The following is a 225,069-nucleotide window of genomic DNA, read 5'->3' as shown; positions in this document are numbered from 1 at the left end:
TCGCCGCGGAAGGCGACCATCGCCGCGTAGCCGGTCCACCCGGCATCGGCCAGCAGGAACACCTGCGGCTTCACCCCCGCCTTGGCCGCCGTGAGCGGCTCGGAGGAGAGATACCCCTCTTGCGCCGCTCGGCTGTTCCGCAGCCAGGGGAGCAGCGAATAGGCGTACTTCCGCATCTGCGCGTCGGTGAAGCCGAACTTGCGCTTCAGCCACGGCCAGTAGGAGCCGAGCGCCGCATCGGCCACATAGATCGGCCGCCCCTTGAGATCGGCGAGGCTCTTCACCCCCGTGCCCGGATGCACCATCAGCACCTGCGGGTCCTTCTGGAACGGGGCCATCACCACCTTCACGTTCGCGCCCTTGGCCGCCAGGTTCAGCGCCTGGAAGCTGTTGGAGAGCATGCCGGTCTCGATTGCGCCCGCTGCCAGCAGCCGGGTGTTGTCCGACTGCGGGCCACCGGCCCGAATCGTGACCTTCAGCCCGTGCTTCTCATAAAGCCCCAGCGCCACCGCCTGGTAGAAGCCGCCGTGTTCGGCCTGCGCCTTCCAGTCGGTGTAAAAGGTGATGGCCCGCAGCTTCTTGGGCTGGGCCTTGTGCGGCTCGGCCGCCTGCGCGGTAAAGGCAAGGGCGGCGAAAAGGAACGACAAGAACAGCTGTTTCATGACGCGCCATCAAACCAGAACCGCCCGGCTGCGCCAAGCCCTTCGATGTACATGGAAGCCCGTATTGCCGGCCGCGCGCCCTTCTTCGCCTGCGCGGTTGTCGGCCGGCTTTACGGATAATCGGCTCTGAATCGATCAGGTCAAACCGCGGCCGTTCTCTTCCAATGGCTTCCTCCGCTGGCACGGCTCTTGCTGTACCGCCGGAACCGGCAGGCGTGCACGCCGTGCAAACAGGAGGACCCTCTGCATGACATGTCCGAGCATCAAGTCTGTGGCATTTGCGTTGCTGCTGGGTATGGCCACCGCGGCTCCGGCTTCCGCGGCCTATATCGTCGACACCGGGACCCCGGACGCAATTGCGGTCCTGACCTTCGATGCAAGCCAGTATTTCGCAGGTGAGTTTTCCGTCGGCACCAACACCACCATCACCGGGGCCGAGGGCCTGTTCTGGTTCGACAGCGAAGCCCAGGGCAGCCTCACGGTGAGCCTGCACGCGGACAATGGCCACCTGCCCGGCGCGGTTCTCTCTTCCGCCAGTTTCGATATCGTGCCCAATGATTACGACTGGTACGGCTTCACCTCCGGCCTTGAATGGAATGTGTCCGCCGGAACCTACTGGATCTCGTTCATCCCCGGTGACGGCCTGGCAGGCGACATGATCGGCCTGGCGCCCAATCCCCTGTCCGAATATGCCTTTGGCGGGGACGGCGAATGGCTGGATCTGGGCCCGGACGCATTTGACGACATCGCCCTTGCCGTGCGCGTCAGCGGGCACGCAACCGCACCGGACGTGCCAGAGCCTGCCGCCATCGGCCTCATCGGCCTTGGGGTTCTTGGCGTAAGTGCTATCCGCCGCCGCAGGCTTTCCTGATCGGCATTTGATTCGGAACCTTCAGGACATGGGGGAGGGCGGTCCGCGAGGCCGCCCTTTTTCGTGCGCGGCTCCCCTGACTGCGAATCAAGGCGCCAGTGTGTGCGCCTGCCGGTTCATGGGCAGAGGCGGTTCGTCCGTGAGGATTTGGCGGGGGAAGGAAAACTGGTCGGAGCGGCGGGATTCGAACCCACGACCCCCACACCCCCAGTGTGATGCGCTACCAGGCTGCGCTACGCTCCGACCGTGGAGAGCCTTGTAAGGATGGAGGGGGGCCTTCGCAAGCCCCCCTCATCACTGATTTTTCATATTTTCCGTCACGCCGCGCTTGGAAAGCGGGCCATGCCGCCTCAGCGCCCTGCCGTCTTGATCTGGTTGAGGGCCTGCTGGGCCTGCGCCAGACTGTCGAACGACTTGTGTTTGCTGAGGATATTCTCCAGCTCCCGCTGCGCTTCGGCCCGCTTGCCGTTGGCTTTCAGGGCCACGGCGAGGTGATAGCGCATATCCGGGTTGTCCGGGCGCGCCTTGACCGCCTGCTGAAGAAGCGAGAGCCCGCGCTTCATGTCGACTCGCTGCTGCACCAGCAGGAAGCCGAGCGTGTCGGCGACTTCCGGCGACTTGGGCGACAGCTTGTAGGCCTGTTCCGCCGTCGCAATGGCCCGCTTGTCCTTCAGCTCGCCGTAAATCCAGGCCATGTTGTTGAGCACGGCCGGGCTCGCCCGCGTCTGCTCATCCAGCGCCTGATACTGGGCCAGCGCCTGCGGGTAGCGCTTGGCGCGCATGTGAACGTCCGCCAGGGCGATGCGGGCGGCCACGTCCTTCGGGTCCTTCTTCAGCATCTCCTGCAGCACGCTGACGGCCTGCGGCTGCTTGCCCGCGTTCAGGTAGGCCTGGGCCAGGCTGATACCGAGCGCCCGGTCCATGCCCTGCTTGCGAACGGCCTCATAGGAGGCGATCGCCTTGTCCCACTGCCGATTGCCCAGATAAAGGTCGCCAAGCGCCCGGTCCGCCACGGTGGACTTGGGATACTTGGCCTTCAATGCGTTGGCGTGGGCGATGGCCTGCTTGAGGTTGCCCTGCCGCGCCTCCAGCCCCATCAGGTCCAGATAGACCTGGGTTAGGTTCTGGTTCTTGAGGTTGAGCGCCATGGTGTAGGCGCGCCGGGCCGCATCGATCCGCTTGTTCTGCGCCAGCGAGCGCGCGTAGAGGAGGCGCGCGCCCACATCATTGGGCGCCGCCTTGGTCAGCTTCTCGAAGGTGGCTGTCGCTGCCGTCAGGTCGCCGGTGGCCAGCTGGGTGCGGCCGATGGCCTCCAGCGCCGCCGGATTGTCCGGGAAGTCCCGGTTGAGAGCGTTGGCCTCGCTCAGCGCATCCTGGTTCTTCTTGGCATCGAGGTAGGCCTGGATCAGCCGAAGCCGGGGGGCCATCTCCGTCCGGTTGGTGGCCACCGCCTTCTTCAGCCAGTCGATCCGCTCCTGCGGCTTCTTCTCCAGCCGCGCCAGTTCCGAGAGCGCCATCAGCGTCTTGGCGTTCTGGCCGTCGGCCTCCAGTGCGCGCATTAACTCACGCCGCGCCTCCACGTACTTTTTGTCAGCCACCAGAATCTGGGCGAGGTTCCGCCGCGCTTCGTGATAGTTCGGCTTCTTCGCGATGGCGGCGCGGAAGTTGGTCTCCGCCTCCTTGATCTTGTTGAGACCCAGGTAGGCCGCGCCGCGCATGTTGTAGCCGATGCCAAGGTCCGGGTAGGCCTTCACCAGCCGGTCGGCGGCCGTCAGCGCCTCCTTGAAGTTGCCCCCGCGCATCTTCACCAGCGCGGACATCATCAGCGCCTGCATCGACTTGGGGTCGTCCTGCAGCACGGCGTCGAGATCACGCAGCGCCTCGGTGTTCTCGCCCTGGGCGACGCGGGTCATGGCCAGCTGCGTCTTCAGCGCAGACTGGTCCGGATCGACGGCCACGGCCTTTTGCAGGTAGGTCTCCGCCTCGTCGAACTCGCCCTTGCGGGCATAGGCCGAGGCCACCAGCGCCAGCAGGCGGCCGTCCTGCGTGTTCTTCTCAAGCAGCGGCTTGGCCGCCTGGATCGCGCCGTCCGGATCACCCGTCCGCAGCAGGGTCGCCGCATAGAGGCGACGGGCCAGGCTGTGGTTCGGGGCCACTCGCAGCAGGTCCTGCAGGTAGGTCTGGGCCTGCTGGAAGTTGTTCCGCTCATAGGCGATCACGCCCTGCAGCAGCAGCGCGGGCGGGAAGTTGCCGAGCGCGCCCTTGGTGCGCGTCATCAGCCCTTCGGCCTCGTCGAACTTGCGCTCCCGCACCTTCATCACCGCCTGCAGGTAGAGCGACAGCGGATGATCCGGCACCGCCTTGTCGATGCGTTGCAGGTCCGCCAGCGCCTCCTTGTTGCGCTTCAGGTCGGTCAGCGTCGCGGCGCGCTCCAGCCGCGCCTCGAGGTTCTGCGGGTCGATGGCCAGCGCCTGGTTGAACAGCGGCAGCGCCTTCTCCAGTCCTTGGCTGGCGCGCACGATATCACCCTTCATCACCAGCGCCCGCACGCTGCGCGGATTGAGGGAGAGCGCCTTGTCCACCGCTGCCTCGGCGCTGGCACGGTCGCGCGCGGCGACGTAGTAGCGGGCCAGGTCCAGCTGCACCTGCTCGTTCTTCGGCGCCAGCTTCTCCGCCTCCAGCAACTCGGCCTTGGCCTCGTCCATCTTTCGCAGGCCCATCTGGGCCAGGCCGCGCACGCGGGCGGCCTCGGCAGCGTAGGCCGCGGGCACCAGATCGGCCTTGGCCTCTTCCAGCGCATCCGCATAGCGGCGCTGCAGCACCATGGCCTCGGCCATCAGGGCGCGGGTCGCTTCCTTCTTGGCGCCGGCGCGTCGCGCCGCCTCGATTTCGGTCTGCGCCGGCAGGCCCTGCTGCATCCGCAGGTACACCCGCGCCTGCAACAGGCGGGCGGGCACGCTGTTGGGGTTGGCCCGCAGCGCGTTACGCAACTCAATGGTGGCGGCGCGATAATCGCCCCGGTTGAAGTGTCCCTGGGCCCGGGTAAGCGGGCTGGAGGACGTGGCAGGCTTGTCCGCCCAGGCGCTCTGGGGCGCGAAGGCGACTGTACCGAGCGCCGCAGTTGCGGCGACCAACGCTGCACCACTGATGGTTCTTATCCGCCTGGTCATTTCATGTCTCCCTCGGGAAGCGGAACACAGCGCTTTGTGCATGGGGTTTGTGTTTATGGACTAAGCCTTGATTCCATACTGACGCAGCAAATCGTAAAACGTCGGACGGCTGATCCCCAAAAGCTTGGCCGCATTGGTGATATTGCCGTCGGAGCGGGCCAGCGCCTGGCGGATGGCCCGCCGGTCGGCCTCTTCCCGCACCTGCTTGAGGTTCAGGATTTCCGGCTCCATCGCCTTGCCGTCCAGGTCGAGGTCGGCCGCGGTGATGCGGTTGTCCTCAGCCATGATGACGGCGCGCTTCAGCCGGTTCTCCAGCTCGCGCACGTTGCCCGGCCAGTGCCAGCTGTTCAGTGCCTGCAGGGCATCGGGCGTGAAGCCCTTGTGGTTGCGGCCCATCTGCCGGTTGAACCGTTGCAGGAAGGCATGGGCAAGCAGGGTCGCATCCCCATGGCGCTCGGCCAGCGAGGGGATGTTCACCACGATCTCGGCGAGGCGGTAGTAGAGGTCCTCGCGGAACCGCTCCTCGGCGATCATCTGCTCGAGGTTCCGGTGGGTGGCGCAGACGATCCGCACATCCACCTCGATGGGCTTGCGCCCGCCGATGCGCTCGATCACCCGCTCTTGCAGGAAGCGCAGCAGCTTCACCTGAAGGGGAAGCGGAATATCGCCCACTTCATCGAGGAACAGCGTGCCCTTCTGGGCCAGCTCGATCTTGCCCTCGGTGGTCTTGACCGCGCCGGTGAACGCGCCCTTCTCGTAGCCGAACAGTTCGGCTTCCAGCAGGTTCTCGGGGATGGCCGCGCAGTTGATGGCGATGAACGGCCCCTTGGCCCGGCGGCTGGACTGATGCAGCCCGCGCGCCAGCACCTCCTTGCCCGTGCCCGAGGCGCCCAGCAGCATCACCGACACGTCGGTCGAGGCCACCCGCTCCACCATCTGGCAGACCTTGATCATGTTGGGCGCGGCCGTGATGATGCCGCCCAGCACGCTGGTCTGGGCGCTTTCCTGCAGCTTGCGGTTCTCTTCCTCCAGCTGGCGCACATGGAAGGCACGGCGGACGATCAGCCCTAGTTCATCAATGTCGACCGGCTTCTGGTAGAAGTCATAGGCCCCCATGCCGATGGCGCGCAGCGCGCTTTCGCGCGCGCCGTGGCCGGAGGCGACGATGACCTTGGTGCTCGGCGACAGGCGCAGGATATCCTCGAGCGTGGCGAAGCCTTCCGTGGTGCCGTCTGGATCGGGTGGCAGGCCCAGGTCGAGCGTCACGACCTTCGGCTCTTCCGCGCGCAGCAGGTCGATGGCCGTCGATCGGTCGCCGGCCGTCAGCACTTCATACCCTTCGTAAGACCACTTCAACTGCCGTTGCAGTCCGGGATCGTCCTCGACGACCAGCAGTTTCGGCTTTTCCTCGCCCATGAGCGCGCCTGTGTCCTTCCTTAAGCCAGCGGCAGGCTGACGGTAAATACAGTCCCCTCGCCGACACGGCTGCTTACATCCAGCCGCCCGTTACAACTCCTGACAATTTCACGGGCCTCGTAAGCCCCGATGCCGAACCCGCCCATCTTGGTCGAGCGGAAGGGCTTGAACAGATCATGCCGGATGAACTCCTCCGACATGCCGCAGCCATTGTCTGCCACTTGCACGCGCACATGGCCATCCCGGCAGTCCGCCTCGACGAGGATGGGACTGCCCGTTCCCGAGGCATCGATGGCATTCTGGATCAGGTGGGTGAACACCTGCTCCAGCCGTCCCGCATCTCCCCGTACAATCATTCCATCCCGGGCGCAATTCAGTCTAATCCCGTCGTGCAGCTTTGCCTTCTGCCGCACCACGTCGGCCAGCAGCGGCGCAACATCCACCGCCCCGGCCTCCAGCCGCGCCGTGTTGTGCTGTCCCAGCCGGGCGAGCAGATCGTTCATCTTGCCAACCGAGTCCTTGATGGTCAGCACCATGTCCTTCTGGAACTCGGGATTGCCGGCGAACCGCTCCGCATTGCGGGCAACGAGCGAGAGCTGACTGACCAGATTCTTGATGTCGTGCATGATAAAGGCAAAGCGGCGATTAAACTCCTCGAACTGCTGCGCTTCGATGAGCGCGGCCTGGCTGGTCTGTTCAGCGATATAGCTCGCCGTCTGCCGTCCGACAGTGCGGAGGAGGTCAAAATCCTCCCAGTTGAGCGACCGGGGGGAGCGGGAGCGCTCGATGACCAGGAAGCCGGTCAGCCGGTCGAGGTGCAACAGCGGCACGCCGAGCCAGGCGCGGTCGTCCTCCGCCGCCCAGCCCGGCAGCGTCAAATCGTCATAGTCGCCAATGCCCTCGCGCAGCTCATCGAAATCGATGATGCGCTGGCGCGTTGCGAGGAACCGGACCAGCGGCCCGTCCGGCGCTTCCGCGCCATGCCCGGCGGTGCGGAAATTCCAGCGGGTGGCGAGCTGGAACACCCCGCCCTCGCCCGGCAGCCACAGCGCGCCGCCCGGCGAGTCGACGATATCGCACACCGCCTGGATGGCGCGCGCCTCCAGCGGCCCGCTGCCCGCCCCCGCGCCGGAGAGCGTGGCGATGAAGCGCAGCCATTCCTGCCGGTAGTCGTATTTGTAGGCGAAGAAGTGCTTGTTGATCTTCACCCGCGCCCAGGCGCGGAAGCGCCCTGAGAACAGCACCACCGCCGCCAGCACCAGCGCGCCGAACAGGAAGCTGACCTGCAGCAGGCTGCCCCAGCTGCCGCCCACCAGCTTGAGGCCGTAGGCGGCGATGGACATGGCGATGAGGTAGCACCCCACCGCCACCAGCGAGAGGGAGTGGAACACCACCTCCCGGGAAATCTGCACTTCCAGCTTCCACAGGCGGTTGCGGCGGATCGAGAGCGCGATCAGCGGCACCACCAGCGCATCCACCAGCCCGCGGGCGTTGTAGAGGTCCCAGCTCACCCCGCCGGAGAGCGCCGCCAGCGTGTAGAGATGGATGTCGTAGATGAAGAAGCCGCCAAGGCCGATACAAACGAACCGCACGCCCCAGCGCTGCTCGGGCGCGGCGTTGCTGTAGACGTTGTGCACCAGCACCAGCGCGCCGATGGAGCAGATAAGGCGGATGACCACGAACAGGTAGGCCACCCGCGCATTGGCCAGCGGCGTCGTGCCCGTGAGGCCGAACCAGCTGTTTGCGTCCATGAGCAGCTGGACGGCGAACAGGAAGCCGAGGCCAACCGCCAGCACGAACGACAGGTTGATCCGGTCCGACAGCCGCCAGGAGCGCATCAGCAGCGACACGAGGAAGGCGATCCACGCCGCCGTCCGCAGCGTCTCCATCGGCGAGACCATCTCGATGTAATGGCCGCCGAAGCGCACGGCAAAGACGAACGTCCCCGCCCAGACGGCGGTCGTCAGGGCAGCCGTCGCCAGCCAGACGCTGGAGACTGTCTGCTCTTTCTGGAGCACCAGTGCTCCGGCCAGCACGAGAAAAGCCAGGCAGGCCAGGCCGTGAGCGACCAGGCCAACCTCGGAAATCAGTGGCGTCATGCCCCCGTCATGCTCCCCTGGACCCCAGGCCGGCCAAACACCTCCGCCCCAGGTTCCAGCTTGTTGTACCGCTGCGGCACATCCTTCTCGGGCCGGAAACCCCAGCCCTCAAACCTTGGCAACGCGAACAGGCTCTTGCGCGCTCAGCGCACGCCATCCTGCCACAGAACCACCCGAACCGTCTGGATCAGAATGAGCAGGTCTAGGAAAATAGTATAGTTCTTGATGTAGTAGAGGTCGAACTCCAGCTTGTGGCGGGCGTCCTCCTCCGAAGCGCCGTAAGGGTAGTTCAGCTGGGCCCAGCCGGTGATGCCCGGCTTCACGATGTGGCGCTCGTTATAAAAGGGAATCTTCTTTGCCAGCTCATCGACGAAGAAGGGCCGCTCCGGGCGCGGGCCGACGAAGCTCATGTCGCCCCGCAGCACGTTGAAGATTTGCGGAATTTCATCGATGCGCGACGAGCGGATGATCTTCCCGATCGTGGTCACGCGCGGATCGCCCTTCTGCGCCCACTGGGGCCGGCCATCCTTCTCCGCGTCCACCCGCATGGAGCGGAACTTCAGCACCTCGAACGGCTCGCCGAACTGGCCCACCCGCACCTGCCGGTAAAAAATCGGCCCTGGGCTGGTGAGACGAATGGCGACGGCCGTGATGAGCAGAATCGGCGCGGTCAGCAACAGCAGGAGGGAGCTGGCCAGAATATCGAACAGGCGCTTGGCGACGAGCGCCGTGCGCCGGCTGCTGCGGAACCCGTCGGAGAAGATCAGCCAGCTGGGATTGAGCGAGTCGAGATCCACCCGGCCCGTCTGCTGCTCGATGAAGGCGGAGAGGTCATAAACGCCAAAGCCGCTCATGCGAACGTGCAGAAGGTCCGAGACCGGCAGCGAGCCGCGCCGCTCTTGCAGGGCCACCACCACATCCTCGACGTTGTGCATCTCCATGTAGGAGGAGAGCGAGCCGATGCTCTCGCGCGGCACCGCGCCTTCGATGTCATCCTCACTCGGGGCCATCTGCACGTAGCGAAACACCTCGAAGCCCGCGCCCGGAGCTCCGGCCATCGTCTGCAGGCGGCGCGCCCGCTGCCCCGCGCCCAGCACCAGCACCCGGCGGCGGAACCGGTGCCAGCCGACCAGGCGACTAAAGATCCAGCGCAGCGTCAGGATGGAGAAGTAGGTGAGCAGCGCCGCGACCACGAACACCGAGCGCCAGGTGGTGATGCCCGGAAAGGTGAAGAAAATCACTGACAGGGCAACGAAATCGATGGCCAGCGCCACCGCCAGCCGCAGCGCCGTGATCCGCACCGAGCGGTAGCACTGGCTCTGGTAGAGCCCCACCGCCAGCATCACCACGTAGGTGACGATGGCATAGGTGAGCACTTCGGGCAGGAAGGAAAAGGCAGTCTCGATCGGCAGCCCGGCCTGCCACAGCCGGCCATACCAGGCCAACACCGCGGCGAGAATCAACGCCGCGAATTCGATGATCCCCAACACGAGGAGGGGCAAGGGTACATAATGCCGAAAGACGCGAATCATGCGGTGGTGGGTCCCCTGTTTTAATCCCGCCCCGTGAAAACCATTTCAGATGTCTAGTGAGAAATAGTTCAGAGTCCAACCTGAGGCTGAATTTTTAAATTTTCGAGTACCTTGCGGATCGAACGCGGCGCATCGGCCTTGGCTTTCGAGACGCCCAGGCGCGCCTGAAACACCACGTCGAGCGGGTCGATTCCCGTTACTCTCATATAATCCTGCGCGACGGTTGCGGCAGCGTGCCGCAGCGGGGGCTCCACCCCCTTCTCCGGGTTTTCCTCCCGGCTCTGCGAGGAGCAGAACACCGCCGCCAGCGACGGCTGGAAGGACAGGCCCCGGCGATTGGCCTCGATCCAGAAGCGCATCAGCCGCTCGCCAATCGCCAGCCGCTCCTCCGGCGTGACGGCGTGCCCCGGCACTCCCGCCCGGCGGATCACGGCGAAGGCGCCGCTGTTGATCGAGGGAATGACATCCATCTCGATGCCCGCATAAAGGCCCGCCCCCAGCCACTCCGCCGCCGCGCGCATGCGCTGCCAGTCCGCCAGCACGAATTTCATGACGCGCTGGCCGAGCGGGTCCATGCCCAGCGCCCCGGCAGGCATGCCCGTGCGGCTGAACCGGTTTTCCCAGTCGATTACTTCCTGGTGCACCCGGTGGCACCGCTTGGAGCGCAGGCGAATGCCCGTCGCCTTGGCATTGACCCACGACAGCCGCCAGCGTTCGCCCAGCGATTCGATCCAGTGAACGGTAAGCCCCGGACCGAGCGCCGCTTCCAGCGCCTCCTTGTCCGCCATGGTCAGCGGCTGGCGGCGGTAGGAGCCGCGATCGACCGTCCGGGCCTTGAGATAATAGGCGAGCGGGTCAACCGGCACGCCCGCCTGCGGATCGAACTTCACCTCCAGCACCGGGTGCTCGGGCGTGCCCGCCAGCCGCCAGTCCATGCCCCAGCCGTAGAGGGTGCCCGCCAGCCGCAGGGCCTGCATGAGCATCCCGTGGGACAGCCACAGCGGCTCGGAATTGCGGTAGGAGTATGGGTTGTCCCGCTCCAGGTCGATGTGCACCCGAACCGCCGTCTCGCCCACCTCCTCGAACCGCCACGGCTGGCTGTTGTCGGGGCTTGGCGCCCAACGGGCCACCTCCAGAATGCGGGTGAGAATGGGCGTATCCGGCTCCAGCTCCATCTCGCGTGGGCGCGCGCCCTTGGAGAAGGACCCGGCGATCCAGGCGACGAACGCCGTCTTCAGCTTCTGGATCGGGCCGTTGTTGCCCCAGCGCAGCTTGCGGATGAGGAACCGTCCCAGATAGGGGTCGAAATGGTGATAGTAGGGGGCGGCCTTCACCGGCCCGCGCCCGATCATCAGCTTCACCGCCTCGCAGGCGGCAACGCCCGCGCAGATCATGCAGGCGATGGCGGTGGACGGCCCCTTCTTGTTGGGCATATCCACCCGCGAGCCGTCCTTCAGGTAGCGCAGGTGGAGGAGCGACGGCGTCAGCCCCATCAGGAAGTTGATGTATTGCTGCTGTTGCGTCTTGCCCTCGAAGCGGAAATATTCCTCGACGCTCATGCCGTCCGGCGTGAAGACGATATAACCGGAGCCAAAGCCCAGCGGCCCGGCGGTGATGCAGGGAATGCCCTTCTTCCGGGCGAGGGTGAACAGCTTGCGGCGGATGTCGAGCACGAAGAAGTCGAGGCCATCGATGTAGACATCCACGCCCTCGAGGAATTCCTCCAGGTTGGCCTCGTTGACCCCCTGGCCGAAGATCTTCACATCCAGTTCCGGGTTGATCTCCTTCGCCATGGCCACGACCGAGTCCACCTTGGGCTGGCCGAGGGTGCGCTTGAAGGCCGCGATCTGCCGATTGAAGTTGCCCAGTTCGAACCGGTCCATGTCGGAGACGTGGAACTTGCCGATGCCAAGGCGGGCAAGCGTGAGCATGTGCACGCCGCCAACGCCGCCCATACCCGCAATCGCCACGCGCTTCTCGCGCAGGCGCTGCTGCTCCAGTTCGGAAAGCCAACCGATATTGCGGGAGAAGGCCAGGTCGTAATCAAACCAATGAGGCGGCAGGTCGGGCGTACCCGCTCCTGCCGTCCCTGTGCCCCCCTCCATGCCCCCCTCAGGCTGCGGCATGGCGTCCGTCGACTTGCAAGCGCCCGCCGGCCGTGATGACGGCGTGCACCTCGGGGAAGTCGTGTTCCACGCCATCCACCAGCTGCCTGACGGAAGCAAACACCGGCTGGCGCGGCCCGTGGAATTCCACCAGCGGCCCCACGGCCTCGAAATGCAGGCCCAGCATCCGCAGCATCCGCAGCAAGGCCGGATCGATGATGGCGCACAGGTGGGTGAGGTTGGCCTCCAGCGAGATCTCGAGAATCGAGGTCATCAGCCCCAGCGTCATATGCGGCAGGATGCGGCGCGGATCGCCGCCGCCCTTCCGGGGATCATGAATCGTGGCGTAGAGGCCATCGTTCTGGCGCTTGCGGAAGCCGCCATGAATGGAGAAGCGGGAAATCTCGCCCGTGCTGGCCTTGGGAAGAATCTTCTCCGGCAGGTGGTCCAGCGCCGGGGCGGCGATCCGGGCCGGCAGGCCGCAGCCCTCGGCATCCGGAATGGGACGCACCACGCGCACCGTGCCCGCCGGCAGGTCGAGCGGCCGATAGAACAGCACGCTCTGCACCGAGTGGGCATCGAACTCATCCCGCTCCAGCCCATCGGGGAAATCCTCCTTGGGCAAGAAGCCGGTTTCCTCGCAATAGACTTCATAGCGCAGCCGGTGGGCCGCCGCGATATCATCGGGTGTTCGAGCGATCCGATAATAGAAGAAACGGTTGTAGGTATCGGCCAGGCCGGATGCCTGCATCACCCGGTCGGGGCTTTTTTGCGCTGGCTGGCTTTCTAGGCCAGGGTTGGGGGCAGAATACTGTGCCATTTACTCACGGATCCCTCATATCACGGTGCGCCAATGGTTCCCTATGACCAGCCGCAACTTTACAGCAGGCTTCATGGCGAAGCTCGGCAGCTTGCACAGGCTACATGAACGCACGATTACGGGGCCATTGCTCCAGCGAAACCTTGCCAAGAGGCACGTCCTACCCTAATAAACTAGAAGATGTTCATTAACAAACCACTTCCAGCGTTCTTAGGAACTTGGTTTTGTTTGTGAGGAGAGGCCGTTAGGCGTTGCCGTCCTCCTTACCCGGCCTCGCCCGCATCGCTCAGCAATCCTTCCATCTGGGCTTCCGTTGCGCCGCCTGTGTGAATGTCGCATGCTGTCCGGATAATCTGAGCAGCCAACAAAGCAGCCAGACCATCCCCTTTTTCAATCCCCAGATCGAGCAAAGGTTCCGCTCCAAGCGCCTCGATCAGGCGGTCATGGGCAGCCGAACCATCGCGCGCTGCCACGAGACAGTGGTCAGCCAGGCCCGGTTGGGCTTGCGCCAGAACGGCGGCGGCCACTGCTGCCTCGTATCCATCTAGGATAACGACTACGCGCTGCGTTCGTGCCGCAAGAATTGCGCCGGCAAGCGCCGCCAGTTCCCGGTTGCCCACCTGATGCAGGATCCGCAAAGGGTCATCCGTCGTCCAGGCCGGCCCTTCGCGCACTGCCTCCACCTGGCGCAGCGCCAGCGCATAAGGGGCGGACAACGCTGCCGTCTGCCCCGCCAGCCAGTCCGAAGGCGCGCCGCCGAAAAGGGCCAGGGCGACGCTGGCCGCCGCCTCGCGCGTGCCAATGCCAAATGCGCCCAGGCACAGAATATCCGCCTGGCTCACCACCGCCTCCATGCCGAAGGCCATGGCCGCCACGCACTCGCGGTCGCTCATGGCCGGGCCTTCCGCCGGATTGGGCGCGGGGCGCTCGACCGCCAGATCGAACACCTTCAGCCCAGCCCCCAGGCTGGCCGCCAGCGGGTTGGACGTTGCCCCGCCCGCCGAGAGCAGCAGGATGCGCTTGCGAACCTCGTCCTCCGCGCGCTCGGCCTGCTCCTGCCCCAGCCAGCGCTGGGCGCCCGCGAACAGGCACAGCTCCACCCGCGCGGCGGCAGGCACGCGCCCCTGCCAGCCCGCCAGCCAAACCGGCAGCGATGCCAGCTTCCCGCGCTCGGCCGGCGCGAAATAGAGTGCCCGTTGGTGCGCTTCGGCCGCGCGCGCCGCGTCATCATCCCGACCCGGGGCATTGGCGGCAATGGCGCGGATGTCGTCCAGCGGCAGGCCGCTCAGTTCAGGCACAAGGGGAGGATTCATGGCGCTCTACCTTCTTGGTTTTATTGACGGCGTGGCCGTGGGCAACCAATTAAACTGGGTACCCCAGTTAACGGGAGACCGGCTGGCCGCAAGTCAGGGTCAGGGACCGTACTATATTGGCCCATGGCCGCTTCATTGAGGATTGCGTGCAACTGTGCAAGACCCCTGTCGCCCTTCCCAGCCGCAAACGGCCCAGCCTCAAAAGGCATCGTCTCCGGTTTCAAGCTCCCAGGAGGGCGAGACCGTGCCCTCGCCGTGCGTTCAGGTGTGCCGGCTGGACGTCGAGCGCCGCCATTGCCTCGGCTGTGGCCGCACGATAGAGGAGATCAGCCGCTGGTCCACCATGACCGCGCCAGAGCGCAGGGCCGTTCTGGCCAGACTGGCGGCGCGGCAGAGCGTAGGCGTACCTGTAGTAGCCGACACGGAAGGGAAGCCGCTATGACCACCGCGAAGACGATCTGGCCTGTCATTCTCTCCGGCGGTTCGGGAACGCGGCTGTGGCCCATGTCCCGCTCGCTCTACCCGAAGCAACTGCTGCCGCTGGTCGACTCCCACTCCATGCTCCAGACCGCCGTCCGCCGGGTGATGAACGGCGGACGCTACGGCGCGCCCGTGCTGGTGGCCAACGAGGAGCATCGCTTCATCATCGCCGAGCAGCTGCGCCAGACCGATTGTCAGCCTGCGGCCATTATCCTGGAGCCGGAGGGGCGCAACACCGCCCCCGCGATCGCGCTGGCCGCCCGCTTCGTGATGGAGCGCGACCCGGAGGCATTGATCCTTGTCATGCCGTCCGACCACCTGATCCGCGACGAGGCTGCGTTCAGAACGGCGGTGGAGGCTGCGGTCGCGGCAGCAGAGGAGCATCGGGCGCTGCTCACCTTCGGCATCCGGCCCGACCGGCCCGAGACCGGTTACGGTTACATCTGCTGCGGCGCGCCGCTTGATGGCCACAACGACGTGCACTCGGTGGACCGGTTCGTCGAGAAGCCGAACCTGAAAACCGCGGAAGACTATCTGGCCAGCGGCAACTATGTGTGGAACAGTGGCATCTTCCTGTTCCGCGCCGCTGATTTTCTGGAGGAGCTGGCCGAGTTCGAGCCGGAAATGGCCGAGGCCGCCGGCGAGGCGATGGACAAGGGTCGGTGGGACAGCCTGTTCTTCCGCCCCGACAGGGACGCCTTCCGCCGCTGCCCCTCCAATTCCATCGACTACGCCGTGATGGAGCGCACCCGCCGCGCCGCCGTGGTGCCGGTGGACATGGGCTGGTCGGACGTGGGCTCGTGGGCGGCTCTGTGGGAAGTCAGTCCCAAGGATGCGACGGGCAACGTCCTGCATGGGGACGTGCTCGTGGAAGGCGTGAGCAACTGCTACGCCCGCACCGACGGGCCGGTGGTGGCGCTGACCGGTGTCGAGGATCTGATCGTCGTCGCCACGGCCGATGCGGTGCTCGTCACCTGCCGGGAGCGGTCGCAGGACGTGAAGATGATCGTCGATCAGCTCAAGGCCAAGGACCGCGACGAGCACATGATCCACACCGTGGTGCACCGCCCGTGGGGCACCTACCAGACCACCGACCAGGGCGATCGCTTCCAGACCAAGCGCATCGTGGTCAAGCCGGGCGAGAAGCTGTCGCTCCAGAAGCACCACCACCGCGCCGAGCACTGGATCGTGGTTCAGGGCACCGCCCGCGTCACCTGCGGCGAGAAGGTGTTCGACCTGCACGAGAACGAATCGACCTTTATCCCCGTCGGCATGACCCACCGGCTGGAGAGATCCGGGCAAGATCCCGCTGCACCTCATCGAGGTGCAGTCAGGCTCCTACCTTGGCGAGGATGATATCGTCCGCTTCGAGGATAGCTACGGGCGCGGTTGACCCCGGCCACGCCTGCGGGCGGCCAGCCCATGGTCATCCGGCAGCCGCCCGTTTCATATTCGACTACGCCATCGTTCCCAAACCGGCCGGGCCGCCTATAGTGCATCCGGCGGCTTGTATTGTTGCGCGTGCGGCACGTCACCCGAGCACGAACCACTGCAACAATAATCGTGGGGGCCTTCCCGATGGACCGCGCAATGCCGGAACGCGCAATGCCGCCTCGCCTGTGCATGATTGCCGGAACCCGGCCGGAATTCATAAAGCTGGCTCCGGTTCTCCTCGCCCTGAAACAGCGGCCCGAGACGCGAAGCTGGCCCATCCGGCTCATCGATACCGGCCAACACCCGGATCTCGCCAGCCAGACCTGCCAGGAGCTGGGGCTCCAGCCGGATGAAACCCTGTCCCTGCCCGCCAACGACGCCGGGCTGACCGCGCGCCTGGGCGTGCTCCTGTGCGCGCTTGAGCCCAAGGTGGAAGACAACGCCGATATCGTTCTGGTGCAGGGGGACACCCTCTCGGCGCTGGCGGGCGCCATGGCCGGCAGCTATGCCCAGCGCCCGGTCATGCATATCGAGGCGGGGCTTCGCACCGGCCTCAGCCATGCGCCCTTCCCCGAGGAGCTGAACCGCTGCCAGATCGCCCGCCACACCACCCTGCATTTCGCGCCCACCCCGACGGCGGTCCGCAATCTTCTCACCGAGTCCGTCGATCCGGCATCCGTTCTCTGCGTCGGCAACACGGTGATCGATGCCCTCGGCCACTATCACCGCACCGAAGCAAAGCCGGTCTGGTCCCGCCCCTACATGCTGGCCACCTGCCATCGGCGAGAAAACTGGGAAGGCGGCCTTGCGGCCCTGTGCACCGCGCTGGCGGCCTATGCCAAGCTGTCCACCCAGCATGACATTCTCTTCCTCGCCCACCCCAACCCGGCCCTGCAGGAGGCGGTTCGCGCCCGCCTGGGCGCGGAGCCGCGCATTTTCCTTCTGCCGCCCCAGCCCTATCGCTGCCTCCTCTCCCTGCTGGAGGGCGCCGCTGCGGTCATTACGGACTCGGGCGGTCTGCAGGAGGAGGCTTCCATGCTGGGGGTGCCCGTTGTCCTGTGTCGGGAGGCGACCGAGCGGCCTGAAATTCTCTCGCACGGCGGCTGGCTGGTCGGCTGCGATCCCTCGGCCATCTTGCGGGCAATCCGCCAGGCGCTGGGCGGTCCTCGCCCGCTGGCCGGGCGCTCGCCTTTTGGCGACGGCCGGGCGGCTGACCGCATCGTCACGGCTCTGGCGCGTTACTGGGCAGGCCAGCAACCTTATCTCCGGCCAGATGAATTATTTGATCCTAATCGGCCTTCCTATGCAGAAGTGCCGTTGAACAACCGAAAAGCCTTCGCTATAGGGGCTGGCACAAGGTGACGTGGCCGAGCGGCTGAAGGCGGCGGTTTGCTAAACCGTTATACGGGGATAACCCGTATCGAGGGTTCGAATCCCTCCGTCACCGCCATTTCCTCTACAGTTTTATTTCCCTTTCATTCGCAGCCGTTCCGGTTTGGTCAAGCGCACCTTGGCGCCTCCAGAATGCTTGCCTGGCCTGGACCCGCCCTTCGGGAAAACCGTTCCGACTCACGGCGCAAGGGCTGGCCGGGCGCATGCCTGCGCCCGAATCGGGGGGATTTGCGGTGCGCCGTTGCGTCCCCCTGATGGCCTGCGTCCGCTCATGTTGGGCTTATCGTATACATTTTCCCGACCGAAATGACCTGTTTTCATCATTTCGACCTTCCATCCGCGGAGCATGATGACTAAAGCGATGTCACAAATGGGCAGTCTGATTGGGCGATAAAAACATGGCAAACCGCGCACGGCCGCTATCACCGCACCTGCAAGTCTATCGCTGGCGGGCCAACATGCTGGTCTCGATTCTGCATCGCGCCACCGGCATCGGCCTTTCCATCGCCGGGGTTGGCATCCTTCTCTGGTGGCTTCTTGCCGCTGCAACCGGGGAAGAGGCTTACGGCACTTTTCTTGAAGCAGCGCGCCATCCGCTCGGCCTTCTCGTGCTGATCGGCCTGACCGCCGTTTTCTGGCAGCATTTCTTCTCCGGCCTGCGTCACCTCTATATGGACACCGGCGCCGGCTTCGAGCCGGAGCGCAGCCGCCGCCTGGCCGCCCTCACTCTCGTCGGCACCGCCGTGGCGACCATCGCCACCTGGGCCATCATCTTTTTCGCGTAAGGAGACGGACATGCGTACGGAACTCGGCAAGGTCCGCGGCCTTGGCGCCGCCAAGTCCGGCACCGCCCGCTGGTGGATGGAACGCGTCACGTCGATTGCGCTGATCCCGCTGACGGTCTGGCTTCTCGCCTCTCTCGTCTCGGGCGTGGCCTCGTCTCATACCATCCTGACGGACTGGATCGCCAACCCGCTGGTGGCTGTCCTCCTCATCCTGTTCATCGCCGTCACCTTCTACCATGCGGCCATGGGCCTGAAGGTCGTGGTGGAGGATTATGTCCACGAGCACGGCGGCAAGATCACCTGGCTGCTGCTCATCGACTTCCTCGCCATCGCCGGCAGCCTCGCCGGCATCGTCGCAGTACTCAAGATCGCGTTCGGAGCCTGAACATGCCTGAGGCATACAAGATTATCGACCATGTCTATGACGCCGTCGTCGTGGGCGCTGGCGGCTCGGGCCTGCGCGCGACCATGGGTCTGGCCGAAGCGGGCCTGAAGACGGCCTGCATCACCAAGGTGTTCCCCACCCGCAGCCACACCGTGGCGGCGCAGGGCGGCATCGCCGCCTCGCTGGGCAACATGGGTCCGGACCACTGGACCTGGCACATGTACGACACCGTGAAGGGGTCGGACTGGCTGGGCGACCAGGACGCCATCGAATACCTCTGCCGCGAGGCTCCCAATGCGGTTTACGAGCTGGAGCACTACGGTGTTCCGTTCAGCCGCACCGAAGAGGGCAAGATCTATCAGCGCGCCTTCGGCGGCATGACCCAGAACATGGGCCAGGGCCCGGCGGCGCAGCGCACCTGCGCGGCGGCGGACCGTACCGGCCACGCCATGCTGCATGCCCTCTATCAGCAGAGCCTGAAGCACGACGCCGACTTCTACATCGAGTACTTCGCCCTCGACCTCATCATGGTGAACGGCGAGTGCCGTGGCATCATCGCCATGTGCATGGAAGACGGCACCATCCACCGCTTCCGCAGCCACGCCGTAGTGCTGGCCACCGGCGGCTACGGCCGCTGCTACTTCTCGGCGACGTCCGCCCACACCTGCACCGGCGACGGCGGCGGCATGGTGGTGCGTGCGGGCCTGCCGCTGCAGGACCTGGAGTTCGTGCAGTTCCACCCGACCGGCATCTACGGCGCGGGCGTGCTCATCACCGAGGGCGCGCGCGGCGAAGGCGGCTACCTCACCAACGCCAAGGGCGAGCGCTTCATGGAGCGCTACGCGCCGTCGGCGAAGGATCTGGCGAGCCGCGACGTGGTCTCCCGCTCCATGGCCATGGAAATCCGCGAGGGGCGCGGCGTCGGCAAGGAAGGCGACCACATCCACCTGCACCTCGACCACATCGACCCGGCCATTCTGCATGAGCGCCTGCCGGGCATCACCGAGACGGCCAAGATTTTCGCGGGCGTTGATCTGCGGAAGGAGCCGATCCCGGTGGTTCCGACCGTTCACTACAACATGGGCGGCATCCCGACCAACTACCATGGCGAAGTCGTCACCCTGAAGGACGGCAACCCGGATACCGTGGTGCCGGGCCTATTCGCGGTGGGCGAGGCGGCCTGCGTGTCGGTGCACGGCGCCAACCGCCTCGGCTCCAACTCGCTGATCGACCTAGTGGTGTTCGGCCGCGCCGCGGGCAAGCGCGTGGCGGAAATCGTGAAGCCGGGCACGGCGCACGCGCCGCTGCCGTCCGACTCGGCGGACATGGCGCTCGGCCGCCTCGACAAGTTCCGCAACGCCTCGGGCGGCACGCCGACCGCCAAGCTGCGCCTTGCCATGCAGAAGACGATGCAGGCCAACTGCGCCGTGTTCCGCACCGACGAGATCCTGCAGGAAGGCATCCAGAAGATCGACGAGGTGCAGCGCGGCATGGCCGACGTCGGCGTGTCCGACCGCTCACTGATCTGGAACACCGATCTGATCGAGACCCTCGAGCTCGACAACATGATGCCTCAGGCGGTCATCACCATGCACGCGGCGGCCAACCGCAAGGAAAGCCGCGGCGCGCACATGCATGAGGATTACCCGACGCGCGACGACGAGAACTGGATGAAGCACACCCTCGCCTGGTTCGACAACGGCAAGGTCAACATCGATTACCGGCCGGTGCACACCTACACCCTCACCGAAGAGGTGGAGTACATCAAGCCGAAGGCCCGCGTTTACTAAACGCCGCCACAGGCTGGAAACGCGAACGGGCGCTGGATCACTCCAGCGCCCGTTTTGCTTTGGGATTGGCCCCTGCCCGCCGCCAGTCTCACACCATGGGCGGGTTGAGCTGCCGGAAGCCGTCCCGCAGGTGGTAGGGGTAGTAGGGATAGGGCGGCACCACTGCGCTGGCGGCGTCCAGCCGGGCGATCTGCTCCGGCGTGAGCTGCCAGCCGACCGCCCCCAGATTGTCCCGCAGCTGCGCTTCCGTGCGCGCCCCGATGATGACGGAGGAGACGGTGGGCCGCGCCAGCAGCCAGTTGATGGCGACCTGCGGGATCGTTCGGCCGGTCTCAAGGGCGATCTCGTCCAGCGCGTCGACCACCCGGTACAGCCGCTCATCCTCCACCGGCGGGCCGAACTGCGCCGTCTCGTGCAGGCGGCTGTTCTCCGGCAGCGGCTGGCCGCGCCGGATCTTGCCGGTGAGACGGCCCCACCCCAGCGGGCTCCACACCAGCGCGCCAACGCCCTGGTCCTGCCCCAGCGGCATCAGCTCCCACTCGTAATCCCGACCCACCAGCGAATAGTAGATCTGGTGCGCCACATGGCGGGACCAGCCGTGACGGTCCGCCACCGCCAGAGACTTCATCAGCTGCCAGCCGGAGAAGTTGGACGCGCCCACATACCGCACCTTGCCGGAGCGCACGAGCGTGTCGAGCGTCGCCACCACCTCCTCCACCGGCGTGTGGGCGTCGAAGGCGTGAAGCTGGAGAAGGTCGATATAGTCCGTCCCCAGCCGCCGCAACGAGTCCTCGACGGCGCGGATGAGCCGGAAGCGGGACGAGCCCGCGTCGTTCGGCCCGTCGCCCATGGGCAGGCTGGTCTTGGTGGAAATCAGCACCGAGTCCCGCCGTCCTGCAATCGCCTGCCCCAGAATCTCCTCCGACGCGCCATCGGAGTAGACGTCCGCCGTATCGAACAGGGTGATGCCCGCCTCCAGGCAGAGATCCACCATCCGCCGGGCTTCCTCCACATCCGTGCGGCCCCAGGCAGAGAACATCGGCCCCTTGCCCCCGAACGTGCCCGTGCCGAAGCTGAGCGCGGAGACCTTGAGGCCCGAAACGCCAAGATTGCGATAGTCCATGACGATCTTCCCTTCCTTGCGATCGATCAGAGAACGGTGGCCGGAACGGTGGCCCGGCCGAGACGCACGCTCCACACTGCCAGAGCCAGCCCCAGAATCGAGAGACCCGCGGCCACCCACGGCACGGCGGCAAGGCCGGGGCCGTGGTCGATGGTGGCCGCCCCGGCCCATGCGCCGAGCGCATTGCCCAGGTTGAAGGCGGCGATGTTGAGGCTGGAGGCGAGGTTGCGCCCGGCGCTGCCTGCCTTCTCCAGCACCCACAGTTGCAGCGGCGCGACCGTGGCGAAGGCCGCCGCGCCCAGGAGGCCCACCATCAGCACCGCCATCGGCTTCACCGGGGCGGCCGGGGCCATCAGCACCAGAGCCGCGACCAGCAGCGCCAGCGTGCCGATGAGCGCCTGCGGCAGGCGGCGGTCCGCCCACTTGCCGCCCGCCACGTTGCCGATGGCCAGGCCGACGCCGAACACCAGCAGGATCGGCGATACCGCCGCCTCGGAAAAGCCGGTGATGCGGGTGAGAATCGGCTGGATGTAGGTAAAGACTGCAAACACCCCGGCATAGCCCAGCACGGTCATGGCGAAGCCCAGCAGTACCTGTGGGCGGGCCATCACGGCCAGTTCCTCGCGCAGGTTGACGGGCTCGTCCTCGCCGCCCGCCGCCTTCGGCACGAACGCCGCCAGCACGACAAACGCCACGAGGCCGATGACGGCCACCGCCCAGAACGCCGCGCGCCAGCCGAGCTGTAGGCCGAGCCAGGAGCCGAACGGCACGCCGAGCAGCGTGGCGACGGTAAGCCCGGTGAACATGGTGGCGATGGCGGAGGCACGCTTGTTCGGTTCAACGAGTCCCGTGGCAACGACCGAGCCCACGCCAAAGAAGGTGCCGTGGGCCAGTGCGGTCAGCACCCGGGCGGCCATGAGCAGTTCATAGTTCGGGGCGATGGCGCAGGCGATGTTGCCCACGGTGAAGATGGCCATGAGCGCCAAGAGCACCGCCTTGCGCGGCATGTGGCGGGTGGCGATGGTGAGGATGGGCGCGCCCGCGAACACGCCGAGCGCGTAACCCGAGATGAGCAGGCCCGCCGTGGCGACGCTGACATGCATGTCCGCCGCCACCTGCAACAGCAGCCCCATGATGATGAATTCCGTCGTGCCGATGCCGAAGGCACCGGCCGTCAGGGCGAGAACGGCAACTGGCATGATTCGAATGATCCCTTCCACAACTTCACCAGTACGGCGACGCTCCAGATGGCAGGCCGGAGCCAAATGAACTAGAAGATGGATTGGAACATCATCTGTGAATTGAGATCACAAAATGCCGCGTCCCGAGATCAACCGCATCGCGGAGATGGAAGTGTTCGCCAAGGCGGTGGAGCTGGGTGGGTTCAGCGCCGCCGCCCGCCGCTTCGGCATGACGCCGTCGGCCGTCAGCAAGCTGGTGGCCCGGCTGGAGGCGCGGCTGGGCGCACGGCTGCTCCTCCGTTCCACCCGGCGGCTACAACCGACGCCCGAGGGGCAGGAGTTCTATGATCGCGCCGTGCGAATCCTCGCTGATCTGGAAGATGCGGAGCGGCAGGCCTCCGTTGGCGCGTGCCCGCGCGGACATCTGCGGGTAAACAGCAACCTGGTGTTCGGCCGCCGCTATATCCTGCCGCTGGTGCCCCGCTTCCTCGCGCTCTACCCGGAAGTGACGCTTGATCTCGTGCTCTCCGACACCGCGGTCGATCTGATGGAGGAGCGGGCGGACATCGCCATCCGCGTCGGCCCGCTGCAGAACCCGAGCCTCATCGCCCGCAAGCTGGGCTCCAGCCGCAGCATCGTGGTGGCGGCGCCAGCGTACCTTGCCAAGCGCGGCACGCCCGCCACCCCGGCGGAGCTGGAGCGCCACAATCGCATCGGCTGGACCTTCAGCCGCAGCGTGCGCGGCTGGCCCTTCCGGGTAGAGGACCAGACTGTCCTCATCCCGCCCACCGGCAACGTGCGCGTGAGCGACGGCGACACGGCGCGCCAGCTGGCGCTGGATGGCGTCGGCATCGTACGGTTGGCCCAGTTTCACATCGGCCCGGACATCGCGGCGGGCCGTCTCATTCCCCTGCTGGAGGACTTCAACCCCGGCGACGGAGAGGACATCCACGCCGTCTACCTCGGCCGCAGCGACCTGCTGCCCGCGCGCGCCCGCGCCTTCATCGATTTTCTGGTCGAATCGGCACGGGAATGGATTGGCGTCAATTCTGCAGGCTCATAAGCCGGAAAAGGCGAGCCCCGGCTCAACTTGACGGAATATTTTACGCTATTTTGACTATGCAACAAAGATGATGGCGCCAAGCCCCTGAAAAGCCACGGGAGGCTGGATTGGCCCGCTCCTTGCGTAGGTTTATGCGAGGCCGGGCGCTGTCAGGCCAGCCGTTTGGCGGCGTTCGGCTTCTCTCCCCATCATCGTGTGTAGACTTGCGTTTGCGGGCGGGCGACGGTGCCGGAATCCTCGGGTTCCGGCGCCGCTTCGCATGGAAAGCCTGGCAAGGCGATGCGCCGCCCCTTTCAGCGAACGCTCGTACGGCTTATGAAAGATCCAAGGTCACCGCGACACACAGATGGGAGAAGCGTCGCCATGCAGCACTCCACCCAGTTCTACATCAACGGCGCGTGGGTCGAGCCTGAGGGCTCCGGGCGCCTCGACGTCATCAACCCGGCCACCGAACAGCCCATCGGCCAGATCGCGCTTGGCACCGGGGCGGACGTGAACAAGGCCGTAGCCGCCGCCCATGCCGCCTTCCCGGCGTGGGAAGCGACCAGCCGGGAGGAGCGGCTCGCCCTTCTCGACCGCATTATCGAAGTCTACAAGACCCGCCTGCCTGATATCGCCGAGATCATCTGCGATGAGATGGGCGCCCCCCTGTCGCTGGCCCAGAAGGCGCAGGCCGCCATGGGCCTCGTTCACCTCGCCACCACGCGCCAGACGCTGGCGAACCTCTCCTTCGAGGAGCAGGTGGGCACCACCCACATCTTCCGCGAGCCCATCGGCGTCGTTGCCATGATCACGCCGTGGAACTGGCCGATCAACCAGATCGCCGCCAAGGTGGCCCCGGCGTTGGCCGCAGGCTGCACCATGGTGCTGAAACCCTCCGAGATCGCCCCGCTCAACGCCATCCTCTTCGCCGAGGTACTGCATGAGGCGGGCGTGCCCGCGGGCGTGTTCAATCTGGTGAACGGCGACGGGCCGACGGTAGGCACGGCGCTCTCCCAGCACCCGGACGTATCGATGGTCTCCTTCACCGGCTCCACCCGCGCCGGCATCCTCGTTGCCAAGAACGCGGCGGACACCGTGAAGCGCGTGGCGCAGGAACTGGGCGGCAAGTCCCCCAACATCATCCTTGACGACGCGGATTTCGAGAAGGCGGTCACCGCGGGCTTCCGCAGCGTGTGCGTCAATGCCGGCCAGTCCTGCAACGCTCCCACCCGCATGTTGCTGCCCCACGCCCGCTACGAGGAAGCGATCGCCATCGCCAAGGCCGCCGCCGAAAAGGTCGTCGTCGGCAATCCGCGCCAGCAAGGCGTCACCTACGGGCCGGTCGCCAGCGAGGCCCAGTGGAACAAGATTCAGGGGCTCATCGAGACCGCCATCAAGGAAGGCGCGCGCCTTATCACCGGCGGCCCCGGCAAGCCGGAGGGGCTGAACGTGGGCTACTACGTGCGCCCCACCCTCTTCGCCGACGTGACCAACGACATGACCATCGCCCGCGAGGAGGTGTTCGGCCCGGTGCTCGTGCTCATTCCCTACGAGACGGAGGAAGAGGCCATCCGCATCGCCAACGACACGCCCTACGGCCTTTCCGCCTACGTCACCTCCGGCAATCTCGACCGCGCTCGCCGCATCGCCGCCCGCCTGCGCGCGGGCAACGTGCACATCAACGGCGCGAGCCTCGACCCCCGCGCCCCGTTCGGCGGCTACAAACAGTCCGGCAACGGGCGGGAGTTCGGCATTCACGGCATCCTGGAGTTCATGGAAACCAAGGCCGTGCTCGGCTACGCCGCCGCCTGAGGGCGAGCGTTCTCCATTCTTCGCCAAGGGGGTCTTAACCCCCTTGGCAATCCCCCATTCGCTAGTTAACGCGGCCCAAAAACAAACGGGGTGCAGGGGTCCGAGACCCCTGCAAGAAACAAAACCCAAACAGCACAAACGCCAAAAGGCCGCCGGAAAGGGCGGCCCTGGCTGTACTGACGTGCTCCGCCCGCCGGTCTCCTCGGCGGGCGATGCTGTTCCGGCTTAGAAGTCGCCGAGAACCGAGACCAGCTTCTGCTTCAGCGTCTGGGCGTTGAAGGGCTTCACGATGTAATTGTTCACACCGGCCTTCTTCGCCGCGATGACGTTGTCGGTCTTCGATTCGGCGGTCACCATGATGAAGGGCGTCGCCTTCAGTTCGGCGTCCGCGCGCACTTCCTTGAGGAGCTCGTAGCCGGTCATCGGCTCCATGTTCCAATCGGAGATGACGAGGCCATACTTCTTGCGGCGCATCTTGGAGAGCGCCATCGAGCCGTCCGTTGCTTCGTCGATGTTCTCAAAACCGATCTGTTTCAACAGGTTATGCACGATGCGAAGCATCGTTTTGTAGTCATCCACAATCAGGATCGGCATGGAGAGGTCGACAGCCATGTTGTTACCCGCAGCTAAATTTTTACCACAACCGGAGGGCGGTTTCCGGCCCTCCGTTTGGCGGCAAGTTACGGTGGTGTCCTAAATTTTCGGTTAAGCAGATCGTTTATCCATGCCGTTTCCAGCGTACCGTTCTGGACAGTAAGGGCTTGGCTCCACCGTCCTGTGGTCCTATAGACGCGGCAAAATGGAAGCCGTCGCATGGAACTGATTACTGGGCAGCAGCCATTGCCGGACCACCTGGCGGGCGGCGTTGCGGCCCTTGGCAACTTTGATGGATTTCACCCCGGCCATCAGGCCGTGGTGCGGCAAGCCGGCCTGCTCGCCAATGATTGCGGCGGGCCGCTTCTGGTCATCACCTTCGATCCGCACCCGGCCCGCTTCTTCAAGCCGGACCAGCCGCCGTTCCAGCTCACCTCCATTTCAGAGCGCGCGCGCCTCATGGAAGCCTTCGGCGTGGACGCTCTGGTGGTTCTGCCGTTCGATGCCCAGCTTGCCCGCCTGTCGCCGGAGGACTTCTTCCAGCAGGTACTGGTGGAGCGGCTGCATTTGCGCGGCGTGGTCTCCGGCTACGACTTCACCTTCGGCAAGGGCCGCAGCGGCACGACCGAGACCCTGCGCCAGCTGGCCGACCAGCAGGGCATGGCATCAGCCATCGTCCCGCCCGTCAGCGTGGAGGGGGATGAGGCCGTCTCCTCCACCCTCGTCCGCCGCAAGCTGGCGGACGGGGACGTGGCCCTTGCTGCCCGGCTGCTCGGCCGTTGGTGGGGCATTGAAGGCATGGTGGAAGGTGGCGACCAGCGCGGCCGCACCATCGGCTTCCCCACCGCGAACGTGAGCCTTGGCGACTATGCCCGCCCGCGCTACGGCGTCTATGCGGTGCGGGTCTTCCTGCCGGACGGGCAGATGGTGGAGGGCGTTGCCAACATCGGCATCCGGCCCACCTTCTCGCCGCCGCGCGAGTTGCTGGAAGTGCACCTGTTCGACTTCTCAGGGGATCTTTACGGCGCCCGCGTCCGGGTGGAGTTGATCGAGTTCATCCGCCCCGAGATGCGCTTCGATGGGCTGGACGCCCTCAAGATGCAGATTGGCAGCGACTGCGCCACGGCGCTCAAGATCCTGCGCCAGCCCGCCTATGCGCCGTCGCGCTTCAAGCCGCCCCGGTCCTTGGCCCGAACCCCGGACTGAACTGACCGACCCCAGCGCGGCAACACGTCCGTGGCATGTGCGGGAGGAGGGTGCTATGCGCGCCGGGACTCTCGGCCTCATAAAACGATTCTAGGAAGTAAAATGGACTGGCGGACCGGCAGGCGTTGGGCGGAGCGGGTACGCACAAGCGAAGGCTGGCTCATCGGCTTGGCTGCTGCCATCGGCGCGGGCGCAGGGCTTCTGGCGGTCTTCCAGGGCCTGGTGGCGCACCTGCTGCAAAACACCCTTTATGACCTGCCCATTTCCGGGCGACTCAGCATGGTCTCCGCCCTTCGCCCTGCCCAGCTGCTGATTCTCCCGCTCGGCGGCCTCACGCTCGGCCTCGTCACGCTCCTCATTCGCCGTTTCTGGCCCAAGCCGCCCATCGACGTGGTTGAGGCCAACGCCCTTTATGGCGGCCGCCTTTCGGTGCGGGATGCCGCCAACATTTCCACCCAAACCATTCTCTCCAACGGGGTTGGCGCGTCGGTCGGGCTGGAAGCGGCCTATGCCCAGATGGGTGGAACCCTTGGCTCCCTCGCCGGCCAGCGCGCCAATCTCCGCCGGGGCGATATCCGCATTCTCGTCGGCGCGGGAGCAGGCGCTGCCATCGGCGCGGCCTTCGGCGCGCCGCTGACCGGCTCCTTCTACGCCTTCGAGGTGGTGCTGGGCGCCTACACGCCGTCGGCCATCGCCCCGGTTGCCGCCGCCTGCCTCGCCGCCGCGCTGGTGGGCCGCACCCTCGGGGCCGAGCCCTACCTGATCGCGGGCAATCTTAACCAGGTGATCCTGACGCCTGACTATCTGCTCTATGCCGTTCTCGGGGCCCTATGCGCCTTGTTTGGCATCGGCCTCATGCGGCTCGTCAGCCTGGTGGAAATCAGCACCCGCCGCCTTGCCGTGCCGGACTGGCTCCGCCCTGCCCTCGGCGGCCTGCTGCTCATTCCCATCGTCTGGGCCTCGCCCCAGGCCCTCTCGGCGGGCCACGGCGCACTCAGGCTGGACCTGATCGGCTCGGCCGGCATCGGCGTCCTCCTGCTACTCCTGTTCGTCAAAACCTGCGCCTCCACCATCTCACTCGGTTTCAACTTCCGGGGCGGGCTGTTCTTCGCCTCCCTATTCATGGGATCGCTGTTGGGACAGATCTACGTGCTGGTGCTGGCCGCGCTCGGCATCGATCTGCCCCGGCTGGATGGCGCCCTCGTCGGCATGGCGGCGCTGGGCGTTGCCGTCGTCGGCGGACCCATGACCATGTCCTTCCTCATTCTGGAAGCGACGCACGACTTTGCCCTCACCTCCGCCGTCATCGCAGCAACGCTGATCTCCTCCGCCGTGGTGCGGGAGCGCTTCGGCTACTCCTTCTCCACCTGGCGGATGCACCTGCGCGGCGAGACCATCCGCAGCGCCCGCGATGTGGGCTGGGTGCGAACCCTGACCGCCAGCAGCCTGATGCGCGACGTGCCCCGGACCCCGGCCGACGCCTCGGTCGCTGAGTTCAAGGAACGCTTCCCCCTCGGCTCCACCCAGCGGGTGGCGGTGGTGGACGCAGCTGGGCATTACTGCGGCATCATCACGCCCTCCACCGTCTATGCCGCCAACCTGGCCGCAGATGCCTCCGTCGCCAGCCTCGCCATTCAGGAGCAGCAGATGCTGCCGCCCGAGGCGGATATCGCCCAGGTGATGCGCCGGTTCGACGAGACTCAGGCCGACGAACTGGCCGTTGTCGGGCCGGATCGCCAGCTTCTCGGCATCGTGTCGGAGAAGTTCGTTCGCAAGCGCTATGCGGAGGAGCTGGACAAGATGCAGCGGGCCCTTTTCGGCGAACAGGGACAGGCCTGACCGCAGGCTTGCCCCTTCCCTTTCTTCATTGCAGCGTTGACCGCGCCCCGGCGGGCTATTACCGCTTCGCCCACTTCATTCTGAATAAGGCCCCCATCCTGAACAAGGACCGCCCCATGACCAACGCCGCCATTCGCAACGACTGGACCCGCGAGGAAATCCACGCCCTGTTCGACCGGCCGTTCCTCGACCTCGTGTTCGAGGCCCAGACGATTCACCGCCAGTTTCATGCGGCCAACACCGTTCAGCTCTCCCAGCTGCTGTCCATCAAGACCGGCGGCTGCGCGGAGGACTGCGCCTACTGCCCCCAGTCGGCCAAGTTCGCCAAGGAAACCGGCCTGAAGGCCGACAAGCTGATGGACGTGGAGAAGGTGCTGGAACAGGCCCGCGCCGCCAAGGAAGCGGGCGCTTCCCGCTTCTGCATGGGCGCCGCCTGGACCCGCCCGAAGGACAAGGACATCGAGAGCATCTCCGCCATGATCGAGGGCGTGAAGGAGCTGGGCCTGGAAGCCTGCGTCACGCTCGGCATGCTGGAGGCCCATCAGGCCCAGAAGCTGAAGGATGCCGGGCTCGACTACTACAACCACAACATCGACACCTCGCCCGAGCACTACAAGGAGATCATCACCACCCGCACGTTCGATGAGCGGCTGGAGACCCTCTCCCATGTGCGCGAGGCGGGCATCAACGTGTGCTCGGGCGGCATCGTTGGCATGGGCGAGACCCGCGAGGATCGCGTCGGCATGCTCCACGCGCTCGCCACCCTGCCGGAGCACCCGCAGTCCGTTCCCATCAACCGGCTGGTGCAGGTGAAGGGCACGCCGCTTTACGGGCAGGACGAGCTGGAAGGCCTCGAGTTCGTCCGCACCATCGCGGTTGCGCGCATCGTGATGCCGAAGTCGGTCGTGCGCCTGTCGGCAGGCCGCGAGACCATGTCGGACGAGTTGCAGGCCCTCTGCTTCATGGCCGGGGCCAGCTCCATCTTCTACGGCGAGAAGCTGCTGACCACCCCCAACCCGGCGGAGAACCGCGACGCCGCCCTGCTCAAGCGCCTCGGCATGACCGCCGCCGCCTGAGCGCTCGCCAGCGCTGAAACGGACGAAGGGAGGCTGCCCACGGCAGCCTCCCTTTTCGTTTATCGGTGCGGCATGGTTTGCGAGTTCCAAGAAGCTGCTCGCTTCTTCGTGCGATCCATGTCATCGAGGCGCGGATCGCCTGTAAGCTGTGGCCAGTGGAGTTTGTTACATGAAAATGCGTGTGTTGCTCGATACCGCCCCGCTGCCGGACGGCGGCGAACTCCAGCTCTACAAGCGCGACACCGAGTTCTCCATCACCCTCGGCAACATCGAGCTGATGAGCAGCCGCCTCAGCAAGTCCGAAGAGGCGCTGGCGACGCTGGCGTGCGAGAAGCTGGCGGCGCACCCGGCCCCGCGCATCCTCATCGGCGGGCTCGGCATGGGCTTCACCCTGCGCGCGGCGCTTCGCACCCTCGGCCCCAAGGCCCGCATCGATGTGGCCGAGCTGGTGCCGGAAGTCGTCACCTGGGCGCGTGGCCCCATGGCCGAAATCTTCGGCGACAGCCTCGATGATCCGCGCGTTTCGCTGGCCGTGGCCGATGTCGCCCAGTTCATCCTGCCCGGCTCAGAGTATGACGCCATCCTCCTCGACGTGGACAACGGCCCCGAAGGGCTGGTGCAGGACGCCAACGACGCCCTCTACAAGCGCCGCGGCCTGCTCGACGCCCGCGACGCGCTGAAACCCGGCGGGATTCTGGCCGTCTGGTCCATCACACCCAACGGCCCCTTCACCAACCGCCTGAAACGCGCCGGGTTCGAAGTGGAAGAACAGGTCATCCGCGCCCACGGCACCCGCCACGTGGTGTGGCTGGCCACCAAGGCGCGTGGGTAATTGAATTCTCTTTGCAGGAGGGGCTTACCCCTCTTGGCAACCTCCCGTTTATTTCATCGGGACGCGCCCTTCATAAGCCGCTGCGATTTTTGGAATTTAGCGCGCCGGGCACAGAAAAGGGCCGCACCCGTCATCACGGACACGGCCCTTTAAAACGAATAGGGGATCGCCAAGGGGGTCCGCGACCCCCTTGGCTTAAGCCGCAGCCAATTCGCCACGGGCGGTGCGGATCACCTGAAACGAGGTTTGCAGGAACAGGCAGGACATGAGCGCCGCGACGGCGAGGTCGGCCCATTTGGTGCCGGTGACGGCGACCACCCCGGCGGCGAACAGCACGGCGAGGTTGCCGATGGCGTCGTTGCGGGAGCACAGCCACACCGAGCGCACGTTGGCGTCGCCCTCGCGCCACTTCCACAAGAGGGCGACGGAGCCGAGGTTCACCGCCAGCGCGGCGATGCCGATGACGCCCATGGTTAGCGGTTCGGGCACGCCGACAACGAAGGTGCGGTAAAGCGCCGAGCCGAGGATGTAGGCAGCGATCAGCCCGAGGCTCAGCCCCTTGAGCAGCGCGGCCTTCGCCCGCACGGCGGCGGCCATGCCGATGACGGCGAGCGACAGGCCGTAGGTCATGGCATCGCCCGCGAAATCGAGGCTGTCCGCCTGAAGCGCGAGCGAGCCGGAGGCAAGGCCCCCGCCCATCTCCACGAAGAACATGGCGGCGTTGAGCACGATGATGACCCATAGCACCTGCCGGTAGCGCCGGTCCGTGCCGTCGAACGTCACCGTGCCGCTGGAACAGCCGCAGCAGCCCGTAGAGGCCTGAGTTTTCTGGGTTCCGCAACTGGTTGCCATCGTTCTGCTCCTTGGAATTGCCGATGCGCGACTCTTCCCGCCGCCGCCATGGCTTCCTATTTAGGATCTCTAGTCACTAGAGGAGCAAGAGGCTTTTTCCATGGACCTCACCATCGGCGCTCTTTCCCGCGAGACGGGCGTGAAGATTCCGACCATCCGCTACTATGAGTCCATCAGCCTCATGCCCCAGCCGCCGCGCACGGCGGGCAACCGGCGGCTTTATGGCCGCGCGCATCTGGAGCGGCTGAACTTCATCCGGCAGGCGCGGGACCTGGGCTTCTCCATCGAGGCGATCACCACGCTCATTCAACTCGCCGGGCATCCGGACCAGCCGTGCGCGGACGTGGACCGGCTGGCGCGGGAGCACCGGGGCGAAATCCGCCGCAAGATCCGCCAGCTGGAGGCGCTGGAGGCGGAACTCTCCCAGCTCATCGGCCATTGCGCCCACGGCACGGTGTCCGAATGCGGAATCCTCACCGCTCTCAGTCAGCCAGCCCCAAGCCATTCTACAGCCGGCGATCTACGGGAATCTTCCTTGGCGGATTGAGGCTTAGCAGTTTCGGTCCCTCACGGGCGCAAGTCATCGCGCGCCGTACCCGGCCTGTCTACCGCACTGCGGCATCATTCAGTTACGGTTCAGACACGGAGGGTTATGCAGACCTGACGACATTGAACTGTGGTCCGTCGATCGGGCAGGCAGGACATGCGCCTCTCCCGACTCCCAGACGGCACGTCCGTCAGCGCGTGTCCTGCCCCCGTACCTCTTATCTTCGGTGTAACCGTCTGTCGTAAGTATGAGTGCCTGTTCTGAATTTGCTTAAGATTGCTTTCGATTTCCTCCTCCCCTGAACCCTGGCGCCGGTGATCTTCACCGGCGTCTTTTTTGTGCGGATGGCGAAGTCTCCCCTCCCCTCACGGGCGGGGCTGCGCCGTCCCCCCTGCCCACCCATGGCCCTCGACACCCTTGCGCTTCCCCGCTAGAACCGGGCCATGCTTGGGTCCTGGTTCCAGACGCGAATTATTGGCCCGGCCTCGTGAGTTGCTGCGGGGCCGGGGTCGTTTTGCTTTTACCCAGAGAACCTGACGCCAATTGCAAATTGCCGAGTGCCGCATGACCGCTGACAACAGCCAAGAGACCAAGACCGACTATCGCGCCACCGTCTTCCTGCCCAAGACCGGCTTTCCCATGAAGGCGGGCCTTGCCGCGCAGGAACCCCAGTGGCTGGAGCGCTGGGAGAAGCTGGGCCTCTACCAGCGCCTGCGCGAAGCCGCCGCGGGCCGCCCGAAGTTCATCCTGCACGACGGCCCCCCGTATGCGAACGGCGACATTCACATCGGCCATGCGCTCAACAAGATTTTGAAGGACGTCATCACCCGCGCCCAGCAGATGCAGGGCAAGGATGCGCCCTATGTGCCCGGCTGGGACTGCCACGGCCTGCCCATCGAGTGGAAGATCGAGGAGCAGTACCGCAAGAAGGGCAAGAACAAGGACGAGGTGGACCCGGTCGAGTTCCGCAAGGAATGCCGGGCCTTTGCCGCCCACTGGCTGGGCGTGCAGCGCGAGCAGTTCAAGCGGCTCGGCATCACGGGCGATTGGGAGAACCCCTACACCACCATGGCCTTCGAAGCCGAGGCCACCATTGTGGGCGAACTGCTGAAGTTCTCCATGAACGGCAGCCTTTATCGCGGCTCCAAGCCGGTGATGTGGTCGCCGGTCGAGAAAACCGCGCTGGCCGAGGCGGAGGTGGAATACCACGACCACACCTCGACCATGATCGACGTGGCCTTCCCCGTGGTCTCCAGCCCGCGCGCCGTGCTGCTGAAGGCCCGCCCCGTGATCTGGACCACGACCCCGTGGACCATCCCGGCCAACCGCGCCATCGCCTACGGGCCGGAGCTTGAGTATCTCGTCATCGACGTGAGCGAAGTGAGCGAGGACGCGCGCGCCAAGGTGGGCGACCGCTTCCTCGTGGCCGAAGCGCTGGTGGCGGAATTCGCCAAGCGCGCCGGCATCCTCGCCTGGAACGCCACCGAAGCTCTGACCGGCGCGCAGCTGGAAGGCACCATCTGCGCCCACCCGTGGCGCGGCCACCCGGATGCCAATGGCCACTACGACTTCGACGTGCCCCTGCTGCCGGGCGATCATGTGACGACCGATACCGGCACCGGCCTCGTCCACACCGCGCCGAGCCACGGCGAGGAGGACTTCGCCGTCGGCCAGAAGTTCGGCATCGAGGCTCCCTTCACCGTCGCCGAGGACGGCCGCTACTACGATACCGTGGCCCTCGTGGCGGGCGAGCATGTCTACAAGGTCGCGCCAAGGATCTGCGAGCTGCTGGAAGGCGCGGGCGCGCTGCTGTCGCAGGGCGATCTCGTCCACAGCTATCCGCACAGCTGGCGCTCTAAGGCCCCGCTCATCTACCGCAACACGCCGCAGTGGTTCGTGTCGCTCGACAAGACCGGCCTGCGGGCTACGGCACTCAAGGCCATTGACGATACCCGCTGGGTGCCGGCGCAGGGCAAGAACCGCATCCGCTCGATGGTCGAGAGCCGGCCGGATTGGGTGCTCTCCCGCCAGCGCGCGTGGGGCGTGCCCATCACCGTGTTCGTGAACAAGAAGACCGGCGAGATCCTGCAGGACGAAGAGGTCAACGCCCGCATCGTCGAGGCGGTGCGCGAGGGCGGCGCGGACGCCTGGTACGTCACCCCGGCGCAGCAGTTCCTGGGCGACAAGTACGACGCTGCCGACTTCGAGCAGGCCAAGGACATCCTCGACGTGTGGTTCGACTCTGGTTCGACCCACAGCTTCGTGCTGGAAAGCGGCACCTGGCCCGCCCTCCAGTGGCCGGCGGACCTGTACCTCGAAGGCTCGGACCAGCATCGCGGTTGGTTCCAGTCCTCGCTGCTGGAGAGCTGCGGCACCCGGGGCCGCGCGCCCTACAACGCGGTGATGACCCACGGCTTCACGCTCGATTCCAAGGGCGAGAAGATGTCCAAGTCCAAGGGCAACGTCATCGACCCGCTGACGATCATCAAGGAAAACGGCGCGGACATCCTGCGTCTGTGGGTGGTCTCGACCGACTATTTCAGCGACGTCCGCATCGGCAAGGAGATCCTGGCCGGGCAGGTGGACGCCTACCGCAAGCTGCGGAACACGCTGCGCTACCTCTTGGGCGCGCTCGACGGCTTCTCGGAAGAGGAAAAACTGCCGTTCGACCAGATGCCGGAGCTGGAGCGCTGGGTGATGCACCGTCTCGTCGAGATGGATGCTTACTTGCGCGAGCATGCCAACGGGTTCGATTTCAACCCGTACTACACGGCGCTGCATAGCTTCTGCATCAACGACCTGTCGTCGTTCTACTTCGATATCCGCAAGGACAGCCTCTACTGCGACGCCAAGGACAGCGTGCGCCGCCGCGCCTGCCGCACGGTGATGGACCTGCTGTTCCACTGCCTCACCAAGTGGCTGGCCCCCATCCTCGTCTTCACCGCCGAGGAAGCGTGGCAGGCCCGCTTCCCGTCGGAAGACGGCAGCGTGCACCTGGAGCTGTGGCCCGAAATCCCGGCCGGGTGGCGCGACGATGCGCTGGCGTCCAAGTGGAAGCGCATCCGCGAGGTGCGCTCGGTCGTCACCGGCGCGCTGGAGATCGACCGGCGCGAGAAGCGCATCGGCGCGAGCCTCGAGTCCTCGCCGGTGCTGTATGTGACCGAATCGGCCGACTCCCACCTGCTTTCCACGGTGGACATGGCGGAAATCTGCATTACCTCGGACCTGACCGTGTCGCTCGACCAGCCGCCGCTTGAAGCCTTCGCGCTGGATGAGGTGGGCGGCGTTGCCGTCGTCACCCGGAAGGCCGAGGGACACAAGTGCAACCGCTGCTGGCGGGTTCTGCCAGAAGTAGGCCGCAATCCAGCTCAGCCGGACCTGTGCCTGCGCTGCGAAGAGGTGGTGAATGCGGCCTGACCCGGCCTTTCCCGGTTGGCCACGCTCCTCGGGAGAGGACGTGCCGCCGCGCGCGACGCATCGCCTTCTCGGCTATGCGTTCGCCGCCGTCGTGCTGGTGGCGGATCAGGTCTCCAAGTGGTGGATTCTGGAGGTCTTTCGCCTGCCGGAGAAGATCTCCGTGCCGATCGTCAACGGCTTCCTGCACCTGACCATGGTGTGGAACCGGGGCGTCTCCACCGGCCTGCTCACGGCAAAGTCCGACATGGGCCGCTGGCTGCTGATTGCGCTGACCGCCGCCATTTCCATCTTCGTGGCCGTCTGGCTGTGGCGGGAGCGCAGTCGCTGGCAGGCCGTGGCGCTGGGCGGCATCCTCGGCGGGGCCATCGGCAACATCATCGACCGCACCCGCTTCGGGGCCGTGGCAGACTTCATCGACGTGAAGGGCATCCCCTACTGGAGCTACGTTTTCAATGTGGCGGACGCGGCCATCACCATTGGCGTTGCGATCATCCTGCTTCTCAGCCTAAGAAAGCAGGAACAGAATAACAGAGTGGAGTCGGCTGAATGATCAGCACCCGCACCCTTATCGGGCTTAGCGCCGTGGCCCTTCTGGCCCTCTCCGGCTGCGCCAGCCGGTCCAAGTCGTTCAGCGCCGGCGCAGGCCCGGACGAGCTGGCGGTCGCCCGCCAGGCGCCGCTGGTTGTGCCGCCCGATTTCAACCTGCGCCCGCCGCGGCCGGGTGAACCCCGCCCGCACGAGGTGGACGCCCAGAGCCAGGCTGTCGAGGCCCTGTTCGGCGAAGGCGCGAGCGTTCCGCCCAAGTCGCCGGGCGAGCAGGCCCTGCTCGATGCCGCCAAGGCGAGCCATGCCGAACCGGACATCCGCTCCGCCCTGCGCGACGACGGAACCACCGTCGCCGACACCGGCGCATTCCTGAAAGACCTGCTGGACGCCCAGCCGGGCGATCGCCAGCCGGAGACGGCCACCATCGCCAAGGCGGGCTGAGCCTCTTTCGGCACCGGATTACAAAAAAAGCGGCGCAACAGCGCCGCTTTTTTCTTTGCAGGGGGCTCGCCCCCTGGCCCCCGTTATCTGGAGAGGAACTGGGCGACGGCCAGGCCGGCGAGGCGGGCGGTGGCCAGGAGCTGCTCCTGACTGTGTCCATTCCGCGCCTTGGCGGAGAGCCCGGACATGGTGGTGCTGATGAAGTCCGTCAGGGACTCGGCCTGTTCCGGGTGGCGCGCCGCGATGTAGCGGCGGATCAAATCCTCAGCCGCGAGATTGAGGGAGCGGGCGGCATCGCGCGCGGCAGGATCGTTGCAACGCGTGCCCTCCAGCACAAGGCACCCTCCTGCGTCCGGGTCGGCGGCATAGCGGCGGGCGGCCTCCTCCAGCACGGCCGTCAGCGCTTCGGCAACCGGGCGGTCCGGGGCCAGGATCTGCGTGAGCGGAATGCCGCCGGTGCGGGAATAGCGATCAAGAACACGCGCATAGAGCTCGGCTTTGTTTCCGAAGGCGGCGTAGAAGCTGGGCGGATTGATGCCGAGCGCATCGGTGACGTCGGCAACGCTGACGGCGTCGTATCCGCGTGCATGAAACAGACGCTGCGCCGTCGCCACGCCTTCGTCGGGATCGAAGCGGCGGGGACGGCCACGCTGGCGAACATTTTTTGTAGTAGTCACTATAAAATCCTTGACCCGATCCGGCTGGGTGTTATGTAGCGAGTCCTACATTAAATGCAAGGAGGGCCCGATGGCCAGGTTTGAAGGAAAGTCCGTTCTCGTTCTGGGTGGCAGCCGCGGCATCGGTGCCGCCATCGTCCGGCGCTTTGCAGCGGACGGTGCCCATGTGACGTTCACCTATGCCGGTTCGCGTGAGGCGGCGGAGCAACTGGCAGCCGAGACAGGCAGCACGGCGGTCCTGACCGACAGCGCCGACCGGGACGCCGTAATCGCGCGCGTGCGCGAAAGCGGGCCTCTGGACGTGCTGGTGGTCAACTCCGGCATCGCCATTTTCGGCGATGCGCTCGAACAGGACCCGGACGAGATCGATCGCCTTTTCCGGATCAACGTCCATGCTCCTTACCACGCGTCAGTCGAGGCTGCCCGGCAGATGCCGGAAGGGGGGCGGATCATCGTGATCGGCTCCGTGAACGGTGACCGGATGCCTGTTCCGGGCATGGCATCCTATGCCCTCAGCAAGTCCGCTTTGCAGGGAATGGCGCGCGGCCTGGCGCGGGATTTTGGCCCACGCGGCATCACCATCAACGTCGTGCAGCCGGGGCCGATCGATACCGATGCCAACCCGGCGGACGGGCCAATGAAGGATCTAATGCACAGTTTCATGGCCATCAAGCGCCATGGGCATCCCGATGAGGTTGCCGGGATGGTATCCTGGCTCGCGGGTCCGGAGGCAAGCTTCGTAACCGGCGCGATGCACACGATCGACGGCGCGTTCGGCGCCTGATCGTACAGGCGCACTCCAGACAGGAAGGCGCTCCCTCCCTGAAGGACGCGGCCCGATAGAAAGAACGGGAGGTTGCCAAGAGGAGAGCCTGTTGTTTGTGCGCCTCCGCGCACAGGGCTCCTCCTGCAAAAAACAAACTACCCTTCCCCAACCACCGCAGCGCACGAGGGCCACGCCACCCGCATGGCGGGGATTTTCCCGCCATAGGGCGCGTCGTCGAGGAACGCCTCCACTTCCCTGCCCTGCCAGCGGGCGTAGGTGGCCCGTGCAGCGCCGTTGTCGGCGTAGACGAGGAGATGGAGCCCTGCCTCGCCGCCGCGCTCTAAGGCCCATTCAGCGCCCGCGCGGAACAGGGCGCGGCCCACGCCCAGCCCGCGCGCCTCGGCGCTGACGTGGAGGTTATCGATGTAGTGGCCCCAACGGGGGTCGGCGTTCGCGACCAGCCGGATGAAGCCGAGGAGCTGGCCTCCCCGCTCCGCGACGAGCACGGTGGAGGTCGCAACATCCGCCATGTGCCGGAACTTCTGCGCCCATGCGTCCTGCATCTCGGCCGCCAATGCGCCGTCCAGATAGGCGTCCGGCATCAGGCCCCGATAGGCGTCCTGCCAGTTGGCCGTATGCAGCGCCGCCACCGCCTGTCGGTCCGCGGTTGTTGCCGGGCGAATGGTAATGTCAGCCTGCATCTTGCTTCTCCCTTAAAAGCAAATCCCCCGCCCAAGGCGAACCTCGGACGGGGGAGAGGAATAGCAGGCTTGCAAGCCGGCGTGGCTTACTTCTTGCCGTCGGCGGGAGCCTTGCCCTTATCCTTGCCGTTCTCCTTGTCCTTCACCTCCATCATGCGGATGCCGAGGTGAATGACATCTTCGCCGCGCTGCACCAGCAGCACCACCGCATCGCGACCGGCCTTGCGGGCCGCATCCACCAGCGCGGCGGCCTCATTCGGCGAGCTGACGCGCTTCTGGTTGATGGCGAGCAGCACATCGCCCGGCTGCAGCCCCTTGGCGGCGGCATCGCTGGCCGGGTTGACGCTGGAAATAACGACGCCGGAGACATCCGAGTCGAGGCCGAGGCGCTGGCGCACCTCCTGCGTCAGCGGCTGCAGGCCCAGCCCGAGGTGCTGGTCGGTTCTCTCGCCTTCCACCTGTTCCTGCTTCGGCTGCTCCGGCTCAGGGCCGGCCAGGCCATCACCCAGCGGCCGCTCAGCCACGGTCACCCGCAGCGTCATCGGCTTGCCCTCGCGCAGGACTTCCATGTTGACGGTGGAACCAATCTTGGTCTCCGACACGATGGACTGCAGCGAGTGGTGGCGGTCCACCTCCTTGCCGTCGAACTTCAGGATCACATCGCCCTGTTTCACGCCTGCCTGGGCCGCCGGGGTGTTCTCCTCCACGTTGGCGACGATCGCGCCCTTGGGCTCCTTGAAACCAAGGCCCTCGGCGATGTCCTCGCTCACCACCTGGATGCGAACGCCCAGCCAGCCGCGGCGCACCTTGCCGAGCGTCCGCAGCTGGTCGATGACCGGCTTGGCCTGTTCGGCCGGGATGGCGAAGCCGATGCCGATGTTGCCGCCGGTGGGCGACAGGATGGCGGTGGCGATGCCGATGACGCGGCCGTTGGCATCGAACATCGGGCCGCCCGAGTTGCCCCGGTTGATGGAGGCGTCGGTCTGGATCAGCCGGTCATACTGGCCAACGCCGATCTCACGGTGCAGCGCCGAGACGATGCCCGCCGTCACCGTGACGCCGAGGCCGAACGGGTTGCCAATGGCGATCACCCAATCGCCCACGCGGGCGGATTCGCTGTCGCCCCACTGCACGTAGGGCAGGTTGGTCGCGTCGATCTTCAACAGCGCCAGGTCGGTCGCCGGGTCGCGGCCCACCACGCGCGCCTCGTAGCGCTGGTCGTTGTTGAGAATGACCGTAATCTTGTCCACCACCGTCTGGCCGTCGCGGCCGGTGATGACGTGGTTGTTGGTGACGATGTAGCCGCTCGGGTCGATGATGAAACCCGAACCCAGCGAGCGGGCCTCGCGGGTGATGGGCTCACCCTGCTCCTCGCCGTTCGAGCCGCGCTCCTCCATGAAGCGGCGGAAGAACTCTTCCCAGGGCGAGCCGGGCGGCAGCGCGGGCATGCCGGGGATCTGGCGGCCCACCTCCACCTGCTGGGTCGTCGAGATGTTGACGACGGCCGGTTGCAGCGTTGCCGCAAGGTCGGCAAAGCTTTCCGGTGCCGGACGCGCCAGGGCCGGAGCTTGCATACTTCCGATGGCGGCGCTGGCCGCCACGGCAGCAAGCATTGCCGAACGAAGAACGGAAAAACGGCTACGCACGGATCGGTTCTCCTGAGCAGTTTTGTTGTTATAAGCTCGTTATGGTCGCAAGGGCCCGGCCCGATCAAGTCGCGCCACGCGCAAGCCACACAAGAATAAGACCAAAGAGCGCCGCCGCAAGACCAGCCGCGCGCACCAGCTGGTTCGGCGTTGCCAGCACCTGGGCGATCATCCGGCGCATCGCATCGGGAAAGAGCGCATAGGCCACCCCCTCCAAAATCAGCGCAACGCCCAATGCGGCAAGAAAGTCTACCATGAACGGGTTTCGCGCCCCCTGTTCCGGATATTCCGAGGGCAGGCCCGCGCGCCCAAGGCGCGGGCCTGCCCGCCGGAAGGCGTGTTACCGGCCCTCAAGTTCCTTCAGGAACTCGCTGTCGGGCGAGAGGATGATCGAGGTGTTCTCCCGGTTGGAGAGCGACTGGCGATAGGCCTGCATCGACCGGTAGAAGGCGAAGAACTCCGGATCCTGGCCGAAGCTGTCGGCGTAGATCTTCGCGGCTTCCGCGTCCGCCTCGGCGCGGATGATCTCGGCCTGCTTGGCGCCCTGCGCGCGGATGGCGCGGGCTTCCTGCTGGCGGGCCGTCCGCATCCGCTCGAAGGCGGAATTGAGCGGGTCGCCCGTCGGCAGGTCGGCGCGCTTGATCCGCACGTCGACGATCTCGGCCCCGAAGCGCTTGGCCTCGCGGTTCACCGAGGACTGCACCACCTCCATCACCTGGCCGCGCTCGGGCGAGAGCAGGGCGGTGAACGGCTGGCGGCCCAGCTCGTCGCGCAGGCGCGAGGCGAGAATGCCGGAGAGACGGCGCTTGGCCCCCTCTTCCGAGCCGACCGAGCGGTAGGTGGTCAGGGGATCAACGATGCGGAAGCGGGCGAAGGCGTCCACCACCAGGCGCAACTGGTCGGTGGAGAGCACTTCCTGCTGCGGCATGTCGAGGTCGAGAATGCGGTTCTCGAGCAGGATGACGTTCTCGATGAGCGGCACCTTGAACGCGATACCCGGCTCGCGGACGATGCGCTGCGGCTTGCCCAGCCGCAGGACGATCGCCTGCTTGGTCTCGCTCACCGTGAAGATGGAGTTGGTCAGGACGATCAAACCGAGGACCGCCAGCACGACAATGCTGATAAGGGAACGGGGCATGGCTGTTCGCTCTCCGGTTACTCGGTTGCCGTCGTGGCGGCGGGCGCCGGCTCACGCCGCTTCCGCAGCTGATCGAGCGGCAGATAGGGCACCACGTTGCTGTTCTTGGAATCGAGGATGACCTTGTCCACGTCCGAGAGCACGTCCTCCATGGTCTCCAGATAGATGCGCTTGCGCGTCACCGCCGGGGCCAGCCGGTACTGGGTATAGACCGCGTTGAAGCGCGCCGCCTCGCCCTGCGCCTTGGCCACCAGCTGCTGGCGGTAGGCATTGGCCTGGTTGATGAAGCTCTGCGCGTCCTGCTGCGCGGCGGAGACGTCCTTGAACGCCTGCTCGGCCGCCGCCGGCGGGTCCACCTGGCGGAAGAAGATGCCGGTGATCTCGATGCCGGCGTTGTAGCTGTCGAGCACTTCCTGCACGCGGGTCTGCACCCGCTGGGCCACCTGGCCGCGCTGCTCGCCGATGGCGGCATCGAGCGGCGTGTTGGAAATGGCCTCGCGCATGGCCGATTCCGCCACCTCGCGAATGGTCAGCTCCGGATTGGCCAGATGAAACAGGTAGTTCGGCGCGTCCTTGATCTTCCAGCGCACCGTGTAGGAGATGTCGACAATGTTCTGGTCGGAGGTCAGCACCAGGGTTTCCGTCGCCCGGTCGGCGCTGCCGATCTCGATGGTGTTCTCCTGCGTCACCTTGGGCTTGGTGACGGTCTCGATGGGCGCGGGCAGCTTGAAGTGCAGGCCCGGATAGCTCTGGCGCACATATGCGCCAAAGCGCTGAACCACACCCACCTCATCGGCGTTGACCCGATAGACAGAAGAGGTGGCAAGCCATAGAACCACCAGGGCGCCAACGGCCAAGCCCAGGATGCTGCCGCCGCCGGCTCCACCGGGAAGCGATGCGCGCAGCTTTTCCTGCCCGCGCCGGATCAGGTCATCCAGGTTGGGGGGCTGCTGCCCTCCGCCACCGCCGCCGGAGCCGCCACCCCAGGGATTGCGCGGCCCGCCGCCGGAACCGCCTCCAGACCCCCACGGGCCGCCGCTACCGCCATTGTTTTGCCAGGGCATTCTATTCCTGCTGCTTTCCTCGTCCTTGAGCGCCTATATAAGCGCCAAAATCCACAAATGCGAGCCTTGCACCATGACTATATCCCGCGAAGCCGTCCTGGACACCCTCCGTTCGGTCATCGACCCGGCGACAGGGCGCGACATTGTTTCGTCCGGCCTGGTCACGGGGCTGACCGTCCGGGGCGAGCAGGTCGGCTTCATTCTGGAGGTGGAGCCCGCCGCCGCGCGCACCAAGGAACCGCTGCGGGAAGCCGCGGAAAACGCCGTGCGCGCCATGCCCGGCGTCAAGGCCGTCACCGTGGTACTGACAGCCGAGCGCCCGCCCGAGGAGGCCCGCGCCGCAGCCCATGGCCATGCCGCTCCAGCCCAGCATGGTTCGGCGGGGCGCGGCGCTCCGTCGCAGCAGCCCGCCCAACATGGATCAGCCCGGCCAGCCGGCATCGCGCAGGTGGAGCGCATCATCGCGGTTGCCTCGGGCAAGGGCGGCGTCGGCAAGTCGACGGTTGCCGCCAACGTGGCGCTGAGCCTGGCGCATCTGGGGCTGAACGTCGGCCTTCTGGACGCGGACATCTACGGCCCGTCGGTGCCCAAGCTGCTCGGCATCAACCAGAAGCCGGAGACCGACGGCAAGATGCTCCAGCCGCTGGAAGCCTTCGGCATCAAGGCCATGTCCATCGGCATGCTGGTCGACACGGATACGGCGATGATCTGGCGCGGCCCCATGGCCACCTCCGCCCTGATGCAGATGATGGCCGACGTGGCCTGGGGCCCGCTCGACGTGCTGGTGCTCGACATGCCGCCGGGCACGGGCGACATCCAGCTGACGCTGGCCCAGCGCACGCCGCTGTCGGGCGCGCTCATCGTCTCGACGCCGCAGGATCTGGCGCTCATCGATGCGCGCAAGGCGGTCACCATGTTCCGGCAGGTCAAGGTGCCGGTGCTGGGCATCGTGGAGAACATGAGCACCTTCGTCTGCCCCCACTGCGGCACGTCCAGCCACATCTTCGGCCACGGCGGCGCATGGGAGACGGCGGCCCAGATCGGCGTTCCCTTCCTCGGCGAGGTACCGCTGACCATGCAGGTGCGCGAGTGCTCCGACAAGGGCCATCCGGTGGTGGTGTGCGACCCCGCGAGCACGGCGGGCGGAGCCTTCCTCGCCATCGCCGACCAGGTGCTCGCCAGCTTCGATACGGTCAATCAGAAGTCCCTGCCCATCATCCGCCTGATGGATTGAGCCCGTGGCCGGAAGTGCCTCGGGGGACGCGCCCTTGCCATTTGCAACATCGTCGCCATCTCCATCCTTAAACCCCAGTCGTTTTGAAGGTCGCGCGATGTTGCAGACGGACAAGGAAATCGCCGCGCTCCTGCAGGAGACCCGCACCATTGCCGTGATCGGCGCCTCCCCCAAGGACACCCGCCCCAGCCACCAGGTGATGGAGTTTCTCCTCGCCCAGGGCTACGAGGTCTTCCCCATCAACCCCGGCCACGCAGGCGAGCAGATTCTCGGCCAGACCGTCTACGCCAGCCTCGAAGACCTGCCCAACGCCCCGGACATGGTGGACATCTTCCGCCGCTCCGAGGAAGTCGGCCCCGTGGTGGACGCCGCCATCGCCAAGGGCGCGAAGTCCGTCTGGATGCAGATTGGCGTTATCAACGAGGAAGCCGCAGGCCGCGCCGAAGCCGCAGGCCTCAAGGTGGTGATGGACCGCTGCCCCAAGATTGAGGTCGCCCGGCTGCGTCTGCCGCCGATCGGCTGAGGGGCTTTCGTTTTCTGATATTTTTATTTTTGCAGGAGGGATTCATCCCTCCTGCACCTCCCATTTCTTTTATCGGGTCGTGCGCGTGATGAAGAGCGCGGCCCGACAAAACGAATTGGGGGATTGCAAGGGGGACAAGTCCCCCTTGCGTTACAAGTCCGAAAGACAAAAAGCGCGCCGCCCTTATGAACGCCGTTCCAGCGTGACGAAGCTGTAGGCGGGGAAGTCGTCTTCCTCGGGGAAGGTTTCGCGGGCGGTCTCCGCCCATTCGTGCGGGTCGGGCATGGGGAAGGAGGTGTCTCCCACCGGCTCCACGTGCACTTCGGTCAGGTAGATGCGGTGGGCAAACGGCATGGCCTGCGCGTAGATTTCCGCCCCGCCGATCACCATGATTTCGTCCGCGCGCGTCTTGGGGTCGAGCCCGGAGGCGGCGATGGCTTCCGCGAGGTTGGGGGCAACCGTCACGCCCTCGGCGGTCCACTCCGGGTTGCGGGTGACGACGATGTTGTGCCGCGCCGGCAAGGGTTTGCCGATGGACTCGAACGTCTTGCGCCCCATGATGACCGGCTTGCCGACAGTGAGGCGCTTGAAGTGCTTGAGGTCAGCGGGCAAGCGCCACGGCAGGCTGTTGTCGCGGCCGATGATGCCGTTGTCCGCCCGCGCCACCACCAGCGAAACGCAGGGGGTCTTTCTCGTCGCCTCGGCCATCGCCGCCTCCCTTTTGAGTTCGAGACACAGCGTAAAAACGAATGAGGCCGGTAAGGGCAAGAGATAAGTGATTTTTTGCGGGCGCCTCGCGCCCCCTGCCAGAAACCCCCTCCCCGCCTGCGGCTCTTGCGCCCGAGGCGCCGCCATGCAAGGGCTTGCTCCTTTAGGGGCAGGAATGGACAGGGCGATGGCTTATCCGTTCAAATCCATCTGGATCGTGGGGGCGTCCACCGGCATCGGGCGGGAGACGGCGCTGGAGTTCGCGCGCAGGGGCGTCACCGTGTTCGCCTCCGCCCGCCGCGCGGCGCTGCTGGAGGAACTGGCGCGGGAAGCGCCGGAAGGCCGCATCATTCCCATGCCGGTCGATGCCGTGGACCGGGAGGCGATGCTGGCGGCCTATGCCCATATCGAGCAGGGCCATGGCGTACCCGATGCCCTGCTGTTCGCCGCCGCCACCCACGCGCCTGAGCGCAGCTGCCAGGCCGTCGCCCCGGTTTGCGGCCCTGTGTTCGAGGTGAACGTTTCGGGTTGCCTGCATATGCTGGAGGCGGCCCTGCCCGCCTTGCGCGCCCGCCGCTCCGGCCGGGTCGCCATCATTTCCTCGGTTGCGGGGTTTCGCGGCCTGCCGCGGGCGCTGGCCTACGGCGCATCCAAGGCGGCGCTCACCCACATCGCCGAGGCGCTGTGGTTCGAGTGCCGGCGCGACGGCGTTGCGGTGCAGGTGGTCCACCCCGGCTTCGTGAAAACGCCGCTCACCGCCAACCGCGACTTTACCATGCCCTTCCTGATGAGCGCGGACGAAGCCGCCCGGCGCATCGTCGATGGCATGACCAAGGGCGGGTTCGAGATGACCTTCCCCCGCCGCTTCACCTACTTCCTCAAATTCCTGCGGGTGCTGCCCTATGGGATTTACCTGCGGCTGGTGGCGCACGCGACGCGCGGGCTGGTGCGATAAAATTTTGCGGGAGGGGCTCATCCCTCCCGCGCCTCCCATTTGTTTGATCGGGCCGCGCCCTTCACGGGCCGTTCAGTCCGCTGAACCTCCAAGGCTCGCAGGTCAGCTTTGACCGGGTGCGTCCCGAAAAATGAAAGGGAAATCTTAAGGGGGATTTGTCCCCTTTAATCGAACCATTCCCAGGCAACGGCAGGTCAGCGCGCTTTCCTGTCGCCGCCTTTCTCGTTCTGGCCCTTCTCATTCCGGCAGCGATCCTTCGCCTTCTGGATCTGCTTGATCGTCTCGCCGGGGATGTGCAGCCGGGTCGCCCGCAGCCCTTCGGCGAAAATCTGCCGGTCTTCCGGGCTCAAACGGCCCGCGGCCTTCAGCAGCGCCTCATGACGGCCAGCCTGCAGCTTCAGGGACAGCTTGCGCTCGCGCACGAACGCTCCCTCCAGCGCCTCGGTATCAAGGTTGGGCGCAGCGATCAGCCTCAGGATTTCCTCGCGCGTCTCCTTCAGCGCTTCCCAGTTCCGCTTCTCGGGCGCGCCCTTCCGCACGGCCTCGGCCATGATTTCCCGTCCCTCGGGGGACATGCGCGCGATCACCTCATGGAAGCGCGGCGGCCGGGGGCCTCCGGCCCAGGTCCCTTGCCTGGAGGTGGCGGAGGCGGCGGCGATGCATGCGCGTGCGCCAGGCTTGCCGCGCCCGAAAGAGCCAGGCCGACAACGGCGGCCAGATGCCAGGTCTTCAGGCGCCATGTCTTCATACGCATCACAGCCAACCTTCCGATTGATCCGCCGAGAAGGCGAGGGAAATCATCGACGTATCCGTCACCTCCACCTGGGTTTTCCGCGTCGGCTCACCCGCCAGGATGAGCAGGGCGACGATGCTGGCCGCCAGCCCCAGCGCCCCGCCGCTGGAGAGCCACCGCTCCCGCCGCCGCATCGGCCGCGTCCAGCTGGGCGAGCCCGCCAGGGTCTGCGCCGGAATCTGCACCGTCACGCGGCTGGCCGCGAACAAGGCGTCCATCGCCGTCGGGCGGGGGCCGGCATCTCCCAATCGCTCAGCCAGCCGTCGAGCAGCCGCTCCCGCGCCGCCACTGCCTGCAGGCCGGGGTCCGCCGCCAGCGCCGCTTCGGCGGCTGCCCGCTCCCCCTCCGGCCAGCGGGCCGGATTGGCGCCATAGGTTTCCAGAATTTCGGCGAGACGGCTTCTCTCGATCATTCCGCAGCCTCCCGGACAAGAGCGTCGAGGGCCCCGCGCAGCCCTGCCCGGCCGCGCGAGAGAAGCGACTCCACCGCCTTGATGTTGACGTCCATCATCTCGGCCACCTCGAACATACTCATACCTTCACCATAGAACAGGGCAAGAGCGGCCCGTTGCCGGGGCGGCAGCGTCTCCATCGCCGCCATCAGACGCGCCCTGCGATCCGAATGCTGCGCGGCTTCCTCGGGCGTGGGCCCTTCATCGGCTGTTTCCGCCAGCACTTCGATCGAATCGACCGGACGCAACATCCTGCGCCGATCGAGACACAGGTTCACAATCACTCGCGCCAGCCATGATTTGAAAGCGCCGCGTTCGGGGGCATACCGATCCGGCATCCGCCAGACCTTGAGGAAGGCCTCCTGCACTGCGTCTTCCGCCTCGTCCTGAACAGTCAGGACCCGGCCGGCAATTCGCAGAGCCATGGGGTAATGACGGCGGACCAGACATTGAAAGGCTGCGTTGTCGCCACCCTGGATGCGCTCCATGAGGAGCCTGTCATCCAGTGCGTCGTCAGCCAGCCCGTTCTCGTCCGTCTCAGCCATGGGCTCTATCTGGCAGTACGCGGCGAGGCGGCGCAATCCTTCGCCGCCGCGCCCGGCTTTTCCGCGCGACCAGCAGAGCGATATCAGCGATGAACGCCAGATGAACGGCAACGGGCCGCAAACAAACGGTGCATTGCTCTCTAAGGCCCGCCACCAAAAGGTAAAATCGCGGCTTACCGTAAAGCCGCCCACGCCTCGGCGGCGATGGCGATGGTCGTGGCATGCCGCCGGGCGATCACCCCCACATCCGCCCCGTAGCCGCCGCCCATCACCGTGACGAACGGGAGGCCCGCCCCCATGCACGTCTCGGCGACATAGCGGTCGCGGGCCGCCAGCCCCGCGTCGCTCAGCGCCAGGCGGCCCAGCCGGTCGTCCGCGTGCGGGTCGACCCCGGCATTGTAGAACACGATGTCCGGCCGGTGCGCCGCCAGCAGGCGCGGCAGATGCGCCGTCAGGTGCGCCATGTATTCGTCGTCCCCCGCGCCCACGGGCAGGCCGATGTCGAGGTCGCTGCGCTCCTTCCGAACGGGAAAGTTCGCCTCGCAGTGCATGGAGAAGGTGAAGACGCGCGGCTCGTTCTCGAACATCGCCGCCGTGCCGTCGCCCTGATGCACGTCGAGATCAACCACCAGAACCCGCTCCACCGCGCCTTCGGCGAGCAGCTGGCGCGCGGCGACGCCTACGTCGTTCAGCACGCAATAGCCCGAACCGAAGCCGGGGTGGGCATGGTGGCTGCCGCCCGCCGTGTTGGACGCCGCGCCCACAGCCAAGGCCATGCGCGCCGCCCCCAGCGTGCCGCCGGAGGAATGGCGGGAGCGCCGCACCACCTGCTCCGTCACCGGAAAACCGATGCGCCGCTCGATCGCCGGGTCCACGCTCAGCGTCAGCAGCTGATCGACATAGGCCGCATCATGCGCCGCCGCCATCACCTCCCGCGAGACCGGCCCGGCGTTGTGAAACGCGGCAAAGGCATCGCTGCCGAGCGCCTTCAGCGCCGTTACCACCGCCTCATACTTGGACATGGGAAACCGGTGCCCCACCGGCAGCGGGGCGACGTAATCAGGATGATGGAAAATGGGATAACGCATGATCTGCCGCCAATATCGGCACGGCGGCAGGCGGCGTCCAGTCCCTTGTGCCCCTGGGGCTTTCAAGTTTTTGAAGGGGAGCCTATCCCCCTTCACCCCCATTCGTATGAGCGGGCCGTGCGCGGGCAAAGCCGTCACACCTGCTGGATTTTCCTGCTCCGCCCGAATGGGCGAGGCGCGGCCCGGTAAAAGGAGTTGGGCGCAGGGGTTAAGACCCCTGCAAAATTCCGTAAAACCGGCTAACAGGGCGCACCATGAGTTCACAGTCCTCCGCCCCGGCCTCCACTCCGCAGGCGCCCCGCCGCGCCATCCTCGCCATTGCCCTGCCCGCCATGGCAACCAATGCGGCGACCGGGCTGATCGGCCTGGTGGACACGTGGGTGATCGGGCAGGCGGCCAGCGCCACGCTGCTGGCGGCGACCGGCATGGGCTCCTCCGCCTTCACGACGCTGCTCACCCTGTTCAACGTGCTGCGGATGGGCACGACGGGCCTTGCCGCCCGCGCCCACGGGGCAAACGACGCCACGGAGCGCAGCACCATCCTCGCCCGTGGCCTTGCCGTCGCGGGCGCGCTGGGGCTCGCGCTGCTGCTGGCCATGCCGCTGGTGCTGGGGCCCGTGCTCAGCAGCTTCGGGGCGGATGCGGCCGTGCGGGACGGCGCGCACGAGTATCTTGCCATCCGCTGGTGGGCCGCGCCCGCCGTGCTTCTCAACATGGCGCTGACCGGCTGGCTCCTCGGCCTCCAGCGCCCCCGCACCGTGCTCGCCATCGAGGTGGGCTATAACCTGCTCAATGCCGCGCTTTCTGCCTGGCTCACCCTCGGCCTCGGCTGGGGCATAAAGGGCGTGGCGACGGCCAGCCTCATTGCGGAGATCGCCAAGCTCCTCGCCGCCCTCGCCTGCGTGCACCCTCTGGCCGGGATCGGCCGCCTGGCCCGCATCGCCCGCCGGCGCGACACCTGGCGCGGCCCGGCGGTGGCGGCGCTGTTCGCCGTCAACCGCGACCTTCTCATTCGCACCGCGCTGCTGATGGGCTGCATTTACATGCTCACCCGCACGGGCGCGCGGCTGGGCGAGGTGCCGCTGGCGGCGAACACGGTCATCCTCCAGTTTTTCCTGCTTGCCGCGCTGGTGCTGGACGGCTTCGAGGCCGCCGCTCAAACGCTGGGCGGCGCGGCCGTCGGCGGGCGCGATGCGCGCCGCTTCTCCGCCCTCGTCAGGGGCTGCTTCCAGGGCGCGGCCATCGCTAGCCTCGGCATCGCGGCCGCTTATACCTTCGGCGGCCCGGCCATCATCCGCGCCTTCGCCAAGGATGCGGCAACCGCCGCCTACGCCAACAAGCACCTGGCATGGGGCGTGGCGGCGCAACTGTGCGGCTTCGCCAGCTTCGTGTTCGACGGGCTCTACATCGGCGCGGGCTGGACGCGGGCCATGCTGCTCACCATGGCCGGGGGTGCGCTCGTCTACTTCGCCGCCATGGCCGTTCTCGTGCCCTTGCTCGGCAACAACGGCCTGTGGCTTGCCTTCTGCCTGCTCATGGTTGCCCGCTGGATGGGCCAGTGGGCGTTCTATCCACGACTCTACCGTCGCACCTTCCAGATCGATGACGGAGTTCGCCCATGAGGATGCTCGAAGACACCAAGGCGCTGCTCGCCCGCGTGCTGGTTCCCAACGCGCCGAAGATCTGCAGCCTGCCGCTCGACCAGGCCCGGCGCATGATGCAGGGCTCGATCGAACTGCTGGAGCGCCCTGCCCCGCGGCTCGCCCGGATCAACACCTTCACCATTCCCGGCCCGGATGGCGACCTGCCTGTGCGCCTCTATGATCCCCTGGAGACGGGCGCGGCGTCGCCGGTGGTCCTGTTCTTCCATGGCGGCGGCTGGGTGTTCTGCAATCTTTCCACCCATCATAGCCTGTGCGCTGAAATCGCCCAGCAGCTCGGCTTGCGCGTGCTGTCGGTCGACTATCGCCTCGCGCCCGAATACCCCTTCCCCGCCGCACTGGAGGACAGCCTTGCCGCCACCCGGTGGGTGGCCGGCAACCCAAGGGAACTTCTCGGCAATGTCACCGGCCTCGTGCTGGCGGGAGACAGCGCGGGCGGCAACCTCGCCACCGTTGCCTGCCAACAGCTTGCCGGCACGCTTGCGGTGCCACTGCTGGCCCAGTGCCTCTTCTATCCGGCAACGGACCTCGCCAACCGCTACGCCTCGGCCGAAAGCTTCGCGCAGGGCTACATGCTGGACACGGAAGACCTGCAGTTCTTCACCAGGTCCTACCTGCCCCGGCGCGCCCTGCGGGCGGACCCGCGCGTCTCCCCACTCCTCGCGGACAACCTTGAGAACCAGCCGCCCGCCCTCATCTTCACCTGCGGGCTCGACCCCTTGCGCGATCAAGGGCGCGCCTATGCCGCCAAGCTCATCCAGTCGGGCGTCAAGGTGCACTACGAGGAAGCGGCGGGGCAGATTCACGGCTGCCTCAACATGCGCAAGGCCCTGCCCTCCGCGCAGGACCAGCTCACCCGTTGTCTCGCCATTCTCAAGCAGATGATCGACTAATCTTCCCACTTCTGCTTTTTTGTCCGGCGGCCATGGACTGCCCGCACGCGTTCGCGCGTTTCATGGCCACGCCGTTTCGTCCTTCAGCCAAGGGTATTTATGACCACCAACGCCTCCGAGCTTCCCTACCGTCCCTGTGTCGGCATCGTCCTGTTCAACCGGGCGGGGCTGGTGTTTGTTGCCCGCCGCATCGACACCAAGGAGGAAGCCTGGCAGATGCCCCAGGGCGGCATCGACGAGGGCGAGACCCCCATCACCGCCGCCGCCCGCGAGCTGGAAGAAGAGATCGGCACCAACAAGGCCGAGATCATCGCGGAATCGCAAGGCTGGCTGCAATACGACCTGCCGCCCGAGCTGGTGGGCAAGGTGTGGAAGGGCCGCTACCGGGGCCAGACCCAGAAATGGTACGCCATGCGCTTCCTGGGCGAGGACAGCGACATCAACCTCGACACCGCGCACCCGGAATTCTGCGCCTGGCGCTGGGAGTATCTGGAGCGGCTGCCTTCCCTCATCGTGCCCTTCAAGCGCAAGCTCTATCAGGACATCGTGCACGAGTTCGCCCACCTCGCCGCACCGGTGCCGGAGGCTTGATCCCGGCCAAACTGCAAAATGGGGTGAGACCCCACCCCCACATGCCCCGTAAAGGCGCGTAGAGGCCCCTTACAGCGTCAAAACGAACCCGCCCGCTACCACCCTAGCTGAAATAGGCAAAATCCTCTCAGCGAGCGTTTAAACCCGTCTAGCGGCGATTTCTGGTTTTGGTTGTGTTTTGCGACGTGGACACAAGGATAAGGGAAGTGCTTTGCAGAGGATCCCCGTGCGGGGAGGCGCACAATCGATAAGCCCCCCCTCTGCACTCCCATTCTTTTCAGCCCTGCGCGTGATGAAGGGCGCGGCCGTACAAATTCCGGCCGCATCTCCAGAGATTGCAGGAAACACGGCCCTGAAAACGAATGGGGGCGTGGGGGTCCGAGACCCCCATGTGAAAAAACCGTCAGGCAGCCCGCGCCATGCTGGCCGACTTGGCGGAGATAACGCGCCACAGAACGCGCGAGGCCAGCTTGTAGAGCCAGCCGTTGGATTTGAGGTCAGCGGCGCGCAGCACCATGCGGACGGCGTTGTCGATGTGCGGGCGGCGGTAGAGCTGGAGGGCCCGGCGCTGGTATTCACGGCCGTAGTTCACGGCCTTGAAATCGGCGGCGCGGTCGCGTTGCAGCACGTTGGCGGCGAAGAAGGCGTAGCCCAGCTCCTCGTCTTCCGCTTCCTGCATGCGCCCGAAGGCGATTTTCAGGCGCGCCCAGGTGGAGAGGCGGGTTTTCGCCTGATAGCGGCGGAAGTGCTCGGCAAACAGGCGGTAGTGGAAGAACTCGTCAGACGCGATGCGGCCAGCCACGGCCTTCAGCACCGGCTCGTCCGTCGCGTCGCGAATGGCGGAGTAGAAGGAGGAGGTGCCGGTTTCCACCACCTGCCGGGCGATCAACTCGCCCGCGCGGGAGCCGCGAATGGAGGTGGTGGTCTCCAGATCCAGCGAATAGCCCGCGCGGAAGTCGGCGAGCGCCTTTTCGAAGGAAAAGCCGGGATCGGCCAGCTCGGCCCAGCGGCCAAGGGCTGCGCCGTGCTGCTCCTCCTCGACGCCCCAGGTCTCGGCGGCGGCCACGAAGTCCGCATCCTCGCGGAACACGTTCCGCAGGTAGACCACGTAGTCGGCGGCGTTGGCCTCCACCAGAGCCGCCGTCTTGATGACGGCCAGGAGATCGGGCTCAACCTTCGAAGGGTCGAACCGGTCCCACGGAATGTCGTTGAGTGTCCAGCGTGCCATGGGCGCATCTTTAGGGAAGATTACGGAAGTTTGACAAGAGCAACAGCTGTGCATCGGGCGCACCCGTTGCCTGCTGTCGCCGCGCCACCACAAAAAAACGGGGCACGGTTTGGGTAAACCGCACCCCGTTTAAACCTGTTCGCCGCTGCTTAGTGGCGAACGGCGGCCAGCTGGGCCTCCAGAATGACGAGCTGGCGCTGCGCGTGCAGGCGCTCGGCATCGGTCTTGGCCAGGTTCACGTCCTCGCGGGCGTCGGCGACCTGCTGGGCCAGCGCTTCCGGGTTCAGGTCAGCGACCGGGATCGCCTGCTGCGCCAGGATGGTGAGGCCCTTCTCGTTCACCTCGGCGAAGCCGCCGTCGATGAACACGCGCTCCGGAGCGCCGCCGTTGCCGGCGTGGATTTCGATGACACCCGGCCGGATCGTGGACATCAGCGGCGCGTGACCGGCCAGAACGCCGAAGTCGCCGCCCTCGCCCGGCACGACCACCATCTCGACCTCAGCCGAGTTCAGAAGCCGCTCGGGGCTCACCAGTTCAAAGTGCAGTTTGTCAGCCATGGGTCTCACCTAAATGGAAGCCCGGCCTGCAAAAGCCGAGCTTCGTCATGCAAGAGGGGCGGTGCGCCGGACAGGCCCGGCGCACCGCCGCATCCTTGTTTAGGCCGCTTCGGCCGCCATCTTCTCGGCCTTGGCGACGGCTTCTTCGATCGAGCCGACCATGTAGAAGGCCGCTTCCGGCAGGTGGTCGTATTCGCCGGCCACGATCGCCTTGAACGAGCGGATGGTGTCTTCCAGCTGGACGAACTTGCCCGGGATGTTGGTGAACACCTCGGCCACGTGGAACGGCTGGGAGAGGAAGCGCTGGATCTTACGGGCGCGGGCGACCGTCAGCTTGTCCTCTTCCGAGAGCTCGTCCATGCCGAGAATGGCGATGATGTCCTGCAGCGACTTGTACTTCTGCAGCACCGCCTGCACCGAGCGGGCCACCTGGTAGTGCTCCTCGCCGACGACGCGCGGGTCGAGCACGCGCGAGGTGGAGTCGAGCGGATCGACGGCCGGGAAGATGCCCAGCTCGGCGATCTGACGCGACAGCACGGTGGTGGCGTCCAGGTGGGCGAACGAGGTCGCCGGGGCCGGGTCGGTCAAGTCGTCGGCCGGCACGTAAATGGCCTGCACCGAGGTGATCGAACCCTTGTTGGTGGAGGTGATGCGCTCCTGCAGCTGGCCCATTTCGGTCGACAGGGTCGGCTGGTAGCCCACCGCCGACGGAATACGGCCCAAGAGTGCCGACACTTCCGAACCCGCCTGGGTGAAGCGGAAGATGTTGTCGATGAAGAACAGCACGTCCTGGCCTTCCTGGTCGCGGAAGTATTCCGCAACGGTGAGGCCGGTCAGGGCGACGCGGGCGCGGGCTCCCGGCGGCTCGTTCATCTGGCCGTAGACCAGCGCCACCTTGGAGTTGTCGCCTTCCAGGTCGATAACCTTGGACTCGATCATTTCGTGGTAGAGGTCATTGCCCTCACGGGTGCGCTCGCCAACGCCCGCGAACACGGAGTAACCGCCGTGGCCCTTCGCGATGTTGTTGATGAGCTCCATGATGGTCACGGTCTTGCCGACGCCCGCGCCGCCGAACAGGCCGATCTTGCCGCCCTTGGCGTACGGAGCCAGCAGGTCGATGACCTTGATGCCCGTGACGAGGATCTGGGCTTCGGTCGACTGGTCGACGTAGTCCGGAGCCTCGGCGTGAATCGGGGCCTTCTTGTCGGTCTTGACCGGGCCGCGCTCGTCGATCGGCTCGCCGATCACGTTCATGATGCGGCCGAGCGTGCCGGGGCCCACCGGCACCGAGATCTGCGCGCCGGTGTCCACCACTTCCTGACCGCGGACGCAGCCGTCGGTCGAGTCCATGGCGATGGTGCGAACGGTGTTCTCGCCCAGGTGCTGGGCGACTTCGAGCACCAGGCGGCGGCCATCGACCGTCGTCTCCAGCGCGTTGAGAATGGCGGGCAGGTGGTCGTTGAACTGAACGTCCACGACCGCGCCGATCACCTGCGTGATGCGTCCAATATTCTGGGTCGCCATGGTCGGTCCTTCCTCGTGCAACCGTTTTACAGGGCCTCGGCCCCGGAGATGATTTCAGTGAGTTCCGTGGTGATCGCGGCCTGACGGCTCCGGTTGTACTGGAGGGTCAGACGATTGATCATGTCGCCGGCGTTGCGGGTGGCGTTGTCCATCGCCGTCATGCGCGAGCCCTGTTCGGACGCGGCATTTTCCAAGAGCGCCCGGAAGATCTGCACCGCGATGTTGCGCGGCAGCAGGGTCTCGAGGATCTGCTCCTCGCTCGGTTCGTACTCGACAACGCTTTCAGCCGCCGCGGCTTCGCCCGCTTCCGGCAGACGCGCCGGAATGAGCTGCTGCTCGGTGACGAACTGCACCAGGGCCGACTTGAACTTGGCGTAGAACAGCCAGGCCACGTCGAACTCACCGGCGTTGAACATGTCGATCACGCGCTCGGCGATCGGCTGGGCATCAGCGAAGCCCAGGCGGCGCACATGGCTCATGTCGATGGTGTCGATGATCATGTCGCCGTAGAAGCGGCGCAGCGCAGCGCGGCCCTTCTTGCCGACGCACAGGATCTTCACCTGCTTGCCCGCGCGCAGCAGCGCGTCGATCTTCAGGCGCGCGCCACGGACGATGTTGGTGTTGAACGCGCCGCACAGGCCGCGTTCGGACGTGGCGACGACGACGAGATGAACGTCGTCGCGGCCCGTGCCCACCAGCAGCTTGGAAGCGGATTCACCGCGATCGGCCTTGGTCGCGAGCGACGCCAGCACCGCCTCCATGCGCTCGGCATAGGGGCGTGCGGCCTCCGCCGCCTCCTGCGCGCGGCGCAGCTTGGCGGCGGCCACCATCTTCATCGCCTTGGTGATCTTCTGCGTGGATTTCACGCTGGCGATGCGATTCTTGAGGCTTTTGAGGCTCGGCATCCCGGCTACTCCAGTCCGCGTTACGCGAAGGTCTTAACGAACGCGTCCAGGATCTCCTTGAGCTTGGCGCGCGTTGCGTCGGACAGGTCCTTCTCGGTGCGGATGGTGGCCAGCACGTCGGCGTGCTTGGACTTCATCTCGGTGAGGAACTGGCGCTCGAAGCGGACCACGTCCCGAACCGCGATGGTGTCCAGATAGCCATTCACACCGGCGAAGATGGAAACCACCTGCTCCTCGAAGCCCATCGGCTGATACTGAGCCTGCTTCAGCAGCTCGGTCAGACGGGCGCCGCGGTTCAGCAGCTTCTGGGTGGCGGCGTCGAGGTCGGAGCCGAACTGGGCGAAGGCCGCCATTTCGCGGTACTGCGCCAGTTCGAGCTTGATCGAGCCCGCAACCTTCTTCATCGCCTTGGTCTGGGCGGCCGAACCCACGCGGCTGACCGACAGACCAACGTTAATGGCCGGACGGATGCCCTGGTAGAACAGTTCCGTCTCCAGGAAGATCTGACCGTCGGTGATCGAGATCACGTTGGTCGGAATGTAGGCCGACACGTCGCCCGCCTGGGTTTCGATGACCGGCAGCGCGGTCAGCGAACCGGCGCCGTTGGCGTCGTTCAGCTTCGCGGCGCGCTCCAGCAGGCGGGAGTGCAGGTAGAACACGTCGCCCGGATAAGCCTCGCGGCCCGGCGGACGGCGCAGCAGCAGCGACATCTGACGGTAGGCGACGGCCTGCTTGGAGAGGTCGTCGTACACGATCACGGCGTGCATGCCGTTGTCGCGGAAGAACTCGCCCATGGCGCAGCCGGTGTAGGGCGCCAGGAACTGCAGCGGAGCCGGCTCGGACGCGGTCGCAGCGACCACGATCGAGTATTCCATCGCACCGTTCTCTTCCAGCGTGCGGACGATCTGGGCGACCGTCGAGCGCTTCTGACCCACGGCGACGTAGATGCAGAACAGCTTCTGGTTGTCCGGCAGAGTCTTGTTGGACTCACGCTGGTTGATGAAGGTGTCGATGGCAACGGCGGTCTTGCCGGTCTGGCGGTCGCCGATGATCAGCTCGCGCTGGCCACGGCCCACCGGCACCAGGGCGTCGAGCGCCTTCAGGCCGGTCTGCATCGGCTCGTGCACCGACTTGCGCGGGATGATGCCCGGCGCCTTCACCTCGACGCGGCGGCGCTCGACGTTCTCGATCGGGCCCTTGCCGTCGATCGGGTTGCCGAGTGCGTCGACGACGCGGCCCAGGAGGCCACGGCCGACGGGCACGTCCACGATGGTGCCGGTGCGGCGCACGGTGTCGCCTTCACGGATCGACTTGTCTTCGCCGAAGATCACGACGCCGACGTTGTCGGTCTCGAGGTTGAGCGCCATGCCCTTGATGCCGCCCGGGAACTCGACCATCTCGCCCGCCTGGACGTTGTCGAGACCGTAGACGCGGGCGATACCGTCACCGACCGAGAGAACCTGGCCGACTTCCGATACCTGGGCTTCAGCGCCGAAGTTGGCGATTTGGTCCTTGATGACCTTTGAGATTTCCGCTGCACGGATCTCCATGACTTACCCTTTCATGGCGAGGGAGAGAGTGTCGAGTTTCGTCTTGAGCGAGCTGTCGATCATCTTCGAGCCCACTTGGACGATGAGGCCGCCGAGAATCGACGGATCAATACGCAGGTCCACGGCCACGTCCTGGCCGAGCCCGGTCTTGAGCTTTTGGCGAAGCTGGCCGACCTGATCGTCGGTCAGCGGGTGCGCCGCGGTGACGCGGGCCGAAACCTCGCCCCGGTGCGCCGACAGAAGCACGCCGAAATCCCGCACCACGTCACGCAGCACGGCAAGGCGGCGGTTCTGCGCCAGAACGCCGAGGAAGTTGGTGGTGAGCGCATCAAGGCCGAGGGCCTTGGCGACGGCAGTCACCGCCTTTGCGCCGGCTTCCCGCCCAACCAGCGGATTCTTGATCAAGGCCGCGAAGTCGCCGCCCTCGTCGAGCGCCGCCGCCACCGTTTTCAGGCTCGCCGCGACCGTATCAATAGCGTTCGACTCACGGGCAAGCTCAAAAAGGGCGGTGGCGTAGCGACCGGCAAGTCCCGAAACGTTCATTTGAGCGTCGGCCACGTGGTGCCCCTTGCGTTTGTAAAACCATAGACAGCGCGCCGAAAGCACTCCTCCGGCGCGAGCGCGAGCCAGCTAGCACGCAAGGCCATCTGTTGCAAGGCAACAAAGGACCCGTGTCAATTATGCGACGATCCGCGCAGGCCATACCCCCCGCCGGGCGTGACTGCCGGGCCTTGCGGGCCCGTTTGATCCGTCCCACGGCGCGAACAGCGCCAGCCCGATCTGCCAATTACAGGAAACCGCCTACAGGAAGCTTTGGGGGTCGATGTCCGGCGTTACGCGAACGGAACACGGCCAGCGCACACGGCCGAGCCACTCGTTCAGGATGGTCTGCAGCGGCATGCCCTTGCGCGCCTTGATGAGGAAGCGCATCCGATGCCGCCCGCGTAGCATGGCAAGCGGCGCGGGCGCGGGGCCCAACACTTCCAGCCCCGTCACCCTTGGCGCGGCACGGGCAAGGCTTTGCGCCGTATCGTTGACCGCGCTCAGATCAGGCCCTGACAATATAAGTGCCGCCAGCCGCCCGAACGGGGGCATGCCATGGCGCTCCCTGGCTGCCGCCTCCGCCCGGTAGAAGCCTTCGATATCCCCTGCGACCAGCGCCTTCAGCACCGGGGCCTCCGGCTGATAGGTTTGCAGCACCACCTTGCCGGGCTTGGAGCCGCGCCCGGCCCGGCCCGCGACCTGGGTGATCTGCTGGAAGGTGCGCTCCGCCGCGCGCAGGTCGCCGCCCGCGAGCCCGAGGTCCGCGTCCACCACGCCGACCAGCGTCAGGTTGGGGAAGTGGTAGCCTTTTGCCAGAATCTGCGTACCCACCAGCACGTTGACCGCGCCGGTCTCGACGCTCTCAACGAACGCCGCCGCCTTGGCGGGGGAATAGACGGTATCGGACGTGACGACCGCCACCTTCGCCTCGGGCAGGACGCGCTCCACTTCTTCTGCCACCCGCTCGACGCCCGGCCCGCAGGCCACCAGCGAATCAGCCGCGCCGCAGGAAGGGCAGTTGGCGGGAATGGGCGTGGCGAAGCCGCAATGGTGGCAATGCAGGCGGCCGGTCAGCTTGTGCTCCACCAGCCAGGCCGAGCACATGGGGCAGGTGATGCGCTCGCCGCAGGTGCGGCAGAGGGTCAAGGGCGCATAGCCGCGCCGGTTGAGGAAGAGGAGCACCTGCTCACCGCGTTCGAGCGTCTCCACCACCTGTTTGTGCAAGGGCTCGCACAGCCAGCGCCCCCGCTCCGGCGGGGTGCGGCGCAGATCAAGGCTCGCGATGGCGGGCATGGAGGCGCCGCCGAAGCGGTCCGGCAGGCGGATGTGGGCGTATTTGCCGCTCTCGGCATTGAGCCGGGTTTCCAGCGCGGGTGTCGCCGAGGCGAGGATGACCGGGCAACCTTCGAGGCTGCCCCGCATCACGGCCACGTCCCGGGCCTGATAGAGCACGCCTTCTTCCTGCTTGAAGGTGGTCTCGTGCTCCTCGTCAACGACGATCAGCTTGAGATCCGGGTACGGCAGGAACAGCGCCGAGCGCGCGCCCACCACCACCTTGGCCTCGCCGCTGGCCGCCGCGCGCCATGCCCGGCGGCGCTCTTTCTGGCTGAGGTCGGAGTGCCACGCCGTCGGCAGGCAGCCGAAGCGGGCCTTGAAGCGGTTGAGCCACGGCTCGGTGAGCGCGATTTCCGGCAGCAGCACCAGCACCTGCCCGCCTTTTCGCAGGGCTTCGGCCACGGCCTCGAAATAGACTTCCGTCTTGCCCGAGCCGGTGACCCCTTCCAGCAGCAGAGGCGCGAATCGCCCCTCCTCGACCGGGCGGCGGAGTTCATCGGCAGCGGCCGCCTGCTCGGCGCTCAGCACGGGCTGGGCGAAGTCGGGCTCCGGCTGGGGAACGGGGGCATCTGCCGCGACGGGCACGGGGCGCAAGCAACCCGCCGAGACGAGCGTGCGGATCATGGATTCGGTGACGCCGGTTTTGCTGAGGTCCCGCACCGTGCCCTGCTTGCCCGAGAGCAGCTCCAGCGCTTCCAGCCGTTTGCGGGTGAGCGGCACATCGGGCAGCGGGTCCGCCACCCGGTACTCAAGGATGGTTTTGGCCTCTTCCAGCGCATCCGATACGCTGAGGACCATCCGCAGCACCGCGCCCGCAGGGGCCATATAATAACGCGAAGTCCAGGCGACCAGCTTGCGCGTCGCCTCGGGCAGCGGCGGCACCGGCAGGCGCGCGGCCACGGGGCGCAGGCGGTTTTCCGCCACTTCCTGCACCGCGAAGGCGTCCGCATCCCACACCACACCGGGGACCTGGCGGGGCCCAAGCGGCACGCGCACCACATCCCCCGGTTGGAGGGCCTCGCCTTCCGGCATCTTGTAATCGAACACCGACAAGCCATGCTGGCAAAGCAGGACACGGACACGGTTGCCCGCTATTCTGCCAGCCTGTGGCGTGCCATCGCTTGAAGTGGACATTGGAGCAGGGTTAAGAACGCCGCAAACCCAAGTCAATGGAGCCTGCGGGCTTAGGAGCGTTTCATGAAATTCTTTGTCGACACGGCCGATGTGGGCCAGATTCGCGAACTGGCCGAAACCGGTCTGCTGGACGGCGTGACCACCAACCCGTCACTGATTGCCAAGTCGGGCCGCAATTTCCTCGAAGTCATCGCCGAGATCGCCTCGATCGTCGACGGCCCGGTGTCAGCCGAAGTGGTCGCCATGGACCACGAGACCCAGATGAAGGAAGCCGAGAAGCTCATCCCGCTGGCTTCCAACATCTGCATCAAGCTGCCGCTGACCCTCGATGGCCTCAAGACCTGCAAGAAGCTGACCGACCGCGGCGTGCAGACCAACGTCACCCTCTGCTTTACCGCCAACCAGGCGCTGCTGGCCGCCAAGGCGGGCGCGACCTTCATCTCGCCGTTCGTCGGCCGTCATGATGACGTGTCGTGGAACGGCATGGATCTGATCTCCGACATCCGGGTCATCTACGACAACTACGGCTTCGACACTGAAATCCTGGTCGCCTCGGTGCGCCATCCGATTCACGTGCTGGAAGCCGCCAAGATCGGCGCGGACGTCTGCACCCTGCCGCCCGACGTGCTGAAGAAGCTGGCCAACCACCCGCTGACCGACAACGGCCTCAAGGCCTTCCTGGCGGACTGGGAAAAGACCGGCCAGTCGATTCTCTAAACACCGTGACGCATGGCTGATTCGCCCAAGATCATCGACTTCCAGACCGAAGCTGTGGGACGGCTGCGGCGGCAGGTCGATGCGCTGGGCGAGGCCAATGCCGCGCTGCTCAACCGTGCGCGCAGCCACGGCGACGCCCAGTCCCGCATCCATGCCGCAACGCTTGCGGCGCTGGATGCGGGGAGCCTCGAACACCTGATCCATGTGATGACGCAGGACTGGGTGGACATGCTCGGGGTGGATGCCGTGGCCGTGGCGCTGGAAACCAGCCCGGAGGCGGTGCGGCTCGCCCCACCCGGCCTCCAGTTCATCGGCCCCGGCCTGCTCGGCACCTGGCTGGACACGGGCGCGAGCGTCGACGTGCGCGCAAGCGAGGCCGCCGGCCTGCCGCTGTTCGGCCCCGCCGCCAGCCTCATCCAATCGCAAGCGCTCATCCGCCTGAGCCTGCCGCCGCAATGGCCGCGCGGCGTGCTGGCGCTGGGCTCGCGCGCGCCTCGCGCCTTCGACGGGCCGGGCAACGCGGAACTGTTCGCCTTTTTGGGGGCCATCTGCACCCGCTGCCTCAACCATTGGCTGAGCATCAGGGCGTGAGCGTAGACGCCGAAACGCTGGCCCAGCGCTGGCTGGCCGCCCTCGCCCACGAGCGCCGCGCCTCCCCCCACACGCTGACCGCCTACGGCCGCGTCGCCCGCCAGTTCGTTTTCTTTCTGGGCCAACACACCGGTGAGCAGGTCACCGCCGAGACGCTGGCGCAGGCTGACCTCACTGACTTTCGCGCCTTCCTCGCCCGGCGTCGAACCGAAGGCGCTGGCCCCTCGACGGTCGCCCACGCCGCCTCTAGCCTTAAGGCGTGGTATCGCTGGCTCGCCCGCGCGGAGGGGCTGAAGAACCCGGCGATCGTCGCTCTGCAAAGCCCCAAAGCCAACAAGCCCCTGCCCCGGCCGCTCGCGCCCGTGGATGCCGCCGGCATCGCCGAAGCCGCCGAGCGGCCCGATGCCGAGCCGTGGATCGCGGCCCGCGACACCGCCGTGCTGCTGCTCCTCTACGGCTGCGGCCTTCGCATCAGCGAGGCGCTGGGCCTGAAGCGCTCATCCGCCCCGATGCAGGAAGCCATTACGGTTCTCGGCAAGCGCAACAAGGAGCGGCGCGTGCCGATCCTCCCCATTGTTGCCGAGGCTGTGGAAGACTACCTCGCTGTCTGTCCCTATCCCCTGCCCCTTGAGGGCCCGCTGTTTATCGGCGCACGCGGCGGCCCGCTAAACCCACGCATCGTGCAGCTCGCCATGCAGCGCGCCCGTGTCTCGTTGGGGCTGCCCGATTCCGCCACGCCCCATGCCCTGCGCCACAGCTTTGCCACCCACCTGCTGGCCCGCGGCGCGGACCTGCGCGCCATTCAGGAACTGCTCGGCCACGCCAGCCTCTCCTCCACGCAGGTCTATACGGAAGTGGACGCCGCCCGGATTCTGGACATCTACCGCCACGCCCACCCAAGGGCGTGACGTTAACTTTTGCTAACCGGGCTTTTGCGGGAGGACCGCTCAGCCAGTGGCTTCGCCCCTTCCTGCACCTCCCTTTTGTTGATCGGGCTGTGGTTCCGGCGCACATAGGTGTCAGTTAAATCGTTGTAATTATTATATTTTTCTAGGAGATGCCGCCTAGGCGGTTTGCTACAAATCCTCTGACGGTCAGCACCGCCGCAATACCGCTGCGATGCAATCCGACCGTCGGAGGAGGTGGTTCATATAAAGTTTGAAGCGATAGTCACACTGATCATCGGCGTACCAACGCTAATGATTGCCTTCGCGATGCTTGTTCTCAAGATCGTGGAGGTTTCTCGCTCTAAATAAGGTGCGAGAAGGATCGGGGCTGGCACCCCCGATCCATAACGAAAAAAAGCCCGGACTCTGGCACCGTCCGGGCTTTTCGTGGTGGTTCATATCGAAACAATAGCCACGGAACTGTGAATACCATAGCCGCCGATTGGGCGCAAATCCCTCCATGGTCGAATGACGCGCTCCCTCCAGCAGGCTCCTGAAACACGGCCGCTTGAAACGAATGGGCGCGCGGAGGTTATAGAGCCCCGCAAAAAACGAACCCTCACCCCACCTTGGCTTCGATGGCATCCCAGATCATGCCCGCCGTGTTGGTGCCGTTGAACGTGTCGATGGCGACGATGCCGGTGGGCGAGGTGACATTAATTTCAGTAAGGTAGCCCCCGATAACGTCGATGCCGACGAAGAGGAGGCCGCGGGCCGCCAGTTCGGGGCCGATGCGGGCACAGATTTCTTCCTCGCGCGCCGTGAGCTGGCAGGCTTCGGCCTTGCCGCCAGCGGCGAGGTTGGAGCGGATTTCGCCGCTCTTGGGCAGGCGGTTGATAGCCCCGGCGGGCTTGCCGTCAACGAGGACGATGCGTTTGTCGCCCTGGGAGACTTCCGGCATGAAGCGCTGCACCATGAAGGGCTCGCGGCCCATGGCGCTGAACACCTCGACCAGCGCCGAGAGGTTGGGGTCCTTCAGCCCCACATGGAAAACGGCGGTGCCCGCATTGCCGTAGAGCGGCTTGATGACGATTTCGCCGTATTCGCGGCGGAAGGCCTCCACGTCCGCGAGGCTGCGGGTGATGAGGGTTTCCGGCATCAGGTCGTGGAAGCGGGTGACGAACAGCTTTTCGGGCGCGTTGCGAACCTCGGCCGGGTTGTTCACCACCAACGTCTTGGGGTGCACCATCTCAAGAAGGTGCGTTGCCGTGATGTAGGCGAGGTCGAACGGCGGATCCTGCCGCATCAGCACGCATGCCACGTCCGACGAGAGGTCGAGTACCGCTTCCTCGCCCAGCGCATAGTGGTTGCCCGCAACGCGCTGCACCTGCTCCACCCGGCGGGCGCGGGCGGTAACGCGGCCGTCGCGGTAGCTCAACTGGTCCGGCAGGTAGTGCCACATCCGGTGGCCGCGGCCTTGCGCCTCCAGCATGAGGGCAAAGGTGGAATCGCCGTTGATGTTGATGCCTTCGAGCGGGTCCATCTGGACCGCGACCTGCAACGCCATGTGAGGTTCCTACATCTGGTCAGGGGAAAATCCGTAACGGTTAGTTAATGGAGCGCGCGAGCCTTTCAAGCGCCTCACGGATACGGCGGGACACCGTCACATCCCGCGTCGTCTCCAGCATCGCCGAGAGGGACGCCCGCGCCGCCGAAATGCGGCCCAGTTCCTGCTCCAGCCGCGCCCGCTCCCACCACAGGTCGCTGAAGGTGGGGGCGATGGCGGTCATGCGCTCGTGAATGGCAAGGGCCCGCTGGCTGTCGCCGCCTTCCTCCGCCCGGAAGGCGATGTTGTTAAGGAGACGCACCAGGATCGCCCGGTTGGAGAGCGGCTCCATATGACGGGGGTCGAGAGAAACGCCGGGTCCGGCCACGGTGTTCAGCAGCACGGCCACGTCTTCATCCGTCAGCACCGCCCCGCCCGAGAACGGGTCTTGAATAACCGCGTGCGAGCCGTTGCCGATGCGGATGAGGAAGTGGGACGGCGTGTTGATGCCATAGGCATGCCAGCCGACCGACCGAGCCGCGCTGATATAGAGGATGGACAGTGCCACCGGCAGGCCGCGACGGCGATCAATGACGTCGATGAGGTTGGCGTTGGCCGGGTCGTCATAGGACTCCCGGTCGCCGGCGAAGCCGAACGCCCCAGCGATGACCGATTGCAGAACCGCCGCCTGCTCGTCCGGCACGTCCGCGTGAAGGCCCAGTTCGAAAACCTCGCCCGCCACCTCGTCGAGAAAGGCGCGGTATTGCGAGACATGCGCGCGTGGATGGTCAAGGCCGGCGAGCAGCAGCGCCGCTTCCGCCAGATCGATCTCGGGGTCGTCGAGCGCCCCAAACCGGATGAGTTCACTCAGGCTCATAGCCCATCCTCGCCTGCGACCGCACAAAGGTGCCTCGGCAATTGCCACGGCGCAACCAGAACCGCATCGATACGCACTGTTTCCCAATCGTGTCCGTAGCGGGCCGCCAGCAAGGATGCGCTGCGCCGCACCCGCGCCATCTGCCCCTGTGCCGCGGCCTCGGCCGCCTCCGCGAGGGTGGCGCGGTACTTCACCTCGACAAAGACGAGGCAACGCCCCCGCCGTGCCACCAGATCCACCTCTCCGACCCTGGTGCGAACCCGTCGCTCCAGAATCCGGTAGCCCTTGAGGCGCAGCCACCAGGCGGCCACGCTTTCAGCGAAACGCCCACGGGCCTCGCTGCGCCGCCGCTGCCCCTGCCCGCGCGCCGTGCGCGCCATGGCGGCTTCAGGCCCGCCCGGTCAGGCTGAGCGCCAGCCTGTACAGCTCCTGCCGGTTGCCGCCGGTCTCCGCCGCCACCAGCTTCGCCGCTTCCTTGACCGTCATGGTCTCAAGCGCCGCCTTCAGCCGGTCCTCAATGGCCTCGGGCGAAAAGGTTTCCTCCACTGGCGGGCCCACCACCAGCACGATCTCGCCCTTGGGCGGGGTCGAATCCGCCAGCGCTTCGGCCAGGTCAGCCGCCGGTCCGCGCCGCACTTCCTCGTGCAGCTTGGTCAACTCGCGGGCGATGGCGACTTCCCGGTTGCCGAGAACGGCATGTATGTCCGCAAGGCAATCGGCCAGGCGCGGCCCCGTTTCATAGAAAATCAAAGTCGCCCGAATGGACTTCAGTTCCTCCAGAACCCTGGTTCGTCCGGCAGTTTTTGGCGGCAGGAACCCGGCGAACAGGAACCGGTCCGTCGGCAGGCCGGCGACGGTCATGGCGGCCACCGCCGCGCACGGCCCCGGCAGGGTGGTCACGCGCATCCCCGCCTCGTGCGCTGCACGCACCAGCTTGTAGCCGGGGTCGGAGATGAGAGGCGTGCCAGCGTCCGTCACCAGCGCCACGGGCATCCGCCCCGCCTTCTCCAGTAGGTCCGGGCGAACCCGGTCGGCGTTATGGTCGTGATAGCTCATCATCGGCACCCGGATACCCAGGTGCTGGAGAAGCTTTGCGGTTACGCGTGTGTCTTCAGCGGCGACAAGTTCCGCATTCCGCAAGACTTCGGCGGCGCGGATGGTAATGTCCCCAAGGTTGCCGATTGGGGTCGCAACGATATATAGGCCGGGCGGCAGGGAGTCGTTCATAGCGGGCGATGGTGCCCCGTCCGGCCGGTCAGGGGCAATCGAAAACCGCAGCAGCTGGCATGTTGCGGTTGGTTTAGGAGAGCATTGTGATGGCTTTAGGTCTGCGGAAGGGATCAATTGTCGCGGCGCTTGGCCTGTTCGCCATGGCCGGCTGCGCGTCGCAGAGCAACACCGCCGTCCGCGCTCCGACCGCGCCTGCGCCCGCAGCGCCTGCTGCACCCGAGAAAACGGCCCCGCCGCCGCCGGAGGCGCTGAAACCCTCGCCCCGGCAGCACCATGTGGCCCTCTTGGTGCCGATGAGCGGCCCCAATGCGCCCATCGGTCAGTCCATCGCCAATGCGGCCAGCATGGCGCTGCTGGACATCAACAACCCCCAGATCAGCCTCAAGGTCTACAACACCGCGCAAGGGGCGGACACCGTGGCCGCCCAGGCGCTGGCGGAAGGCGCCAGCATCATCCTCGGCCCGCTGCTGGCCGAGAATGTGAAGGCGGCGCAACCGGTGGCGCAGGGCAAGAAGGTGCCGGTCATCACCTTTTCCAACGATGCGACGCTCGCCGGCAACGGCACCTATGTGATGGGCTACCAGCCTGACCAGGAAGTGGAACGGGTGGTCGCCCACGCCCGCCAGCAAGGCATCAAGCGGTTCGCCGCCCTCATTCCCAGCGGCAGCTACGGCAAGCGGGTGAGCGAGGCGTTCGTTGAGGCCGTGCGCGATGCGGGCGGCAGCATCGTCGCTATCGAAACCTACCCGCGCGACCGCGCCCGACTGCTGACGGCCGCTCGCCGCGTCGCCAATTATGACGCGCGCCTCGCCCAGGCCCGCGCCCAGGCGGCCAAGACCACGGGCGTTGTCGGCGCGGCCGGCGCGCAACTGCCGCCGCCCAGCTTCGAGGCGCTGCTGATCGCCGACGTGGCCGATTATGCCCGCGCCTTCGTGCCTGCCCTCAAGCAATATGGGGTCGACACCACCAAGGTTCGCATCATCGGCCCCGGCCTGTGGAACACGGAGACCAACATTGCCCGCGGCGACGCTCTGACCGGGGCGTGGTTCGCCTCGGTGCCGGATTACACCTTCGATTCCCTGGCCCAGCGCTACGTAAGCCGCTTCGGCAGCCGCCCGTCGCGCTTCGCCAGCATGGGCTATGACGGCATCCTGCTGGTTCACGCCGCCACCGCCTCCGGTTGGAAGCTGGGCGCGCCCTTCCCGCGCGCCATTCTTACCGCCACCGGCGGCTATACCGGCATCGACGGCCTGTTCCGCTTCAACGCCGAGGGCATCGCCGAGCGTGGCCTGCAGGTGAACGAGGTGACCACCGACGGCAAGCGCATCGCCGCGCCCGCGCCGACCGCCTTCCCGACCGAGCTGACGCACTGATCCTGACGGGTGCGCTGGCTCGCCGGAACAGCGGGCCAGAAATGATACGCTTCGGACATTAAAAGACCCCGCGAGATAGGAGCCCGCGGGGTCTTGAAGGGCAGGCATTGCTGCACGCGCTCGACAAGACGGAGCATAGCCTAAGCCCGCCTGGAAGCAATACCCTCATGGTCGAATATCCAGGCAAATCTGAAATAATATTGTTTTATTACAACAACATACGACCATAGCACTGTTGCAGAGCTTCGCTTCGCCTGCTTCCATCGTCTCGCCCGACTGGCTGATTGATAGGAACGGCAGCGCGTCTGCCGTCAATCGCCAGTATCCGTGGCGCCAAGATCCGTGGCCTGCCACGGAAATCGGCGGGCTAGAAGGGAGGGCATTGTCATGCACGCAGTTGACGTGCTGGCGGTGATGATCTCACTGCTGGCGTTGTTGATAGCGGCGGTCCGGTTAGGGCTGTCGCTTGAGAGACGCCGCAGGGATTAGTCTGCCGGCGAGGGGTGCCGGGCGGTGTTTCAGACGCGCTGGGGGTCGCCCGGCGTCCTTGATGACCCGCCCTTTACACGCGTGCCAGCTCGCCGAGCAGGCTGTTGAGAACCATGAGCCCTTGGTGGGTGGCGCGCAGGCGCTCGGGCGTGATCTCGATGAAGCCGAGCGCGGCCAGCTTGTGCGCCGCTTCAAGATCAATGGCCTCATCAAGCGCCACGCCGGTGCGGGCCTGAAACCGCCTGCGATCGATGCCCTCGGCCAGCCGCAGGCCCATGACGAGGGCTTCGTCCGCCCGCATCTCGGGCGGCAGGGGAACCTCCTCCTCCAGGCCGTGGCCAGTGTCTTCCACCGCTTCCAGCCAGGCCTCCGGCTTACGGCGGCGCTGGGTGGCGATGGCATTGCGGCGGCCGTGCGCGCCGGGGCCAATGCCGACATAATCGCCGTAGCGCCAGTAGACGAGGTTGTGGCGGCTCTCGCTCCCCAAACGGGCGTGGTTGGAGATTTCGTAAAGCGGTAGCCCTGCGCTTACGGTCATCTCCTGCGTCAGCTGGTAGAGGTCCGCCCCGGTGTCCTCATCCGGCAGCACCAGATCGCCGCGCCGGTAAAGCTCGGCGAAGCGGGTCTGTGGCTCGATGGTCAGCTGGTAAAGCGACAGGTGATCGGTGCCGAAGGCAAGCGCCCGGCCAAGTTCCGCCTGCCAGCTTTCAACCGTGTGGCCGGGCCGGGCGTAGATGAGATCGAAGCTGACGCGGGCGAAGGTGCTCACCGCAATGTCCAGCGCCGCCAGCGCCTCGGACAGGTTGTGACGGCGGCCGAGCAGCCGGAGCGCCGCATCGTCCAGCGCCTGCACGCCGAGCGAGACGCGGTTGACGCCCGCCTGCGCGAAGCCCTTGAACTTGGCGGCCTCAACGCTGCCAGGGTTGGCCTCCAGCGTGATCTCAACGCCTTCCGTCATCGGCCAGAGACGGGCAACCTCGTCAATGATGGCCGCAACCGTTTGCGGCTCCATCAGCGAGGGGGTGCCGCCACCGAAGAAGATGCTGACGACCGGCCTGCCCGGCGTCAGCGCCGCCTCATAGGCCAGCTCGCGGAGCAACGCCGCCCGCCAGCGGGCGTGATCCACGCTCTCACGCACATGGCTGTTGAAGTCGCAATACGGGCACTTGGACTCGCAGAACGGCCAGTGCACGTAGATTGCAAGGCCGTCATGGGAAGAGGCCGCAAGGGCTGGATTATTTGTCAATGACTGCCGCTACCAGTTGCTCGAAGGCCCGTGCGCGGTGCGACATGGCGTGCTTGGCGGCGGGCTCCATCTCGCCAAAGGTGATGTCGAAGCCTTCAGGTTTAAAGATGGGGTCGTAGCCGAAGCCGTGCTCGCCCCGCATCGGCCACACCAGCGTGCCGGAAACCCGGCCTTCGAAAGATTCCGTATGGCCATCCGGCCAGGCGAGGCACAGGGCACAGACGAAGTGCGCCGTGCGGTCTTCAGGAGCCACGCCCTTTTCATCCAGCAACTGCGTCACCTTCTCCATGGCAACGGCGAAGTCCTTGGAAGGGCCAGCCCAGCGGGCAGAGTAGATGCCGGGGTCGCCGCCCAGCGCATCGACGCAGAGGCCACTGTCGTCCGCCAGCGCCGGAAGGCCAGCCCCTTGCGCCGAGGCCAGCGCCTTGATCTCGGCGTTGGCGATGAAGGTGGTGCCGGTTTCTTCCGGCTCCGGCAGGTTCAGCTCGCCCGCCGAGATCGGCTCGATGCCGAAGGGGGCGAGCAGCGCGCGGATTTCCCGCACCTTACCCGCATTGTGGCTGGCGATGACCAGCTTTCCCGGCGTCAGCTTGCGGCTCATGTCAGATCCCCAGAACGCGGCGTTGCAGGGCGAAGATCTCCTGCGTGCCGATGCGCGCCAGGCGCAGCATTCGCAGCAGGGTTTCTTCCGTGAACGGCGCACCCTCGGCCGTGCCCTGCACCTCGACGATGCCGCCGTTGTCCGTGAGCACGAAGTTGGCATCCGTGTGGGCGGTGGAATCCTCGGCGTAATCCAGGTCCAGCACCGGTACGCCCTGATAGACGCCGCAGGAGACGGCCGCCACCTGACCGGCAAGCGGCCATTCAACAAGAAGCCCCGCGTTCTTCACCTTGGTGAGCGCCTGATGGAGCGCCACCCACGCGCCTGAAATAGCTGCCGTGCGGGTGCCGCCATCGGCCTGGATCACGTCGCAGTCCACAACGATCTGGCGCTCGCCCAGCTTGCCGAGGTCAACCACGGCCCGCAAGCTACGGCCGATAAGGCGCTGGATTTCCTGCGTGCGGCCGGTCTGCTTGCCCTTTGCCGCCTCGCGCGGGGTGCGGCTGTGGGTGGCGCGGGGCAGCATGCCGTATTCCGCCGTCACCCAGCCCTGCCCCTTGCCGCGCAGCCAGCCCGGCACGCTGGTCTCGACCGAAGCCGTGCACAGCACGTGGGTATCGCCGAACTTCACGAGGCACGACCCATCGGCGTGCTTGGCGAACCCCACCGTCATTTCGAGGGAACGCATCTGATCGGGGGCACGGCCGGATGGGCGCATGACAATTTCCTTGTATTGATTGGTCGCGAACCGAACTATCTGTCCACGGCGCACGAGGCACCGCAAGGCCCCGTGCTTCTACCGACCCTACCGCCTGCCATCAAGCCGCAGCGGTTGAACAGCACAGGCGACACGCTTACATTCAGCGCCAAGGCCATGAGGACACTGTCGATTACCGATATCAACGAGCGGGCGCGCGATATCTTCCGCCAGATCGTGGAAGCCTATCTGGCGACCGGCGAGCCCGTGGGCTCGCGCACCTTGTCGCGCCTGCCGGGGATCAACCTGTCTCCCGCCTCCATCCGCAACGTCATGCAGGACCTTGAGGAAATCGGCCTGCTTTCCGCCCCGCACACCTCCGCGGGCCGCATGCCGACGGAACTGGGGCTGCGCCTGTTCGTCGATGGCATGATGCAGGTTGGCGAGATCACCTCCGAGGAGCGGGCGCAGATCGAGACGCAGGTGAAAGCCGATGGCGGCAGCCTTGAAGATGCGCTGGGCCGGGCCACAGCCGCGCTGTCGGGCCTGTCTTCCTGCGCCGGGCTGGTGCTGGTGCCCAAGGCGGACATTCCCATCCGGCAGGTGGATCTCATTCCGCTGTCCACCCACCGGGCGCTGGCCATTCTGGTGGGCGAGGACGGATCGGTGGAGAACCGCACCTTCGATCTGCCGCCGGGGATGCCTTCCGCCGCGCTCATCCAGGCGGCCAACTACATCAACGCCCGCCTCGTGGGTCGCACGCTCGACCAGGCCCGTGGGCTCATCGAGCAGGAGCTGTCCAAGAACAAGGCGGAGCTGGACACGCTGGCCGCGCAGGTGGTGGAGAAGGGCCTCGCCGTTTGGTCGGCCGACGACGACGAGCGCGACGTGCTCATCGTGCGCGGCCAGTCCAAGCTGATCGAGGATGCCGCCGCCAGGGGCGATCTGGAGCGGGTTCGCCAGCTGCTGGAGGACATCGAGAGCAAGCGGGAACTCGCCCGTCTTTTGGAACTGGCTGTCAACGCCAGCGCCATGAAGATCTTCATTGGCTCGGAGAACAGACTCTTTTCACTCTCCGGCTCATCGGTTATCGCAGCCCCCTACCGCAGCGCCGATGAACGGATTGTTGGTGTCATCGGGGTCATTGGCCCCACACGGCTCAACTACGCGCGGGTCATTCCCATGGTGGATTACACGGCCCGCGTCCTGACCAGACTGGTATCGCAAACATGACCGAGGAAACTGTGCAGACCGAAACGCAGGACGAAAACGCCGCCGCGGCTGAGGCTGCTGCCCCCCGGCCCAGGACGAGGCGCTGGCGAGCGCCCAGGCGGAAGCCGCATCGCTGAAGGATCAGTTGCTGCGGCAGATGGCCGAAACGGAGAATGTCCGCCGCCGCCTTGAGCGGGAGAAGCAGGAGGCCGGCGCCTACGCCGTCACCAGCTTCGCGCGGGACATTCTCGCCGTTGCCGACAACCTGCGCCGCGCGCTCGACGCCGTGCCGGAGGCCGCCCGCGCCGACCAGGCCGTGGCCAACGTCATCACCGGCATCGAGATGACCGAGCGCGAGGTGTTCAACGTCTTCAACAAATACGGCATCGCCCAGGTGGAAGCGCTCGGCCAGAAACTGGACCCGAACAAGCACCAGGCCATGCTGGAAATCCCCACCAACGACGCCGAGCCCGGCACGGTGGTGCAGGTGCTGCAAACCGGCTTCGTCATCAAGGACCGGCTGCTGCGCCCGGCGCTCGTCGCCGTCGCCAAGCCGACAGAGGGCGGGTCCGCAGCCCCCGGCGCGCAGGTGGACACCAACGCGTAAAGCGGGCTTTTTGCTGAGTTCAAAAACGGCGGCGGGTGCAAACCTGCCGCCGTTGTTGTTTTTCTCGCCCTATCGATTGAAGAAAAATTCAGTATTACTATTATTACGTGTGACAAACAAAATCACCGGCGCTGTGAGTATCCACATATGGAAAGCCGCCTTACCCCGCATCGCCGAATTATGCGCGAGGTCGAGCACTATCTCGCCACCGATTTCGGCCGAAATTTTTTTGGAGACCCACAAACCATTGAAGGGTTAATTTCGGAGCAAAAGAGACTCGACAGGAAAACGCTAATATCAATGATCGCTGCATTTACTGGCGCTCTTTTAGCGATGATTCCGAGCGCAGGCACACAGGTTCAATTAACTTTTGGGTTTATCTCCGCCCCAATATCGATAATACCACAGCAGATATTTTCATTTACAACATGCTTAATATACGCACAATTTTTAAACAACTTTAAATCAATCGTTATGTTAGTTGGCATAATTAGAAGAACATATGCAAATTATGGCATAAAAAACTGCCATATCTTTATCGCAAGATATGATGCCAGCTCCCTCTGGATCTCAGCACTTACCCCCGATCTACACAAACCTCGATACGCGATATTTGAGTTATTTTTCTCAATTGTACACCTAATAATCCTGGTAAGCCCTGCCGTTGCAACCACCATCAGCACAATATACGCGTGCTATCTTACAACCCAAATCATCTCCACAGGAGGGGGAGTCCTCTATATTATTGTCAGCTACACACCCCTCGCCATCAGCATCTGTGCATTGCTTTTGTTTATATATCATTTTCTCATTCCGACACCCAGCTCAACGCAAAGTTAGCTATACGCTCGGGCGAGAAGGCAGCCCTTCTTTGAGGGGCCCGAAGCGGATGAGCGCGCGGTACACCGCCAGCGGCGGTGCGCCGTCCACCGTGCCGCCGCGGGAGAGGACGAAGCCGTGGCGCACGATCTCGGCCTGCTGTTCGATGCCGTATTTCGCAAAGGGCTTGCCGGGGGTCAGCGGCAGGTAGCGGTAGCGGGCGAAGGGGCCGCGCGAGAGGATGAGGTTGCGGCCCGACTGGTACTGCCACACGTGGGTGAGTTCGTGGATGAACAGGGCCTGCAGGCTGAGCGGGGCGATGCCGAAGTCGTGCCGGTAGAAGGGGCAGCGGGGGTGGAAGTAGATGTGGCCGTTGGGGGCCATGACGGTGCGGCGCGGCTGGAAGAGCCACCATTTGCGCCCGCGCACGGTGACGCGCCGCGTATCCAGCGCCTGGCCGAAGACGGCAGCCGCCAGCGCCTTCTCCCCAAGCGTTAGCTGTCGTTCGCGGGGCGGCCTTGGCAGCGGCGGCTCAACGCGCCCACGCCTCAGAAGGGTGGCGAAGGCCTGCCCTATCCTCTGCATTGCCGCCGGAAGTCTCTGATGATGCATCAGTTGTCACCTCGTCCGCCCGCTTCAGGGCCAGCCTGGGCGAGAATGCTCCATCCACGCCGGGGGCCACTTCTGCATCCGAGCTGCCCGACGTCATCCCGCCGAGGATCGCCACGACGAGGAAAACCGCAGCAAGCAGGATCGCGCCAAGGCCCAGGGTGCGAACGGACATGATGTGTTCCCTCCGAAGAGGCCGGTCCCGACGGGAGAGCCGGCCACCCCTTGCAGTTTAGGTTGGAACAATGCGCCAGCAATGCCCGCGCCGGCGCCAGATGGTCACTTGCGGCAGTCTGCCCCACCGGCCAACCCCCTGTTCGGGCAGGGGACGGGAAACGCCGCACCGTCCGTCCCTAATCCGGCTTCACCCCCGCATTCACGCACGGGACGGGTTGTAGCCGCTAAGCTGCCTCCCTATATCGCGATGCAAAGCGATGGATCGTGGTTCGGGAGTGGGCCCGTTCCAAAGGCAACAGAACATTAACCGTCGGCGTCGATCGTGCTTCCCGGAGGCGAGCGACGCGGCAGAGAGAGGTAGGAACATGGGTAAGGTCATTGGCATCGACCTCGGCACGACCAACTCCTGCGTGGCCATTATGGACGGCACGCAGCCGAAGGTTATCGAGAACAATGAAGGCGCGCGTACCACGCCGTCGATGGTTGCGTTCACGGCGGACGGCGAGCGTCTTGTCGGCCAGCCGGCCAAGCGCCAGGCGGTGACGAACCCGGAAGCCACGCTATTCGCCATCAAGCGCCTGATCGGCCGCACCTTTAACGACCCGATGACCCAGAAGGACATCGGCCTCGTGCCCTATCACATCGTCAAGGCCGACAACGGCGACGCCTGGGTGGAAGCGCGAAACGAGAAGTACAGCCCATCGCAGGTTTCCGCCTTCATTCTGCAGAAGATGAAGGAAACCGCCGAGCAGTATCTGGGCGAGACCGTGACCCAGGCGGTGATTACCGTTCCGGCCTACTTCAACGACGCCCAGCGCCAGGCGACCAAGGACGCCGGCCGCATCGCGGGCCTTGAAGTGCTGCGGATCATCAACGAGCCGACCGCGGCTGCGCTGGCCTACGGCCTCGACAAGCAGGACGGCAAGACCATCGCCGTCTACGACCTTGGCGGCGGCACCTTCGATATCTCGATCCTCGAGATCGGCGACGGCGTGTTCGAGGTGAAGTCCACCAACGGCGACACCTTCCTCGGCGGCGAGGACTTCGACAAGCGCATCATCGACTGGCTGGCCGACGAGTTCAAGAAGGAGCAGGGCATCGACCTGCGGAACGACAAGCTGGCCCTGCAGCGCCTGAAGGAAGCTGCGGAAAAGGCCAAGATCGAGCTGTCGTCCGCGCAGAGCACCGAAATCAACCTGCCGTTCATCACCGCCGACCAGTCGGGCCCGAAGCACCTGGTGAAGCAGCTCTCCCGCGCCAAGCTGGAAACGCTGGTCGCTGACCTGATCGAGCGCACGCTGGAGCCCTGCCGCAAGGCGCTGAAGGACGCCGGTATCTCCGCCTCCCAGGTGGATGAAGTGGTGCTGGTGGGCGGCATGACCCGCATGCCCAAGGTGATCGAGACGGTGAAGAGCTTCTTCGGCCGCGATCCGCACAAGGGCGTGAACCCGGACGAAGTGGTGGCGCTGGGCGCGGCCGTGCAGGCCGGCGTGCTCCAGGGCGACGTGAAGAACGTGCTGCTGCTCGACGTGACCCCGCTGTCGCTGGGCATCGAGACGCTGGGCGGCGTGTTCACCCGCCTCATCGAGCGCAACACCACCATCCCGACCAAGAAGTCCCAGGTGTTCTCCACCGCCGAGGACAACCAGACGGCCGTGACCATTCGCGTCTTCCAGGGTGAGCGCGAGATGGCGGCGGACAACAAGCTGCTCGGCCAGTTCGACCTCGTCGGCATTCCGCCCGCGCCGCGCGGCGTGCCGCAGGTGGAAGTGACGTTCGACATCGATGCCAATGGCATCGTCAGCGTCTCTGCCAAGGACAAGGGCACCGGCAAGGAGCAGCAGATCCGCATCCAGGCCTCCGGCGGCCTGTCGGACGACGATATCCAGCGGATGGTGAAGGAAGCCGAGCAGTTCGCCGCGGACGACAAGAAGCGCCGCGAATTGGCCGAGGCGAAGAACCAGGCCGAAAGCCTCATTCACACCACCGAGCGCTCGGTTGCGGACGCCGGCGACAAGGTGCCGGGCGATCTCAAGAGCGGCATTGAGGCGGCCATCAGCGACCTGCGCGGCGCGCTGGGCGGCGAGGATGTCTCCGACATCCAGGCCAAGACCCAGGCGCTCGGCCAGCTGTCGATGAAGCTGGGCGAGGCCATCTACAAGCAGGAGCCGGGCGCAGGCGCGGCCGGTGGCGCTGCCGAAGGCGAGGCCGGCGCTGCGGGCTCGCAGGACGAAGGCGTGGTCGACGCCGAGTTCTCGGAAGTGGACGACAAGAAGTAAGGCCGCATGGGCGGCCCAAAAGAAAATGGCCATAAGGCAGGACAGGCTTCGGGCGCGGGCAGGATTGCACCCCGCCCGGAGCCTGTCTGCCGAACGGACGGCCTAGGCAAGCGGACAGGAGCACATGGCTGACACTGACTATTATGAGGTGCTTGGCGTCGATCGACAGGCAGACGACAAGGCGCTCAAGTCCGCTTATCGCAAGTTGGCCATGCAGTTTCACCCGGACCGCAATCCGGGCGACAAGACCGCCGAGGCCAAGTTCAAGGAAATCAACGAAGCCTACGATGTCCTGAAGGACCCGCAGAAGCGGGCCGCCTACGACCGCTACGGCAAGGCCGCCTTCAACGGCCACGGCGGCGGCTATGGCGGCGGCGCTCACGACTTCGGCGGCGGCAGCTTCGCTGATATCTTCGAGAACATCTTTGATGAGTTCATGGGCGGCGGACGGCGCGGGCAAGGCCGCTCCAGCGCCGTGCGCGGCTCTGACCTGCGCTACAACCTGGAAATCACGCTGGAAGACGCCTATCGCGGCCGGACGGAGAACATCACGGTTCCGACCACGGTCACCTGCGAGGTGTGCAGCGGCTCGGGCGCCGAACCGGGCACCGAGCCGGAGGTGTGCCCCACCTGCCAGGGCATGGGCAAGGTGCGGGCAACGCAGGGCTTCTTCATGGTGGAGCGCACCTGCCCCACCTGCCGGGGCACCGGGCGCATCATCGCGAGGCCCTGCCGGGCATGCAGCGGCCTTGGCCGGGTGGAGAAGGAAAAGAGCCTTCAGGTCAAGATTCCGGCGGGCGTCGATGAAGGCACCCGCATCCGTCTTGCGGGCGAAGGCGAGGCCGGCCTGCGCGGCGGCCCGCCGGGCGATCTCTACATCTTCGTGAGCCTGAAGCCCCACCGCATCTTCGAGCGCGACGGCACCACGCTGTTCTGCGACGTGCCGGTCAGCATCACCACGGTGGCGCTGGGCGGCGAGATCGAGGTGCCGACGCTGGACGGCAGCCGCGCCAAGGTGAAGATTCCCGCCGGCACCCAGACCGGCAAGCAGTTCCGCCTGCGCGGCAAGGGCATGCCTTCGCTGAACGGCACGGGGCTGGGCGATCTGGTGCTGCAGGTGACGGTGGAAACTCCCGTCAACCTCACCAAGCGCCAGCGCGAACTGCTGGAGGAGTTCTGCACCATCGAGACCGGGGAACAGTGCCCGCAATCAACCGGCTTCTTCTCCCGTCTCAAGGAACTGTGGGACGACCTGACGGACTAGGGCTGATTGCCGCAACCGCATTTGAGAGCGCCGGTCTGCCAGCAGGTGGGCCGGCGCTCTTTTCTTGCCGTCAGGTTCCATTCCTTAGATTTTTTGCAGAAGGCCCGCCCCCCTGCACCCCGTTTGCTTTCTCGGGCCGCGCCTGTGGGATGCCGCTGCGCCTGAATTGCACAGGCGCGCATGGATAACGCGGCTGTTTTTACCATCTACCGCCGCTTGCGCCCGCCCCTCGGTTCGGTGCGCTTGTGAAAATCGGGCGGCTTGTCGGCCACCCAGACGAGGAACTTGGCGATGGCGGGATGCCGGCGCACTTCTTCCATGGTGGGGTAAAGTCGCTCCAGCTCCACCTCGGAGAGCGTCGCATGGATGGCGCGGTGGCAAATAGGGTGAACCGGCACCACGTCGCGCCCGCCCCGGCTCTTGGGGATGACATGGTGCCATTCCACCTTATGCCCCAGCGGCCGCCCGCACAGGGCGCAAAGCTGCGCCTGCCCTGCCTCCTGCGTCTCCTGCGCCTGCCCGCTTTCCCGGAACCGCCTGCGCGCTGCCATTCCTGATACTCACGCCTTTCGCGCAGCTTGTATCACATGGAGAGATGCACCCGGCCTAGCGGGCGCGCAACCTCGGCAGGCGTACTGGCCGATAAGGGACACGGCCCGATCTTCCCGGAAAAACCAAATGGGACGCGCCCTTATCCAGGAGTTGCGTCCCACAAACGAACGGGAGGCGCAGGAGAGGCTGATGGTAGTTTGTGCGCCTACGCGCACGGGCCTCTCCTGCAACGTCCCGGATGCTTACTTGTCGCCCGCCAGAATGCCCGTGAACGGCTCCTCGCCTTCTTTCAGCGAGCCGCGGAACATGCCCGGCGTGTTCATCACCAGCGCGATGTTGCCGTGCGCGTCGACGGCGATCACGCCGCCCTCGCCGCCCATCTTCACCAGCTTGTCCTTCACGACGAACTCGGCGGCCTCCTGCAGCGGCATGCCCTTGAATTCCACCAGCGCGCAGATGGTGCGAGCGACGGTCGCGCGGATGAAATACTCGCCGTGGCCGGTGGCGGAGACGGCGCAGGAGTTGTTGTCCGCATAGGTGCCCGCACCGATGATCGGCGAGTCGCCCACGCGGCCCCACTGCTTGTTGGTAAGCCCGCCCGTGGACGTGCCAGCGGCCAGATTGCCGTAGCGGTCCAGCACCACGACGCCGATGGTGCCGAACTTGGAGAGGTTGACCTTCTCCTTGGAGGCCTGGGCGTTCTCCAGCTGCTTCTTGCGCTCGGGCGTGATGAAGTAGCTGTTGGGCACTTGCTCCAGCCCCTGGGCCTTGGCGAAGGCATCGGCCCCCGCGCCCTGGAGCATGACATGCTCGGACTTCTCCATCACCGTGCGCGCGGCCGTGATCGGGCTCTTGGTGGTCTTGAGGCCAGCGACGGCCCCCGCCGCCAGCGTCTTGCCGTCCATGATGGACGAGTCCAGCTCCACCTCGCCTGCCGAGTTCAGCACCGCGCCCTTGCCGGCGTTGAACAGCGGGTTGTTCTCCAGCTTGATCGCGGCGGCCTGCACCGCGTCGACAGCCGTGCCGTTGGCTTCCAGCACCTGCTTGGCAGTCAGCAGCGCCTCGCGCAGACCGGCGTGGTAAGCCGCCTTCTGCTCGTCGGTGAACTGGTTGTAGTCATACCGGCCCGCACCGCCATGAACGGCGATGGCGTAGCGCCCCTGAGGCGCGGCGTTGGCAATATTCGCAGTCATGAACGCTCCGATAAACAGAAAAAGAAGACGACGCATGGGCTTGCCCCCCCTTGTGGTCAGATCCTCTCGGCCACCCGGATCGCAATGCGGCAGCCGGTCTTGATGGCGGCGGACAGCAGCGAGTAGCCGGGCGTATTCTCTGCCCCATGCGCGATGGCGGAGTCGTGATGCTCGATCTCCTCATCGCGGAACTGCTTTACCACCGCCGACAGTTCGGGGTCCTTGTCGCCCAGCTCCTCAAGCTGCTGGGCATAGTGCTTCTCGATCACGTCCTCGATGGCGGCGGTGCAGGCCATGGCGGCGCGCGGCCCCATGAGCGCAGTCGCCGCCCCAAGCGCAAAACCCGCCACGTTCCATAGTGGTTGCAAGGCGGTGGGGCGCACGCGGCGTTCCACCATCATCTGGTTGAAACGGTCGAGGTGGTGCTGCTCCTGGTCCGCCATACGGCGGATCTCGCCTGAATAGGCATGGCGGCTGCCCATGACGGCAAGCTGGCCGGCATAGATGCGCGCCGCGCCGTATTCCCCGGCCTGGTCGACCCGCACCATCGCCGCGGCCCGCTCTTTGAGCGAAGGCGCGCCGGGGTGATAGCGGCCGGGCTCGGGGGTGGCGGTTACTTTTTCCGCGTCGTGCTCAGCCATAGCACAAGCCCTCCCATGAGGAATGAGATGATGGCGTTATAGCCCGCCATGGAGATGCCGGCCAGAGACCAGGCAGTCTCATCGCACCGGATCACCGGCGCGGCCATCACCGTGGCGAAGATGTCCTCGACCGAGCCGCCGCCACCAATCACCGAACAGGCGGTGGGGCCTTCCCACCAGTCCTGCTCCACGCCCACATGGAACAGGCCAATGGCCGCAGTCACCAGCAGCGCGAGGCCTGCCAGCACGGCCGCAACGCGCGCCACGCCCGGCTTTTCCTGCGCCAGCGCCAGCCCGCCGCCTGCGGCGAACACCAGCGCGGCGATGTGCGGCCAGCGCTGCCAGTGGCACATCTCGCACGGGTGAAGCCCGCCGATGTATTGAAACGCCAGCGCGCCGCCCAGCAGCGCCGCAGAGGTGACGGCCGCCGCCGCCAGAGCCAGCTTGAGTTTGGTCATACGTATTTCAGCACCATGAAGCCACCCACCACCATGGCAACGAAGAGGGTCGTCACCAGGGTCAGCCGCCGCTCGATAAAGGCGCGAATGGGCTCGCCATAGGCGCGCAGCAGCGCCGCGATGAGGAAGAAACGCGCGCCCCGCGTGATGATCGAGGCGATGATGAACGGCGCTAGCGCATACTGGGCCGCGCCCGAGACGATGGTCACCAGCTTGTAGGGAATGGGCGTCAGCCCCTTGATGAGAATGACCCAGAGGCCCCACTCGGCATAGTTGGCGTGGAACTCGGCGGCCTTGTCCTGCATGCCATAAAGCTCGATCAGCCAGTGGCCGATCGATTCCATGGCGAAGTAGCCGATGGCGTAACCCACGAGACCGCCCAGCACCGAGGCAACCGTGCAGATGGTGGCAATCAGCCAGGCCTGCTTGGGCCGGGCGAGCACCATCGGCACCACCACAACGTCTGGCGGAATGGGAAAGAACGAGCTCTCGGCAAAGGAAATCGCGCCCAGGCTCCACAGTGCCCTCGGCCCCTCGGCCAGCCGCATCGTCCAATCATAAAGCCTGCGGATCATCGCCCCACCAGCCGTTGTTCATGCACCGCTTCGCCTTTAGCAGATTACGCCGCCGGAGACAGCCGCTTTCGGCCAGCCGGGGCTGCGCGGCCTCCGGGCGCGGTGATCGGGGTTTTCTCTGCAGGGGACCGCGTCCCCGGCAAAAAAGAAGAACAGGATTCAGCCCCGCGTCGCCTTTTCGGCATCGAGCAGAGCGCGGGGCGGCACGAGGGAGATGTTGCGGGCGGCAAGGCCGGGGGCCCATTGGCCGAGGCGTTCCAGCACGAGAGACGACGGCTCTATAACGCCGACGGCAAGGCCGCGCGCCTTGGCCAGCCGCTCCAGCGTCGCCAGCTGCGCGTCGATGGCCTGAGGGCTGGACGGGCTGCCGACAAAGCTATCGTTGACCAGCAGCGGCAGGCCGACCTTGCCGGCGATCCGGCGGCTCTGGGTGCGCCCGGTCGCGCGGCTGTCGAGGAAGGGCAGACCCCGCTCGGCGATGGCGGCCAGCACGGGGGAAAGCGCCGCCTCCTGCGTGGTGAAGGCTGAGCCCATGATGGAGTAGAGGCCAACTTCCCCTTCCACCCGCCGCAACGCCCAATCCAGCCGCCGGATGTTCTGCGTCGGGCTGGAGGCCAGCAGCAAGGCCTGCGGACCGGGATCCACCTGGGGATAGCGCAGCGGCTCCATGGGGATGCCGAGCCACACCTCGTGGCCACGGACGCGGGCGGCCTGCACGAGGGCAGGCAGATCATCAGGATAGGGGTTGAAGCCGATAGCGACCTCACGCGGCAGCTGCTCGATGGCGCGCCGGGTGAGCGCGGAGTTTGCCCCGGCATCGGCCAGCAGCAGCACGATGCGAGGCCCCTGCGGCAGCGACGCGGGGATGGGCGCGGAGACAGGAACGGGCGCAGCGGTTTCGGGCGCCGCGGGCGCGGCCCCTGCGTCCATCCGCGCCTGGGAGGCTGCCGCTACGGTGGCGGGCAAACGATCGGTCGCGGAGGCCTCCGCCCCGGCTGCGCCATCTTGCGCGCCACCGCCCGCGTTCGGCAGGTCAAGGAGCACGGCCGAGGCCGGCTCATGGCTCACGTTGCGCTCAAGCAGACTGGCAAAGCCCGCCACCAGCCCCACGAACAGGGCAGCAGCGGCAATGCCGCCCGCAAGCCACTGCCACAGCGGGCGGCGGCCGGTCTCCTCAAGGAAGTCATCGTCCAGGTCGACGGAAGCCAGGTCGGGGGAATTTGGCCCGGCATTCATGCCGGAGTCCGCCTCGTCGTCCTGCCGATCTTCCATGCCTGGTCAGCCCTCCGCTGCGCTTCCTGCCGTAAACGCGTTACTTGGCGGCGAGACGGGAGATTGTGCCGTTGATCCGGCGCAGCAGCTTCAGCGCGTAGTCGAGCTGATAGTCGGTGATGCCCTGCTTCTTCAGGCTCTCGGCGGTGACGTTCTGGAAGCGGGGATCGGGCTTGTCGTCCTTCTCCTCCAGCCGTTCACCGGCCTTGTTGCCATTCAGCAGGTGGTTCCGCAGATCCGCCTCGCGCAGGGTCATCCGGTCTTCCAGATCCGGGTCGGACAGCTGGGGCACCTCGATATCCGGCTCGATGCCCAGCTCCTGCACCGACCGGCCGGCCGGGGTGTAGTAGCGAGCCGTGGTGAGCCGCAGCGCCGTATCGGGCGAGAGCGGGATGAGCGTCTGCACCGAGCCCTTGCCGAAGGTGCGTTGGCCAACAACGATGGCACGGCGCTGGTCCTGCAGCGCGCCGGCGACGATTTCCGATGCCGAGGCGCTGGCTTCGTCCACCAGCACGACGACAGGCTTGCCGCCGGTCAGGTCGCCCGAGCGGGCATAGTAGCGCTGGATGTCCTGCTTGCGCCGGCCGCGCTGGGAGACGATCTCGCCCCGCTCCAGAAACACGTCGGACACCTCGATGGCCTGGTCGAGCAGGCCGCCGGGGTTGCGCCGCAGATCGAGCACGTAGCCGGTCACGCGGTCCGCGCCGATCTGCTGCTGCAGCTCGCTGATGGCCTTCCGCAGGCCCGGCCCGGTGGGCTTGCTGAACTGGGCGATGCGAATATAGCCGACGTTGCCCTTCACCTCGTAGCGCACCGGGCGCAGCGTAATGATCTCGCGGGTCAGCGTCACGTCGAACGGCTTGTTGGCCCCTTCCCGCACGATCGTCAGCGTGATCGTGCTCTTCGGCGGGCCCTTCATCTTGCTCACCGCCTCGTTGAGAGTGGTGCCGAAGATCGGTTCCTTGTTGATGTGGGTGATGTAGTCACCCGCCTTGATGTTGGCGCGCGAGGCCGGCGTGTCATCGATGGGGGAGACGACCTTCACCGCGCCGTCCTCCATCGTCACCTCGATGCCGAGGCCGCCGTATTCGCCCTCGGTCTGGGTCCGCATCAGTTCGAAATCGCGGGCGTCGAGGAAGCTGGAATGCGGATCGAGCGACGCCAGCATGCCCTGGATGGCACCTTCCAGCAGCTTCTTGTCGTCCACCTTCTCCACATATTCGGCGCGCACCCGCTCGAACACGTCCATCAGCTGGTCGAGCTGGCGGTAGGTTTCCAGATCCGGGGCGGCGAATGCGGGAGGAGCGGCGAAGCACCACGCGACAGTGGCTGCGAGGAAAAGACGACGCCGGGAAGTGATTGCCATGAACAGCCTGACCTTATCCTGCGGTATGCCCGCTCTTGCCGCTTAGCCAAGGCAGGGGATCGACGGGAGTCCCACGTTGGCGAAGCTCAAGATATAACTCGGGATTACCCTGTTCCGTTGCACCCATGACGCCGACCGGCGAGCCAGCCTGGACGGTAGCGCCGACCTTCTCGTCGATCCGGGCCATCCCTGCAAGCAAGGAATGATATCCGTCGCCGTGTGCAATGATCAAGAGCTGGCCATATCCGCGAAATGGACCAGCGAAAACCACGCGACCTGCATACGGCGCAATTACCTGCGCCTCGCGCCGGGTTTTGATCAAGATCCCTTTCGATGATCCGCCCCCATGCGTCGCCGCGCCGAACCGTTGCGTGACGCGTCCTTCCACGGGCATCCGGAAGCCCGCGCGCGGGGTCACGGGCGGGCTCAGCGCCACCGTGGGCGAGGATGAGCGGCGGCCCGTCTCGGGGGCTTCCCGTTGGGGCGAGGCGCGGGCGGCGCGCACCCGCTCGGCCAGCCCCGGCGGGCGCAGCCGGGGCGCAGGCAAGCTGGCGAAGCGCTCTCGCAGGCGGGCCTCAGCCTCCAGCCGGGCCAGCAGATCCTGGATGTCCTTGGCTTCCGCGGCCATCTTCTGGAGGCGGGCGCTCTGCCCTTCAGCCTCCGCCAGCACGCCGGCACGCTGCTTTTCCCGCTCCGACCGCAAGGCGGCCAGCTTCTCGCGGTCCTTCCGCAGGGCCGCCAGTTCACCCTTGCGCTTCTCTTCCTCGCTCGAAAGCGCTGCCTGAGTCTCGCCCAGGTCCGTCACCTGCTGGCGCAGCGCCGCCGTCTGATCCTGAAGCGCGGGCAGCACCGCCATCATGACATTGGCCGAGCGCACCGTCTCCGCCGCAGAGGCGGGCCGCAGGAACATCAGCGCCTGCGGACGGCGCGACATGGTTTGCAGCGCGGCCAGCAGCTGGGCGGTATCCTTCTGCCCCTTGCCGAGCGCCTTCACCTGGGCGTCACGCTCGGCAGTCAGCGTCTTCAACCGCCGCTCGATGTCCGACAGGGTGCGCTCGCGGATCTGGATGGTCTTGGCGAGCTTCACCATCTCCCGTTCGGTCGCATTGATTTCGGAGGCCAGCTTTTCTGCTTGGCTTTGCAATTCGGCCTGGCGCTTCTTCGCCTCGGCCATGTTGGCCTCAACCTGCTTGAGGCGGGTGCGGGCGGTATCTTCGCTGCCGGTTTGCGCGCCCGCGCGCGCGGGCGTTGCCGTCAGGGCAAGCGCCGTCATCGCGACCCTAAGGCCGGTCGTTGTCAGCCTCGTCATGCCGGAAGCCTAGTTACCGCGATGGTAGGGGTGGTTCGCAAGGATGCTCATGGCCCTGTAAAGTTGTTCGGCCAACATAGACCGAACCAGCATGTGCGGCCAAGTCATCGGGCTGAAGGAGAGCAACAGGTCAGCGTTCCGGCGCACCTCTTCGGCATGGCCGTCCGCCCCGCCGATGAGAAAACGCACCTCACGCACCCCTTCGTCGCGCCAGCCGCCCAGCTTCTGCGCGAAAGCTTCGGAGGAAAGCAGCTTGCCGCGCTCGTCAAGCGCGACGGTTCGCACGCCCCCCTCTGCCGGAGGGAGGCGCTGCGCCTTCTGTTCGGTAAGCTCGGTGATCTTGAGCGTGGGGCCCAGCCGCGCCGCATAGCGGGCAACAAGCTCCGCCTCCGGCGAACGGCCGATGCGCCCCACCGCAATGATGTGCAGCAGCATCAGGCTGCGGCTGGTCCGCCGGGGATCTCCACCGACCACATCTTCTCGAGGTTGTAGAAACTACGAACCTCCGGCCGGAACAGATGGACAACCACGTCACCTGCGTCGATGAGCACCCAGTCCGCCTGGGGCAGACCCTCGGCCCGCGCCACGATGCCGAACTCGGCCTTGACGCGCTCCATGAGGTGGTCCGCCATCGCCGCCACCTGGCGGGACGAGCGGCCGCTGGCAATCACCATCACATCGGCGATCGAGCTTTTACCCATCAGTGGAATGGAAATGACATCGACGGCTTTGTCATCGTCGAGCGATCTGAGAACCAGATCATGCAGACCAGCATCTTGCGAGGTCTGACTCTGAACGCCACCTTCAGCGGCGACAATCGAAGGCAATCCTTTCTCCCTACTTCGTGGTGTGACCATATGCATCTGCCCAGTCCGGCCGGCGCTGTCGCTGCGCCGTTGATGATTCGTCAACACCAGGCTGCTCAAGGCATACAATCGCAGGCAAGGCCCACTCTGTCCACCTTGGTGCCGTGCGGTCCGGCTTCAGGGCGCTTCTCAGCGGTCCCAGAACCCGCGCCGACCGGCGCGCATCAGAATAGCTCGGGCGAAGCAGAACAGCAATCGGTACAACCCGAACAATCTGACGCCACTGGTGCCAGCGATGAAAGCCTTGCAGGTTGTCCCCGCCCATCAGCCAGATGAAGCGAGTATTGGGGTGCAGGGCCACCAACGCCTTGAGAGTATCAACGGTGTATTGGGTGCCGAGTTGCATCTCCACATCCGTCGGCACGATGCGCGGGTCGCGGGCAAGGGCGCGGGCCGAGGCGAGACGGGCAGCCAGCGGAGCCATGTGCCTGGCGGATTTCAGCGGATTTTGCGGGCTGACCAGCCACCACACCGCGTCCAGCCGCAGGCGTTTCAGCGCCTCCAGGCTGATGTGCAGATGCCCCCGGTGCGCCGGGTTGAACGAGCCGCCGAGCAACCCCACGCGCTTGCCGCGCCAGCGCGCAGCATTTCGCAGCGCCACCGAGCCGGAGACGGGATCAACGCTCAAGCGACTGTGTTTCGGCGCGCTCACGCGGGACGCGTCTGGCCTTCGCCGCGCACCACGTATTTGTAGGTGGTTAGCTGCTCGACGCCCACCGGGCCGCGGGCATGGATGCGGCCCGTCGAGATGCCGATTTCCGCGCCGAAGCCGAACTCGCCGCCATCGGCGAACTGGGTGGAGGCGTTGTGGACGACGATGGCCGAATCCACCTCTCGCAGGAACTTCGCAGCGGCGTCCGCATCGCCCGTGATGATGCTGTCCGTATGGTGCGAGCCATAGCGGTTGACGTGCGCGATCGCGCCCTCGACCCCATCCACCAGCTTCACCGACAGAATGGCGTCCAGATACTCGGTCACCCAGTCCTCTTCTGAAGCGGGCTTGATGCGGGCATCGAGGCCTCGCAGTTCGGCTTCCGCCCGAATCTCACAGCCGGCAGCCAACAGCGCCTCGATCACCGGCTTCACCAGTCGGTCGGCGCCTGCGCGGTCGATGAGCAGGGTCTCGGTCGCACCACAAATGCCGGTGCGGCGCAGCTTGGCGTTGAGCACGATTTCGCGGGCCATGTTGAGATCGGCCGCCTTGTCGAGGTAGGTGTGGCAGATACCCTCGAGGTGCGCGAACACGGGCACCCGGGCCTCTTCCTGCACCCGCGCTACCAGCGACTTGCCACCGCGCGGCACGATGATGTCGATGAGGTTCACCGCCGTCAGCATGGCCCCGACGGCGGCCCGGTCCGTGGTCGGCACCAGCTGGATCGCGGCTTCAGGCAGGCCCGCCGCGCGCAGGCCCTCGACGAGGCAGGCGTGAATGGCCTTGGACGAATGGATGGATTCGGAGCCGCCGCGCAGGATGACCGCGTTGCCCGCCTTCAGGGTCAGCGCACCTGCATCCGCCGTCACGTTGGGGCGGCTCTCATAGATGACACCGATGACACCCAGCGGCACGGAAACCCGCTCGATGACGAGGCCGTTGGGGCGCGTCCAGCTGGACTGCACCCGGCCAATAGGATCGGCCAAGTCAGCGACCGCCTCCAGCCCCTTGGCGATGCCCTCGATGCGGGCGGGCGTGAGCGCCAACCGGTCGAGCATGGCATTGGTCAACCCCTTGGCCCGACCTGCCTCCATATCCTTGGCATTGGCGGCGAGAATCTCCGCCTCGCCCGCGCGCAAGCGCGCGGCGGCGGCACGGATGGCGGCGTTCTTGATCTCGGCAGAGGCAAGGCCCAGTGCCTGCACCGCATTGCGGGCGGCCAGCGCCATGTCCCGCACGAGCCGGACGGGATCGGAGGACTGGCCAGTGTCGGAAACGGCGGTCATCTGGTTCATAGGATCACCATGTCATCGCGGTGCACGAGGGCGGCCCGGGGAGCATAGCCCAGAATAGCCTCGATCTCATGGCTTTTGCGCCCGCACAGGCGCGCAGCCTCCCCGGCATGGTAGCTGGAGAGCCCCCGCGCCACCACCCGGCCGTTGAGGGCAGTGATGTCCACCACGTCGCCGCGCTCGAACGGCCCCTCGACCGCGCGCACGCCCGCGGGCAGCAGGCTGCGGCCGTGCAGCAGGGCCTCGACCGCGCCGTCGTCGATGACAAGCCGTCCCGCCACCTTCAGCCGCCCGGCGAGCCAGCGCTTGCGCGCGGCCGGAGCGGATTCGGGGGCCGGGAACACCGTGCCGATGCCCTCCACCTCGAAGCGGGTGAGCGGCTGGTCCACCTTGCCGGAGATGATGGCCATATGGCAGCCGCCGCTTGATGCAATGCGCGCCGCCTGAAGCTTGGAGACCATGCCGCCTGAGCCCATGCCGGACGCGCCGACGCCCCCCGCCATCACCTCGATCTCGGGGGTCAGCTGGGGCACCACCGGGATCAGTCGGGCAGTGGGGTCCCGCTTGGGATCGCCGGTGAACAGGCCATCGATGTCCGACAGCAGGATGACGCCGCCCGCCTCCACCGCCTGTCCCACGCGGGCAGCGAGCCGGTCGTTGTCGCCGAAGCGGATCTCGGCAGTCGTTACAGTGTCGTTCTCATTGATGATGGGGATGGCCCCGGCTTCCACAAGCCGTCCGGCGGTGGCGCGCACATTGAGGTAGCGGCGGCGGTCCTCCAGATCCTGCAACGTCAGCAGCAGCTGGGCCGCCTGGATGCCGTGGGCGGCGAACAGCTCGGCATAGACCTGCGCCAGCTCGATCTGCCCGACGGCGGCGCTGGCCTGCGCGTCCTCAAGGCTGGCCCGGCCGCCCTTGGGCATGTGCAGGCGGCGGGCCCCCAGCGCGATTGCGCCGGAGGAGACCACCAAAATCTGCTGCCCCGCGCTGCGGCGGGCCGCCAGTTCGGCCACCAGCCCTTCGAGCCATTGGCGGCGAACCTGCCCTTCCGGCGTCACCAGCAGCGAGGAGCCGATCTTGACGACGAGGCGCGGGCAGCGCTGCGGGGCGAACAGATCTACAGGGGCGACCATGCGGTTTCCGTTTCCTCAGGCACGGCACGGCCCACCGTTTCGATCAGCATATCGAGCACCGGCTCCAGCCCCTCGCCGGTGGCGGCGGAGAGCAGATAGACCGGCTTGCCGATGGCCTTGGACAGCGCCTGCTGGCGGCGCTTGCGCGCGGCCTCGTCCAGCGTATCCACCTTGCTGAGCGCGACGATCTCGGGCTTGTCCTCAAGCCCCGCGCCGTACATTTCCAGCTCGCGCCGCACGGTGCGGTAGGCCTTGGTGGGGCTCTCCGCCGCGCCGTCGACCAGATGCAGGAGCACCCGGCAGCGCTCGATGTGTCCGAGGAAACGATCGCCGATGCCAACGCCTTCCGCCGCGCCCTTGATGAGGCCGGGGATGTCCGCCAGCACGAACTCGCGCGCCTTGTGGCGCACGACGCCCAGCTGCGGCTTCAGCGTGGTGAAGGGGTAATCCCCCACCTTGGCCTTGGCGTTGGAAACCGCGTTGATGAAAGTACTCTTGCCCGCGTTGGGCAGGCCGAGGAGCCCCGCGTCCGCGATCAGCTTCAGGCGCAGCCACACCCACATCTCCTCGCCCGGAAAGCCGGGGATGAACTTGCGCGGCGCACGGTTGGTGGCGCTCTTGAAGTGGGTGTTGCCCTTGCCGCCGTCGCCGCCGCGCAGCAGCACGATGCGCTGGCCGGGCTCGGTAAGGTCAGCCAGAACGTGTTCCCGGTCGTCCGAGAGCACCTGGGTGCCCGCTGGAACCTTCAGCACCAGATCCTGCCCGCCCGCGCCGGTGCGGTTGCGGCCCATGCCGTGGTGCCCGCGCTCGGCCCGGAAGTGCTGGGTATAGCGGTAGTCGATCAGCGTATTGAGGCCGTCGACGCACTCGATGATGACGTCGCCGCCCTTGCCGCCGTCACCGCCGTCCGGCCCGCCGAACTCGATGAACTTCTCGCGCCGGAACGACACGCAGCCATCGCCGCCATCGCCGGACTTGAGGTAAATCTTGCACTGATCGAGAAATTTCATGCCGCGTGCATCTCCACTTGCCCAGCTCTATGGGCGAGCCAGGCCTCCCGCGTCAACGCCACGTTTCGGCAGTCGACATCGCAATTGCGCGCCAGGCAATGGCGCTTGGATATCCCCGTCTCCGTGAAGCCCAGCTTCTCCAGCACACGCCCGGACGCGGGATTGTCGATGAAATGGCCAGCAACGACGCGCGGCAGCCTCAGCCCCAGGAATGCCAGCTCCAGCACCGCCTTGGCGGCCTCGGTGGCATAGCCCCGGCCCCACCAGTCCTTGCCGATCCAGTAGCCCAGTTCCCATGCGCCGGCCTCTGCCCCCGCCTCTGGGCTGCGGAACAGGCCGATACACCCCGCCAGCGGCGCGTCATCGCCCTCGCGGCCGAGAATCACGAAGGTCGGCTGCGGCTCCGCCGCTTCGCACCGGTCGATGAACGCCTTCGCATCCTCAAGGCCGTAAGGGTGCGGAACCTGCGCTGTATTGCGCGCCACGACGCCATCCGCCAGGCACGCCGTGATGGCGGCCGCGTCTTCAGGCCATGGGGGTCTGAGCAGCAACCGATACGTACGAATGAACATGGATCTCTCCCGCCGTTACACGTGGGGAGAGGGAGGCAAAATGCAAAGAGGGAGATGGTGACCCATCTCCCTCTCCGGAAAATCTCGTCTGGGTCACCATCTTTCGGCGACCCGGACGTTCATGCAGGCCGCGCTTTACTCGGCTGCAATCGGCATCGGGTCGACGCTGACGTATTGGCGACCAAGCTTGCCTTCATGGAACGACACGGTGCCCTCGATGAGCGAGAAGATCGTGTGATCCTTGCCGAGGCCGACATTGCGGCCCGGGTGGAACTTGGTGCCGCGCTGGCGCACGATGATGTTGCCGCCAATAACGCGCTCACCGCCGAACTTCTTCACGCCAAGACGACGGCCAGCGGAATCGCGACCGTTACGCGAGGAGCCGCCTGCTTTTTTATGTGCCATGACTCAGTCTCCTCTGACTTAGCCGATTGCAGTGATCTTGAGGACCGTCAGCTGCTGACGGTGACCCTGCTTGCGCCGATAGTTGTGCCGACGACGCTTCTTGAAAACGATGACCTTGTCGCCCTTCGTCTGATCGACGATCTCGGCGGTGACAGTAACGCCGGAACCCGGCTTCACGTCGGCGCCTTCGCCAACCATCAGGACATCGGACAGGGTAACGGTCGCACCAGCCTCGCCGGCCAGCTTCTCGACCGTGATCTGGTCGTTGGCGGCGACCCGGTATTGCTTACCACCCGTGCGCACCACAGCGTACATGGCTCAAACCTTCTCATTCGTTGGGCGGCACAGCAGGACGCACTCGGGTCCCGGCGGCCGATCCTTGGAAGCGCGGACTTATACTGAGCGTTGACAATGAGTCAACCGCTTGTTGACGCAATCACAATAAGGGAGGCAATCGCGCCCCGTGAATTGCGATTTTGTCACCAAGCCTTGCCGCCTCTGTAATCGAAGAAGTCCCGATCCTTCAACGAAAAGCGCCCTTGCAGGGCAAAAACTGCTCCGCAAGGGCGCCTCTCAGGCGGCGGGGCCGCCAAATTCCATCAGCATGCCATCAGTTCGCCCGTTCGGGCCGCAACTGATACTGGCCATCGTGGAAACCTGAGAACACCTGGGGGATCGCCGGATGAGCCACCGGCTCGCGCGAATCGTCTTCCACCAGGTTCTGCTGGCTCACATAGGCGATGTAGCTGGACTGATCGCTTTCCTCGGCTTCGGCCAGCAGGTGATAAAAGGGCTGGTCCTTGTCCGGGCGCAGGTCTTCCGGAATGGCGAGCCACCACTCCTCGGGGTTGCTGAATTCCGGGTCCACGTCGAAGATGACGCCCCGGAATGGGTAAAAGCGGTGGCGCACCACCTGTCCAATGCGAAACGCCGCCGTCTTGAGTTCCGTATTTCCCAGTTGTGTCTTTTCCATATGCCGATCCTTTCGAACCGACGGGTTTGACCCAAGTTGAGACCTCAAGACCGATATAGGAGCGAGACAGGGCCGTTTTAACCCCCGGCCCGCCCCTTGCGGCCTGGAGACCCGGGACGCGGCCCGGATAAGGCATATACGCCCGCAAACCGGCAAAGACCCTTTCAATGCGGGCTTTTCCTACCCTGGGCAGAGAATTGCAGCCCAGGGCTCAAACTGGGGCTTCACAAGGGCCCTGCCTTGGCTTATGTACGCGGCTCGCTCAACCGGGCGCCCCTCTGCGGCACCCAGGTAAACCACGGAGAGGTGGCTGAGTGGTTGAAAGCACCGCACTCGAAATGCGGCATACGGGCAACCGTATCGGGGGTTCGAATCCCCCCCTCTCCGCCATGATCCTGCAGTGAGCCGGGCTTTTTCACCCCTGCCGATCCCCGACACGACCCGAAGCCGCTGATGCACCAGGCCTCTGTGCCGACGCTGAAGACCGGGGCATGATGCGCGCATGCAGGACCTTCCGGGCAGCATCCTCATCCTGACCGGCCCGCCGGGCGCGCTTGAACACCATATGATCGAAACCGGCGCATGCGGCCCGGAGGAGACGCTGGCTCTTGTGGCCCGGGCGCTCGCGGACGGGCGCATTTCGCCTGCGCTCGTAAGGACAGCCACAGCGGCGAGAGCCTCACACCAGCGGCGTCGGCAGCGGCTGGCCTGCGAAGTGAGCCTCCAGATTGGTAAGCACCAGTTCGGCCATGGCCGCCCGCGCCTGCACGGTCGCGCTGCCCTGATGGGGCGCGAGCACAACCTGCTCCATCGCCCGCAGCGCCTCGGGCACGTCGGGCTCATGCGCGAACACGTCCAGCCCCGCGCCCGCGATGCGCCCTTCTTGCAGCGCCGCGATCAGGGCGGCTTCATCGACGATCGAGCCGCGGGCGATGTTGATAAGGACACCGGCAGGGCCGAGCAGGTCGAGCACGCGGGCATTGACCGCCCGCTCCGTGCCCGCGCCGCCGGCCGCGGCGATGATGAGCACGTCGCTTTCCCGCGCCAGCGCCTCGATGTCGTCCACGAACCGCCACGGCAGGTCCGGCTTGGCCGTGCGGGCGGTGTAGAGCACTTCGGCGGCGAAGGGCTCCGCCCGGCGCGCGATCGCCTGCCCGATGGCCCCCATGCCGAAAATGCCGATGCAACGGCCGCTCACCCGCTGGCCGAGCGGCACCCGCCACACGCCGGAGCGCACCAATCGGTCGTTGATCACCACCCGCCGCTGCGCCGCCAGCAGCAGCGCCATGGCAAGGTCCGCCACGTCGTCGGTGAGCACATCGGCGGTGATGGTCACACGGATGCCGCGCGCCCGCGCCGCCTCCAGATCAATGCCGTCATGCCCCACGCCGTGGATGGCAATAATCTCCAGCTTCGGCAGGCGTGCGATCATTTCCGCGTCGATACGGCTCATGCCACTGCCGACGACCGCCCGCGCCTCCGGGCACGCGGCCGGATCGCGATGAACGGTAAAGCGGCGGGACAGCGCCTCCTGAAGCGCGGGCGGAACATCGGCAATCAGCAACAGATCCGGACCGGTAGCCATATCAGCAATACCCCTGACCAATGAGCCCGCCTGAACGAGCCTTCCATACACAATTTTTCGGATCGACACAGGCTTAACGCCTGGCCGGACCCGACGGAAAAGCCGCATTTCCGCCGAAAAATAGGTAGACCGGCAAGTAATTATAACCGCAATACATTATATCATTACAAGAACTCGTTAATATTTCATTTGAAACCAACATTGCCTCTTAACTCAATCCTCCGAATTTCCTTGATTTTTTAACCAAATTTTCGGCCCGGCGGCGAAGATAATTTTTTTAAGTTCAGTAAAAGCGAAGCACATTCGGCATTCTGAGTGATACCGTCGAATAATTCAGGAAAATTACAAAAAATCCTGAAGGGGAGTGGATTTGGGAGAGGAACAGGGGCAAATCCATGGTACATAGTCGAGCAAGTTTTCCTGTAAAATCGTTGCTTATGTATACCGGCAAGGCTGTTTTTCTGGCCGGCGTCGCAACCGCGACTATGCTTCATCCCGCAGCGGCCCAACAGGGTACCGGTGCCGGAAATGAAGGCGAAATCGTCGTTACCGCGCTAAAGCGCGATACGCGCCTTCAAGACACGCCGCTGGCTATTTCGGCCGTCACCGGCGACAACCTCCAGCGGGCCGGCAACACCAACATCACCGACCTGACCCGCAACACGCCAAGCCTGCGTATCGTTGACAGCGGCCCAGGCAACCGGCGCGTCATCCTGCGCGGCGTGACGGCGGCGGGCGAACCGACCGTCGGCGTTTACTTCGATGAATCGCCGGTTTCCGGATCGGTGGGCACCACCAGCGACGCGGCCGGCTCCACGCCAGACCTACGCATGTTCGATGTGGAACGGGCGGAGATTCTGCGCGGACCGCAAGGCACGCTCTATGGCTCGGGCTCCATGGGCGGCACGGTGCGCGTCATCTACAACAAGCCCAATGCGGAAAACTGGGAGGCTGCCTTCGCCAGCACCCTCTCGTCCGTGAAAAGCGGCGACCTGGGCGCCTCGGTCGACGCCATGGTCAATGCGCCCATCGTCACCGACAAGCTGGCCGTGCGTATCGTCGGCAACTACAACCGGTTCGCCGGGTATGTGGACAACATCTACTACGGCGACGAGGACATCAACGACGGCAAGAGCTACGGCGGCCGTGCGCTGGTGCGCTTCACGCCAACCGAGGCGCTGACCATCGATCTCGCCGCCTACTACGAGAAGGTGGCGACCGACAGCCAGCGCTGGATCGCCGAGACCGGCCAGCGCTACGTCACCGACGGCCGCTCGGAATCGGGCAACTACGACGAGAACCGCATCTACAGCGCGACGCTAAATTACGACTTCGGTCCGGTCGCCCTGACGGCGGTCTCCACCTACTTCGACCGCGACCGTATCGTGGTGGGCGACGTGAGCGACACCTTCAACGGCCGCGATACGGCCGCCGGGTGCGCCCGCTATCGCCTGCGCGACGTGACGGCCGTGTGCTCGGACGATGTGCTGGCCGATTATCTCGCCGACACCCGTCGTATCCTGTTCTCCAGCCTTTACCAGCCGCAATCGGTGAAGAGCTGGACCAACGAGCTGCGCCTCAGCTCCACCGGCAACGGGCCGTTCAACTGGACGGTGGGCGCATTCGTGCAGGACCGCGAGACGGTGGTGCGCTCCACCCTGCTGACGGCCGATCCCAACACCGGCCGGCTGCAGGACTTCGTGGACGAGAACATCTTCTACGATCGCACCATCTTCGATGACCTGAACCAGAAGGCCGCCTTCGCCGAGGCGTCGTACAAGTTCTTCGATCAGCTCACCCTGACGCTCGGCACCCGTTACTACGAGTACAAGAAGAAGGTGGGCGGCCAGGTGGACAAGGGGCAGGAGCACTACGTCTCCCGCATCACGCCCTATCAGGAGTCGCGCTCGAAGGAGGACGGCTTCGTACACAAGGTCAACGTCTCCTATGAGTTCAGCCCGAACTTCATGATCTACGCCCAGGCCGCCGAAGGCTTCCGCCCGGGCGGCGTCAACCAGGTGATCGGCCTGCCGGCGGCGCTGGCCGCCTACTCGTCCGACAGCCTGTGGAACTACGAGCTGGGCATGAAGAGCCGGGTGATGCCGGGCGTCTACTTCAACCTCACCGGCTACCGCATCGATTGGGATAATCTGCAGGTCTCGGCCCGCACCTCCGGCACCGGCTCGGTGTTCGGTCTCATCGCCAATGCCGGCGCGGCCCGCATCGAAGGCATCGAGGCGGAGCTGTCCGCGACGCCGCTGCCCGGCCTCTCGCTCAGCAGCAACCTAGGCTACACCGATGCCCGCCTGTCGGAAGACCAGGTGAGCGAGGTGGTGGTGGCCAACGGCCGCAAGGGTGACCGGCTCGCCTACGTGCCCAAGTGGAGCCTCAGCGGCACGGCGGAGTACACCTGGCCGGTGAACGACGCCATCGACGGCCTGGTGCGAATGGATGCGGCCCACACCAGCTCGTCATACAGCACGCTGAGCCCGCTCGATACCTACCGCCGCAAGGTAGACGCCTACGAACTGGTGAACGCCCGCTTCGGCATCCAGTCGCCGGACGGGGACTGGAGCGCCTACCTGTTCGTCAACAACATCTTCAACGCTGCGGCCGTCAACAGCCGGGGCTCCAGCTCGAACACCGGCGGCAAGACCACCGTGTTCAGCGCCGCGCCGCGCACGTTCGGCATCAGCCTGATGAAGAAGTTCAACTGAGCAGGAGCGGGACGCTCCCATTCGGGGGCGCCCCGCTCTTACGGGCTTTGATTTGGAAACATCAAACGGGGGTAAGATGAAAAAGACCTATGCAACACTCCGCCGCGCCGTATTGGCCGGCACGGCCGTGTGCGCGACACTCGCCGCCGCAAGCACGGCCATGGGCCAGTTCGCCGACCTCACCAAGGTGCCGGCGCCTGCCAAGATCGAGGGCCGTGCGGGCACCACGCCCGCGCCGGCCCGCAAGGCCGGCGAAGGCGTCGGCCCGTTCAAGAAAATGGTGATCCGGGGCGTCACCCTCATCGACGGCAGCGGCGCGCCGCCGCGCGGCCCGGTGGATATCATCATCGAGAACAACGTCATCACCGATATCCGCGTCGCCGGAACGCCCGGCCTGCCGCTGAAGGACAGCCGCGAGCCGCGCGACTTCGATTACGAGCTGGACGCCACCGGCATGTACGTGCTGCCGGGCTTCATCGATCTGCACGTGCACGGCTCGACCAACGACAAGGCGCCGGACCTCAGCTACTCCTACAAGCTGTGGCTGGCCCATGGCGTCACCACCGTGCGCGGCGTCGAGCTGGCGGACATGGAAACGTCGCTCAGCGAACGCGCCCGCTCGGCCCGCAACGAGATCGTCGCGCCGCGCATCTTCGTCTACCAGCGGCCCGGCAATGGCAAGGGCTGGACCGGCGGCCTTACCAACACGCCGGAGAAGGCGCGCGAATGGGTGCGCTGGGCGGCCAAGCAGGGCATTGACGGCATCAAGCTCGCCGCCGATCCCAACCAGCCGCCGGAGGTTCTTGAAGCCATCTTCGACGAGGCCAAGAAGCAGGGCCTCGGCACCACCGCCCACCTGTCGCAGATCGGCGTCGGCCGCATGAGCGCGCTGCAAGCAGGCCGGGCGGGCTTGGGGACCGTCACCCACTTCTACGGCCACTTCGAATCCCTGCTGAAGAACGGCCCCATTCAGGACTGGCCGGTCGATTACAATTACCAGGACGAGCAGGATCGCTTCGGCAATGTGGCCAACCTGGCGAAGGAGAGCTTCGCTCCCGGCAGCAAGCAGTGGTGGGCCTACCTCGAGGAGCAGAAGAAGAACGGCGTCACGTTCGACCCGACCATGACGATCTACGCGGCCTCGCGGGACCTGATGCACGCCCGCAACGCGGACTGGCACGAAATCTATACCATGCCGCAGCTGTGGTACTTCTACCAGTCGTCCCGCGAAAACCACGGCTCCTATTTCTTCGACTGGACCACGGCCCGGGAAGTCAAGTGGAAGAACTTCTACCACAAGTACATGCGCCTTCTGAACGACTACAAGAACATCGGCGGGCGCGTGACCACTGGCTCGGACTCCGGCTTCATCTTCAAGACCTACGGCTTCGGCTACATCGAGGAGCTGGAGCTGCTGCAGGAAGCCGGGTTCAACCCGTCGCAGGTGGTGACGGCGGCCACGCTCAACGGCGCCCTCACCCTCTATGAGCCCAAGGGCAAGCCCGTGCCGCCGATCGGCACCGTGCGCGTCGGCAAGCTGGCGGACCTCGTCATCGTGAAGGAGAACCCGCTCCAGAACTTCAAGACGCTCTACGGCACGGGCCATCTGCGCCTGAACGAGAAGACCCAGAAGCTCGAGCGGGTGGGCGGCGTCAGCTACACGGTGAAGGATGGCATCGTTTACGACGCCAAGAAGCTGCTGGCCGACGTGGCCGAGATGGTCCGGGCGGAAAAGGCCAAGCTGGGCTGGCCGGAACAGGGTCTGCCTCGGCCGTAAGAGCCGTCGGCGTGGGGGAAACGAGGGGTGGGCCTTCCGCACCCCAAGGCCCCGCAACAGGCGCTCTGCCAAGGTTCGACCACTCCCCGGCAGAGCGCCCATCCCACGCCGGAGAAAGCAGACCTGGTGCCCCGGCCTCACGGCCGGGGCTTTTTTTCGGGCGGCGGATAACCGCAGGGGCCACGCCCCCGGTCGCCATTCGTCCCTGAAATAAAATTTCTCGACCGGCCATTCGGGCCGCTATACTCCCTTTCCATGAGCAACAGTGCCTCCGCCGCCCCAAGGGCCGGACGGCGCCTCGCAAATCCTCAACCAAATCGGGGGAACTGAATGACCTTCCTGACCCGCCGCAAGGCGATCGATATGGTGGACGCACCCGGGCACGGGCAGCGCCTGCGCCGCTCGCTGAGCTGGCCGCACCTTGTCGGCCTCGGCGTCGGCGCGATCGTCGGCACCGGCATCTACACCCTAATCGGCGTCGGCGCGGACCGCGCCGGGCCCGCCGTCATCCTGGCCTTTTTCATCGCCGGCCTCGTGTGCGTGTGCGTCGCCCTCGCCTATGCCGAGCTGGCGACCATGATCCCGGCCTCCGGCAGTGCCTACACCTACAGCTACTCCGTGCTCGGCGAAGGGCTGGCCTGGCTGATCGGCTGGAGCCTCATCCTCGAATATTCCGTCGTCTGCTCGGCGGTGGCCGTCGGCTGGTCCGGCTATGCGGTGGGCTTTCTCCAGTCGGCGGGCATCCACCTGCCCATTGAGATCATCGCCGGGCCGCACGCCGGGGGCATCCTCAACCTGCCCGCCATCTTCATCATCGCCGCCGTGGCGGGCCTGCTCTTGATCGGCACGCGGGAGAGTGCCTCGGTCAATGCCGTTCTGGTGGTGTTCAAGATCCTGGCGCTGGTCATCTTCATCGCGCTGACGATCCCCGCCTTCCAGGCCGGGCATTTCGAGCCGTTCATGCCCTACGGCTTCGCCTCCTCCGAGGAGACCGGCACGGCCAAGGGCGTGATGGCGGCGGCCGCCATCATCTTCTTCGCCTTCTACGGCTTTGATGCGGTCTCCACCGCCGCCGAGGAGGCCAAGAACCCAGGGCGTGACCTGACCATCGGCATCATCGGCTCCATGGTCGTCTGCACGCTCCTCTACATGGGCGTGGCGGCCGTTGCCATCGGCGCCATGCCTTACACCGAATTCGCGGCCTCGGGCGAGCCGTTGGCCCATGTGTTGCGAACCCTCGGCCACCCGCAGATGGCCACGCTTATCGGCGCGGTGGCGGTCATCGCCCTGCCCACGGTGATCCTCGCCTTCATGTTCGGCCAGAGCCGCATCTTCTTCGTGATGGCGCGCGACGGGCTGCTGCCGCCGCGCCTCGGTTCGGTCAACGCGCGCGGCGTGCCGGTGGCAGTGACGGTGGGCACGGCCATCGTGGTGGCGGCCATCGCCGGCATCTTCCCGCTGGCGGAAATCGCCGAACTGGCCAACGCCGGCACGCTGGCGGCGTTCACGGCGGTGGGGGCGTGCCTCATCCTCTTGCGCCTGCGCGAGCCGGAGCGCCCCCGCGTGTTCCGCGCGCCACTGTTCTGGCTGGTGGGCGGCCTCGCCATCGTGGGGTGCGTCTACCTCTTCATCAGCCTGCCCAGCATCACGCAGGAGCGTTTCCTCATCTGGAACGCCATCGGCGTTGCGGTTTATCTCGCCTACGGCGCGCGCAAGAGCCGGCTGGCCAATCCTGAGTCGCATCAGCCGGCGCTGAACAAGGCGTTGGATTAATTCATATACATCAAGGCCCCCACCCAAGCGGGGGACCCTTCCTTCCCGACGCCGGGTGGGCGGAGATGACCTCCGCCCCCGGCGTTTTTCCTGCGCGCGGCCGCTTTGCCGCCAGGCTCCGCTTGCCTTGCTTCGCTCCGGACAATTCCGCCGCACCGGCACGCCTTATCTTTTTTATGCAAAGCCTTGCCTTCCTCGATTTGTTGGGCGTTAGTTCCAGCGGGACAGACAAAAAAATACGGGGACCTACGGTGCAAATGCTCGGAAAAATCGGCTGGGCGCTCCTTGCGCTGATCGCCGCGGCGGCACTGGCCGTCATCGCCACCCATCGTGGCGAGCCTGTCAACGCCCTCTGGATCGTCGTTGCGGCAGTTTCGCTGTACCTCGTTGGCTATCGCTACTACGCCCTTTACATCGCCCGCCATGTCATGCGGCTGGATCCCAACCGCGCGACGCCCGCCGTGCGCCACACGGACGGCCTGGATTACGTGCCCACCAACCGCTACGTGCTGTTTGGCCACCACTTCGCGGCCATCGCCGGGGCGGGCCCGCTGGTGGGTCCGGTGCTGGCGGCGCAGATGGGCTACCTGCCCGGCACGCTGTGGATTCTCTTCGGCGTGGTCCTGGCCGGTGCGGTGCAGGACTTCATGGTGCTGTTCATCTCCATGCGCCGCGACGGCAAGTCGCTCGGCGAACTGGTCCGCATGGAGATGGGTGCCGTGGCCGGCACCATCGCCCTGTTCGGCGCCTTCATGATTATGGTCATCATCCTCGCCGTGCTCGCGCTGGTCGTCGTCCGGGCGCTGGCGGACAGCCCATGGGGCACCTTCACCGTAGGCGCGACCATTCCCATCGCCATCTTCATGGGGCTTTACCTGCGCTTCATTCGCCCCGGCAAGGTGGCCGAAATTTCCATCATCGGCTTCATCCTCCTGATGCTCGCCATCGTCTATGGGCGCAACGTGGCGGAATCGGCGGTGCTGGGCCCCATGTTTACCTTCACGCCGGTCGAGCTGTGCTGGATGCTGATTGCCTACGGCGGCATCGCCGCCATCCTGCCGGTGTGGCTGCTGCTCGCCCCGCGCGACTACCTCTCCACCTTCCTCAAGATCGGCGCCATCGTCGCGCTCGCCATCGGCATCGTCATCATGGCTCCGCCGCTCCAGATGCACCCGCTCACCAAGTTCGCAGGCGGAGGCGGCCCGGTGTGGTCGGGCAACCTGTTCCCATTCCTGTTCATCACCATCGCCTGCGGCGCGGTCTCGGGCTTTCACGCGCTCATCTCCAGCGGCACCACGCCCAAGCTCATCGCCACCGAAAGCGATGTCCCCTTCATCGGCTATGGCGGCATGCTGATGGAAAGCTTCGTCGCCATCATGGCGCTGGTGGGGGCGAGCATTCTCGAGCCCGGCCTCTACTTCGCCATGAACAGCCCCTCGGCCCTCATCGGCACCACGCCGGAGAGCGCGGCGGCGGCCGTAACCGCCATGGGCTTCCCGGTTTCGCCCGAGCTGCTGACCGAAACCGCGCGGGAGGTGGGCGAGTCTTCCATCATCTCCCGTACCGGCGGCGCGCCGACGCTCGCCGTCGCCATGGCCGAGATCTTCAGCCACGTGGTCGGCGGCGATGCGATGAAGGCCTTCTGGTATCACTTCGCCATTCTGTTCGAGGCGCTGTTCATCCTGACCGCCGTTGACGCCGGCACCCGCGCCGGACGCTTCATGCTGCAGGACCTCATCGGCCTCGTCGCGCCCAGATTCCGGCAAACCTCCTCATTCATCCCCGGCCTTGTCGCCACGGCGCTGTGCGTCGGCGCGTGGGGCTATTTCCTCTACCAGGGCGTCACCGACCCGCTGGGCGGCGTCAACACCTTGTGGCCGCTGTTCGGCATCTCCAACCAGATGCTGGCCGCCGTGGCGCTGGTGCTGGCAACGGTGGTGCTGTTCCGCATGAAGCAGCAGCGCTTCGCCTGGGTGACCATTTTGCCCGCCGCCTGGCTGGTGGTGTGCACCGTCACCGCAGGCCTGCAGAAGGTGATCTCCTCCGACCCCTCGGTCAGCTTTGTCGCCCACGCCCGGAAGTTCTCCGACGCCCTGGCGCGCGGCGAGGTGCTGGCTCCGGCCAAGTCGCTGGCGGAGATGCAGCGGGTCATCACCAACGACTGGATCGATGCGGGGCTCTGCATCCTGTTCCTGTTCGTGGTGATCTCGATCGTGCTCTTCGGCATCCGCACGGCCATCAGCGCTTATCGGATCGACCGGCCGACAACGACCGAAATTACCGGCGTTCCAGCGGAGTAAGGCTCGATGAAACAGGCCGCCTCTCCTCAGTTCCCGGCCGGGGCCCAGCCCCCGGCCGGACCGAAGTACGCCCTGCGTCGCTTCTTCACCGGCGTGCGGGATACCGCCAACCTGATGATCGGCATTCCCTCCTACGAGGCCTATTGCCAGCACATGGCCCAGCGCCACCCGGACCTGCCGGTGATGAGCGAGGCGGAGTTCTTCCGCAACCGCCAGGAAGCGCGCTACTGCGGGCGCAACGGCGGGCGCTGCTGCTAGGGATTTGCTTCAGGGAATGGTCTGGCAGGGGGTCTTAACCCCCTGCCCCCTTCGCGCATAGGGCCGCCCCAGCATGACGGATGCGGCCCTACGAAAGCAGAAAATTGAACCGGGCCTTACCGTTGGCGCGCCCCTAAAAAACGGATGGGGTGCAGGGGACAGAGTCCCCTGCAGAAACAAGCTTCTTTTTCAGAACCCTACTGTACATTCGCCGGGCTGGCGCCGGATTGGGCTGCGCCGACCCGGCCGCCAGGCGCGTTCTCGTGGCGGCCTTCGCTGAACTCCTCCACCATGGCGGCACAGAAGTCGGAGAGGTCGCCCGGCCTGCGGGAGGTAACGAGCCCCCTATCCACCACCACGGCCTGATCCACCCAGTCGGCACCGGCGTTCCGCAGGTCCACCTCCAGCGACGGCCACGAGGTCATGCGCCGCCCGCTCACGCCCCCGGCGTTAATGAGCGTCCACGGGCCGTGGCAAATGGCGGCGATGGGCTTGCGGGCCTCCACGAAGTGGCGGATGAAGTCGATCGCCTGTTGCTCCAGCCGCAGCGCGTCCGGGTTGATGACGCCGCCCGGCAGCATCAGCGCCTCGTAGTTCTCCGGCCGCGCCTCTTCCAGCGGGCGATCAACGGGGATGGTGTCGCCCTTGTCGTGGTGGTTATAGCCCTGAATGGACCCGGACTTGGGCGCGATCACCTCCACCCGTGCGCCGGCTTCCCGCAGGGCGCGCATGGGCTCGGTCAGTTCCACCTGCTCGAAGCCATCCGTTGCCAAAATGGCGACGCGCTTGCCTTCCAGAACATTCTCCATGTCTCATTCTCCCGATTGCTGTGGGTTGACCCTTCAGCCATCGGGAACGGGAGAGTGGTGGGGCCAGTTCCCCCTTACCAAGTTCGCTACAGCGCCTGCCCAGCCACCCAGCCGCTGGCCCACGCCCACTGGAAATTGTAGCCGCCGAGCCAGCCGGTCACGTCCACTGCCTCGCCGATGGCATAGAGGCCCGGCACCGCCTTGGCCTCCATGGTCTTGGATGACAGGCCGCCTGTGTCGATGCCGCCCAGCGTCACCTCCGCCTTGGCGTAGCCTTCGCTGCCTGAGGGGCGGATCTCCCATCCCCTCAGCTGTGCCGCAAGCTTGGCGAGCACCTTGTCCGGCAGATTGGCCATGGGGCCGTGGGGCAGCTGCTGTTCCGCCAGCGCCGTCGCCAACCGGGCGGGCAGAATTTCGCCGAGCACGGTTTTCGGCTCCGCCTTCGGGCGTTCGCGCTTGCGGGCCTTGAGGAATTCCAGTGCGTCCAGGCCCGGCGTAAGATCAAGCGTGATCGCCTGCCCCTCCCGCCAGTAGGACGAGATTTGCAGGATCGCCGGGCCGGAGAGACCCCGGTGGGTGAAGAGGATGTTCTCGCGGAAGGATTGCCGCCCGCAACTGGCGATGGCATCCACCGCCACGCCCGCCAGCTGCTGGCAGAAGGCCAGCAGGTCGGCCTCCACCTTCAGGGGCACCAGCGCGGGCCGCGTCTCCGTCACCTTGAGGCCGAAGCGCTTCGCCACCTGATAGGCAAAACCGGTTGCGCCCATTTTCGGGATCGACGGCCCACCGGTCGCCAGCACGAGGCTGGGGGCATGGAAAGCGCCCCGGTCGGTCTCGATGCGAAATCCCTCGCCGCCCGAAATATCCGTAATCCGGTGGCGCACCCGCACGTCGACGTTACCGGCCGCGCACTCCTCCATCAGCATGGCGACGATTTCCCGCGCCGAGCCGTCGCAGAACAGCTGGCCGAGGGTCTTTTCGTGATAGGCGATGCGGTACTTCTCGACGAGCGCGATGAAATCGCGCGCCGCGTACCGGCTGAGCGCCGACTTGGCGAAATGCGGGTTCTGCGACAGGTAGCGGTCGGCGCCCGCATCGATGTTGGTGAAGTTGCACCGCCCGCCGCCGGAGATGAGGATTTTCGAGCCCACCTTGTCGGCATGGTCCAACAGCAGCACCCGCCGCCCGCGCTGGCCGGCGGTCGCCGCGCACATCAGGCCCGCCGCGCCCGCGCCTAGAATGATAACATCAAACGCTTCCATCGGGCTCCTCTAGCGCATCCGGCCCAAAGAGGCACCGCCAGAATTCCACGGTATCTAGCACCCTCATCATAGGAACTTTGGATGGATCGCCGGGTTTACCCGCCAGCCCGCCCGGCCAAAACCGGGCGGCGCGTCGGTTGCACGCCTTTGCCGCGGCTTTTCGTTGCGAACCGGTTTCCCGTTTTGGCCCCATGGATAAGGGCCCAGCGCCCGCGCCGGGGCCAGGCCGGAGCCAAGGTTGCGTGATGTCGGCGTTGAGGCCTGACACTCCAATTTTTGGCACAACATGGGAGATGCCACATGCTGGCGCAATCAATGCTCGTGCGTCCACGCCACTGGCTTGGGCGCAGTCTCACCGCGTTTCTCCTCGGCGCAGCCGGTCTGACGATCCCGTCCGCCGGAGCCGCGCCACTCTACCAAGTGGAAAGCCTGGTGACTGACGACCAGGACGCGCTCGCGGCGGAAGGCTTCGGCCCCGCCAATACTGTCGACCCCAATCTGGTAAACCCCTGGGGCGTTTCGTTTAACCCTGCGGGCGGGCCCTTCTGGGTCTCGAACCAGGGCACGGGCACCTCGACCCTCTATGACGGCGAGGGCACGCCCTTTCCAACCGGCAGCCCGCTGGTGGTCAACATTCCGCAAAGCGCCATGCAGCCCACCGGCCCCACCGGGCAGGTGTTCAACGGGACCGGCGACTTCGTTCTCAACTCCGGCGGCAAGACCGGTCCGGCCGCCTTCATCTTCGCCAATCTGGACGGCTCCATTTCCGCCTGGAACGGCACGGGCGACCCCACGCAGGCGGTGACGGTGGTGCCAAGCGGCACGACCGGCCCGGCCGCCTATACCGGCCTTGCCACCGGCAGCACCGGCGGGGCCAACTACCTCTATGCCGCCAATGGCGCGACCGGCCAGATCGATGTATTTGACGCCGACTTCAACCCCGTCGCCCTGACGGGCGACTTCGTGGACCCCACCGTTCCGGCCGGGCTCCAGCCGTTCAACATCCAGAACATCGGCGGGCTGCTCTACGTCACCTACGCCATACCGGGGCAGGAGGCGCTGAACGCCGATCTCGGCCTCGGGGCGGTGAGCGTGTTCGCGCCCGACGGCACGTTCATCGAGCAGATCGCCAGCGGCGGGCTGCTCACCTCGCCGTGGGGCATCACCGTCGCGCCCGATGACTTCGGCGAATTTTCCAACGCGCTCTTGGTCGGCAACTTCAACAACGAATACGGCTACATCCTCGCCTACGATTTTGACACCGGCGATCCGCTCGGGGCCATACGGAACCCTGACGGCAGCCTGCTGACCATCCCGGCCCTCTGGGCGCTGATCTTCGGCAACGGCGGCATAGGGGGGCGACCCGGACGACCTCTACTTCGCTGCCGGCCTCACCGACGAACTGCACGGCCTGTTCGGGGAAATCTCGCCGTTCGAGGTGCCCGAACCCGGCGCGGCAGGTCTTCTCCTTGCGGGCCTCGTGCCGCTGGGCCTCTCGCTCCGGCGGCGGCGCACCCGCGCACAGTAAGGCAGCAGGAAAGCGCCGGGCCTGCCGGCGCTTCCGCCTTGCTTGCCGGCCTTTTCATCCGAAGTGCTTCACAAAAAACATAAAAATTCTCGGAGACAATTATGCAGCCACATTCCTTGAGCGCCCGCCTTCGCGCATGGCCCCGGCGCGCCTTCGTCTCGCTCGCCCTCTGCGGGGCGAGCCTTGCTGCGCCAGCAACCATCGCCGCGCCGGTTTATAACCAGATCAACCTTGTCACCGACGACCAGGAGGCTCTTGCCGCCGAAGGCCACGCACCGGCCCGCCATGTGGACCCCAACCTGATCAACCCATGGGGCGTTGCCTACAGCCCCACGGGGCCGTTCTGGGTCGCCAACGCCGGCACCGGCACGTCCACCCTCTACACCGGCAGCGGTGAGCCCTTCCCGGTCGGCAACCCGCTGGTGGTCAACATTCCGCAAAACCCGACGCCCCCGCACGGTCCCACCGGCATCGTGTTCAATGACACGGCCGGCTTCCAGATTCCAAACAACGGCAGCGCCGGCCCGGCCACCTTCATCTTTTCCAATCTCGACGGGTCGCTGTCCGCCTGGAATGGTTCGGGCGATCCCACCCAGGCGGTGCAGGTGGTGCCGCCCGGCGATGCGGGTCGCCCGGCGATCTATCCGGCGCTTGCCATCGGCAGCACGGGCGGGGCCAATTACCTCTATGCGCCCAACAACATCACCGGGCAGATCGATGTGTTCGACGCCAACTTCAACCCCGCCACCCTGCCGGGGAATTTTGTCGACCCCAACGTGCCCGCCGGGCTGGTGCCATTCAACGTGCAGAACATCGACGGGCTGCTTTACGTCACCTACGCCATACCGGGACCGCAGGCGATCAATGCGGATATGGGCATGGGCGCGGTCAGCGTCTTCGCGCCCGACGGCACGTATCTCCAGACCATCAGCACGGGCGGCGGGCTGCTCACCTCGCCGTGGGGCGTGGCCATCGCGCCGGAGGACTTCGGGGAATTCTCCAATGCCCTCCTCGTTGCGAACTTCCACAATGAATACGGCTACATCCTCGCCTACGATCTTGAGACCGGCGAGGAGCTAGGCGCAATGCAGCACGCGGATGGCAGCCTCATCAACATTGCCGGGCTTTGGGCAATTCTGTTCGGCAACGGCGGGCTGGGGGGAGATCCCAACTCTCTCTATTTCGCGGCGGGCCTTCGGGATGAACTGCATGGCCTGTTCGGCGAGATCACGCCCTTCCAGGTGCCCGAGCCCGGCGCGGCGTTTCTGTTGCTGACCGGCCTTGTCCCGCTCGGGGCTTTCCTGCGACGGCGGCGCCAGAGCCTGTAACGTTTTTCAGAGAGAACAAAGGGCAGGAGCGCCGGGCCGGCGGCGCTCCTTCCGGTGCCCGATCAAGCGCTGTTCCGCACGGTGCGGCGCACGCGGCGCATGCCCAGAAGCCCCGCCAGCCCCAGAATGCCAACCCAGCCGTACTCGAAATCCTGATCCGCCGGCAGATCGGTGGGCTCGGCGTTTTCAACATTGCGCGGCACCACGGCCTCATCGATACCGGCAGCGCTCGGCCCTGACAGGATTGCGACCAGCGCCACCGCCCCTGCCAGCGTTGCCCCCGTGTGTCTTAAACGCATGTCACGCTCCCTTCCTCGCCATGGATGCGTCTCGCGCGCCGCGCCAGACCGTACCGGTAACGCATCCAGCCGCGCGCCGGATCCACCCAGGCGGGGCGCTCGTTTCCGGTTCGCTATCGCTTCAGCACGTATCCTCTTCTTTCTGCGCGGGTCTTTGGTACAAACGAGTGTCACGCAACCTCACGAAGGACCCTTCTGGTCATGGAACACCTCGCCGCGATTGCTTCCGATCCCGCAGCCTGGGCAGCGCTCGCGACCCTGATTGCCATGGAGGTCGTGCTCGGCATCGACAACCTGATCTTCATTTCCATCCTGTCCAACAAGCTGCCGGAGCAAAGCCGGGAGAAGGCGCGGCGCATTGGCATCAGCCTGGCGCTGGTCATGCGTCTGGCCCTCCTCAGCACGGTGGCCTTCATCGTGCAGCTCACCCGGCCCATCTTCACGCTGTTCGACCACGGCTTTTCCTGGCGCGACCTCATCCTCATCGCCGGCGGCCTGTTCCTGGTGTGGAAGGCCACCAAGGAAATCCACCATAACGTGGATCCCACGCCCAACGAGGACGTGTTCGATACCAGCAAGGCAAGCATGGGGTTCGCCGCCGCCATCGGGCAGATCCTGATGCTCGACCTGGTGTTCTCCATCGACAGCATCATCACCGCCGTCGGCATGACCGACAACCTGGCCATCATGTTCATCGCCGTCATCGTGGCCGTGGCGGTCATGCTGGTGGCAGCAACGCCGCTGGCCAACTTCATCGCCGCCAACCCCACGGTCGTCATGCTGGCGCTGGGCTTCCTGCTGCTCATCGGCACCACGCTGATCGCCGAAGGCTTCGGCGCGCACGTGCCCAAGGGCTACGTCTATGCCGCCATGGCCTTCTCGGCAGCGGTTGAATCCCTCAATATTCTGGCGCGCCGGGCCAAGCGCCGCCGGGCCAAGGCCAACGAGGATACGGCCTCGGATGCGTAAAGGGATGCAAGGGGGGCAGGGACTACGGGTCCGAGCCACCCCCTTGCCAAGACAAAACGGGCGGCCCTTCGGGGCCGCCCGTTTGGTTTGATGCGCCTTGCGGCACGCGCCTCAGGTGCGCGCCTGCATTCCCGTCTCTGCGGTGGCAGTGCGGCGACGCCCACGGCCGGTGCCGCCCTGCTTCATCAGCTGCTCCCAACGGGCGGATAGGTCCTCGCCGAGGGCTGAGAGGTCGAGATCGGTTTTCTTCACCAGCGGGAAGAGTTCGCGCTCCTCCTCCTTCACATGGTGCTTCACATATTCCTTCAGCACCGTGATCTTGGCCTTGTAGAGGTGCTCGGAAGGGCGCATCCCCTCGATCTCGGCGATCAGCCGCTTGACGGAATCGTGCTCCACCTGGGCCTCGTTCAGAAGGTCGTGGTCGCCCATCTCCGCGCGGGCCGCCGGGTAGAACAGTTCTTCCTCGATCTGGGTGTGTACTGTCAGCGCCTGGGCGATCCGGCGCATGATGCTCGCGCGGGTGCGGCCGTCCTTGGCCTCCTCAAACTGCGAGAACAGCTCATCGACCCGGCGGTGGTCCTGCTTCAGAAACTGCACGGCATCCTGCTGCCCGGCCCGGCCCGACGACCGGCCTGCGGACTTAGCGGCAGCGGCGCCGGACGCTGACGCTCCCCGCCCCCGCGTGGTCGCAGTCGTCTTTGGGGCCGTTTTCGAGGCGGATCTGGAAACAGACCCTGCGCGGGATTCGGCGCGGGATTGGCCGGATCGAGACTGGGATCGCGATTGGCCACGGCGGCTGGAACTGGTGTCGGAGGGCGCCATCTCCGCTTGCTCCATCTGCGGCTGCCCACCCGTCCTTTGCGCGGACGTCTCCTTCCGGCTCCGCGATGTCCGAGCACGAGACTTTCCGCCAGCCTTTCTGGCTCCTGTTGCTGCCATCGTCCACTCCTTGACGTTTCGGCACTGCGCCGTTGTTTCACCAACGGTTTTGGCACAGCGCGGTTCCGCGCGGGGCGGGCCGCAACCCGGCTCGGATTCTGGAACTGTGCACCCCATGCGGCGTTCCCGGTGAACACGTGGAGGTGCCTATGAAGACGCTGAACCTCATCACGCTGATCCTCACGATCATCGGCGGCATCAACTGGGGCCTCATCGCCCTGGCGGATTTCAACCTGGTCTCCGCCCTGTTCGGAACTGACACGACATTGACGAACATCGTCTATGCGCTGGTGGGGCTGTCGGCCCTCTATCAGCTCATTCCGTTCGTGCGGGCCTGGCAGCTTGGAGAAGTACGGGCCGAGAGCGCTCACTGATGAACGGCAACCCCATAACCCTCATGGCGGCCGCGGTTCTGCCGTAACGCCATGAGCAAGAAAACAGGGCGCGACCGGAAAGGCCGCGCCCTGTTGCGTTTGGCGGAAAATGTCCTGGCGCGCTCAGGCGGCCTGCAATGCCTCGTAGCGGCGCAGATGATGGTCCGCCGTGCCGAACAATCCCTCGATCATGGTCGCCCGCTTGAAATAATGGCCGATGGCCAGCTCGTCGGTCATGCCCATGCCGCCGTGAATCTGGATGGCGCTCTGCCCAACGAATTTTGCCGAGCGGCTGATGAACGCCTTGGCGGCGGAGACCGCCCTTGCGCGCTCCGTGGCGGGCGCGCCCAGCATCATAGTCGCCATGTAGCTCATGGAAACCGACTGCTCGAGCGCGATGAACATATCGACCATACGGTGCTGAAGCGCCTGGAACTTGCCGATGGGCGTGCCGAACTGGCGGCGCTCGCGGGCATAGTCCAGCGTGCCTTCGTGCAGCTTCTGCATGCAGCCCACCGCCTCGGCGCACGCCGCGGCGGTCGCCTCGTCGATCACCTGCTCGATGAGCGGCAGCGCCCTGCCCTCCTCGCCCAGCAAACAACCGGTCGGCACCTCGACCGCATCAAAGCGAATTTCCGAAGCGCGCAGGCCATCGACGGTCGGGTAGTCGGTAGTCGTGATGCCTGGTGCATTTTTCTCCACCAGGAAGACGGAAAGCCCCTCCGCCTCCCCCGGCGCGCTAGCAGTGCGGGCAGTGACGATCAGATGCGTCGCCCAGGGCGCGCCGATCACCACCGCCTTGTGGCCGTCCAGCACGTAAGTCTCGCCGCGCCGGCGGGCAGTGGTTGCGACAAAACGGGTGTCGAAGCAGCCCTGCGGCTCGGCATGGGCAAAGGCGATCCGCGCCTCGCCGCTGATGATTTTCGCAACCAAGTCTTTTGCCTGCGGCCAGCCGGAATGTTTCAGGAAGCCGCCGCCGATGACCACCGTGCCGAGGTATGGCTCCACCACCAGCGCCTTGCCGAACTCCTCCATGACGATCATGGTCTCGACCGGCCCGCCGCCGTAGCCGCCAAGGCTCTCGGGAAAGGCTGCGCCCAAGAGCCCCAGTTCCCCGGCGAAGGCCTGCCAGATGTCCGGCCGCCAGCCCTCCGGCGAGGCCACCGCCCGGCGGCGCTGCTCGAAATCATACCTGTCCGCAAGGAAGCGGGAGATTTGCTCCCGCAGCATCGCCTGTTCCTCGGTGAAATTGAAATCCATGCCCTCACTCCCCAGCCTTGCTTCTGACCCCGGCGCTCACAGCCCCAGCACCATCTTGGCGATGATGTTGCGCTGAATTTCATTGGAGCCGCCGTAGATGGAGGTTTTCCGCATGTTGAAATAGGTGGGCGCGGCGCGGTGGGCGTAGTCCGGCCCGATGGGCTGGTTGTCGCCCGCCTCGGGGAAGCCCCGAAAATAGGGCGCGCCGTAGTGGCCCACCGCTTCCAGTGCCAGTTCGGTCAGCCGCTGCTGAATTTCCGTGCCCTTGATCTTGAGGAGGGAGGACTCCGGCCCCGGCCCCTTCCCTGCGCTCTCGGAGGCGAGCACGCGCAGCTCGGTATATTCCAGCGCCATCAGGTCCACCTCCAGCTCGGTGATCTTGCGGGCGAAGAACGGGTCCTCCACCAGCGGCCGCCCGCCGGAGAGTTCCTTGCGGGCAATCGCCTTCAGCTTCTCGATACCCCGCTTGGAGACGGCGACCCCGGCGATATTGGTGCGCTCGTGCGCCAGCAGGAATTTGGCGCAGGTCCAGCCCTTGTTCTCCTCGTAAACGCGGTTCTCGACCGGTACCCGCACGTTCTCGAGGAACACCTCGTTCACCTCGTGCTCGCCGCCGAGCGTGATGATGGGCCGCACGGTAACGCCCGGCGACTTCATGTCGATGAGGAGGAAGCTGATCCCCTCCTGCGGCTTGGCGGCGGGGTCGGTGCGGACGAGGAAGAAGCCCCAGTCCGCGTGCTGGGCAAGCGTGGTCCAGGTCTTCTGGCCGTTGACGATGTAATGGTCGCCCTCCCGCCTTGCCTGGGTACGCAGCGAGGCGAGGTCGGACCCCGCGCCCGGCTCCGAATAGCCCTGGCACCACCAGATATCGCCCGAGAGGGTGGGCGGCAGGAAGCGCTGCTTCTGCTCAGGCGTGCCGAAGGTGTAGATGACCGGCCCCACCATGTTGATGCCGAAGGGAAGGACGCGGATGGTATCGGCCTTCGCGCACTCCTCCGCCCAGATGTAACGCTGCACCGGCGTCCAGCCCGTGCCGCCGTATTCCTTAGGCCAGTTGGGCGCAATCCAGCCCTTCTTCGCCAGCACCCGGTGCCAGGAGAGCACCTCTTCCTTGCTCAGCTCCTCGGTGCTTTCCGCGCCGCGCAGAACCTCCGGGTAGTTCTCCGCAATGAAGGCCCGCACCTCCTGCCGGAAGGCTTCGTCCTCCGGCGAGAATTTCAGATTCATCGATTCGTCCTCCCCATCCGGCCAGTGGGCGCCGGCAGCTGTTCGTTGGGGCCATGTTATCGTTTTTTGAAGAATCGGATAGCGAATCTTTTGGGGGTATCCGGTCGTTTTCCTGTTGTCGGTATGCAACACCGGCCCAGGAACCGACAAAGCGAACAAGCGCCCACCATGCGTCCACGCGCGCCCCTCGCCGCCATCTGAAAGTGTGGAAATCCGCGGCTTTGAAGTCGGTGGGAAGGCACGGGCAGGGCCCGCTTCGGCAGGAGCAGGCGCCGCCAGCTTTCAATTCCGGCTCTTGAGTCTTTTCCTGTCCGTGAACACCATGAAATCAGAACAGGACGGCAAAAGCCGCATCCTGCCACCCGGCCCAGCCGGGCAAGCGCAGGCAAGAACAAGAGCAAACACCAAAGCCATGGGGAGAAACCGCAATGCAGTGTTTGTGGGCTTATGGCGTCTAAGTCGTCGCTCAGCCTGAACCGCTCGCCCGCTCTTGCCGGCGAGTCCGGACTCGCGGGTCTGGCGCCCTTCCTGGCGCCGGGCCTTATCACCAAGCTATCGCCGCGTCTCGTGACGGCAACGGTCAGGCTCGTACCGGAGGCGCCACCGCCCCCGGCGCACGACCTGACGCCGCGCGAACTGGATGTGCTGCGCGGCGTGGCCGGGGGCCATTCCAACAAGGTCATCGCGCGTCAGCTCCTCCTGACGCCCGAAACCGTGAAGTGGCACCTGAAAAACATCATGCGGAAACTGAAGGTGAACAGCCGGCACGCTGCTGTTGCCTGCGCTCGCCAGCACGGCTTTCTGCCGGACTGACGAGCACCGGAACGCGCGCCCACTGGCTCAGGCCGGGGGCCGCGCAAAGGCAAAGCAGCCGGGAGGAGATACGGTGCCGCTGACGAACAGCGCGCCCGCGCGGTAGAGCTGCCAGCCTCCGCGCGCGCCCTCCGGCAAGGCGAACACGGCAACGCCGCCTTGCGCGTCGAGCCAGACCAGGCGGCCATCGGCCTCGGCAATCGCCCGCAGCGCCGCGTCTGAGGCGCCTGCGGGAAACACCGCCGTCACCAGCCCGTCCGGGTTCGGGCGCAGCGCCCACGCGCCCGCCAGCACCACCGCCAAGCCCAGCATGAAGGCTGTGCGCCCGGAAGACTTGCCTTTGGTCGAGACGCCCGGCCCGCTGCCGCCCGCACGGCCCGTCCGCCAGATCGCCGTTCCAGCGGCCAATACGACGAGCCCCAGCAGGAAGAAGGCCATGTCCCAGAACAGAACGGACTCGGCATTCATGCGGATATGGTGCAGGCCCAGCAGCCAGTGGTTGATGACGGCATCCACCACGTGCCACAGGCCAAAGCCGATCAGGAACGCGCCGCCGAACCGTTTGCCGCCGCTCTCCGGCGCGGCGCGACGGCTGCGCCACAGCAGCCACAGGCCAACGAGCGCAATCCCGTACATCACGGCATGGAACAGGCCATCGGCCAGCACCTGCACGCGCAGGCTGCGCCACATGGGCCCGCCGAGACCACTCAGCACGTGATGCCACTGGAGGATCTGGTGGAGCAGGATACCGTCGAAGAACCCGCCCAGCGCGAAGCCAAGCGTGCCTCCAGCCCAGTCCAGCTGACGGGCCGCATCGCTGGCGGGCCCGCCGCCGCCTCCCCACCGGTCCTCCCGCGCCATGGGCGGTTCGCCTCCCCTAGATATTGCTGCCTGAATCGAGCTGGCCCTGGTTCCGCTGCACCGTCATTTGCTGCATCAGCTCCGACCGGCGCGTCGCCAGTTCGCCACCCAGCGCGAACAGGTCAATGTCGGTGTTGCGCGCCTTGGGGAACATCTCCCCCTCTTCTTCCTTGACGTGATGCATCACGCACTGCTGCATCTCCCGAAGCTGCTCGGTACAATCCTGACCCTGAGCCTGGCGCTGCTCGACCTCAGCGATCAGGCGCTTGACCTCGGCGTGCTCGTCGATCGCCTCCTGCACCAATCCCTGCTCGTCCGTCTCGGCGCGGAAGCGGGGGTAGAAAATCTCTTCCTCGATCTGGGTATGAACCTTCAGGGCCATGCAGATCTTCTGGATCAGCTCGGCCTTCTGCTGCTGGTCGCTCAGGGATTCGCAGGCGTGGAACCAACTCTCGACCTGCCGGTGATCCCGCTGCAACAGGTCGGTGGCGTCCGCCACCTTGTCGCCCGTCGCCGCAGCCGTGGTCCGTGTCATGTCTGGCGAGCCGCCAGTTATATGTGTCGGCATGTCTGCCTCCTTTACTTCTTTTCCGCAAAAAGGCGGGACGCCGCCGGCCACCGGCATGCCCGGATTGCCTGCGCTGAAAAGCGGGGAAAGCAGTCGCTACGCACCGTGACCGACATGCGCCACCTGCCTTTTGGGAGCAACCGTCGGCCATGGGCGAAGTTCCAGCATTTCCGCGCCTTCGCGGGCTTGATCCGCAAGCGGAAACAGGCCAGAAAGTTCGCCAAATGTTCTAATTCAGACGGAGAATCCCATGGCATCCGCGCAGCCGGCCGAAATCACGGTTCTTTTGAATGCCGAGGCTATGGCCAACGCGGGCCTCGCCAGCATCACCGCGCTCACCGAAGCCGCCACCAACGCCACCTTCTACCGCGATGACCTGACCCCGGAAGAGATCGCCGCCAACCGGCGCGTCGTTTCCATTTGCGCTCCCACCTGCGAGGCCGCCGCGCAAAACCCGCACCAGCACCTTGCGATCGCCTTCATCGACGGGCAGCCCGGCGGCTACGTCATCGCCACCCGCCACGGCGAGAACGACCTGGAGCTGGACTGGCTGATGGTCCACCCCCGCCACCACGGCAGCGGCCTGTCCGCCCTGCTCATGCGCCTCGGCATCGAATGGCTCGGCCCGGAAAATCCGATGTGGCTCAACGTCCTGCGCCACAACGAACGCGCCATCCATTTTTACCGGAAATTCGGCTTCGAGATCGACCCCACCGTCACCACCCACCACGTGATACCGCACTGGGTGATGCGCCGCCCGGCCGGCCTGCCGCTGGGGTGAGGTTTTTGATTTTTTGAGGGTTGCGGGGGACTTGGTCCCCCGCGCCCCCATTCGTTTATCGGGACGCGCCTGCCATCCGCCGCGCGTCTTCTGGAATTTGAAAAGACTGGGCCGTGCAAGGCACGATCCAATTCTAGAAATCCAGCGGGCACGACGGAAAACCCATGCCCGGCCGGAAAAATGAAAGGGAGGCGCAGGAGGGCCCAAAACCCTCCTGCAAAAATCCAAGCCTTCAGCAAAAAGCGCGTCTCAGCCCTGCGCCGCTTTTGAATCGTTGGAAAAGGCGTTCATGGTGAGAAGGTCGTAGTTGGCGACCGTCTCGCCCAGCTGGTTGGTGATTTGTACATCCCAGCGCACCTCGCCGTACTCCTTGCGCGCGCGCTTGGATTTGACAGTGAGGCGCACCTTGATGGCATCGCCCGGCACCACCGGCTTGAGGAAGCGAAGGTTATCGAGGCCGTAGTTGGCGAGCACTGGCCCCGGCGCGGGCTCGACGAACAGGCCCGCGGCAAAACTGAGCAGCAGGTAGCCATGCGCCACCCGGCCGGGGAAGAACGGGTTGGCGCTCGCGGCTTCCTCGTCCATGTGGGCATAGAAGGTGTCGCCGGTGAACTCGGCGAAGTGCTCGATGTCTTCCATCGTGATGGTGCGGGGGCGTGTGTGCAGGGTTTCGCCCAGTTGCAGCACATCGAACGGGCGGCGGAACGGGTGTTCGCCTGCATTGATTTCCACGCCGCCTCTGATCCACGAGCGGCCCAGCTGGCCAAGGCGCGTGGGCGAGCCCTGGAGCGCGGTGCGCTGCATGTAATGCTTCACGCCGCGCAGGCCACCCATTTCCTCGCTGCCGCCAGCGCGCCCCGGTCCGCCGTGGATCATGTGCGGCAGGGGCGAGCCGTGGCCGGTTGATTCCTTGGCGCAGTCCCGGTCGATGAACACGAGGCGACCGTGGAAGGAGGCGGTGCCGAACAGCAGCTCGTCCGCCACGGCGGGATCGTAGGTGAAGACGGAGGCCACGAGGCTGCCCTCGCCCCGGTTGGCGAGGCGCACGGCGTCCTCCAGCGTGTCGTAGGGCACGATGGTGGCGACGGGCCCGAACGGCTCCACGTCGTGCACGTAGCGCGCCTTCCACGGGTCATCGCAGCGCAGCAGCACTGGCGGCAGAAATGCGCCCGCCTCCTTGTCTGCGCCCACCACCTCGAACGTCTCGGGGTCGCCGAATACCACTTGCGCTTCGGAGCGCAGCAGCTGGATCTTGGTGCGAACATCATCGCGCTGGGCGTGGCTCGCCAGCGCGCCCATGGTGACGCCTTCCGCCTGCGGGTTGCCGACGACGACCTTGGCGAGCCGCGCCCGCAGCGCCTCGGCCACCGCGTCCGCGTGCTGCCTCGGCACGATGGCGCGGCGGATAGCGGTGCACTTCTGGCCCGCCTTGGTGGTCATCTCACGCTGCACTTCCTTGACATAGAGGTCGAACTCCGGCGTGCCCGGCCCAGCGTCCGGCCCCAAGATGGAGGCATTGAGCGAATCCCGCTCCGCGATGAACCGCACCGCGTTCCTGAGGATGTTGGGGTGGGCCTGCAATTTCACCGAGGTCTCCAGCGAGCCGGTGAAGGAGACCACGTCCTGCATGGTCAGGTGGTCGAGCAGGTCGCCGGTCGAGCCGACGATGATCTGCAGCGATCCTTCCGGCAGCAGCCCGGAGCCGATCATCAGCCGCACCAGCTTTTCGGCAAGGTATGCCGTTGCGGTTGCGGGCTTGGTGATAACCGGCACGCCCGCGAGGAACGTGGGCGCGAATTTTTCAAGCAGGCCCCAGCAGGGGAAGTTGAAGGCGTTGATGTGCACAGCCACGCCTTTCAGCGGCGTCAACACGTGCAGGCCTACAAAACTGCCGCCCTTGGAGAGCTGTTCCACGTCACCGTCGATCAGGTGCTTTTCGTTCGGCAGTTCGCGTTGGCCTCGCGAGGCGTAGGCGAACAGGGTGCCAATGCCACCTTCAATGTCGATCCAACCGTCGGTCTTGGTCGCGCCGGTCTTGTACGAGAGGTCGTAAAGCTCGTCCTTGCGTTCCATCAGGTAGGCCGCCAGCCGCTTGAGGATGGCGGCGCGCTCGGTGAACGTCAGCTTCCGCAAGTTGGAGCCGCCCACCGCGCGGGCGTAGCGGGCCATGCCGCCGAAGTTCAGCCCCTCGCTGGAGCACAGGCCCACGGGCGCGCCGTCAACGGCGCTCACCACTTCCGTCAGGCGGCCTTGCGGCTCAACCCAGCGCCCTTCGGCAAAGCTCATCAGCTTCATTGGATAATTCTCCTTCTCTCCCGTTTTTTTCGGGATGATTCGCTTCACGCCCCCGTGAAATTCGGCGCGCGCTTTTCGAGAAAAGCCACCACGCCCTCGCGGTAATCGGCGGAGCGTCCGGCCGCGCGCTGGATGTCGCGCTCAAGGTCCAGCTGCTGGTCGAGCGTGTTGGTGGCCGAGGCGCGGATCGCCTGCTTGATGGCGGCCAGGCCTTGTGTCGGCTGGGTGGCGAAGTGGCGGGCCATCGCCTCCACTTCCGGCACCAAAGCCTCCGGCTCCACCGCCTTCCAGATGAGGCCCCAGCGCTCCGCCGTTTCCGCATCGAGCGGCGTGCCGAGCAGCGACAGGCCCAGCGCCCGCGCCGTGCCGACAAGGCGCGGCAGGATCCACGTGCCGCCCGAGTCCGGCACCAGCCCCAGCTTGCAGAAGGCCTGCACGAACTTGGCCGTTTTGGAGGCAATGACGATATCGCAGGCGAGCGCGATGTTGGCCCCCGCCCCCGCCGCCACGCCGTTGACGGCGCAGAGGACCGGCATCTTCAACCCCGTAATGCGGCGGATGAGCGGGTTGTAATAGTCCTCGAGGCTCGCGCCCAGATCCACCCCCGCGCCGTCCGGCTTCACCGCCCGGTCGTCCAGGTCCTGCCCGGCGCAGAAGGCCCGCCCCGCCCCAGTGAGCACCAGCACCCGCGCGCCGTCCGCCTCCACCCGGTTCAGCGCGTCCTGCACCTCGCCGTGCATGACGACGTTGAAGCTGTTCAGCTTCTCGGGCCGGTTCAGCGTCAGCCGGGCGATGTCGTCCATGCAGTCGTACGAGATGGTGGAATAGGTCGTCACAATTGCCCTCCCCGGTTTGTTGGCCCGGCTTGCGTCTTTGCCTCTGGACAGAGGCTCGTCCTCGATTAATAGTATGGCCGTTCGGATTATTAACGGCAAGGGGCTTTGCGCGGTGAAAATGCCAGAGCCAGCCGGGGAGTTGCAGAGTGCCCGAAACCGAAGCGGACCGGCTGGCGCAGCGCGTCGCGGCAAGAATGTTCAGCGAGGACAAGGCATCGAGAGGCCTGGGCATGACCATCGACGCGGCGGGCGACGGCTGGGCGCGGGTGAGCATGACCGTGCGGGAAGACATGCTGAATGGCCACGGCACCTGCCATGGGGGGTTCATGTTCGTGCTGGCGGATTCGGCCTTCGCCTTCGCCTGCAATTCGGGCAACCAGCGCACCGTGGCGCAGCATTGCAGCATCGCGTTCCTGAAGCCGGTCTCGGCCGGAGACCGGCTCACCGCCGAAGCGCGGCGGCAGGCCGCCAGCGGCCGCTCGGGGGTTTATGATGCCATCCTCACCGATCAGGACGGTGCGGTGGTGGCCACGTTCCGCGGCCTGTCGCGCCGCATCAATGGTGAAATCATCGAGGACGCGTCCGAACCCGCGCCCTCAAGAGGAGCTCTGGTTGAATGACTGACGCCTTCATCTGCGACGGCATCCGCACGCCCATCGGCCGCTTCGGCGGCGCGCTGTCCGCCGTCCGCGCCGACGATCTGGCCGCCATTCCCTTGAAGGCGCTGATGGAGCGCAACTTGGGCGTGGACTGGGCCGCCATTGACGACGTGGTGCTCGGCAGCGCCAATCAGGCGGGGGAGGACAACCGGAACGTCGCGCGCATGGCAACGCTGCTCGCCGGCCTGCCGACAGAAGTGCCCGGCACCACCCTCAACCGCCTGTGCGGCTCCGGCATGGACGCGGCGCTCTATGCCGCGCGCATGGTCCGCTGCGGCGAGGGGCAGATCGCCATCGCGGGCGGCGTCGAGAGCATGAGCCGCGCGCCCTTCGTCATGCCGAAGGCCGATTCGCCCTTCTCCCGCAAGGCGGAGATCTACGACACCACCATCGGCTGGCGCTTCGTCAACCCGCTGATCGAGAAGCAGTACGGCATCGATTCCATGCCTGAGACCGCCGAGAACGTGGCGGAGCAGTTCGGCATCAGCCGCGAGGATCAGGACCGCTTCGCCGTCCGCTCGCAGGAAAAGGCGGTGGCGGCGCAAGGCAACGGCCGCTTGGCTGCCGAGATCGTGCCCGTCACCATTCCCGGCCGCAAGGGCGCGGTGACGGTGGTGGAGCAGGACGAGCACCCCCGCGCGGGCACCACGCTGGAGGCGCTGGCCAAACTCGGCACCCCCTTCCGCAAGGAGGGCGGCACGGTGACGGCGGGCAACGCCTCCGGCGTCAACGACGGCGCGGCGGCCATGCTCATCGCCAGCGAAGAGGCCGCCCGCCTTCACGGCCTGACGCCCCGCGCCCGCATCGTGGCCGGGGCGGTGGCGGGCGTCGAACCGCGCATCATGGGGATGGGCCCCGCGCCTGCCACCCGCAAGGTGCTGGCGCTTGCCGGACTGACGCTCGACCAGATCGACGTGATCGAACTGAACGAGGCCTTCGCCGCGCAGGGGCTCGCCGTGCTGCGCGACCTTGGGCTGGCGGACGACGACCCGCGCGTCAATCCCAACGGCGGGGCCATCGCGCTCGGCCATCCGCTCGGCATGTCGGGCGCGCGCCTGCTCATCACCGCTGCCGAGGAGTTGCAGCGCACGAAGGGGCGCTATGCGCTCTGCACCATGTGCATCGGCGTCGGGCAGGGCATCGCCACCATCATCGAGAGGGTGTGAGGAAATAACCGGGGGCAAAACGGTCGGGGGGCCAAGGGCAACACGTTCATAGGGGTAAGAGGACCATGGCTGACCGCAAAACCGCTGCAGGACTGGACGCCATCGAAACCGCCAGCCAGGACGAACTCTCGGCCCTCCAGCTGGAGCGGTTGAAGTGGACCGTGCGCCATGCCTACCAGAACGTGCCGTTCTACCGGCGGAAGCTGGAGGAAAAGGGCGTCCACCCGGACGACATCAAATCGCTGGAGGACATCCGCCTCCTGCCCTTCACCACCAAGGCGGACCTGCGGGCCAACTATCCCTTCGGCCTGTTTGCCGTGCCGAAAGAAAGGCTCGCCCGCCTTCATGCCTCCAGCGGCACCACCGGCAAGCCGACCGTCGTCGGCTACACGAAGAACGACATCGACACCTGGGCGGGCCTCATCGCCCGCTCCCTCCATGCGGCGGGGGCGCGGCCGGGTGATACGGTGCATGTGGCCTACGGCTATGGCCTGTTCACCGGCGGGCTCGGCGCGCATTACGGCGCGGAAAAGCTCGGCTGCTGCGTCGTCCCCATGTCGGGCGGCGCGACCGAACGCCAAGTGCAGCTGATCCAGGACTTCCAGCCCCGCGTCATCATGGTGACGCCCTCCTACATGCTGGCGATCGCGGACGAATTCCGCCGTCAGGGGCTGGACCCGCGCCAGTCTTCGCTGAAGATCGGCGTGCACGGGGCTGAGCCGTGGACCGAGGCCATGCGCCGCGAGATCGAGGAGACCTTCGGCATCGATGCGGTCGATATCTACGGCCTCTCCGAGGTGATGGGCCCCGGCGTCGCCATGGAATGCGCCGACGCCAAGGACGGCCCGACCATCTGGGAAGACCACTTCTACCCCGAGATCGTCGATCCCGAAACCGGCGAGGTGCTGCCGGAGGGGAGCCTCGGCGAGCTGGTGTTCACCACGCTCACCAAGGAGGCCCTGCCGGTGCTGCGCTACCGCACGCGCGACCTCACCCGCCTGCTGCCGGGCACCTCCCGCACCATGCGCCGGTTCGAGCGCATTTCGGGCCGCTCGGACGACATGATGATCATCCGCGGCGTCAACGTCTTTCCCTCGCAGATCGAGGAGCTGCTGCTCAAGGAGGCGGCGCTTGCGCCCCACTACCGGCTGGAAATCCGCCGCGAGGGGCGGCTCGATTCGCTCACCGTGGTGGTGGAAGCCAAGCCGGGGGTGGAACCTTCCGCCGCCGAGCCCTGCTGCCGCAGCCTTTCGGCGCACATCAAGAAGGTGATCGGCATTTCCTGCGCCGTGCAGGCGCTGCCGTGCGGGGCCATCGAGCGCAGCCAGGGCAAGGCCCGCCGCGTGTTCGATTACCGCAGCCTGTCCGCCGCCAGCTGACGGCGCAGTTTTTCGAGTAGAATGCGAGGGACTCGGTCCCTCGCGCTCCCATTCGCTTTATAGGGCCGCGCCCTTCATCACACGCACGCCCCGATCGAAAAAATGGGAGGTGCAGGAGGGACAAGTCCCTCCTGCTTCTTGCCCTGTTTGCCTCCGCAAAGCGTCTTGCCGGACGCGGTGCGCTTAATTAATTGACCGACCGTTCGGCTTTTTATATTCTGACAGGGAACTGGAAGATCAGGAGACCGGCCCCGTGTACACGACCGAACTCGACAAGAGCGCTAAACCGGCGCAAACCACCGCCCGCCCGGAGGATATGGAGCGTCTGGCCGCGTTCGAGGCGCGGGTGGCGGCCGATGAGTTCATCGAGCCGAAGGACTGGATGCCGGAAGGCTACCGCAAGACGCTGATCCGCCAGATGTCCCAGCACGCCCACTCGGAGATCGTCGGCATGCTGCCGGAGGGCAACTGGATCACCCGCGCGCCAAGCTTGCGCCGCAAGCTGATCCTGCTCGCCAAGGTGCAGGACGAGGCGGGCCACGGCCTTTACCTCTACAGCGCCACGGAAACGCTCGGCGTCTCCCGCAACGAACTGGTGGAAGCCCTGCTCTCGGGCAAGGCGAAATATTCCACCATCTTCAACTACCCGACGCTGACGTGGGCCGACATCGGCGCGATCGGCTGGCTGGTGGACGGCGCGGCGATTATGAACCAGATCCCGCTCCAGCGCTGCTCCTACGGCCCCTATGCCCGCGCCATGGTCCGCATCTGCAAGGAAGAAAGCTTCCACCAGCGTCAGGGCTACGAGATCATGTGCGCGCTGATGAAGGGCACCGAGGCGCAGAAGCGCATGGCGCAGGATGCCCTCAATCGCTGGTGGTGGCCGTCGCTGATGATGTTCGGCCCGCCGGACGACAATTCGCCCAACTCGGCCCAGTCCATGGCGTGGCGCATCAAGCGCAACTCCAACGACGAGCTGCGCCAGAAGTTCGTGGACATCACCGTGCCGCAGGCGGAGGCCATCGGCCTCACCGTGCCCGACCCGGACCTCAGGTGGAACGAGGACAAGCAAGGCTACGACTTCGGTCCCATCGACTGGGAGGAGTTTTACGCCGTGGTGCGGGGCGAAGGCCCGGTGGCGAAGGAGCGCATCGCCGCCCGCCGCAAGGCGTGGGACGAGGGCGCATGGGTGCGCGAGGCCGCCAGCGCCCACGCCGCCAAGGTTGAGGCCCGCCGCCAGGCGGACGCCGCGTAAGATTTGAGGGATACCGACGATGAACAAGGAATGGCCGCTGTGGGAAGTCTTCATCCGCTCGAAGAACGGCCTGTCGCACAAGCACGCGGGCTCGGTTCACGCGGCGGATGCCCAGATGGCGCTTGAGAACGCCCGCGACCTCTACACCCGCCGTCAGGAAGGGGTGAGCCTGTGGGTGGTGCCCTCGGCGCAGATCGTGGCGTCCGACCCCGGCGAGGCCGATGCGCTGTTCGAGCCCGCCAGGGACAAGGTCTACCGCCACCCGACCTTCTACGACATCCCCGCCAACGTGAAGTACATCTGAGGGCGTGTTGATGACGGCTATTGGTAAAGACGACCTGTTCGAATACGCCCTGCGCCTCGGCGATACGTCGCTGGTGCTGGGCCACCGCCTGTCCGAATGGTGTGGCCACGCGCCGGAAATGGAGCTGGACGTGGCGATGAGCAATCTCGGGCTGGACCTGATCGGCCAGAGCCGCCTGTTCCTCACCTATGCGGGGGAGATCGAGGGCCAGATAGCGGGAGGACGGGGCCGGGACGAGGACGCTCTCGCTTATCTCCGCGATGTGCTCGACTACCGCAACTTCCTGCTGGTGGAGCAGCCGAACGGGGACTGGGCGGCGACCATCGCCCGCCAGTTCTATTTTTCCACCTTCCAGCAGCTTTATTTCGAGAAGCTGGCGGCCTCGGCGGACGAGCAGCTGGCCGCCATCGCCCGCAAGGCGCTCCCCGAAATCGCCTACCACGTGCGCTTCGCCTCGGAATGGGTGGTGCGCCTTGGCGACGGCACGGAGGAGAGCAAGCGCCGGATGCAGGAAGGGCTGAACCAGCTTTGGCGCTTCACGGGCGAGATGTTCGAGAGCGACGATGTGGAAGACCGCCTGACGGCCGCAAACATCGCGCCGGACGCCGCGGCGCTGCGCCCGCTGTGGCAGGAGCGCATCGAGCGGGTTCTGAGCGAGGCAACGCTGGATGTCCCTGCCCCGCATCGCCCGGTCGTCGGCGGCCGCAAGGGCCACCACACCGAGCACCTCGGCTACCTCTTGGCCGAGATGCAGTTCCTCCAGCGCGCCTATCCGGGGGCGACGTGGTAATGGCCGCGCACCTTGCCCCTGTCGGCGCGAACGCGGCCGCCATCGAGGCGGCGGTGTGGGAGGTGCTGGCCGGGGTGAACGATCCCGAAATCCCGGTGCTCAGCATCGTTGATCTCGGCATCGTGCGGCGGGTTGAGGCGGGCGAGCCCGTCAAGGTCGTCATCACCCCCACCTACACCGGCTGCCCGGCGACCGAGGTCATCTCGCTGATGATCACCGCCGCGCTGGAACAGGCGGGTTACGCCGATGCCGACATCGTGCAGGAAATCGATCCGCCGTGGACGACGGACTGGATCAGCGAGGACGGCCGCCGCAAGCTGCGGGAATACGGCATCGCCCCGCCCCCGCCGGGCTCCACCTCCAAGCGGGCGCTCATGGGCGAAACCCCCGCCCTCGCCAGTGCAATTGCATGCCCCCGCTGCGGCAGCACGGAGACCGAGCGCCTCAGCCAGTTCAGCTCCACGCCCTGCAAGGCGCTGCATCGCTGCAAGGCGTGCCTGGAGCCGTTTGAAGCCTTCAAGTGCCACTAAGGCGCTGAACAACAAGAAGAATCGGAGTGAACCGCCATGCGTCAGTTCCACCCCTTGCGTGTCGCCGAGGTGAAGCGCGAAACGCCCGAGGCCGTCTCCATCCAGTTTGACGTGCCGCAGGAGCTGGCGCCCGTGTTCCAGTACACACCCGGCCAGCACCTCACGCTGAAGACCGAGATTGGCGGGCAGGAAGTGCGTCGCTCCTACTCCATCTGCTCCGGCGCGCATGAGGGGCTGCTCCGCATCGCCGTTAAAAAGATTCCCGAAGGCGTCTTCTCCGGCCACGCCAACGAGGGGCTCAAGGCGGGAGACGTGATCGAGGTCTACCCGCCGACGGGCCGGTTCTCGGTGGAGATCGACCCCGAGGCCACGCGCTCCTACGTCGCTTTTGCTGCGGGCAGCGGTATCACGCCGGTGCTCTCCATCCTGAAAACCGTGCTTGCCCATGAGCCGAAGAGCCGCTTCCTGCTGGTCTACGGCAACCGCAGCCCCTCCAGCATCATGTTCATGGAGGAACTGGCGGCACTCAAGGACCGCTACATGGGCCGCCTTGAGGTGCTGCACGTCCTGAGCCAGGGCCAGTCTGACATTCCGCTCTTCAACGGCCGCATTGATGCGGAGAAGGTGCAGGCGATCCTGAAGCATCTTATCGATCCCAAGGCGATCGACTACGCCTTCGTTTGCGGCCCCAACGCCATGATCGACACGGTGGAAGCCACGCTCGCGAAAGCGGGCGTCGAGAAGAAGCGCATCCTCACCGAGCGTTTCCTCGCCCCCGACGCCGCCTGCGCCACGCCCGCCGCGCGCCCGGCCATGGCGACGGGCGCGCAGGTCACCGTCATCATCGACGATCAGGCCGTCAGCTTCCCCGACGACGGCACGCGGGCCATTCTCGACGGTGCGCTCGAAGCGGGCGCGCCCGTGCCCTTCGCCTGCAAGGGCGGCGTCTGCTGCACCTGCCGCGCCAAGGTGCTGGAAGGCGAGGTAGAAATGGCGATCAACTACAACCTTGAGGAAGATGAAGTGGCGGCGGGCTACGTGCTCACCTGCCAGTCCTTCCCCAAGACGGAGCGCGTGGTCCTCAGCTTCGATGCCTGAGGCTGATCGCCAATTGCTAATCGATTGCAAATCCGGTGCGGAACAGGCCATAACCCGCAGTTGTTGTGTAACCAGAATGGACGAACAGGCTCGCACCCATGGCCCGCACCCAAGCGCCCGATTACGATGACCGCCGACAGGCCATTGCCGATCGCGCCGCCGAGTTGTTCGCGCGCATGGGCTTCCACCGCGCCTCGATTTCCGATCTGGCCGAGGCGTGCGGCACCTCCAAGTCGGCGCTCTATCACTATTATTCGTCGAAAGAGGCGATCCTGTTCGATATCCTGCGGGACCACACCGAGCTGCTGCTGGAAACCGCCGAGGAGACCGCCGGAGCGGAGGGCGACGCCAGGGAGCGCCTGCGCCGCCTCGCCGAGCGGTTCATGGAAATCTACGTAGACGCCACCTCGAAGCATGTGGTGCTGCTGAACGAGATCGGCTCCCTGCCGGAGGAGCAACGCCGCGAGGTCATCACCCTGCAGAACAAGGTGGTGGATATCTTCCTGTCATTGCTGGTTGAAATCCGGCCGGAGCTCGAAACCCGCACGGCCCTTCGCAAACCCGTCGCCATGATGTTCATGGGCGCGCTCAACTGGACCTACACCTGGTTCCGCGCCGAAGGCCCGATCACTCCCAGCCAGTTCGCCGATCTGGTGGTGGACCTGTTCATCCATGGCCTGCCCGCCCTTCCCCTGCCGGAAGCCAAGCGGTAGGAGACCTCCCCCATGGACCGCCGCGCCCTCGTCACTTCGCTCATCCGCCTCGATGCGCCGCTGGGCAACCTGCGGGATGCGCTCGCCGCCCTGCCGATGGACGCAACCCCCGTCGCCACCCTCACCCGGGCGGATATCGCCGCCATCGTGCAGCGCTTTCAGGCGGGCGAAATTACCGCCGGGGACGTGGAGCTATGGGCCACCCTTGTCGAATGCCGGGAAGACATCGCCTTCGAGGCCCGCTTCGAGCCCGCCATCGCCGATGCGCTCTATGACCTTGCCAACCCGGAAGGCCCGCTGGAAGACCTTGCCGACGATGTGCTGGCCCTGCTCGGTCAGCGGTAACGCTTCCTGTCACTCGACGAAGTCGCCGATATCTTCCCCGAATACGCGGAAGGAGACGAAGGTGTGCGTTTCCTTGATGCCCGGAATACGGTGAAGCTTCGTGAGCACCAGGTCAGACATGGCCTGGAGGTTCGGCAGGATAAATTTGACCAGAAGGTCATACTCGCCTGTGATCGAGTAAACTTCCTGCGCCTCCTCGATCAGATCGACGATCTGCTCACCAACATCGCTGGCACGACCCACCTCGCATTTGATGAGAACGAAGAGGCGACTATAGGCGGGCTGGCTTTCCATGTGTCCTCCTGATGAATAGCGGAACTCAACCAACAATTCGGCCCCCTGTACCATGAGCATGACGGCAGGGCGAGCACAGGCCACTGCGTCCGCAGCGCATCAGGAGGCCTCCGGTTTCCGGCGACGCAACGCACGGAAAACATTCGACCATCCAGACGATACGGCCCCGTACGATTAATATAGCCAGTTCAGGCACTTAGGCCCTATGGTCACGCTTGCCTGCTCGTGAGGCAGGTGTGCGCCACGGCGTGCTTCACACCCCTGGGCTGCTGCTGGGGTCTTTCCCGGCCCAAGCAGCACAAGACCAGCAAGTGGGCATCCCTGCCGCCGCCCACTGCTTCTTCACACCGCGCCGGGCTACGGTGGGTCACACCCGGCACCTTATTCCCCTTGCGACCTCAGTTGCGACAGGCGGACAGTGACAGCCGTGGATTGGCAAATGCAACCCTCCCCGCCATGGATGCTCGTTGGAAGACACTCCGGACGGTCTTACGGGGGTCAAGCAGGCGGTGCAGGAAAGGCCCGGCCCCGGCCCCTTCCCTGCCCCCGCATTTTTAGTTGAAACCACGCTTCGGCCAGATTGACGCCATGCCGCGACTTGCCCTATCTAGGGCGCGGAGCGCGGGTATGATGTAATGGTAGCCTGCCAGCTTCCCAAGCTGGACGCGCGGGTTCGATTCCCGCTACCCGCTCCAACAACGCTCCCCTTTCCCTGAAAAGCCAGAGAGAACCGCCGCCGAGCCCCGCGCCCGAGCCGTTGCCATGCGCCCGCTGCCGCGCCTTACAGCACCCGTGTCATGTAGGCCGCATCCGCATCGTAGCTGACGAGTTTGCGCGCCAACGCCGGGCTGTTCTCCACCACGAAGCCTTGGCCGCGCCAGAAGCCGCCGGAGTTGTTCACCGCCACCAGCGCCATGCGCGCCAGCCCCAACGCGCGGGCGTGTTCCGCCAGCCGCCGCACTGCCGCCTCCCCGGCGCGCAGCCCCCGCGCCTCGGGCAGCAATGCAAGGTCGTGAATGTAGTAAACCTCCGCCCGCTCCGGCAGCGCACCCAGCAAAGTGTTGAGCGGCGGCGCATCGTTCTGCGCCCACGGATGGCTGAGCGCGTAGCCGATCACCTCTTCGCCCCGCCGCAGCACCAGGCACCCAGCAGGATAAAGCGCAAGGCGCTCGGCCATCACCGCCCGGTCCTCCGGGTAGGCAGGGTGCACCACCTCGGCGATGGCGAAGATGGCATCGATGTCTGCCGCCGTCATCGCCGCCCAGCGGGCGGGGCCAACCATGTCAGCCTTCCGCTGTCCGCGTCAGCGGCACCATGGCGACGAAGCTGATGATGCCCGCTGCCGCCAGATAGAGGCCGACGTACCCCAGCCCGCCGTGACTGGCCAGCATCTGGGCAATCATGGGCGTCAGCGAGCCCCCTAAGATGCCGCCGAGGTTGAAGGTCATGGACGCGCCCGTGTAGCGCACCCGCGCCGGGAACAGGCTCGGCAGGAAGGCCCCCAGCGGGCCGTAAACCAGCCCCATCACCAAGAGCGCGAAGCTGAGATAAGCGAAAATCACTGCCAGCGAGCCGCTGCTGAGCGCCGGAGCCATCAGCAGCCCGGCCGGCACAGTGAGCACGCAGCCTGCCATCAATACCCGGCGGGGCGTCGAGAAGTCCGACCACACCCCCGCCAGTGCAATGCCTGCCGCCATGAACAGGATGGCCCCCAGCATCACCTGCAGGAAGACCTCGCGCCCGTAACCCAGCGTGGTCGTGCCGTAGCCGAGGATGAAGGCAGTGGAGAGATAGAAGAGCGCAAAGCAGGCAACGACCGCGAAGATGCCGCCCACCAGCGCGCGCGGGTGCTGGCGCATCACCACGGCCAGCGGCACGCGCTCGGGCGGCGCTTCCGCCAGCGCCCTGGCGAAGGCAGGCGTTTCGGCCAGGCGCGTCCGCACCCACAACCCCAGGAACACCAGCACCGAACTCAGGAGGAACGGCAGCCGCCAGCCCCACTGCACGAAGTCTTGCTTGGTGAGCATCAGCCCCAGCAGCAGGAACAGGCCGTTGGCGGCGATGAAACCCACCGGCGCGCCCAGTTGCGGGAACATGCCGAAGCGCCCCTTCCAGCCCTTGGGCGCATTCTCCACCGCCAGCAGCGCCGCGCCGCCCCATTCGCCGCCCAGTCCGAAGCCCTGGCCGAAGCGCATCAGGCACAGCAGCACGGGGGCCAGCCATCCGGCGGTCTCGTAGGTGGGCAGGAAGCCGATAGCGACGGTGGAGCCGCCCATGATGAGCAGCGAGGCAACGAGCGTCGACTTCCGCCCGATCTTGTCGCCGAAATGACCGAAGGCCACAGCCCCGATCGGCCGGGCGATGAAGGCGACGCCAAGGCTGGCATAGGCCGCCAGCAGTTGCAGCGACGGGTTGTGCGAGGGGAAGAACAGCGGCCCGAACACCAGCGCGGCGGCGGTGGCGTAGATGTAAAAATCGTAGAACTCGACCGCCGTGCCGGTGAGACTTGCGCCCAGCACCCGCTTTACCGAATTGACCGGCACATCCGCACCGGCCTGCGCCGCATGGTTTTCTGCCGTCACGCTCTCGCTCACGCCTGCTGCCGACATCCCTGTTTCCCCAAGTGTTAAGGCTCGTGAGCCTTGACCCCTCAGGCTCCTGCGGTCAAGCCCGCGTGTGCACGATCTTGTCCTCCAGAGGCTGGAGAGGAGCAGATACAGGCGCCACCCCGCCTCTTTCCGCAATTCTGTTTCGTGGCAAAGAGGCGAGGAGAGGCCTATACTCCTTCAGACATCCGCTCCGAACGATCGCGGAGGCGCGACCATGACCGACAAACCTTCCTCCCCCGTCTGCTACGCCGCCGAGGCGGACGACGCCTACATGGGGTATGCCAGCCGGGACGAGCTGATCGCCGCGCTCAACGAGCTTCTGGAGGCCGAGCGCGCCGGGGCCTATGTCTCCCGCGCCTCGATGCGCGATGCCGCGCCGGGCATGGCGCCACTTCTGAAATCAATCGCGGCGGATGAAGCCCGCTGGTGCGCCATGCTGTCTGCCCAGATCAGGCGGCTGGCCGCCACGCCATCTCGCAAGCGCGGCGCGTTCGCCGAAAAGGCCATGGCCATCGCCGACCCGCACGAGCGGCTCGTGTTTCTCAATCGCGGCCAGAATTGGGTGGTCCGCAAGCTGGCTGAGCTGATGCCGAAGGTGCGCGACGACACGTTGCATGCTGCCCTGCGCGAAATGTCGCAAAGCCATGTCCATAACATCGAAGCCGCCAGCCAATTCATGGAGGCGCGCTGACGCCTCACGCCTCTTCGCAGCAGCCGCCCGCCAGATCCTCTAGAATGGGGCAATCCGGCCGGGTGTCGCCGTGGCAGTGGGAGGCCAGATGCAGGAGCGTGCGGCGCATGGCCTCCAGCGCCTCGGCCTTGCGGCGCAGCTCCTCCGCCCGCGCCAGCGCCAAGGCCTTCACGTCGGCGCTTGCCCGCCCCGTGTCCTGCCACAGCGCCAGCAGCTGGCCGATCTCCTCGATGGAAAAGCCCAGATCCCGCGCCCGGCGAATGAACGTCAGCCGATGCACGTCCGCCTCGCTGTAGTCCCGATAGCCGGACTCCCGCCGCGCCGCCTTCGGAATGAGCCCGATCTCCTCATAGTGGCGGATCATTCGCTGCGACACGCCCGATGCCTTCGATGCCTGCCCGATGTTCATGGTTCACCTGTCTGTATGTCTTTATTCGCAAAAGGGGGCTCGCCCCCTTTGCAATTCCCCTTCTTTTCATAGGGCGCGCCCTTCATCCCGCGCACGGCCCGAAAAACGAACAGGGGGTTGCAGGGAGGTTAAAAGCCCCCCCTGCATAGCTTCCTAATTCCCGCTCCCCGCCCCCGGCTGCCACCGACGCAGCGAGAGGGCATTGAGCATAACACTGACGCTGGAGAGGGCCATGGCTGCGCCGGCGATCACCGGGCTCAACCAGCCGACAGCCGCCAGCGGAATGCCGATGACGTTGTAGGCAAACGCCCAGAACAGCCCCTGGCGGATTTTACCATAGGTGCGGCGCGAGATACTAAGCGCGTCCGCCACCAGGCGCGGGTCGCCGCGCATCAGGGTGATGCCCGCCGCTTCCATGGCAACGTCCGTGCCCGAGCCCATGGCAAGGCCAACGTCCGCCGCAGCGAGCGCCGGGGCATCGTTGATGCCGTCGCCCACCATGGCGAGCGTGCGGCCTTCTGCTTTCAGGCGGGCGACCACCTCGGCCTTGCCTTCGGGGAGCACCCCGGCGATCACCGCGTCCAGCCCCAGCTTGCGGGCGGCGGCCTCGCCTGCGGCCTGCGAATCCCCGGTCAGCAGCACGGTACGGATGCCCGCGCGCTTGAGCCCAGCGATGGCCTCGAAGGCGCTCGGCTTCAGCGCGTCGCCGAAGGCGAGCAGCGCCAGCAGGCGGGGCTGTTCGTCCACCTCCGCCAGCCAGCTAACGGTGCGTCCCTCGCCCGCCAGCCGTTCGGCATCAGGCGTGAGCGGGGAGACATCCACGCCTTCCTCCGCCATCAGCCGCTGGCTGCCGAGTCGCAAGTCTCGCCCCTCGACCCTTCCTGCCACGCCGCGCCCCGGCAGGGCGCGCACCTGCTGCGCCTGCGGCAAGGCAAGGCCCTGCTCGCCCGCCGCCGTCACCACCGCGCGGGCCAGCGGATGTTCACTGCCTTGCTGTATGCCGGCCGCCAGTCGCAACGCCTCCGCTTGGTCAACGCCTTCAACCGGAACCAGCGCCGCCAGAGCGGGCCTGCCTTCGGTTAGCGTCCCGGTCTTGTCGAACAGCACCGTGTCCACCCGGTGCGCCACTTCCAGCGCTTCCGCGTCCTTGATGAGCACGCCCGCCCGCGCCGCGCGGCCGGTGCCCACCATCACTGCTGCAGGCGTCGCCAGACCCAGCGCGCAAGGGCAGGCGATCACCAGCACGGCAACGGCGTTGAGAATCGCCGTCTCGGCGCTCGCGCCTGTCAGCAACCAGCCAAGGAGGGTCAGCAGCGCAATGCCCAGCACCACGGGCACGAAGATGGCGCTCACCCGGTCCACCATGCGCTGCACCGGGGGTTTGGCTCCTTGCGCCTCCTCCACCAGCCGCACGACGCGCGACAACATGGTCTCCGCGCCCACGGCCGTTACATCCACCAGCACCCGGCCTTCGCCATTGATGGCGCCACCGGCCACCTTGTCGCCAGGGGCCTTCTCCACCGGCAGGCTTTCGCCCGTCAGCAGGCTTTCATCCGCCGTGGTCGCGCCCTCGATGATGATGCCGTCCACCGGAAACCGCTCGCCGGGGCGCACCTCCACGAGGGTGCCCACGCGCACCTCGCCCACCGGCACGTCCCGCACCTGCCCATCCGGGCCTATCACCCGCGCTGTTGCCGGGCGAAGGGACGCCAGCGCGCGAATGGCCGCGCCCGCCTGCCGCTTGGCCCGGCCTTCCAGCCACTTGCCGAGCAGCACCAGCGCAATGACAACCGCCGAGGCCTCGAAATAGAGCGGCGCGCCGGACCCAACCGCCAGCAGGTGATAGGCGCTCAGCCCCCACGCCGCCGAGGTGCCGATGGCCACCAGCAGATCCATGTTGCCGGTGCCTGCCCGTGCTGCCTTCCAGCCTGCCCGGTAGAACCGCGCGCCGAGCATGAACTGCACGATGCTGGCGATTCCCAGCTGCGCCCAGCCGTTCAGCATCCAGTGGATGCCAAGCGGCTCCAGAACCATGGGCAGCACCAGCGGGGCCGCCAGCACGAAGGCGAGCGCCACCCGCCAGCCTTCCCGCCGCGCCGCCGTTTCGCGGGCCATCTGCCGCGCCGCTTCCGCCGCAGCGGCATCTTCCACCACAGCGCCGGGGGCGGCCCGGTAGCCCGCCTCATGCACCGCGGCCACCAGCACGGCGGTGGAAACGCCGGGCTGCGCCGTCACCCGCGCGGTCTCGGCGGCGAGATTGACGGAAGCCTCCACCACGCCCGGCACGCCCTTCAGCGCCTTTTCCACCCGGCTCACGCAGGAGGCGCAGGTCATGCCGCCAATCTCAAGGGTGAGGGTTTGCGCGTTCGACGCTGCGGCCGCCGGAGCTTCCGCCACCGGGGCGCTGTGATGCGGTTCCTCGCTATTTAGTTCTTCTGGAGCAACCGTGGCGCGATACCCCGCCTCCGTCACCGCCGCCGCCAGCGCGTCCGGCTCCAGCCCCGCGCCCTGCGCCGCCGCCGTCTTGGCCGCCAGGTCCACCGCGACATCCACGACGCCGGGCAGCGCCCGCAGCGTGCGCTCCACCTTGCGGGCGCAGCCGCCGCAGGTCATGCCCTCCACATGCAGGCGTACCGTCTCGCTCGCTGCCACTTCGCCCATGTTCCGCTCCTTGACGCTGACACTTCGGGAATGGCCTGCACCATCCACCTTCACATCATGTCAGAGTCAAGCGCGGTTCATTCAACTCCCCCTCACCCTGCCGCCGCGCCCTTTTTGTGGCCGCGCTGCTGGGCTTTCCACAGCTCGGCGTAGGCTCCGCCGGTGGCAAGCAGCCCGGCGTGGGTGCCGGTTTCGATCACCCGCCCGTGCTCCAGCACCACGATCTGATCGGCGTGGACCACGGTCGAGAGGCGGTGGGCGATGATGAGAGTGGTGGTGCCGCGGGAAACCTCCATCAGGTTCCGCAGGATCTCCCGTTCGGTGCGGGTATCGAGGGCCGAGGTGGCCTCATCGAAGATGAAGATGCGCGGCCGGCGCAGAATAGCCCGCGCGATGGCGATGCGTTGGCGCTCGCCGCCCGAAAGCTTCACGCCCCGCTCGCCGACGATGGTTTCATAGCCCTGTGGCTGGCGGAGGATGAAATCGTGGATGCGCGCGGCCTTTGCCGCCGACTCGATCTCTTCCCGTGAGCAGCCGGGCCGCCCCACGCCGATGTTGAAGGCGAGCGTCTGGTTGAACAGCACCGTATCCTGCGGCACCACGGCAACGAGCGAGCGCAGGGCATCGAGCGGCAGGGAGGCGATATCGACGCCATCGAGCAGGATGCGGCCGCCATCCGGCTCCACCAGCCGGGCGAGCAGGCGCACCAGCGATGACTTGCCCGCCCCGCTGCCGCCGACGATGCCCACCGTCCTGCCCGGCTCCACCTTGAAGCTCACGTCAGCAAGCGTCTGCCGCTCGGGACCGTAGGCGAAGGAGACCCTCTCGAACGTCAGCGCCCCGCCGCCCTGCGGGGCCTTGGCCTGCACGGGCAGGCCCTTGGCAAAGGCGGCCACATCCTCGGTCGGCTCGGCCAGCAGGCCCACCATCTTCTGGGTGAAGGTGACGCCATAGATCATCTGCGAGAACGCCATGCCCAGCGCTTCCAGGGGCTTCACGATCTGGAGCATGTAGGCGTTGATGAGCACGAAGTCGCCCACGGTCATGGCGCCCGTGCTCACCTGCTGGAGCGCAGCCAGGAGCGCCGCGCCGAAGGAAAGCACGAAGGTCGCAGCCACCATTGCGCCGTTCTCCGCCTTGCGGCGGTAATAGAGCCCCCATACTCCTTCGGCCGTTTTCAGCACGCCGTCGTAGCGCTGCTGGGTCAACTCCTCAGCGGTGCAGAACTTCACGGTTTCGTAGTTGAGCATGGTGTCGGTGAGGATGGCGTAGGCCTCCACCTCCGCCGAGGAGACCTGCCGGCCCGCATCGGCCAGCCGCGCCGCGCCCACCAGGAACACGACGATATAGGCGACGGACGCCGCCGCCAGGATCAGCGTGAACTGCGGTGGATAGAGGGCAGCCAGCACCCACACCGACAAGCCGATCTGGAACAGCACTGGCGCGATGGAGAGCACCAGTTGTTGCAGAATCAGCCGGTAGCCGGTCAGCGCGTTGGCGAGGATCTGGCTGACGCCGCCGGTCTGCCGGTTGAGATGAAACCGCAGCGGCAGGCGCAGGATGTGATCGAGAATCCGCCCGCTCATGGAGCGGCGCAGGCGCTGGTCCGCCTTGCCGTTGAGGAGGGACTGGATCTCCGCCACCACCGTCGCCATGGCCTGGGAGATGACATAGAGCGCCACCAGCCCCACCGGCCCGACCCACCCGCCAAGCTGCGCCAGCGCCGGGGGCGTGGTGCCCGTCGTATCAGCCTCGCCAGACAGGCCATCCACCAACAGTTTCAGCAGCACCGGCGAGACGCTGGCCGCCGCCGCGCCCAGCAGCACGAAGCTGGCGGCCAGCGTGAACAGCAGCTTCACCCGCCTGTCGGCTGCCTCCCAGGCGAAGGCGAGCGCCTGCCGCATGGTGCCGAGATTGTCCTTGAGCAGACGCCCTAAGCCGCCCATTCGTCGCTCCCTTGGGGCTACCTCTTCCAGCGCATCGACGCGCCGCGTCCGTCAGTCTAGGCGGCCCTGGCCAGCGTCTTTCGTCTATATTGCAGTTATTTTCGGCTCGATTCTGGCAGCGGCGCGAGTCTTGCCCCCCGGCAGAACATCGCCAGCCAAGCCCAAGGGACGCCATCCATTCCTGCCCCCCTGGGTTTGCGAATTTTTGCGGCAGAAAGGCAGCCTTGAGGCAGGCTCTGCACAAATATTAATCAATGATTTTTATTGCACATAACTTGTGCAACAGCTATACAGTGCGTGTAGCGCTTCTCTTCTGAGGGCGCCGCATCTCCCCACCGGCGCTTCGGCCAGATTTGCCGGAAGCCGGACGAAGACCCACTGAAGCCGCCGCTTCGCCTGTCACCTCCCCGATAGACGAAGCGGCGGATTTTTTTATTCATTTTCCGGCTGGCCGCCCGGCATCACCGCCTTGGCGTAAAAACCGGCTAGGGCACGGGAACGGACCGCCCCGTTGTTCGCTCGTCCTTGTCGGGAAATTTCCAACCACGCCCCGGCATCAATCGAGGGCCGGAAGGTCATGGCTTGGCACATCCCGCCGCCCCCTCCGGGAGGAGCTTGCCGCCTCATGGGCCTGCGGAACGCCAACGAATCAAAGCCTGCCCCAACCGACCCGGCCAGCGCCGGCGAGACGATGCCGCGCATTCTCATTCTGGATGACGATCCGGATGTCTGCGCCGAACTGGCCAGCCTGCTCAGCGACCGCGGCTATGACGTCCGCTGGCTGACCGACCCTCACAAGCTGGAAACGCTTGAGACCTTCCATCCCGATATTCTCATCCTCGACCTTGGGATGCCCTCACGCGACGGTTTCGAGATTATCGGCCATCTGCCCGAGCATTTCCTGAACGCCCAGCTCATCATCGCCAGCGGCCATGATTCCCGCATCATCCAGGCCGCCGCCCGCCGCGCCGAAACACGCGGCGTCCGCGTGCTGGGCACCCTGCGGAAGCCCTATCCGCCCGGCACCCTGCTGGCCCTGCTCCGCTCGTACACCGCGCCCGCGCCAGCCGCCGCCGCGCCGGCTGCCCCGGCAGCGCGCTCCGGCGGACGGGTTGCGGAACTGCTGGACCCCGAAAACCTCGAAGCCTCGGTCACCGTGGCCTTTCAGGAGAAGCGCAACCTCGGCACCGAGAGCATCCATGGCTACGAGGCCCTGCTCCGCAGCCAGATCCCCGGCTATTCCAACCCGGAGCTCTTCTTCCAGCACGATGTCCCGCTTGAGCTGCAAATCGCCATCACCAACCTGGTCATTCGCAAGACCCTATCGGCGGCGCACCACCTCCCCGGCACGGCGGCGAACAATGGCGGGCTTATTTCGGTCAACTGCACGCCCGATATCCTGTGCCACCCGCATTTCATGACGCAGGTGGAGAAACTGCTGACCGCCGAGCCGGATGTCACCCGCGTCCTCGGCATTGAAATCACCGAGCACAACACGCTGGAAACCGCCGAGGAGATCATCTCGGCGGCCGGGCGGCTTTCCGTGCGCGGCTTTCAGATCGCGCTCGATGATTTTGGCATCGGCATCAACAACTTCGACTCGCTGCTCAACCTGCATTGCGAGGAAGTGAAGATGGACAAGAAGATCTTCTGGCAGTTCTTCTCCAACCGCTCGACCGACAGCATCATCCGCGAGGTCATCAAGTTCTGCCACGAACGCAACATCCGGGTCACCATCGAGGGCATCGAGACCCGCGAACACATGGCCTACGCCCAGGACCTCGGCGCGGACTACGGCCAAGGCTTCCTCTGGGGCCGCCCCGCGCCGCTGGCGCCAACCACTCCGGCCGCCATGCACTGATCGCCCCGCACTGCGCTCAGGAGCCTCCTTGACAAGAGTGTTTTAAGATATATCTTAGACCCATCTTAAAGCACAGGAGACCCCATGCACCCCTTCCATCATTTCCGTCGCTTCGCCTTCGGCCATCCGCACGGCGGGCGTCACGGCGGCGGTCCCTTCGGCGGCCATGAAGGCGGCCCCGGCGGGCGTCACGGCGGCGGCCGCAGGCGCGTTTTCAACGCCAACGAGCTGCGCCTGATCCTGCTCAAGCTCATCGAGGACCAACCCCGCCACGGCTATGACCTCATCCGCGAGATCGAAACCCGCTCCTCCGGCGCCTATGCCCCCAGCCCCGGCGTGGTCTACCCCGCCATGTCGCTGATGATCGACATGGGCCTCGCCCGCGGGCAGGAAACCGACGATGCCCGCCGCCAGCTGGCGATCACCGACGCCGGGCGCGCCTTCCTTGCCGAGCATGCCGAGGATGTGGCGGCGCTGCAAAGCCGGCTCCAGGCCCTGGCGGAAGTCGGCCAGCGCACCGACTCCGGCCCCGTGCGCCGCGCCATGCACAACCTGAAGGCCGTGCTTCAGGATCGCCTGTCCCAGCCGGACGTGGACCGGGAAAAACTGCTGAAGGCGGCCGCCCTCATCGATGAGGCCGCCAGCCAGATTGAAAGACTCTGATTGATGACCCAACCCGCAGAACAGGCCGCCGCCCCGGTTCGGCAGACCGGCCGGGCTGCCACCGCCAACGGCGGCAAGTACATTCGCCAGCTGTGCAAGCACTGGAGCCATAAGTTCCAGGTGGAAGAGGGCGAGAACAGCGGCACCGTCCACCTGCCCGTCGCCGTTGCCCGCATGTCGGCCAGCGACGGCCAGCTCACCGTCACGCTGGAAACGGGCGACGCCGCCACGCTGGAGCGCATGAAAACCGTGGTCGCAGAACACCTCGATCGCTTCGCCTTCCGCGAAGCCCCGCTGCCCTTCACCTGGTCAGCCGAGTAAGCACGCGCGCGCCAGAAGTTTGTTTTTTCAAGGATTTGTTTTTGCTTTGCAGAGGGACTAGTCCCTCTGCACTCCCATCCGTTTGACGGGACCGCGGCTCAGGCGATCGCTGGAAGGCATCGCACGGTCAGCGCGACCCCATAGAGCCACTTTCGAGCAGGGCGGAACACCCTGCGATTAAGAAAGTGCGACCACAAAAAGAACTTAAGAAGCCTCCGATCTGATGCGATCAGATCGGAGGCTTTAAAAAACGAAAAGGGGGTCGCCGGGGAATTAAGAATCCCCCTGCAAAAATCACCCCGGAAATCACACCGCCACGGCGGCGCGCAGCGGCGGGTGGGGGTCATAGCCTTCCACCGCGAAGTCCTCGAAGGCGTAGCCGTCGATGCTGTCCGGGCGGCGCAGGATTTTCAGCTGCGGGAACGGGCGGGGCTCGCGGCGCATCTGCTCGCGCGCCTGGTCCTCCGCGTTGCTGTAGAGGTGCACATCCCCGCCGAACCACACGAGGTTGCCCACGCTGAGGTCGCACTGCTGGGCGATCATGTGGGTGAGGAGCGCCGCCTCGAACAGGTTGAACGGCACGCCGAGGAAGATGTCCGCCGAGCGCTGATAAAGCGCGCAGCTGAGGCGCGGCCGCGCGCCGTTCTGCGCGCTGCTGACGTGAAACTGGTAGGTCATGTGGCAGGGCGGCAGGGCCATGCCTTCGAGTTCGGCAACGTTCCAGCCGGTGAACAGCAGCCGGCGGCTGGCCGGGTTGGCGCGAATATCGCGGATCAGCGTCTTGATCTGGTCGTGCTCGCGCCCGTCCGGCCCCTGCCAGCGCCGCCATTGCTTGCCGTACACCGGACCAAGGTCTCCCCACTCTTTCGCGAACGCCTCGTCCTCAACGATGCGCTTCTCGAAATCGGTCTGGGAAATCTCCTCGCCCGTCTCGCGGCGGTACTTGGCCAGCGGCCAATCGGTCCAGATCTTCACATTCTGCGCGACCAGCGGGCGGATGTTGGTGTCCCCGGTCAGGAACCACAGCATCTCCTTGACGGCGGGCTTCCAGAACACCTGCTTGGTGGTGAGCAGCGGCAGGCCCTGCGCGAGGTCGAACCGCAGCACCTCGCCGAACAGGCTGCGGGTGCCGACCCCCGTGCGGTCCATGCGGCAGTCGCCCTCTTCCAGCAGCCGCCGCAGAAGGTCGAGATACTGCATTTCGGGATGAGAACTCATAAGGCCGCCTGCTCCGCCACGCGTCGTTTCCTTTGGGAATAGTTGGGCCGTACGGCGCTGGCAAGGGCATGGGGTCCCGCCCGGCGCTCAGCTTTCGATATTCGACTACGGCCGCGTTGTGAGCGCCGGTTTTATCGAATTATAAAAATTTCCAACAAAAAGAACCGTGCCAAACGGAGACGCACATGGCCACGCTCCTGATGGATGCCATTGCCGTATACCTTGCGTTTTTCAAACAGCTGCTCCCTCTCGTCGCCATCTGCATCTTCCTGTGCAACCTGGATGAGTTGGTCATCGATGGGCTCTACCTGCGCCTCCGGCTGTCCGAGTGGCTGGGCAGGGGTCATCGCCAGCGCCTCACCGCCGAGGATCTGGTCACGCCGGACGCAGGCTGGATCGCCATTTTCGTGCCTGCGCTGCGCGAGGCGAACGTCATCGGCCACATGCTGCGCCGCGCGCTGCGAACGCTCGACTACCCCCGCTACCGCATCCTCGTAGGCACCTATCCGGACGATCCGGCCACCCAGGCCGCCGTGCGGGCCGTGGCGGCGGAGGATGACCGGGTCATCTGCATCGTGGGCGACAAGCCGAGCAAGGGCAGCAGCAAGGGCGCCAATCTGAACGTCCTTTACGACGCCATGCTCGCGCTGGAGCGCGCGGGGCATCCGCCGTTCAAGGCCGTGGCGCTGCACGATGCGGAGGACGTGGTGCACCGCATGGAGCTTCATGTCTTCAACCGGTTCGTTCCGGAGAAGGCGCTGGTGCAGCTGCCGGTGGTGCCGTTGGCGCACACGGGCATTCGCTGGTGGGGCCACACCTATCTTGATGAGTTCGCCGAGGCCCACGCGCGCGACATGGTGGTGCGCGACCGGGTTGGCGCGAGCCTGCCGAGCGCGGGCGTGGGCTGCGCCTTCTCCCGCCCGGCGCTGGCGGCAGCGGCGCGGGAGAATGGCGGCCGCCCCTTTCGCCCGCAGGCCAAGACGGAGGACTATGAGCTTGGCATCAGCCTGGGGCTGAAGGGCTTCCCCGCCGCCATGGTCCGCATCCGCGCCTCGCGCAGCGACCCCCGGTGCGTTGCCACCCGCGGCTATTTCCCCAACCGCTTTCGCGATGCCGTTCTCCAGCGCAGCCGCTGGCTGCTGGGCATCACGCTCGCCAGCTGGCGGCGCTTCGGCTGGTCCGGCCGTCTGGTTGACCGCTACATGCTGCTGCGCGACCGCAAGGCGCTGCCCTGCGCCTTTCTCAACGCCCTTGCCCTTGGCTTGCTCATCCAGCTGAGCCTCCTGTGGCTGTGCGCCCGAATGTTCGGCTGGCAGGGCTATGCGCTGCTGGTGGAGCCCGGCGGCCTGACGGAGCGCCTGCTTGCCATCAACCTCGGCATTCTTGGCTGGCGAATGCTGATGCGGGCGGTCTTCACCGGCCGGGACCACGGATTGCGCGAGGGCTTGCAGTCCGCGCCCCGTTTCCTCTTTGCCATCATCATTCAAGTGGCCGCCGCCGCCCGGGCCGTTTGCGACGACCTGCGGGAGTGGTTGACCGGCAAGCCGACAGACTGGCGCAAGACCATCCACTTTTACCCGGCGGAGTGAGCCCCTCGATGGTCGCATTCACGCCCGGCCGGACGGCCCTGCTGAGCCCTGCCCTCCTCTGCCTGTGGGGCGCGCAGCAGAGGCAGGCGTTCCTTGAGGATGTCGCCGTCTTTCGCGCCCATGCCCTCGGCTTCCGCCAAGCCGCCCCCGTCTCACCCGGCCTGGCCGCCGCCTCGGCCCCGCCCCGCCAGCGCGCGCCGGCTGGCGGGCCCGGCAGGCCCATCGTGCGCCTCGCCCTGCCTGGCGAGTCGGACGTGCCGCCAGCCTATTCCACCGATTCCATTATCCCGCTCGTCTATCGCAGGAAGCCGGGGGACCGGGACGCACCTGACGCGCTTCTCCTCCCCCCGCCCGCCTTCGACAACAGGTCGCTCATGGCCCTTTCCTGGCCAGCGCCGGGCGGCGCGGCGGCTGTTCCTGCCTTTACCGTGGCGGACATCGCCCCCGCCGCCGGGGCGGCGGTGCCGCTGACCCTGCCGGCCTTCCCCGCTCCATCCCGGCCCCGGCCCGCCCAGCCTGCCTCTGCCGCGAACGATAGCAACGCAAGCGATGCCGCCACCGCCGCCTATGCCGCCCTTGCGGCGGGCGAGACGGAACGGGCCGTCATCCTGTTCCGGCAGGCCCTGGATGCCGCGCCCAATGGTCAGCTTGCGGCGGACCTGGCCTATGCCGCCCTCCGGCTGGGGCGTCGGCGGGAAGCGGCAGCGGCGTTTCACACCGCCCTTCGCCTCGGCGCGCCAACGCCTGCCGCACAGCGGCAGTGGCAGCAGGACGCCGCCCGCCTGAACCGGAAATTCTCCGCGCAGGGCTATGCCTTCTTCCGCAAGGATAGAGGCGGCCCCTCCTTCGCGCCGGTCGGCGTCGCGGCGCTCGGCCAGTCCCAATCCGCGCTGGCGGTCCATTACCGGCCCGAGCCCCTGGCCGAACGGCCGCTGGTGCTGCAGGCCCGCCTGCTCACCGCGCATGACCAGCGCAACGGCATGCCACAGCGGCGCACCACGCAGGCAACGGCGGGGCTCGGCTGGGTCGTGCTGCCCGCCATCGGCGGCACACTGGCGGCCGAGCGCTGGATCGGGCTGGGCAGGGAGGCCCGCGACGCCTTTGCCGTGCGCCTCTATGGCGGCTATGGGGAAGGCTATGGTCCCGCCCGCCCCGGCGCGCCCGTGTGGCCGCACTGGTCGCTGTTCGGCGAGGCGGCAATGGTGGGCGCGCGGCGGCGCGACCTGTTCGCCGGCGGCGAGGCGCGGGCCGGCTATGGCCTTGCCCTTGGGGAGGATGCCCGCGCCACCCTGACCGCCGCGCTGTGGGGCATGGTGCAGCACGACGACCGGACCCGTCACCGGCTGGAGGCCGGGCCAAGCGTCGGCGTCGAGTCGCGCCTCGGCCCCATCCCTCTCCACCTGCGGCTTGATTACCGCCTGCCTCTGTCCGCCACGCCTGAGAGCGGCCACAGCCTTGCTCTCACCGTTGCGGCGGGTTTTTGACCGGGTTTTTCACTCATTCCGTTCAGCTTGGTTTCATCATTGATCTGCAACGATGCGCGCCAAGCCCGATGACTGGGCACGTCTGGGGCGTCGTTTCAGGAGAAGTTTCACATGTCCCGCTCGATTATCCGTATGTTCGGTCTCGGCCTCGTCGCGCTTGGCGTGGCGGCCAGCGGCCCGTCCCTTGCCGATCCGCACAAGAACGAGTCGGGCCATCCCCGCAAGGAGCGGCATTACGACCGCGACGATCATAAGAATCATGGCAAGCGGCACGAGGACGACGATCGCGTCGTCATCATCGAGCGCGACGGCGCGCGCTGGGACCGCTCGTACCGCGATGTGGTCGTGCGCTATTACGACAGCCACCGCTACTCCTGCCCGCCGGGATTGATCGAGACCCGCCACGGCTGCCTGCCGCGGGGCCAGGCCAAGAAGCGCTATGTGATCGGCCAGCCGCTGCCGCGCACGGTGATTATTGAGGACCTGCCCTACGACCTGCGGCGTCAGCTTCCGCCGCCGCCCTCGGGCTACATCTACCGCCGCGTCGACGGCGACGTGCTGCTCATCGCCGAAGCCACCAAGAAGGTGATCGACGCCGTCGTGCTGCTCTCGGCGCTGTAATCTTCAAGCCTGTCTCCGGAGGTGCAGGGGTCTTGCCCCCCTGCACCTCCCTTCCCCTTGAGCCCCTCACCCGAGGCTTTTCGAGACCATCTCGTACACGTCCTTGGAGAGGCCCGAGACGCCGAGGATGCGCTCCAGCTGGCGGCGCATCAGGCTGGCGCGGCTTTGGTCGAAGCGCTGCCAGCGCCCCAGCGGGGCCACCAGCCGCGCGGCGGTTTGCGGGTTCAGCTTGTCAACCGCGATCACCTGATCGGCCAGATACCGGTAGCCGCCGCCGCTCGCCGCATGGAAGCGCACCTGGTTCATGCTGAACGCGCCAACGAGGGAGCGCAGGCGGTTGGGGTTGGTAAGCGTGAAGGCCGGGTGCCGGGTGAGCGCCGTCACCTGCTCCAGCGTATCCGGGCGGATGGAGAGGGCCTGCAACGTGAACCACTTGTCGATCACCAGGGCATCGCCCGCCCAGTCGTCGTAGAACTGCTGGAGGGCCGCCTCGCGCTCCGGCGCGGCGGAGTTGACGAGCGCGCCCAGCGCCACGATGCGATCAGTCATGTTGTCGGCCTGCCTGAACTGGGCGACGCACGCCGCCGCCGCCTCGGCGGCCGCCCCGCCCGCCTCCGCGCCGTCCTCCACCATCAAATATTGCAGCGCCGTGTTCTTCAGCCGCCGCCGGGCCTTGGCTTCCGGCGTGAAGACGTAAGAAGCGTCCTGCATCTGGCGGTAGACATCCCACCACAGCGGGCGCAGGCGCGCGGTCAGCGTCTGGCGGAACTGCTGGCGCACGGCGTGAATGCCGTCCACATCCACGATCGCCATCTGGTCGCCTACGTAGGATTCGCTCGGCAGGCTCACCGCCTCGGCGGCCAGCGCCGGGTCCAGCGCGCCGCTGAGGGCTTCCTTGAGGATGGCCTCTACCGTTTCCACCAGCACCGGCGCGACCGACACCCCCTTGCCGGTGGCGTGGGCGTTGATCTGCTCCAGCATCAGGTCAAGGCCGAGCCGCTGCATCGCCTCGAAGCGGGCGAAGGGGTCATCGTCGTGACGGGCAAGAAACGCGAGGTCCGAGCGGTCCATCGGGGCCTTCAGCACCACCGGGGCCGAGAAGCCGCGCAGGAGCGAGGGCACCGGCCGCTCGGTCAGCCCCTCGAACACCACCGTCTCTTCCGCGTGACGCAGCTCAACCAACTGGTCGCCCGTGAGATTCCGCCCCGATTGCGCGCCGAACAGCGCCACCCGCAGCGGAATGTGCATGGGCTTCTTGCCCGTCTGGCCCGGCGTGTCGGGGATGGTCTGCTTCACGCGCAGGCAGGCCCGCTGCGCGGCCTCGTCGTAGTCGAGCCATGCTTCCAGATGGGGCGTGCCCGCCTGCGAATACCACAGCTTGAACTGGCTGAGGTCGACGCCGCCCGCCTCCTCCATCGCCGCCACGAAATCGTCGCAGGTCACCGCCTGCCCGTCGTGGCGGGCGAAGTAGAGGTCGAGCCCGGCGCGGAACTTCTCCTCGCCCAGGAGCGTCGCCATCATGCGGATGACTTCCGCGCCCTTGTTGTAGACGGTCGCGGTGTAGAAGTTGGAAATCTCGATGTAGCTCTCGGGCCGCACCGGGTGAGCAAGCGGCCCCGAGTCCTCGGGAAACTGCCCGGCGCGCAGCGTTCTCACATCCTCGATGCGCTTCAGCGCGCGCGAGCCGTGATCGGCCGAGAACTCCTGGTCGCGGAAGACGGTCAGCCCTTCCTTCAGGCTCAGCTGGAACCAGTCCCGGCAGGTCACGCGGTTGCCGGTCCAGTTGTGGAAATATTCGTGGGCGATGACGCTTTCCACCGCGTCGAAGTCCATGTCCGTCGCGGTTTCCTGGGCGGCCAGCACATACTTCGAGTTGAAGATGTTCAGGCCCTTGTTCTCCATCGCGCCGAAGTTGAAGTCTCCCACGGCGACGATGTTGAAAACATCGAGATCATACTCGCGCCCGAACTTCTCCTCGTCCCAGCGCATGGATTTCTTCAGCGCCTCCATGGCGTGCCGGCAGCGGTCGAGGTCGCCTTCCTTCACCCAGATGTTGAGCGCGACCTTGCGGCCCGACATGGTGGTGAAGCTGTCGGAGAAGGGCTTGAGGTCGCCCGCCACCAGCGCGAACAGATAGCACGGCTTGGGGAACGGGTCGTCCCACGTGGCCCAGTGGCGGCCATCGGGCAAATCGCCCTGCCCCGCCGGGTTGCCATTGGAGAGCAGCACCGGGAAGCGCGCCTTGTCCGCCCTGACGGTGGTGCGGTAGCGGCTCATCACGTCCGGCCGGTCGATGAAGTAGGTGATGCGGCGGAAGCCTTCGGCCTCGCACTGGGTGCAGAAGATGCCGCCGGACATGTAGAGGCCCATCAGCTGGGTGTTGGCGGCCGGGTTCACCTGCGTGACGATCTCGATTTCGGCGCGCGGGCCCTTCAGCGGAATGGCCAGCTGCTCGCGGTTCTGGCGGTAGCCGCCCGGCTCCAGCGGCTTGCCGTCCACCGAGACGGAGAGAAGCTTCAGATCGCGGCCGTCCAGCACCAGCGACTGTTTGTGGCTGCCGTTACGAACCGCGGTGAACCGGCTGGTCACCCGGGTCGCGGTGTCGTCGAGATCGAAGTCCAGCTGGATCTCGGGGATGAGGAAACGCGGGGGCTGGTAGTCCTTGAGCAGGATTGCCTGGGGGGTCGCCTGTGCATCAAGCATGGGAAGAAACCGCTTTCACAAAACGCCGCCGGAAGAGGCGGCCGGGGATAGACTACGCTTGTTCTCTGGATATTGGTGCTCGTCACTGAACGGCAAGCTTAGGGCATGCAAGGGGCCAGAGCGCCTGTCATACCGGGGAGGCGCAAGGCGTACTCCCGCGCTTCCCGCACCGCCAGACTCCTCGGGCGGAACGCGCGCGGCAGGTCCATGGCCTGGGCGGCAGCAAGGATTTCCCGTGTAAGGCCCGAGGGTTCACCCCTATAGACCCGGCCTGTCTCTTCCATGCGCCCTCCTGCAGGCACCTACCCTCAAAAGATAGTTTCATTCAAAACCATTTAATCCTAGGCTTTTGGAAGAATTTTCGGGGGGTTAATCAATATATGCAACGACCAATTCTCTGGGTGGGGGCCGCTCTGTTTCTGAGCGCCCTTTCGCTGCCCGTCGCCGGTTCGCAAGCCGCCGCGCCGCAAGCCGCCGGTCCGGGCATCACCGCAACCGAAGCAACCGATGTTGCCGCGCCGCCAGCCGCAGAAGCCGCAGCGCCTGCGCCCGCCTTCGATGTCGAGCTTGAGACCCAGCGCTACCTGGCCACCGTCTCCGGCGAGGCGCGGGCCAAGTCCGACGCCTACTTCGAGGGCGGCTACTGGATGCTGCTGTGGGGCACCCTCTGGGCGCTGGCCGTCGCGTGGGTGCTGCTGCGCTTCGGCATCTCGGCCCGCGTGCGCGGCTGGATGGAGGCGCGCACGAAGCGCCGCTGGCTCCAGAACCTGGGCTATGCCGCCGTCTACCTGGTGCTGGCGACGCTGCTCAGCCTGCCCTGGACGCTCTATGAAAGCTTCTTCCGCGAGCACCAGTACGGCCTCTCCAACCAGAGCTTCGGGGGATGGCTGCGGGACTTCTCCATCAGCGAGGTGGTCAACCTCGTGCTGCTCGCCCCGGCGCTGGCCGTGCTCTATGCCATCATCCGCCGCGCCCAGCGCACCTGGTGGGTATGGGGCGCGGGGCTGGCCGTCGTCCTCATCGCCTTTGCCTCCTTCATTGCGCCGGTGTTCATCCAGCCGCTGTTCAACAGCTACACGCCGCTGGCCGAGGGGCCGGTGCACGAGCAGGTGCTCTCCATGGCCCGCGCCAACGGCGTGCCGGCGGACAACGTCTATGTGGTCGACGCCTCGCGGCAGACCAGCCGCATCTCCGCCAACGTCAGCGGGCTGGGCTCGACCATCCGCATTTCCCTCAACGACAACCTGCTGAACCAGGGAAGCCCTGAGGAAATCAAGGCGGTGATGGGCCACGAGCTGGGCCACTATGTGCTGGACCACTCGCTGTTCCTGCTGATGTCCTTCGGTCTGGTGTTCGCAGCCGGCTTCGCCTTCGTCCACTTCGGCCTGAAGTGGCTCATCGCCCGCCACGGCGAGCGCTGGGGCGTGCGCGGGCTGGACGACATCGCCGGGCTGCCCGCTCTTATCGCCGTGCTCAGCGTCTTCTTCTTCCTGGCAACGCCGGTCACCAACACCATCACCCGCACGGCGGAAACGCAGGCCGATATCTTCGGCCTCAACGCCGCCCGCGAGCCGGATGGCTTTGCCACCACCGCGCTGAAACTGTCCACCTACCGCAAACTCAATCCCTCCCCGCTGGAGGAAATCATCTTCTTCGACCACCCCAGCGGGGCCAGCCGCATCCGCATGTCCATGCGCTGGAAGGCGGAAAACCTGTCCGCCCCGCCGCCCGCCGACACCACGGCCGTGGGGATGGCCCAGTAGGTCGCTGAAGGGAGAAAGGGGGCCCTGCCCCCCTCCCGTGCGCGGAAGCGTACAAGCCAAGGAAGATGCAAGGGGGACGCTCAGCCCGTGGCTTTGCCCCCCTTGCGATCCCCCATTCGTTTGGACGGGATGCACCCGGTCGAACCGCCGCGCGAGGCCGGGGTGAAAAAGCGCCGGGGTAAATGGCGAGCGCGGCCCGATAAAACGAATGGGAGGCGCAGGAGGGGGCAAGTCTCTCCTGCCCAAAACAGGCAATTCACGTTAAACCCGCCCCATGAGCACCCGCAGCTGTTTGATTTTCGGCCTTGGCTACACGGCCAGCCGCTTTGCCGCCCGTCTGGTTGCGGAGGGCTGGCGGGTGGCGGGCACGCGCCGCACGCCTGGGGCCATGGAAAGCGTCGAGGCGCTGGCGTTCGACGACCCGGCGGTCGAGCGCTGGATTGGCGAGGCGGATGCCGTTCTGTCCTCCGTACCGCCGGACGATGACATGGGCCTGCCGGACCCGGTGCTGCGCCGATACGGCGCGGCGCTGCGGGCGGCCCCGGCGCGGTGGATCGGCTACCTGTCGTCCACCGGCGTCTACGGCGATACGCAGGGCGGCTGGGTGGACGAAGCGTCCCCGCTCGGCGGCGGACGGCGCTCGGCGCGGGTGGAGGCGGATCTCGGCTGGCAGGCGCTGGCGCGGGAATCGAAAGCTCCGGTGCACATCTTCCGCCTGCCCGGCATCTACGGGCCCGGCCGCTCGGCGCTCGACCGGGTGCGGGCGGGCAAGGCCCACCGCATCGATGCGCCCGGCCACGTGTTCTGCCGCATCCATGTGGAGGATATCGTCGGGGCGCTGATGGCCTCGCTCGCCCGGCCGGATGCGCCAGGGCAGGCCAGCCTCTACAACGTGGCGGATGACGAGCCCGCCCCCGGCCATGCGGTGATTAAATACGCCTGCGAGTTGCTGGGCGTGCCCTGCCCGCCGCTGCAAACGCTGGAGGAGGCGGGGCTTTCGCCCATGGCCCGCGGCTTCTATGCCGAAAGCCGGAAGGTGAAGAACGACAGGCTGAAGCAGCGGCTCGGCTACCGGCTTCTCTATCCCTCTTACCGGGAAGGCCTGCGCGCCTGCCTCGCCGCCGGGGAATGACAGCTTCACCCCCAATAGCAGAACCCCCGCAGGCCAATTTCGCGCAAAACACGAAATCGACGCTACGGGGGTTTAAACGCCCGCTGAGAGGTTTTTGCCTATCTCCGCTAGGGTGGTAGCGGACAGGTCTGTCTTGGCGCTGTAAGGTGCCTCTATGCGCCTTTACGGGGCATTGCCGAGGCTGGTCTCGCCCCGCAACCAGCTTCGCCCGATTTTCCGGCTCAGGCCACCCGCACCTGATCGAGGAAGGCGCCGACCCCCTGGCGCAACGCCTCCGCCTCCTGCGACAGGGTCTCAGAGGCCGCACGCACCTCCAGCGCCGCCTGGGCGGTCGCGCTGGCCGCGTCCGTCACGCCGCGAATGTTGCGGGCCACCTGCTCGGTGCCGTTCGCCGCGTTCTGCACGCTGCGGGCGATCTCCCGCATGGTGGCGTTCTGCTCTTCCATGGCGGCGGCGATGACGGCGGAAATCTCCGTCATCCGGCCGATGGTCTCGCCCATCCGGTCGAGCGCGGTTGCCGACGTGGTGGCCTCCGTCTGCATGGCCTCCACCTTGGCGGTGATTTCCTGGGTTGCCCGCGCCACCTGATTGGCCAGCCCCTTGACCTCGCTTGCCACCACGGCGAAGCCGCGCCCGCTGTCGCCCGCCCGGGCGGCCTCGATGGTGGCGTTCAGCGCGAGCAGGTTGGTCTGCTCGGCAATGGCGCCGATGATGCCGACGATCTGGGCCACCTGCTCGGAAACCGAGACGAGGCGCTGCATGTTCTGCGTTGTCTCCACCGCCTCCGCCGACACCTGGTCGACGATGCCCTTGGCGGACATGATCTGCCGGGAAATCTCCTCGATGGAGGCGGTCATCTCCTCGGTTGCCGCCGCCACCATCTGCACGTTGCTGGACGCCTCGGCGGAGGCGCTGTCCACGGCCTGGGTCCGCGCGTTGGTGTCGTCCACCGCGCCGGTCATCAGGTCGGCCGTCTTGAGGAGGTGCCCGCTCGACTGGGCGACGGCGCCAAGCGAACGCGCCACCTGCTGCTCGAACGCCTCAACCAGCGCGCTCAGCTGCTTTGCCCGCGCCTCCTGCTGGCGCGCCGCTTCCAGCTGGCGCTCCTGCTCGGCCATCCGCTCGGCCTGCAGCACCGTCTGCTCTTCCATCAGCCGCTTCTGCTCCGCCATGGACTGCGCCTGCTGTTCCTGGAGCGAATTGCGCTCAAGGGTGGCATCGCGGAAGATGGCCACGGCGCGGGCCATGGCGCCGATCTCGTCCTCGCGCGTCGCCATGGGCACGCCCATGGTGGTGTCGCCCCTGGCCAGCCGCTCCATCGCCGCCGCCAGGTCGCGCAGCGGCCGGTTGACCCCGCGAGACGTGATCCGCGCCGCCAACGGCAGGGCGAGCCCCAGGCCCAGCAGGCTCGCGCCAATGAGGATCAGCCGGGAGAGCGCGCGCACCCGCCTCGCTTCGGCCGCGAGCTTTTCAAACTGCTGGCGCTTGTAGGCGTCAAAAGTGTCCGTCGCCGCCGATGCGGCCCGCTCCGCCGGGCGCACCCGCAGACGGAACTGGCCGAACAGCGCGTCGGCACTTTTATGCGCCGAAGCCTGCTGGATGGCCTCAAGCTCGGCAATGACCACGGATTGCAGAGCGCCGAAGTCGCTGCCCAGCCGCTCCCGGTCCGCCTCGCTCAGCATATCCTCCAGGCGCTTCACCGATTTCTGCATGGCGGGAAAGCGGGTTTCCAGCTTCTCGGCGATAATCTGGCGCTCCCCCGCATCGGGCTCGAAAATCAGGTTGAGCGTGTCGCGCTGCAAGGAGCGGCTGAGCGAGCGGATTTCGCTGATTTCGTAAAGCTCCTGCTGGGCGACCCTTCGCGCCGACGTGACGTCATCCAGCGCCGAGAGAGCCCAAAAGCCGCACATCGCCAGGCCAACGCACACCGCGGCGAGGATGGCGATGGGAATAAACAACTTCTTGGAGAGGGACATACCGCAACCTTACACGAGGGAAGGCGCAGCACTACTGACGGACGGTTAACCATTGATTGATACGGCCTGCCATTGACCGCAATTTTCCCGGAAATCCGCCCGTCAGAGAGCGGTCAGCCCTTTGCGCGCTTCCCCTGCCCCCGGCTGATGACGGCGACCAGCGTGCCGGCGATGGCCAGCGCCGCGCCCAGCACCTCGAGGGCGCCCCACCTGTACCCCTCGAACACCGTGGAGAGGCCCAGCGCCACCACGGGGATGAGCACGCTGGAATAGGCGGCGCGCGCCACGCCCCAGGCGCGGATGGTCTGATAGTAGAGATGGAAGGCGATGACCGAGCCCGGCACGGCGAGATAGAGAAGCCCGCCGAAGTAGAGCGGGTCGTGCTTGATAACCGGCGGCCCGGCGAGGAACACGGCGCACATTGCCGTCGCCGCCGCGCCATAGGCCATGGCCCAGGCGTTCATGGTGTAGATGGACAGCCCCCTCAAGCCCCGCGAGGCCGGGAACAGGTTGCCCGCCGAGGCGGACAGCACGCCCGCCAGGCACAGCGCCAGCCCCTTCACCCCCTGGTCCTGCCACTGGAAGTCGGAAATCTGCGAGGAGAACAGGAGCGCGATGCCCGCCACGCCCAGCACCGCACCTACGAGCAGGGTTGGGGTGAACCGCTGCTTGAAGACGATGCGGGCAAGAATGGGGTTGAAGATGACCAGCATGGCGAAGGCCACCGCCACCAGGCCGGAGGCGATGTGCCGCTCCGCCTCGTAGACGAAGATGTAGTTGATGCAGAACTGCAGCAGGCCCATCGTCACCAGCATCAGGTGCTGGCGCGGGGAGACCTTCAGCGGCTCGCGCTTGGCAACGCAGATGCACCAGATCACCAGCGCCGCGATGATGTAGCGGTAGGTGACCGACCACGCCGCCGGCACCTCGCCGAGCTGGGTGGTGATGGCGAGCCAGGTGCTGCCCCAGATCAGAACGATGGTTGAAAACGCAAGCCACGCAGGCATGACGACCCCCTAAAACACCGACTGCCGACAGCCGCCCCGGCTGCGGTCAGGAAAACAGTTCTCTTCCCGTCTGTCGGGGCCGCGCTACCCGGAAGCCGGGCGCGACCTTAAACCGGCAGGCTTTCCAGCGCGGCGGCCAACGCCTCCACGTGCACCTCGACCTGATCCCACGACACCACGAGCCGGATCTGGCCCGAGCCCTCCGCGCCCCAGTCGTAGAACTCGAAGCCTTCCGCCCGCAGCTGGCGCGCGCCCTCGATGCCGACATTCAGGAACAGCTCATTGGCCTCGACCGGATAGAGCAGCCGCCCCCGCGCCGCCTGGGCGAGGCGCTGCGCCATGGCGTTGGCCCGCTCCGCATTGCGCCGCCACAGGCCGGTCTCGATATAGGCCAGCAGCTGGGCGCTGATGTACCGCCCCTTGCACAGCAGGTGCCCGCCGCGCTTGCGCCGGAACGGGAATTGCGCCGCCAGATCCCGGTTGAAGAAGATCACCGCCTCGGCGGCCAGCGCGCCGTTCTTGGTCGCGCCGAAGCTGAGCGCATCAACGCCCGCCTTCCAGGTGATGTCCGCCGGGTGGCAGTCCAGATGCGCCAGCGCATTGGCGAAGCGCGCGCCGTCCATATGCACCGTCATGCCCCGCGCCTTGGCCGCCCCGGCCAGCGCCGCCACCTCGGCGGGCGTGTAGACGCAGCCCAGCTCCGTCGCCTGCGTCAGCGACAGAACCTTGGGCTGCACCTGGTGCACGTCACCCACCCGCATGTCCGCCAGCACGGCAGCGAAGCTCTCCGGCGTGATCTTGGCGCAGCGACCTTCCGCCAGCAGCAGCTTGGCCCCGCCGGTGTAGAACTCCGGCGCGCCGCACTCGTCCACGTTGATATGCGCTTCCCGGTGGCACACCACCGCGCCGAACGGCGGCGTCATGCAGGCGAGCGCCAGCGAATTGGCCGCCGTGCCGCTCGTCACCGCGAAGGCCTCGACCTCGGCGCCGAAGAAATTGGAGAACACCTCGCTCAGCCGCGATGACCACGGGTCGCCGTCGTAAGGCGTCGTCGGCGCGGCATTGGCCTCGACGATCGCCGAGAGGATTTCGGGAGAAACGGTGGCGGTGTTGTCGGATGTAAAGCGCATGATCCGGCTGCTAGCGGGCGCGATGCCTCTCGTCAAACGATCCTTGCGGGGTTCGTTTTGAGGGATGGTTTGAAGGGTGATTTTTCGCAGGGGACTGGGGTCCCCTGTACCCCGTTCCTTTTACCGGGCCGCGCCTTGCGGAAGCGGCGGGGCCCTTCCGGCCCTGCCGGTGAGTTGCCGCATCCGGCTGAAGGCGCGAGGGCACGACCGGGCGCAACCCGAAAGACGAATGGGGGACCGAGTGACCCTTTCATCTTCCTGCCTGAACCCGCCCTAAAGCCAGCCCTTGCGCTTGAAGAACACATACGGCAGCACGGCGGAGAGGATCATCAGGCCGACGGCGAAGGGATAGCCCAGCGGCCACCCCAGCTCGGGCATGTGCTCGAAATTCATGCCGTAGATGGAGGCGATCAGCGTCGGCGGCAGGAAGACGACGGACGCCACCGAGAAGATCTTGATGATGCCGTTCTGCTCCAGGTTGATGAGGCCGACGGTGGCGTCCAGCAGCAGGGAGATGCGGCTGGAGAGGTAGTTCACGTGGTCGGTGAGCGCGTGGATGTCGCTGGAGATGGACTCGAAGTGCCCCTTCAGCGCCTTCCGGCGCGGGTGGGAGCCGGCGCCCGAGCCGAGGAAGGTGTTGATGCGCGACAGGCTGAGGAGGCTCTCCCGCGCCTTGGAGAGCATGTCGCCCCTGGCGCCGAGGCGGCGCAGCACCCGGCGGAAGTCCTTGATCTCGCCCCGGCGGAACCGCTTCTCTTCCTCGAAGATGTTCTGGGTCATGATATCCAGCGCCGAGCCCGCCTGCCCCAGCACCTCCGCCAGCCGGTCGATGATGAGTTCAATGAGCCCCACGTAAATGTCGAAGCCATCCGCATATTTTGGCGCGGAGGGACGGCAGGCCCCTTGCACGAACACATCGAACGCGCGCACCGGGCTGTGCCGCACGGTGATGAGCGTGCCCCCTTGAAGATGAAGAACACGGTCGTCAGCGATGGCGTATCGGTGCTGCTGCCGATCAGGATCGCGGCAGGCGCGTAGATCGCATTGTCTTCCTCGACGATGCGGTTGGCCATCTCCAGCCCGAAGATCTGCTGCCGGGTGGGGATGTTCACGCCCAGCTGCTTCTCGACGAACACCTCTTCCTCGTCCGTCGGCTCATGCAGGTCGATCCAGGCGGCTCGGGCCAGCTGCCCGGCATCGAGGGGGGCCGGGGCTTCGCTGCCGCTTCCCTCGTTCTCGCAGAGGGACAACCGGCCATTGTCGAGCCTGTAAAGCGTCAGCATGCAACGCGCCTTTCGCGACTGATACGCCCCGCGCCCCTTTATCGCCTCGGCTTGCCGGCGAACGGGTTCTCCCGGCTGCGGAAGTTGATGCGGATGGGCACGCCCATGAAGCCCAACTCCTCGCGCATCAGGTTGACCAGATAGCGCTGGTAGCTGTCGGGCAGCTCTTCCAGCCGGTTGCCGAACACGATGAACGAGGGCGGGCGAATGCGCGCCTGGGTGATGTAGCGCAGCTTGATGCGCTTGCCACCCGGGGCGGGCGGCGGGTTGCGCTCCAGCGCCGCCGCGAACCAGTCGTTGAGGCGGGAGGTGGGCACGCGGCGGCTCCACAGGTCGCGGATCTCGAACGCCGCCTTGATGAGCGTGTCGAGGTTCTTGCCCGTGGCGGCGGAGACCGGGATGAGCGGCACGCCCTTCACCTGGGAAAGGCCGTCCTCCAGCGCGCGGGCAACGCCCCGGTAGAGGCTGCCGTGGTCCTCGACCGAATCCCACTTGTTGAGCGCGATCACCAGCGCCCGGCCTTCCTGGAGCACCTGGTCGGCGATCTTGAGGTCCTGCGCCTCCAACCCCAGCGTGGCGTCCAGCAGCAGCACGACGACTTCGGCGAAGTCGATGGCGCGGCGGGTGTCGGCGGCGGAGAGCTTCTCCAGCTTGGTCGTCACCCGCGCGCGGCGGCGCAGTCCCGCCGTGTCGATGAGGCGGACGGGCCGCCCCTGCCACTCCCAGCCGACCGAGATCGGATCGCGGGTGATGCCCGCCTCCGGCCCGGTGACGAGGCGGTCCTCGCCCAGCAGCCGGTTGATGAGGGTGGACTTGCCCGCATTCGGGCGGCCCACCACCGCCAGCTTCAGCGGCGCGGCGGCCACCTCCTCCGGCGTGGGCTCGGACTTGTCTTCTTCCTCGAAGGCATCCTCGGGCGGCAGGCCGACGTGCTTGACGATCGCCTGATAGAGGTCCGCCAGGCCCTCGCCGTGCTCGGCGGAGATGGCGATGGGCTCGCCCAGCCCCAGCGCATAGGATTCGTAATAGCCCGCCTCGGCCATCTTGCCTTCGGCCTTGTTGGCCAGCAACACGACCGGCGTGTCCTGCGCCCGCAGCCATGCGGCGAAGTGCCGGTCGAGCGGGGTCAGCCCCGCGCGGGCATCGATGACCATCAGAGCCAAATCCGCCGTGTCGAGCGCGGCCTCGGTCTGGGCGCGCATCCGCCCGGCGAGCGAGGCCGCCTCCGCGTCCTCCAGGCCTGCCGTGTCGACGATGGTGAATTCCAGGTCGAACAGCGTGCCGTCGCCTTCGCGCCGGTCGCGGGTGACGCCCGGCGTGTCGTCGACAAGCGCCAGCCGCTTGCCAACCAGACGGTTGAACAAGGTGGACTTGCCGACGTTCGGACGGCCGATAATGACGATCGTGGGTTTATGACGCTCTTTCATGGCCCGTGCTTAACCGGGCGCGGCCACAAGAGCAATCGCGCCCAATCAGCGAAACGCCGTAATTCGACCGTCGTTCGTCATAATGTAGAGGCGATTGCCCGCCACCACCGGCTGGAGGTAGGTGTCCTCGCCCAGTTTCTCGACCGAAATCAGCTCGCCCGTGTAGGGGGAGACTGTCGCCACATAGCCGTTGGAGGAGGTGAGAATCAGCCGGTCGCCCGCCAGAACGGGCCCCGCCCAGCTCACCAGGCCTTCCTTGTCCTCCACATCCTTGTAGCGCTGCAACTGGGTCAGCCAGCGGATGCGCCCCTCGTTGCGGGTGACGCACACCAGCTCGCCCTCGCTGGTGACGGCATAGATGAAGTCCCCCGCGACCCACGGCGTATGCACGCCGCCCAGGTTGATTTCCCACACGCGCTGGCCGGTGGTCAGCTCCAGCGACACCATGCGCCCGCCGTTGCCGATGGCGAACACGCGGCCGCGGTCGATGACCGGCGAGGCGTCGATGTCGAGCAGCGCGCCGATGGCGGTGGTGCGGCCCGTGCGGGACAGCAGTTCCTGCCAGGTGACGCGGCCGTTCTCCACGCGCAGGGCGGTCAGCTCGCCCGAGGAGTAGCCCACCACCAGCGTGTCGGCGGAAACCGCGGGCGCGGCGGTGCCGAGGATGCTGGCGTTCTCGACGATGCCGGTGGCATCCCACTGCACATCGCCGTTCTCGGTCGAGAGCGCGAACAGCTGGTTGTCGAAGGTGAGCACATAGGCCCGGTCGCCCACCACCGTGGGCGCGCCGCGGAACGGGGCCTGCATATCCACCTGCCACAGCTTCTCGCCGCTGCCCGCATCGATGGCGGCCACGAACCCGTAGCCGGAGGTGGCGATGAGCTTGCCGTTGTCGTAAGCGACGCCGCCGCCGAAGGCGAGCCGCTTGCTCTCCTTCTTGGGGAAGGTAAAGCTCCACAGCTTGCGGCCGGTCTCGGCGTCCAGCGCCTGGATGGTCGCCTCGGTGTCGATGGTGAACAGCTTGCCGTCCGCCACGATGGGCGGGGACAGCAGATAGGCGGTGCGGCTGCCGCCCTCGCCCACGCTCACCGTCCAGTCCTTGGTCAGCGTCTCCGGCAGGGAGAGGTGGTGCATGGCCTTGGCGGGCGCGCCGCCGGGCTGCGCCCAGTCCTTGTTGGTGTAGGGCGCGGGCAGCGTCACCTTGAGATCGGCGACGGTGGCATCGGCTTCGAGCTGCTGCTCGAAGGCCAGCACGGGGATGCGCTCGCCCGGCAGGCGGTGCTTGTCCTTGTTGCTGCCCGAGCAGGCGGCCAGCGCCGCGAGCGCCAGCAGGGAAACGGCGGTACGAAACTTCATCACTTGGACTCCGGCGCGCCAGATACAGACGGGGCGGCGGCAGGAGCCGCCTTCTCGGGGGCCGCCTTCTCAGAAGCCGCCTTCTCGGGGGCCGCCTCCGTCGCGGCGGCGCTGGCCGCCTCGGCGGCGGTTTCCGGCAGCATGGTCAGCATCTGCGAGGCGCGGCCGCGCAGCGAGGGGGCCACGTCCTCGTTGCCCGCGATGGCCTCGAACAGGGCCCGGGCCAGCTGCGGCTGGCCGGAGTCGATGTAGGCCACGGCCAGCAGCTCGCCCGCCGGGCCGAACCAGGGCGTGCCGTCCTGCGCCAGCGGCTTCAGCTTCTCGACGGCCTCCTCCGGCTTCATCGAATCATACTGGAGCTGCACGGCGCGGAAAGCGGCCAGATCGCGGAACGGCTTGGCGAGGGACTGGTCGGCGGCGATCGCCTCATAGGCCTTGATGGCTTCCGGCTTCTCGTCGCCGCGCACCAGCTGGGCGGCCTCGGCCAGCCGGGCCAGCGCCTTGATGCCGTCCGTCCCGCTGCCCGCCAGCGCCTTCAGCTCCGGCAGGGCCTTGTCCGTATTGCCCGCGTCCAGTTCCGTCAGCGCCCGCGCCAGCCGGTCGGACTGCTGGTTGACCTTCTCCCGCCGCTCTTCCTGCCAATAGAGGAAGGCCGCCAGCGCGATCAGGAACGCGCCGATGCCGATGAGCAGCCAGCGGCCGTAACGCCGCCACAGGCCGGCCATTTGATCGCGGCGGAGTTCTTCGTCCACCTCGCGCAGAAAGGCTTCGCCTTGATCGCCCGTTTCGTCCTTGGCCACGCGTGTCCCCTGATCTCAAGAATATTCCGTTGCAGATTAGTAGCGGCTCATGACTTTCGCGCAAGCGATTCGGCGGGGATCTGGTACAGGTTATCCTCGCCGGGGAACGACCGGTCGCGCACGGCCTCGGCAAAGCTGCGCGCCGCCGCGTCGATCTGCTCGCCCAGATTATAGAACCGCCGCACGAACCGGGGAACCCGGTCGAACAGGCCGAGCATGTCTTCCGTTACCAGCACCTGCCCGTCGCAGGCCGCGCTCGCGCCGATGCCGATGGTCACCGCCGCCACCGACCGGGTGATCTCCACCGCCAGCGGCTCGACCACGCCCTCGATGACGATGCAGAACGCCCCCGCCTCCGAGATTTCCTTGGCGTCGCGCAGAATTTTCGCCCGTTCCGCCTCCGACTTGCCGCGCGCCCCGTAGCCGCCCAGCGTGTTGACCGCCTGCGGGGTCAGCCCCACATGCCCCACCACCGGAATGCCGCGCTCCACCAGAAACCGCACGGTCGGGGCCATGGCCTCGCCGCCTTCCAGCTTCACGCCCGCCGCGCCGGTTTCCTTGAGCACGCGCGAGGCGGTGGCAAAGGCCTGCTCGGGGCTGGCCTCGTAGCTGCCGAACGGCAGGTCGATGATGACGACCGAATGATAGGAGCCGCGCACCACCGCCGCGCCGTGATTGATCATCATCTCCAGCGTCACCGGCACGGTGGAGGGCAGGCCGTAGATCACCTGCCCCAGGCTGTCGCCCACCAGCAGCATGTCGCAGTGCGGGTCGAGCAGCTGGGCGTTGCGCGCCGTGTAGGCGGTGAGCATCACCACCGGCTCCTTGCCCTTGCGCGCCGCGATGGCGGGCACGGAGAGCCGCCGCACCGGCGTTGGCGTCGGGTTGGCCCGCGAGGTCGAGGTATCGAGGGTGTAGGTGGTGGACATGGCGTTCTCCCGTCACCGCTTGGCGGACAAGCGGCTGCATAGCCCAGCCTCCCGCGCGGAGCCAGACCATAGCCGTGGGGGCCCCCAAAGCTCAAGGCGCGGGTTCATGCCTCTTGTCCGGCGGCGCGCGGATATGCCAAGGCTCCCGCATGAAACTGGAATTGCAAGACAGGCTGGCCTTGGTGACCGGCGCGAGCCGGGGGCTGGGGTTTGAGATGGCGCGGGGGCTTGTGCAAGCGGGTGCGCGGGTGATCCTGCACGGGCGGGACCAGACGGCGCTCGATGAGGCCGCCGCCGCGCTCGACCCCTCCGGCACCCGCGTGCTGACATGGCGGCTCGACCTTGCTGATCTCAACGCCTTCGCGCCCGCCGTGGAAGCGCTGGTGGCAAACCACGGCCCGGTGGATATTCTCGTCAACAACGCCGGAGCACGCGCCCGTGGCAAACTGGACGATCTGCCGCTTGCCGACATTCAAGGCCTGATCGAGGTTGATCTGGTCGCGCCTCTCCACCTCTCCCGCCTCCTTGCCCGCCACATGCCGGCGGGCGGGCGCATCATCAACATCACCTCCATCGCCGGGCCGATCGCCCGGTCAGGCGATGCCGCCTACACCGCCGCCAAGGGCGGGCTGGCGGCGCTCACCCGCGCCATGGCCGCCGAGTTCGGCCCGCGCGGCATCACGGTCAACGGCGTTGCCCCCGGCTTCTTCGCTACGCAAGCCAACGCGGAGATGACGGCGGATGAAGCCATCAACGACTGGCTCGGCAAGCGCACCTCGCTCGGCCGCTGGGGAAACCCTGAGGAGATCGCCGGGGCGGTGGTGTTCCTCGCCTCCCCGCTCGCCTCCTACATCACCGGGCACGTGCTCCCCGTCGACGGCGGCTATCTGGCGCATTTCTGAAGCCATGCCCGCCTCTGGAAAGCGGGCGGGCCAGCTTCTATGCTCAACCGGCTAATCCGCTGATACAGGGGAATGTTCTTCATGCGCCCATCCCGCCTTGCGCCCGCCCTTGCCCTGCTGGCCGCCGTCCAGCTCGTCTCCGCCTGCGACCGGCCTGAGCCTGCCCAGTCCGAGATCACCGCAGCGAAGCCGGACGCCCTCTCCGCCCGCCTCGATGCCGCCATCGACAAGGCCATCGAGGAGAACCGCATCGTCGGCGCGGTGGTGCTCGTGGCGCAGGACGGCAAGATCGTCTACCGGCGCGCGGCTGGCCTTGCGGACCGGGAAAAATCCGTGCCGATGCGGGAGGACGCCATCTTCCGCCTCGCCTCCGTCTCCAAGCCGTTCGTCTCCGTCGCCGCCATGCGGCTGGTGGAGGACGGCACTTTGGCGCTGGACGCGCCCATCACCCGCTGGCTGCCGGACTTCCGCCCGCGCCTGCCGGACGGCACTGCGCCCGACATCACCGTGCGCCAGCTGCTCAGCCACACCTCCGGCCTCAGCTACCGGTTCATCGAACCGCAGGACAGCGCCTACATCCGCCTCAACGTGCTCGACGGCATGGAGCAGCCGGATACGGACCTCGCCGGCAACCTCAAGCGGCTGGCGCAGACGCCGCTCGCCTTCAAGCCCGGCACGTCCTTCCACTATTCGCTGGCGACCGACGTGCTCGGCGCGGTGATCGAGAAGGCCACCAGCCAGCCGCTGCAGGACGCGGTGCAACGCCTCGTCACCGCCCCGCTCGGCATTGCGGACACCGGCTTTGCCGTCACTGACCTTGCCCGCCTCGTGCCGCCCTACCTGAACGGCGAAGAGGGCCCCGCCCGCATGACGGACGACACCATCATGCCCATGGGCGACGGCCGCCTGGAGTTCGACCCCAGCCGCGCATTGAACGCGCAGGCCTACCCTTCCGGCGGCGCAGGGATGGTGGGCACGGCCGGTGATGTGCTCACGCTGCTCGAGGCCATCCGCACCGGCGGCAACGGCCTGCTGAAGCCGGAAACCGTGGCGCAGATGATAACCGACCAGACCGGCCCGGAGGCAAGAACCCAGGGCCCCGGCTGGGGCTTCGGCCTCGGCTGGGCGCTGCTGCTCGACCCCGCCGCCGCCAACACGCCCCAGTCCAAGGGCACCTTCCAGTGGGGCGGCGTCTACGGCCACAGCTGGTTCGTCGATCCGGAAAAGAAGCTGACCGTCGTCGCGCTCACCAACACCACGCCCGAAGGCATGGGCGGCCCGTTCGTGACGGAGGTGCGCGATGCGGTCTACGGCGCGGCTGCGGGGAAGATCCAGCCTTAGGTAGACCTGCCAAGAGGGTCCATGACCCTCCTCCAAACAACAAACCCTATCCCGCCGTTCAGTCCTCGCCTGCGCTGGCGCGCAGGTTGCGGCGCAGGGTGATGAGGGCGGTCTGGATCTCGTCGAGTTTTTCCTGCGTGATGCCGCTGGCAGTGAGGATCTGCTCCGGCACGCAGGCCGCCTGCTGGGCGAGGCCACGTCCGGTTTCGGTGAGGAACACGCGCACCACGCGCTCGTCGGCCGTGTCGCGCCGCCGCGTCAGGTAACCGGCGGCTTCCAGCCGCTTGATGAGCGGCGTGATGGTGTTGGATTCGAGGAACAGCTTCTCGCCCAGCTCCCCCACGGTCTGGCCGTCGCGCTGCCACAGCACCACCATCGCCAGATATTGGGGATAGGTGAGGCCCAGCTTGTCCAGCAGCGGCTTGTAGACCCGGTTGAAGGCGAGGCCGGTGGAATAGATGCCGAAGCACAGGAAGCGGTCCAGCCCGCTGGGTGCGAATTCGGCGGAGGGGTCGGTCTTGCTCATAAAACTGATATAATCGCGTGCGCTCATATCGCAAGCTTGCCGCGGGATGACGACAAGAGGCGGCGGCCCTTCCGAAGGATTGCCGCCGCCCGCCGCCCTGCCGGGCCTAGCTTTGCAGGAACTCCAGCATATCGCGGTTCAGCCGGTCCTTATGGGTATCGGTGAGGCCGTGGGGGGCGCCTTCATACACCTTGAGCACAGCATGGGGCACGAGGGTCTTGGAGGCGCGGCCTGCCGCATCGATGGGCACGACCTGATCGTCGCTGCCGTGGACGATCAGCGTGGGCCGGTCGAACTTCTTCAGGTCCTCGCGGAAGTCGGTTTCGGAAAACGCCTTGATGGAGTCGTAGGTGTTCTTGAAACCGCCCTGCATGCCCTGCGCCCACCAGAACTCGACCAGGCCGGGGTCGAGCGTCGCGCCCGGGCGGTTGAAGTTGTAGAACGGGCCGCTGGGAATGTCGCGGAACAGCTTGGAGCGGTTTTCGACAAACGCCGCACGGATGTCGTCGAACACCTTGACGGGCAGGCCGCCGGGGTTATCGGGCGTTTGCACCATGAGCGGCGGCACCGCCGAGATCAGGCCGATGCGGGCGACGCGCGAGGTGCCGTGGCGGCCGACGTAGCGGGCCACTTCGCCGCCGCCGGTGGAGAAGCCGAACATGGAGACATCGCGCAGGTCCAGCGCTTCGATCACCGCCGCCAGATCGTCGGCGTAGTGGTCCATGTCGTTGCCGTCCCACGGCTGGCTGGACCGGCCGTGGCCGCGGCGATCGTGCGCGACGACGCGGAAGCCGTGATTGGCGAGGAAGAAGGCCTGGTTCTCCCAGCTGTCGGCGCTCAGTGGCCAGCCGTGGCTGAGGGTGACGACCGGGCCGTCCTTCGGGCCCCAGTCCTTGTAGTAGAGGCTAACGCCGTCCTTGGTGATGATGGTGTTGGGGCTGGTCTTCATGGCAACGGGCTCCTTTGCCTGGGGGGTGGGGTTGGTTGAGGGACGCGCCTGCGCGTCATGTCCGCCGATGACGCCGACGGCGGCTGCCGTGGCCGCCGTCGCGCCGATCGCTACGCCGAGCAGTTCGCGGCGATCCATCCGGTCCGTGTTTTTCTGGGTGCGGTGCATTTCCGTCTCCTTGAGGCCTTTGCCGCCGCCCGGCGGTGGGGCGTTTTTCATCGTTTGCGTTTAGATCGTGTGCGATATTTATGAGCTGGGTCGCACCATGTCAACAGCGATTTAATCGCGCACGATATATTTTTGCGAAGGCGAATATCGGAGAACGGCAGAGAGCAGAGGCGGAAGGCGGCGGCGGGGCGTTACACCCGCCAGAAATCGGCCGCGCCTTCGGGAAGCGTGGCCAGCAGCCGGTCGAACCGTGCCTCGTCCACATGGCGACGCAGGGCAACGGCCACGTCGCGGATGCAGCTATCGGGCGCGATGTTGTGGTCCCGGCGAAGATCCTGCGCCTCCTGGGTCATCGCCTCCCGGTCCGTAAAGGGGCGTTGGGGCTCATCCACGTCCCACTCGTCCACGAAAATGGCGCGGAGCAACGGCGGCAGCACGCTGGCGAAGCGGATGGCGTCCTTGAGCGACAAGCGCCGGCGGAACACCTGAAATACGCCCTGCACCATGGTGTAGGTGGGGTTACGGGTGGGCAGGCCCGCTTCATCGCGCGCATCCCGCAGGAAGGCCTCGAAGGCTTCCCCGGCGTGTTGCAGTTCCATCGGTATGGTCATGAATACCCCCCCTCAAAAAACCACAGGCGGCGAGCCCTGATTGCGGCCGGGCCGCTTTGACTGGACCCCGGCCATTCCTCCAGCCGCTGAACGGGACCGGACCGCGGCTCGCGTCCTTGGAGCCATCGCCCGGCAAATCCGGGATTCTTGTGGCCCTCAACCACGCGACTTTTGCGGGCGCTTCATAATCAGAAGCTCCATCACATCATGCAGATCATCTGCCGATGCGATGGCAAGTGTCAGCCATTTCCCGTCTATGTATGTTCTGGCTTCATCGTAGAGTTTGACCAATTGCGGGCGCCAGACAGAACGTCGCTCCTCAAACTTCTCTCGTTCCGCGCCGCCCATGACCACGACAGCCGAAAGCCGCCGGTATTCTGGCACCAACGTGCAGAACGCCTTGGTTTTCTTGTAGCGCAAGGACCAACCGCGGTTCTTACCACCGTAGAGCCAGTCCGGCGCGAAAATCCCAGGGTAAAATTCGTCAATCCAGTTCCGCAGCTCGGCCCAGTGTTCGAACGCGTCTGCCCCGATCCATTCGCGGATGGCGCTGTCATCGGGCGGTGCTGATTTGTCGGTGATCCTGTCGCCGATTTGGGGAAGCGTACCGGTAGGTGACATCATCAAGGGACCCCCAGGTTTTAGTCCGGCGAAGGCCGGAGGGTTATGATGCGGACGTGCCAAGGCCTTGCGGCGCGCCCTCAGAATGCTTCCAGCGCGACGCTCCCAGGAGCAGGGGGCGCGCATCGCGATACGGTCTACCGATACCTGAGAACACTGCAGGGCAATCATCGACGGCTCGAAGCTTTTCCATAACCGTCAAGTCGATGGCGGCAAGTGCCTTCTCCCTGGCCAATGGGGCTCGGTCCCCCTCGATAAAGGCGGTGGCCTGCAAAGGGAGGAATTGCAGCGTGCTCAGCCCAATGGAGTTGAGCGCCAGCGTCAGGTAAGGCGTCAGAAAGTCAGGCTGATTTGCGCGGTCGCCGATGAAGACGCCGCCGGAAGCGACGCCGATAAAAACCGGACGATCCCGAAGCATTCCCACCTTCCCGGCGGGCGTTGATTTCATCGTGCGGCCAACGCGCAGGATCTGGTCGATCCACGCCTTGAGGACCGAGGGAATGGTGAAGTTGTGCATGGGCGTTCCGATGACAATCGCATCAGCCGCTTCGACTTCCCGAATAAGCGTTTCGGACAGATCCAAAGCGCCCTTTAGCGGAGCCGCCAAGGTGGCCGGCGACGACAGCGTATCCGCATAGTCGGCCACGGCGTGGGGCAAGGGATCGGCCCCAAGATCACGCCGGCTGATGCTCGCCCCCGGCGCAGCCTCAAGCAGCTTTTCAACGATTGCCGCCGAAAGCTCGCGGCTATGCGATTCCGGGCGAGGACTGCTATCAATATGGAGGATGTTCATGCGACCGATCCCAATGGCTAGGACGCTCCCGCATCAACCGCCTCCAAGGTTCCTCGGAGGCGGCTGATGCCACTGGCAGGGCTCAGATCGAGCCGGCCGGCGCCACTGCGGGAAAGTCCTTGTCGGGATCAAACACGTTGTTGAAGAAATTCGTCAGGGAGTACATGGCGACAAGCGCAACGATCTCGATGATGTTCGCATCGGTGTAGCCAGCATCGCGGACGGCCTTCAAATCAGCGTCGCCGACTTGGCCGCGGGCCTCGATGACTTTGCGTGCAAACTGGACGGCGGCGTCCCGCTTCGGGTCGTTGGCATGACCCTTTCGGGCGAGGATGATGTCATCGGCCGGCAGCTTGGCCATATGCTCGGCAGTGAAGCTGTGAACCGCCAGGCAGTAGTTGCAGCCGTTCACTTCGGAGACAGCCAGGCCGATACTGTCGCGTGTCCTCACGTCGAGCGCTTTGCTCAGGGAGCCGAGCAGCGTGGCCCACGCATTGAACGCGATAGGACTTTGCGCGAAGGCCGCCATCATATTCGGGGTGAACCCGATGTTCTTGGTGAACGCATCGAGGGTCGGCTTCGATTCAGCCGGCACGTGTTCCGGCTTCAGGACAATAGTTCTCGTCATCTTAGTCTCCATAAGTTTTTGAGATGTTTGGGGATTATGCGAAGTCAAGCACGTCGGCCACGGGCATGCGGGGCTTCTGCGGCCAGTTGCCAGCCCGCTCCGGCCCGACGGTCAGCAGCATGACCGGGATCTCGTCTTCGGCCAGGCCGAACTCTTTGTGCACGGCCTCTGCGTCGAAACCGATCATCGGCGTCGAGCCCAGGCCCAGCGAGCGGGCCGCATAGATGATCGCCGCGGTGCCGAAGGTCGCGGAGCGTACGGCCTCGTCGCGTTGCCTTTGGGGCTGATTGTCATAAAGACCGCGAGCGGGGCTTTCCCACTCCGGCACCATGTGTGCCGGCATGATTCCGGCTTCCACCACCGACGCCAGGCGCTCGGGGATGGTGCTGGCATCGGCCAACTGACCGATGATGATGAAGGTAACGGCAGCTTCGGTGATCGGCGGCTGATTCCAGGCGATCGGACGCAGACGCGCCTTCGCTTCAGGCGAGCGCACGGCGATGAAGCGCCAGTTCTGCAGGTGGAAGGATGTCGGCGCGGAAGTGCCGATCCGCACCAGATCGCGGATTTGCTCGTCGCTCAGGATGGCGGTCGGGTCGTAGTACTTGGCGGCGCTACGGCTCAGGATTGTTTCGATGACCGCATTCGTCGCGGAATTGCTCTTGCGCCTTGCGGTCCGCGCATGGATTTCGCCGACTGCACCGGGGACAGGTTCGGTAGCGGCGACGCTGATACAGGTCATTGGGTGGCTCCCTCATCAAGTGATGACGGAAGCCAATTTACGGGCAAGAGAGATATTTTCGAGACTGTATCAGATCAATATGATGCTCAAAAGGATCAAACTGACAATCACCCAATGCCAAGCCGCGAGGGGGGGCTACTCGCTCTTGAGCGCCAGTCGGCGCCAATCCCCTGGCGTCATCCCCATCCTGTCGGTAAAGACGCGCCGAAACGCGGAAACCGATTGATACCCGACCGTCTCGGCCACGACTTCCGTGCTGATCCTCGGCTTTTTAAGCTCGTTGGCGGCCACGCTCATGCGGAGATCGGTCAACAGGTCGAGGGCGGAGCGGCCTAACTTGTCTTGGAACTGGCGCATGAACGTCGCCCGCGACATGCCGCACAAATCGGCCAGATCGGGAAGCTTCCAGGGCCGCGCCGGGTCGGCGAACATCGCCGCAATGGCTGGCGCCAGCCGCGGATTGCCGGCCAGGGCCAACAAGCCCTCGGTGGATTTTCCGGTTTCGCTCGCGGCGCGTAGGACCAGAGTGAACAGGACCGAAGAAAGCGCGTTGAGAATGGCGCGTCCTCCCGCCCTGTCACCGGCGGCCTCCATTCGCATTAGCCCGACGAGACCGGAGAGCTGGCGCGATGCCGATCCGATGCCCTCCTCTGCCTGATGCTCCATGGCCCGCACGACCAGATTTGCGGGCAGGTAGTTCCGGATCAGCCGATCATGGGGCGGCGCAACGAAAAACCGTCCGCACAGCAGGTCCAGTTGCTCACCCTGCCCATCGTTCTCGCTCAGCATCCATCCTGCGGCGCCCCGGCTTTCGTGCGTGCGGACTGGCGATTGCCCGCTCCCGTCGTGCAGCACATGCGCCGAACCATGGGGGAGCAGCACGATATCCCCGCTCACAAGCTCCTGCACGGTTCTTGATTCCGGGTCCTCGAAAATGGCCCGGCCCTTGACGATGACATGGTAGGGGATCTCGTTCGCCGCCACCCTGGCCCAGACAACACGCCATGGCGCGCCGTAGACGCAGCGGACCTCGAGCTGGCCGGTAACGGTGATGATTTGCAGGAGATGGCTCAACCAGTCGACTTGAGACATAGGACCTCGAGAACTTGAATGGCCGACGCAGCATAGCGCATCGTGCCGAGCGCGCCCGGTGGTGGTAGCAAGTCAGGTTATAAGCTTTCGATATTGGGCGACACCCCCGCGCGCGCGAAGCCGCAACGCACCATCGCCATGCCGCGACCACCAGCGGCCAGGCGGTGTTGCGTCGTCGTTCTGTATGGATACGCCGAAGCGGCACCTGGCGATGCCCAAATGTGCCAGCCGATGCCAGACCCAGAAACAAAAAAGCCCGCTTTTACGCGGGCTTGATTGTGTTTTGGTGCCTCTGGATACCGGCCAGTGCCAGACCTCAGATCACTCCCACTCAATTGTTCAAAACCCAAATAGGTCATTGATCTAGCTTAGTTTTTTCTTGCCCTCAGACCAGAGGGCCGACCCACGGGCCGTCAAAATCATACCGTATTGATTTTAAAGGGAGATTTCCGTGCAAATTTTTTTGCAGGGTTTCGACATCTATCGAGATCGATCGCCCGACAGATGCCTATCAAGGGTCGGCGGTGCACGCAACGCACCTCAAAAAAGTACCGTCGATCAATTCCTATCACGGTTCGCAGAGCAGCGATACTTAATCGCTGCCGGACTTCCCTTTCCGCTTGAATCGCAAGCGCTAATGTATCCGCGTCAGGCCCGCGAGGCGCCGCCGCTGACTGCCTAGCCATCAGTCGGCTCAATATCGAACTGGTTCCGAAATCACTCCTCTTCCAGCCACTCGAATGGCACCAGTGCGCGTTCGCGCCATTCCTCGGCCAAAATGACGTTGGGCAGGTCGCCCCAAACATCCTCATCTGCGTGGTCGAGCACAATGACCTGCAGTCGATCCCGTGCAGCACCGACCTGCTCGCCTAGAAGCGCGAAGACTTTCCGCACCGCAACCACATCTTCATCGCGCCAAGTTACGGGATCGGCATCGCTATCCCCGGCAGTCCGCCGCGGGAAATAGACCTGACTGGGTTGGTCGTAAATGAGGAGACCCGGGACGGGATGATACGGAAGGTCCAGGAAGAAGATCTGAAGGGCGAGCGTTAGCGCGACATGGTAAGCCAGCCAGTTGGCGCCGCTACCGATTTCCCAGAGGTAGTCGTCGCGCGTGCCTCGAATAACCTTGACCGTGAGATCCGGAATCATGAGCCGCACCGGCGCATGCGGCCACTCGGCATCCAGGCGGGGTATCAGTCGCCCCGTTGTTGCCTCGATGCTATCGATCGCGTTGCGGAGCTTTCGCCCGATTTCGGTCTCGGAAACCTTTCGCTGTAGCTCAGCGATCTGCGCCTTGAGCGCGTCGATCTCCTGCCGCAGACCGGCGGACTGGTCGGTGCGGTCGTATAGCTCGAGCGCCTGTTCCAGACGGCCAAGGAAGCGCTCCATACGGTCAAACCGGTCGATCGCCTGCTTGGCTGCCTTCGAATCCCGCTCGAGCACGCCGATCTCCCGGCGGATCTCGTTGAGCCGGACGAGCTGCGTTTCTGCCGCCGCTCGGAGACGAAGCACTTCGCGATCCAGCGTGTCGGACACACTCGGATGGGTTCGAAGCCGAACCTCGATCGAGGCTAGTGCGTCCGTGAGCTGGTCGATTTTCTGCTTGCCGCCGTCCGATATAAGCGCGACCGGCTCGCTCGCTTCAGCGTCCGCGGAAAGCTTTTGCAACCAGTCGGACAGGGCGAGGCGGTCGCGCTGAATACGGAGCGAGCTGCCGTAGATGTCGCTGCTTTCCAACAGGCGGCGCAGTTCGCTGAGACGCTGACGATGCCGTGTCAGCTCGGTGGCAACCACGGTCTCTTCGGCTCGAAGCGCTTGGAGCCGGTCGAGCGCGGTATCGACACCGGCAAGAGTCGGATGCGCGGCATCCCCATTGGCTTCGACGACTCTGCGGAGCAGATCGAGGATTTCCGGCCAATCCGACGGGATGACCTGGTCGGGCGGTAGCAATCCGAACTCGATCGCCTGCCGGAGCCAGGATTGTGCTTCCATCCGCCATGTGTTGGCGGCGGTCACCAAAGCCCTCAGATCGTTCTCCCGCCGGCGGAGGATACGCGACAGCCGGTCCAGCTCATACCGGGCCTGAAGGATGTCCGCCGTCACAGCCTGTAGGATGTAGGGGAAGATTGTCTTGAGCTTCTCACGGTGCTCGGTTGTATCAGCCTTGAAAAACATGACGTCGGGATTGGCGACGATGTTTTGCGGCTGAAAGGTGAAGGCCATGAGGTCGCGGAAGCTCGGCCGCGACTTAAAGTTCGAATCCGCCTCCGGCTCGAAATCGAGGTTGGTCAGACCCGCGAGCCGGTTGAGCATCGCCTTGACAACCTGGGTGGTGGTTCCCTTGTCCTCAATGCGCGCCGGGATTTGGACCTCGGGCCCCTCTATCATGACCATGTCGCTGGTGCTTTGCTTGTCACCGGGTTCGCGCCGCGCCAGCAGCTTCTGCCCCTCGACCGTGTCGATGAGCACGCCGAACCAGCTACAATTCTCTCGGATGACACCGACCGGGATGGCGCATTTATCGGACGCCAGGCAATAATCGATAATGGGGATCACGGCGGACTTGCCGGTCTTCGAGGCGCCGCTAATGACGTTCACGACACCTGGGTGGAACTCGACAATGCGCGGTTCGCCATCGTGCCGGGGCCAGAGAATGAGTTTGCGCAGTTGAAAATACATTAGAAGTCCACCCTCAGCGTGGAGGCCACCTGCGCCAAACCGAGCTTGGAAAACCAGTAGCCGAGCTTGTCGGCCGCCGCCGCGAAGCCTTTCAGTCGTTCGGGCAGTCTCGGTTTGGCGGCGTTGAGAAGATCGAGCGGATATCCGCGGAGCTGGGCGGTATCGTAATCGATCCGAACGAGCTTCGATGTCGCGGCCACGCCGATCGACTGAAGGCTGAGAGGCCGCAGTTGGACCGCGCGCCCATGAATGCCCATCAGGATTTCCCGCTCCTTGTCGAACTTCGCCGCGAACAGCGCCAGGCCTGACGCCTTTCGCGTTGATGCCACTTCGTCGAACGTCTGCCGGTGCAGAAGCATCGGCAGCACCAGGAACGCCAATGGGATCGGCGCCGCTTCGGCCCCGTCTTCCTGATAGCCCAGCGTGAACTGCCAAATCAGATAAGCGCCGATCGCAGGGTTCTGCACGATATCGAGTTCGGTGAGCCCCAAGGTAGATAAGGCCGTCATTTGCCATCCCCTTCGAGCAGCGTCAGATAATCGCTGTGCCAGCCAAGGCGGCGGCGATCGGCTAGGTCGTTGAAGCTGCCGTGAACGAAATGACTGGGAACCGCCCGACCTTCGAGGGGGGCGACATGCTGAGCACACTGACGGTAAATCAGCCGGCCCTGGAGCGCCGCCGACTTCTCCCCGTGCAGATCGGCGACGTCGCCTTTAGCCATGCCGTACTTCTTGAGGAGATCTTCGTCCCAACCGTCCAGGCTGCCGGAAAATATCTCGCCTCGCTCGGCCCAATCGGCCTTGTCTGCCGAGGCGCGAAGATAGTCGCTGACGGCGCGAAGCCGGTCCTCTTCGGTCGCCTCGATGAGTTCGAGCTGCCGGACGAACACCGGCCGGGCCGCGGCCATGCCAGCGATCAGCGTGTCATCGGGCGACTCGCTGAGCGACGCCAGCAGGCCAGGCAGGTTGTTTTGGCGTATGAAGGCATGGAAATTGCGGCGGAAGGCCTCCGCGTCGAGGATGGGCTTTTCGCCCCGCTGGATCAGTCGATCCATTGCTTGTTTCGCTTGGCCGATACCTGAGCGGACGATGATGTCGATATGGGCCTCAGCAATCGACGGCCGAAGACGATCCCTGATGCTTTCCAGTGGATCGTCCGCATCCGCCTCCAGTTCGAAATTCCCAAAGAGACCATGGCGATGGTCCTCGGGCGCATCGAGCAACGCCAACACCTTGGCCGCGCTAGCTGGCGGAGTCTTCTTCTTATGGAGCTTCGCCTTGATGACGGCGAGTGCGGCATCAACCTCTTCGTCGGACGCGGCCGCGGAGAGCGCCTCCGCGAAGGCCCCTTTCTTCGCGGGCGTCACGTACAGCCGAAAAGTGGCGGATGCCGCCTGGCATTGCCCGGCATCAAGCATAACCCGCCAGTTATCGAAGGCCTTCCAAAGGTCTTCGTCCCAGTCCGAGATGGGATTTTGCTTCAGGGCGCTCTTCGTCTGCTCAAGACAAACACTGCCATCGGCGTAATGGACTGACACATCGTCTTGCAGCTCAAGAGCAACCTTGGCGCCTTTAGGCGCGGTAAGCAGGTGATAGAACGCTCGTACGGGCTGAAGCGCAAAGCCGAGATATTGCCCCGGAGCACCATGCTTCGTTGGTTTTATCTCGGCGTTCAAATGTCGCGCCCCCTTAATTCTAACTGCGCCCTCGCTCGATCGAATCTGTAGATGGTTACGCTATAGCGCGGCCCGCACAAGTCAGTTGTCAGATTCCGCGCGCCGGTCCCGGGTGGTGCCACCGGCTTCGAGTAGGATAAGGGCGCATCTTCCCAAGCCGTCGCCGTCCTCGCGACCGCGGCAGCCAAGGCAATCGAAGTGAAGGACAAGGTCGGATGAACCGACGGCGCTACGACGTGCGGAAAGACAGGGCTAGGTACGTGTCCATGCTTGGTGTGCTTCGTCAGACCGATCAACTTGGCCGAGGTTCCCAATCCCGTTGTCGATACAGGCCCACTCAACCCTTCAACTCCGCAGCCAGCGCAACCAGGTCGATAACCCTCCACCCTTGATCCGTGGCGGCGCCTATCAGGACCGTTGCTTCGGATTTGCGCATCGCGAGGCCCAGCAACTCGCGAGGCCTGGTCACGCCCACAAAGACATTCGTCGCGGCGGTAAGCCTTACCCCTGAAAAGAGCTCGTCGGTAACGCCGAACGCGTGTGGAAGCACCGCGCTCAGGTCGATGCACCGCTCGTCTACACCACTGCCTTTCCAAACCTCGCTCTCAACGACGAGGATGCCATCTACGCTCTTGCCCTTGACCGAATGGATCGATCCCAGCCGCAACGTGAGATCGTCGAACTGAACCTGTTTCGTGGAGCGGCGTTTGGGGTCGGCAAGATCGGCCTTCTGCTCGGCGACGAAGGCGCAGAAATCGGCGATATCGTCCTCGGAACCCTGAGGAGGCGGACTGAAGAGCGGAAGCAACGCTTCCATGAACGCCTGCCATGCCGCCTCTTCCCACACCGCAGCGCCGGCAAGCACATGGTCGCGCAACAGCCGACGTATGGTGCGCGGCAGCGCGAGATTGCGGTACGCCAGCGCCGTCCAGACATTGTGCCCGGTGATCGGTCGGTCATTCGCCGCTTTCCACCCATGAGCGCGCGCCAGCCCAGACACCGCAGCCGCGAGCATCTCGCCGACCTCTGCGGGCGGGCGCGCCGCCGCATGGTGGACCGCAGCCTTCTGAAGCTGCCGGCAAAGGAGGTTCGCTTTTGATCGAGAGCCGCCCTCGCTGCGATACGCCGGATGATAGTCGACAAGACTTTTGGGCTGCCACGCCCCTTTCTTGCCAGCCAGGTTGTGGCGCGACGCCACCGCCCAAATGTCGCGCGTGCCGCAATCCGCGCCCCACAGCGCGCGTGCCTCTTTGGCGAAGGCCCCGAGAACCCCCCGATCGTAGCTTCATCGAAAAGGAACATCACGCGCGACGCCGGGCGTGCTCCCAGCCCGACAATGGTCTGAGCCTGGCGCGCGGTCAGCCGGCTTGCAAAGCCAGCGATCTCCCCGCCAAACCTGCGGCTCGTATCGAGAGGGATGCAACCTGGCCCTGGCGTCCAATAGTTCGGTGCCGCTCCATCGTCCTCGTACAAGGTTTGATTGCTGTCCCCGAGGCGTTGGAATGCCGCCCCGCCATGTTTGAACACATGCTCCAGCAGCCGGAGCTGGTCGCCATGTGTGTCCTGCGCCTCATCAAGAATGACGAGCGGAAACCGGACGCGAAGACGCTCGGCGAGCGCCGGGTTTTCGCGGAGCGCGCGCCACGCGAGCGCGGTCATGTCGGCGTAGCGATAGAACCCACTCTTGACCATCGAGGCCTTGAGGGATTCGAGCGCCTTCCCACAATCGGTGTGGGCACCCCATTGCCCTTTCCGGCAGCGCACGGCCAGCGCGCTGGGCTCCGTCGCGGTGTCCGTAAAGGCTGGGTCCAGATCGAGAAGCGCAATCCACTCCTCGAGCCTGCGCTTCAGCTTGAGCTTTTGGTTTTTGGCGAGGTTGTCGAGGACGCGCCAACCCGGATACCGCCGCAGCGCCTCAGCGGCGAAGGCATCGTCATCGATCTGGCGCGCGTGCCAGCCCAAGCCCCGAAGATAGGGCAAGGCGAGATACTGGTTTATGAAGGCTGTGACCGTGCCGGTGAAATGGGGATAGGTCATCAGCCGCGCTGCAGTCGGATGACGGGCGATCAAGTCTTCGACCTCGGTCCGCGCGGCGTTGGTATGCGAGATGACGCAGACGCCGCGCCTCCGGGTCGTCCAGTTGCGCGAGAGCAGCGCGAGCTTCGCCGCCAGCAGCGTGGTCTTGCCGTTGCCGGGCGCCGCCTGCACGTCACAGGGAGCGGCCTTCGCCAGGAAGTCGATCTGGCTCGCATCGGTGAAATCACAGCCGCCCAGCTCGTCACCAAGCTCGGCCAGCAGTTCGGGCGTGAGCGGCAAGATCTCGAACATGCCGCTACGCCTTCGCCACCGCCGCGCCGTCCGACCCGACGACACCGGTGTCCTCGTCTTCGGCCTCGGGCTCGGCGATGACCGGCACTCCGGGGATATAGCCACCCGTCACGTAGTCGATCGCGCGCACCAGATAGGGCGGGAGCAGCTCGCGCATCTGCTCCGGCGTATCCGTGCGCTGGCGCAGTATGGCGGCAAGCTGCTCGGCGACCTCGGCTTTGGAGGCCTCCTTGTCATGGACTGGCTGGTAAATCTTCACGGCGACCTCGGTCGCAGAGAGCCCAGCCTCTTTCCAGCCCGCGTAGGTTTCGCTGGCCTTCTGCACGATCTTCGCAAGCCGCTCGGGCTTGCGGCTGCTGGTCTTTGCGAGCTGGACCGCCTGGTGGACGCTCGCGGCAAGCTCGGGCCGCAGCGCGAGATCGAACTCGAGCGTCCAACTGTCGGCGACAAAGGCGTCGACCGGGTCGCCAACGTCACGCCGTAGCGTCTTCAGCCGCGCAGCGACCTCGTCCTCCGTCAGCTCGTTTTCGGTCTTCCGATCACCGACGAGGGCCTTCGCCTCAGCCGGTGGAATGTCTCTGTCAGGAATCAGCGCCACAGGCACCGGGATCGCGCTCCCGGTTCTGCGCTGCAGAATCCGACTGTATCGGAACAGGCCACGGTGGCCGACATTGACGAGCGAGACGCCATATCGGCTGAGCGGACGTCCGAGCTTCTCGGCGATCGCGGGCAGCAACAGATGTTCACCGTCACCCTCGACGACGATGAGCGCGCGGGCGAAGAAGAGGTTGGCCTTGGTCGCATCAAGGAACCGGCGCAGAAACTCGTAATCGTCCACTTCGAGGCGGGTGTGCGCCGCCGCCAGCGGGAAGGCGCGGTGACCGACGATCATCGTCATGGTCTCAAGCTCGGCGCCCGCCGCGAGCTGCGGACTATGAGTGGTGAGCAGGACCTGGACCTGTTGATGCGTTTCGTCCTTCTTGAGGTCCGGTTTGGCGGCGCGGGCTGCAAGCACCTCCATGAACAGCGTCTGGTGCTGAGGATGCAGGTGCGCTTCCGGCTCCTCGATCAGCAGGAACGGAACCTGGTCGGGGTGCGACTGAAGCAGCAGCAGCTCGGCCGCCATGAACAGAAGATTGTTGTAGCCCAATCCGCGCTGCACGCGCTCGGTGCCTGCCTTGGCGTTGAGATAGAGCTCGAACCGTTCGAGGATCTGATCGAAGGAACCACCTGCGCCCAGGTCCAGCGTCGCGACGAGGCGATCCTCGACGAATGACAGCTTGTCGAGAAAATCGGTGTTCACGCTGCTGGCGACCCCTCCCACGGCGGGGTTGCCTCGGACCGCGGCATCCGCGGCAGCGAGCGTATCGTGCAGCGTAGCGTTGGCGCCCGGCGCCGCCGGCTTGCTTTGTGGCCCCATCGTGGGCATCGCGCCGAGGATGCGCGAGAGGCGCGAGCGGCGCCCCGCTCGCATTTCGCGTTCCGCGTCGCGCAACGGCTTGAGGTACGTAGCCTTCAGATACTCCCGCAGCTCTCCGTCTAGCGGCAGTCCTTCGCCTTCGGCGCCAGCGCGATGCTGGCTGGAGATGATGCTGCCGCCGCCTGGTCCGACGCGCCGAGCGCCGCGCATGCAAACGTGCAGCCGAAGCTTTCCCTTTTCGTTGGTGCACCATTCGAGAAAGCGGGCTTCTTCGTCTGCGTTGAGGTTGTCGAAGGTGCAGCGCACGATGAAGTCGCATCCACGAACGCCGTCCGCACCGACATGGAAGTCGTTTTCGTCAGGGCGAATATAATCGTCGCCGCGTGTCCAGAGGACATAGCGGGCGGCGTCGATGATCGCGCTCTTGCCGGCGTCGTTCGGCCCCACGAGGATGTTGAGACCGGGTGAGAGCTTCAACTGCAATGGGGCATTCGGATCAAAGCACCGGAAGCCGCTCGCGTAGATCTCGGAAATATACACTGCTGCCCCCCAGCCCCGTTTCTTATTCTGCCGCGCTGTTGGCCCGCGCGGCTATGTCTGCACAGCGCTCCATGAGCGTCTCGAAAGGCTCGGCTTCCTCAAGGAGGAGCCCATCGTCGACCATCTGGACGTAATCTTCTGCGAGGGCTTTGGCGCCGTCACCGGCTGGGACGAGCTGCAGGCCGCCGTTCACGGCTGCCGCGTAGTCAATCTGAGAGCCGTCCGCGGCCTTCTCGGCGAAGAACATCGTCTTGTGACGGGCCACGGAGTGGGCCAGGTCACGATCAGCGAAGGCAGCGGTGGCAAAGCCGGCTTCGTCGAGACGCACAACGTCATGCCAGTGCCGCGCGAACCGATCACCACGGAGTCGTTCCTGGAGGCAGAAGACGTGGATCGCCGTCGCCTTCTCCCAGAAGGTCCGCTCGGCATGCATGACCTTTGGCCGAGCGGTTGGAAAAACCACGCCATCCACGAGCCCGGCAGCATCACAGGCGACATCCCGCAGGCTGGCTGGCTCGCCCGTCGAACGCGCGCCGAATTCGAGCATGACGCTTGGCGACACATAGCCCGAGCCCATCGCCGTCGCCTCGTAGTCGATAAAGAGCTTCTCGCCATCGACTCGGATCGCCGCTGAGAGGGGGGTGCCCGCCAAGGCCTCGGCGACGACCGGCTGAACGGCCTCTGCCACCCATTGCGGCAGGCGCTTGCGTACCTCGCTCGTCCAGCGCTTTTCTTCGCTTCGCGTCTTCGGCAGCGCCTCGCCGTTGTCTCCGACGAGGTCGGGGGCGAGTGCACGAATGTCGTATGTCAGGTCGACGTCTTCGGAAAACCGCCGGATGACACCGTAGGCCTTTGACAGCGAAGTGCCGCCCTTGAAGACCAGGTGTTCGCCCAACGGCGAGGCGTAAAGCGTCGAGAGCGCCCACACCACCCACGCATCCTTCTCCAGCAGATGCGCCGGTCGGCCCGAGCGGTCGGCAGCGACGCTCAAGGCTTCCCGGCGATCCTCGGCCGGAAGGAGGAGGAAGGCGTCAGCCATGCGCGACCTTCCCCACGCTGCGCGCGAGCCAGGTCGGAAGCTGAGGCGCGGCCGCCACCAACTCACTGAAGGCGGCGGGTGGAAGCTTGCGCTTCAGGGTCTGGAGGGCCGACTCGGCCCTTTCCGGGCCGAGCCAGGCCAATGCTCGCACCGCCTGTCCCGCTGGCCGATGCGCCATGGCGAGCTGCCAGCGGGGAGCGTGGCGAAGCTCTACGATCTGCTTGCCGAGGCTCATCTTACGGGTCCGTCCCGACGTCAGATAGACAGATCGGACCGGCACCTGCGTCGTAAGGCCGAGGCTGTTGGCGGCGGCCGCACCGCTTGAGACGATGACCTCGCCGCGCTGGGCGGCCAGCGCCTCGACCGCCTGTTCTACAGACGGCGCCCGGGTGCCAAACCGGCTCGTGACCGGCAGCAGATACACGCCGCGTCCGGCTCGAATCAGTTGCCCCCGCTCAGCAAGGCGCGACAAGGCCTGATCCACCGCGGCACGATTGCCAAGGTGGAGCAAGCTCTTAGCCGCGACGGGTGTGCCTTCCGGCAGCCGCTGCGCGTGCTCAAGGATCTGTTCGGTCAAGCGCACCATCGCGATTCTCCTGTCAGAAACATACGCAATTTTCTGACAGTTTTCAACCGGGAGCTGGTGATGCGGGCTAGAGGAGAGGTGCACCCTTATCGAGCAGGCCGTCGAGAAAGTCCTCGCGCGAGGAGATAGGCCCGGCCTGGGTGGTGAGGATCAGCGCTTCCACAACCTGCCGAGCCAGCGAGCGGGCCATGACCCGTTCCTTGGTCGAAATGGCCGTCATCGCCCGGCCGTGCAGGAACGCGCTGCGCAGGTCGAACAGCCGCTCGTATTGATCGGCATAGCTTCGACCGCCCAGCAGACCGGCGACACGGCCTCGCATCTTATCGGTGGCGCGCAATCTCTTGTGCCGGTCGGGCGCCACCCGGAAGCTCTTCTGATAGTCGGCGCGCAGGCCCAGCGCCGCTTCAATCGTCGTGATATGCGCCAGGAATTCGTCGACGCCTTCCGCCAGGAACGCGCGGACCAGGAAGTGCGTGATCGGCGTTTCGAACAGAACCGATTGCTTCGCCTGCTCGACGATCGCCCAGCGGCTCTGGTCCCAGACCGGCAATTCGGTTGCGACGTCGTCTTCGAAGCGCAGCTCGACCGGTCGTTCCTCCTCATAGGTCCCGCCGTAGCCGTCGTCGTAGATCCGATCCTCCCAGCTCAGCGTATCGGGCGACGGGGGCGTGTTAGGGCGAACGAAGATGTCGCTGTCGACGGTGTAGACCCACGGGACCCGGAAGCCGCGCCAGTCAACCTCCGCCATGGCCGACCAGCTTTCCCACGGCGCCAGCAGCAGGAAGAACAGCGCCTCTTCGACCGCGCCAGGAAATCGTCCCTTATGGGGTTCGATCTGCCCCAGGTCCCGGCTGAGGTCCATGAACAGTACCGGGACAGCGCGTGCCTCGGGTTCGTGCTCGAGCGCTACCGTCTCCTCGACAACCAGCCAGTGGAACTCAGAAAAACGCGCGGCATCGAATTCCTGCCGCAGATAGAGCCGCTTCAGCCTGGCATGATCGACGAGGGCTAGCAGTTCGTCCGCGGTCAGCCGGCCTAGCTTCGCCGGGCCGAACGCGATCGACGGCAGGTCAGCGGCCAGATCGAGCGGCACCAGGTGGGCGCGTTTGGCGTGGGTCGCCCGCATCGCAGCATCGAGCGCCTTTGCCGCCTCCTCTACCGGCAAGGAAAGATGAAGCGTCTCCTTTTGCAGGCCACAGGGAAGGCCAAGAGCCCGCAAAGCGGTCGAGAGCGCGAAAGCTGGTCCCTTCTTGCCGGCGTTCGGATAGCCATCACGACAGGCGTCGCGCAGTCGCTCGAAGGCCGGATGCGCGAGGATGTTGTCGGGTCCCGGCGGATGCAGCCGCCACAGGTCCGACATCGCGGAGATCATCGCACTGCTCGGCCCCGTCGCAGCTTCGCTCATCAGGAAATCCGGAGCCGGCGCAGAAGCTTGCCGAGAACCGCCTCATACTCCTCGGGCTTCGAAAAATCGGCGTAGAGCTTGCCCTTCAGGAACTCCGGCAGCTCGCAATCTTCATAGAGCAGCGGCAGCACGACCACCTCGCCGCTGGCGATCTCGCGGTTCATGGCCACATCAAGTTCCTTCTTTACCCAAGGCGCGCCAATCGACTTCTTCGATAGGACGACGGCGATGTAGCGGCTGAGCTTCATGCCCTCTTCGATCTTGGCGATTAGCGAGTCGCCGATGTCGATTTCGGCCTCGTCCAGCCACACATGCTCCACCCCATGGGCGAGCAGATCCTTGCGCAACTGGCGCACGAACGGTTTGTCGACGCCGGTGTGGCTGAGGAAGATGCCGTGATATTTTTCGTGCACCGGATCGGCCTTCTCCAGCGCGAGGCTGTCGCGCACGAGCTGGTTCTGAGCTTCATCAGATGTCGGCGGGGTCAGCAGCCAGCCCGTCGTGGTTCCAAGCGTCACGTGGCCGCCGAGGCTGTAGCCCTCGGGCGTCGCGGCGATCGACGCGTAACTTTCGCCGGGATCGGAGAGGCACAGCGTCCACCCGCCGGTTCGCGACAAAACCTCAAAATAGCGCGTGAAGGGGCTGTCGGGGTCGATCGCACCCATCCGGCGTCCCTTCTTAACGAGCAGCTCCGATCGCTTCACGAAGCCCGCGACCTTCGGCGCGACATAGCCGAGATGGGTCTCGCGATAACCGAAGAAGTTCACCCGCTTCGGTTCTGACAGACACCAGACGACGGTTGCCCCGTCTGCAATCGCCGCCTCCATTTCCTTGCGCCGATCTTCGCTATCGAAGGCGGAGTCGAGGTCATAGCGGTCGTTCACGCCCTTTAGCTTGCCCAGCTCATAGGGTTCGTTCGAAAACTCGCCGGCCTTGCCAAACAGGAAATGCGTGTAGCTCTGCGGGTTGATGATGATCGTGTCATACTCGTAGAGCGGATAGGCGGCCCGGTCGCGATCCACCTCGGGCCGGCAAAGGCCGAGATTATCGATCTCGACTCCTTCGATCGCGTCGCCCGTGTAGTTCAGTCCGATCGTCAATACCCTTCTCATCCGTCGATCCTTTCCGCCGTCAGTTCGGCGGTCTCCGCCGGTTGCACGTCCATGACCTCGCCGCGGCTGCCGACGAGAGCGATCTCAATGCCGGCCAACGCACAGCGCGGCGCAAGCCGCTCGGCCAGGCGCCGCGTGCTTTCGGTCAGCGGGACCACGGCGACCTGGCGGCCCTGCGCCGGCGTCGCCATCAGCAGCCCGACCGTCTCGCACAGACCGCGATAGAGCCGCGAGACCTGACCGGGATGCCGCGTGTTGATGATTCCGCCCTTGCACTCAGCCGAAATGACGTGACTGCCGACCTCAGCGACGACGTCGCTGAGGCCCGACTTGGGATGGACGGTGATCGTCTGACCAGCGGGATTCCGATAAACGCCGCCGTAGGTCGTGCTGCCGAGGCTGGCGACCTTCCCGAAGTCGCGCCGCCCGAGCCAGGCCGCGAAGTCGAACTGCTTTCCGTGTTCGCCATCGGGATGGATACGGACGTCCCGCGCGCGTTGGGTGCGGAGCAGATGCATCGCGTAAGCAAGCATGACCGCACCCTCATAGAGATGATGTTCGTCAGGCCCGTCCGATTTGCCCACCCGGTTTGGCGGTGGCGCCAGGGCCGTCACGAGATCTTCGAAATCCAATCCAGCCTCCCCGGCGGAATCAGCAGGCGCTGGTCGCCCGCCATTGACATAGGCTTATAACCGTCCATATTTGCCCGGTAAAGGAGGCCCTGTCATGTTTGCCTACAGTCCCGAGAAATTTGCGTCGCTCTATGCGTCCGAGCTTGGGCAGCGCATCTGGGTGTTCCTCACGCGCGACGACAACGTCGCCCGCCTCGAAACCGCGTCTCAATTGAGCAAGCCCGCGGTCGAAGGCATCGAGGAAGAACTTCTCGCCGAGTTTCGCGAAGAGGTTCTGGCCGAGCGGGTCAAGCAGATGGTCGGCCACATGGTGCGGCAGATTCTGGAGCAACGCGATTGGGTGCTCGACCAGACCGACGTAAAGGTCCAGTCCGTGCCCTTCAGCAAGGCCGCGCGCTATCGCCGGCCCGACTGGTTCACCTTTCACGCCTTCCGCAACAGCAGCGACCCGCGCGATGTCGTCATCACCGACCGGCGGCAGAACCCGACGCTTCCTGCCGGCGCACGCTGGACCTTCTACGCGACCTTCGCCAGCCCGCTGAAGGCCGCCGTGGCTTTCGGCGTCCACGACACCAAACAGCTCCGCCAGCAGGTCCACGCTCACGGCTATCACCGGGTGCAGATCCCGCGGATGCTGCGCCGGGCATGAGGTGAGCCGACGATGAGCGACCTTTTCGACGTTGACGGCGCCAATCTCGATCTTGGCTTCGAGAACCTGAAAATCGCGGAGTTTCCGATCGAGCAGCAGCTTCGCGCCCTGCTGCAGGAGATGTGGGCGCGCTACGAGCCCTATGCTGATCCCGACTTCCGCCAGGGCTTCGCGCGCGACGTCGATGGGCGCTTCTGGGAAATGTATCTGGGCTGCACGCTGCTTGAGGCGGGGCGGACGTTGTTGCCCGTCGTCGACCGTCAGCGCGAATGCGGCCAGCCGGACCTGTGCGTCCTCGAAGGAGGTCGCCGCATCTGGATCGAGGCCATCTCCCCCGACGAAGGCGCGCCGGGTCCTGACCAGATCGTGCGCCCCGTGCCGATCAACGAGGGCGGCGGCCTTGCCGCCGCACCCATTCGCCAGGCACAGCTTCGGACCTCCAGCGCGTTCTGGACCAAGGCGCAGAAGATCACCCGCTACATCGAACAGGGGGTGATCGCGCCGGAAGACACCCGCATCATCGCGATCAGCGCCAGCCGCTTCGGCGTCTATGTCGCCGAACAGCCCTTGCCGCTCATCATGACGACGCTGTTCCCGATCGGCGACGCTTACATCACCATCGACCGTGACACCGGCGATGTTCTCGAAGAAGGCTTCCATGCCGCACCGTTGATCCAGCGCGACCGCAATCCGATCCCGCGCACGGCCTTCCTCGACGAACGCTTCGCCGACATCTCGGGCGTGATCTGGTCGCGGGTCGGCCTTGGCAATCTCTCGCGCCAGGTCCGGCCGATCACCTATGTCCACAATCCCTTGGCGCAGGTTCCATTGCCCACGAACTGGGGCGTCTGGGATCGCGAGTTCGTGACGGTCCGGCAGGGCGACGGATGGGAGTCCAACGATATTCTGGCTCCGGCGGCCGCGGCGGAGGCGTCATAATGATGGAGTCGCATGCACGCATCGGCCGGCTGCGGGATCATGAGGCCGGTCATGGCCTCAACCGATGAGCCGCGACTGATCACGCCGATCAGCCAGCGCCAGTTCGAGCTCTATGCGCTGTCGCTCGAACGCGGTCCCAATTTCGACCCCGCCCGTATCTTCAGCGCCTATCAGGCAGGGCGAGGCAGCACGAGCGGCTGCATCCTCGTTGATCCGGAGCAAGGAATCTTCTCCAGCCTTGCCTTACGCCGGCGTGTCGATCACCGCTGGGTCAAGGTCGATGAAAACGGCCCCTATTCCAACCCCGAGGCCGCGCTCGACCGCCTCAGCATTGCCATGCGCGCCGGCGATCCGCCGGAGCCCTTGCCGCCGGGGGCCAGGCGCCGCCCGCTTTTGGTGAAACTCGGAGCGCGCGGGACATCGCCGGAATTCGATCTGCTGACGACCACGATCAGCCATCTGCCAGCGCTCATGGCGGTCGGCGAATGCTATCTCGCGCTTCCCAATCCCGACGCCAACTTCGTCCCGGATTTTCAGACCAGCAACTTCGCCTCCCGGCTGTTCGAACTCTACCTTCTCGCCTGCTTTCGCGAGCAGGGCCTGAGCGTTCGGCAAGATCATGTCTCGCCCGACTTCTTCATCGAGAAGGACGGCGACACGTGCTGGATCGAGGCTGTGACGGCCAACTCCGAGACCCCACGTGCAGGAGGGATCGGCGACTGGGTGCATGCGCCGGAGGATCGCAACGAACGCCTGACCGGAGACCCGGCCGAGCGCTTCGCCAAAACGCTGCGCGGCAAGCTCCAGCGCAACTATCATGAGATGGACCACGTGAAGGGCCAATCCTTCGCTCTCGCATTGGCGGACTTCCACGAGTCCGGTTCGATGGTCTGGAGCCGCGAGGCGTTGCCCACATACCTCTACGGACTGCGCGCCGATATCGAAGGAGAAGGCGCGGAACGGCGCGCGGTCGGGACACCGATCGCCAACCTGACGGGCAAGCATGGCATCCCGGCGGGGCTCTTCCGCGATCCCGATTTCGCCCATCTGTCCGCCGTCATCTTCAGCAATGCGGCGACGCTCGCCAAGTTCAACCGGATGGGCTTCCTTGCCGGTTGGCGCCCTCCCGGGCTGACGATGATCCGGAGCGGCATCCTCTTCGACCGAACCCCGGGTGCGCTGGAGCCGATCGACTTCAAGCTGTCGGTCACCAGCGACGAATATCAGGCGCTCTGGCCTTGGGGCGAAGCCTGGTGCCAGGAGTTGGAGGTATTCCACAATCCGCTGGCCACCCACCCCATCCCGTTCGATCTCATCCCGGGCGCGACCCATTGGTTCGAACGCGACGGCGACATCGAGTGCAGCACCATCTGGGCGAACTCGGTCCTCTCCTCGGTCACCCGTCTGCATATGGCCGGCGAAGCTGGGCGGATGAGCGGCGCGCCTGACGATGGCGGGGCGTCATGACCAACACGTCATCTACGCCGCAGCCCACCAAAAACAGGAGAAACGTAAACCATGACGGCTGAGCCAACCGACCGGACTATCGTCCTCCATCTCCTGCGTGGAGCGGTGCCCGAGCGTGCCGACGATCTCTCCCGCTTGTGGCTTGAACACGGGCACGGTGTCGAGGTCGCACCAAGCGCCCCCGGCTCGACAATGAACGCCACCAGCAAGCGCATCAAATTCGATACTAAGACGATCCACTTCTTTTGGCTGCTCGGCTTCAGCGCATGGCGCGCGATCGAAGTCTACGCGCCGGCCCTCACACTTGCCACGGCGACGGGCGTCACGCTGGAAGCGGCGCTCAACATCGACGAGGAGCGCGGTCAATTCGAGCAGGATTACAGACACCGCATTGCGAGCGCCCAATCTCTCCTCAACGCCGCCAAGACATCCGAGATTGATTGGCCCGAAGACATACCGCAGCCGACTGCCGAGCGGGAGAGCTTCGGTAATGGCCAGGATATGGCGGTTTTCGATCTGGTCGCCCTCGCAGTGGCCTTCGCCCTCCTCCACGAGTTTAAGCACGTACAGGCCCGCGCCTTAGAAGCCGCTGAGCATACACCTGAGGAAGATCGGCAGGCAGCGGCCGAAGAAGAGATAGCCTGCGACACATGGGCACGAGAGTTCATGACGACCGGGGTGGCCGCCTACGCCGCGTCCAATGGCTACTCCTATGCGCAGGTCGAACAGAAACGCGCGATGGGGATCGCGCTTGCGGCCGTCACGGTTCATGCAATGACGCCGCGCCACGCGCACTGGGGAAACGACGATTATCCGCCGATCGGAGACCGGCTCGAAGCGATGATCGGCGGCTACAATTTGCCTGATGCGTCACCGTTCTGGGTCTTCACCGCCTGCCTTCTCATTTCGCTCATGCGCCAGGACGGCCGCCGGCTCGATTACACCGGCTCGTCATTCCGCGACTTCGTTATGACCCTTCTGGCCGATCTGCGTTAATCGTTGTCGCTAGGAAACTGAAGGCATGCCGGTCTATTTCATCGGTGAAGACGAAAATGGATGCTCCCCGATCAAGATCGGCGTGGCGAAGAACATCGATGCGCGCAAGCGCAACCTCCAGACCGGCAATCCTCTGGAACTGCGCCTGCTCGGGTGGATCGACACGATCGATCCGTTCCAGCTCGAGCGGCACCTGCACCAGCGCTTCGGAGCGACTCAGGTCCGCGGTGAGTGGTTCGCCATCGAACCGGCTGACATTCTCCCCATTCTCCAGCGCGCGGGCCGTGACGGGTTCGTCGCCAAGAACGCCGACGCCTTCCAAATCGTCGGATATGACCGCGACGCCATCCCCGAATATCTCGGCGTATGGGAATGGGCCGATCTGGAAATCGACGAGTGCTGCCCCTTTTGCGGATGCCTGTGCGGCATGCACTTCCAGGAAGCTTCGCAGATGTACCATTGCATCCGATGCGACACGCTGACCGACTTTTCTGAACTCGATCCGCACGACGAGCCTCCGGAAGATTGGGCCTGAAAGCCGGAACGTCGCCGATCCTGACATCCTGATTTCCGGCTTCACGTCTTTGCGGAAAGCCTTCCCCTGCGGCCGTGTCCTAGGTCTCGGCCGCCCACTTCTGCGGGGAGACCCCGCAACGCCCCCGAGAGTGAGAGTGCGGACGGGTTTTCCGTGACGGGTTGAGGGTTGGAGGAGAGGCCTCCGGCGCCCGTCGTGGAGACTAGCCATGACGCATGTGGAGATTCTGGACGCCGCTCGCGACCGCGCTGGCGGCTACAAAGTGGATGTGAATCGCGGCGAGCGGATCGGCCGCGTATCATCGGAATGGTTCTCGCGGCCGGCCGACGAGCGCTACCTATCCCTGTCGGACCTCTATGCCGCCGTCCGGGGCCGGACCGAGCGGAGCCGCACCAGAACCGTCGAGAGCGCGGCGATCCGGGTAGACGCCAGCCGCGACGATGCCGAGCGCCTGGCGCTAATGCTGCCCGGGTCGGATGCGCCGATCGCGCCCACCCATTGGAGTTTCGGCCAGCTCGCCGGTTTGGTTGGCGCGCCGACGGCCTATCTGCGCCGGCTTCCGGCGCCGCTCGCCGGAATCAACCTGCAATATGGGCTGACCTCCCATCGCGCCGAGCAGGTGAAGACCCTCGAGATCGAAGATGGCCGCGTCGAGCTGCGCGCCGTCACCGGGCCCGACTATGGCCGCATCTTCGACCACGAGCTGGTCGCAGCCGTGCAGCGCATTGCCGGCAATGGCACCGGCGACACCCGCTGGAAGGTGCCAGGCGTCCTCGACTGGTCGACGGGGGTCTACAATCCGCGCGTCGACATCACCCAGGACACGACCACCCTCTATGCCTCGGATCGGGACGTCTTCCTCTTCCTGGTCGACGACCTCAACCCTATCGAGGCCGGCCGACTGCCCGACGGCTCGCCCGACCTCTATTTCCGCGGCTTCTATTGCTGGAATTCCGAGGTGGGCGCGAAGACGCTTGGCATGGCGAGCTTCTATCTCCGCGCTGTTTGCCAGAACCGAAATCTCTGGGGCGTCGAGGATTTCGAGGAGATCACCATCCGCCACTCGAAATACGCCGCTTCGCGTTTCGCCCATGAGGCGGCGCCGGCGTTGACCCGCTTCGCCAATTCCTCACCGCTGCCCTTCGTCAACGGCATCAAGGCCGCGCGCGAGAAGATCGTGGCGCGCACCGACGATGACCGCAGCGAGTTCCTGCGCAAGCGCGGGTTCTCGAAGACCGAGACGGCAAAGATCATCGAGACGGTGCTCGCCGAGGAGGGCCGCAAGCCGGAAAGCGTGTTCGACTTCGTGCAGGGCATCACCGCGGTCGCGCGCGATAAGAGCCAGCAGGACGCGCGGCTCGACCTGGAGGCACGGGCCAAGAAGCTGCTCGACCGGGCGGCCTGACCCCCGGAAAGCCGGAGACACGGCTTTGCGTATCTCCGGCTTCGTGCCTTTCCGCCTTCTCTTATCGTCGGTTCTGCGGCGCTGCCCTCCAGAGTGAGAGGGCGGCGCTGCGCTTCGTGACGGGTTGGAGGTCGAGAGAGAGTCTTTCGGCCGCCCGTCACGGAGTATCATCCCATGGCGACTGCCGTTCAAAAAATCACCCTCTCGCCCTCGCGCGACATCCCCTTCAACAAGCTCTTGCTCTCCCAGTCCAACGTCCGGCGCGTGAAGGCCGGCGTCTCGATCGAGGAGCTGGCCGAGGACATCGCTCGCCGCGGTCTCCTGCAGGGCCTCAGCGTGCGCCCTGTCGTCGACCAGGCCGGTGTCGAAACCGGCATGTTCGAGATCCCGGCTGGCGGCCGGCGCTACCGGGCCCTGGAACTGCTCGTGAAGCGGAAGCGCCTCGCCAAGACCGCGCCCGTGCCGTGCATCGTCCGCGACAGCGGCATCGCCGAGGAGGACTCGCTCGCCGAGAACGTCCAGCGTGCGCCGTTGCACCCCCTGGACCAGTTCCGGGCCTTCCTGGCGCTGCGCGAGAAGGGCCAATCCGAGGAAGAGATCGCGGCCGCTTTCTTTGTCTCGGTCAACGTGGTGAAACAGCGCCTGAAGCTGGCCGCGGTCTCCCCGGCCTTGCTCGACGTTTATGCCGAGGACGGCATGACGCTCGACCAGCTCATGGCCTTCACCGTCTCCGGCGACCATGAACGTCAGGAGCAGGCATTCGAGCGGCTGAAGGCCTCCTACGACAAGCAGCCCTACGTCATCCGGCGCATGCTGACCGAGGGCGCGGTCCGCGCCTCCGACAAGCGGGCGCAGTTCGTCGGCCTCGACGCCTATGTGGCGGCTGGTGGCACAGTGCAGCGCGACCTGTTCCAGGGCGACGATGGCGGCTGGCTACAGGACGTGGCGCTGATCGACCAGATGGTCGCCGACAAGCTGAAGTCGGACGCCGAGGCGATCGCTGCCGAAGGCTGGAAGTGGATCGAGGTCGCACCCGACTTCGCCTATGGCCACGCCTTCGGTCTCCGCCAGCTTCGCGGCGAGACGGTACTGCTGACTACCGAAGAGGCCGCAAGCCGCGATGCGCTCCAGGCCGAGTTCGATCGGCTGTCCGAGGAATACCAAGACGCCGACGAACTGCCGGACGAGGTGGATGAGCGCCTGTCGGAGCTGGAGACGCTGATCGAGGGCTTCGACAATCGTCCCGCGGTGTTCGACGCGGCCGAGATCGCGCGCGCCGGCGCTTTCGTCAGCATTGGCGCTGATGGCCAGCTTCGCGTCGAGCGCGGCTATGTCCGCCCGGAAGATGAATTGTCGGTCGAACCTGCGTCCGAGCCGGACACGGACGGTGACGATGAACGCGCAGTGGCCGCCGGCTATGAAGGCGACGAGGCTGTCATGACGGCGGAGCCAGACGCCGAGCCGGAGGAGGACGAGGGTCTCTCACCCATCTCCGACCGCCTGATGACCGAGCTGACCTCGCACCGGACGCTCGGCCTGCGCAATGCGCTCGGCGAGCGACCGGACGTTGCCTTCGTCGCAGCCTTGCACGTCCTGACGCTAAAGGCCTTCTACCACTACGGCTCGGATAGCTGCCTCGAACTCGACCTGAAGAGCGTCAGCTTCGGGACGCAGGCGCCGGGGCTCAACGACAGCGTGTCGGCGGAGGCGATCCGCGTGCGGCACGAAAGCTGGTCGAAGGCGCTTCCCAAGGAATCGGCCGATCTCTGGGACGCGCTGCGGGAATGGGACGGCGACAGCCAGGCGGGCCTGTTCGCCCACATCGTCAGCCTTTCGGTGAACGCCGTGTACGAGCCCTGGAACCGGCGGCCCCGTTCTGCCGCCCATGCCGACCGGCTGGCGCACGCGGTCGACCTCGACATGGCGGCGGCCGGGTGGAAGCCGACCGTGGACAACTTCCTCGGAAGGGTGACGAAGTCTCGCATCCTTCAGGCGGTTTCCCAGGCGAAGGGGCAGCGCGCCGCCGATCGGATCGAGCATCTCAAGAAGGGCGACATGGCAGCGGAAGCGCAGACGCTGCTCGCCGATACCGGCTGGTTGCCCGAACCGTTGCGCACCGCCGATCGGGGCGCGTCGAATGTCGAGCCCACCGTGAGCAACGAATCTGTTGAGGCGGTCGAACAATCGACGGCAATCGGCGGCGAAACGGCCATGGTCGAAGACGAGCCGCTCGCAGAAGATGAGATCGCCAACGCCGCTCCCCACGCGGTCGCGGCCGAATAACCATCAACGACTTGCGAGATTGGCCCGCCGGCGACGGCGGGCCTTTTCGCATGGGAAACGACCATGGCGCAAAATCCGCATGATCTTGCACGCCGTCTCGCCGATCGTACCGAGGCGGTGTGCCGGCACTATCTCTCCAGCGGTCGCCGCGAAGGCGGCTACTGGCTGGTGGGCGACGTCCGCAACACTCCGGGCCGCTCGATGTACATCCGGCTGAAGGACTCGCCGAAGGGTCCAGCCGGCAAATGGACCGACGCGGCGACGGGCGAACATGGCGATCTTCTCGACGTCATCCGGGAAAGCTGCGGCCTGGTCGACTTCAAGGACGTCGCCGACGAGGCCCGGACGTTCCTCAGCATGCCGCCACCGGAGCCGGAACCGCATGAATACAAGCGGCAGAGCCCGGCGCCGCATGGCTCGCCCGAAGCGGCGCGCCGCCTCGTTCGCATGTCCCAGCCGATCTACGGCACGCTCGTAGAGGGGTATTTACGGGAACGCGGCATTACGGATTTACGCGGAACCGGAAGCCTGCATTTCCACCCGCGCTGCTACTATCTCCCCGACGAGCATTCGCCGACCGAAACCTGGCCGGCGATGATCGCTGAAGTCACCAACCTCGACGGCAAGATCACCGGGGCGCATCGCACCTGGCTCGATCCCCGCCGCCGCGACAAGGCGCCGATCGACACGCCGAGGCGGGCAATGGGCGATCTTCTCGGCAACGCCGTGCGCTTCGGAACGGCAAGCGATGTGATGGCGGCCGGCGAAGGCATCGAGACCGTCCTGTCGCTCCGGCAGGTCCTTCCCGACATGCCGATGCTGGCGGCGCTCTCGGCGGCCCATCTCGCCGCCATTCTGTTCCCCGACACGCTGCAGCGGCTCTACATCGTCCGCGACAACGATCCAGCCGGTGACGGCGCGCGCGACATCCTCATCGAACGAGCGAGCGCTGCCGGGATCGAGGCGATCGTCATCTCGCCGAACCTGGGCGACTTCAACGAGGATCTGCGCACCCTCGGCCTGAACGCACTGCGCGTGGAGGCCCGGTCGCAGGTCGCGCCGCAGGACGTCGCCCGCTTCATGGCGCTGGCGGCATAGCAGGCAGGAGGACGGATCTGCGGGGTCGCCGCCGTGCTCGGCGGATACGTCAATCCATCGGATGGGGACCGCGCCTCGGCCTTCGAGAGGGCGATCGGCCCACAAGCCGGCCAGCCGGGCAATGGCGGCGGCCGACTATTTTCCGGCGCGGCCTGAAGGCCGCTTTCCATCGCGAGGCAAAATAGCCGGCCTTAGCCATCGGGCCCTACGCTTGCGCTCCGGGTGCCCGGCCGTCCGGCCCGTGGGCTTCGTCGCCATGAAGGCCGCGACGGTTCGCGGTCCAACCGACGGAGCATCTCATGCGCGATCACGACGACTACGAACCGCACCACGAATCCTCACCCACCGACCATGTCCTCAACGAACTGCAACTCCATGGCTACCGTCCCTTCGCCGAAGAGCCCGACCAGCGGCTTCTGCCCGACGGCAACCAGGTCGCAGGCGCCGTCGCCGACATCTTCGACGCCCTGATCGGCACCCTGGAGGACACGCGCCTCGAACCCGATCTCGACGATCTCCTGTGGTCGACTGTCAATGTCTTCCATCGCGCCACCGACCGGATCGGCCGGGAACTGGACGACAACGAGCAGGCCCAGAAGCGGGCGCAGCGTGAACAGGACGGCAGCGAGGTGAAGTCCGTCGAACTGGAGCGCCTGATCGCCGAGGGCATGACGCTGATCGAACGGCAGAACGCCTTCGAACTGATGCGCGACCAGGCCGCCGAGCACTACGAACGCCACGTCGGCAAGCCCTGGCTCCCCCGCAGCGGATCGAAGGTCAACCATCGCAACCTGACCTCGGCGATGATCGACAGCCGCGATTTCCTGATGGCGAAGAAGCGTGCCGACCAGGAGGTGCTCCTTCCTCCCGGCCCGAAGATCGTCGTCACCGGCGGGCTCGACTATGACGACCATCGGCTGATCTGGGCCAAGCTCGACCAGGTCCACGAGAAGCATCCCGACATGGTGCTGATCCACGGCAAGTCGCCGAAAGGCGCCGAGAAAATCGCCTCGCTCTGGGCGAAGAACCGCAACGTCCCGCAGATCGGCTTCGCGCCCGACTGGACGAAGCACGGCCGCGCAGCGCCGTTCAAGCGCAACGACGAAATACTGGAGATCGTGCCCAAAGGCGTGATGCACTTCCCCGGCACCGGTATTCACGACAACCTTGCCGACAAAGCCAAGAAGCTCGGCATCCCGGTCTGGAAGTTCGGCGGCGCGTGAGCGCCGCCTAGCCCGATGGCAGTCGCTGGAGCGACCGCAGATCATAGCGCTCGACATCGGAGCGAACGCGCCGAAGCCCGCCAGCTTTGATCCAGCTTCGCTGGCGCCGTTCTGCCGAACGCAAAGTTATCCCCATAAGGTAGGCAACCGCAATCGGGCTCTTACCGAGGTCGAAAAGACGGTAGCAGATCTCAACGCCGCGTTTTGTGAGATGGCCGCTTGCGGGAATGTAGTCGTCGCCATAGCTGCGGCTGGGCCGATGATTGGCAGGAAATCGTGGCGCAAGATCACCTACTAATTCCGCGCCTCGCAAATCAAGTTCCGCATTGATCGCCGTGACGCGCTCTTCGTCCTGGGCGATTTGCTTAGCGATAATCCGGTCCAGGCGCCGCAGGTCCTGCTCGAAGACATGCTCTGCAAGCTCGAACAGCATGCTGTCCATGGAAAGCGTTAGTATGAGCTGACCACGCGCGCGCTCCCACAGCGAACGCCGGTACACGCGGAGGCGTTCCAATGCGTCGCCTTTGTAAGTGGGCGCGGTGTATGTGAGATGGTCGCTAGTCCACACGTTCCGACTGATATCAGACATCACCAAGTGAATCCGATGCGCGATGTCGTTTCGATATTCGAGCAGATCTTGAAGATCGGAGGCTTCGGCCTCCGTGAACAGGCCGGCCGTGATGGCGAAAGCAAAGGCTGTTTTCAGCTTCTTGCCTTGCTGGCGATCGTATTCAAATGCGCGGCGAAGCGCCTCTACATCTTCCTGGCGGATCTTCTTCTGGCTCTCCGCATCACGCAAAAGCCCGGTGAACACTCCTTGTAGTCGCCGCTGCTCGGGCTGTTCCCACATCGACTGGCCGGGCTGACGGACGGCCGCACGATAGACGTCTGTCAGCAGGAATGTGCGGACTTCGTCGGCATAGAAAAGATACAGAGCGGCCTCAATAGCGCGATAGCGCAGGATGTTGCGCTCAAGGGCTGACGGTCGACCACCGCGAGGGTCGTTGTAGTGGCTGGCGGGAAATGCCCGACCGTAGTCGCGTTTAGTATGGCGCTTAGTAAATCCAGGCACTCGGGAGACTCCCCTGCGCCTGAGTTACAAATCCCGGGCGCGATTTCAGATAAATGGCCGCAACCGCCGATTTGGCGGACTACTTGCATGGCGCCTGACAAATGCATCGAGTCGCATGCTGTCTACTTTGCCACAGATTGCCGGCCGGATGCGAGCCTCAGACGTCCGGTCGATAGCTGCAAGCCCTCGGATCCAAACCGTCTCCGTGGCGTGACGGCGCACCCCCGCTTATCCGCGCTGATCCTTGGTCTGACTGATCGCTTGTCGCCATCAACCCGTAAAGGGTCGGCTATGCGAGCATGCCGCCGCTCCGACTGCGCCTTCGCGGTGATTGCAGCGCTCAGCCCGACTCTTCGGGCGCCTGTCAGCGGGGGATGGTCCTCCGCGCGAACAGGACCCGGATCGATGTCCCTCAATGACGCCCATGCCTTCGCCTTCAGCCTCGCCACCACGCTGATGGCCGCCATCATCATCTTCCAGGCCGGCGACGGCACGCTGTCGGTAACACCCGCCAGCGAATATGACGGCGACACCGCCGCCATCGTCCATGAGATCGACCCCTTCGCCCCCTGACCGGGTCGACCATGTCGCTGGTGCGGAAATCGACGCCGATTTCCGCTCCCGGCACGCGCGCTCTTGCGCTATAGTTCAGCAGCGCCGTGGTGGTGGTGGAAGGCGCGACCGTCAGACCTTGTCCATGCGGAGGCCACCACCATGATCATCCTCGCAATACTTGCATCCCTCGCAGCGATAGGCCTGCTTTGCTGGCTGCTGTTCACGCTGGCAGTCTTCGCGCTTCCGGCGTTCGTCGGCGTGACCGCGGGCGCCTGGGCGCACGGCACGGGCGCCGGCATCCCCGGGGCCATCCTGGTCGGCGCCGTCGCGGCGGCGATCACGCTCGCGGCCGGCCGTCTCCTCATCACTTTCGTCCGGCCGATGTGGCTGAAGCTGATCGTGGCCGCAGCCTTCGTCACGCCGGCGGCGCTCGCCGGCTTCCATGCCACCCATGGCATCGTGAAGCACCTCATGCCGTCCGACGCCTGGCAGATCACGTTCTCCGTCATCGGCGCGGTCGCGGTCGGTATCACCGCCTTCGTACGGGTCGCTGGGATGGCGGCGGCTCCTGCCCCGTCCGGCCGGGATCTTGCACGGGCTTGATCTTCGTCATCGCCGTCAGGAGGATCAAGGCAGCCGTGACCGTGGTCGCTCCCGTCGTCTCATATCGGAACGATGGGCGTGTGCGACGCGGATCGACGCCGGTCCGGAAAGGCGGTCCTCGTTGGAGCCCTGCGGGAGCAGAGCCGTGTCTTGGCGCGCGTCGGACATCGGGCGCTGCGATCTCCGTGGTGGCGGTGGGAGGCCGGGATGCAGCAGGGTCGGCCTGTCGGTAGGAGACGAAGCCGGTGAGCCCGCCATGACGCCGGTTTGCCGTTGCGGGATGGCCGCCATCTTCTCCGTTACCTGACCGTGCCTCGACCGCTCCAAACGGCCTCTTCAATGGCCTGATCTGGCCGAAGGCCGGCTGTGCCTCGATCGCCTATGACGCAACAGCCGCGTCAAACTTTCTTCCCCTGCCGGCTCAAGCCGTCCTTCCTCGCGGGACAAGAAAGCCCTCCTTAGCTGTCAGGCCCCTTCGGGGTGCGCCGTCGATCGCCTCCGGCCTGTCGATCGCCATCGAGGCCGCAATGGTGCGGGCTCGGGAACGGAAAACGGAGACTTACAATGGCGACCATCGGCACCTTCAAGAAGACCGGCTCGAACGAGTTCACCGGCGAAATCGTCACCCTCAGCGTCCAGGCCAAGAACGTGCGCATCGTCCCCGATCAGCGCGCCACCGGCGAGAACGCCCCCAGCCACCGGGTCCTGGTCGGCCGCGCCGAGATCGGCGCCGCCTGGTCCAAGCGCTCCAACGAGGGCCGCGACTATCTGGGCCTCAAGCTCGACGATCCGAGCTTCAACGCCCCGATCTACGCCAACCTCTTCGATGACGAGGACGGCGACACCTTCTCACTGATCTGGTCCCGTCCCAACGGGCGGCGCGGCGACTGAGGCCCCGCGCGAGGCCCCAGCCGGAAGGCCGGGGCCTTCGGAATTCAGGGCGACCGAATCAGTTCGCCCGGTGAGGTCACCGGTATCCGGCGGAAGAGCGGCTTTCGGCTCGCCAAACCATACAAGGACGACTATTATAGTCGTTTTCGTGGCGTGCGGAGTCCGGACTGTAGGAGGTGGTCATGCATGATCACCGCCCGACAGTCACGGGCCGCCCGCGCGTTACTTGGTTGGAATCAGGAGACGCTCGCTGACAAGGCCCTGGTATCGCTGACTGCTCTGAAACGCGTCGAGTCCGAGAACGGGCTCGCCGTGCACGAGTCGACGCGCGACCAGGTCCGCCGAGCGCTTGAGGAGAACGGCATCGTCTTCCTCAACTCCGATCAGGGCGAAGGAGTGATGATTGTCAGGCAACATCGCCAGCGGCCTGCGCGGCGCGCCTAAGCTCAACATTGCCGCATTGCGCCGTCATTTCTACGCTATGGCCGTCGTGCAAACTCCCACCGTTTCGGATATGACGCGGTGGGGAAAAGGTTAACTATGAGCGGTAAATCCGACTTTCTAGACCAGCCACCGACGGATGCGCGGCTCACCGACTATGACCGCGCACATCTCGCGACCTACCTGCGCCTGCTCGACGCGGAAAGTGAAGGCGCGCCTTGGGAAGAAGTGACAAAGATCATTTTCGGCATCGATCCGCAGACCGATCAATTGCGCGCGGAAGCTGTATATCAAAATCATCTGGCCCGGGCGCATTGGATGACCGACAACGGCTTTCGCGACCTCATACGATCCAGCTTTCATTAACCTTTTAGCCCTCGGTGATGCATATATTGCATCACCCGCGCGACCCTTCGGGCTTCCCAAATTGCCGCTCAACCGAGAATCGTTTCGGCTTGCAGTTCTCGCGTCGAGCGACGCAGCGGGAGGCCAAGGATGCCCGAGCAAGGCACATGGCGGATCTCAACCGCCTACGACTATGTAAACGAATTGGACGCTCCGGACTTGGCCTGGGAATTTCTGAGGCGCAATCCCGAGTATCAGCAAGACTACAACCGACTTAAGCAAAGAGGTCTTGGAGAAGGCCAGGCTGCAGCAGCTCTCTCGGCCAAATGGGGGTTATCCTTTCGCGGCCGACCCCGCCCTTCCGGCACCCAGCGCGAACGCAGCCTGGTCGCCGATGGCCGATCCGTGGATGCTGATCCTGCAGGCGCTCCCGGCCTGGCTTGCACCTGTACCTGCTGCTGACGGGATAGCGACGTCCACGTCCCAAGACGTCGCCGACACGCGCATCCGCGTCGGCGACGAGGTGATGCGCGCGCGCAGTCTCGGCCTGGGCAGTGCGCAGCCACCGGCTGCTGCAATCGTGCTGCTCGACGAGGCCACACCAGATCGCCTGGAGGCTCTCGCCCGCTATTGGCGCGGCCTGCGCGCACCGCCGGCGGCGCCGGATCCACGCGTGACGCCGCAGCGGCGGCAGCGCCTGCGCCAGATGCTGCGCGCGGTCGATGCCCGGCTCGAACAGGAAAGCTATCGCGCCATCGCAACCGCGCTCTTTCCGAAGCATCACATCGAGGCGGCGTCCTGGGCAGGCGACGCGCTCCGCGAGACGACCATCCGTCTCGCCCGTGACGGCATGAAGCTCGTCCATGGCGGCTATCGCGACCTCCTTAAACGGCCGCGCAAACCCTAGCCGCACCGATGCCCGCAAGGGGTGTCGATTATTCCCGCAAATCTTCGACATCGTGGATCGCGCCCGAGCGAACGACCGTGCGCTGGAACCGCCGCCGACAGCCGGCAGCCCGCCAGCACCACACGGAGCTTCGATCATGGCCGAAAGTGCGACACTCCACGCTCCCCCACGCTTTTTGCGCACGCCGGAGGCCGCGCGCTTCCTCGGCCTGTCGGGCCGCACGCTGGAAAAGCATCGCACCTATGGCACCGGCCCGGCCTTTAAAAAGCTTGGCGGGCGCGTCGTCTATTCGATCGCCGACCTGCAGGCTTGGGCCAATCGCGGCACCAAGAACTCGACCGCCGACGCCAACACCGTCCTGCCTGCGAAGCGTCACCAAACCACCGGCACGGCAGGCAACTCTGCGCCGCAGCGCTGAGCGACCAGCGGATGTCAGCGCGCCATCACAGCAGCGAACGCGAGCAACTCGATCTCTTCCGGGCGTTGCCCGGCGATCTGGCACCGCGCGACGCGCAGGACCTGATGGCGTACCCGTTCTTCGCGCTCGGCAAGTCGAAGCGACTGGCGCCGATTAACTTCAAGGCCGGCTCCATAGTCATCCGCGTCGAAGCCGTCCCTGAGCACGGCATGGCCACCATCTGGGACGCAGACGTGCTGATCTGGGCCGCCTCCCAAATCGTCGAGGCGCGCGATCACGGCCTGCGGCCCTCGCGCCTGATGGCGACGACACCTTACGAGATTCTGCAGTTCATCGGTCGCGGCGTTTCCTTGCGCGATTATGACCGATTGAAGGCCGCGCTCGACCGGCTCCAGTCGACGACAGTGGCGACATCGATCCGCCAGCCGACCGAGCGGCGGCTGCATCGCTTCTCCTGGATCAACGAGTGGAGGGAGCGCGCCGACGGAAGAGGCCGGCCGCTCGGTCTCGAGCTGATCGTGCCGGATTGGTTCTATGCCGCCGTCCTCGACGACGCGCTCGTGCTGACCATCGACCGCGATTATTTCGGCCTGACCGGTGGCCTGGAGCGCTGGCTCTATCGCCTCGTCCGCAAGCATGGCGGCCGCCAAGAGTTCGGCTGGAGCTTCGATTTTCCGCATCTCCACGCCAAGTCGGGCTCGCTCTCGCCACTCAAGCATTTCGCCTACGACCTGCGGGACATCGTCCGCCGGCAGCCGCTGCCGGGCTATCGCCTGACCATCGAGCAGTGCCTCGGCGGTCCCGAAATCCTCTCCTTCAAACCCATCGATCCGAACGCGCTCGGCATCCCGCACCAGCGCCGATGCTCGACCAAGCGCCCTGGGGATAAGCTGTGAATCGTCTCGTGCTATCGGGGACCGGACCCATCGTGCCATCGGGGACCCGATCCTCGTGCTATCGGGGACCGGAATCGTCGAATCCGCTCGTTGAATCAGCAACTTGCGAGCCCCGTAACTTATCTAACCTAGATTCCTTCGGAATCTTTCTAACGCGAACCGCATTTTCGCCGCGTGTGGACGAGTCCTCCATCGCCGGGAGACCGTCATGATCGTCGCGCTGCTCAACCAGAAAGGCGGCGTCGGCAAAACGACGATCGCGCTTCATCTCGCCGGCGAATGGGCTCAGCGCGGCCAGCGTGTCACGCTGATCGACGCCGATCCGCAAGGTTCGGCGCTCGACTGGTCGCAGCAGCGGGCCCGCGAAAGTCTGCCTCGGCTCTTCGGTGTCGTCGGCCTGGCGCGCGACACGCTGCACCGCGAGGCGCCGGAGATCGCTCGCGACGTTGATCACGTCGTCATCGACGGACCGCCGCGCGTCGCCGGGCTGATGCGCTCGGCGCTGCTCGCCGCCGACCTGGTACTGATCCCCGTGCAGCCGTCGCCCTTCGACGGCTGGGCGTCGGCCGAGATGCTGTCGCTGCTCGGCGAAGCCCGCATCTACCGGCCGCAGCTCGTGGCGCGCTTCGTCCTCAATCGCTGCGCCGCGCGCACCGTCATCGCCCGCGAGACCGTCGAGACGCTGGCCGACCATGATCCGCCGCTGCTCTCCGCCAAGATCGGCCAGCGCGTCGCCTTCGCCGATACCGCGCAGACTGGTCGGCTTGTCGGCGAACTCGACAGCGACAGCGCCGCCGCCCGCGAGATCGCCGCGCTGGTCAGCGAGATCGGGAGGGTCGTGCCATGACCGCGACGCCTCCAAAGCGCGGCTTCGCCACCCGGCCGGGCGACGCGGAGACCTGGATCAGGGCCGCCGACGCGCCCACGCCGCGCGTGCCCGACGCCACGATCTACTCGGCACGGCTGACGATCGACGTCACGCCGGACCAGCGCGCCCGGATCAAGATCGCCGCCTTTCAGCGCGGCGTCACCGTTGCCGACATGCTGCGCGAGCTGCTCGCGCGCGAATTCCCCCTCAAGCACTGGAGACGCGACATGACCGGCGCCGCCGCCATCCATGCGCGCGGCGAACCGAGACCGGCCGCGCCGCCGCCAAGCGACCTGACCGAAGTCGAACTCACCTGGATCGAGAAGCGGATCGAGAACTGGATCAGGTTCGGCCGCGAGGTCGGCGAACAGATCCTCGACCGCCGCCGGCGCGTACTCCGCTTCGCGCCGAACAGTGTCTTTGGCTTCGTCCGCTGGACCGCCAATGACTACGGCACCATCGCCTCGCATCTCGACGTGCTGCGCACCGTCCGTGCCGGCGAGCGGCAGCAGACCGTGCCCTTCGTGCGTCCCGGCGGCGACATCCTGCTCAAGGTCGAAGGCTGGCCCAAGGTCGAGCGCGTGCTGCAGATGATCGATGCGATCGAGGCGATCGGCATCGATCCAAGCGAGGTCTCACCCGATCATTGGCGGCACGTCCATAATCGGATGAGCGCCGGCGAACAGCCGCGAGCCTACACGGCCCAGCACCACAAGGCCTTCCTCCTGCGTCGGAAGGCCGGATCATGAGGCGCTTCGGCTACGTCATGGTCACCTACTTCACGGTGATGGGGACGGCGACCGGCTCGTTCGTCGACTTCCCGACAAAGCTCATCTGGAACGCGTCGGCCAGCACGCCGATCGGCCTTTACAGCATCACGCCGGCCGACCGCTTCGAGGTCACCGATCTCGTGGCCGTGCGCGCGCCCGAACCGTTCGCCGCCTTCATGGTCGAGCGCGGCTATATCGGCCGCGGCGTACCCTTGATGAAGCGTGTCGCGGGCGTGCCTGGGCAACAGGTCTGCCGCCGCGACCATGCCATCACCGTCGATGGCGTGCCGATGGGCGACGCGCTCGACCGCGACCATCTCGGTCGCCCGTTGCCAACCTGGCAGGGCTGCCGCCGCATCGCGGAGGGCGAGCTTTTCCTGATGAACTGGTCGGTCCGCGACAGCCTCGACGGCCGCTATTTCGGGCCGCTGCCGACCAGCGACGTGATCGGCAGGGCGACGCCGCTCTGGACCGATGAGCACGGCGACGGCCGCTACGTCTGGCGCGCGCCGACCCGATGAACCGCCGCTTCCAACCCTCAATCGAAGGAGATGGCATGAAAGATGCCACGTCCGCTGCGAGAACGGATCACTGAGATGCAGGTGATGATCGAGGGACAGTCACACTTCCAGCCTTTCGGCTTATCCTGTTGGGGTTTCGACGATCTCAACAAGGGAGTTGGAAGCATGACTGCCTCCTATGATTACCACATCGGGGTCGATTACCACAAATCCTATAGCCATCTGGTGGTGCAGGATTCGGCCGGCAAGACGCTCAGATCCGGTCGGGTGAAGAACGACCGCCAGTCGCTTGGCGGCTTCCTTGAGCGCTACCGCCAGAACAGCCATGCGGTTGTCGAGGCGACCCGCAACTGGATGGTGATGTACGACTGGCTCGACGACATTTGTGATGATGTCGTTCTCGCCCATCCGTTGAAGGTTAAGGCGATTGCCGATGCCAAGATCAAGACCGACAAGATCGATGCGACGGTGCTGGCGCATCTGCTGCGCGCCGATCTTGTACCGCAAGCCTGGGCTCCGACCGACAGGGCCCGCGAACTGCGCGTCGCGCTACGCGAGCGGATGTTTTACGTGCGGCTGCGGACGATGACGAAGAACCGGATCGTGACGGTGTTTGATCGGTATCCGGAACAGACGGCGCAGTTGAAGAAGCTTGGGGATCTGTTCGGTAAGGCCGGACGCGTCCAGCTGGCGCAGGTGAAGTTCTCGGAAATCGATCGCATCCAGATCGACCGCGGCCTCGATTTCATCGGCGACATCGATCAGCGCATCAAGCAGGCGGAAGCGACGATCCGGGTGATGACCAGGGCCAATGGCAATGTGAAGCTGTTGAAGACGATCCCTGGCATCGGCGAGTTCTTTGCAAGGCTGATCGATGCGGAGATCGACGACATAGCGCGGTTCCGCAACCCGAAGAAGCTTGCCGCATATGCGGGTCTGGTACCCTCGACCTATTCCTCCGGCGGCAAGACCTTCCACGGCAAGATCATCAGGCAGGGCAACAAGTGGCTGCGCTGGGCCTTCGTCGAAGCGGTAGCCCCTGCGATCGCCAGTGATGCGCAGCTTCGGGCCCAATACGAGCAACTGAAGTTCAGAGGAACCAACAAGGCGCGTGTGGCGATTGCGCGCAAGCTTTTGACGATCGCCTTCCAGATCCTGCGGGACCAGCGCGCTTACGAGCCGCGCGGCACCGACACCACCAGGCAGGGCGCGTCGACGATATCCCGGTTGTCCTGATGGTCGTTTAGCGAGCCCGGCAGGTCTGGGCTGCGCTCGTCAAGGAGAATGGGAAACCGGGAGCCGAACGCCATTCTGTGACCGAGGCCAAAGCATCAGGTCACGAATTGGAGAATGGTTCAAGAACCGAGGGGCGGGAAAACACCTGCCCAGCGGAAGCAAAGGATTTAGCCGATCGGTCGATACGCCGGTCAAAACCCAACCGAACCCAAGGACAAGCCACCGATTGAAGGCGTTTTGCCCCTTGTGTTCTTTCATTGGAGACGACCATGACACAGATCGGCCAATTCACCCGCACCAAGTCCGGCTATTCCGGGCAGCTCACCGCGCTCGGCATCGACGCCGAACTCGCCTTCGTTCCGGCCGAGCCGTCCGAGGCCGAGAACGCGCCGGACTACCGTGTCCTGCTCGGCGGGGACGACGGCATCGAGATCGGCGCCGGCTGGAAGCATGTCGGCGAACGTGCCGGCGACTATGTCTCCGTGCAGCTCGACAGCCCGCTGTTCTCGCGTCCGCTGCGCGCCAATCTCTTCCGTTCCGGCGACGACACTGCCGCATGGCGCCTGCACTGGTCGCGGCCCGCCAAGCCGTGCAAGGAGGACTGATCGGTGCGCACCCCGCATCGATCGCAGCATCATCGGGGCGGCACGTGGAAGTCCCGTGCCGCCTACCGGCTGCTCCTCCTTCTTCTTTCCGGCCTGCCTATCGCCGCTTCGCCAATGTCGCCGGTGCTGGCTCAGACAGTGCCGCCGGTTCCGGCTGAGGCGAGCGCACCGTTCGCTGCCCTCGTGGCGGAGGCGTCGCAGCGGTTCGGCATCCCGGTCGCGTGGATACGCGCGCTCATGCGTATCGAGAGCGCCAACGACGTGCGCGCCGTCTCGCCCAAGGGCGCGATGGGACTGATGCAGCTCATGCCCGATACCTGGGCCTATCTGCGCGCCCGCCATCGGCTCGGCAGCGACCCATTCGATCCCCGCGACAACATCATCGCGGGCACCGCCTATATGCGCGAACTCTACGATCGCTACGGCGCACCGGGCTTTCTCGCGGCCTATAATGCGGGGCCCGGCCGCTACGACGAATACCTTGCGAAAGGCCGCCCGCTGCCGGCCGAGACGCGCGCCTATGTCGCTCAGCTCGCGCCCCTTGTCGGCGGCGAAGCGCCTCTGATCGTCGTCACAGTGGCTGCCGCCGACCCGCTGGCTTGGACACGCGCACCGCTCTTCATCGGCGCTGCGGAACGCGGTCCGGGCGCAGGTCCGGCGCAAGCGGACGCACAGTCGCGTGACGGCGGGACTGCGGCTCCACCGCGCGATGCGGCCGCCGATGCGAACCCGACCGGCGGCCTGTTCGTCTCCCGGCGAGAGGCTGCAGGCCCGCGATGACCGTCTCGCCCGTCCATCGCAGCATGGCGAACCCCAGCGCAGATTGGAGGGCATTGGGAGGAAGGACCGCAAACACAACCGCACGATGGCAGGATAAAGGGGCGCGATGTGCGCTTCAGTTCGGTTGTGCTTTTTCAAGGGGTTATGGCGCGGTTTCGCGAGGTGCGCCTGATCGGCGCAGCCTGCGCACCGGCGCATTCGTAAGCAAAATCATCGCGTTGGCGCGATGTGCGGAGCGTCGGGCATGACCGAGGACCACGAATTCCGCATCCGGCCAGGCCGCATCCGCTCGACCAGGGCGCAGCGGGCGCGGCCCTTCATCGCCCAGGCGCTGGCGGCCGCCCAGCGCGCGGGCGGCAGCGTCTCCCGGCAAGGGAAGATCGGGTCCGGCGCGCGGTCCCGGTTCGGGCGCGGCCAGCGCGCCTCGATCCAGGCGAACCGCCTCATCACCGCGCGCTCGCGCGGCGCGGTCATCAAGGCGCGCGTCGTTCGCCACGGCGGGCGGTCAGCGCCGCTCTCGACGCATCTCGACTATCTGCGCCGCGACGGCGTCACCCGTGACGGGGAGAAAGCCCGGCTGTTCGGTCCAGGCGGCGATAATGTCGACGCCAAGGATTTCGCGGAGCGGTCCGAGGACGACCGCCACCATTTCCGCTTCATCGTCTCGCCGGACGACGCGCTGGAAATGTCCGACCTCAAGGGCTTCACCCGTGAGCTGGTCGGCCAGATGGAGAAGGATCTCGGCACGCGGCTCGAATGGGTCGCGGTCGATCACTGGAACACCGAGCATCCGCATGTCCACCTTATCGTGCGCGGCGTGCGCGACGACGGCGAGAACCTGGTCATCTCGCGCGACTACATAAAGGAGGGCATGCGCGATCGGGCGCGCGACCTGATCACCCAGGAGCTGGGGCCGCGCACCGATCAGGAGATCCGGCAGACGCTGGAGCGCCAGGTCGACGCCGACCGCTGGACCAACCTCGATCGCCAGCTCGCCCGCGACGCCTATCGGACCGGCGTCATCGATCTCGCGCCGCGACCCGATCGGCAGCCCGACGAATTCCATGCCCTGAAGATCGGGCGGCTGCGCAAGCTCGAAGGCCTTGGGCTCGCCGACGAGATCGGCCCTGGACAATGGTCCATCTCGGACAAGGCCGAGGCGACGCTGCGCGAGCTCGGCGAGCGCGGCGACATCATCAAGCGCATCCACCACGGCCTGACCGAGCGCGGCATCGAGCGCGGCGCGGCGAGCTATGTGCTGGCGTCCGAAAGCCTCAACGATCCGGTTGTCGGCCGCCTGGTCGCCCGCGGCCTCGACGACGAGCTGAAAGGCACCGCCTTCGCCGTCGTCGACGGCATCGACGGCCGGACCCACCACATCAAGCTTCCCGACCTCGAAGCAGCCGGCGACAGCGCGCCCGGTTCAATCGTCGAGCTTCGCAAATTCGACGATGCGCGCGGCCAGCGCCGGGTGGCGATCGCGGTGCGGTCCGATCTCGATCTCGAGCGGCAGGTCACCGCGACCGGCGCGACCTGGCTCGACCGGCAGAATATCGCCCGCGAGCCGGCGGCGCTCGGCGGGGGCTTCGGGGCCGAGGTGCGCGACGCCATGGACCGGCGGGCCGAGCATCTTGTTGGCCAGGGCCTTGCCGAACGCCAGAAGCGCGGCGTCAGCTTCCAGCCCGGCCTGGTCGACACGCTGCGGCGTCGCGAGCTGGACGCTGTTGCCGAACGCATCGCCGCCGAAATGGGACGGCCGCAGGTCAAACCTGAATCCGGCGAATATGTCACCGGCACCTATCAGCGACGGCTGACGCTTGCGAGCGGCCGCTTCGCCATGATCGACGACGGGCTCGGCTTTAGCCTCGTGCCCTGGACGCCATCAATCGAAAAGCAGCTCGGCCGTCACGTCTCCGGCGTCGCCCGAAGCGATGGCGGCGTCGACTGGAGCTTCGGCCGCCAGCGGGGGCTCGGCCTGTGACCACCATCCCAAGCGAAAGGACCCGCCATGTCCGCCACCAAGATCCTCTGGGGCCAGATCCTCACCGTCTTCGCCATCGTCCTGTTGACCACCTGGGCCGCCACCGAGTGGGCAGCCTACCGGCTCGGCTTCCAGCCCCAGCTCGGAGCTCCATGGTTCATGCTCGGCGACTGGCCGATCTACTATCCATGGTCCTTCTTTCCGTGGTGGTATTTCTACGACGCCTACGCGCCGCCGATCTTCGTCGAGGGCGCCTATATCGCCGCATCCGGCGGATTCATCTCGATCGCGGTCGCGATCGGCATGTCGGTCTGGCGGGCCCGCGAGGCGAAGAACGCCGAGACCTTCGGGTCGGCGCGTTGGGCACATGATGATGAGGTGCGCGGCGCCGGCCTGCTCGGCGAGGACGGCGTGGTGCTCGGCAAGTATGACCGCGCCTATCTCCGACACGATGGGCCTGAACATGTCCTGTGCTTCGCGCCCACCCGCTCCGGCAAGGGCGTCGGCCTGGTTGTCCCGTCGCTGCTGACCTGGCCGGGCTCGGCGATCGTCCACGACATCAAGGGCGAGAACTGGACGCTGACCGCCGGCTTCCGCGCCCGCCATGGCCGCGTGCTCCTCTTCGACCCGACCAATGCGAAGTCGGCCGCCTACAATCCGTTGCTCGAGGTGCGCCGCGGCGAATGGGAAGTCCGCGATGTGCAGAACATCGCCAACATCCTGGTCGATCCGGAGGGCAGCCTCGAAAAGCGGAACCACTGGGAGAAGACCAGCCACGCGCTCCTGGTCGGCGCGATCCTGCATGTCCTCTACGCCGAGGAGGACAAGACGCTCGCCGGTGTCGCCGCCTTTCTCTCCGATCCGAAGCGGCCGATCGAAGCCACCTTGGCGGCGATGATGAAGACCGCCCATCTCGGGGAGAGCGGACCGCATCCGGTGATCGCGTCGGCCGCGCGCGAGCTGCTGAACAAGTCCGACAACGAACGCTCCGGCGTGCTCTCGACCGCCATGTCCTTCCTCGGCCTCTATCGCGATCCCGTCGTCGCCGAGGTGACGCGCCGCTGCGACTGGCGTATCGCCGATATCGTCGGTGCCCGCCAGCCGACCAGCCTTTACCTGGTCGTGCCGCCGTCGGACATTGCCCGGACCAAGCCGCTCATTCGCCTCATCCTCAACCAGATCGGCCGGCGTCTGACCGAGGATCTCAACGCCAAGGGCAACCGGCATCGGCTGCTGCTGATGCTCGACGAGTTCCCCGCACTCGGCCGGCTCGACTTCTTCGAATCCGCGCTCGCCTTCATGGCGGGCTATGGGTTGAAGGCGTTCCTGATCGCGCAGTCGCTGAACCAGATCGAGAAGGCTTACGGCCCGAACAATTCGATCCTCGACAACTGCCATGTCCGCGTCAGCTTCGCGACCAACGACGAGCGGACCGCCAAGCGCGTCTCCGATGCGCTCGGCACCGCGACCGAGATGCGCGCCATGCGCAACTATGCGGGCCATCGTCTCTCGCCTTGGCTCGGCCACCTGATGGTGTCCCGCTCAGAGACGGCCAGGCCGCTGCTGACCCCGGGCGAGATCATGCAGCTCCCGCCCGCCGATGAGATCGTCATGGTCGCAGGCACACCGCCGATCCGCGCCAAGAAGGCGCGCTATTACGAGGATCGCCGCTTCAAGGATCGGATTATGGCGCCGCCGGCGCTCAGTAGGCCGTCGCAGCCGGGAATGGACGACTGGAGCCGTCTGCCGCTTCCGGCCCGGCCGGTCAGCGTGGTATCGGCAGGCACGGCCATCGTTGAGGACGCCAGCGACGAAGATCCGACCGGATCGGAACGGCGTCACCAGCCGGAGCTGGATCGCGCCGCGCCTGTCGAGAAGAAGGCGCCGATCGAGAACGAGTTCGAAGTTGGGCTCGATGACGAGGCCGATGACGACACGGCTCGGATCAGCCGCGCCAACCAGATCATGCAGGGCGTGGCGCGCCAGGTCTCGCTCGATCCGAACGACGGCATGGAGCTGTGACGCGCCCATGGCCAATCCATCGAAGAAACAACGCCTGTCGGTCTATCTCGAACCCGACGTGATGAAGGCGCTCGCCGCTTATGCGGCAAGGCGCGATCAATCCCGCTCGCTGATCGCCGAGGCGGCGATCGCTTCCTTCCTGTCGCCGGATGCCGCCGAGCGCCAGGAAGCGGCGACGACCAAGCGCCTCGACCAGCTCGACCGGCGCATCACACGCATGGAGCGCGATGTCGGTATCGCCGTCGAGATGCTCGCCGTCTTCGTGCGCTTCTGGCTGACCACCAACCCGCCTTTGCCCGAGCCGGCGCAAGCCGCCGCCCGGGCTCAGGCCGGTGAGCGCTACGACGCCTTCGTCGCCGCGTTGGGGCGCAGACTCGCCAAAGGCCCGAAGCTGCGGCAGGAGATTTCCGAGGACATCGATCCCGCGCGCGACGCGCAATAAGCAGCGATTGCGGCAACTCAAGTAATCGCCGATCCCGCCGACCACCTGTCTTTGCACGCTAGGCTACTACTACGCCCTGAGACCTGTTGCCGAGGGCCGATTTCCGGTTCTCTTAATCATCCCCGATCCAGGGGCGGCCTGACGCGGTCCCGCAAAAAACGGGGACAACGTGGCCGCCACTTCCGAGAAATCTGAGGCGATACTTCGAGGCGCCCGCATGCTGCGGACTGCTCTCGGCCCCGCCATCGCCGGTTTCCTTGGAGACGCCAGCGTAGTCGAGGTGATGCTCAACCCCGACGGCCGTCTCTGGGTCGACCGTCTTTCCGAGGGATTGTCGGACACGGGCGAGCGGCTCTCGGCCGCCGACGGCGAGCGCATCGTGCGCCTGGTCGCCCACCATGTCGGCGCGGAGGTCCATGCCGGCAATCCCCGCGTCTCGGCCGAGCTGCCGGAAACGGGGGAGCGGTTCGAGGGGCTTCTGCCCCCGGTCGTGGCGGCGCCGGCCTTCGCGATCCGCAAGCCCGCCGTCGCCGTCTTCACGCTGCAGGACTACGTCGTCGCCGGCACCATGACCGCCGACCAGGCCGAGATCCTGCGCCAGGCCGTCGCCGATCGCCGCAACATCCTCGTGGCCGGCGGCACCTCGACCGGCAAGACGACGCTCACCAATGCGCTGCTCGCCGAGGTGTCGAAAACCTCCGACCGCGTGGTGCTGATCGAGGACACCCGCGAGCTGCAATGTTCCGCGCCGAACCTGGTCGCCATGCGCACCAAGGACGGCGTCGCCACGCTTTCCGATCTGGTCCGCTCCTCGCTGCGCCTGCGGCCCGACCGCATCCCGATCGGCGAGGTGCGCGGCGCCGAGGCGCTCGACCTGCTCAAAGCCTGGGGCACCGGCCACCCCGGAGGGATCGGGACCATCCATGCCGGCACTGCGCTCGGCGCGCTCCGCCGCCTCGAGCAGCTCATCCAGGAAGCCGTCATCACTGTCCCGCGCGCGCTGATCGCGGAGACGATTGATCTTGTCGCGGTCCTCTCGGGCCGCGGCTCGACCCGGCGCCTGGCCGAACTCGGTCGCATCGAAGGGCTCAGCCCCGACGGCGACTACCACGTCCGCCCCGCAACCCAGCCCGCCGAAGGAGAACCCGCATGATCCGCCGTGCCCTGCATTTTCGTCGCCATATGGCGACAGCCGCATCCGTCCTCCTGGCCAGTGTCCTGCTGGCCCCGGCCGCCCACGCTTCCGGCTCCTCGATGCCGTGGGAAGCGCCGCTGCAATCGATCCTCGAATCCATCGAGGGGCCGGTCGCCAAGATCATCGCGGTGATCATCATCATCGTCACTGGCCTGACGCTTGCCTTCGGCGACACCTCGGGCGGTTTCCGCCGTCTCATCCAGATCGTCTTCGGCCTGTCGATCGCCTTCGCGGCATCGAGCTTCTTCCTGTCGTTCTTCTCGTTCGGCGGCGGAGCGCTCGTCTGATGATGGGCCTCACCGACAACGGAGGCGACGTGCCGGGTTACAGCGTTCCCGTTCACCGCGCACTCACCGAGCACATCCTGCTCGGCGGTGCGCCTCGCGCCATCGCCATCCTCAACGGTACGCTCGCCGCCGCTCTCGGTCTCGGTCTTCGCCTCTGGCTGGTCGGCCTCGGTCTCTGGGCCATCGGCCATTTCGCCGCCGTCTGGGCGGCCAAGCGCGACCCGCAATTCGTCGACGTCGGCCGCCGGCACCTCCGCATTCCCGGTCACCTGAACGTCTGAGGCGCGCCATGATGAACCTCGCCGAATATCGCCGCACCTCGACCCGGCTCGCGGACTTCCTGCCCTGGGCGGCGCTGGTCGCCCCCGGCGTCGTCCTCAACAAGGACGGCAGCTTCCAACGCAGCGCGCGCTTTCGCGGACCCGACCTAGACTCCGCCGTGCAGGCCGAGCTGGTCGCCGTCGCAGGTCGCCTCAACAGCGCCTTCCGCCGCCTCGGCAGCGGCTGGGCGATCTTCGTTGAGGCTCAGCGCCATGCCGTCGGCACCTATCCGGCGAGCCGGTTTCCCGACGCTGCCTCGGCCATGGTCGATGCCGAGCGCAAGGCCGACTTTGAAGAGGACGCCGTCCATTACGAGTCGAGCTATTTCCTGACCTTCACCTTCCTGCCGCCGGCCGAGGATGCGGCCCGCGCCGAGAGCTGGCTCTACGAGGGCAAGGCCGAGCGCGGTGTCGATGCGTGGGAAGCTCTGCGCAGCTTCATCGACCGCACCGACCGCATCCTGCAGCTCGTCGAAGCCTTCATGCCGGAATGCGCGTGGCTCGATGACGTCGAGACGCTGACCTATCTGCACTCGACCATCTCGACGAAACGCTACCGGCTGCGCGTTCCCGAGACACCGATGTATCTCGACGCGCTGATCTCCGACCAGCCGTTCACCGGCGGGCTGGAGCCGCGCCTCGCCGACGCGCATCTGCGCATCCTAACGATCGTCGGATTTCCGACCGCGACGACCCCCGGCATCCTCGACGATCTCAACCGGCTCGCCTTTCCGTATCGCTGGTCGACGCGGGCGATCCTGCTCGACAAGACCGACGCGACCAAGCTGCTGACCAAGATCCGCCGGCAGTGGTTCGCCAAGCGCAAGTCGATCGCCGCGATCCTCAAGGAGGCGATGACCAACGAGGCCAGCGCCCTGGTCGACACCGACGCCGCCAACAAGGCCGCCGACGCCGATCTGGCGTTGCAGGAACTCGGCGCCGACTATGCCGGCCAGGCCTATGTCACCGCGACCATTGCCGTGTGGGACAACGATCCCCGCGTCGCGGCGGAAAAGCTTCGTCTGGTCGAGAAGGTGATCCAGGGCCGCGATTTCACCGCGATGCCTGAGACGATCAATGCCGCCGACGCGTGGCTCGGTTCGCTGCCGGGTCACGTCTACGCCAATGTCCGTCAGCCTCCGATCTCGACGCTCAATCTCGCCCACATGATTCCCCTGAGCGCCGTGTGGGCGGGGCCGGAACGGGATGAGCACTTTGGTGCACCCCCTTGCTGTACGGCAAGACCGAAGGGTCCACCCCGTTCCGGTTCTCCATTCACGTCGGCGACGTCGGCCACACCCTGGTGGTCGGCCCGACCGGCGCGGGCAAGTCCGTGCTGCTGGCGCTGATGGCGCTGCAGTTTCGCCGCTACGCCGGCGCGCAGGTCTTCGCCTTCGACTTCGGCGGCTCGATCCGCGCCGCCGCCATCGCCATGGGCGGCGACTGGCACGATCTCGGCGGCGGCCTTACCGAGGGCTCGGCCGACAGCGTCGCGCTTCAGCCGCTCTCCCGGATCGATGAGGCGGCCGAACGCGCCTGGGCCGCCGACTGGATTGTCGCCATCCTCATGCGCGAGAGCATTCAGGTCACGCCCGAGGTCAAGGAGCTGATCTGGGCGGCGCTGTCCTCGCTGGCGAGCGCGCCCGCGGCCGAGCGCACCATGACCGGCCTGTCGGTGCTCCTGCAGTCGAACGACCTGAAGCAGGCGCTCCGGCCATATTGCGTCGGCGGACCCTATGGCCGGCTGCTCGACGCCGAGAGCGAGCATCTCGGCGTTGCCACCGTCCAGGCCTTCGAAACCGAGGGGCTCATCGGGACGGCCGCGGCCCCGGCGGTGCTCTCCTATCTCTTCCACCGCATCGAGGACCGGCTGAACGGCGAGCCGACCCTGATCATCGTCGACGAAGGCTGGCTTGCCCTCGACGACGAAGGCTTTGCCGGCCAGCTCCGCGAGTGGCTGAAGACGCTGCGCAAGAAGAACGCCAGCGTCGTCTTCGCCACGCAGTCGCTCTCCGACATCGATGGCTCGGCGATCGCGCCGGCCATCATCGAGAGCTGCCAGACGCGATTGCTGCTGCCGAACGAGCGGGCGATCGAGCCGCAGATCACCGCGATCTACCGACGCTTCGGTCTCAACGACCGGCAGATCGAGATCCTCGCGCAGGCGATGCCCAAGCGGGACTATTACTGCCAGAGCCGCCGCGGCAACCGGCTGTTCGAGCTAGGCCTCGCCGACGTCGCGCTCGCGCTCTGCGCGGCGTCCTCCAAGACCGACCAGGCCGCCATCGACCGCATCGTCGTCGAGCACGGGCGCGAGGGCTTCCTCGCGGCGTGGCTGCGCCATCGCGGTGTCGACTGGGCGGCCGACCTCATTCCCAACCTCCCCAACCTGGAGAGCCAGCCATGAAACTGCGTGTCCCCCGCGCGGCGTTCGCCGCCGCCATTCTAGCCGCGCCGCTGTCAATATCACCGGTGCTGATCGCGCCGGCCTCCGCCCAATGGATCGTCTACGATCCGACCAACTACGCCCAGAATCTGCTGTCGGCGACCCGCGCCCTGCAGCAGATCAACAACCAGATCACGTCGCTACAGAACGAAGCGCAGATGCTGATCAATCAGGCGCGCAACCTCACGAGCCTGCCGTTCTCCTCCCTTCAGCAGCTCCAGCAGTCTGTCCAGCGCACCCAGCAACTCCTCAGCCAGGCGCAGGGCATCGCCTACAATGTCCAGAACATCGACCGGGCGTTCCAGACCAATTACGGGGCCGGAAGCGCCTCGATGAGCGCCTCCGACCAGCAGCTCATCGCCCAGGCGAAGGAACGCTGGAACAATACGGTCTCGGGACTCCAGGACGCGATGCGCGTCCAGGCCGGCGTCGTCGGCAACATCGACACCAATAGGACGCAGATGTCGGCGCTGGTCGGTCAGAGCCAGGGCGCGACCGGCGCCCTGCAGGCGACGCAGGCCGGCAACCAGCTCCTCGCCCTTCAGGCGCAGCAGCTCGCCGATCTCACCGCCGTCGTCTCCGCCAACGGCCGCGCCCAGGCGCTCGCCGAGGCCGAGCGGTCGGCCGCGGCCGAACAGGGCCGCGAGCAGCGCCGCCGCTTCCTGACACCGGGCGCTGGATACCAGCCCGGCAATGCGCAGATGTTCCCGGGCAGCAACTGAGGGCGCGGCGATGGACGGAAAGATTCTCGCGCGCATCGGCGCCATCGGCTTCGTGACCTTTGCGATCACGGCGACGGCTATCGAACTCTCCCGCAAAGACGAACCGACACTCTATCGCAGCGTCGCCGCCGCGACCGAAACGGGCGTCGACCCGCTGAAGACCGAGCTGCGGCGTTGCCAGCAGCTCGGGGAAGCCGGCACCCGCGATCCCGCCTGTCTTCAGGCCTGGGCGGACAACCGCGACCGCTTCCTGAAACCGTCGCAGGCCTTGCAGCCGCAGCCTGCGCCTCAAGCGCCGGGGCCTCAGAACCCTCCGGCCGCGCTCGACCCCGCCGCTAACGAGACCGCGCCGGCGATCGACCTCCATACGAACGAGGCGCGTTGAGATCATGGGCGGCACCGGCGTCATCGACCATTTCCTGAAGGTCTTCACCCGCTACATCGATAGCGGCTTCGGCCTCCTCAGCGGCGAAGTGGCCTTCATCGCCACCACGCTGATCGTGATCGACGTGACGCTCGCCGCGCTGTTCTGGAGCTGGGGCGCCGATGACGACATCATGGCGCGCCTGGTCAAGAAGACGCTCTTCGTCGGCGTCTTCGCCTATCTGATCGGCAACTGGAACAACCTTGCCCGCATCATCTTCGAGAGCTTCGCCGGGCTCGGACTGAAGGCGTCCGGCACCGGCTTCACGATCGCCGACATGATGCGTCCCGGCCGCGTCGCACAGACCGGGCTCGATGCGGGCCGGCCATTGCTCGATTCCATCTCCGACCTGATTGGGTACTGGAGCTTCTTCGAGAACTTCATCCAGATCGCGGTGATGCTGCTCGCCTGGGCGCTGGTGCTGCTCGCCTTCTTCATCCTCGCCATCCAGCTCTTTGTCACCCTGATCGAATTCAAGCTGACGACGCTCGCCGGCTTCGTGCTTATTCCGTTCGGTCTCTTCGGCAAGAGCGCCTTCATGGCCGAGCGCGTGCTCGGCAACGTCATCTCTTCCGGCATCAAGGTGCTGGTCCTCGGCGTCATCATCGGCATCGGATCGAGCCTCTTCTCCGAATTCACGGCCGGCTTCGGCGGCCGCACGCCGACGATCGACGAAGCCATGGCGATCGTCCTCGCGGCGCTGACTTTGCTCGGCCTCGGCATCTTCGGTCCCGGCATCGCCAACGGCCTCGTGTCCGGCGGTCCGCAGCTCGGCGCCGGTGCTGCGGTCGGCACGGGGCTGGCCGCTGGCGGCATGGTCGCGGCCGGATCTGCCACGGTCGGCACCGTCGCCGCCGGCGGCGCTGCACTGGCGGGCGGTGCAGCCGCCGCAGCTCGGGGTGGTGCGGCGCTGGCCGCCGGCGCATCGACAGCGTACAGCCTGGGAGCCGCAGGGCAGACGGGCGCCTCGGGCGTGGCCAGCGGCCTGGGCGGTGTCGCCCGGGCCGCTGGCTCCGCCATATCACCGCTCCGCCGCGCCGCCGAGCGCGCATCGTCGAGCATGCGCTCCAGTTTCGCAAACGGGGCCCGATCCGCCTTCGGGGCGTCGGGGGGCTCCTCTACCATGGGCACCGTTGGCGAAGCGGCCAATGAGGCCGCTTCGAGCCCCGCCGGCCGCGGCGATCAGCCGCCCGCCTGGGCCCGCCGCATGAAGCGCTCGCAACAGATGAGCCATGCCGTCTCGACCACCGTCCATGCGGTGCGGAGCGGCGACAGCCACGGCGGCGGCTCCTCCATCAATCTGTCCGAAGGTGACCGCTGATGTTCCGACGACCCTCGACGCACTATGGAAAAGCTCCTGAACCCGAAACGCCGTACCAGCGCGCCGCCCAGGTCTGGGACGACCGCATCGGCTCGGCTCGCGTCCAGGCGCGCAACTGGCGCTACATGGCGTTCGGGTCGCTCTTCCTATCGGCGGGGTTCGCGGCGGCGCTGGTCTGGCAGTCGGCGCGCGGCACGGTCGTTCCGTGGGTGGTTCAGACGGACCGGCTCGGCCAGGCACAGGCGATCGCCCCAGCAACTCCCGATTATCAGCCGACCGACCCGCAGATTGCGTTCCACCTCGCACGCTTCATCGAGCAGGTCCGCTCGATCCCGGCCGACGCGATCATCGTCCGGCAAAACTGGCTGCGCGCCTATGACTTCACGACGGACCGGGGAGCCGCCGCGCTCAACGACTACGCGCGCTCGAACGACCCCTTCACCAAAGTGGGCCGCCAGCAGATCGCGGTCGACGTCTCGAGCGTGATCCGCGCGTCGCCCGACAGCTTCCGGGTCGCATGGACCGAGCGCCGCTACGAGAACGGCCAGCTCGCCGACACGACCCGATGGACGGCGATCCTCACCATCGTCGTCCAGATTCCGCGCAACGCCGACCGGCTGCGCGCCAATCCGCTGGGGATTTACGTCAACGCAATTTCATGGTCACGGGAGCTAGGGCAATGACGATGCCGATTTTCCGTAGAGCCGGAGAACCGGCTTTCCGCACGCACACATTGGCGGCTTTGCTGCTTTCCGCCACAGCGCTCGCCGGCTGCGCGACGACGCAAAAGCCACCTGAGATCAGCTACGACGACGCGCCTGCCGCCGTGCAGACCGTCGATCCGCCCGCGCCGGTCCAAGTGGTCGAGCTGCCGAGGCCGCTGCCGCTACCCGGCCAGATGAAACCCGTAGAGGAATCTCGGCGCGCGCCCGAGCCGGCCGATCCCACGGCGCGCGTCAACCAGGCCAATGCCGCCGCCCGCATCCAGCCGGTGCGCGACGGCTTCATCAACTCCATGCAGGTCTATCCCTTCTCCCAAGGGGCGCTCTATCAGGTCTACACGGCGGTAGGGCAGATCACGGATATTGCGCTCCAACCCGGTGAGCAGCTCGTCGGCTCCGGCCCGGTAGCCGCCGGCGACACGGTGCGCTGGATCATCGGCGATACGCAGAGTGGCTCGGGCGCCGCCATCCAAGTCCACATCCTGGTGAAGCCCACCCGCGCCGACCTGATGACCAATCTCGTCATCAACACCAACTTGCGCACCTATCACATGGAGCTGCGCTCGACCGAGCGCACCTATATGGCCTCGGTCTCGTGGCAATATCCACAGGACCAGCTCATCGCGCTGCGGCGCCAGAACGCTGAAGCGCAGGCCACCCAGCCGGTGGCGACCGGCGTCGATCTCTCGCGCATCAATTTCCGTTACGAGGTGACCGGCGACCGCGCCGCATGGCGTCCGCTGCGCGCCTATGACGACGGCCGGCAGGTCTTCATCGAATTCCCGAGGGGAATCGGCCAGGGCGAGATGCCGCCGCTGTTCGTCGTTGGTGCCGAGGGCAACACTTCCGAGCTCGTCAACTACCGGGTTCGCAACAACTACATGATCGTCGACCGGCTCTTCGCGGCCGCCGAGCTGCGCTTCGGCTCCGGCGACACCCAGAAGCGCGTCCGGATCACCCGCACCGACGGGAGGCCCGCATCGTGAGCGAGGACCGGAACGAGGAAGAGGAAGCCGGCGCGCCGCTCACGGGATCGGCGCCGGAGGCGGCCGCGCCCATGCGGCTGCGCGCCGAGGCTCCGCGCGTCACGCGGCTGTCGCGCAAGGTGCTGGCTGGTCTCGGCCTGGTCGCAAGTCTCGGCCTCGGCGGAGCGCTGGTCTATGCGCTCCAGACCCGCAACAGCGGCCGTCCGCCCGAGGAACTCTATTCGACGGACAACCGCTCGACGGCAGACGGCCTGCAGGGCCTGCCGCGGGACTATACCGGCGTGCCCCAGCTCGGCCCGCCGCTACCCGGTGATCTCGGCCGGCCGATCGTCAGCGCCCAGAATCGCGGCCAGCCGGTGCCGGCGCCCGGCGTAGCCCCGCCGCAGCCCGGCCTCAGCGCCGAGGAGCAGCGTCGGCTTCAGGAGATCGAGACCGCCCGGACGAGCCGGCTGTTCGCCGCGTCGGAGGCCCGCAACGCCGCGCCGGCGGCCACCACTTCGCCGACCCTGGCGCAGCCAGATCTAACGAGCCTTGGCCTCGCGCCGCCGCCGGCGACGCCGACGGCTCAGGAGCGGCAACAGGCGTTCCTCAACGCTCCCGTCGACCGGCGCACCGTTGCGGCCGACCGGGTCGCCGCGCCGGCATCGCCGAACATCCTTCAAGCGGGAGCGGTGATCTCGGCGGCGCTGATTACCGGCATCCGTTCGGACCTGCCGGGTCAGATTACCGCGCAGGTGACCGAGAACATCTACGATAGCCCGACCGGCCGCATCCTTCTCGTCCCGCAGGGAACGCGCGTCATCGGCCAATATGATAACAGCGTTCAGTTCGGACAGAGTCGCGTACTCCTCGTCTGGAACCGCCTGATCTTTCCGAACGGCCGCAGCATCGTGCTCGAGCGGCAGCCCGGCGCCGACGCCGAGGGCTATGCCGGCCTGCAGGACGGCGTCGACTATCACTGGTGGGATCTTGCCAAGGCGGCCGGCCTCTCAACGCTGCTGAGTGTCGGCGCCGAACTTGCCACCAATGACGATGACAGGCTGATCCAGGCGATCCGTAACGGCGGCCAGGACACGATCAACGACGCCGGCCAGCAGATCGTTCGTCGTCAGCTCAATATCGCGCCGACGCTCACGATCCGGCCGGGCTTCCCCGTGCGGGTGATCGTCACACGCGATCTCGTTCTCGAACCCTATGGAGGTTGACATGGCCAAGCTGAAGCTGGGCGCGATCGCGGATGACAAGCCGGTTAAGGTAACCGTCGAGTTACCTGCGCCTCTGCATCGTGATCTCGTCGATTATGCTGAGGTCCTAGCGCGCGAGACGGGACAGCCGGTCAACAATCCCGCGAAGCTCATACCGCCGATGGTGCAGCGATTCATCGCAACCGATCGTGGTTTCGCTCGCGCACGGCGAGAAGGGTCAACAACGCAAAAACCGTGACCCGCCTTGAAATTGCCTTCTAGGCGCTACGCGGTAACCGCCGACTTCGCAGCCTTGTCCCGGAAGATACGTCCAGCCGCCGCGAGCAGCTCCGGGATTGCAGAATTGGCGGCGTCCGCCCGCCATAGCGCTGATGTTATCAGCGCCTTAGCTTCCCCTCCAAAGGGCGAAGTACCACTCCAGCTACATCGAGCGAAAAGTATGAAGCACTTGCTATGGTAATCCCGTAGTTCATCCGGACGATGTCGATCACACTGGCGTGGGACACGTCGTGAATGTCGATGCGAGGCCGAAAGCCCGGTCGCGCCAGTCTGGAAAGTAAAAACTCCTGAATGTCAGCACCTGATCCGTTGCGGCAGACCACGAATGTTTCGTCTTCGATCGCATGCCAGTTAACTAGATCGCAATGTGCTAAGCGATGATTAGTCGGCAGGACGACTACCAATGGCTCGGTCCCGAGTGTCTGCAACCGACAGGCCGGCAGATCGGGATGGCCCACCACAAACCCAATGTCGAGTTTCCCCGTGGTCACTGCGTCGCCAATCTCGCGAAGAGATCCCTCGGTTAGAAATGCGCTTACGTTGGGGTGCCGCTTTCTGAAGACACGCAGTACCTCTCTCAATCGTTCACCCGTCAGCAAGGGAAGTATTCCGACACGAATTTCGCCAGAACCGCCTCGGTGAACCGCTGAAGCGCGCCGAGCGGCAAAATCCAATTGGTCAGCGCCGACGAGGGCACTCTCCAAGAATGTCGCTCCCGCTCTCGTTAACTGGACCCCTGTTCTACGTCTTTCAAACAACGGGAATCCGAGACGTTGCTCAAGCGACTGAATTCTTCTGCTTAGTGAGGATTGAGGAAGCCCAAGGGACTCTGCTGCACGCCGAAAGCTGCCCAATTGAGAAGCATAAACAGCGCATCTTAAATATCGCAGGTCCAATATCAGGTTCGGCATGCCGCTTCGCTACACTCCATATCTCCGCGTCTCGTCTTCTCTTCGGCTTGGCAGGGACGCGGTCCATGACCGGCTAGCGGGCGGAGCACATCGTCATTCCAGTCTTCCTCTATCGGGTGTCGTCAGGCGCAGCGGCTGGGGCCGGGAGCCGCTCACCGCGGAGACCGAGGCCGATCAGAACCACGGCCGCCGCAGTGAAAATCGCGTTCGCTGCGAGAGCGACGCGGATTCCGGTCAGGAGGTCGGCGCTCAGCCCCATCACAGCACCCAGCGCCGGGATGCCCACGGTTACCGCAATCCGTTGGCTCGTGGTCACGAGCCCGGTCAGCAGCCCCGCATCGGCTTCTGAAGCCTGCGAAGTGGCGATGACGGTCGCGGCGACGACGGCAGTGATGTGCCCCAGGAACCCAACGAAGAGCGCTGGCACCAACAGCCATAGCCAGATCGGCGCGTTTCCGAGCAGCGTTAGCGGTGCGGTAAGCCCACCTTGAACCAGCAATGCGGCGAGCAGAACCGAACGCGCGCCGTGACGGCCAATAATTCGACCCGCCACTATCCCGGCCGCGACCGAGGCGAGGCCCGGGACTCCGAATATCAGGCCGGCCGTCGATGGTGGCAGGTGCAGCACGTCCTGGAGATAGAGCGTCATCAAAAAGATCAGCCCCGCCTCCATTGAGAAGATGGCCAGCGCCGCAAGATTGCCCCAGCGAACAGCCGGACGGGCGAGCATCCCAATGGCGATCAGCGGCATTGTCGTGCGCTGCTCGATCAGAATAAAAAGTGTGAGAAGGATCATGCCTGCCACGAGCGCAAGGAGCGACCGGTCGGTGATCGCAAAGACCAACGCCAGGAGTCCAAGCGTGACGGATGCCGCACCGGGGACATCCAACGGCACACGGTCGGATGAACCCCTCGCCGCAATCAGGAACGGCGCCAGCGCGAGAATGAGGATGGCGACGGGCACGTTGATGAGGAAGGCCCAACGCCAACTCAGCATGCCCACAAGCGTCCCGCCGAGGAGCGCGCCGACCGTGAAGCCGGCTGACAGCAACATGCCATTCCAGCCCAACACACGCTCGCGCTGTCGTCGGTCGGCGAAGGTTGTGATGAGAAGCGACAGGGCGGCCGGCGCTGTCATTGCGGCTGCCGTCCCTTGGAGCGATCGAGCAGCAAGTAACGTAAACGGCCCCGTCGAAATGCCACCCAAGAGTGACGCCACTGCGAGAAGCGTGAGGCCGGCAAGAAACATTCGACGACGGCCGTAGAGATCGCCGAGCCGCCCGAACAACAGGGACAGCCCGGCGGCCGGCAGCGCAAAGGCCGTTGTGACCCAGGGCAGATTTGCGACGTTCAGGCCAACGGCCCGCCCCACTTCCGGCAACGCGATGTTGAGGATCGAGAAGTCGACCGAGAGCATGAAATTGGTGCCGAGAAGAAGGACCGCCACAAGCCGTTGGCGGGCCGTCATCGCGAGGGCAGCGCTGACTCGCGGTTTTAAAGGTCCCGCGTTTGCCATCGACGACGAACTCCTTTTCAGTATGGCCGGGATGGCGTGGTGAAAGGCCGCATCGTTCCTCCTATTCGGCCGGTTCTGCTGCTGGCGCGGCAGGCGGAAGAGAGCGCTTGGCGAACCGCTCGGACAGCGCGCGACACACCACGTAGAAGGTCGGCGTGAACAGGAGCCCGAATGCGGTGACGCCAAGCATACCGGCGAAAACGGCTGTTCCGAGCGCCTGACGCAGCTCAGCACCTGCGCCCTTCGCAATCAGAAGCGGCAACGTCCCAAGCACGAAGGCGAAGCTCGTCATCAGGATCGGCCGCAATCGCTCCTTCGCGGCAATCACCGCGGCTTCCGCCGGCGGTGCCCCACGCTCCTCCGCCTGGCGCGCGAACTCGACGATGAGGATCGCGTTCTTTGCGGCAAGCGCGATCAGGACGACCAGGCCGATCTGAGTCAGGACGTTGTTGTCCTGTCCGCGTAGATTTACGCCGACCATTGCGGCGAACAGGCACATCGGCACGATAAGGATGATCGCCAAAGGCAGCGTAACGCTTTCGTATTGCGCCGCGAGCACCAAAAAGACGAACACCACGGCTAGCGCGAGCACGACCAGTGCGGTGTTGCCCGCCGCCTTCTGCTGATAGGCGATCCCCGTCCACTCGTACGAGAACCCCTTCGGCAGAGCCTCGTCCGCAACGCGTTCCATTGCGGCAAGTGCCGTACCGGACGAGGTATGTGGCGCTGTATCGCCATCCACCGCAACGGCGGGACGAAGATTGTACCGCACCACACGATAGGGGCCCGTATCGTTACCGAAGGTCGCGACCGAACCAATCGGGACCATTGCGCCGGAGTCTGAGCGCGTCTGCAGGTTGGCAATGTCTGCCGCGCTTCGCCTGAACGGTGCGTCCGCCTGCGCGGTGACGCGGAATGTGCGACCAAGCAAATTGAAGTCGTTGATGAATGCAGAACCGAGATAGACCTGCAGCGCCTCGAACACGCGTTCGGGCGGCACGCCGAGCATCTGTGCCTTGGCGCGATCGATGTTGACCGTAACGCGCGGAGTTGCCGTCTCGAAGAATGTGTAGACCCCCGTGAGCCCCGCCGTCGCATTTGCCTTCGCGATTAGCTTGTTGGCTGCGGTCTCGAGTTGCCGATACCCCACCCCATCCTGGTCTTGGACCATGAGGCGATAGCCGCCGGCCGAGCCGATGCCCCGGATCAGAGGCGGTTTGACAATCATGATTTTCGCGCCGGTAACGTCGGCTGTCGCTCTGCGGGCCTGTTCGATCAGGCTATCGAGCGTCTGCCCGTGCCTGGCGCGCTCGCCATAGTCGTCCAACATGAAAAATGCGGCGGACGAACTCGCCGCGCGCGTCTCGGACGGACCATCGACGCCAGAGAAGCCAATGCTCGTCCGAATGCCGGGAATGGGGAGGACGCGCTTCGACACCTCCTCCAGCAACGCATCCGTACGCGCGGCGGAAGAACCCGGCGGCAACTGGATGGCGGCGATGAAAAAGCCTTGATCCTGCGCCGGAATAAAACCGACCGGCGTCGCCCAAAAGAGCAACCCAGTCGCCACGATGAGCCCCCCGTAAGCGACCAGCATGGTGCGCGGCCTGCGCACGAGGAGCATCGTCAATCGGCCATAGCGGTCGCTCACCCACGCGAAAGCGCCGTTGAATCGCTCGCCGGAGGCCTCGACGACCCGACGCCACCGGCCGCGTTCTCGCGCTGGCGGGCGTGGCTTGAGCAGGATCGCGGCTAAGGCCGGCGATAGCGTCAGCGATACGATGAGCGAGATCACTGTCGCGGTCGAGATCGTCACTGCGAACTGCTGGTAGAACGCGCCCGAAAGCCCCCTCATGAATAGCGTGGGCAAGAACACCGCGCAGAGCACGAGAACGATACCGATCAGCGCCCCTGACACTTCGTCCATAGACAGTCGGGCAGCGTCGAGCGCGGACTCGCCATTCTCGATATGCCGTTCGACATTCTCAACAACGACGATCGCGTCGTCGACGACGATGCCGATCGCCAGCACCAGCCCGAACAGCGACAGATTGTTGAGCGAGTAGCCCACGCCCGCCAGCACGATTGCCGTACCAATGAGCGAAACGGGAATGGCCAAGACCGGGATGATCGCCGCACGCCACTTTTGCAGGAACACGACGACGACCAGGGTGACGAGCACCACGGCTTCAAACAGCGTCTTTACGACCTCGTCGATCGACCGTTGGATGAACTCGGTCGGGTCATAGGCAATCCTGTAGGTGAGGCCCGGCGGGAACCGCTGCGATAAGCGTTCCATGACTGCTCTGACACCCTGCGCGGCGGCAAGCGCGTTCGAACCCGGTAATTGGACGACGCGGATGACCACCGACTTTTGCGCGCCGAGATAGGCCGTGAGGCCGTAGTCCTCCGCGCCGAACCGGACAGTCGCGATATCGGAGACGCGTACCTGCCGGCCGTCGGCGTCGGTGCGGATCACGACGTTCGCGAACTGGGCAGGATCGGTGAAGCGTCCCTGCGTCTGGATGTTGAGCTGGAATGCGTCGCCGTCGGATGGCGGTTGGCCGAGCGTGCCCGCCGCGACCTGGACGTTCTGCGACCTGAGCGCCGAGACGATGTCGCCGGCAGTCAAACCGAGCGCGGCAGCACGACGTGGGTCGAGCCAGACGCGCATGTTGAGTTCGCGGGACCCAAACAATTCCGCATCCCCGACACCCTCGACACGAAGCAGTTCGTCACGGATACGGGTTACGGCGTAGTTCGAAATATAGGCCTCATCGAGCGAGTGATCAGGTGAGATCAGGTTTATCGCGAGCAGGATATCAGGAGAGGTCTTCTTGGTGACGACGCCGAGCCTCTGCACGTCCTCCGGCAGCCGCGGGATGGCGATCGCCACCCGGTTCTGGACGAGCGTCTGTGCGGTATCGAGGTTGGTGCCCTGCCTGAAGGTCACCGTGATGACGAGGCGGCCATCGCCGGTCGACTGCGACGATTGGTAAAGCATCCCGTCGACGCCGTTGATCTCCTGCTCTATCGGTGCCGCGACCGTCTCGGCAACTGTCTCGGCTGAGGCGCCAGGATAGGTCGCGGTCACCTGGACCGTCGGCGGTACGACTTCGGGATATTGAGCGACCGGCAGCACGGTGTAGCAGATCGCGCCGAGGATCGTGATGACCACTGAGACCACCACGGCAAAGATCGGCCGCTCGATGAAGAAGCGCGAGAATCTCATGGCTCCTCCATCGTGGCAGTTTGCGCCTGCGGCGTAGCGATGACTTCGCTGCTCGCCTGCCTTTGCGGCGTGATGGTACCGGGGCGTACTTGAACCTTCTGGCCGGGTTGAATGAGTTGCACCCCGCTGGTGACGATCTGCTCGCTCGGCTCCAGCCCCGCGCGGATCACACGCAGCCCATCAACCAGTGCACCGAGTTCGACGGTACGCGCCGTGACGACATTGTTCGGGCCAACGACGAGCACGGTCTTGCGGGTCATATCACTCGAGATGCTTGTGTCGGGGACGAGGAGGACGCGACGCGGGCCGGCATCCGCCAGTCGCATGTCACCGAACATGCCAGGTGTGAGAAAAAGGCCGGGGTTGGCGATCGTAGCTCGACCCCGGATCGTTCCCGAACGAACGTCCAGTCCATTGTCCGTGAAGTCCAGCGTGCCGCGCCAGCGATACGCCGTCTCGTCCTGCAAGCGGATCTCCACCGGCGACGGCTGGGCGCCGTTCTCTCTCGCACGCTTGGTCTTGAGATAGAGCGCCTCGGAGCTGTTGAATGAGAAGTAAATCGGATCGAGAGCGTTGATCGTGGTCAGCAGCGTGCTGCCGGTCCCTGCCGCACCCACCACTTGGTTGCCCTCATCGACCCGCCGATCGGATATCTGCCCTCCAATCGGGGCGCGCACCTGCGTGAACTCCAGGTCGAGCGCGCGAGCGCGGACGACTGCTTCAGCCGCGTCTACGGTCGCCGCCGCCGCCCTGAATCTCGCATTCCGATCGTCAGCCTCGCTTTGAGAAATGGCATCCGAAGGCCTAAGGCGCGCAGCCCTCTCCGCCTGCGTCCGGGCAAGATCGAGATCGCTGCGCGCTCTCGCCAGCTCGGCACGTGCCTGCGCCAGCGCTGCCTCGAATGGGCGAGGGTCGATGGTAAAAAGCAGTTGGCCCTGCTGAACGATAGCGCCATCGCGGAAATGGACGCCGATTACCTGACCCGAAACACGGGGCCGGACCTCAACCGTTCGGCTCGCCTCGAACCTTCCGATATAGGTGTCCCATTCGACCACATTTCTCTGGAGAGGCTGCGCGACTTGAACCGTCGGAACGGTCGACGGCGCTGTCGACTCCGATCCCCGTCCAAGCTGCGAGTTGAGCAGCCACGCGACAAGAAGCGTCGAGCCCAGTGCAAAAACCGCGAGAACACGCGCGCGCCCCGACCGCCCGACAGCAGCAAGGGATTGAGCCGGGGAGTGAGCGTCATTGAGCGAGCCTTGCCGATCACTCATCGCCCCGGCCTCTTTCCACGAACCGATCGAGCCGCTGGTTTGCGTGCCGAGGCGAGCGCCGGCTCGCGATATCTGCTTGTCGAAGCATCAAAATGCCTCCTCATCGGGGGGCGAATGAGCGGCTGAAACTCTGCCCGGAAAGAACAAGGTCTCGGGCGGCCTCGAGCCGCTTGGTCTCATAGCGGCAGAGCGCATCCGCCACGCCATGCCCGGGCAGGTTCCGCTCAAGTGCCTCAGCGAGCGCGAGCGCATCGAGTGCCGACGCGGCGAACCCTCTGCCCGTCATGGGCGAAGGCACGTGGGCGGCATCGCCAACCAGGCATACTCGCCCCCGTATCAAGCGCTTTGGCATGTATTCGGCGACCGGCGTTCCGATCACTTCGCGCCGTTCGATGCAATGAAGGATGGCTTCGCGCCATGGGTCGGGCCAAATGTCCCTCGCTTCGGCAGCCAAATCCTCAAATGTCGACCTTGGAATCTTGTCCGGCCGAAGTGTGCGCTGGACGACGTTGCCGACAAGGCAGCCGGATGCGCGCAGAAGGTCGGTTTGGCGGGCGTCGTACCAGCCCCAGCCAATCCGCCGTTTTCCCGCGGCGACGGTGCCGCCGGGTCCGGGAAGATAGTACGCGTTGAGGCAATAGTCCCTTTCGTAAAGGATCGCGAGGTTTGACGGCCACGGCCTCGACCGGATCAGATGCTCATCGACGAGGCCGAGCCAGATCAGGTAGCCGGCGAATTTGGCGTCGGGGCTCTCAGGCGCGACATGCTGACGAACGACGCTGGCATGACCGTCAGCGCCGACGACAATGTCGCCGGTGACGACTTCGCCATTTTCTGCCACCGCCCACGCCCCACGCTCGTCCTGATCCGCGCACGCCACGCGTACCGGTGATCGAATGCAGATATTGGGGTCGGCCTGGGCCACAGAACGAAGACCGGCGTGGACGTCGGCCCACGCTTGAGCACCCGTTGGAAGAATGTTGGCCACGGCTTTCGTATGCCTGCCAGTCAGGCGTTCGAGCAGTCCCTCGCTGACCTCCAGAGCAGCGCCGGTGCGTGACTTGCGATCCGATCGCTCAAGCACGGTCACCTGCAGTCCGACCCGGGACAACGCCAGCGCGCTCATCAGGCCGGCAAGAGAGCCCCCCACGACGACAGCTCTTCGGCGAGCCGGCTCATGCCCGCCGCTCAGGTTCGGCCATGAATGGGGGCGGTTTGTGGCCTCATTCGTCGCGAAATGAATTGCTGGTTTGGTCATTATCCCAACTCCCCTGCACTTGGTTCATTCAAACCGAAGGCAGGCTACGTTTATTATACGTAGTGTCCCTACGCTTATCAAGGTTTGATCATGGG

210 protein-coding genes, 4 tRNA genes and 5 pseudogenes (1 of these 219 cut by a window edge) are annotated in these 225,069 nt (G+C 65.8%); 107 read left to right on the top strand and 112 right to left on the bottom strand.

What is annotated here, in order from left to right; all coding sequences use genetic code 11:
• On the bottom strand, positions 1-662 hold the 5' portion of the coding sequence (locus L0C21_RS04890; protein ID WP_259277291.1) for an ABC transporter substrate-binding protein. It extends 325 nt beyond the left edge of the window; only the first 662 of its 987 coding nucleotides appear in the window; its start codon is at positions 660-662; its stop codon lies beyond the left edge, outside the window.
• A 247-nt stretch (positions 663-909) separates the two neighbouring features.
• Between L0C21_RS04890 and L0C21_RS04885 the strand changes: the two genes are divergently transcribed.
• Positions 910-1,533: a PEP-CTERM sorting domain-containing protein gene (locus tag L0C21_RS04885; protein WP_259277290.1), complete on the top strand. Its 624-nt coding sequence runs from the start codon at positions 910-912 to the stop codon at positions 1,531-1,533.
• 166 nt (positions 1,534-1,699) lie between these two features.
• On the opposite strand, the gene L0C21_RS04880 is transcribed toward L0C21_RS04885, so the two are convergent.
• The 8 genes from L0C21_RS04880 to L0C21_RS04845 all read right to left on the bottom strand — a co-directional run bounded on the left by L0C21_RS04880 (position 1,700) and on the right by L0C21_RS04845 (position 13,988).
• Positions 1,700-1,776 (bottom strand) — tRNA-Pro (locus L0C21_RS04880).
• A 107-nt stretch (positions 1,777-1,883) separates the two neighbouring features.
• Positions 1,884-4,703, bottom strand: a complete 2,820-nt coding sequence (gene prsT, locus L0C21_RS04875) for an XrtA/PEP-CTERM system TPR-repeat protein PrsT (RefSeq protein ID WP_259277289.1) — start codon at positions 4,701-4,703, stop codon at positions 1,884-1,886.
• A gap of 60 nt (positions 4,704-4,763) precedes the next feature.
• A complete protein-coding gene (gene prsR / locus L0C21_RS04870) occupies positions 4,764-6,119 on the bottom strand; it encodes a PEP-CTERM-box response regulator transcription factor (RefSeq protein ID WP_259277288.1) in 1,356 nt (451 codons plus the stop codon).
• Positions 6,120-6,139: 20 nt separating this feature from the next.
• Positions 6,140-8,218 (bottom strand): XrtA/PEP-CTERM system histidine kinase PrsK, encoded by a 2,079-nt coding sequence (gene prsK, locus L0C21_RS04865; RefSeq protein WP_259277287.1) that lies wholly within the window; start codon positions 8,216-8,218, stop codon positions 6,140-6,142.
• A 143-nt stretch (positions 8,219-8,361) separates the two neighbouring features.
• Positions 8,362-9,750 (bottom strand): TIGR03013 family XrtA/PEP-CTERM system glycosyltransferase, encoded by a 1,389-nt coding sequence (locus L0C21_RS04860; protein WP_259277286.1) that lies wholly within the window; start codon positions 9,748-9,750, stop codon positions 8,362-8,364.
• Positions 9,751-9,818: 68 nt separating this feature from the next.
• Positions 9,819-11,855, bottom strand: coding sequence for a ThiF family adenylyltransferase (locus L0C21_RS04855; RefSeq protein ID WP_259277285.1), 2,037 nt, complete (start codon positions 11,853-11,855; stop codon positions 9,819-9,821).
• 7 nt (positions 11,856-11,862) lie between these two features.
• A complete protein-coding gene (locus L0C21_RS04850; RefSeq protein ID WP_259277284.1) occupies positions 11,863-12,675 on the bottom strand; it encodes a PEP-CTERM/exosortase system-associated acyltransferase in 813 nt (270 codons plus the stop codon).
• Positions 12,676-12,938: 263 nt separating this feature from the next.
• A complete protein-coding gene (locus L0C21_RS04845) occupies positions 12,939-13,988 on the bottom strand; it encodes a nicotinate-nucleotide--dimethylbenzimidazole phosphoribosyltransferase (protein ID WP_259277283.1) in 1,050 nt (349 codons plus the stop codon).
• A 154-nt stretch (positions 13,989-14,142) separates the two neighbouring features.
• Here L0C21_RS04845 and L0C21_RS04840 point away from each other — a divergent pair, with 154 nt between their 5' ends.
• The 8 genes from L0C21_RS04840 to sdhA all read left to right on the top strand — a co-directional run bounded on the left by L0C21_RS04840 (position 14,143) and on the right by sdhA (position 20,254).
• On the top strand, positions 14,143-14,430 hold the full coding sequence (locus L0C21_RS04840; RefSeq protein ID WP_310593354.1) for a DUF1289 domain-containing protein: 288 nt from the start codon (positions 14,143-14,145) through the stop codon (positions 14,428-14,430).
• Positions 14,427-15,824, top strand: coding sequence for a mannose-1-phosphate guanylyltransferase/mannose-6-phosphate isomerase (locus L0C21_RS04835; protein WP_310593353.1), 1,398 nt, complete (start codon positions 14,427-14,429; stop codon positions 15,822-15,824). Before L0C21_RS04840 ends, L0C21_RS04835 begins: the two co-directional genes overlap by 4 nt.
• Positions 15,793-15,861, top strand: a complete 69-nt coding sequence (locus L0C21_RS16695; RefSeq protein ID WP_310593380.1) for a hypothetical protein — start codon at positions 15,793-15,795, stop codon at positions 15,859-15,861. The genes L0C21_RS04835 and L0C21_RS16695 overlap by 32 nt, the downstream gene beginning before the upstream one ends.
• A gap of 197 nt (positions 15,862-16,058) precedes the next feature.
• Positions 16,059-17,264, top strand: coding sequence for a non-hydrolyzing UDP-N-acetylglucosamine 2-epimerase (gene wecB / locus L0C21_RS04830; protein ID WP_259277282.1), 1,206 nt, complete (start codon positions 16,059-16,061; stop codon positions 17,262-17,264).
• Positions 17,260-17,352, top strand: a tRNA-Ser gene (locus L0C21_RS04825). The genes wecB and L0C21_RS04825 overlap by 5 nt, the downstream gene beginning before the upstream one ends.
• A 340-nt stretch (positions 17,353-17,692) precedes the next feature.
• Positions 17,693-18,079: a succinate dehydrogenase, cytochrome b556 subunit gene (gene sdhC, locus L0C21_RS04820; RefSeq protein ID WP_259277281.1), complete on the top strand. Its 387-nt coding sequence runs from the start codon at positions 17,693-17,695 to the stop codon at positions 18,077-18,079.
• 10 nt (positions 18,080-18,089) lie between these two features.
• Positions 18,090-18,464, top strand: a complete 375-nt coding sequence (sdhD, locus tag L0C21_RS04815) for a succinate dehydrogenase, hydrophobic membrane anchor protein (RefSeq protein ID WP_259277280.1) — start codon at positions 18,090-18,092, stop codon at positions 18,462-18,464.
• A gap of 2 nt (positions 18,465-18,466) precedes the next feature.
• Positions 18,467-20,254, top strand: coding sequence for a succinate dehydrogenase flavoprotein subunit (gene sdhA, locus L0C21_RS04810; RefSeq protein WP_259277279.1), 1,788 nt, complete (start codon positions 18,467-18,469; stop codon positions 20,252-20,254).
• Positions 20,255-20,342: 88 nt separating this feature from the next.
• On the opposite strand, the gene L0C21_RS04805 is transcribed toward sdhA, so the two are convergent.
• Positions 20,343-21,377 carry an aldo/keto reductase gene (locus L0C21_RS04805; protein WP_259277278.1) on the bottom strand — a complete coding sequence of 345 codons (1,035 nt, stop codon included), beginning with the start codon at positions 21,375-21,377 and terminating at the stop codon, positions 20,343-20,345.
• A gap of 26 nt (positions 21,378-21,403) precedes the next feature.
• A complete protein-coding gene (locus L0C21_RS04800) occupies positions 21,404-22,576 on the bottom strand; it encodes an MFS transporter (RefSeq protein WP_259277277.1) in 1,173 nt (390 codons plus the stop codon).
• 115 nt (positions 22,577-22,691) lie between these two features.
• Here L0C21_RS04800 and L0C21_RS04795 point away from each other — a divergent pair, with 115 nt between their 5' ends.
• Positions 22,692-23,621, top strand: coding sequence for a LysR family transcriptional regulator (locus L0C21_RS04795; protein WP_259277276.1), 930 nt, complete (start codon positions 22,692-22,694; stop codon positions 23,619-23,621).
• 363 nt (positions 23,622-23,984) lie between these two features.
• Positions 23,985-25,415 (top strand): aldehyde dehydrogenase family protein, encoded by a 1,431-nt coding sequence (locus tag L0C21_RS04790; RefSeq protein ID WP_259277275.1) that lies wholly within the window; start codon positions 23,985-23,987, stop codon positions 25,413-25,415.
• A gap of 225 nt (positions 25,416-25,640) precedes the next feature.
• Here the strand turns inward: L0C21_RS04790 and L0C21_RS04785 are convergent, their stop codons facing one another.
• Positions 25,641-26,027 carry a response regulator gene (locus L0C21_RS04785; RefSeq protein WP_259277274.1) on the bottom strand — a complete coding sequence of 129 codons (387 nt, stop codon included), beginning with the start codon at positions 26,025-26,027 and terminating at the stop codon, positions 25,641-25,643.
• A gap of 201 nt (positions 26,028-26,228) precedes the next feature.
• Here L0C21_RS04785 and L0C21_RS04780 point away from each other — a divergent pair, with 201 nt between their 5' ends.
• The 4 genes from L0C21_RS04780 to L0C21_RS04765 all read left to right on the top strand — a co-directional run bounded on the left by L0C21_RS04780 (position 26,229) and on the right by L0C21_RS04765 (position 30,962).
• The gene (locus tag L0C21_RS04780; protein ID WP_259277273.1) at positions 26,229-27,215 is read left to right on the top strand and encodes a bifunctional riboflavin kinase/FAD synthetase; all 987 of its coding nucleotides are present in this window, start codon (positions 26,229-26,231) and stop codon (positions 27,213-27,215) included.
• 102 nt (positions 27,216-27,317) lie between these two features.
• Positions 27,318-29,054, top strand: a complete 1,737-nt coding sequence (locus L0C21_RS04775) for a chloride channel protein (protein ID WP_259277272.1) — start codon at positions 27,318-27,320, stop codon at positions 29,052-29,054.
• 116 nt (positions 29,055-29,170) lie between these two features.
• Positions 29,171-30,130, top strand: a complete 960-nt coding sequence (gene bioB / locus L0C21_RS04770) for a biotin synthase BioB (protein ID WP_259277271.1) — start codon at positions 29,171-29,173, stop codon at positions 30,128-30,130.
• Between the two features lie 169 nt (positions 30,131-30,299).
• Complete coding sequence (locus tag L0C21_RS04765) at positions 30,300-30,962, top strand: spermidine synthase (protein ID WP_259277270.1); 663 nt, start codon at positions 30,300-30,302, stop codon at positions 30,960-30,962.
• Between the two features lie 195 nt (positions 30,963-31,157).
• On the opposite strand, the gene L0C21_RS04760 is transcribed toward L0C21_RS04765, so the two are convergent.
• Positions 31,158-31,814: a cation efflux transmembrane domain-containing protein gene (locus tag L0C21_RS04760; protein ID WP_259277269.1), complete on the bottom strand. Its 657-nt coding sequence runs from the start codon at positions 31,812-31,814 to the stop codon at positions 31,158-31,160.
• Between the two features lie 100 nt (positions 31,815-31,914).
• On the opposite strand from L0C21_RS04760, the gene L0C21_RS04755 reads away from it, so the two are divergent.
• The 4 genes from L0C21_RS04755 (at position 31,915) to L0C21_RS04740 (ending at position 36,765) form a co-directional block, all read left to right on the top strand.
• A complete protein-coding gene (locus tag L0C21_RS04755) occupies positions 31,915-32,361 on the top strand; it encodes a MerR family transcriptional regulator (RefSeq protein ID WP_259277268.1) in 447 nt (148 codons plus the stop codon).
• A gap of 564 nt (positions 32,362-32,925) precedes the next feature.
• Entirely contained in the window at positions 32,926-35,778 is a 2,853-nt protein-coding gene (gene ileS / locus L0C21_RS04750) for an isoleucine--tRNA ligase (RefSeq protein WP_259277267.1), read from the top strand.
• Complete coding sequence (lspA, locus tag L0C21_RS04745) at positions 35,768-36,328, top strand: signal peptidase II (protein ID WP_259277266.1); 561 nt, start codon at positions 35,768-35,770, stop codon at positions 36,326-36,328. Before ileS ends, lspA begins: the two co-directional genes overlap by 11 nt.
• Complete coding sequence (locus L0C21_RS04740) at positions 36,325-36,765, top strand: DUF3035 domain-containing protein (RefSeq protein WP_259277265.1); 441 nt, start codon at positions 36,325-36,327, stop codon at positions 36,763-36,765. The genes lspA and L0C21_RS04740 overlap by 4 nt, the downstream gene beginning before the upstream one ends.
• Before the next feature lie 83 nt (positions 36,766-36,848).
• Here L0C21_RS04740 and L0C21_RS04735 read toward each other — a convergent pair whose 3' ends face one another.
• Complete coding sequence (locus tag L0C21_RS04735) at positions 36,849-37,442, bottom strand: TetR/AcrR family transcriptional regulator (RefSeq protein ID WP_259277264.1); 594 nt, start codon at positions 37,440-37,442, stop codon at positions 36,849-36,851.
• Between the two features lie 70 nt (positions 37,443-37,512).
• On the opposite strand from L0C21_RS04735, the gene bdcA reads away from it, so the two are divergent.
• Positions 37,513-38,226: an SDR family oxidoreductase gene (gene bdcA, locus L0C21_RS04730; protein WP_259277263.1), complete on the top strand. Its 714-nt coding sequence runs from the start codon at positions 37,513-37,515 to the stop codon at positions 38,224-38,226.
• 137 nt (positions 38,227-38,363) lie between these two features.
• Here the strand turns inward: bdcA and L0C21_RS04725 are convergent, their stop codons facing one another.
• The 5 genes from L0C21_RS04725 to hflK form a co-directional block, all read right to left on the bottom strand.
• Positions 38,364-38,909 carry a GNAT family N-acetyltransferase gene (locus L0C21_RS04725; RefSeq protein WP_259277262.1) on the bottom strand — a complete coding sequence of 182 codons (546 nt, stop codon included), beginning with the start codon at positions 38,907-38,909 and terminating at the stop codon, positions 38,364-38,366.
• A gap of 86 nt (positions 38,910-38,995) precedes the next feature.
• The gene (locus L0C21_RS04720; RefSeq protein WP_259277261.1) at positions 38,996-40,555 is read right to left on the bottom strand and encodes a DegQ family serine endoprotease; all 1,560 of its coding nucleotides are present in this window, start codon (positions 40,553-40,555) and stop codon (positions 38,996-38,998) included.
• Positions 40,556-40,619: 64 nt separating this feature from the next.
• Positions 40,620-40,811 (bottom strand): DUF2065 domain-containing protein, encoded by a 192-nt coding sequence (locus L0C21_RS04715; RefSeq protein WP_259277260.1) that lies wholly within the window; start codon positions 40,809-40,811, stop codon positions 40,620-40,622.
• Between the two features lie 84 nt (positions 40,812-40,895).
• Positions 40,896-41,693: a protease modulator HflC gene (gene hflC / locus L0C21_RS04710; protein WP_259277259.1), complete on the bottom strand. Its 798-nt coding sequence runs from the start codon at positions 41,691-41,693 to the stop codon at positions 40,896-40,898.
• Positions 41,694-41,710: 17 nt separating this feature from the next.
• Positions 41,711-42,757, bottom strand: coding sequence for a protease modulator HflK (hflK, locus tag L0C21_RS04705; protein ID WP_259277258.1), 1,047 nt, complete (start codon positions 42,755-42,757; stop codon positions 41,711-41,713).
• Positions 42,758-42,830: 73 nt separating this feature from the next.
• Between hflK and L0C21_RS04700 the strand changes: the two genes are divergently transcribed.
• Both L0C21_RS04700 and L0C21_RS04695 read left to right on the top strand, forming a co-directional pair.
• Positions 42,831-43,991, top strand: a complete 1,161-nt coding sequence (locus L0C21_RS04700) for an Mrp/NBP35 family ATP-binding protein (RefSeq protein WP_259277257.1) — start codon at positions 42,831-42,833, stop codon at positions 43,989-43,991.
• Between the two features lie 97 nt (positions 43,992-44,088).
• Positions 44,089-44,514 (top strand): CoA-binding protein, encoded by a 426-nt coding sequence (locus tag L0C21_RS04695; protein WP_259277256.1) that lies wholly within the window; start codon positions 44,089-44,091, stop codon positions 44,512-44,514.
• A 183-nt stretch (positions 44,515-44,697) separates the two neighbouring features.
• Here L0C21_RS04695 and L0C21_RS04690 read toward each other — a convergent pair whose 3' ends face one another.
• A complete protein-coding gene (locus L0C21_RS04690) occupies positions 44,698-45,222 on the bottom strand; it encodes a dihydrofolate reductase (RefSeq protein WP_259277255.1) in 525 nt (174 codons plus the stop codon).
• A gap of 175 nt (positions 45,223-45,397) precedes the next feature.
• On the opposite strand from L0C21_RS04690, the gene L0C21_RS04685 reads away from it, so the two are divergent.
• The gene (locus L0C21_RS04685; protein WP_259277254.1) at positions 45,398-46,177 is read left to right on the top strand and encodes an SDR family NAD(P)-dependent oxidoreductase; all 780 of its coding nucleotides are present in this window, start codon (positions 45,398-45,400) and stop codon (positions 46,175-46,177) included.
• 194 nt (positions 46,178-46,371) lie between these two features.
• On the opposite strand, the gene L0C21_RS04680 is transcribed toward L0C21_RS04685, so the two are convergent.
• The 5 genes from L0C21_RS04680 to L0C21_RS04660 all read right to left on the bottom strand — a co-directional run bounded on the left by L0C21_RS04680 (position 46,372) and on the right by L0C21_RS04660 (position 49,054).
• Positions 46,372-46,917 carry a periplasmic heavy metal sensor gene (locus L0C21_RS04680; protein ID WP_259277253.1) on the bottom strand — a complete coding sequence of 182 codons (546 nt, stop codon included), beginning with the start codon at positions 46,915-46,917 and terminating at the stop codon, positions 46,372-46,374.
• Positions 46,918-46,930: 13 nt separating this feature from the next.
• The gene (locus L0C21_RS04675) at positions 46,931-47,188 is read right to left on the bottom strand and encodes a hypothetical protein (RefSeq protein WP_259277252.1); all 258 of its coding nucleotides are present in this window, start codon (positions 47,186-47,188) and stop codon (positions 46,931-46,933) included.
• Entirely contained in the window at positions 47,158-47,382 is a 225-nt protein-coding gene (locus L0C21_RS04670; RefSeq protein WP_259277251.1) for a hypothetical protein, read from the bottom strand. The genes L0C21_RS04675 and L0C21_RS04670 overlap by 31 nt, the downstream gene beginning before the upstream one ends.
• On the bottom strand, positions 47,379-47,966 hold the full coding sequence (locus L0C21_RS04665; protein ID WP_259277250.1) for a sigma-70 family RNA polymerase sigma factor: 588 nt from the start codon (positions 47,964-47,966) through the stop codon (positions 47,379-47,381). Before L0C21_RS04665 ends, L0C21_RS04670 begins: the two co-directional genes overlap by 4 nt.
• A gap of 173 nt (positions 47,967-48,139) precedes the next feature.
• Positions 48,140-49,054, bottom strand: a complete 915-nt coding sequence (locus tag L0C21_RS04660; RefSeq protein WP_259277249.1) for a histone deacetylase family protein — start codon at positions 49,052-49,054, stop codon at positions 48,140-48,142.
• Positions 49,055-49,308: 254 nt separating this feature from the next.
• Here L0C21_RS04660 and L0C21_RS04655 point away from each other — a divergent pair, with 254 nt between their 5' ends.
• The 3 genes from L0C21_RS04655 (at position 49,309) to L0C21_RS04645 (ending at position 52,199) form a co-directional block, all read left to right on the top strand.
• On the top strand, positions 49,309-50,676 hold the full coding sequence (locus tag L0C21_RS04655; RefSeq protein WP_259277248.1) for an MATE family efflux transporter: 1,368 nt from the start codon (positions 49,309-49,311) through the stop codon (positions 50,674-50,676).
• A complete protein-coding gene (locus L0C21_RS04650) occupies positions 50,673-51,608 on the top strand; it encodes an alpha/beta hydrolase (protein ID WP_259277247.1) in 936 nt (311 codons plus the stop codon). Before L0C21_RS04655 ends, L0C21_RS04650 begins: the two co-directional genes overlap by 4 nt.
• Positions 51,609-51,707: 99 nt before the next feature.
• Complete coding sequence (locus L0C21_RS04645; protein WP_259277246.1) at positions 51,708-52,199, top strand: RNA pyrophosphohydrolase; 492 nt, start codon at positions 51,708-51,710, stop codon at positions 52,197-52,199.
• A 403-nt stretch (positions 52,200-52,602) separates the two neighbouring features.
• On the opposite strand, the gene L0C21_RS04640 is transcribed toward L0C21_RS04645, so the two are convergent.
• The 7 genes from L0C21_RS04640 to L0C21_RS04610 form a co-directional block, all read right to left on the bottom strand.
• Positions 52,603-53,427, bottom strand: a complete 825-nt coding sequence (locus tag L0C21_RS04640) for a ferritin-like domain-containing protein (RefSeq protein WP_259277245.1) — start codon at positions 53,425-53,427, stop codon at positions 52,603-52,605.
• Positions 53,428-53,576: 149 nt separating this feature from the next.
• Positions 53,577-53,984, bottom strand: coding sequence for a F0F1 ATP synthase subunit epsilon (locus L0C21_RS04635; protein ID WP_259277244.1), 408 nt, complete (start codon positions 53,982-53,984; stop codon positions 53,577-53,579).
• Between the two features lie 99 nt (positions 53,985-54,083).
• On the bottom strand, positions 54,084-55,508 hold the full coding sequence (atpD, locus tag L0C21_RS04630; RefSeq protein WP_259277243.1) for a F0F1 ATP synthase subunit beta: 1,425 nt from the start codon (positions 55,506-55,508) through the stop codon (positions 54,084-54,086).
• A gap of 26 nt (positions 55,509-55,534) precedes the next feature.
• Positions 55,535-56,413 carry a F0F1 ATP synthase subunit gamma gene (locus L0C21_RS04625; RefSeq protein WP_259277242.1) on the bottom strand — a complete coding sequence of 293 codons (879 nt, stop codon included), beginning with the start codon at positions 56,411-56,413 and terminating at the stop codon, positions 55,535-55,537.
• A 20-nt stretch (positions 56,414-56,433) separates the two neighbouring features.
• On the bottom strand, positions 56,434-57,963 hold the full coding sequence (atpA, locus tag L0C21_RS04620) for a F0F1 ATP synthase subunit alpha (RefSeq protein ID WP_259277241.1): 1,530 nt from the start codon (positions 57,961-57,963) through the stop codon (positions 56,434-56,436).
• 3 nt (positions 57,964-57,966) lie between these two features.
• Positions 57,967-58,506 (bottom strand): F0F1 ATP synthase subunit delta, encoded by a 540-nt coding sequence (locus L0C21_RS04615; RefSeq protein WP_259278821.1) that lies wholly within the window; start codon positions 58,504-58,506, stop codon positions 57,967-57,969.
• Positions 58,507-58,764: 258 nt separating this feature from the next.
• Positions 58,765-60,975: a primosomal protein N' gene (locus L0C21_RS04610; protein WP_259277240.1), complete on the bottom strand. Its 2,211-nt coding sequence runs from the start codon at positions 60,973-60,975 to the stop codon at positions 58,765-58,767.
• A gap of 63 nt (positions 60,976-61,038) precedes the next feature.
• On the opposite strand from L0C21_RS04610, the gene fsa reads away from it, so the two are divergent.
• The 3 genes from fsa to L0C21_RS04595 are packed head-to-tail and all read left to right on the top strand — an operon-like array spanning position 61,039 to position 63,191.
• A complete protein-coding gene (gene fsa, locus L0C21_RS04605; RefSeq protein ID WP_259277239.1) occupies positions 61,039-61,692 on the top strand; it encodes a fructose-6-phosphate aldolase in 654 nt (217 codons plus the stop codon).
• 12 nt (positions 61,693-61,704) lie between these two features.
• Positions 61,705-62,283 carry a DUF484 family protein gene (locus tag L0C21_RS04600; protein ID WP_259277238.1) on the top strand — a complete coding sequence of 193 codons (579 nt, stop codon included), beginning with the start codon at positions 61,705-61,707 and terminating at the stop codon, positions 62,281-62,283.
• Positions 62,280-63,191, top strand: coding sequence for a tyrosine recombinase XerC (locus L0C21_RS04595; RefSeq protein ID WP_259277237.1), 912 nt, complete (start codon positions 62,280-62,282; stop codon positions 63,189-63,191). The genes L0C21_RS04600 and L0C21_RS04595 overlap by 4 nt, the downstream gene beginning before the upstream one ends.
• A 598-nt stretch (positions 63,192-63,789) precedes the next feature.
• Here L0C21_RS04595 and gshB read toward each other — a convergent pair.
• From gshB to rsmI, 4 genes are read right to left on the bottom strand one after another with little or no spacing between them, the layout of a single operon-like run.
• Positions 63,790-64,737: a glutathione synthase gene (gene gshB, locus L0C21_RS04590; protein ID WP_259277236.1), complete on the bottom strand. Its 948-nt coding sequence runs from the start codon at positions 64,735-64,737 to the stop codon at positions 63,790-63,792.
• A 40-nt stretch (positions 64,738-64,777) separates the two neighbouring features.
• On the bottom strand, positions 64,778-65,593 hold the full coding sequence (locus L0C21_RS04585) for a SirB1 family protein (RefSeq protein ID WP_259277235.1): 816 nt from the start codon (positions 65,591-65,593) through the stop codon (positions 64,778-64,780).
• Entirely contained in the window at positions 65,590-65,973 is a 384-nt protein-coding gene (locus tag L0C21_RS04580; protein ID WP_259277234.1) for a YraN family protein, read from the bottom strand. The genes L0C21_RS04585 and L0C21_RS04580 overlap by 4 nt, the downstream gene beginning before the upstream one ends.
• Positions 65,974-65,980: 7 nt before the next feature.
• Positions 65,981-66,820, bottom strand: a complete 840-nt coding sequence (gene rsmI, locus L0C21_RS04575; RefSeq protein ID WP_259277233.1) for a 16S rRNA (cytidine(1402)-2'-O)-methyltransferase — start codon at positions 66,818-66,820, stop codon at positions 65,981-65,983.
• 89 nt (positions 66,821-66,909) lie between these two features.
• On the opposite strand from rsmI, the gene L0C21_RS04570 reads away from it, so the two are divergent.
• A complete protein-coding gene (locus L0C21_RS04570) occupies positions 66,910-68,196 on the top strand; it encodes a penicillin-binding protein activator (RefSeq protein WP_259278820.1) in 1,287 nt (428 codons plus the stop codon).
• A 562-nt stretch (positions 68,197-68,758) separates the two neighbouring features.
• Here the strand turns inward: L0C21_RS04570 and hemW are convergent.
• From hemW to rph, 3 genes are read right to left on the bottom strand one after another with little or no spacing between them, the layout of a single operon-like run.
• On the bottom strand, positions 68,759-69,931 hold the full coding sequence (gene hemW, locus L0C21_RS04565) for a radical SAM family heme chaperone HemW (protein WP_259277232.1): 1,173 nt from the start codon (positions 69,929-69,931) through the stop codon (positions 68,759-68,761).
• Positions 69,921-70,532 (bottom strand): RdgB/HAM1 family non-canonical purine NTP pyrophosphatase, encoded by a 612-nt coding sequence (rdgB, locus tag L0C21_RS04560; protein WP_259277231.1) that lies wholly within the window; start codon positions 70,530-70,532, stop codon positions 69,921-69,923. Before rdgB ends, hemW begins: the two co-directional genes overlap by 11 nt.
• A 1-nt stretch (position 70,533) precedes the next feature.
• On the bottom strand, positions 70,534-71,250 hold the full coding sequence (gene rph, locus L0C21_RS04555) for a ribonuclease PH (protein WP_259277230.1): 717 nt from the start codon (positions 71,248-71,250) through the stop codon (positions 70,534-70,536).
• A 156-nt stretch (positions 71,251-71,406) separates the two neighbouring features.
• Here rph and hrcA point away from each other — a divergent pair, with 156 nt between their 5' ends.
• On the top strand, positions 71,407-72,462 hold the full coding sequence (gene hrcA, locus L0C21_RS04550; RefSeq protein ID WP_259278819.1) for a heat-inducible transcriptional repressor HrcA: 1,056 nt from the start codon (positions 71,407-71,409) through the stop codon (positions 72,460-72,462).
• 124 nt (positions 72,463-72,586) lie between these two features.
• On the top strand, positions 72,587-73,048 hold the full coding sequence (gene grpE, locus L0C21_RS04545; protein ID WP_374940219.1) for a nucleotide exchange factor GrpE: 462 nt from the start codon (positions 72,587-72,589) through the stop codon (positions 73,046-73,048).
• 840 nt (positions 73,049-73,888) lie between these two features.
• On the opposite strand, the gene L0C21_RS04540 is transcribed toward grpE, so the two are convergent.
• A complete protein-coding gene (locus L0C21_RS04540) occupies positions 73,889-74,452 on the bottom strand; it encodes a vgr related protein (RefSeq protein ID WP_259277229.1) in 564 nt (187 codons plus the stop codon).
• Entirely contained in the window at positions 74,400-74,651 is a 252-nt protein-coding gene (locus L0C21_RS04535; protein WP_259277228.1) for a hypothetical protein, read from the bottom strand. The genes L0C21_RS04540 and L0C21_RS04535 overlap by 53 nt, the downstream gene beginning before the upstream one ends.
• 367 nt (positions 74,652-75,018) lie before the next feature.
• Between L0C21_RS04535 and dnaK the strand changes: the two genes are divergently transcribed.
• Positions 75,019-76,932 carry a molecular chaperone DnaK gene (gene dnaK / locus L0C21_RS04530; RefSeq protein WP_259277227.1) on the top strand — a complete coding sequence of 638 codons (1,914 nt, stop codon included), beginning with the start codon at positions 75,019-75,021 and terminating at the stop codon, positions 76,930-76,932.
• 124 nt (positions 76,933-77,056) lie between these two features.
• On the top strand, positions 77,057-78,196 hold the full coding sequence (gene dnaJ / locus L0C21_RS04525; protein ID WP_259277226.1) for a molecular chaperone DnaJ: 1,140 nt from the start codon (positions 77,057-77,059) through the stop codon (positions 78,194-78,196).
• A gap of 206 nt (positions 78,197-78,402) precedes the next feature.
• Here the strand turns inward: dnaJ and L0C21_RS04520 are convergent, their stop codons facing one another.
• From L0C21_RS04520 to hspQ, 18 genes are all read right to left on the bottom strand, one after another.
• Entirely contained in the window at positions 78,403-78,747 is a 345-nt protein-coding gene (locus tag L0C21_RS04520; RefSeq protein ID WP_259277225.1) for an HNH endonuclease, read from the bottom strand.
• 243 nt (positions 78,748-78,990) lie between these two features.
• Positions 78,991-79,941: an isoaspartyl peptidase/L-asparaginase family protein gene (locus L0C21_RS04515; RefSeq protein WP_259277224.1), complete on the bottom strand. Its 951-nt coding sequence runs from the start codon at positions 79,939-79,941 to the stop codon at positions 78,991-78,993.
• A 56-nt stretch (positions 79,942-79,997) separates the two neighbouring features.
• Entirely contained in the window at positions 79,998-80,489 is a 492-nt protein-coding gene (locus L0C21_RS04510) for a demethoxyubiquinone hydroxylase family protein (RefSeq protein WP_259278818.1), read from the bottom strand.
• A gap of 65 nt (positions 80,490-80,554) precedes the next feature.
• Entirely contained in the window at positions 80,555-81,040 is a 486-nt protein-coding gene (locus L0C21_RS04505; protein ID WP_259277223.1) for a disulfide bond formation protein B, read from the bottom strand.
• Positions 81,037-81,615 (bottom strand): YqaA family protein, encoded by a 579-nt coding sequence (locus L0C21_RS04500; RefSeq protein WP_259277222.1) that lies wholly within the window; start codon positions 81,613-81,615, stop codon positions 81,037-81,039. Before L0C21_RS04500 ends, L0C21_RS04505 begins: the two co-directional genes overlap by 4 nt.
• A 159-nt stretch (positions 81,616-81,774) precedes the next feature.
• Positions 81,775-82,887 (bottom strand): divergent polysaccharide deacetylase family protein, encoded by a 1,113-nt coding sequence (locus L0C21_RS04495; protein ID WP_259277221.1) that lies wholly within the window; start codon positions 82,885-82,887, stop codon positions 81,775-81,777.
• Positions 82,888-82,927: 40 nt separating this feature from the next.
• A complete protein-coding gene (locus L0C21_RS04490; protein WP_259277220.1) occupies positions 82,928-84,253 on the bottom strand; it encodes a S41 family peptidase in 1,326 nt (441 codons plus the stop codon).
• Between the two features lie 13 nt (positions 84,254-84,266).
• Positions 84,267-85,562: a murein hydrolase activator EnvC family protein gene (locus L0C21_RS04485; protein ID WP_259277219.1), complete on the bottom strand. Its 1,296-nt coding sequence runs from the start codon at positions 85,560-85,562 to the stop codon at positions 84,267-84,269.
• A gap of 9 nt (positions 85,563-85,571) precedes the next feature.
• A complete protein-coding gene (locus L0C21_RS04480; RefSeq protein WP_259277218.1) occupies positions 85,572-85,997 on the bottom strand; it encodes a 23S rRNA (pseudouridine(1915)-N(3))-methyltransferase RlmH in 426 nt (141 codons plus the stop codon).
• A complete protein-coding gene (rsfS, locus tag L0C21_RS04475; protein ID WP_259277217.1) occupies positions 85,997-86,389 on the bottom strand; it encodes a ribosome silencing factor in 393 nt (130 codons plus the stop codon). Before rsfS ends, L0C21_RS04480 begins: the two co-directional genes overlap by 1 nt.
• A gap of 10 nt (positions 86,390-86,399) precedes the next feature.
• Positions 86,400-87,056 carry a nicotinate-nucleotide adenylyltransferase gene (locus tag L0C21_RS04470; RefSeq protein WP_259277216.1) on the bottom strand — a complete coding sequence of 219 codons (657 nt, stop codon included), beginning with the start codon at positions 87,054-87,056 and terminating at the stop codon, positions 86,400-86,402.
• Positions 87,057-87,076: 20 nt separating this feature from the next.
• The gene (locus L0C21_RS04465) at positions 87,077-88,375 is read right to left on the bottom strand and encodes a glutamate-5-semialdehyde dehydrogenase (RefSeq protein ID WP_259277215.1); all 1,299 of its coding nucleotides are present in this window, start codon (positions 88,373-88,375) and stop codon (positions 87,077-87,079) included.
• On the bottom strand, positions 88,372-89,505 hold the full coding sequence (proB, locus tag L0C21_RS04460) for a glutamate 5-kinase (protein ID WP_259277214.1): 1,134 nt from the start codon (positions 89,503-89,505) through the stop codon (positions 88,372-88,374). The genes L0C21_RS04465 and proB overlap by 4 nt, the downstream gene beginning before the upstream one ends.
• Entirely contained in the window at positions 89,490-90,515 is a 1,026-nt protein-coding gene (gene obgE, locus L0C21_RS04455; protein ID WP_259277213.1) for a GTPase ObgE, read from the bottom strand. The genes proB and obgE overlap by 16 nt, the downstream gene beginning before the upstream one ends.
• Positions 90,512-91,087, bottom strand: a complete 576-nt coding sequence (locus L0C21_RS04450) for a GNAT family N-acetyltransferase (RefSeq protein ID WP_259277212.1) — start codon at positions 91,085-91,087, stop codon at positions 90,512-90,514. The genes obgE and L0C21_RS04450 overlap by 4 nt, the downstream gene beginning before the upstream one ends.
• A gap of 135 nt (positions 91,088-91,222) precedes the next feature.
• On the bottom strand, positions 91,223-91,492 hold the full coding sequence (gene rpmA, locus L0C21_RS04445) for a 50S ribosomal protein L27 (protein ID WP_259277211.1): 270 nt from the start codon (positions 91,490-91,492) through the stop codon (positions 91,223-91,225).
• 18 nt (positions 91,493-91,510) lie between these two features.
• Complete coding sequence (gene rplU / locus L0C21_RS04440; RefSeq protein ID WP_259277210.1) at positions 91,511-91,807, bottom strand: 50S ribosomal protein L21; 297 nt, start codon at positions 91,805-91,807, stop codon at positions 91,511-91,513.
• Positions 91,808-92,102: 295 nt separating this feature from the next.
• A complete protein-coding gene (hspQ, locus tag L0C21_RS04435; protein ID WP_259277209.1) occupies positions 92,103-92,465 on the bottom strand; it encodes a heat shock protein HspQ in 363 nt (120 codons plus the stop codon).
• Positions 92,466-92,765: 300 nt separating this feature from the next.
• Here hspQ and L0C21_RS04430 point away from each other — a divergent pair.
• Positions 92,766-92,855, top strand: a tRNA-Ser gene (locus tag L0C21_RS04430).
• Positions 92,856-93,144: 289 nt separating this feature from the next.
• Here L0C21_RS04430 and L0C21_RS04425 read toward each other — a convergent pair.
• The gene (locus L0C21_RS04425; protein WP_259277208.1) at positions 93,145-94,050 is read right to left on the bottom strand and encodes a 2-hydroxyacid dehydrogenase; all 906 of its coding nucleotides are present in this window, start codon (positions 94,048-94,050) and stop codon (positions 93,145-93,147) included.
• A 485-nt stretch (positions 94,051-94,535) separates the two neighbouring features.
• On the opposite strand from L0C21_RS04425, the gene L0C21_RS04420 reads away from it, so the two are divergent.
• From L0C21_RS04420 to L0C21_RS04400, 5 genes are all read left to right on the top strand, one after another.
• Entirely contained in the window at positions 94,536-96,767 is a 2,232-nt protein-coding gene (locus L0C21_RS04420; RefSeq protein WP_259277207.1) for a TonB-dependent receptor, read from the top strand.
• A 160-nt stretch (positions 96,768-96,927) separates the two neighbouring features.
• Positions 96,928-98,544, top strand: a complete 1,617-nt coding sequence (locus L0C21_RS04415; protein ID WP_259278817.1) for an amidohydrolase family protein — start codon at positions 96,928-96,930, stop codon at positions 98,542-98,544.
• Between the two features lie 330 nt (positions 98,545-98,874).
• The gene (locus tag L0C21_RS04410) at positions 98,875-100,317 is read left to right on the top strand and encodes an amino acid permease (protein ID WP_259277206.1); all 1,443 of its coding nucleotides are present in this window, start codon (positions 98,875-98,877) and stop codon (positions 100,315-100,317) included.
• 257 nt (positions 100,318-100,574) lie between these two features.
• Entirely contained in the window at positions 100,575-102,617 is a 2,043-nt protein-coding gene (locus tag L0C21_RS04405) for a carbon starvation CstA family protein (protein ID WP_259277205.1), read from the top strand.
• A 6-nt stretch (positions 102,618-102,623) separates the two neighbouring features.
• Positions 102,624-102,875, top strand: a complete 252-nt coding sequence (locus L0C21_RS04400) for a YbdD/YjiX family protein (protein ID WP_310593351.1) — start codon at positions 102,624-102,626, stop codon at positions 102,873-102,875.
• 197 nt (positions 102,876-103,072) lie between these two features.
• Here L0C21_RS04400 and L0C21_RS04395 read toward each other — a convergent pair whose 3' ends face one another.
• Both L0C21_RS04395 and L0C21_RS04390 read right to left on the bottom strand, forming a co-directional pair.
• A complete protein-coding gene (locus tag L0C21_RS04395; RefSeq protein ID WP_259277204.1) occupies positions 103,073-103,684 on the bottom strand; it encodes a type 1 glutamine amidotransferase domain-containing protein in 612 nt (203 codons plus the stop codon).
• Between the two features lie 86 nt (positions 103,685-103,770).
• Complete coding sequence (locus L0C21_RS04390; RefSeq protein WP_259277203.1) at positions 103,771-104,946, bottom strand: BaiN/RdsA family NAD(P)/FAD-dependent oxidoreductase; 1,176 nt, start codon at positions 104,944-104,946, stop codon at positions 103,771-103,773.
• Positions 104,947-105,246: 300 nt separating this feature from the next.
• Here L0C21_RS04390 and L0C21_RS04385 point away from each other — a divergent pair, with 300 nt between their 5' ends.
• Both L0C21_RS04385 and L0C21_RS04380 read left to right on the top strand, forming a co-directional pair.
• On the top strand, positions 105,247-106,557 hold the full coding sequence (locus L0C21_RS04385; RefSeq protein ID WP_259277202.1) for a TIGR03118 family protein: 1,311 nt from the start codon (positions 105,247-105,249) through the stop codon (positions 106,555-106,557).
• An 18-nt stretch (positions 106,558-106,575) separates the two neighbouring features.
• Positions 106,576-107,802, top strand: coding sequence for a TIGR03118 family protein (locus L0C21_RS04380; protein ID WP_259277201.1), 1,227 nt, complete (start codon positions 106,576-106,578; stop codon positions 107,800-107,802).
• Between the two features lie 62 nt (positions 107,803-107,864).
• On the opposite strand, the gene L0C21_RS04375 is transcribed toward L0C21_RS04380, so the two are convergent.
• Positions 107,865-108,101: a WGxxGxxG family protein gene (locus L0C21_RS04375; protein WP_259277200.1), complete on the bottom strand. Its 237-nt coding sequence runs from the start codon at positions 108,099-108,101 to the stop codon at positions 107,865-107,867.
• Between the two features lie 201 nt (positions 108,102-108,302).
• Here L0C21_RS04375 and L0C21_RS04370 point away from each other — a divergent pair, with 201 nt between their 5' ends.
• A complete protein-coding gene (locus L0C21_RS04370) occupies positions 108,303-109,070 on the top strand; it encodes a TerC family protein (RefSeq protein WP_259277199.1) in 768 nt (255 codons plus the stop codon).
• 111 nt (positions 109,071-109,181) lie between these two features.
• On the opposite strand, the gene L0C21_RS04365 is transcribed toward L0C21_RS04370, so the two are convergent.
• Entirely contained in the window at positions 109,182-109,667 is a 486-nt protein-coding gene (locus L0C21_RS04365) for a hemerythrin domain-containing protein (RefSeq protein WP_259277198.1), read from the bottom strand.
• A gap of 491 nt (positions 109,668-110,158) precedes the next feature.
• On the opposite strand from L0C21_RS04365, the gene L0C21_RS04360 reads away from it, so the two are divergent.
• Positions 110,159-110,383 carry a DUF378 domain-containing protein gene (locus tag L0C21_RS04360; protein ID WP_259277197.1) on the top strand — a complete coding sequence of 75 codons (225 nt, stop codon included), beginning with the start codon at positions 110,159-110,161 and terminating at the stop codon, positions 110,381-110,383.
• Between the two features lie 123 nt (positions 110,384-110,506).
• Here the strand turns inward: L0C21_RS04360 and L0C21_RS04355 are convergent, their stop codons facing one another.
• On the bottom strand, positions 110,507-111,643 hold the full coding sequence (locus L0C21_RS04355) for an acyl-CoA dehydrogenase family protein (protein ID WP_259277196.1): 1,137 nt from the start codon (positions 111,641-111,643) through the stop codon (positions 110,507-110,509).
• Between the two features lie 36 nt (positions 111,644-111,679).
• Positions 111,680-112,870 (bottom strand): acyl-CoA dehydrogenase family protein, encoded by a 1,191-nt coding sequence (locus tag L0C21_RS04350; RefSeq protein ID WP_259277195.1) that lies wholly within the window; start codon positions 112,868-112,870, stop codon positions 111,680-111,682.
• A 447-nt stretch (positions 112,871-113,317) separates the two neighbouring features.
• Here L0C21_RS04350 and L0C21_RS04345 point away from each other — a divergent pair, with 447 nt between their 5' ends.
• Positions 113,318-113,683 carry a response regulator transcription factor gene (locus tag L0C21_RS04345; protein ID WP_259277194.1) on the top strand — a complete coding sequence of 122 codons (366 nt, stop codon included), beginning with the start codon at positions 113,318-113,320 and terminating at the stop codon, positions 113,681-113,683.
• Between the two features lie 27 nt (positions 113,684-113,710).
• Here the strand turns inward: L0C21_RS04345 and L0C21_RS04340 are convergent, their stop codons facing one another.
• Together L0C21_RS04340 and L0C21_RS04335 are read right to left on the bottom strand one after the other, a co-directional pair.
• The gene (locus L0C21_RS04340; protein WP_259277193.1) at positions 113,711-114,544 is read right to left on the bottom strand and encodes a DUF2243 domain-containing protein; all 834 of its coding nucleotides are present in this window, start codon (positions 114,542-114,544) and stop codon (positions 113,711-113,713) included.
• Between the two features lie 16 nt (positions 114,545-114,560).
• On the bottom strand, positions 114,561-115,112 hold the full coding sequence (locus L0C21_RS04335; RefSeq protein ID WP_259277192.1) for a hemerythrin domain-containing protein: 552 nt from the start codon (positions 115,110-115,112) through the stop codon (positions 114,561-114,563).
• A 250-nt stretch (positions 115,113-115,362) separates the two neighbouring features.
• Between L0C21_RS04335 and L0C21_RS04330 the strand changes: the two genes are divergently transcribed.
• Positions 115,363-115,893, top strand: coding sequence for a GNAT family N-acetyltransferase (locus tag L0C21_RS04330; protein WP_259277191.1), 531 nt, complete (start codon positions 115,363-115,365; stop codon positions 115,891-115,893).
• Positions 115,894-116,142: 249 nt separating this feature from the next.
• Here the strand turns inward: L0C21_RS04330 and paaZ are convergent, their stop codons facing one another.
• Complete coding sequence (gene paaZ, locus L0C21_RS04325; protein WP_259277190.1) at positions 116,143-118,188, bottom strand: phenylacetic acid degradation bifunctional protein PaaZ; 2,046 nt, start codon at positions 118,186-118,188, stop codon at positions 116,143-116,145.
• Between the two features lie 44 nt (positions 118,189-118,232).
• Positions 118,233-119,024 (bottom strand): 2-(1,2-epoxy-1,2-dihydrophenyl)acetyl-CoA isomerase PaaG, encoded by a 792-nt coding sequence (paaG, locus tag L0C21_RS04320; RefSeq protein WP_259277189.1) that lies wholly within the window; start codon positions 119,022-119,024, stop codon positions 118,233-118,235.
• A gap of 146 nt (positions 119,025-119,170) precedes the next feature.
• On the opposite strand from paaG, the gene paaI reads away from it, so the two are divergent.
• From paaI to L0C21_RS04270, 10 genes are all read left to right on the top strand, one after another.
• Positions 119,171-119,644, top strand: coding sequence for a hydroxyphenylacetyl-CoA thioesterase PaaI (paaI, locus tag L0C21_RS04315; protein ID WP_259277188.1), 474 nt, complete (start codon positions 119,171-119,173; stop codon positions 119,642-119,644).
• Complete coding sequence (gene pcaF, locus L0C21_RS04310; protein ID WP_259277187.1) at positions 119,641-120,849, top strand: 3-oxoadipyl-CoA thiolase; 1,209 nt, start codon at positions 119,641-119,643, stop codon at positions 120,847-120,849. Before paaI ends, pcaF begins: the two co-directional genes overlap by 4 nt.
• A 65-nt stretch (positions 120,850-120,914) precedes the next feature.
• On the top strand, positions 120,915-122,228 hold the full coding sequence (gene paaK / locus L0C21_RS04305) for a phenylacetate--CoA ligase PaaK (protein ID WP_259277186.1): 1,314 nt from the start codon (positions 120,915-120,917) through the stop codon (positions 122,226-122,228).
• A 253-nt stretch (positions 122,229-122,481) separates the two neighbouring features.
• The gene (gene paaA, locus L0C21_RS04300; RefSeq protein WP_259277185.1) at positions 122,482-123,483 is read left to right on the top strand and encodes a 1,2-phenylacetyl-CoA epoxidase subunit PaaA; all 1,002 of its coding nucleotides are present in this window, start codon (positions 122,482-122,484) and stop codon (positions 123,481-123,483) included.
• A gap of 19 nt (positions 123,484-123,502) precedes the next feature.
• The gene (paaB, locus tag L0C21_RS04295; RefSeq protein ID WP_259277184.1) at positions 123,503-123,787 is read left to right on the top strand and encodes a 1,2-phenylacetyl-CoA epoxidase subunit PaaB; all 285 of its coding nucleotides are present in this window, start codon (positions 123,503-123,505) and stop codon (positions 123,785-123,787) included.
• A 10-nt stretch (positions 123,788-123,797) separates the two neighbouring features.
• On the top strand, positions 123,798-124,577 hold the full coding sequence (gene paaC / locus L0C21_RS04290; protein ID WP_259277183.1) for a 1,2-phenylacetyl-CoA epoxidase subunit PaaC: 780 nt from the start codon (positions 123,798-123,800) through the stop codon (positions 124,575-124,577).
• A complete protein-coding gene (paaD, locus tag L0C21_RS04285; protein WP_259277182.1) occupies positions 124,577-125,107 on the top strand; it encodes a 1,2-phenylacetyl-CoA epoxidase subunit PaaD in 531 nt (176 codons plus the stop codon). Before paaC ends, paaD begins: the two co-directional genes overlap by 1 nt.
• Positions 125,108-125,143: 36 nt before the next feature.
• The gene (paaE, locus tag L0C21_RS04280) at positions 125,144-126,205 is read left to right on the top strand and encodes a 1,2-phenylacetyl-CoA epoxidase subunit PaaE (protein ID WP_259277181.1); all 1,062 of its coding nucleotides are present in this window, start codon (positions 125,144-125,146) and stop codon (positions 126,203-126,205) included.
• Between the two features lie 98 nt (positions 126,206-126,303).
• The gene (locus L0C21_RS04275) at positions 126,304-126,918 is read left to right on the top strand and encodes a TetR/AcrR family transcriptional regulator (protein WP_259277180.1); all 615 of its coding nucleotides are present in this window, start codon (positions 126,304-126,306) and stop codon (positions 126,916-126,918) included.
• 12 nt (positions 126,919-126,930) lie between these two features.
• Entirely contained in the window at positions 126,931-127,263 is a 333-nt protein-coding gene (locus L0C21_RS04270) for a hypothetical protein (RefSeq protein WP_259277179.1), read from the top strand.
• A 9-nt stretch (positions 127,264-127,272) separates the two neighbouring features.
• On the opposite strand, the gene L0C21_RS04265 is transcribed toward L0C21_RS04270, so the two are convergent.
• Entirely contained in the window at positions 127,273-127,557 is a 285-nt protein-coding gene (locus tag L0C21_RS04265; RefSeq protein WP_259277178.1) for an Lrp/AsnC ligand binding domain-containing protein, read from the bottom strand.
• Between the two features lie 621 nt (positions 127,558-128,178).
• Here L0C21_RS04265 and L0C21_RS04260 point away from each other — a divergent pair.
• Positions 128,179-128,252, top strand: a tRNA-Gly gene (locus tag L0C21_RS04260).
• Between the two features lie 86 nt (positions 128,253-128,338).
• Here the strand turns inward: L0C21_RS04260 and L0C21_RS04255 are convergent.
• Together L0C21_RS04255 and L0C21_RS04250 are read right to left on the bottom strand one after the other, a co-directional pair.
• A complete protein-coding gene (locus L0C21_RS04255; RefSeq protein WP_259277177.1) occupies positions 128,339-128,839 on the bottom strand; it encodes a GNAT family N-acetyltransferase in 501 nt (166 codons plus the stop codon).
• 1 nt (position 128,840) lies between these two features.
• The gene (locus L0C21_RS04250) at positions 128,841-130,166 is read right to left on the bottom strand and encodes an MFS transporter (protein ID WP_310593350.1); all 1,326 of its coding nucleotides are present in this window, start codon (positions 130,164-130,166) and stop codon (positions 128,841-128,843) included.
• 214 nt (positions 130,167-130,380) lie between these two features.
• Here L0C21_RS04250 and L0C21_RS04245 point away from each other — a divergent pair, with 214 nt between their 5' ends.
• On the top strand, positions 130,381-130,857 hold the full coding sequence (locus tag L0C21_RS04245; protein ID WP_259277176.1) for a DUF6306 domain-containing protein: 477 nt from the start codon (positions 130,381-130,383) through the stop codon (positions 130,855-130,857).
• 4 nt (positions 130,858-130,861) lie between these two features.
• Here L0C21_RS04245 and cueR read toward each other — a convergent pair whose 3' ends face one another.
• The 3 genes from cueR to L0C21_RS04230 all read right to left on the bottom strand — a co-directional run bounded on the left by cueR (position 130,862) and on the right by L0C21_RS04230 (position 135,873).
• Positions 130,862-131,266 carry a Cu(I)-responsive transcriptional regulator gene (gene cueR / locus L0C21_RS04240; RefSeq protein WP_259277175.1) on the bottom strand — a complete coding sequence of 135 codons (405 nt, stop codon included), beginning with the start codon at positions 131,264-131,266 and terminating at the stop codon, positions 130,862-130,864.
• Positions 131,267-131,419: 153 nt separating this feature from the next.
• The gene (locus L0C21_RS04235; protein ID WP_259277174.1) at positions 131,420-133,927 is read right to left on the bottom strand and encodes a heavy metal translocating P-type ATPase; all 2,508 of its coding nucleotides are present in this window, start codon (positions 133,925-133,927) and stop codon (positions 131,420-131,422) included.
• 92 nt (positions 133,928-134,019) lie between these two features.
• Entirely contained in the window at positions 134,020-135,873 is a 1,854-nt protein-coding gene (locus tag L0C21_RS04230) for an ATP-binding cassette domain-containing protein (RefSeq protein WP_259277173.1), read from the bottom strand.
• Between the two features lie 625 nt (positions 135,874-136,498).
• On the opposite strand from L0C21_RS04230, the gene L0C21_RS04225 reads away from it, so the two are divergent.
• The 3 genes from L0C21_RS04225 (at position 136,499) to L0C21_RS04215 (ending at position 138,718) form a co-directional block, all read left to right on the top strand.
• Positions 136,499-137,734, top strand: coding sequence for an EAL domain-containing response regulator (locus L0C21_RS04225; RefSeq protein WP_259277172.1), 1,236 nt, complete (start codon positions 136,499-136,501; stop codon positions 137,732-137,734).
• An 84-nt stretch (positions 137,735-137,818) separates the two neighbouring features.
• Positions 137,819-138,397: a PadR family transcriptional regulator gene (locus tag L0C21_RS04220; protein ID WP_259277171.1), complete on the top strand. Its 579-nt coding sequence runs from the start codon at positions 137,819-137,821 to the stop codon at positions 138,395-138,397.
• A gap of 3 nt (positions 138,398-138,400) precedes the next feature.
• Positions 138,401-138,718 (top strand): DUF2218 domain-containing protein, encoded by a 318-nt coding sequence (locus L0C21_RS04215; protein WP_259277170.1) that lies wholly within the window; start codon positions 138,401-138,403, stop codon positions 138,716-138,718.
• Positions 138,719-139,024: 306 nt separating this feature from the next.
• Here L0C21_RS04215 and L0C21_RS04210 read toward each other — a convergent pair whose 3' ends face one another.
• Positions 139,025-139,936 (bottom strand): thymidylate synthase, encoded by a 912-nt coding sequence (locus L0C21_RS04210; RefSeq protein ID WP_259277169.1) that lies wholly within the window; start codon positions 139,934-139,936, stop codon positions 139,025-139,027.
• Between the two features lie 185 nt (positions 139,937-140,121).
• On the opposite strand from L0C21_RS04210, the gene L0C21_RS04205 reads away from it, so the two are divergent.
• The 3 genes from L0C21_RS04205 (at position 140,122) to L0C21_RS04195 (ending at position 143,630) form a co-directional block, all read left to right on the top strand.
• Positions 140,122-141,525, top strand: coding sequence for a glycosyltransferase (locus L0C21_RS04205; protein ID WP_259277168.1), 1,404 nt, complete (start codon positions 140,122-140,124; stop codon positions 141,523-141,525).
• A gap of 8 nt (positions 141,526-141,533) precedes the next feature.
• Positions 141,534-143,009, top strand: a complete 1,476-nt coding sequence (locus tag L0C21_RS04200; protein ID WP_259277167.1) for a hypothetical protein — start codon at positions 141,534-141,536, stop codon at positions 143,007-143,009.
• 111 nt (positions 143,010-143,120) lie between these two features.
• Positions 143,121-143,630, top strand: coding sequence for an RcnB family protein (locus tag L0C21_RS04195; protein WP_259277166.1), 510 nt, complete (start codon positions 143,121-143,123; stop codon positions 143,628-143,630).
• Between the two features lie 66 nt (positions 143,631-143,696).
• Here the strand turns inward: L0C21_RS04195 and pepN are convergent, their stop codons facing one another.
• Positions 143,697-146,333, bottom strand: a complete 2,637-nt coding sequence (gene pepN, locus L0C21_RS04190; RefSeq protein WP_259277165.1) for an aminopeptidase N — start codon at positions 146,331-146,333, stop codon at positions 143,697-143,699.
• A 380-nt stretch (positions 146,334-146,713) separates the two neighbouring features.
• Here pepN and L0C21_RS04185 point away from each other — a divergent pair, with 380 nt between their 5' ends.
• Both L0C21_RS04185 and L0C21_RS04180 read left to right on the top strand, forming a co-directional pair.
• On the top strand, positions 146,714-148,096 hold the full coding sequence (locus L0C21_RS04185) for a M48 family metallopeptidase (protein WP_259277164.1): 1,383 nt from the start codon (positions 146,714-146,716) through the stop codon (positions 148,094-148,096).
• Positions 148,097-148,370: 274 nt separating this feature from the next.
• Positions 148,371-149,228 carry an SDR family oxidoreductase gene (locus L0C21_RS04180; RefSeq protein WP_259277163.1) on the top strand — a complete coding sequence of 286 codons (858 nt, stop codon included), beginning with the start codon at positions 148,371-148,373 and terminating at the stop codon, positions 149,226-149,228.
• Between the two features lie 221 nt (positions 149,229-149,449).
• Here the strand turns inward: L0C21_RS04180 and L0C21_RS04175 are convergent, their stop codons facing one another.
• The 8 genes from L0C21_RS04175 to panB form a co-directional block, all read right to left on the bottom strand.
• The gene (locus L0C21_RS04175; RefSeq protein WP_259277162.1) at positions 149,450-151,204 is read right to left on the bottom strand and encodes a methyl-accepting chemotaxis protein; all 1,755 of its coding nucleotides are present in this window, start codon (positions 151,202-151,204) and stop codon (positions 149,450-149,452) included.
• A gap of 113 nt (positions 151,205-151,317) precedes the next feature.
• The gene (locus L0C21_RS04170; protein ID WP_259277161.1) at positions 151,318-152,211 is read right to left on the bottom strand and encodes a DMT family transporter; all 894 of its coding nucleotides are present in this window, start codon (positions 152,209-152,211) and stop codon (positions 151,318-151,320) included.
• Positions 152,212-152,318: 107 nt separating this feature from the next.
• The gene (locus tag L0C21_RS04165; protein ID WP_259277160.1) at positions 152,319-153,341 is read right to left on the bottom strand and encodes a threonine aldolase family protein; all 1,023 of its coding nucleotides are present in this window, start codon (positions 153,339-153,341) and stop codon (positions 152,319-152,321) included.
• Between the two features lie 273 nt (positions 153,342-153,614).
• A complete protein-coding gene (locus L0C21_RS04160) occupies positions 153,615-154,286 on the bottom strand; it encodes a CorA family divalent cation transporter (protein WP_510380958.1) in 672 nt (223 codons plus the stop codon).
• Between the two features lie 376 nt (positions 154,287-154,662).
• On the bottom strand, positions 154,663-156,051 hold the full coding sequence (der, locus tag L0C21_RS04155) for a ribosome biogenesis GTPase Der (protein WP_259277159.1): 1,389 nt from the start codon (positions 156,049-156,051) through the stop codon (positions 154,663-154,665).
• Between the two features lie 45 nt (positions 156,052-156,096).
• Positions 156,097-157,407, bottom strand: a complete 1,311-nt coding sequence (locus tag L0C21_RS04150; protein WP_259277158.1) for an outer membrane protein assembly factor BamB family protein — start codon at positions 157,405-157,407, stop codon at positions 156,097-156,099.
• A complete protein-coding gene (locus L0C21_RS04145; protein ID WP_259277157.1) occupies positions 157,407-158,207 on the bottom strand; it encodes a tetratricopeptide repeat protein in 801 nt (266 codons plus the stop codon). Before L0C21_RS04145 ends, L0C21_RS04150 begins: the two co-directional genes overlap by 1 nt.
• A 47-nt stretch (positions 158,208-158,254) precedes the next feature.
• Complete coding sequence (panB, locus tag L0C21_RS04140; protein ID WP_259277156.1) at positions 158,255-159,136, bottom strand: 3-methyl-2-oxobutanoate hydroxymethyltransferase; 882 nt, start codon at positions 159,134-159,136, stop codon at positions 158,255-158,257.
• Between the two features lie 149 nt (positions 159,137-159,285).
• On the opposite strand from panB, the gene L0C21_RS04135 reads away from it, so the two are divergent.
• Both L0C21_RS04135 and L0C21_RS04130 read left to right on the top strand, forming a co-directional pair.
• Positions 159,286-160,038, top strand: a complete 753-nt coding sequence (locus L0C21_RS04135; RefSeq protein WP_259277155.1) for an SDR family oxidoreductase — start codon at positions 159,286-159,288, stop codon at positions 160,036-160,038.
• Positions 160,039-160,119: 81 nt separating this feature from the next.
• Positions 160,120-161,379: a serine hydrolase domain-containing protein gene (locus L0C21_RS04130; RefSeq protein ID WP_259277154.1), complete on the top strand. Its 1,260-nt coding sequence runs from the start codon at positions 160,120-160,122 to the stop codon at positions 161,377-161,379.
• Positions 161,380-161,437: 58 nt separating this feature from the next.
• Here the strand turns inward: L0C21_RS04130 and L0C21_RS04125 are convergent, their stop codons facing one another.
• The 19 genes and pseudogenes from L0C21_RS04125 to L0C21_RS04035 all read right to left on the bottom strand — a co-directional run bounded on the left by L0C21_RS04125 (position 161,438) and on the right by L0C21_RS04035 (position 180,928).
• The gene (locus tag L0C21_RS04125) at positions 161,438-161,932 is read right to left on the bottom strand and encodes a MarR family winged helix-turn-helix transcriptional regulator (protein ID WP_374940218.1); all 495 of its coding nucleotides are present in this window, start codon (positions 161,930-161,932) and stop codon (positions 161,438-161,440) included.
• Between the two features lie 79 nt (positions 161,933-162,011).
• A complete protein-coding gene (locus tag L0C21_RS04120) occupies positions 162,012-162,854 on the bottom strand; it encodes an alpha/beta fold hydrolase (protein ID WP_259278812.1) in 843 nt (280 codons plus the stop codon).
• A 359-nt stretch (positions 162,855-163,213) separates the two neighbouring features.
• Positions 163,214-163,633 carry a DUF2267 domain-containing protein gene (locus L0C21_RS04115; protein ID WP_259277153.1) on the bottom strand — a complete coding sequence of 140 codons (420 nt, stop codon included), beginning with the start codon at positions 163,631-163,633 and terminating at the stop codon, positions 163,214-163,216.
• 156 nt (positions 163,634-163,789) lie between these two features.
• Positions 163,790-164,257, bottom strand: a complete 468-nt coding sequence (locus L0C21_RS04110; RefSeq protein ID WP_259277152.1) for a DUF3788 domain-containing protein — start codon at positions 164,255-164,257, stop codon at positions 163,790-163,792.
• 40 nt (positions 164,258-164,297) lie between these two features.
• Complete coding sequence (locus L0C21_RS04105) at positions 164,298-165,047, bottom strand: FMN-dependent NADH-azoreductase (RefSeq protein WP_259277151.1); 750 nt, start codon at positions 165,045-165,047, stop codon at positions 164,298-164,300.
• 82 nt (positions 165,048-165,129) lie between these two features.
• Positions 165,130-165,675 (bottom strand): carboxymuconolactone decarboxylase family protein, encoded by a 546-nt coding sequence (locus tag L0C21_RS04100; RefSeq protein ID WP_259277150.1) that lies wholly within the window; start codon positions 165,673-165,675, stop codon positions 165,130-165,132.
• 34 nt (positions 165,676-165,709) lie between these two features.
• Positions 165,710-166,417, bottom strand: a complete 708-nt coding sequence (locus L0C21_RS04095) for a nitroreductase family protein (protein ID WP_259277149.1) — start codon at positions 166,415-166,417, stop codon at positions 165,710-165,712.
• A 135-nt stretch (positions 166,418-166,552) separates the two neighbouring features.
• A complete protein-coding gene (locus L0C21_RS04090) occupies positions 166,553-167,509 on the bottom strand; it encodes an AraC family transcriptional regulator (RefSeq protein WP_259277148.1) in 957 nt (318 codons plus the stop codon).
• A 717-nt stretch (positions 167,510-168,226) separates the two neighbouring features.
• Positions 168,227-170,191, bottom strand: a complete 1,965-nt coding sequence (locus tag L0C21_RS04085; RefSeq protein ID WP_259277147.1) for a DUF3732 domain-containing protein — start codon at positions 170,189-170,191, stop codon at positions 168,227-168,229.
• Positions 170,191-170,700, bottom strand: coding sequence for a three component ABC system middle component (locus L0C21_RS04080; RefSeq protein ID WP_259277146.1), 510 nt, complete (start codon positions 170,698-170,700; stop codon positions 170,191-170,193). Before L0C21_RS04080 ends, L0C21_RS04085 begins: the two co-directional genes overlap by 1 nt.
• The gene (locus tag L0C21_RS04075; RefSeq protein ID WP_259277145.1) at positions 170,697-171,866 is read right to left on the bottom strand and encodes an ABC-three component system protein; all 1,170 of its coding nucleotides are present in this window, start codon (positions 171,864-171,866) and stop codon (positions 170,697-170,699) included. Before L0C21_RS04075 ends, L0C21_RS04080 begins: the two co-directional genes overlap by 4 nt.
• A gap of 337 nt (positions 171,867-172,203) precedes the next feature.
• The gene (locus tag L0C21_RS04070; RefSeq protein ID WP_259277144.1) at positions 172,204-173,064 is read right to left on the bottom strand and encodes a hypothetical protein; all 861 of its coding nucleotides are present in this window, start codon (positions 173,062-173,064) and stop codon (positions 172,204-172,206) included.
• Between the two features lie 311 nt (positions 173,065-173,375).
• Positions 173,376-174,194 (bottom strand): annotated as a pseudogene (locus L0C21_RS16835) (UvrD-helicase domain-containing protein); the annotation flags it as partial.
• 4 nt (positions 174,195-174,198) lie between these two features.
• Complete coding sequence (locus L0C21_RS04060; protein WP_259277142.1) at positions 174,199-176,154, bottom strand: ATP-dependent nuclease; 1,956 nt, start codon at positions 176,152-176,154, stop codon at positions 174,199-174,201.
• A gap of 22 nt (positions 176,155-176,176) precedes the next feature.
• Positions 176,177-177,193 (bottom strand): nucleotidyl transferase AbiEii/AbiGii toxin family protein, encoded by a 1,017-nt coding sequence (locus L0C21_RS04055; protein WP_259277141.1) that lies wholly within the window; start codon positions 177,191-177,193, stop codon positions 176,177-176,179.
• Complete coding sequence (locus L0C21_RS04050; RefSeq protein WP_259277140.1) at positions 177,186-177,779, bottom strand: DUF6088 family protein; 594 nt, start codon at positions 177,777-177,779, stop codon at positions 177,186-177,188. Before L0C21_RS04050 ends, L0C21_RS04055 begins: the two co-directional genes overlap by 8 nt.
• 67 nt (positions 177,780-177,846) lie before the next feature.
• Positions 177,847-179,184 (bottom strand): hypothetical protein, encoded by a 1,338-nt coding sequence (locus L0C21_RS04045; RefSeq protein WP_259277139.1) that lies wholly within the window; start codon positions 179,182-179,184, stop codon positions 177,847-177,849.
• Positions 179,184-180,284: a toll/interleukin-1 receptor domain-containing protein gene (locus L0C21_RS04040; RefSeq protein ID WP_259277138.1), complete on the bottom strand. Its 1,101-nt coding sequence runs from the start codon at positions 180,282-180,284 to the stop codon at positions 179,184-179,186. Before L0C21_RS04040 ends, L0C21_RS04045 begins: the two co-directional genes overlap by 1 nt.
• Positions 180,285-180,292: 8 nt before the next feature.
• Positions 180,293-180,928 carry a hypothetical protein gene (locus L0C21_RS04035; protein WP_259277137.1) on the bottom strand — a complete coding sequence of 212 codons (636 nt, stop codon included), beginning with the start codon at positions 180,926-180,928 and terminating at the stop codon, positions 180,293-180,295.
• A 94-nt stretch (positions 180,929-181,022) separates the two neighbouring features.
• On the opposite strand from L0C21_RS04035, the gene L0C21_RS04030 reads away from it, so the two are divergent.
• The 9 genes from L0C21_RS04030 (at position 181,023) to L0C21_RS03990 (ending at position 191,523) form a co-directional block, all read left to right on the top strand.
• Positions 181,023-181,577 carry a hypothetical protein gene (locus L0C21_RS04030; RefSeq protein WP_259277136.1) on the top strand — a complete coding sequence of 185 codons (555 nt, stop codon included), beginning with the start codon at positions 181,023-181,025 and terminating at the stop codon, positions 181,575-181,577.
• A 12-nt stretch (positions 181,578-181,589) separates the two neighbouring features.
• On the top strand, positions 181,590-182,516 hold the full coding sequence (locus tag L0C21_RS04025; protein WP_259277135.1) for a hypothetical protein: 927 nt from the start codon (positions 181,590-181,592) through the stop codon (positions 182,514-182,516).
• Positions 182,517-182,567: 51 nt separating this feature from the next.
• Positions 182,568-183,983 (top strand): hypothetical protein, encoded by a 1,416-nt coding sequence (locus L0C21_RS04020; RefSeq protein ID WP_259277134.1) that lies wholly within the window; start codon positions 182,568-182,570, stop codon positions 183,981-183,983.
• Positions 183,984-184,034: 51 nt separating this feature from the next.
• Positions 184,035-184,979, top strand: a complete 945-nt coding sequence (locus L0C21_RS04015) for a phage exclusion protein Lit family protein (protein ID WP_259277133.1) — start codon at positions 184,035-184,037, stop codon at positions 184,977-184,979.
• Positions 184,980-185,004: 25 nt separating this feature from the next.
• Positions 185,005-185,514 carry a GIY-YIG nuclease family protein gene (locus L0C21_RS04010; RefSeq protein ID WP_259277132.1) on the top strand — a complete coding sequence of 170 codons (510 nt, stop codon included), beginning with the start codon at positions 185,005-185,007 and terminating at the stop codon, positions 185,512-185,514.
• A 208-nt stretch (positions 185,515-185,722) separates the two neighbouring features.
• A complete protein-coding gene (locus L0C21_RS04005) occupies positions 185,723-186,919 on the top strand; it encodes a DUF932 domain-containing protein (protein ID WP_259277131.1) in 1,197 nt (398 codons plus the stop codon).
• A gap of 174 nt (positions 186,920-187,093) precedes the next feature.
• Complete coding sequence (locus L0C21_RS04000; protein WP_259277130.1) at positions 187,094-189,202, top strand: ParB/RepB/Spo0J family partition protein; 2,109 nt, start codon at positions 187,094-187,096, stop codon at positions 189,200-189,202.
• 63 nt (positions 189,203-189,265) lie between these two features.
• A complete protein-coding gene (locus tag L0C21_RS03995) occupies positions 189,266-190,300 on the top strand; it encodes a DUF7146 domain-containing protein (RefSeq protein WP_259277129.1) in 1,035 nt (344 codons plus the stop codon).
• Positions 190,301-190,599: 299 nt separating this feature from the next.
• The gene (locus L0C21_RS03990; protein ID WP_259277128.1) at positions 190,600-191,523 is read left to right on the top strand and encodes a DUF2493 domain-containing protein; all 924 of its coding nucleotides are present in this window, start codon (positions 190,600-190,602) and stop codon (positions 191,521-191,523) included.
• A 7-nt stretch (positions 191,524-191,530) separates the two neighbouring features.
• Here the strand turns inward: L0C21_RS03990 and L0C21_RS03985 are convergent, their stop codons facing one another.
• Positions 191,531-192,595 carry a hypothetical protein gene (locus L0C21_RS03985; protein ID WP_259277127.1) on the bottom strand — a complete coding sequence of 355 codons (1,065 nt, stop codon included), beginning with the start codon at positions 192,593-192,595 and terminating at the stop codon, positions 191,531-191,533.
• A gap of 405 nt (positions 192,596-193,000) precedes the next feature.
• Here L0C21_RS03985 and L0C21_RS03980 point away from each other — a divergent pair, with 405 nt between their 5' ends.
• The 30 genes and pseudogenes from L0C21_RS03980 to L0C21_RS03845 all read left to right on the top strand — a co-directional run bounded on the left by L0C21_RS03980 (position 193,001) and on the right by L0C21_RS03845 (position 216,742).
• Positions 193,001-193,168: a hypothetical protein gene (locus tag L0C21_RS03980; protein WP_008125146.1), complete on the top strand. Its 168-nt coding sequence runs from the start codon at positions 193,001-193,003 to the stop codon at positions 193,166-193,168.
• Positions 193,169-193,309: 141 nt separating this feature from the next.
• On the top strand, positions 193,310-193,753 hold the full coding sequence (locus L0C21_RS03975) for a hypothetical protein (RefSeq protein WP_259277126.1): 444 nt from the start codon (positions 193,310-193,312) through the stop codon (positions 193,751-193,753).
• 564 nt (positions 193,754-194,317) lie between these two features.
• Positions 194,318-194,644: a DUF736 domain-containing protein gene (locus L0C21_RS03970; RefSeq protein WP_259277125.1), complete on the top strand. Its 327-nt coding sequence runs from the start codon at positions 194,318-194,320 to the stop codon at positions 194,642-194,644.
• A 186-nt stretch (positions 194,645-194,830) separates the two neighbouring features.
• Positions 194,831-195,088 carry a helix-turn-helix domain-containing protein gene (locus tag L0C21_RS03965; protein ID WP_259277124.1) on the top strand — a complete coding sequence of 86 codons (258 nt, stop codon included), beginning with the start codon at positions 194,831-194,833 and terminating at the stop codon, positions 195,086-195,088.
• A 96-nt stretch (positions 195,089-195,184) separates the two neighbouring features.
• The gene (locus L0C21_RS03960; protein ID WP_259277123.1) at positions 195,185-195,451 is read left to right on the top strand and encodes a DNA -binding domain-containing protein; all 267 of its coding nucleotides are present in this window, start codon (positions 195,185-195,187) and stop codon (positions 195,449-195,451) included.
• Between the two features lie 129 nt (positions 195,452-195,580).
• A pseudogene (locus L0C21_RS16830) lies at positions 195,581-195,715 on the top strand (transcriptional regulator domain-containing protein); the annotation flags it as partial.
• A 4-nt stretch (positions 195,716-195,719) separates the two neighbouring features.
• Positions 195,720-196,337: a DUF2285 domain-containing protein gene (locus tag L0C21_RS03955; protein WP_259277122.1), complete on the top strand. Its 618-nt coding sequence runs from the start codon at positions 195,720-195,722 to the stop codon at positions 196,335-196,337.
• Between the two features lie 136 nt (positions 196,338-196,473).
• Positions 196,474-196,755 (top strand): helix-turn-helix transcriptional regulator, encoded by a 282-nt coding sequence (locus tag L0C21_RS03950; protein WP_259277121.1) that lies wholly within the window; start codon positions 196,474-196,476, stop codon positions 196,753-196,755.
• An 11-nt stretch (positions 196,756-196,766) separates the two neighbouring features.
• Positions 196,767-197,651 carry a replication initiator protein A gene (locus tag L0C21_RS03945; protein ID WP_259277120.1) on the top strand — a complete coding sequence of 295 codons (885 nt, stop codon included), beginning with the start codon at positions 196,767-196,769 and terminating at the stop codon, positions 197,649-197,651.
• A gap of 208 nt (positions 197,652-197,859) precedes the next feature.
• Positions 197,860-198,498 (top strand): ParA family partition ATPase, encoded by a 639-nt coding sequence (parA, locus tag L0C21_RS03940; RefSeq protein ID WP_259277119.1) that lies wholly within the window; start codon positions 197,860-197,862, stop codon positions 198,496-198,498.
• Positions 198,495-198,725, top strand: a pseudogene (locus L0C21_RS17080) (ribbon-helix-helix protein); the annotation flags it as partial. The gene parA and the pseudogene L0C21_RS17080, both read left to right, overlap by 4 nt.
• Positions 198,726-198,746: 21 nt before the next feature.
• A complete protein-coding gene (locus tag L0C21_RS03935; protein ID WP_259278811.1) occupies positions 198,747-199,268 on the top strand; it encodes a DUF2840 domain-containing protein in 522 nt (173 codons plus the stop codon).
• Positions 199,265-199,810 (top strand): S26 family signal peptidase, encoded by a 546-nt coding sequence (locus tag L0C21_RS03930; protein ID WP_259277118.1) that lies wholly within the window; start codon positions 199,265-199,267, stop codon positions 199,808-199,810. Before L0C21_RS03935 ends, L0C21_RS03930 begins: the two co-directional genes overlap by 4 nt.
• A gap of 75 nt (positions 199,811-199,885) precedes the next feature.
• Positions 199,886-201,046: an IS110 family RNA-guided transposase gene (locus L0C21_RS03925; RefSeq protein WP_259277117.1), complete on the top strand. Its 1,161-nt coding sequence runs from the start codon at positions 199,886-199,888 to the stop codon at positions 201,044-201,046.
• A gap of 269 nt (positions 201,047-201,315) precedes the next feature.
• On the top strand, positions 201,316-201,651 hold the full coding sequence (locus L0C21_RS03920; protein WP_259277116.1) for a DUF736 domain-containing protein: 336 nt from the start codon (positions 201,316-201,318) through the stop codon (positions 201,649-201,651).
• 114 nt (positions 201,652-201,765) lie between these two features.
• Positions 201,766-202,431, top strand: a complete 666-nt coding sequence (locus L0C21_RS03915; RefSeq protein ID WP_259278810.1) for a lytic transglycosylase domain-containing protein — start codon at positions 201,766-201,768, stop codon at positions 202,429-202,431.
• A gap of 244 nt (positions 202,432-202,675) precedes the next feature.
• Positions 202,676-204,412, top strand: coding sequence for a relaxase/mobilization nuclease domain-containing protein (locus L0C21_RS03910; RefSeq protein ID WP_259277115.1), 1,737 nt, complete (start codon positions 202,676-202,678; stop codon positions 204,410-204,412).
• Between the two features lie 27 nt (positions 204,413-204,439).
• Positions 204,440-206,434: a conjugal transfer protein TraG gene (locus L0C21_RS03905; protein WP_259277114.1), complete on the top strand. Its 1,995-nt coding sequence runs from the start codon at positions 204,440-204,442 to the stop codon at positions 206,432-206,434.
• A gap of 7 nt (positions 206,435-206,441) precedes the next feature.
• A complete protein-coding gene (locus L0C21_RS03900) occupies positions 206,442-206,876 on the top strand; it encodes a ribbon-helix-helix protein, CopG family (RefSeq protein ID WP_259277113.1) in 435 nt (144 codons plus the stop codon).
• Between the two features lie 217 nt (positions 206,877-207,093).
• Complete coding sequence (gene trbB, locus L0C21_RS03895) at positions 207,094-208,029, top strand: P-type conjugative transfer ATPase TrbB (protein ID WP_374940217.1); 936 nt, start codon at positions 207,094-207,096, stop codon at positions 208,027-208,029.
• Positions 208,030-208,058: 29 nt separating this feature from the next.
• Positions 208,059-208,358 carry a TrbC/VirB2 family type IV secretion system protein gene (locus L0C21_RS03890; RefSeq protein WP_445557830.1) on the top strand — a complete coding sequence of 100 codons (300 nt, stop codon included), beginning with the start codon at positions 208,059-208,061 and terminating at the stop codon, positions 208,356-208,358.
• Positions 208,358-208,639 (top strand): VirB3 family type IV secretion system protein, encoded by a 282-nt coding sequence (locus L0C21_RS03885; RefSeq protein ID WP_259277110.1) that lies wholly within the window; start codon positions 208,358-208,360, stop codon positions 208,637-208,639. Before L0C21_RS03890 ends, L0C21_RS03885 begins: the two co-directional genes overlap by 1 nt.
• Before the next feature lie 8 nt (positions 208,640-208,647).
• Positions 208,648-211,085: pseudogene (trbE, locus tag L0C21_RS03880) on the top strand (conjugal transfer protein TrbE).
• Entirely contained in the window at positions 211,082-211,846 is a 765-nt protein-coding gene (gene trbJ, locus L0C21_RS03875) for a P-type conjugative transfer protein TrbJ (protein ID WP_259277109.1), read from the top strand. The pseudogene trbE and the gene trbJ overlap by 4 nt, the downstream one beginning before the upstream one ends.
• Before the next feature lie 10 nt (positions 211,847-211,856).
• Positions 211,857-212,231 carry a putative entry exclusion protein TrbK-alt gene (gene trbK-alt / locus L0C21_RS03870; RefSeq protein WP_259277108.1) on the top strand — a complete coding sequence of 125 codons (375 nt, stop codon included), beginning with the start codon at positions 211,857-211,859 and terminating at the stop codon, positions 212,229-212,231.
• A 4-nt stretch (positions 212,232-212,235) separates the two neighbouring features.
• Entirely contained in the window at positions 212,236-213,591 is a 1,356-nt protein-coding gene (gene trbL / locus L0C21_RS03865) for a P-type conjugative transfer protein TrbL (protein WP_259277107.1), read from the top strand.
• Positions 213,591-214,274, top strand: coding sequence for a conjugal transfer protein TrbF (trbF, locus tag L0C21_RS03860; protein WP_174175817.1), 684 nt, complete (start codon positions 213,591-213,593; stop codon positions 214,272-214,274). Before trbL ends, trbF begins: the two co-directional genes overlap by 1 nt.
• 2 nt (positions 214,275-214,276) lie before the next feature.
• Positions 214,277-215,299 carry a P-type conjugative transfer protein TrbG gene (trbG, locus tag L0C21_RS03855; protein ID WP_259278809.1) on the top strand — a complete coding sequence of 341 codons (1,023 nt, stop codon included), beginning with the start codon at positions 214,277-214,279 and terminating at the stop codon, positions 215,297-215,299.
• A 71-nt stretch (positions 215,300-215,370) separates the two neighbouring features.
• Entirely contained in the window at positions 215,371-216,504 is a 1,134-nt protein-coding gene (locus L0C21_RS03850) for a TraB/TrbI/VirB10 family type IV secretion system protein (RefSeq protein WP_259278808.1), read from the top strand.
• 1 nt (position 216,505) lies between these two features.
• Positions 216,506-216,742, top strand: coding sequence for a DUF2274 domain-containing protein (locus L0C21_RS03845; RefSeq protein WP_259277106.1), 237 nt, complete (start codon positions 216,506-216,508; stop codon positions 216,740-216,742).
• Positions 216,743-216,881: 139 nt separating this feature from the next.
• Here the strand turns inward: L0C21_RS03845 and L0C21_RS03840 are convergent, their stop codons facing one another.
• The 6 genes and pseudogenes from L0C21_RS03840 to L0C21_RS03820 all read right to left on the bottom strand — a co-directional run bounded on the left by L0C21_RS03840 (position 216,882) and on the right by L0C21_RS03820 (position 224,974).
• Entirely contained in the window at positions 216,882-217,487 is a 606-nt protein-coding gene (locus tag L0C21_RS03840; RefSeq protein WP_259277105.1) for a LysR family substrate-binding domain-containing protein, read from the bottom strand.
• A 21-nt stretch (positions 217,488-217,508) separates the two neighbouring features.
• Positions 217,509-217,694, bottom strand: a pseudogene (locus tag L0C21_RS16825) (LysR family transcriptional regulator); the annotation flags it as partial.
• Between the two features lie 109 nt (positions 217,695-217,803).
• Entirely contained in the window at positions 217,804-219,210 is a 1,407-nt protein-coding gene (locus tag L0C21_RS03835; protein WP_259277104.1) for an MFS transporter, read from the bottom strand.
• Between the two features lie 61 nt (positions 219,211-219,271).
• On the bottom strand, positions 219,272-222,442 hold the full coding sequence (locus L0C21_RS03830; protein ID WP_259277103.1) for an efflux RND transporter permease subunit: 3,171 nt from the start codon (positions 222,440-222,442) through the stop codon (positions 219,272-219,274).
• Positions 222,439-223,716: an efflux RND transporter periplasmic adaptor subunit gene (locus tag L0C21_RS03825; RefSeq protein ID WP_259277102.1), complete on the bottom strand. Its 1,278-nt coding sequence runs from the start codon at positions 223,714-223,716 to the stop codon at positions 222,439-222,441. The genes L0C21_RS03830 and L0C21_RS03825 overlap by 4 nt, the downstream gene beginning before the upstream one ends.
• Before the next feature lie 100 nt (positions 223,717-223,816).
• Positions 223,817-224,974, bottom strand: a complete 1,158-nt coding sequence (locus L0C21_RS03820) for an FAD-dependent monooxygenase (RefSeq protein ID WP_259277101.1) — start codon at positions 224,972-224,974, stop codon at positions 223,817-223,819.
• Positions 224,975-225,069: the final 95 nt, after the last annotated feature.

Source organism: Pedomonas mirosovicensis, assembly GCF_022569295.1.
In the GTDB taxonomy this organism is placed as follows: Bacteria; Pseudomonadota; Alphaproteobacteria; order Sphingomonadales; family Sphingomonadaceae; genus Pedomonas; species Pedomonas mirosovicensis.
This window is presented reverse-complemented; position numbering and strand designations above follow the sequence as displayed.

Bases quoted from the DNA above. Each gene is read 5' to 3' on its own strand.
- L0C21_RS04845 (WP_259277283.1), bottom strand. From the start codon at position 13,988: ATGAATCCTCCCCTTGTGCCTGAACTGAGCGGCCTGCCGCTGGACGAC.
- L0C21_RS04805 (WP_259277278.1), bottom strand. From the start codon at position 21,377: ATGGACTATCGCAATCTTGGCGTTTCGGGCCTCAAGGTCTCCGCGCTC.
- L0C21_RS04360 (WP_259277197.1), top strand. From the start codon at position 110,159: ATGAAGACGCTGAACCTCATCACGCTGATCCTCACGATCATCGGCGGC.
- L0C21_RS03925 (WP_259277117.1), top strand. From the start codon at position 199,886: ATGCAGGTGATGATCGAGGGACAGTCACACTTCCAGCCTTTCGGCTTA.
- L0C21_RS04790 (WP_259277275.1), top strand. From the start codon at position 23,985: ATGCAGCACTCCACCCAGTTCTACATCAACGGCGCGTGGGTCGAGCCT.
- L0C21_RS04450 (WP_259277212.1), bottom strand. From the start codon at position 91,087: ATGTTCATTCGTACGTATCGGTTGCTGCTCAGACCCCCATGGCCTGAA.
- L0C21_RS04855 (WP_259277285.1), bottom strand. From the start codon at position 11,855: ATGGAGGGGGGCACAGGGACGGCAGGAGCGGGTACGCCCGACCTGCCG.
- L0C21_RS04105 (WP_259277151.1), bottom strand. From the start codon at position 165,047: ATGAACATCCTCCATATTGATAGCAGTCCTCGCCCGGAATCGCATAGC.
- rpmA (WP_259277211.1), bottom strand. From the start codon at position 91,492: ATGGCACATAAAAAAGCAGGCGGCTCCTCGCGTAACGGTCGCGATTCC.
- L0C21_RS03945 (WP_259277120.1), top strand. From the start codon at position 196,767: ATGTCAGCGCGCCATCACAGCAGCGAACGCGAGCAACTCGATCTCTTC.
- L0C21_RS04700 (WP_259277257.1), top strand. From the start codon at position 42,831: ATGACTATATCCCGCGAAGCCGTCCTGGACACCCTCCGTTCGGTCATC.
- L0C21_RS04045 (WP_259277139.1), bottom strand. From the start codon at position 179,184: ATGAGCGAAGCTGCGACGGGGCCGAGCAGTGCGATGATCTCCGCGATG.
- L0C21_RS04715 (WP_259277260.1), bottom strand. From the start codon at position 40,811: ATGGTAGACTTTCTTGCCGCATTGGGCGTTGCGCTGATTTTGGAGGGG.
- L0C21_RS04335 (WP_259277192.1), bottom strand. From the start codon at position 115,112: ATGCCGACACATATAACTGGCGGCTCGCCAGACATGACACGGACCACG.
- obgE (WP_259277213.1), bottom strand. From the start codon at position 90,515: ATGAAATTTCTCGATCAGTGCAAGATTTACCTCAAGTCCGGCGATGGC.
- L0C21_RS04135 (WP_259277155.1), top strand. From the start codon at position 159,286: ATGAAACTGGAATTGCAAGACAGGCTGGCCTTGGTGACCGGCGCGAGC.
- hrcA (WP_259278819.1), top strand. From the start codon at position 71,407: ATGAGGACACTGTCGATTACCGATATCAACGAGCGGGCGCGCGATATC.
- trbK-alt (WP_259277108.1), top strand. From the start codon at position 211,857: ATGGACGGAAAGATTCTCGCGCGCATCGGCGCCATCGGCTTCGTGACC.
- L0C21_RS04600 (WP_259277238.1), top strand. From the start codon at position 61,705: ATGGCTGATTCGCCCAAGATCATCGACTTCCAGACCGAAGCTGTGGGA.
- L0C21_RS03850 (WP_259278808.1), top strand. From the start codon at position 215,371: ATGCGGCTGCGCGCCGAGGCTCCGCGCGTCACGCGGCTGTCGCGCAAG.
- L0C21_RS04015 (WP_259277133.1), top strand. From the start codon at position 184,035: ATGACGGCTGAGCCAACCGACCGGACTATCGTCCTCCATCTCCTGCGT.
- trbG (WP_259278809.1), top strand. From the start codon at position 214,277: ATGCCGATTTTCCGTAGAGCCGGAGAACCGGCTTTCCGCACGCACACA.
- L0C21_RS04850 (WP_259277284.1), bottom strand. From the start codon at position 12,675: ATGGCACAGTATTCTGCCCCCAACCCTGGCCTAGAAAGCCAGCCAGCG.
- L0C21_RS04100 (WP_259277150.1), bottom strand. From the start codon at position 165,675: ATGACGAGAACTATTGTCCTGAAGCCGGAACACGTGCCGGCTGAATCG.
- L0C21_RS04010 (WP_259277132.1), top strand. From the start codon at position 185,005: ATGCCGGTCTATTTCATCGGTGAAGACGAAAATGGATGCTCCCCGATC.
- lspA (WP_259277266.1), top strand. From the start codon at position 35,768: ATGCGGCCTGACCCGGCCTTTCCCGGTTGGCCACGCTCCTCGGGAGAG.
- L0C21_RS04385 (WP_259277202.1), top strand. From the start codon at position 105,247: ATGCTGGCGCAATCAATGCTCGTGCGTCCACGCCACTGGCTTGGGCGC.
- ileS (WP_259277267.1), top strand. From the start codon at position 32,926: ATGACCGCTGACAACAGCCAAGAGACCAAGACCGACTATCGCGCCACC.
- trbB (WP_374940217.1), top strand. From the start codon at position 207,094: ATGCTGCGGACTGCTCTCGGCCCCGCCATCGCCGGTTTCCTTGGAGAC.
- L0C21_RS04645 (WP_259277246.1), top strand. From the start codon at position 51,708: ATGACCACCAACGCCTCCGAGCTTCCCTACCGTCCCTGTGTCGGCATC.
- L0C21_RS04395 (WP_259277204.1), bottom strand. From the start codon at position 103,684: ATGGAGAATGTTCTGGAAGGCAAGCGCGTCGCCATTTTGGCAACGGAT.
- L0C21_RS03935 (WP_259278811.1), top strand. From the start codon at position 198,747: ATGACCGGCGCCGCCGCCATCCATGCGCGCGGCGAACCGAGACCGGCC.
- L0C21_RS04780 (WP_259277273.1), top strand. From the start codon at position 26,229: ATGGAACTGATTACTGGGCAGCAGCCATTGCCGGACCACCTGGCGGGC.
- L0C21_RS04025 (WP_259277135.1), top strand. From the start codon at position 181,590: ATGAGCGACCTTTTCGACGTTGACGGCGCCAATCTCGATCTTGGCTTC.
- L0C21_RS03980 (WP_008125146.1), top strand. From the start codon at position 193,001: ATGTCCCTCAATGACGCCCATGCCTTCGCCTTCAGCCTCGCCACCACG.
- proB (WP_259277214.1), bottom strand. From the start codon at position 89,505: ATGGTCGCCCCTGTAGATCTGTTCGCCCCGCAGCGCTGCCCGCGCCTC.
- L0C21_RS04520 (WP_259277225.1), bottom strand. From the start codon at position 78,747: ATGGCAGCGCGCAGGCGGTTCCGGGAAAGCGGGCAGGCGCAGGAGACG.
- bdcA (WP_259277263.1), top strand. From the start codon at position 37,513: ATGGCCAGGTTTGAAGGAAAGTCCGTTCTCGTTCTGGGTGGCAGCCGC.
- L0C21_RS04270 (WP_259277179.1), top strand. From the start codon at position 126,931: ATGGACCGCCGCGCCCTCGTCACTTCGCTCATCCGCCTCGATGCGCCG.
- sdhC (WP_259277281.1), top strand. From the start codon at position 17,693: ATGGCAAACCGCGCACGGCCGCTATCACCGCACCTGCAAGTCTATCGC.
- L0C21_RS04760 (WP_259277269.1), bottom strand. From the start codon at position 31,814: ATGGCAACCAGTTGCGGAACCCAGAAAACTCAGGCCTCTACGGGCTGC.
- paaE (WP_259277181.1), top strand. From the start codon at position 125,144: ATGCGTCAGTTCCACCCCTTGCGTGTCGCCGAGGTGAAGCGCGAAACG.
- pcaF (WP_259277187.1), top strand. From the start codon at position 119,641: ATGACTGACGCCTTCATCTGCGACGGCATCCGCACGCCCATCGGCCGC.
- L0C21_RS03825 (WP_259277102.1), bottom strand. From the start codon at position 223,716: ATGAGTGATCGGCAAGGCTCGCTCAATGACGCTCACTCCCCGGCTCAA.
- paaK (WP_259277186.1), top strand. From the start codon at position 120,915: ATGGCTGACCGCAAAACCGCTGCAGGACTGGACGCCATCGAAACCGCC.
- prsK (WP_259277287.1), bottom strand. From the start codon at position 8,218: ATGACGCCACTGATTTCCGAGGTTGGCCTGGTCGCTCACGGCCTGGCC.
- L0C21_RS04380 (WP_259277201.1), top strand. From the start codon at position 106,576: ATGCAGCCACATTCCTTGAGCGCCCGCCTTCGCGCATGGCCCCGGCGC.
- L0C21_RS04795 (WP_259277276.1), top strand. From the start codon at position 22,692: ATGCCGCGTCCCGAGATCAACCGCATCGCGGAGATGGAAGTGTTCGCC.
- L0C21_RS04420 (WP_259277207.1), top strand. From the start codon at position 94,536: ATGCTTCATCCCGCAGCGGCCCAACAGGGTACCGGTGCCGGAAATGAA.
- L0C21_RS04120 (WP_259278812.1), bottom strand. From the start codon at position 162,854: ATGAAGACCAGCCCCAACACCATCATCACCAAGGACGGCGTTAGCCTC.
- trbL (WP_259277107.1), top strand. From the start codon at position 212,236: ATGGGCGGCACCGGCGTCATCGACCATTTCCTGAAGGTCTTCACCCGC.
- L0C21_RS04655 (WP_259277248.1), top strand. From the start codon at position 49,309: ATGAGTTCACAGTCCTCCGCCCCGGCCTCCACTCCGCAGGCGCCCCGC.
- sdhA (WP_259277279.1), top strand. From the start codon at position 18,467: ATGCCTGAGGCATACAAGATTATCGACCATGTCTATGACGCCGTCGTC.
- rdgB (WP_259277231.1), bottom strand. From the start codon at position 70,532: ATGAGCCGCAAGCTGACGCCGGGAAAGCTGGTCATCGCCAGCCACAAT.
- L0C21_RS03835 (WP_259277104.1), bottom strand. From the start codon at position 219,210: ATGGCAAACGCGGGACCTTTAAAACCGCGAGTCAGCGCTGCCCTCGCG.
- L0C21_RS04230 (WP_259277173.1), bottom strand. From the start codon at position 135,873: ATGGGCGGCTTAGGGCGTCTGCTCAAGGACAATCTCGGCACCATGCGG.
- L0C21_RS04535 (WP_259277228.1), bottom strand. From the start codon at position 74,651: ATGTCCGTTCGCACCCTGGGCCTTGGCGCGATCCTGCTTGCTGCGGTT.
- L0C21_RS04115 (WP_259277153.1), bottom strand. From the start codon at position 163,633: ATGACCATACCGATGGAACTGCAACACGCCGGGGAAGCCTTCGAGGCC.
- paaB (WP_259277184.1), top strand. From the start codon at position 123,503: ATGAACAAGGAATGGCCGCTGTGGGAAGTCTTCATCCGCTCGAAGAAC.
- L0C21_RS03975 (WP_259277126.1), top strand. From the start codon at position 193,310: ATGATCATCCTCGCAATACTTGCATCCCTCGCAGCGATAGGCCTGCTT.
- L0C21_RS03820 (WP_259277101.1), bottom strand. From the start codon at position 224,974: ATGACCAAACCAGCAATTCATTTCGCGACGAATGAGGCCACAAACCGC.
- L0C21_RS04255 (WP_259277177.1), bottom strand. From the start codon at position 128,839: ATGGTTGGCCCCGCCCGCTGGGCGGCGATGACGGCGGCAGACATCGAT.
- L0C21_RS04095 (WP_259277149.1), bottom strand. From the start codon at position 166,417: ATGACCTGTATCAGCGTCGCCGCTACCGAACCTGTCCCCGGTGCAGTC.
- L0C21_RS04390 (WP_259277203.1), bottom strand. From the start codon at position 104,946: ATGGAAGCGTTTGATGTTATCATTCTAGGCGCGGGCGCGGCGGGCCTG.
- L0C21_RS04885 (WP_259277290.1), top strand. From the start codon at position 910: ATGACATGTCCGAGCATCAAGTCTGTGGCATTTGCGTTGCTGCTGGGT.
- L0C21_RS03965 (WP_259277124.1), top strand. From the start codon at position 194,831: ATGATCACCGCCCGACAGTCACGGGCCGCCCGCGCGTTACTTGGTTGG.
- L0C21_RS04410 (WP_259277206.1), top strand. From the start codon at position 98,875: ATGACCTTCCTGACCCGCCGCAAGGCGATCGATATGGTGGACGCACCC.
- L0C21_RS04485 (WP_259277219.1), bottom strand. From the start codon at position 85,562: ATGACGAGGCTGACAACGACCGGCCTTAGGGTCGCGATGACGGCGCTT.
- L0C21_RS04615 (WP_259278821.1), bottom strand. From the start codon at position 58,506: ATGAACGTTTCGGGACTTGCCGGTCGCTACGCCACCGCCCTTTTTGAG.
- L0C21_RS04345 (WP_259277194.1), top strand. From the start codon at position 113,318: ATGGCGTCTAAGTCGTCGCTCAGCCTGAACCGCTCGCCCGCTCTTGCC.
- L0C21_RS04235 (WP_259277174.1), bottom strand. From the start codon at position 133,927: ATGGGCGAAGTGGCAGCGAGCGAGACGGTACGCCTGCATGTGGAGGGC.
- L0C21_RS04665 (WP_259277250.1), bottom strand. From the start codon at position 47,966: ATGGCTGAGACGGACGAGAACGGGCTGGCTGACGACGCACTGGATGAC.
- atpD (WP_259277243.1), bottom strand. From the start codon at position 55,508: ATGGCGACCCAGAATATTGGACGCATCACGCAGGTGATCGGCGCGGTC.
- L0C21_RS04680 (WP_259277253.1), bottom strand. From the start codon at position 46,917: ATGGCGCCTGAAGACCTGGCATCTGGCCGCCGTTGTCGGCCTGGCTCT.
- L0C21_RS03930 (WP_259277118.1), top strand. From the start codon at position 199,265: ATGAGGCGCTTCGGCTACGTCATGGTCACCTACTTCACGGTGATGGGG.
- L0C21_RS04170 (WP_259277161.1), bottom strand. From the start codon at position 152,211: ATGCCTGCGTGGCTTGCGTTTTCAACCATCGTTCTGATCTGGGGCAGC.
- L0C21_RS04785 (WP_259277274.1), bottom strand. From the start codon at position 26,027: ATGGCTGTCGACCTCTCCATGCCGATCCTGATTGTGGATGACTACAAA.
- L0C21_RS03950 (WP_259277121.1), top strand. From the start codon at position 196,474: ATGGCCGAAAGTGCGACACTCCACGCTCCCCCACGCTTTTTGCGCACG.
- L0C21_RS04540 (WP_259277229.1), bottom strand. From the start codon at position 74,452: ATGCAGAGGATAGGGCAGGCCTTCGCCACCCTTCTGAGGCGTGGGCGC.
- atpA (WP_259277241.1), bottom strand. From the start codon at position 57,963: ATGGAGATCCGTGCAGCGGAAATCTCAAAGGTCATCAAGGACCAAATC.
- L0C21_RS04755 (WP_259277268.1), top strand. From the start codon at position 31,915: ATGGACCTCACCATCGGCGCTCTTTCCCGCGAGACGGGCGTGAAGATT.
- L0C21_RS04125 (WP_374940218.1), bottom strand. From the start codon at position 161,932: ATGAGCGCACGCGATTATATCAGTTTTATGAGCAAGACCGACCCCTCC.
- L0C21_RS04505 (WP_259277223.1), bottom strand. From the start codon at position 81,040: ATGACCAAACTCAAGCTGGCTCTGGCGGCGGCGGCCGTCACCTCTGCG.
- trbJ (WP_259277109.1), top strand. From the start codon at position 211,082: ATGAAACTGCGTGTCCCCCGCGCGGCGTTCGCCGCCGCCATTCTAGCC.
- paaD (WP_259277182.1), top strand. From the start codon at position 124,577: ATGGCCGCGCACCTTGCCCCTGTCGGCGCGAACGCGGCCGCCATCGAG.
- L0C21_RS04685 (WP_259277254.1), top strand. From the start codon at position 45,398: ATGGACAGGGCGATGGCTTATCCGTTCAAATCCATCTGGATCGTGGGG.
- L0C21_RS04210 (WP_259277169.1), bottom strand. From the start codon at position 139,936: ATGAGTTCTCATCCCGAAATGCAGTATCTCGACCTTCTGCGGCGGCTG.
- L0C21_RS04220 (WP_259277171.1), top strand. From the start codon at position 137,819: ATGCACCCCTTCCATCATTTCCGTCGCTTCGCCTTCGGCCATCCGCAC.
- L0C21_RS04090 (WP_259277148.1), bottom strand. From the start codon at position 167,509: ATGTCTCAAGTCGACTGGTTGAGCCATCTCCTGCAAATCATCACCGTT.
- hflK (WP_259277258.1), bottom strand. From the start codon at position 42,757: ATGCCCTGGCAAAACAATGGCGGTAGCGGCGGCCCGTGGGGGTCTGGA.
- L0C21_RS03990 (WP_259277128.1), top strand. From the start codon at position 190,600: ATGCGCGATCACGACGACTACGAACCGCACCACGAATCCTCACCCACC.
- L0C21_RS04740 (WP_259277265.1), top strand. From the start codon at position 36,325: ATGATCAGCACCCGCACCCTTATCGGGCTTAGCGCCGTGGCCCTTCTG.
- L0C21_RS04020 (WP_259277134.1), top strand. From the start codon at position 182,568: ATGGCCTCAACCGATGAGCCGCGACTGATCACGCCGATCAGCCAGCGC.
- L0C21_RS04800 (WP_259277277.1), bottom strand. From the start codon at position 22,576: ATGCCAGTTGCCGTTCTCGCCCTGACGGCCGGTGCCTTCGGCATCGGC.
- L0C21_RS04625 (WP_259277242.1), bottom strand. From the start codon at position 56,413: ATGCCGAGCCTCAAAAGCCTCAAGAATCGCATCGCCAGCGTGAAATCC.
- pepN (WP_259277165.1), bottom strand. From the start codon at position 146,333: ATGCTTGATGCACAGGCGACCCCCCAGGCAATCCTGCTCAAGGACTAC.
- bioB (WP_259277271.1), top strand. From the start codon at position 29,171: ATGACCAACGCCGCCATTCGCAACGACTGGACCCGCGAGGAAATCCAC.
- L0C21_RS04635 (WP_259277244.1), bottom strand. From the start codon at position 53,984: ATGGCTGACAAACTGCACTTTGAACTGGTGAGCCCCGAGCGGCTTCTG.
- L0C21_RS04500 (WP_259277222.1), bottom strand. From the start codon at position 81,615: ATGATCCGCAGGCTTTATGATTGGACGATGCGGCTGGCCGAGGGGCCG.
- trbF (WP_174175817.1), top strand. From the start codon at position 213,591: ATGTTCCGACGACCCTCGACGCACTATGGAAAAGCTCCTGAACCCGAA.
- hspQ (WP_259277209.1), bottom strand. From the start codon at position 92,465: ATGGAAAAGACACAACTGGGAAATACGGAACTCAAGACGGCGGCGTTT.
- L0C21_RS04400 (WP_310593351.1), top strand. From the start codon at position 102,624: ATGAAACAGGCCGCCTCTCCTCAGTTCCCGGCCGGGGCCCAGCCCCCG.
- L0C21_RS04490 (WP_259277220.1), bottom strand. From the start codon at position 84,253: ATGGCAATCACTTCCCGGCGTCGTCTTTTCCTCGCAGCCACTGTCGCG.
- paaZ (WP_259277190.1), bottom strand. From the start codon at position 118,188: ATGAAGCTGATGAGCTTTGCCGAAGGGCGCTGGGTTGAGCCGCAAGGC.
- fsa (WP_259277239.1), top strand. From the start codon at position 61,039: ATGAAATTCTTTGTCGACACGGCCGATGTGGGCCAGATTCGCGAACTG.
- rph (WP_259277230.1), bottom strand. From the start codon at position 71,250: ATGCGCCCATCCGGCCGTGCCCCCGATCAGATGCGTTCCCTCGAAATG.
- gshB (WP_259277236.1), bottom strand. From the start codon at position 64,737: ATGGCGTTGCAGGTCGCGGTCCAGATGGACCCGCTCGAAGGCATCAAC.
- L0C21_RS03970 (WP_259277125.1), top strand. From the start codon at position 194,318: ATGGCGACCATCGGCACCTTCAAGAAGACCGGCTCGAACGAGTTCACC.
- L0C21_RS04370 (WP_259277199.1), top strand. From the start codon at position 108,303: ATGGAACACCTCGCCGCGATTGCTTCCGATCCCGCAGCCTGGGCAGCG.
- L0C21_RS03885 (WP_259277110.1), top strand. From the start codon at position 208,358: ATGATGGGCCTCACCGACAACGGAGGCGACGTGCCGGGTTACAGCGTT.
- L0C21_RS03960 (WP_259277123.1), top strand. From the start codon at position 195,185: ATGAGCGGTAAATCCGACTTTCTAGACCAGCCACCGACGGATGCGCGG.
- wecB (WP_259277282.1), top strand. From the start codon at position 16,059: ATGCCGGAACGCGCAATGCCGCCTCGCCTGTGCATGATTGCCGGAACC.
- L0C21_RS04350 (WP_259277195.1), bottom strand. From the start codon at position 112,870: ATGAATCTGAAATTCTCGCCGGAGGACGAAGCCTTCCGGCAGGAGGTG.
- L0C21_RS04495 (WP_259277221.1), bottom strand. From the start codon at position 82,887: ATGGAAGATCGGCAGGACGACGAGGCGGACTCCGGCATGAATGCCGGG.
- L0C21_RS04150 (WP_259277158.1), bottom strand. From the start codon at position 157,407: ATGAAGTTTCGTACCGCCGTTTCCCTGCTGGCGCTCGCGGCGCTGGCC.
- L0C21_RS04835 (WP_310593353.1), top strand. From the start codon at position 14,427: ATGACCACCGCGAAGACGATCTGGCCTGTCATTCTCTCCGGCGGTTCG.
- L0C21_RS04200 (WP_259277167.1), top strand. From the start codon at position 141,534: ATGGTCGCATTCACGCCCGGCCGGACGGCCCTGCTGAGCCCTGCCCTC.
- L0C21_RS04340 (WP_259277193.1), bottom strand. From the start codon at position 114,544: ATGGCGCGGGAGGACCGGTGGGGAGGCGGCGGCGGGCCCGCCAGCGAT.
- L0C21_RS04585 (WP_259277235.1), bottom strand. From the start codon at position 65,593: ATGAGCCTGAGTGAACTCATCCGGTTTGGGGCGCTCGACGACCCCGAG.
- L0C21_RS04775 (WP_259277272.1), top strand. From the start codon at position 27,318: ATGGACTGGCGGACCGGCAGGCGTTGGGCGGAGCGGGTACGCACAAGC.
- L0C21_RS04165 (WP_259277160.1), bottom strand. From the start codon at position 153,341: ATGCGCTTTACATCCGACAACACCGCCACCGTTTCTCCCGAAATCCTC.
- L0C21_RS04725 (WP_259277262.1), bottom strand. From the start codon at position 38,909: ATGCAGGCTGACATTACCATTCGCCCGGCAACAACCGCGGACCGACAG.
- L0C21_RS04415 (WP_259278817.1), top strand. From the start codon at position 96,928: ATGGGCCAGTTCGCCGACCTCACCAAGGTGCCGGCGCCTGCCAAGATC.
- L0C21_RS04245 (WP_259277176.1), top strand. From the start codon at position 130,381: ATGACCGACAAACCTTCCTCCCCCGTCTGCTACGCCGCCGAGGCGGAC.
- L0C21_RS04690 (WP_259277255.1), bottom strand. From the start codon at position 45,222: ATGGCCGAGGCGACGAGAAAGACCCCCTGCGTTTCGCTGGTGGTGGCG.
- L0C21_RS04355 (WP_259277196.1), bottom strand. From the start codon at position 111,643: ATGGATTTCAATTTCACCGAGGAACAGGCGATGCTGCGGGAGCAAATC.
- L0C21_RS04375 (WP_259277200.1), bottom strand. From the start codon at position 108,101: ATGCGTTTAAGACACACGGGGGCAACGCTGGCAGGGGCGGTGGCGCTG.
- sdhD (WP_259277280.1), top strand. From the start codon at position 18,090: ATGCGTACGGAACTCGGCAAGGTCCGCGGCCTTGGCGCCGCCAAGTCC.
- rplU (WP_259277210.1), bottom strand. From the start codon at position 91,807: ATGTACGCTGTGGTGCGCACGGGTGGTAAGCAATACCGGGTCGCCGCC.
- L0C21_RS04275 (WP_259277180.1), top strand. From the start codon at position 126,304: ATGGCCCGCACCCAAGCGCCCGATTACGATGACCGCCGACAGGCCATT.
- L0C21_RS04610 (WP_259277240.1), bottom strand. From the start codon at position 60,975: ATGTCCACTTCAAGCGATGGCACGCCACAGGCTGGCAGAATAGCGGGC.
- L0C21_RS03910 (WP_259277115.1), top strand. From the start codon at position 202,676: ATGACCGAGGACCACGAATTCCGCATCCGGCCAGGCCGCATCCGCTCG.
- L0C21_RS04670 (WP_259277251.1), bottom strand. From the start codon at position 47,382: ATGATCGAGAGAAGCCGTCTCGCCGAAATTCTGGAAACCTATGGCGCC.
- L0C21_RS04570 (WP_259278820.1), top strand. From the start codon at position 66,910: ATGGCTTTAGGTCTGCGGAAGGGATCAATTGTCGCGGCGCTTGGCCTG.
- L0C21_RS04085 (WP_259277147.1), bottom strand. From the start codon at position 170,191: ATGTATTTTCAACTGCGCAAACTCATTCTCTGGCCCCGGCACGATGGC.
- L0C21_RS04000 (WP_259277130.1), top strand. From the start codon at position 187,094: ATGGCGACTGCCGTTCAAAAAATCACCCTCTCGCCCTCGCGCGACATC.
- L0C21_RS04215 (WP_259277170.1), top strand. From the start codon at position 138,401: ATGACCCAACCCGCAGAACAGGCCGCCGCCCCGGTTCGGCAGACCGGC.
- L0C21_RS04860 (WP_259277286.1), bottom strand. From the start codon at position 9,750: ATGATTCGCGTCTTTCGGCATTATGTACCCTTGCCCCTCCTCGTGTTG.
- L0C21_RS04005 (WP_259277131.1), top strand. From the start codon at position 185,723: ATGACGCATGTGGAGATTCTGGACGCCGCTCGCGACCGCGCTGGCGGC.
- L0C21_RS04640 (WP_259277245.1), bottom strand. From the start codon at position 53,427: ATGGCACGCTGGACACTCAACGACATTCCGTGGGACCGGTTCGACCCT.
- L0C21_RS03845 (WP_259277106.1), top strand. From the start codon at position 216,506: ATGGCCAAGCTGAAGCTGGGCGCGATCGCGGATGACAAGCCGGTTAAG.
- L0C21_RS04515 (WP_259277224.1), bottom strand. From the start codon at position 79,941: ATGACTGCGAATATTGCCAACGCCGCGCCTCAGGGGCGCTACGCCATC.
- panB (WP_259277156.1), bottom strand. From the start codon at position 159,136: ATGTCCACCACCTACACCCTCGATACCTCGACCTCGCGGGCCAACCCG.
- L0C21_RS04205 (WP_259277168.1), top strand. From the start codon at position 140,122: ATGGCCACGCTCCTGATGGATGCCATTGCCGTATACCTTGCGTTTTTC.
- L0C21_RS03915 (WP_259278810.1), top strand. From the start codon at position 201,766: ATGTCGCCGGTGCTGGCTCAGACAGTGCCGCCGGTTCCGGCTGAGGCG.
- rsmI (WP_259277233.1), bottom strand. From the start codon at position 66,820: ATGAACGACTCCCTGCCGCCCGGCCTATATATCGTTGCGACCCCAATC.
- L0C21_RS04250 (WP_310593350.1), bottom strand. From the start codon at position 130,166: ATGTCGGCAGCAGGCGTGAGCGAGAGCGTGACGGCAGAAAACCATGCG.
- L0C21_RS03900 (WP_259277113.1), top strand. From the start codon at position 206,442: ATGGCCAATCCATCGAAGAAACAACGCCTGTCGGTCTATCTCGAACCC.
- L0C21_RS04650 (WP_259277247.1), top strand. From the start codon at position 50,673: ATGAGGATGCTCGAAGACACCAAGGCGCTGCTCGCCCGCGTGCTGGTT.
- L0C21_RS04675 (WP_259277252.1), bottom strand. From the start codon at position 47,188: ATGGACGCCTTGTTCGCGGCCAGCCGCGTGACGGTGCAGATTCCGGCG.
- L0C21_RS04055 (WP_259277141.1), bottom strand. From the start codon at position 177,193: ATGGCTGACGCCTTCCTCCTCCTTCCGGCCGAGGATCGCCGGGAAGCC.
- L0C21_RS03920 (WP_259277116.1), top strand. From the start codon at position 201,316: ATGACACAGATCGGCCAATTCACCCGCACCAAGTCCGGCTATTCCGGG.
- prsT (WP_259277289.1), bottom strand. From the start codon at position 4,703: ATGACCAGGCGGATAAGAACCATCAGTGGTGCAGCGTTGGTCGCCGCA.
- dnaK (WP_259277227.1), top strand. From the start codon at position 75,019: ATGGGTAAGGTCATTGGCATCGACCTCGGCACGACCAACTCCTGCGTG.
- paaC (WP_259277183.1), top strand. From the start codon at position 123,798: ATGACGGCTATTGGTAAAGACGACCTGTTCGAATACGCCCTGCGCCTC.
- L0C21_RS04110 (WP_259277152.1), bottom strand. From the start codon at position 164,257: ATGATGTCACCTACCGGTACGCTTCCCCAAATCGGCGACAGGATCACC.
- L0C21_RS04130 (WP_259277154.1), top strand. From the start codon at position 160,120: ATGCGCCCATCCCGCCTTGCGCCCGCCCTTGCCCTGCTGGCCGCCGTC.
- L0C21_RS04030 (WP_259277136.1), top strand. From the start codon at position 181,023: ATGTTTGCCTACAGTCCCGAGAAATTTGCGTCGCTCTATGCGTCCGAG.
- L0C21_RS04480 (WP_259277218.1), bottom strand. From the start codon at position 85,997: ATGCTGCTGCACATCATTGCGGTGGGGCGCATCGGCCGTTCGCCGGAG.
- L0C21_RS04765 (WP_259277270.1), top strand. From the start codon at position 30,300: ATGAAAATGCGTGTGTTGCTCGATACCGCCCCGCTGCCGGACGGCGGC.
- L0C21_RS04195 (WP_259277166.1), top strand. From the start codon at position 143,121: ATGTCCCGCTCGATTATCCGTATGTTCGGTCTCGGCCTCGTCGCGCTT.
- prsR (WP_259277288.1), bottom strand. From the start codon at position 6,119: ATGGGCGAGGAAAAGCCGAAACTGCTGGTCGTCGAGGACGATCCCGGA.
- L0C21_RS04465 (WP_259277215.1), bottom strand. From the start codon at position 88,375: ATGAACCAGATGACCGCCGTTTCCGACACTGGCCAGTCCTCCGATCCC.
- L0C21_RS03830 (WP_259277103.1), bottom strand. From the start codon at position 222,442: ATGAGATTCTCGCGCTTCTTCATCGAGCGGCCGATCTTTGCCGTGGTG.
- hflC (WP_259277259.1), bottom strand. From the start codon at position 41,693: ATGCCCCGTTCCCTTATCAGCATTGTCGTGCTGGCGGTCCTCGGTTTG.
- L0C21_RS03905 (WP_259277114.1), top strand. From the start codon at position 204,440: ATGTCCGCCACCAAGATCCTCTGGGGCCAGATCCTCACCGTCTTCGCC.
- L0C21_RS04265 (WP_259277178.1), bottom strand. From the start codon at position 127,557: ATGGAAAGCCAGCCCGCCTATAGTCGCCTCTTCGTTCTCATCAAATGC.
- dnaJ (WP_259277226.1), top strand. From the start codon at position 77,057: ATGGCTGACACTGACTATTATGAGGTGCTTGGCGTCGATCGACAGGCA.
- der (WP_259277159.1), bottom strand. From the start codon at position 156,051: ATGAAAGAGCGTCATAAACCCACGATCGTCATTATCGGCCGTCCGAAC.
- L0C21_RS04425 (WP_259277208.1), bottom strand. From the start codon at position 94,050: ATGGCTACCGGTCCGGATCTGTTGCTGATTGCCGATGTTCCGCCCGCG.
- L0C21_RS04225 (WP_259277172.1), top strand. From the start codon at position 136,499: ATGGGCCTGCGGAACGCCAACGAATCAAAGCCTGCCCCAACCGACCCG.
- L0C21_RS03995 (WP_259277129.1), top strand. From the start codon at position 189,266: ATGGCGCAAAATCCGCATGATCTTGCACGCCGTCTCGCCGATCGTACC.
- L0C21_RS04050 (WP_259277140.1), bottom strand. From the start codon at position 177,779: ATGGTGCGCTTGACCGAACAGATCCTTGAGCACGCGCAGCGGCTGCCG.
- L0C21_RS04660 (WP_259277249.1), bottom strand. From the start codon at position 49,054: ATGCGTTATCCCATTTTCCATCATCCTGATTACGTCGCCCCGCTGCCG.
- L0C21_RS04580 (WP_259277234.1), bottom strand. From the start codon at position 65,973: ATGGCGCGCACGGCGCGCGGGCAGGGGCAGCGGCGGCGCAGCGAGGCC.
- cueR (WP_259277175.1), bottom strand. From the start codon at position 131,266: ATGAACATCGGGCAGGCATCGAAGGCATCGGGCGTGTCGCAGCGAATG.
- L0C21_RS04510 (WP_259278818.1), bottom strand. From the start codon at position 80,489: ATGGTGCGGGTCGACCAGGCCGGGGAATACGGCGCGGCGCGCATCTAT.
- L0C21_RS04185 (WP_259277164.1), top strand. From the start codon at position 146,714: ATGCAACGACCAATTCTCTGGGTGGGGGCCGCTCTGTTTCTGAGCGCC.
- L0C21_RS04180 (WP_259277163.1), top strand. From the start codon at position 148,371: ATGAGCACCCGCAGCTGTTTGATTTTCGGCCTTGGCTACACGGCCAGC.
- parA (WP_259277119.1), top strand. From the start codon at position 197,860: ATGATCGTCGCGCTGCTCAACCAGAAAGGCGGCGTCGGCAAAACGACG.
- L0C21_RS04695 (WP_259277256.1), top strand. From the start codon at position 44,089: ATGTTGCAGACGGACAAGGAAATCGCCGCGCTCCTGCAGGAGACCCGC.
- L0C21_RS03890 (WP_445557830.1), top strand. From the start codon at position 208,059: ATGGCGACAGCCGCATCCGTCCTCCTGGCCAGTGTCCTGCTGGCCCCG.
- L0C21_RS04405 (WP_259277205.1), top strand. From the start codon at position 100,575: ATGCTCGGAAAAATCGGCTGGGCGCTCCTTGCGCTGATCGCCGCGGCG.
- L0C21_RS04330 (WP_259277191.1), top strand. From the start codon at position 115,363: ATGGCATCCGCGCAGCCGGCCGAAATCACGGTTCTTTTGAATGCCGAG.
- L0C21_RS04080 (WP_259277146.1), bottom strand. From the start codon at position 170,700: ATGACGGCCTTATCTACCTTGGGGCTCACCGAACTCGATATCGTGCAG.
- L0C21_RS04175 (WP_259277162.1), bottom strand. From the start codon at position 151,204: ATGTCCCTCTCCAAGAAGTTGTTTATTCCCATCGCCATCCTCGCCGCG.